The organism is Photobacterium frigidiphilum, assembly GCF_003025615.1.
GTDB classification, from domain to species: Bacteria; Pseudomonadota; Gammaproteobacteria; order Enterobacterales; family Vibrionaceae; genus Photobacterium; species Photobacterium frigidiphilum.
Genome location: NZ_PYMJ01000002.1, coordinates 1 through 230686 on the forward strand (window position 1 = coordinate 1; position 230686 = coordinate 230686).

Annotated in this window: 191 protein-coding genes, 11 tRNA genes, 5 pseudogenes and 1 riboswitch (1 of these 208 cut by a window edge); of the genes and pseudogenes, 133 read left to right on the forward strand and 74 right to left on the reverse strand. The window is 41.3% G+C overall.

Annotated elements, in window-relative coordinates; translation table 11 throughout:
• The first annotated feature begins 141 nt into the window (after window positions 1-141).
• From C9J12_RS02155 to C9J12_RS02165, 3 genes are all read left to right on the forward strand, one after another.
• Window positions 142-218 (forward strand) — tRNA-Pro (locus tag C9J12_RS02155).
• A 552-nt stretch (window positions 219-770) separates the two neighbouring features.
• Window positions 771-847: transfer RNA gene (locus tag C9J12_RS02160), tRNA-Pro, on the forward strand.
• Window positions 848-911: 64 nt separating this feature from the next.
• Window positions 912-988, forward strand: a tRNA-Pro gene (locus C9J12_RS02165).
• 86 nt (window positions 989-1074) lie between these two features.
• Here the strand turns inward: C9J12_RS02165 and C9J12_RS02170 are convergent.
• Both C9J12_RS02170 and C9J12_RS02175 read right to left on the reverse strand, forming a co-directional pair.
• Entirely contained in the window at window positions 1075-1935 is an 861-nt protein-coding gene (locus C9J12_RS02170) for a TraB/GumN family protein (protein WP_107241220.1), read from the reverse strand.
• Between the two features lie 239 nt (window positions 1936-2174).
• Window positions 2175-5072, reverse strand: coding sequence for a copper-translocating P-type ATPase (locus C9J12_RS02175; RefSeq protein WP_107241221.1), 2898 nt, complete (start codon window positions 5070-5072; stop codon window positions 2175-2177).
• Window positions 5073-5301: 229 nt separating this feature from the next.
• Between C9J12_RS02175 and cueR the strand changes: the two genes are divergently transcribed.
• Complete coding sequence (gene cueR, locus C9J12_RS02180) at window positions 5302-5691, forward strand: Cu(I)-responsive transcriptional regulator (RefSeq protein ID WP_107241222.1); 390 nt, start codon at window positions 5302-5304, stop codon at window positions 5689-5691.
• On the opposite strand, the gene C9J12_RS02185 is transcribed toward cueR, so the two are convergent.
• Together C9J12_RS02185 and C9J12_RS02190 are read right to left on the reverse strand one after the other, a co-directional pair.
• A complete protein-coding gene (locus C9J12_RS02185; RefSeq protein ID WP_107241223.1) occupies window positions 5688-6128 on the reverse strand; it encodes a hypothetical protein in 441 nt (146 codons plus the stop codon). The two genes, cueR and C9J12_RS02185, sit on opposite strands and share 4 nt — an antisense overlap.
• A complete protein-coding gene (locus C9J12_RS02190) occupies window positions 6115-6750 on the reverse strand; it encodes a winged helix-turn-helix domain-containing protein (RefSeq protein ID WP_107241224.1) in 636 nt (211 codons plus the stop codon). The genes C9J12_RS02185 and C9J12_RS02190 overlap by 14 nt, the downstream gene beginning before the upstream one ends.
• A 678-nt stretch (window positions 6751-7428) precedes the next feature.
• On the opposite strand from C9J12_RS02190, the gene C9J12_RS02195 reads away from it, so the two are divergent.
• Both C9J12_RS02195 and C9J12_RS02200 read left to right on the forward strand, forming a co-directional pair.
• Window positions 7429-8388 carry an OmpA family protein gene (locus tag C9J12_RS02195; RefSeq protein ID WP_107241225.1) on the forward strand — a complete coding sequence of 320 codons (960 nt, stop codon included), beginning with the start codon at window positions 7429-7431 and terminating at the stop codon, window positions 8386-8388.
• 174 nt (window positions 8389-8562) lie between these two features.
• Window positions 8563-8988: an META domain-containing protein gene (locus tag C9J12_RS02200; protein ID WP_227876253.1), complete on the forward strand. Its 426-nt coding sequence runs from the start codon at window positions 8563-8565 to the stop codon at window positions 8986-8988.
• A gap of 81 nt (window positions 8989-9069) precedes the next feature.
• Here the strand turns inward: C9J12_RS02200 and C9J12_RS02205 are convergent, their stop codons facing one another.
• The gene (locus C9J12_RS02205) at window positions 9070-9924 is read right to left on the reverse strand and encodes a thioredoxin family protein (RefSeq protein ID WP_107241226.1); all 855 of its coding nucleotides are present in this window, start codon (window positions 9922-9924) and stop codon (window positions 9070-9072) included.
• 715 nt (window positions 9925-10639) lie between these two features.
• On the opposite strand from C9J12_RS02205, the gene C9J12_RS02210 reads away from it, so the two are divergent.
• From C9J12_RS02210 to C9J12_RS02215, 3 genes are all read left to right on the forward strand, one after another.
• On the forward strand, window positions 10640-11467 hold the full coding sequence (locus C9J12_RS02210; RefSeq protein WP_107241227.1) for an SDR family oxidoreductase: 828 nt from the start codon (window positions 10640-10642) through the stop codon (window positions 11465-11467).
• 835 nt (window positions 11468-12302) lie between these two features.
• A complete protein-coding gene (locus C9J12_RS30590; protein ID WP_170107510.1) occupies window positions 12303-12449 on the forward strand; it encodes a hypothetical protein in 147 nt (48 codons plus the stop codon).
• Between the two features lie 24 nt (window positions 12450-12473).
• Entirely contained in the window at window positions 12474-14561 is a 2088-nt protein-coding gene (locus C9J12_RS02215; RefSeq protein WP_107241228.1) for a hypothetical protein, read from the forward strand.
• Between the two features lie 226 nt (window positions 14562-14787).
• On the opposite strand, the pseudogene C9J12_RS02220 reads toward C9J12_RS02215, so the two are convergent.
• Both C9J12_RS02220 and tesA read right to left on the reverse strand, forming a co-directional pair.
• A pseudogene (locus C9J12_RS02220) lies at window positions 14788-14918 on the reverse strand (SDR family NAD(P)-dependent oxidoreductase); the annotation flags it as partial.
• 36 nt (window positions 14919-14954) lie between these two features.
• Window positions 14955-15554 (reverse strand): multifunctional acyl-CoA thioesterase I/protease I/lysophospholipase L1, encoded by a 600-nt coding sequence (gene tesA, locus C9J12_RS02225; protein WP_006232788.1) that lies wholly within the window; start codon window positions 15552-15554, stop codon window positions 14955-14957.
• Here tesA and C9J12_RS02230 point away from each other — a divergent pair.
• Both C9J12_RS02230 and C9J12_RS02235 read left to right on the forward strand, forming a co-directional pair.
• A complete protein-coding gene (locus tag C9J12_RS02230; RefSeq protein ID WP_107241229.1) occupies window positions 15553-16227 on the forward strand; it encodes an ABC transporter ATP-binding protein in 675 nt (224 codons plus the stop codon). The two genes, tesA and C9J12_RS02230, sit on opposite strands and share 2 nt — an antisense overlap.
• Window positions 16224-18689 (forward strand): ABC transporter permease, encoded by a 2466-nt coding sequence (locus C9J12_RS02235; protein WP_107241230.1) that lies wholly within the window; start codon window positions 16224-16226, stop codon window positions 18687-18689. The genes C9J12_RS02230 and C9J12_RS02235 overlap by 4 nt, the downstream gene beginning before the upstream one ends.
• A 66-nt stretch (window positions 18690-18755) precedes the next feature.
• Here C9J12_RS02235 and C9J12_RS02240 read toward each other — a convergent pair whose 3' ends face one another.
• Entirely contained in the window at window positions 18756-19673 is a 918-nt protein-coding gene (locus tag C9J12_RS02240; protein WP_107241231.1) for a TIGR01777 family oxidoreductase, read from the reverse strand.
• 390 nt (window positions 19674-20063) lie between these two features.
• On the opposite strand from C9J12_RS02240, the gene C9J12_RS02245 reads away from it, so the two are divergent.
• From C9J12_RS02245 to focA (C9J12_RS02275), 6 genes are all read left to right on the forward strand, one after another.
• Complete coding sequence (locus tag C9J12_RS02245; RefSeq protein ID WP_107241232.1) at window positions 20064-20798, forward strand: DUF1538 domain-containing protein; 735 nt, start codon at window positions 20064-20066, stop codon at window positions 20796-20798.
• A gap of 18 nt (window positions 20799-20816) precedes the next feature.
• The gene (locus tag C9J12_RS02250; RefSeq protein ID WP_107241233.1) at window positions 20817-21599 is read left to right on the forward strand and encodes a DUF1538 domain-containing protein; all 783 of its coding nucleotides are present in this window, start codon (window positions 20817-20819) and stop codon (window positions 21597-21599) included.
• Window positions 21599-21949 (forward strand): P-II family nitrogen regulator, encoded by a 351-nt coding sequence (locus tag C9J12_RS02255; protein ID WP_107241234.1) that lies wholly within the window; start codon window positions 21599-21601, stop codon window positions 21947-21949. Before C9J12_RS02250 ends, C9J12_RS02255 begins: the two co-directional genes overlap by 1 nt.
• Window positions 21946-22377, forward strand: coding sequence for a CBS domain-containing protein (locus C9J12_RS02260; protein ID WP_107241235.1), 432 nt, complete (start codon window positions 21946-21948; stop codon window positions 22375-22377). Before C9J12_RS02255 ends, C9J12_RS02260 begins: the two co-directional genes overlap by 4 nt.
• Window positions 22378-22495: 118 nt before the next feature.
• Complete coding sequence (gene yfcE / locus C9J12_RS02265; protein ID WP_107241236.1) at window positions 22496-23044, forward strand: phosphodiesterase; 549 nt, start codon at window positions 22496-22498, stop codon at window positions 23042-23044.
• Window positions 23045-23591: 547 nt separating this feature from the next.
• Window positions 23592-24437 (forward strand): formate transporter FocA, encoded by an 846-nt coding sequence (focA, locus tag C9J12_RS02275; RefSeq protein ID WP_107241237.1) that lies wholly within the window; start codon window positions 23592-23594, stop codon window positions 24435-24437.
• A gap of 143 nt (window positions 24438-24580) precedes the next feature.
• Here the strand turns inward: focA (C9J12_RS02275) and C9J12_RS02280 are convergent, their stop codons facing one another.
• The 3 genes from C9J12_RS02280 to C9J12_RS02290 form a co-directional block, all read right to left on the reverse strand.
• Window positions 24581-24760: a hypothetical protein gene (locus tag C9J12_RS02280; RefSeq protein ID WP_193944635.1), complete on the reverse strand. Its 180-nt coding sequence runs from the start codon at window positions 24758-24760 to the stop codon at window positions 24581-24583.
• A 211-nt stretch (window positions 24761-24971) separates the two neighbouring features.
• Window positions 24972-27113, reverse strand: coding sequence for a phosphate acetyltransferase (gene pta / locus C9J12_RS02285; RefSeq protein WP_170111708.1), 2142 nt, complete (start codon window positions 27111-27113; stop codon window positions 24972-24974).
• Window positions 27114-27292: 179 nt separating this feature from the next.
• Window positions 27293-28489 carry an acetate kinase gene (locus C9J12_RS02290; RefSeq protein WP_107241239.1) on the reverse strand — a complete coding sequence of 399 codons (1197 nt, stop codon included), beginning with the start codon at window positions 28487-28489 and terminating at the stop codon, window positions 27293-27295.
• Window positions 28490-28826: 337 nt separating this feature from the next.
• Here C9J12_RS02290 and yfbV point away from each other — a divergent pair, with 337 nt between their 5' ends.
• On the forward strand, window positions 28827-29276 hold the full coding sequence (gene yfbV / locus C9J12_RS02295) for a terminus macrodomain insulation protein YfbV (protein ID WP_006232802.1): 450 nt from the start codon (window positions 28827-28829) through the stop codon (window positions 29274-29276).
• Between the two features lie 234 nt (window positions 29277-29510).
• Here the strand turns inward: yfbV and C9J12_RS02300 are convergent, their stop codons facing one another.
• The 6 genes from C9J12_RS02300 to rlmA form a co-directional block, all read right to left on the reverse strand.
• A complete protein-coding gene (locus C9J12_RS02300) occupies window positions 29511-29822 on the reverse strand; it encodes a DUF6172 family protein (RefSeq protein ID WP_011219442.1) in 312 nt (103 codons plus the stop codon).
• A 298-nt stretch (window positions 29823-30120) separates the two neighbouring features.
• Window positions 30121-30915, reverse strand: coding sequence for an ABC transporter ATP-binding protein (locus tag C9J12_RS02305; protein WP_107241240.1), 795 nt, complete (start codon window positions 30913-30915; stop codon window positions 30121-30123).
• 15 nt (window positions 30916-30930) lie between these two features.
• Window positions 30931-31857, reverse strand: coding sequence for an ABC transporter permease (locus C9J12_RS02310; RefSeq protein ID WP_107241241.1), 927 nt, complete (start codon window positions 31855-31857; stop codon window positions 30931-30933).
• A 67-nt stretch (window positions 31858-31924) separates the two neighbouring features.
• Window positions 31925-32893 carry an ABC transporter substrate-binding protein gene (locus tag C9J12_RS02315; protein WP_107241242.1) on the reverse strand — a complete coding sequence of 323 codons (969 nt, stop codon included), beginning with the start codon at window positions 32891-32893 and terminating at the stop codon, window positions 31925-31927.
• Window positions 32894-33326: 433 nt separating this feature from the next.
• Window positions 33327-34292, reverse strand: a complete 966-nt coding sequence (locus C9J12_RS02320; protein ID WP_107241243.1) for a ChaN family lipoprotein — start codon at window positions 34290-34292, stop codon at window positions 33327-33329.
• Between the two features lie 213 nt (window positions 34293-34505).
• Entirely contained in the window at window positions 34506-35321 is an 816-nt protein-coding gene (gene rlmA, locus C9J12_RS02325; protein WP_107241467.1) for a 23S rRNA (guanine(745)-N(1))-methyltransferase, read from the reverse strand.
• Window positions 35322-35786: 465 nt separating this feature from the next.
• Between rlmA and C9J12_RS02330 the strand changes: the two genes are divergently transcribed.
• The 10 genes from C9J12_RS02330 to C9J12_RS02375 all read left to right on the forward strand — a co-directional run bounded on the left by C9J12_RS02330 (window position 35787) and on the right by C9J12_RS02375 (window position 46529).
• Entirely contained in the window at window positions 35787-36815 is a 1029-nt protein-coding gene (locus C9J12_RS02330; protein WP_107241244.1) for a porin, read from the forward strand.
• An 83-nt stretch (window positions 36816-36898) separates the two neighbouring features.
• Entirely contained in the window at window positions 36899-37540 is a 642-nt protein-coding gene (locus C9J12_RS02335; protein ID WP_227876254.1) for a DUF2057 domain-containing protein, read from the forward strand.
• A gap of 294 nt (window positions 37541-37834) precedes the next feature.
• Window positions 37835-38731 (forward strand): GntR family transcriptional regulator YhfZ, encoded by an 897-nt coding sequence (gene yhfZ / locus C9J12_RS02340; RefSeq protein ID WP_107241245.1) that lies wholly within the window; start codon window positions 37835-37837, stop codon window positions 38729-38731.
• A gap of 19 nt (window positions 38732-38750) precedes the next feature.
• Window positions 38751-39107, forward strand: a complete 357-nt coding sequence (locus C9J12_RS02345; protein ID WP_049788947.1) for a hypothetical protein — start codon at window positions 38751-38753, stop codon at window positions 39105-39107.
• Between the two features lie 24 nt (window positions 39108-39131).
• Window positions 39132-40007, forward strand: coding sequence for a phosphotriesterase family protein (locus tag C9J12_RS02350; RefSeq protein ID WP_107241246.1), 876 nt, complete (start codon window positions 39132-39134; stop codon window positions 40005-40007).
• Between the two features lie 16 nt (window positions 40008-40023).
• The gene (locus C9J12_RS02355; RefSeq protein ID WP_011219431.1) at window positions 40024-40383 is read left to right on the forward strand and encodes a DUF2620 domain-containing protein; all 360 of its coding nucleotides are present in this window, start codon (window positions 40024-40026) and stop codon (window positions 40381-40383) included.
• A gap of 9 nt (window positions 40384-40392) precedes the next feature.
• Window positions 40393-41694: a YhfT family protein gene (locus C9J12_RS02360; protein ID WP_011219430.1), complete on the forward strand. Its 1302-nt coding sequence runs from the start codon at window positions 40393-40395 to the stop codon at window positions 41692-41694.
• A gap of 74 nt (window positions 41695-41768) precedes the next feature.
• Window positions 41769-42950, forward strand: coding sequence for a YhfX family PLP-dependent enzyme (locus C9J12_RS02365; protein WP_107241247.1), 1182 nt, complete (start codon window positions 41769-41771; stop codon window positions 42948-42950).
• Window positions 42943-44169, forward strand: a complete 1227-nt coding sequence (locus C9J12_RS02370) for a phosphopentomutase (RefSeq protein WP_107241248.1) — start codon at window positions 42943-42945, stop codon at window positions 44167-44169. Before C9J12_RS02365 ends, C9J12_RS02370 begins: the two co-directional genes overlap by 8 nt.
• Before the next feature lie 164 nt (window positions 44170-44333).
• Window positions 44334-46529 (forward strand): carbohydrate-binding protein, encoded by a 2196-nt coding sequence (locus C9J12_RS02375; RefSeq protein WP_107241249.1) that lies wholly within the window; start codon window positions 44334-44336, stop codon window positions 46527-46529.
• Between the two features lie 307 nt (window positions 46530-46836).
• On the opposite strand, the gene C9J12_RS02380 is transcribed toward C9J12_RS02375, so the two are convergent.
• From C9J12_RS02380 to C9J12_RS02400, 5 genes are all read right to left on the reverse strand, one after another.
• Window positions 46837-47397 carry a chloramphenicol phosphotransferase CPT family protein gene (locus C9J12_RS02380; RefSeq protein WP_170111702.1) on the reverse strand — a complete coding sequence of 187 codons (561 nt, stop codon included), beginning with the start codon at window positions 47395-47397 and terminating at the stop codon, window positions 46837-46839.
• Between the two features lie 205 nt (window positions 47398-47602).
• Complete coding sequence (locus tag C9J12_RS02385; protein ID WP_011219425.1) at window positions 47603-48493, reverse strand: DUF7916 family protein; 891 nt, start codon at window positions 48491-48493, stop codon at window positions 47603-47605.
• Window positions 48494-48503: 10 nt separating this feature from the next.
• On the reverse strand, window positions 48504-48842 hold the full coding sequence (locus C9J12_RS02390; protein ID WP_011219424.1) for a PTS lactose/cellobiose transporter subunit IIA: 339 nt from the start codon (window positions 48840-48842) through the stop codon (window positions 48504-48506).
• Between the two features lie 2 nt (window positions 48843-48844).
• Window positions 48845-50170, reverse strand: a complete 1326-nt coding sequence (locus tag C9J12_RS02395) for a PTS cellobiose transporter subunit IIC (RefSeq protein ID WP_011219423.1) — start codon at window positions 50168-50170, stop codon at window positions 48845-48847.
• Window positions 50171-50187: 17 nt separating this feature from the next.
• Window positions 50188-50505, reverse strand: a complete 318-nt coding sequence (locus tag C9J12_RS02400; RefSeq protein ID WP_011219422.1) for a PTS sugar transporter subunit IIB — start codon at window positions 50503-50505, stop codon at window positions 50188-50190.
• A 469-nt stretch (window positions 50506-50974) separates the two neighbouring features.
• Here C9J12_RS02400 and yhfZ (C9J12_RS02405) point away from each other — a divergent pair, with 469 nt between their 5' ends.
• The 4 genes from yhfZ (C9J12_RS02405) to C9J12_RS02420 all read left to right on the forward strand — a co-directional run bounded on the left by yhfZ (C9J12_RS02405) (window position 50975) and on the right by C9J12_RS02420 (window position 54573).
• The gene (gene yhfZ / locus C9J12_RS02405) at window positions 50975-51871 is read left to right on the forward strand and encodes a GntR family transcriptional regulator YhfZ (protein WP_107241251.1); all 897 of its coding nucleotides are present in this window, start codon (window positions 50975-50977) and stop codon (window positions 51869-51871) included.
• 139 nt (window positions 51872-52010) lie between these two features.
• A complete protein-coding gene (locus C9J12_RS02410; RefSeq protein WP_107241252.1) occupies window positions 52011-52886 on the forward strand; it encodes a phosphotriesterase family protein in 876 nt (291 codons plus the stop codon).
• A gap of 16 nt (window positions 52887-52902) precedes the next feature.
• Window positions 52903-53262, forward strand: coding sequence for a DUF2620 domain-containing protein (locus C9J12_RS02415; protein WP_011219419.1), 360 nt, complete (start codon window positions 52903-52905; stop codon window positions 53260-53262).
• Window positions 53263-53271: 9 nt separating this feature from the next.
• Window positions 53272-54573 (forward strand): YhfT family protein, encoded by a 1302-nt coding sequence (locus C9J12_RS02420; protein ID WP_107241253.1) that lies wholly within the window; start codon window positions 53272-53274, stop codon window positions 54571-54573.
• Window positions 54574-54969: 396 nt separating this feature from the next.
• On the opposite strand, the gene C9J12_RS02425 is transcribed toward C9J12_RS02420, so the two are convergent.
• The 5 genes from C9J12_RS02425 to focA (C9J12_RS02445) form a co-directional block, all read right to left on the reverse strand.
• The gene (locus tag C9J12_RS02425; RefSeq protein WP_107241254.1) at window positions 54970-56253 is read right to left on the reverse strand and encodes a sigma-54-dependent transcriptional regulator; all 1284 of its coding nucleotides are present in this window, start codon (window positions 56251-56253) and stop codon (window positions 54970-54972) included.
• Window positions 56240-58600 carry an ATP-binding protein gene (locus C9J12_RS02430; RefSeq protein ID WP_107241255.1) on the reverse strand — a complete coding sequence of 787 codons (2361 nt, stop codon included), beginning with the start codon at window positions 58598-58600 and terminating at the stop codon, window positions 56240-56242. The genes C9J12_RS02425 and C9J12_RS02430 overlap by 14 nt, the downstream gene beginning before the upstream one ends.
• A 2-nt stretch (window positions 58601-58602) precedes the next feature.
• Window positions 58603-59853: an ABC transporter substrate-binding protein gene (locus C9J12_RS02435; protein WP_107241256.1), complete on the reverse strand. Its 1251-nt coding sequence runs from the start codon at window positions 59851-59853 to the stop codon at window positions 58603-58605.
• 275 nt (window positions 59854-60128) lie between these two features.
• On the reverse strand, window positions 60129-60629 hold the full coding sequence (locus tag C9J12_RS02440; RefSeq protein ID WP_107241257.1) for a YfbU family protein: 501 nt from the start codon (window positions 60627-60629) through the stop codon (window positions 60129-60131).
• Window positions 60630-61030: 401 nt separating this feature from the next.
• Window positions 61031-62509, reverse strand: coding sequence for a formate transporter FocA (gene focA / locus C9J12_RS02445; RefSeq protein ID WP_107241258.1), 1479 nt, complete (start codon window positions 62507-62509; stop codon window positions 61031-61033).
• A 220-nt stretch (window positions 62510-62729) separates the two neighbouring features.
• Here focA (C9J12_RS02445) and C9J12_RS02450 point away from each other — a divergent pair, with 220 nt between their 5' ends.
• Window positions 62730-63635 carry a LysR substrate-binding domain-containing protein gene (locus C9J12_RS02450; RefSeq protein WP_107241259.1) on the forward strand — a complete coding sequence of 302 codons (906 nt, stop codon included), beginning with the start codon at window positions 62730-62732 and terminating at the stop codon, window positions 63633-63635.
• Between the two features lie 317 nt (window positions 63636-63952).
• On the opposite strand, the gene C9J12_RS02455 is transcribed toward C9J12_RS02450, so the two are convergent.
• Window positions 63953-65707 (reverse strand): formate--tetrahydrofolate ligase, encoded by a 1755-nt coding sequence (locus C9J12_RS02455; protein WP_107241260.1) that lies wholly within the window; start codon window positions 65705-65707, stop codon window positions 63953-63955.
• Between the two features lie 278 nt (window positions 65708-65985).
• Here C9J12_RS02455 and C9J12_RS02460 point away from each other — a divergent pair, with 278 nt between their 5' ends.
• Window positions 65986-67587 (forward strand): ATP-binding protein, encoded by a 1602-nt coding sequence (locus C9J12_RS02460; protein ID WP_170111709.1) that lies wholly within the window; start codon window positions 65986-65988, stop codon window positions 67585-67587.
• 36 nt (window positions 67588-67623) lie between these two features.
• Window positions 67624-68304 (forward strand): response regulator, encoded by a 681-nt coding sequence (locus C9J12_RS02465; protein ID WP_193944639.1) that lies wholly within the window; start codon window positions 67624-67626, stop codon window positions 68302-68304.
• Between the two features lie 54 nt (window positions 68305-68358).
• Here the strand turns inward: C9J12_RS02465 and C9J12_RS02470 are convergent, their stop codons facing one another.
• Complete coding sequence (locus C9J12_RS02470; RefSeq protein WP_107241263.1) at window positions 68359-69258, reverse strand: LysR family transcriptional regulator; 900 nt, start codon at window positions 69256-69258, stop codon at window positions 68359-68361.
• Between the two features lie 190 nt (window positions 69259-69448).
• Between C9J12_RS02470 and C9J12_RS02475 the strand changes: the two genes are divergently transcribed.
• Both C9J12_RS02475 and C9J12_RS02480 read left to right on the forward strand, forming a co-directional pair.
• Window positions 69449-70129, forward strand: coding sequence for a type 1 glutamine amidotransferase domain-containing protein (locus tag C9J12_RS02475; protein WP_107241264.1), 681 nt, complete (start codon window positions 69449-69451; stop codon window positions 70127-70129).
• Between the two features lie 137 nt (window positions 70130-70266).
• Window positions 70267-71418 (forward strand): iron-containing alcohol dehydrogenase, encoded by a 1152-nt coding sequence (locus C9J12_RS02480; protein WP_107241265.1) that lies wholly within the window; start codon window positions 70267-70269, stop codon window positions 71416-71418.
• A gap of 200 nt (window positions 71419-71618) precedes the next feature.
• On the opposite strand, the gene C9J12_RS02485 is transcribed toward C9J12_RS02480, so the two are convergent.
• From C9J12_RS02485 to C9J12_RS02495, 3 genes are all read right to left on the reverse strand, one after another.
• A complete protein-coding gene (locus C9J12_RS02485) occupies window positions 71619-73151 on the reverse strand; it encodes a tripartite tricarboxylate transporter permease (protein ID WP_107241266.1) in 1533 nt (510 codons plus the stop codon).
• 10 nt (window positions 73152-73161) lie between these two features.
• Window positions 73162-73671: a tripartite tricarboxylate transporter TctB family protein gene (locus C9J12_RS02490; RefSeq protein WP_107241267.1), complete on the reverse strand. Its 510-nt coding sequence runs from the start codon at window positions 73669-73671 to the stop codon at window positions 73162-73164.
• Window positions 73672-73802: 131 nt separating this feature from the next.
• Window positions 73803-74795 carry a tripartite tricarboxylate transporter substrate binding protein gene (locus C9J12_RS02495; RefSeq protein WP_107241268.1) on the reverse strand — a complete coding sequence of 331 codons (993 nt, stop codon included), beginning with the start codon at window positions 74793-74795 and terminating at the stop codon, window positions 73803-73805.
• A gap of 351 nt (window positions 74796-75146) precedes the next feature.
• Here C9J12_RS02495 and C9J12_RS02500 point away from each other — a divergent pair, with 351 nt between their 5' ends.
• The gene (locus tag C9J12_RS02500) at window positions 75147-76106 is read left to right on the forward strand and encodes a hypothetical protein (RefSeq protein ID WP_107241269.1); all 960 of its coding nucleotides are present in this window, start codon (window positions 75147-75149) and stop codon (window positions 76104-76106) included.
• A gap of 54 nt (window positions 76107-76160) precedes the next feature.
• Here the strand turns inward: C9J12_RS02500 and pflA are convergent, their stop codons facing one another.
• The 6 genes from pflA to C9J12_RS02530 all read right to left on the reverse strand — a co-directional run bounded on the left by pflA (window position 76161) and on the right by C9J12_RS02530 (window position 86735).
• Window positions 76161-76901, reverse strand: coding sequence for a pyruvate formate lyase 1-activating protein (gene pflA / locus C9J12_RS02505; protein WP_107241270.1), 741 nt, complete (start codon window positions 76899-76901; stop codon window positions 76161-76163).
• Between the two features lie 233 nt (window positions 76902-77134).
• Window positions 77135-77854: a hypothetical protein gene (locus C9J12_RS02510; RefSeq protein WP_107241271.1), complete on the reverse strand. Its 720-nt coding sequence runs from the start codon at window positions 77852-77854 to the stop codon at window positions 77135-77137.
• A gap of 197 nt (window positions 77855-78051) precedes the next feature.
• Window positions 78052-80328, reverse strand: a complete 2277-nt coding sequence (pflB, locus tag C9J12_RS02515) for a formate C-acetyltransferase (protein WP_107241272.1) — start codon at window positions 80326-80328, stop codon at window positions 78052-78054.
• A 213-nt stretch (window positions 80329-80541) separates the two neighbouring features.
• Window positions 80542-82056 carry a DUF3360 family protein gene (locus C9J12_RS02520; RefSeq protein WP_107241273.1) on the reverse strand — a complete coding sequence of 505 codons (1515 nt, stop codon included), beginning with the start codon at window positions 82054-82056 and terminating at the stop codon, window positions 80542-80544.
• 466 nt (window positions 82057-82522) lie between these two features.
• Window positions 82523-84259: a 30S ribosomal protein S12 methylthiotransferase accessory factor YcaO gene (ycaO, locus tag C9J12_RS02525; protein ID WP_107241274.1), complete on the reverse strand. Its 1737-nt coding sequence runs from the start codon at window positions 84257-84259 to the stop codon at window positions 82523-82525.
• 526 nt (window positions 84260-84785) lie between these two features.
• Window positions 84786-86735, reverse strand: a complete 1950-nt coding sequence (locus C9J12_RS02530; RefSeq protein WP_107241275.1) for a methyl-accepting chemotaxis protein — start codon at window positions 86733-86735, stop codon at window positions 84786-84788.
• 667 nt (window positions 86736-87402) lie between these two features.
• On the opposite strand from C9J12_RS02530, the gene C9J12_RS02535 reads away from it, so the two are divergent.
• The 3 genes from C9J12_RS02535 (at window position 87403) to C9J12_RS02545 (ending at window position 90750) form a co-directional block, all read left to right on the forward strand.
• Window positions 87403-88770, forward strand: a complete 1368-nt coding sequence (locus tag C9J12_RS02535) for a dipeptidase (RefSeq protein ID WP_107241276.1) — start codon at window positions 87403-87405, stop codon at window positions 88768-88770.
• Entirely contained in the window at window positions 88767-90248 is a 1482-nt protein-coding gene (locus C9J12_RS02540; protein ID WP_107241277.1) for a YfcC family protein, read from the forward strand. The genes C9J12_RS02535 and C9J12_RS02540 overlap by 4 nt, the downstream gene beginning before the upstream one ends.
• 208 nt (window positions 90249-90456) lie before the next feature.
• Window positions 90457-90750, forward strand: a complete 294-nt coding sequence (locus C9J12_RS02545; protein ID WP_006232839.1) for an ArsR/SmtB family transcription factor — start codon at window positions 90457-90459, stop codon at window positions 90748-90750.
• Between the two features lie 32 nt (window positions 90751-90782).
• On the opposite strand, the gene C9J12_RS02550 is transcribed toward C9J12_RS02545, so the two are convergent.
• The gene (locus tag C9J12_RS02550; protein ID WP_107241278.1) at window positions 90783-92510 is read right to left on the reverse strand and encodes an ABC transporter substrate-binding protein; all 1728 of its coding nucleotides are present in this window, start codon (window positions 92508-92510) and stop codon (window positions 90783-90785) included.
• Between the two features lie 898 nt (window positions 92511-93408).
• Between C9J12_RS02550 and C9J12_RS02560 the strand changes: the two genes are divergently transcribed.
• The 4 genes from C9J12_RS02560 (at window position 93409) to C9J12_RS02575 (ending at window position 96584) form a co-directional block, all read left to right on the forward strand.
• Complete coding sequence (locus C9J12_RS02560) at window positions 93409-94179, forward strand: ABC transporter ATP-binding protein (RefSeq protein ID WP_107241279.1); 771 nt, start codon at window positions 93409-93411, stop codon at window positions 94177-94179.
• 123 nt (window positions 94180-94302) lie between these two features.
• Complete coding sequence (locus C9J12_RS02565) at window positions 94303-95079, forward strand: ABC transporter substrate-binding protein (protein WP_107241280.1); 777 nt, start codon at window positions 94303-94305, stop codon at window positions 95077-95079.
• 83 nt (window positions 95080-95162) lie between these two features.
• Entirely contained in the window at window positions 95163-95903 is a 741-nt protein-coding gene (locus C9J12_RS02570; RefSeq protein ID WP_107241281.1) for an ABC transporter permease, read from the forward strand.
• A 3-nt stretch (window positions 95904-95906) separates the two neighbouring features.
• Window positions 95907-96584, forward strand: coding sequence for an ABC transporter permease (locus tag C9J12_RS02575; RefSeq protein ID WP_107241282.1), 678 nt, complete (start codon window positions 95907-95909; stop codon window positions 96582-96584).
• Between the two features lie 87 nt (window positions 96585-96671).
• Here C9J12_RS02575 and grxB read toward each other — a convergent pair whose 3' ends face one another.
• The 3 genes from grxB to C9J12_RS02590 form a co-directional block, all read right to left on the reverse strand.
• Window positions 96672-97322: a glutaredoxin 2 gene (gene grxB / locus C9J12_RS02580; protein WP_107241283.1), complete on the reverse strand. Its 651-nt coding sequence runs from the start codon at window positions 97320-97322 to the stop codon at window positions 96672-96674.
• Between the two features lie 75 nt (window positions 97323-97397).
• Window positions 97398-98204 carry an exodeoxyribonuclease III gene (gene xthA / locus C9J12_RS02585; RefSeq protein ID WP_107241284.1) on the reverse strand — a complete coding sequence of 269 codons (807 nt, stop codon included), beginning with the start codon at window positions 98202-98204 and terminating at the stop codon, window positions 97398-97400.
• A gap of 189 nt (window positions 98205-98393) precedes the next feature.
• A complete protein-coding gene (locus C9J12_RS02590) occupies window positions 98394-99977 on the reverse strand; it encodes a Na+/H+ antiporter NhaC family protein (RefSeq protein ID WP_107241285.1) in 1584 nt (527 codons plus the stop codon).
• Window positions 99978-100059: 82 nt separating this feature from the next.
• A riboswitch (Lysine riboswitch) is annotated at window positions 100060-100232 on the reverse strand.
• Between the two features lie 188 nt (window positions 100233-100420).
• Between C9J12_RS02590 and C9J12_RS02595 the strand changes: the two genes are divergently transcribed.
• Window positions 100421-102334, forward strand: a complete 1914-nt coding sequence (locus C9J12_RS02595) for a BCCT family transporter (RefSeq protein ID WP_107241286.1) — start codon at window positions 100421-100423, stop codon at window positions 102332-102334.
• A 202-nt stretch (window positions 102335-102536) separates the two neighbouring features.
• Here the strand turns inward: C9J12_RS02595 and C9J12_RS02600 are convergent, their stop codons facing one another.
• Entirely contained in the window at window positions 102537-103496 is a 960-nt protein-coding gene (locus C9J12_RS02600; RefSeq protein ID WP_107241287.1) for an endonuclease/exonuclease/phosphatase family protein, read from the reverse strand.
• Window positions 103497-103871: 375 nt separating this feature from the next.
• Here C9J12_RS02600 and C9J12_RS02605 point away from each other — a divergent pair, with 375 nt between their 5' ends.
• From C9J12_RS02605 to C9J12_RS02615, 3 genes are all read left to right on the forward strand, one after another.
• On the forward strand, window positions 103872-104789 hold the full coding sequence (locus C9J12_RS02605) for a LysR family transcriptional regulator (RefSeq protein WP_107241288.1): 918 nt from the start codon (window positions 103872-103874) through the stop codon (window positions 104787-104789).
• Between the two features lie 292 nt (window positions 104790-105081).
• Window positions 105082-106149, forward strand: coding sequence for an alanine/ornithine racemase family PLP-dependent enzyme (locus C9J12_RS02610; RefSeq protein WP_107241289.1), 1068 nt, complete (start codon window positions 105082-105084; stop codon window positions 106147-106149).
• Window positions 106150-106315: 166 nt separating this feature from the next.
• Window positions 106316-107278 carry a glutathione S-transferase family protein gene (locus C9J12_RS02615; RefSeq protein WP_107241290.1) on the forward strand — a complete coding sequence of 321 codons (963 nt, stop codon included), beginning with the start codon at window positions 106316-106318 and terminating at the stop codon, window positions 107276-107278.
• A gap of 47 nt (window positions 107279-107325) precedes the next feature.
• On the opposite strand, the gene C9J12_RS02620 is transcribed toward C9J12_RS02615, so the two are convergent.
• The 8 genes from C9J12_RS02620 to C9J12_RS02655 all read right to left on the reverse strand — a co-directional run bounded on the left by C9J12_RS02620 (window position 107326) and on the right by C9J12_RS02655 (window position 110366).
• Window positions 107326-109050 carry a response regulator gene (locus C9J12_RS02620; protein ID WP_107241291.1) on the reverse strand — a complete coding sequence of 575 codons (1725 nt, stop codon included), beginning with the start codon at window positions 109048-109050 and terminating at the stop codon, window positions 107326-107328.
• Window positions 109051-109190: 140 nt separating this feature from the next.
• Window positions 109191-109275, reverse strand: a tRNA-Tyr gene (locus tag C9J12_RS02625).
• 115 nt (window positions 109276-109390) lie between these two features.
• Window positions 109391-109475: transfer RNA gene (locus C9J12_RS02630), tRNA-Tyr, on the reverse strand.
• Window positions 109476-109576: 101 nt separating this feature from the next.
• A tRNA-Tyr gene (locus C9J12_RS02635) sits at window positions 109577-109661 on the reverse strand.
• 101 nt (window positions 109662-109762) lie between these two features.
• A tRNA-Tyr gene (locus C9J12_RS02640) sits at window positions 109763-109847 on the reverse strand.
• A gap of 100 nt (window positions 109848-109947) precedes the next feature.
• Window positions 109948-110032, reverse strand: a tRNA-Tyr gene (locus tag C9J12_RS02645).
• Between the two features lie 82 nt (window positions 110033-110114).
• Window positions 110115-110199 (reverse strand) — tRNA-Tyr (locus C9J12_RS02650).
• An 82-nt stretch (window positions 110200-110281) separates the two neighbouring features.
• A tRNA-Tyr gene (locus tag C9J12_RS02655) sits at window positions 110282-110366 on the reverse strand.
• Between the two features lie 191 nt (window positions 110367-110557).
• Between C9J12_RS02655 and C9J12_RS02660 the strand changes: the two genes are divergently transcribed.
• The 5 genes from C9J12_RS02660 to C9J12_RS02680 all read left to right on the forward strand — a co-directional run bounded on the left by C9J12_RS02660 (window position 110558) and on the right by C9J12_RS02680 (window position 117426).
• A complete protein-coding gene (locus C9J12_RS02660; RefSeq protein WP_107241292.1) occupies window positions 110558-111667 on the forward strand; it encodes an efflux RND transporter periplasmic adaptor subunit in 1110 nt (369 codons plus the stop codon).
• Window positions 111667-114798 (forward strand): multidrug efflux RND transporter permease subunit, encoded by a 3132-nt coding sequence (locus C9J12_RS02665; RefSeq protein WP_107241293.1) that lies wholly within the window; start codon window positions 111667-111669, stop codon window positions 114796-114798. Before C9J12_RS02660 ends, C9J12_RS02665 begins: the two co-directional genes overlap by 1 nt.
• A 289-nt stretch (window positions 114799-115087) precedes the next feature.
• Window positions 115088-116191, forward strand: coding sequence for a 23S rRNA pseudouridine(2604) synthase RluF (gene rluF / locus C9J12_RS02670; RefSeq protein WP_107241468.1), 1104 nt, complete (start codon window positions 115088-115090; stop codon window positions 116189-116191).
• Between the two features lie 124 nt (window positions 116192-116315).
• Window positions 116316-116618 (forward strand): PTS fructose transporter subunit IIB, encoded by a 303-nt coding sequence (locus tag C9J12_RS02675; protein WP_006232860.1) that lies wholly within the window; start codon window positions 116316-116318, stop codon window positions 116616-116618.
• Between the two features lies 1 nt (window position 116619).
• On the forward strand, window positions 116620-117426 hold the full coding sequence (locus tag C9J12_RS02680) for a PTS sugar transporter subunit IIA (protein ID WP_107241294.1): 807 nt from the start codon (window positions 116620-116622) through the stop codon (window positions 117424-117426).
• Between the two features lie 23 nt (window positions 117427-117449).
• Here C9J12_RS02680 and C9J12_RS02685 read toward each other — a convergent pair whose 3' ends face one another.
• Window positions 117450-118295, reverse strand: coding sequence for an AraC family transcriptional regulator (locus C9J12_RS02685; protein ID WP_107241295.1), 846 nt, complete (start codon window positions 118293-118295; stop codon window positions 117450-117452).
• 429 nt (window positions 118296-118724) lie between these two features.
• Between C9J12_RS02685 and manA the strand changes: the two genes are divergently transcribed.
• From manA to aroC, 3 genes are all read left to right on the forward strand, one after another.
• Window positions 118725-119930: a mannose-6-phosphate isomerase, class I gene (gene manA, locus C9J12_RS02690; protein ID WP_407675668.1), complete on the forward strand. Its 1206-nt coding sequence runs from the start codon at window positions 118725-118727 to the stop codon at window positions 119928-119930.
• Window positions 119931-120515: 585 nt separating this feature from the next.
• Window positions 120516-122411 carry a PTS fructose transporter subunit IIABC gene (locus tag C9J12_RS02695; protein ID WP_107241297.1) on the forward strand — a complete coding sequence of 632 codons (1896 nt, stop codon included), beginning with the start codon at window positions 120516-120518 and terminating at the stop codon, window positions 122409-122411.
• 239 nt (window positions 122412-122650) lie between these two features.
• Window positions 122651-123736, forward strand: coding sequence for a chorismate synthase (aroC, locus tag C9J12_RS02700; protein WP_107241298.1), 1086 nt, complete (start codon window positions 122651-122653; stop codon window positions 123734-123736).
• 96 nt (window positions 123737-123832) lie between these two features.
• Here the strand turns inward: aroC and C9J12_RS02705 are convergent, their stop codons facing one another.
• Complete coding sequence (locus C9J12_RS02705; RefSeq protein ID WP_107241299.1) at window positions 123833-124474, reverse strand: trimeric intracellular cation channel family protein; 642 nt, start codon at window positions 124472-124474, stop codon at window positions 123833-123835.
• A gap of 300 nt (window positions 124475-124774) precedes the next feature.
• On the opposite strand from C9J12_RS02705, the pseudogene C9J12_RS02710 reads away from it, so the two are divergent.
• From C9J12_RS02710 to C9J12_RS02720, 3 genes and pseudogenes are all read left to right on the forward strand, one after another.
• Window positions 124775-125322: pseudogene (locus C9J12_RS02710) on the forward strand (elongation factor P hydroxylase).
• 23 nt (window positions 125323-125345) lie between these two features.
• Window positions 125346-125612: a YfcL family protein gene (locus C9J12_RS02715; protein ID WP_107241300.1), complete on the forward strand. Its 267-nt coding sequence runs from the start codon at window positions 125346-125348 to the stop codon at window positions 125610-125612.
• Between the two features lie 168 nt (window positions 125613-125780).
• Window positions 125781-126908: an LPS O-antigen chain length determinant protein WzzB gene (locus C9J12_RS02720; protein WP_227876255.1), complete on the forward strand. Its 1128-nt coding sequence runs from the start codon at window positions 125781-125783 to the stop codon at window positions 126906-126908.
• A gap of 491 nt (window positions 126909-127399) precedes the next feature.
• On the opposite strand, the pseudogene C9J12_RS31015 reads toward C9J12_RS02720, so the two are convergent.
• The 5 genes and pseudogenes from C9J12_RS31015 to C9J12_RS31570 form a co-directional block, all read right to left on the reverse strand.
• Window positions 127400-127644, reverse strand: a pseudogene (locus tag C9J12_RS31015) (YjbF family lipoprotein).
• Window positions 127645-127807: 163 nt separating this feature from the next.
• A pseudogene (gene tnpC, locus C9J12_RS02730) lies at window positions 127808-129352 on the reverse strand (IS66 family transposase).
• Window positions 129353-129436: 84 nt separating this feature from the next.
• Window positions 129437-129586 carry a hypothetical protein gene (locus C9J12_RS02735; protein ID WP_107241302.1) on the reverse strand — a complete coding sequence of 50 codons (150 nt, stop codon included), beginning with the start codon at window positions 129584-129586 and terminating at the stop codon, window positions 129437-129439.
• 57 nt (window positions 129587-129643) lie between these two features.
• Window positions 129644-129949, reverse strand: coding sequence for a hypothetical protein (locus C9J12_RS31565; protein ID WP_407675669.1), 306 nt, complete (start codon window positions 129947-129949; stop codon window positions 129644-129646).
• Window positions 129940-130323 (reverse strand): trimeric intracellular cation channel family protein, encoded by a 384-nt coding sequence (locus tag C9J12_RS31570; RefSeq protein WP_407675670.1) that lies wholly within the window; start codon window positions 130321-130323, stop codon window positions 129940-129942. Before C9J12_RS31570 ends, C9J12_RS31565 begins: the two co-directional genes overlap by 10 nt.
• 337 nt (window positions 130324-130660) lie before the next feature.
• Here C9J12_RS31570 and rffG point away from each other — a divergent pair, with 337 nt between their 5' ends.
• From rffG to C9J12_RS02830, 18 genes are all read left to right on the forward strand, one after another.
• A complete protein-coding gene (gene rffG, locus C9J12_RS02745) occupies window positions 130661-131737 on the forward strand; it encodes a dTDP-glucose 4,6-dehydratase (protein WP_107241303.1) in 1077 nt (358 codons plus the stop codon).
• The gene (rfbA, locus tag C9J12_RS02750) at window positions 131737-132606 is read left to right on the forward strand and encodes a glucose-1-phosphate thymidylyltransferase RfbA (protein ID WP_107241304.1); all 870 of its coding nucleotides are present in this window, start codon (window positions 131737-131739) and stop codon (window positions 132604-132606) included. Before rffG ends, rfbA begins: the two co-directional genes overlap by 1 nt.
• A gap of 1 nt (window position 132607) precedes the next feature.
• Window positions 132608-133684 carry a DegT/DnrJ/EryC1/StrS family aminotransferase gene (locus C9J12_RS02755; RefSeq protein ID WP_107241305.1) on the forward strand — a complete coding sequence of 359 codons (1077 nt, stop codon included), beginning with the start codon at window positions 132608-132610 and terminating at the stop codon, window positions 133682-133684.
• A 10-nt stretch (window positions 133685-133694) separates the two neighbouring features.
• Window positions 133695-134327, forward strand: a complete 633-nt coding sequence (locus tag C9J12_RS02760) for an acetyltransferase (protein WP_107241306.1) — start codon at window positions 133695-133697, stop codon at window positions 134325-134327.
• Window positions 134328-134337: 10 nt separating this feature from the next.
• Window positions 134338-134556, forward strand: a complete 219-nt coding sequence (locus tag C9J12_RS02765; RefSeq protein WP_107241307.1) for an acyl carrier protein — start codon at window positions 134338-134340, stop codon at window positions 134554-134556.
• A 28-nt stretch (window positions 134557-134584) separates the two neighbouring features.
• Window positions 134585-135589: a ketoacyl-ACP synthase III gene (locus tag C9J12_RS02770; RefSeq protein ID WP_107241308.1), complete on the forward strand. Its 1005-nt coding sequence runs from the start codon at window positions 134585-134587 to the stop codon at window positions 135587-135589.
• Window positions 135582-136337: an SDR family NAD(P)-dependent oxidoreductase gene (locus tag C9J12_RS02775; RefSeq protein ID WP_107241309.1), complete on the forward strand. Its 756-nt coding sequence runs from the start codon at window positions 135582-135584 to the stop codon at window positions 136335-136337. Before C9J12_RS02770 ends, C9J12_RS02775 begins: the two co-directional genes overlap by 8 nt.
• Window positions 136327-137355: a ketoacyl-ACP synthase III gene (locus C9J12_RS02780; protein ID WP_227876256.1), complete on the forward strand. Its 1029-nt coding sequence runs from the start codon at window positions 136327-136329 to the stop codon at window positions 137353-137355. The genes C9J12_RS02775 and C9J12_RS02780 overlap by 11 nt, the downstream gene beginning before the upstream one ends.
• 17 nt (window positions 137356-137372) lie before the next feature.
• Entirely contained in the window at window positions 137373-138872 is a 1500-nt protein-coding gene (locus C9J12_RS02785) for an oligosaccharide flippase family protein (RefSeq protein WP_107241311.1), read from the forward strand.
• Between the two features lie 176 nt (window positions 138873-139048).
• Window positions 139049-139990 (forward strand): hypothetical protein, encoded by a 942-nt coding sequence (locus tag C9J12_RS02790; RefSeq protein WP_107241312.1) that lies wholly within the window; start codon window positions 139049-139051, stop codon window positions 139988-139990.
• Window positions 139971-141095, forward strand: a complete 1125-nt coding sequence (locus C9J12_RS02795) for an EpsG family protein (RefSeq protein ID WP_107241313.1) — start codon at window positions 139971-139973, stop codon at window positions 141093-141095. The genes C9J12_RS02790 and C9J12_RS02795 overlap by 20 nt, the downstream gene beginning before the upstream one ends.
• Before the next feature lie 12 nt (window positions 141096-141107).
• Window positions 141108-141845, forward strand: coding sequence for a glycosyltransferase (locus tag C9J12_RS02800; RefSeq protein WP_107241314.1), 738 nt, complete (start codon window positions 141108-141110; stop codon window positions 141843-141845).
• Window positions 141846-142052: 207 nt separating this feature from the next.
• Window positions 142053-143186, forward strand: a complete 1134-nt coding sequence (locus tag C9J12_RS02805) for a glycosyltransferase family 4 protein (RefSeq protein WP_107241315.1) — start codon at window positions 142053-142055, stop codon at window positions 143184-143186.
• Window positions 143179-144162 carry a UDP-glucose 4-epimerase family protein gene (locus tag C9J12_RS02810; RefSeq protein WP_107241469.1) on the forward strand — a complete coding sequence of 328 codons (984 nt, stop codon included), beginning with the start codon at window positions 143179-143181 and terminating at the stop codon, window positions 144160-144162. Before C9J12_RS02805 ends, C9J12_RS02810 begins: the two co-directional genes overlap by 8 nt.
• A complete protein-coding gene (locus tag C9J12_RS02815; protein ID WP_107241316.1) occupies window positions 144159-144716 on the forward strand; it encodes a sugar transferase in 558 nt (185 codons plus the stop codon). The genes C9J12_RS02810 and C9J12_RS02815 overlap by 4 nt, the downstream gene beginning before the upstream one ends.
• A 277-nt stretch (window positions 144717-144993) precedes the next feature.
• Window positions 144994-146934 (forward strand): polysaccharide biosynthesis protein, encoded by a 1941-nt coding sequence (locus C9J12_RS02820; protein ID WP_107241317.1) that lies wholly within the window; start codon window positions 144994-144996, stop codon window positions 146932-146934.
• A complete protein-coding gene (locus C9J12_RS02825) occupies window positions 146934-147467 on the forward strand; it encodes an elongation factor P hydroxylase (RefSeq protein WP_107241318.1) in 534 nt (177 codons plus the stop codon). The genes C9J12_RS02820 and C9J12_RS02825 overlap by 1 nt, the downstream gene beginning before the upstream one ends.
• A 73-nt stretch (window positions 147468-147540) precedes the next feature.
• Window positions 147541-147810 (forward strand): YfcL family protein, encoded by a 270-nt coding sequence (locus tag C9J12_RS02830; protein WP_107241470.1) that lies wholly within the window; start codon window positions 147541-147543, stop codon window positions 147808-147810.
• An 871-nt stretch (window positions 147811-148681) separates the two neighbouring features.
• Here the strand turns inward: C9J12_RS02830 and C9J12_RS02845 are convergent.
• The 4 genes from C9J12_RS02845 to C9J12_RS02860 form a co-directional block, all read right to left on the reverse strand.
• Window positions 148682-150862, reverse strand: a complete 2181-nt coding sequence (locus tag C9J12_RS02845) for a YjbH domain-containing protein (RefSeq protein ID WP_107241321.1) — start codon at window positions 150860-150862, stop codon at window positions 148682-148684.
• Window positions 150862-151725 (reverse strand): capsule biosynthesis GfcC family protein, encoded by an 864-nt coding sequence (locus tag C9J12_RS02850; RefSeq protein WP_107241322.1) that lies wholly within the window; start codon window positions 151723-151725, stop codon window positions 150862-150864. Before C9J12_RS02850 ends, C9J12_RS02845 begins: the two co-directional genes overlap by 1 nt.
• Before the next feature lie 12 nt (window positions 151726-151737).
• Complete coding sequence (locus tag C9J12_RS02855; protein ID WP_107241323.1) at window positions 151738-152433, reverse strand: YjbF family lipoprotein; 696 nt, start codon at window positions 152431-152433, stop codon at window positions 151738-151740.
• 162 nt (window positions 152434-152595) lie between these two features.
• Entirely contained in the window at window positions 152596-152871 is a 276-nt protein-coding gene (locus C9J12_RS02860) for a hypothetical protein (RefSeq protein ID WP_107241324.1), read from the reverse strand.
• Window positions 152872-153558: 687 nt separating this feature from the next.
• Here C9J12_RS02860 and C9J12_RS02865 point away from each other — a divergent pair.
• The 26 genes and pseudogenes from C9J12_RS02865 to wecA (C9J12_RS02990) all read left to right on the forward strand — a co-directional run bounded on the left by C9J12_RS02865 (window position 153559) and on the right by wecA (C9J12_RS02990) (window position 181377).
• Entirely contained in the window at window positions 153559-154695 is a 1137-nt protein-coding gene (locus C9J12_RS02865) for a polysaccharide export protein (protein WP_107241325.1), read from the forward strand.
• Window positions 154696-154779: 84 nt separating this feature from the next.
• Window positions 154780-155223, forward strand: a complete 444-nt coding sequence (locus C9J12_RS02870) for an arsenate reductase/protein-tyrosine-phosphatase family protein (RefSeq protein WP_107241326.1) — start codon at window positions 154780-154782, stop codon at window positions 155221-155223.
• Window positions 155224-155311: 88 nt separating this feature from the next.
• Complete coding sequence (locus C9J12_RS02875) at window positions 155312-157477, forward strand: polysaccharide biosynthesis tyrosine autokinase (protein WP_107241327.1); 2166 nt, start codon at window positions 155312-155314, stop codon at window positions 157475-157477.
• Window positions 157478-157602: 125 nt separating this feature from the next.
• A complete protein-coding gene (pseB, locus tag C9J12_RS02880; RefSeq protein ID WP_107241328.1) occupies window positions 157603-158616 on the forward strand; it encodes a UDP-N-acetylglucosamine 4,6-dehydratase (inverting) in 1014 nt (337 codons plus the stop codon).
• Between the two features lie 27 nt (window positions 158617-158643).
• Window positions 158644-159333, forward strand: coding sequence for a pseudaminic acid cytidylyltransferase (pseF, locus tag C9J12_RS02885; protein WP_107241329.1), 690 nt, complete (start codon window positions 158644-158646; stop codon window positions 159331-159333).
• A gap of 2 nt (window positions 159334-159335) precedes the next feature.
• The gene (locus C9J12_RS02890; protein WP_107241330.1) at window positions 159336-160190 is read left to right on the forward strand and encodes a dTDP-4-dehydrorhamnose reductase family protein; all 855 of its coding nucleotides are present in this window, start codon (window positions 159336-159338) and stop codon (window positions 160188-160190) included.
• Entirely contained in the window at window positions 160177-161265 is a 1089-nt protein-coding gene (locus C9J12_RS02895) for an N-acetylneuraminate synthase family protein (RefSeq protein WP_107241331.1), read from the forward strand. The genes C9J12_RS02890 and C9J12_RS02895 overlap by 14 nt, the downstream gene beginning before the upstream one ends.
• A complete protein-coding gene (locus tag C9J12_RS02900) occupies window positions 161247-161912 on the forward strand; it encodes a glycosyltransferase family 2 protein (RefSeq protein WP_107241332.1) in 666 nt (221 codons plus the stop codon). Before C9J12_RS02895 ends, C9J12_RS02900 begins: the two co-directional genes overlap by 19 nt.
• 176 nt (window positions 161913-162088) lie before the next feature.
• Window positions 162089-162580 (forward strand): acyltransferase, encoded by a 492-nt coding sequence (locus C9J12_RS02905; protein ID WP_107241333.1) that lies wholly within the window; start codon window positions 162089-162091, stop codon window positions 162578-162580.
• A gap of 1 nt (window position 162581) precedes the next feature.
• On the forward strand, window positions 162582-163868 hold the full coding sequence (locus tag C9J12_RS02910) for a lipopolysaccharide biosynthesis protein (RefSeq protein WP_107241334.1): 1287 nt from the start codon (window positions 162582-162584) through the stop codon (window positions 163866-163868).
• Window positions 163856-165058, forward strand: a complete 1203-nt coding sequence (locus tag C9J12_RS02915; protein ID WP_107241335.1) for a glycosyltransferase — start codon at window positions 163856-163858, stop codon at window positions 165056-165058. The genes C9J12_RS02910 and C9J12_RS02915 overlap by 13 nt, the downstream gene beginning before the upstream one ends.
• Window positions 165048-166367, forward strand: coding sequence for a hypothetical protein (locus tag C9J12_RS02920; RefSeq protein ID WP_107241336.1), 1320 nt, complete (start codon window positions 165048-165050; stop codon window positions 166365-166367). The genes C9J12_RS02915 and C9J12_RS02920 overlap by 11 nt, the downstream gene beginning before the upstream one ends.
• Complete coding sequence (locus C9J12_RS02925) at window positions 166364-167548, forward strand: hypothetical protein (protein ID WP_107241337.1); 1185 nt, start codon at window positions 166364-166366, stop codon at window positions 167546-167548. Before C9J12_RS02920 ends, C9J12_RS02925 begins: the two co-directional genes overlap by 4 nt.
• On the forward strand, window positions 167545-168627 hold the full coding sequence (locus C9J12_RS02930; RefSeq protein ID WP_107241338.1) for a glycosyltransferase: 1083 nt from the start codon (window positions 167545-167547) through the stop codon (window positions 168625-168627). Before C9J12_RS02925 ends, C9J12_RS02930 begins: the two co-directional genes overlap by 4 nt.
• Window positions 168628-168629: 2 nt before the next feature.
• Window positions 168630-169685, forward strand: coding sequence for a glycosyltransferase family 4 protein (locus C9J12_RS02935; RefSeq protein ID WP_107241339.1), 1056 nt, complete (start codon window positions 168630-168632; stop codon window positions 169683-169685).
• 20 nt (window positions 169686-169705) lie between these two features.
• Window positions 169706-170812 (forward strand): GDP-mannose 4,6-dehydratase, encoded by a 1107-nt coding sequence (gene gmd, locus C9J12_RS02940; RefSeq protein ID WP_107241340.1) that lies wholly within the window; start codon window positions 169706-169708, stop codon window positions 170810-170812.
• Window positions 170813-170817: 5 nt separating this feature from the next.
• The gene (gene fcl / locus C9J12_RS02945; protein WP_322348854.1) at window positions 170818-171789 is read left to right on the forward strand and encodes a GDP-L-fucose synthase; all 972 of its coding nucleotides are present in this window, start codon (window positions 170818-170820) and stop codon (window positions 171787-171789) included.
• Between the two features lie 31 nt (window positions 171790-171820).
• Window positions 171821-172288, forward strand: a complete 468-nt coding sequence (locus tag C9J12_RS02950) for a GDP-mannose mannosyl hydrolase (RefSeq protein ID WP_107241341.1) — start codon at window positions 171821-171823, stop codon at window positions 172286-172288.
• Window positions 172289-172291: 3 nt separating this feature from the next.
• Window positions 172292-173698 carry a mannose-1-phosphate guanylyltransferase/mannose-6-phosphate isomerase gene (locus C9J12_RS02955; RefSeq protein ID WP_107241342.1) on the forward strand — a complete coding sequence of 469 codons (1407 nt, stop codon included), beginning with the start codon at window positions 172292-172294 and terminating at the stop codon, window positions 173696-173698.
• Window positions 173698-174447, forward strand: coding sequence for a glycosyltransferase family 2 protein (locus tag C9J12_RS02960; RefSeq protein ID WP_107241343.1), 750 nt, complete (start codon window positions 173698-173700; stop codon window positions 174445-174447). The genes C9J12_RS02955 and C9J12_RS02960 overlap by 1 nt, the downstream gene beginning before the upstream one ends.
• Window positions 174448-174450: 3 nt before the next feature.
• Window positions 174451-175815: a phosphomannomutase CpsG gene (cpsG, locus tag C9J12_RS02965; protein ID WP_107241344.1), complete on the forward strand. Its 1365-nt coding sequence runs from the start codon at window positions 174451-174453 to the stop codon at window positions 175813-175815.
• 102 nt (window positions 175816-175917) lie between these two features.
• Window positions 175918-176055, forward strand: a pseudogene (locus C9J12_RS02970) (UDP-glucose 6-dehydrogenase); the annotation flags it as partial.
• Between the two features lie 272 nt (window positions 176056-176327).
• On the forward strand, window positions 176328-177248 hold the full coding sequence (gene galU / locus C9J12_RS02975; RefSeq protein WP_107241345.1) for a UTP--glucose-1-phosphate uridylyltransferase GalU: 921 nt from the start codon (window positions 176328-176330) through the stop codon (window positions 177246-177248).
• 107 nt (window positions 177249-177355) lie between these two features.
• Entirely contained in the window at window positions 177356-178456 is a 1101-nt protein-coding gene (gene wecA, locus C9J12_RS02980; protein WP_107241346.1) for a UDP-N-acetylglucosamine--undecaprenyl-phosphate N-acetylglucosaminephosphotransferase, read from the forward strand.
• 173 nt (window positions 178457-178629) lie between these two features.
• Window positions 178630-179970 (forward strand): phosphoglucosamine mutase, encoded by a 1341-nt coding sequence (glmM, locus tag C9J12_RS02985; RefSeq protein ID WP_107241347.1) that lies wholly within the window; start codon window positions 178630-178632, stop codon window positions 179968-179970.
• Between the two features lie 300 nt (window positions 179971-180270).
• Window positions 180271-181377 carry a UDP-N-acetylglucosamine--undecaprenyl-phosphate N-acetylglucosaminephosphotransferase gene (gene wecA, locus C9J12_RS02990; RefSeq protein ID WP_107241472.1) on the forward strand — a complete coding sequence of 369 codons (1107 nt, stop codon included), beginning with the start codon at window positions 180271-180273 and terminating at the stop codon, window positions 181375-181377.
• Window positions 181378-181492: 115 nt separating this feature from the next.
• Here wecA (C9J12_RS02990) and wecA (C9J12_RS02995) read toward each other — a convergent pair whose 3' ends face one another.
• Complete coding sequence (gene wecA, locus C9J12_RS02995) at window positions 181493-182560, reverse strand: UDP-N-acetylglucosamine--undecaprenyl-phosphate N-acetylglucosaminephosphotransferase (RefSeq protein ID WP_107241348.1); 1068 nt, start codon at window positions 182558-182560, stop codon at window positions 181493-181495.
• Window positions 182561-182912: 352 nt separating this feature from the next.
• Between wecA (C9J12_RS02995) and C9J12_RS03000 the strand changes: the two genes are divergently transcribed.
• Both C9J12_RS03000 and C9J12_RS03005 read left to right on the forward strand, forming a co-directional pair.
• Entirely contained in the window at window positions 182913-184274 is a 1362-nt protein-coding gene (locus tag C9J12_RS03000) for an MBL fold metallo-hydrolase RNA specificity domain-containing protein (RefSeq protein WP_193944636.1), read from the forward strand.
• A gap of 103 nt (window positions 184275-184377) precedes the next feature.
• Window positions 184378-184671, forward strand: a complete 294-nt coding sequence (locus C9J12_RS03005) for a hypothetical protein (RefSeq protein WP_322348855.1) — start codon at window positions 184378-184380, stop codon at window positions 184669-184671.
• Window positions 184672-184783: 112 nt separating this feature from the next.
• On the opposite strand, the gene mnmC is transcribed toward C9J12_RS03005, so the two are convergent.
• A complete protein-coding gene (mnmC, locus tag C9J12_RS03010; protein ID WP_107241351.1) occupies window positions 184784-186778 on the reverse strand; it encodes a bifunctional tRNA (5-methylaminomethyl-2-thiouridine)(34)-methyltransferase MnmD/FAD-dependent 5-carboxymethylaminomethyl-2-thiouridine(34) oxidoreductase MnmC in 1995 nt (664 codons plus the stop codon).
• Window positions 186779-187003: 225 nt separating this feature from the next.
• Between mnmC and fabB the strand changes: the two genes are divergently transcribed.
• From fabB to purF, 11 genes are all read left to right on the forward strand, one after another.
• Window positions 187004-188218, forward strand: coding sequence for a beta-ketoacyl-ACP synthase I (fabB, locus tag C9J12_RS03015; RefSeq protein ID WP_107241352.1), 1215 nt, complete (start codon window positions 187004-187006; stop codon window positions 188216-188218).
• A gap of 427 nt (window positions 188219-188645) precedes the next feature.
• Window positions 188646-189812 (forward strand): nucleotide sugar dehydrogenase, encoded by a 1167-nt coding sequence (locus C9J12_RS03020; RefSeq protein WP_107241353.1) that lies wholly within the window; start codon window positions 188646-188648, stop codon window positions 189810-189812.
• A 60-nt stretch (window positions 189813-189872) separates the two neighbouring features.
• The gene (locus tag C9J12_RS03025) at window positions 189873-191048 is read left to right on the forward strand and encodes a 4-phosphoerythronate dehydrogenase (RefSeq protein WP_107241354.1); all 1176 of its coding nucleotides are present in this window, start codon (window positions 189873-189875) and stop codon (window positions 191046-191048) included.
• Window positions 191045-192058: an aspartate-semialdehyde dehydrogenase gene (locus C9J12_RS03030; protein ID WP_107241355.1), complete on the forward strand. Its 1014-nt coding sequence runs from the start codon at window positions 191045-191047 to the stop codon at window positions 192056-192058. Before C9J12_RS03025 ends, C9J12_RS03030 begins: the two co-directional genes overlap by 4 nt.
• A gap of 234 nt (window positions 192059-192292) precedes the next feature.
• Window positions 192293-196492: a FimV/HubP family polar landmark protein gene (locus C9J12_RS03035; RefSeq protein ID WP_107241356.1), complete on the forward strand. Its 4200-nt coding sequence runs from the start codon at window positions 192293-192295 to the stop codon at window positions 196490-196492.
• Window positions 196493-196613: 121 nt separating this feature from the next.
• Complete coding sequence (gene truA, locus C9J12_RS03040; protein ID WP_011219310.1) at window positions 196614-197399, forward strand: tRNA pseudouridine(38-40) synthase TruA; 786 nt, start codon at window positions 196614-196616, stop codon at window positions 197397-197399.
• A 142-nt stretch (window positions 197400-197541) separates the two neighbouring features.
• On the forward strand, window positions 197542-198465 hold the full coding sequence (gene accD / locus C9J12_RS03045) for an acetyl-CoA carboxylase, carboxyltransferase subunit beta (protein ID WP_107241357.1): 924 nt from the start codon (window positions 197542-197544) through the stop codon (window positions 198463-198465).
• A gap of 221 nt (window positions 198466-198686) precedes the next feature.
• Window positions 198687-199952 carry a bifunctional tetrahydrofolate synthase/dihydrofolate synthase gene (gene folC / locus C9J12_RS03050; protein ID WP_107241358.1) on the forward strand — a complete coding sequence of 422 codons (1266 nt, stop codon included), beginning with the start codon at window positions 198687-198689 and terminating at the stop codon, window positions 199950-199952.
• 77 nt (window positions 199953-200029) lie between these two features.
• The gene (locus tag C9J12_RS03055; RefSeq protein WP_107241359.1) at window positions 200030-200617 is read left to right on the forward strand and encodes an SPOR domain-containing protein; all 588 of its coding nucleotides are present in this window, start codon (window positions 200030-200032) and stop codon (window positions 200615-200617) included.
• A 64-nt stretch (window positions 200618-200681) separates the two neighbouring features.
• Complete coding sequence (locus tag C9J12_RS03060; RefSeq protein WP_107241473.1) at window positions 200682-201173, forward strand: CvpA family protein; 492 nt, start codon at window positions 200682-200684, stop codon at window positions 201171-201173.
• A gap of 93 nt (window positions 201174-201266) precedes the next feature.
• Window positions 201267-202784, forward strand: coding sequence for an amidophosphoribosyltransferase (gene purF, locus C9J12_RS03065; protein WP_107241360.1), 1518 nt, complete (start codon window positions 201267-201269; stop codon window positions 202782-202784).
• 112 nt (window positions 202785-202896) lie between these two features.
• On the opposite strand, the gene C9J12_RS03070 is transcribed toward purF, so the two are convergent.
• Both C9J12_RS03070 and C9J12_RS03075 read right to left on the reverse strand, forming a co-directional pair.
• Window positions 202897-203496, reverse strand: a complete 600-nt coding sequence (locus C9J12_RS03070; protein WP_107241361.1) for a Yip1 family protein — start codon at window positions 203494-203496, stop codon at window positions 202897-202899.
• A gap of 245 nt (window positions 203497-203741) precedes the next feature.
• Window positions 203742-204620, reverse strand: coding sequence for a LysR family transcriptional regulator (locus C9J12_RS03075; RefSeq protein ID WP_107241362.1), 879 nt, complete (start codon window positions 204618-204620; stop codon window positions 203742-203744).
• A 375-nt stretch (window positions 204621-204995) separates the two neighbouring features.
• On the opposite strand from C9J12_RS03075, the gene C9J12_RS03080 reads away from it, so the two are divergent.
• Window positions 204996-206045, forward strand: a complete 1050-nt coding sequence (locus C9J12_RS03080; protein ID WP_107241363.1) for a response regulator — start codon at window positions 204996-204998, stop codon at window positions 206043-206045.
• A 119-nt stretch (window positions 206046-206164) separates the two neighbouring features.
• On the opposite strand, the gene C9J12_RS03085 is transcribed toward C9J12_RS03080, so the two are convergent.
• Window positions 206165-207550 carry a peptide MFS transporter gene (locus tag C9J12_RS03085; protein WP_107241364.1) on the reverse strand — a complete coding sequence of 462 codons (1386 nt, stop codon included), beginning with the start codon at window positions 207548-207550 and terminating at the stop codon, window positions 206165-206167.
• Window positions 207551-207956: 406 nt separating this feature from the next.
• Between C9J12_RS03085 and rfaH the strand changes: the two genes are divergently transcribed.
• Complete coding sequence (rfaH, locus tag C9J12_RS03090; protein WP_107241365.1) at window positions 207957-208454, forward strand: transcription/translation regulatory transformer protein RfaH; 498 nt, start codon at window positions 207957-207959, stop codon at window positions 208452-208454.
• Between the two features lie 238 nt (window positions 208455-208692).
• Complete coding sequence (galU, locus tag C9J12_RS03095; RefSeq protein ID WP_107241366.1) at window positions 208693-209601, forward strand: UTP--glucose-1-phosphate uridylyltransferase GalU; 909 nt, start codon at window positions 208693-208695, stop codon at window positions 209599-209601.
• 84 nt (window positions 209602-209685) lie between these two features.
• Here galU (C9J12_RS03095) and folD read toward each other — a convergent pair whose 3' ends face one another.
• Complete coding sequence (folD, locus tag C9J12_RS03100; RefSeq protein WP_107241367.1) at window positions 209686-210543, reverse strand: bifunctional methylenetetrahydrofolate dehydrogenase/methenyltetrahydrofolate cyclohydrolase FolD; 858 nt, start codon at window positions 210541-210543, stop codon at window positions 209686-209688.
• Between the two features lie 362 nt (window positions 210544-210905).
• Between folD and C9J12_RS03105 the strand changes: the two genes are divergently transcribed.
• The 8 genes from C9J12_RS03105 to C9J12_RS03145 all read left to right on the forward strand — a co-directional run bounded on the left by C9J12_RS03105 (window position 210906) and on the right by C9J12_RS03145 (window position 220643).
• Window positions 210906-210982 (forward strand) — tRNA-Arg (locus tag C9J12_RS03105).
• A gap of 593 nt (window positions 210983-211575) precedes the next feature.
• Window positions 211576-212877 (forward strand): trigger factor, encoded by a 1302-nt coding sequence (gene tig / locus C9J12_RS03115; protein WP_107241369.1) that lies wholly within the window; start codon window positions 211576-211578, stop codon window positions 212875-212877.
• Between the two features lie 105 nt (window positions 212878-212982).
• On the forward strand, window positions 212983-213606 hold the full coding sequence (gene clpP, locus C9J12_RS03120; protein WP_107241370.1) for an ATP-dependent Clp endopeptidase proteolytic subunit ClpP: 624 nt from the start codon (window positions 212983-212985) through the stop codon (window positions 213604-213606).
• 115 nt (window positions 213607-213721) lie between these two features.
• Complete coding sequence (clpX, locus tag C9J12_RS03125; RefSeq protein WP_107241371.1) at window positions 213722-215002, forward strand: ATP-dependent protease ATP-binding subunit ClpX; 1281 nt, start codon at window positions 213722-213724, stop codon at window positions 215000-215002.
• A 137-nt stretch (window positions 215003-215139) separates the two neighbouring features.
• Entirely contained in the window at window positions 215140-217512 is a 2373-nt protein-coding gene (gene lon / locus C9J12_RS03130) for an endopeptidase La (protein ID WP_107241372.1), read from the forward strand.
• A 237-nt stretch (window positions 217513-217749) separates the two neighbouring features.
• The gene (locus C9J12_RS03135) at window positions 217750-218025 is read left to right on the forward strand and encodes an HU family DNA-binding protein (protein ID WP_041394438.1); all 276 of its coding nucleotides are present in this window, start codon (window positions 217750-217752) and stop codon (window positions 218023-218025) included.
• Window positions 218026-218296: 271 nt separating this feature from the next.
• Window positions 218297-220168 carry a peptidylprolyl isomerase gene (ppiD, locus tag C9J12_RS03140; RefSeq protein WP_107241373.1) on the forward strand — a complete coding sequence of 624 codons (1872 nt, stop codon included), beginning with the start codon at window positions 218297-218299 and terminating at the stop codon, window positions 220166-220168.
• Window positions 220169-220376: 208 nt separating this feature from the next.
• A complete protein-coding gene (locus C9J12_RS03145) occupies window positions 220377-220643 on the forward strand; it encodes a ComEA family DNA-binding protein (RefSeq protein WP_227876258.1) in 267 nt (88 codons plus the stop codon).
• Window positions 220644-220706: 63 nt separating this feature from the next.
• On the opposite strand, the gene C9J12_RS03150 is transcribed toward C9J12_RS03145, so the two are convergent.
• The 3 genes from C9J12_RS03150 to rrtA form a co-directional block, all read right to left on the reverse strand.
• Window positions 220707-220886, reverse strand: coding sequence for a hypothetical protein (locus C9J12_RS03150; protein WP_107241375.1), 180 nt, complete (start codon window positions 220884-220886; stop codon window positions 220707-220709).
• A gap of 96 nt (window positions 220887-220982) precedes the next feature.
• Window positions 220983-221321 (reverse strand): DUF1971 domain-containing protein, encoded by a 339-nt coding sequence (locus C9J12_RS03155; protein WP_107241376.1) that lies wholly within the window; start codon window positions 221319-221321, stop codon window positions 220983-220985.
• A gap of 132 nt (window positions 221322-221453) precedes the next feature.
• Window positions 221454-222032, reverse strand: coding sequence for a rhombosortase (gene rrtA / locus C9J12_RS03160; RefSeq protein WP_193944637.1), 579 nt, complete (start codon window positions 222030-222032; stop codon window positions 221454-221456).
• A 9-nt stretch (window positions 222033-222041) separates the two neighbouring features.
• Between rrtA and C9J12_RS03165 the strand changes: the two genes are divergently transcribed.
• Window positions 222042-222695 (forward strand): tRNA-uridine aminocarboxypropyltransferase, encoded by a 654-nt coding sequence (locus C9J12_RS03165; RefSeq protein ID WP_107241377.1) that lies wholly within the window; start codon window positions 222042-222044, stop codon window positions 222693-222695.
• A gap of 88 nt (window positions 222696-222783) precedes the next feature.
• Here the strand turns inward: C9J12_RS03165 and C9J12_RS03170 are convergent, their stop codons facing one another.
• From C9J12_RS03170 to C9J12_RS03180, 3 genes are all read right to left on the reverse strand, one after another.
• A complete protein-coding gene (locus tag C9J12_RS03170) occupies window positions 222784-224151 on the reverse strand; it encodes an anti-phage deoxyguanosine triphosphatase (protein ID WP_107241378.1) in 1368 nt (455 codons plus the stop codon).
• Window positions 224151-224735 (reverse strand): 5'-deoxynucleotidase, encoded by a 585-nt coding sequence (gene yfbR / locus C9J12_RS03175; protein WP_011219285.1) that lies wholly within the window; start codon window positions 224733-224735, stop codon window positions 224151-224153. Before yfbR ends, C9J12_RS03170 begins: the two co-directional genes overlap by 1 nt.
• A gap of 225 nt (window positions 224736-224960) precedes the next feature.
• Window positions 224961-226175: a pyridoxal phosphate-dependent aminotransferase gene (locus C9J12_RS03180; protein ID WP_107241379.1), complete on the reverse strand. Its 1215-nt coding sequence runs from the start codon at window positions 226173-226175 to the stop codon at window positions 224961-224963.
• Between the two features lie 600 nt (window positions 226176-226775).
• Here C9J12_RS03180 and C9J12_RS03185 point away from each other — a divergent pair.
• The 4 genes in view from C9J12_RS03185 to menC are tightly spaced (at most 25 nt apart) and all read left to right on the forward strand, a layout consistent with a single transcriptional unit that may run on beyond the window.
• Window positions 226776-228113, forward strand: coding sequence for an isochorismate synthase (locus tag C9J12_RS03185; RefSeq protein WP_170111711.1), 1338 nt, complete (start codon window positions 226776-226778; stop codon window positions 228111-228113).
• Complete coding sequence (gene menD / locus C9J12_RS03190) at window positions 228110-229840, forward strand: 2-succinyl-5-enolpyruvyl-6-hydroxy-3-cyclohexene-1-carboxylic-acid synthase (RefSeq protein ID WP_107241381.1); 1731 nt, start codon at window positions 228110-228112, stop codon at window positions 229838-229840. The genes C9J12_RS03185 and menD overlap by 4 nt, the downstream gene beginning before the upstream one ends.
• Window positions 229824-230654 (forward strand): 2-succinyl-6-hydroxy-2,4-cyclohexadiene-1-carboxylate synthase, encoded by an 831-nt coding sequence (gene menH / locus C9J12_RS03195; RefSeq protein ID WP_107241382.1) that lies wholly within the window; start codon window positions 229824-229826, stop codon window positions 230652-230654. Before menD ends, menH begins: the two co-directional genes overlap by 17 nt.
• A gap of 25 nt (window positions 230655-230679) precedes the next feature.
• On the forward strand, window positions 230680-230686 hold the start of the coding sequence (gene menC / locus C9J12_RS03200; protein WP_107241475.1) for an o-succinylbenzoate synthase. It continues 968 nt past the right edge of the window; 7 of the gene's 975 nt are visible here — the first part of the coding sequence; it begins with the start codon at window positions 230680-230682; its stop codon lies beyond the right edge, outside the window.

Genomic DNA, 230686 nt, shown 5'->3' on the forward strand with positions numbered 1-230686 from the left:
AGCGCATCCTGATTTTAGGTATAGCGGACCAGAGGGTCGGGGGTAACCTTTACCTTGATTAGCCTCTTCACTGAGCAGTATTATTTCTATTGGATATAAGTCGGATAGAATGAATCTGGTAAGATTTTAAATATACAATGTCGGTGAATAGCGCAGCTTGGTAGCGCATCTGGTTTGGGACCAGAGGGTCGGGGGTTCGAATCCCTCTTCACCGACCACTATTATTTCTATTGGATGCAAGTCGGATAGAATCAATCTGGTAAGATTCAAAATATACGATGTCGGTGAATAGTAGAGCTTGGTAGCGCATCCTGATTTTAGGTATAGCGGACCAGAGGGTCGGGGGTAACCTTTACCTTGATTAGCCTCTTCACTGAGCAGTATTATTTCTATTGGATATAAGTCGGATAGAATGAATCTGGTAAGATTTAAAATATACAATGTCGGTGAATAGTAGAGCTTGGTAGCGCATCCTGATTTTAGGTATAGCGGACCAGAGGGTCGGGGGTAAACCTTTTCCTTGATTAGCCTCTTCACCGACCACTATTATTTCTATTGGATATAAGTCGGATAGAATCAATCTGGTAAGATTAAAAATATACAATGTCGGTGAATAGTAGAGCTTGGTAGCGCATCCTGATTTTAGGTATAGCGGACCAGAGGGTCGGGGGTAAACCTTAACCTTGTTTAGCCTCTTCACTGACCACTATTATTTCTATTGGATGTAAGTCGAATAGAATGAATCTGGTAAGATTTAAAATATACAATGTCGGTGAATAGCGCAGCTTGGTAGCGCATCTGGTTTGGGACCAGAGGGTCGGGGGTTCGAATCCCTCTTCACCGACCACTATTATTTCTATTGGATACAAGTCGAATAGAATCAATCTGGTAAGATTAAAAATATACAATGTCGGTGAATAGCGCAGCTTGGTAGCGCATCTGGTTTGGGACCAGAGGGTCGGGGGTTCGAATCCCTCTTCACCGACCACTTTTGAAAGCCTCGTCTTAGGACGAGGCTTTTTTCGTTTCTAGCATATGTTTTTCTCTATGCTTAGAGGTTTCATGCTCTTCAAATTAGCACTGAACCTTCTTGCTTTTTGTCAGCTGAGTAACCGTAAATCCATTCTGCTTTAATAAATTAGGCAACCCTTTATCACCAAATAAATGGAATGCGCCTACTACAATCATAAATTTACCTTGCTGGTAAGTTGAGCCATTGGTTAATTGCTCAGCCCAGTCTTCATTACGATCAAAAATAAGCACATTATCGATAGCTTCACTGTGTTGGCTTTCTTCAAATAGAGCAGTTAATTTTTGGCTGTCACCTGATTTCCAAGCATTAATCAGACATGTAAATTCGCTACTCATTTTCTCCCAGTCATCAATCGATGTTGTGAGCATTTCTTTGCCGTGATCGGGCATACTTTTTAGCATTGATAGTTGTTGTTCAACGCTTTCTAATTCAAGAATAGGCAGGTCTTCATTCATTGCTCTTCTTAGTAAAATAGTGTCAATACCTTGTTCTGCACTCAAGCCTAATTGAGTGGCAAGTGACATTTGAATACTGATCACTGTTAACCAAGGTGGATTTTTACTGAGAGATGAATAAGAAAGTTTTAAGTCACTGGCTATCGAAGAGAGCTTTTCAAGCTGTTGGTGATTAAGCATTGATGATGTTGTAGGGCCTGACATATCTAAAGGGGCCTGAGAGGGGCGTAGAATGTTGGCCTCAACAACGAGGCTATCTGCCGTTTTCCAGTGCTCTAAAAAGGCACTTGGCAGAGGGTACATATCACGAGTACCTGCATGTACAGAGCCTAAAATAATAAACTCGCGATTAGCGTCTTTTACTTGCCAAACAATAGGCTCGGCAAAAACGGATGTCGTGATAAATGGCAGCACCATAAGTACTTTTGAAAATAAAGTTTTGAACATGGTTGAACCAAAGTTGCTGCAAGAGAGTTTGTTATATCAATTATATAGATAATTTACCATTGTATGCGGGGTGGAATTGAGAGAAGGAAAACGACCGATGAGTCGGCCGTTTTGATTATCATTAAATCGCGTCATTCAATAGAGATGATTAACGGTATTATTCTGCTTTCGTCGTCGGGTATAACCAAAACCACCAGATGATAAAACCAATAGCGAACAATCCGATAAAACAGACCATGTTATTTCTCCTGCTGATTAGGTTTGAATAAACGTAAGCGGTTTGCATTGCTTACCACAGTGATAGACGATAGAGCCATGGCAGCACCAGCAATGACAGGGCTTAACAAGGTACCTGTTAATGGAAATAAAACGCCTGCTGCAATTGGAATTCCTAGTGAGTTATATATGAAAGCACCAAATAAATTTTGCTTCATATTTTTCAATGTTGCTTTTGAGAGTTGAATCGCATCAATAACACCGTGTAAAGAATGACGCATTAACGCAAATTGGGCACTTTCTATTGCAATATCACTACCGCTTCCCATTGCTATGCCGACCTCAGCCAGTGCGAGAGCTGGGGCATCGTTAATACCATCACCAACCATCGCTACTTTATGCCCTTGCTGTTGAAGTTCTGCTATTTTCGCCGCTTTACCGTCAGGTAATACGCCTGCAATGACGGTATCAATGCCTGCTTCATGGGCGATGGCATTAGCAGTAATCAGAGTGTCCCCCGTTAGCATCACCACATTAAGGTTCATTGCTTTCATACGTTTTACCGCTGAAATAGAATCTTGACGTAAGGGATCGCTCACCCCCAAAACACCTGCTAATTGGTTATCAATCGCCATGTAGATAGGGGTTGCACCTTTACTGGCAATATCATGAACATTTTCTTCAGCTGCTTGAATATCGACATGATGTTGTTGAAGCAAACGTGCATTGCCTAATAGAAGTTGGTGTTCACTTACTTTACCGATAACACCAAAACCAGGCTTGGCTTCGAATGATTGCTGTTTAAGTAGCACGAGTGCTTCAGTATTGGCTGCTGCAATAATTGCACGTGCCAAAGGATGTTCAGAGCCTTGTTCAAGGCTGGCTGCTAAATTGAGTAAGTGGTCACTTTGGACATTGTTGTAGGTATGAATATTAACGACTTGAGGTTTGCCTTCTGTCAGTGTTCCTGTTTTATCAAGCACAACGGTGTCTATATCAGCGGCAAGCTGCATCGCTTCTGCATCTCGAATCAAGATGCCATATTCTGCTGCCCGCCCCACGCCGACAGTTACCGACATAGGAGTAGCTAAACCAAGCGCACAAGGGCAAGCGATGATTAATATTGTCGTTGCTGTGATCAGCATATAGATTGACGATGGTTCTGGGCCAAAGTAGTACCATACCATCGCAGTTAGAATGGCAATAATCATGACGCTGGGCACGAAGATGGCTGAAATGGTATCTGCTAACCGTGCCAGTGCGGGTTTGCTGCTTTGGGCTTGGCGAACGAGTTGGATAATACGCGCCAACATTGTATTGCTACCAATCTGTTCTGCTTTAAAAATTAAGCTGCCATTTTGGTTCATTGTGCCAGCATGCAGTTTATCACCGACTTGTTTGTTGGCTGGAATGGGTTCACCAGTCAACATTGATTCATCAATATAGCTTTGGCCTTCTTCAACGACCCCATCAACCGGAATTTTTGACCCTGGGTGAAGGCGTATCAGCATGCCTGCTTGTACGTCGGCGAGCGGTACTTCTTGCTCGTTTCCGTTAATAATAACAATGGCTGTTTGAGGTTGTAGATCGATCAAGCGCTCTAACGCTTTTGATGTACGGCTACGGGCTTTCGCTTCAAGTGCATGCCCAACAGTAATTAGACCTAAAATCATTGCACTTGCTTCAAAGTACACATGACGAGCGGGCTCTGGGAAAATATCGGGTGCAATAACCACTAACATGGAAAATAGCCAAGCGGATCCTGTACCAAGGGCGACTAAGGTGTCCATGGTTGCACGGTGGTGCATGAATGCTTTCCAAGCATTAATATAGAAATGACGTCCAGCGGTGATTAATAAAATAAAAGTGATAATGCCTATTAGCCCCCAAGCTATTTGGCTACTAGGGGAATTAATCATCATATTCCCGCCCAATAATCCCCAGGCCATCATAGGTATACCTAAGCCGAGAGAAATAAAGGCATTACGCATATGAAGGCTATATGCTGTGTCATTTTGTTTTTGTTGGCGTGCACGGCGTGTTTGCTCATCGCCACTTAATTCAGCCCCGTAACCCGCATTAATAATGGCTGTAATAATATGTTGCTCAGAGGCTGTACCGGTAACTAATGCAGTACGTTCTGCTAAATTAATATTGGCTTGCTTGACGCCAGATACCGCTAAGATTGCTTTTTCAACGGAGGATACGCAACTTGCACATGTCATTCCTGAAAGCAGGAATTGCAACGTACTCGAAGAGGCATCTTCTTGTATCGGGGCGATATTTGGTGTGTCTTTTGTATGGCTTATTTCGATATTGTCGTGATTGACTACAGCCTCTGTACCGTCTACTTCTTTTGCCATGAATCCAAGTGATTCAATCAGAGAAATAAGCGTATCGGCTTCGGCTTGAGCCGTGATAGTTGCTTGCGTTTTACTTATAGTAAAATCGCTGATAGTGGATTTTTCTGCTAGTGCACTTTCGATTTTTTTGACGCACTTACCGCAATTTAACCCTGATAAAGCAAAATGAAAAGTGTGTTCGGTAGGCACTGAGTAACCTAACGTTTCAATCAAGGTGATTAAGTTTGTCTCTGTGATGGCCCCTGTTACTGACACTTCCGTTTTGGTAACCGAAAAATCAGTGATTTGGTCATTATCAGCCAGCGCTGCTTCTACTTTTGCCACACATTTACCACATGATAAACCCTGAAGTGGCAATACGTGCTGATAGCCCGCCTCGTAGCCCAGTGCTGTAATGGTTAACATGATAGGTGCTAGCTCAACGTTTCCTATAATGATGGCGCGTTGAGTATCTACCTCAACATGCTCGATATTCGGTAAGGTCGTTAGAGCGGTGTGGATTTTGTTCGCACAATTCATACAACGAACTTTTCCGAGAGGAAGGATAAATTCGGTCATGTTTGTCACCTTAGCTACGAGAAGCGATAAGTGGAAAAGTAAAGAATATTTTAATTTGATAGTAACAATAAACCTTCTAGTTGGTGTAAGGTCAAGCGAGTTATATAAATTAATTCGTGAAGGGGGCTAACTGGAAGATCGGATAAGAAAATACTTGTCAAAAAGGGAATCTTCACAGAATAATAGAGTCCAATAACCTTACATAAGCTGTAATGTTCAAGAGGCTGGTATGAATATTAGCAACGTCGCAACAAAAACAGGGTTAACCACCAAAACGATCCGATTCTATGAAGGGAAAGGGATTATTACGGTGCCAGAACGTAGCAGTAATGGTTACCGCCTATATGGTGAAAAGCATGTTGCAGAGTTAAATCTTATTCGTCGCTCACGTTTAGTTGGGTTTTCTTTAGAGGAGTGTGGTGAATTACTGGCATTATCGCGGGATCCAAGGCGTAAAAGTGCAGATGTAAAACTGAAAGCCCAGGAAAAGCTAATTGAAATTGATCATAAAATAGATGAATTACTGAAGATGAAAAAAACCCTGGAAACATTGACGAAACAATGCCCAGGGAATGAGGGGGCGGCATGCCCAATTATTGAGGGGTTAAGCCAAGATTAAGCGTCTTTATTTAACAAAGACAGCTTGCCCTTGTATTGAATAACCTTCATGGTATCTGATGGGGTATTGGTATAAACCGCCATATGGGCTGGAGATATTTGTTTCATGCTCATTTGATACCAAGAACGTTGATTTAATACATTGATAGCACTCATGACTTCTGGGGTCATTTTTTTAGTATGATCTTCGTGGCTGGTTACTACAATCACGGCATTATTAAAGATATTAAAATACCAACCGTTAAGTACGGTATAGCCGTTATCTTTATCTGGGTAGTCAATTAATGTGTACTGCCCAAGTTTACAGCTGCCAAACTCTTCACGATCACCAATCATGTATTTGAAACTAAAATCGCAGCCAAACCCGTTGATAATAGGAAATAGCAATAATCCTACAAAGGCAATAAACGCTATCAATATGAGTTTACTGTGCTTCATAAATGTTACCTTTAAAATCGATATAGAGAGAACGACTTGCTGTTTTTGGAAGATCTTCTAGATTGAGCAACTCAATATTTCCGCAAATTTCTTGTTCGTTAAAGCTGATGCAAGGCGGCGATTGCCAGCTACTCACCCATAACGTGACCCACGTAAATACCACCACAGCAGAAACACTAAAAGATACCGTTTGAAATAGTTGGCGTTTAGATTTGCTTATTGAATGACCATCGTTATGGCTGCTAATGCTTTTTTTCTCTGACTTTTCTGCATCCATTTCTTCATTAACCAGAGAGATTGGTTCTGGTTGTATTGTATGTTGAATAAAGGTATTTTTGGCAATCGTAAACCCCGCACCTTTAATTGTGATAATAATTTCGATCTTGGTTTTGAATGCTTTTCTTAAATTAGCAATGGCTACATTCAGTGAGTTAGGTACAACAACCTTGTTGGGCCATCCTATCTCTAGCAATTTTTCTCGTGTAATTATCTCGCCATTATTTTCAATCAAATACTGCAAAACTTTAGTTTCGCTCGCACTGAGTTTTGTCGTGCTTTCTGTGGTTCGAAAAGCACTTTTCTGAGGCTCAAAAATATCATTACCATGCTTATAGATGATCATGTGCTGTTACCTATTTATTGTATGCAACAAAACCAGAGGTTTGTCGCTTTCTTATTCTTAATGATGTTTATCAAGACGGCTAAATACACTGAGGGCAATGGTTTTTATATAACACCGTAATGAAACCATGTTCGACAAAGTGCAATATTGGGTATTCGTATGAATATACTCAATGGTATAAAAAGTCAGGCATATTGTTATTCACACATGTTTATTTTCGAAAGGGATGCTAACAAAATAAAGGATTTATGGAAGAGACGGCCATGAGCGTTAATTGGTTGAATCATTGTTTTAGCGTGTTTTTATTTTCATTTTATAGCTTTCAGAAGTGAGTGGTTTTATAAATGCACTTAACCTGAGTCTTTCTTAAGTTGCTGTTAATTATTGTTTTTTATGTTTTTATGTTTTTCTTGTGTTGGGTTTTATGTTTTTCAGAACTTGAATTGTGATCTTTATCACTCTTTGTTTTGGTTTTTTTCTGAAAATGTCATGTTTCAGAACTCGTACTGTTGATGGGAATGAATAAACCTAATTAATAATGAACAACATTTTTTATTATTTGTTCAGTAGGGAACTTAGTCGCAGTATGTATCTCGTTCCTGACATGCCCTCGGCAGTACAATAGAAAAAAATCAGTACGCATTAACGAGTGGCCAATTAGAAAATTCGGAGTTTATAATGAAATTGAAATCACTATCTTTATCAGTTCTTGCTGCACTTTCTTTAGGCGTAGCTACTCAAGCGATGGCTGACGATGCAGTTGCAAATGATGCGACTCAATCTGTAGATAAAGCTGGCTTTTGGATCGGTGCTGGTATGGGTATGGGTATCGTTGATAGCAATGACCTGTCTAACGTTGGCGGTACTGGTGAAGCATTTAGCTCTAAATTAGAAGCAGGTTACGACTTCAACAAAAATGTTGGTCTTTACACTAGCTACGATTACATGCATGACCTAGGTAATGCAGATCTACACCTTGGTACTCTTGGTGTTAAGGGTAACTACTACTTTACACAAGACTTATCTGTATTCGGTAAGTTGGGTGCAACTTACATCTTTGCTGAAGGTGAGATTGATGATAGCTTCACAGGTACTGCTGGTGTTGGTCTTGAGTACCAACTAACTAATGCTGTATCAACCAAGATTGGTTACGATTACTACCAGAATCTAGAATTGAACCAAGGTCAAGATACTGATCTACATCAGGTTTACTGGGGTATGACTTACAAGTTCGGTCAACCGGCAACACCAATGATCGTAACTCAAGACGTTGAAGTTGTTAAAGAAGTGCCTGTAGAAGTGACGACAATGACTCGTTCAAACTTCGTACTTCCTTACCAAACGGGTCAAGTTGATGTGAACGATTACGGTCGTTACAACTTGAACGAAGTTGCACAAACGCTGCAAGCGAACCCTGAACTAACAGCTGAAATTATTGGTCGTACTGATTCAACAGGTACTGCAGCAATCAACGCTAAAGTATCTGAAGCACGCGCAAACGCGGTATCTCAGTACCTAATTGACAACGGTGTTGATGCATCTCGTTTAACAGTAACATCAGTTGCTGATCAGAACCCACTTACAGACGACAACGGCAAGTCTCTAATCGAGCGCTCTGTTGAAGTTGTAATCAAGTAATTAGATGTTCAATACAGTAGCGTTAGGCGTTATTGCATTTTGACTATCTTGATTTCAGGTAACAATTGCGAATGCCGGTTTTACCGGCATTTTTTTATTCAAATTTTAATCACCTTAAATAATTGTGGGTATCCGTTACTTAAGGTGATTAGTATCTCGGAAAGTTACAATTACATGATGAAAAAAAATAAATTTTGCATTTTAGCCATGCTCGCTTTGCCTTTAACGGGGTGCTTTTCAAATCAACACTTATTAAGTGAATCTGATCAATATGTGGGTGAGTGGGTTCTTGAGGGTGGGATTAGTATTCCAGGTATTACTAAGCGCCAACCGGGTATGATCATTGAAGAGGATCTAGGCGTAGCAGGTTTTACTGGCTGTAACTTATTTAAAGGGAAAGTGAATCTAGATGATAGTGCAGTGAATTTCACACTACCTATTATGACGCATAAAATGTGCCTGCCTGAAATCGTTGAGCAAGAGCAAAATATTATGAATGTTTTACGTCATGCAACCAATATTGAAGTAGTGAATGAGACGTTAGTCGTGGATTCTGGTGATCGTTTTTTAATATTTGAAAAAGCCAATAAACATATTTAATTGATTGGTACAGATTTAAAATTAAAAAGGGCAGAGTAATGATGATTACTCTGCCCTTTTTTATATGTCGAAAATCTTTATTTAGTATAAAAGGGAGTATAGCTTGCGGCGATATTGACCTGCAATTGGATTACCTTGGCCTAATGCGGTAAGAATATCCATCATCGTTTTCTTCGCGCTACCATCTGCAAAGTTTAAGTCTTTCTGTAAAATCGTAATCAATAATTCTAATGCTTCTTCTGTACGATTTACTTGGTTGTACTGAATAGCCAGATCGAAAGAGATGGCTGAATCTGTTGGGGTCGCGGCAAGTTTCTCTTCTAATGAACGGATCTCTGGTGAATCGCTTGCTTGCTTGTGTAATTCAAGTTTCGCCATTAAGCCTTTGTATTTTGCATCTTGATCTTGCATTAGAACGGTTGCTAGTAACGTTTCAGCTTCATCAAATTGAGCGGTTTCCACTAAACATTCGGCGATGGCAAGAGTGATAATGCCTGCTTGGGGAAATGCAGTCGCGAGTTGGCGAAGTACAGGCAGGGCTTGAGCATATTCTTTATTATCGACTAGCGTTAACGCTGCCTTTAACTGTAATTCTTCTTGGCTTGGTAAGTGTTTATTTAACATTTCACGCAAGCTAGCTTCTGTTTGAGGACCAGAACTGCCATCAGCGGGTTGACCATTTTTAAACAATGCAACAGTGGGTAGACCTTGAACGCCAAACTGCGAGGCAACCATTTGTTGGGTTTCACAGTTAAGCGTTGCAAGAACAAGTTGCCCTTGATATTCACGAGTAATTTTCTCAAGTATTGCATTTACTTCAAGGGTCTCAGGCATTGATGGTGCCCAAAAGCTGATTGCAACAGGTGTTTGCATTGATTGCTCAATCACTTGTTGAAGATTCTGTTCTGTCAGTTCAATCGCTAATTGTTCGTACATGCTACTCATCCGTAAATGTTTAAATTTAAATTTGCCTAAATACCTTGCCAGAGTTAGCGCAAAAATGTGGGGCATTTAATTAAATAATATGGGGATTAATACATGTTTATCAAGAAAGAGAAGGGGGAATGTGAAGTAAAGACGAAAAAAAGGAGAGTCATCCTCTCCTTTTTAGCCTTGAAATGTTAACAGTAAAGCGAGTGTCACACAGACACAAAGCATATTTATTTGGCGTAATGTCATACCACACCCTCAGTGTTTTTAGTTATAAGTCGTAGGGAGGTGCCGAGAAATCAGATACAGGAGGTTTCTCTTCAATCTACGTAATTAAGATAACCTGAATGTGTGACAGTAATATTACGTTATTGTTTTTTTTGTCATTACTAACGCGATAATCGTGCTTAATGCTTATTTATGATGTTTACAATGCAAGGATTGAACTTTTATTACACAGATAAAGGTGTAATTTTAAGTGGAAATAGCAGTGATCACGAATAATTCAAGGCGCAGTGTATCGGTGTAGCCTTCTAGATCGAACGAAATTACAATGTTGATGCTTGTGGTCGTACTGTTCGTAAACTAAAAACCTCATGTTATGATGCTCGATCAAAAGGACTGATTGTTCAATACTTATTCACTAATAAAAGGCTGGCTATTTGCAGTTTAAGGTTGGCATAAAGGCAGTCTCAGTGAATGCAGTGGGAAGATAGAAAATATGAAAACGTCGATATTAATTACCGGGTGTAGCAGTGGTATTGGTCGTTACTGTGCAGAGCAACTACACGAAGCTGGCTATCAGGTTATTGCTAGCTGCCGAAAGCCCGAAGATGTGGCAGTGCTCAAAGCACAGGGGGTTTCCTGTGTTCAGCTTGATGTAACGGACTCAGCATCTATTCACTCTGCACTAAAAGAAACATTGCAGCTAACGGGCGGTAAGTTAGATGTGTTATTCAATAATGCTGGGTACGGTCAGGGCGGAGCAATCGAAGACCTACCGACAGAGGCGCTTCGAGCACAGTTTGAAACGAACTTCTTTGGCTTACATGACCTGACTAGGGCTGTGATTCCAGTTATGTTGAAGCAAGGGCATGGGAAAATAGTTCAAAATAGTTCTGTGTTGGGGCTGGTCGCAATGAAGTATCGCGGAGCATACTCGGCAACAAAATTCGCTTTAGAGGGCTATTCAGATACTCTTCGCTTGGAATTGATGGATACAAACATCTCTGTCAGTTTAATCGAGCCTGGGCCAATTGTGAGCAAGTTCAGAGAGAACTCTTTACGTGCAGTTAAAAGTGCAATAGATATAGATGGCTCCCGGCATAAAAATAATTATCAGAAAACGTTAGCAAGGCTGGGAAGTCAGGAGTCTTCAACCCCTTTTACACTTGGTCCGGAAGCGGTATTGAATCAGTTACAGAGAATCTTAGATAGCGTCAGCCCTAAGCCGCGTTACTATGTGACAAAATCAACCTATATATTTGGGTACCTTCGTCGCTTTTTATCATCAAGAATGCTTGATCGTATTTTAGTTAAAGGTAATTAATAGAGAGTCGTGTGTTAGTCCTACAGAATCGAGCATAGTCATGACTGTAGACAAATACAGGATTCATACCGCCTTTACCTATGAAATAAGGGCGCTCAAAAACATCCATCGAGTGAGTCGATATTAGAGGGAGCAAGAAAATCAGTATTGTTTAATAAGCCCATCATTTTCATAAACAAACATTAATGTAAAATATAAATGAGCATAGTGTTCAATAACATGATTGAGGTATTTAGATAATACAAATTCGTTTATTTTATTTAGAGCCATAACTCGACGAATCTTTAACCATCGCAATATAAAGATAGATCGTTAACTTTATTGTAAATTACGTAATCTCCCCCCCAGCAGGTAGACATGCCTAAGAATAAAACACATTGAATATAAGCGCATGATATAAAAGTAATTATTATTGGTAAAAATAATGCCACTGTTAAATCAATGACTTAAGAGCCTTGCTTTTATTGCGTATTACTTTTATCGAATTGAATCTTCCATTTATTTAGAGTTAAAAATCTATTTTACCAGTATTGATGACTATATCTTTACGTCAATTTAATGACATGCTTGGTTATTGTTTTGACGTTTAACTTAAAAGATATTTATATTTCATTGTTTGTGATTAAGCTTTAAAAATCCACTTAAAAATACCAAGATTTTATTTTATTGGCTGTCTATAATGCCGATAAGTTTTTTATGTTGTTCAAGGTTAATTTTATATGTATGCATATGAAGTTAATTGCCATCTAAAAACTCATAATTACTAATTAAGAAATATTGCGCTTAGTTATATACAACCAAGCGAACGTTTGACGTATTTTACAGAGGAAGTGTCATGAGATTAATAAAGCGCCTGTTATGTTTAGTCACTATTAGTTTTGTATTAACTGCCTGTAATAGTGGGGGAAGTTCGAATGCAGTTGAAGCATCGCAAGATGTGAGTGGAATTAGCACGCCTTCAACGGTTAGCGTCGTTAACTAAAACTAAATATAAAAAGGATTTGATATGAACAAGTTATCTTTATCGGCTGCAATTGCCAGTGCACTATTTTCTTTACCAAGTGCGGCAAATTTTAGCGATTCAGGCACTGATTACTCGAATACGATCACCGACAGTTATGTCGGTGAACAGGCAGCTGAGCCGCTGAATATGGCTAACATGCTGTTGTGTATTATGAAGGCGACCGGGGCTGAAAATTTTGCTAATTCTGATTACCGGGCATTGGTAGATTCAGCCCAATGCGAAGGTCGACAAGATAGTGACAGTTCGCAGGCCGCGGCAAATAAAATCTCATATTCTGAGGTGGTGGTTAGCTCGTCCCGCGCTAACAGTCAAAGCTCGCAAGACGTTACCGTCTGGTTCCAGGAAGCTGAAGAGCAGGATGGCCAGTATATTATTAACACCAGCGTATCTGCAGCCCCAAGCCCGACCAGTCCTTTCGGCGAACTGCAGTTTACTTTTAAACATGCCAGTGGCGGCGACAAGGGTGACCTGAATATATCCGTTCAGAATGGCCAGAATGTGATCAGCCTGATCAATACTTTCGAAGAGGGTGGAAACACTATAGAACAGGCTGCGATTGTGCAGATTGACGATGCTCAGGGCAACAGCGGCCGCGGTAAAACAAAAGGCCTAGACTGGAGCCAAAATCCTCCTGTGCCTATTGAGTACAAACTGGCCTACAATGAAGATTACTATTTCAAGCAAGTCGGCAGTGATCCGGAAGTTTGCTTAAGCCGCAATAACCCGCGCGAGAATGTCCACCGTTATTCTTTATTTAATGCCACGACTGGCGCTTTGCTGGACATTAAGGCTGGCTTTAACTTCGAATACATTTCATCGCTTAACGGCCAACCTCAATACGGATTTATCGGTGAGTGGGGTCTGTGGACAGAAGAGCAACAGCAACCAGATTATGTGCCCCCAACAACAATTACCGATGATGATGGTGTGAGCTACACTGTCATGACTGCACCAGGTAAGTTGGTACGCCAGACAAAAGGGCTGCGTCCCTTGCAAGATGGTGAATCTTTCGAATACTGGAACGGCAGCAGTTCAACGACGGTTTACTGGGTTGAAAGTGCAGGCCAGTTCCAGGCCGATAATGGCTCTGGTAACCCAGATGGTGTTGATACAGGCATAACACAAAATACTTACTTCTGGTCACCTTTGCTGCGTCAGAATGTCAATTACTTGGGCAATGGTAGCGGAGTTCATAAGGTGGCTTACACGACCAGCGAAACCGTCCGTGCCAATGATGCCATTTTCAACAGCGGGGCGATCGGCCTGACCTGTTACGGCGACTGCCCGCAAAGCAACATCAGCCTTAACGATGCGGTTAACTGGACCTTCACTCAGTCTTACGAAGATCCGTCTAGTACAGGTATCGCGTATAGCCTGGATCCGGCAGATATGACCCTGAAACTGTCAGGTCAGCCGGTTACACTTAACTTTACCCGTGATGATCTAAGTAATGGGCAGGAGTTTTGGGGAGCATCGAGCGGTGAATTTGTCCTGAGTTCTGATGCAGGCTCTGTCACTAGCTGGGATGATCTTAATGGTCAAAGCCTGGTCACCTATCGCTGGGAAATGGGGGTCGATATCTGGAGCCAGCTGACTATGCTGAAAAATCAGGCAGATCAGAGCTTCTATGAGTTCGACAAACCCGTCAACTTCATTTACACCCACCAGACAGCAAATGATAGAAACGGTGAATCCAACAGCGATGGTAAGCAGGTAATGCTGGAGTACCACGGACCGGGTAACATGCATGGTATCCCATGGGAACAGGCCGACGGCCAGTGGAATGCTCAGTTCAGCATTACAGACGGTACCGAAGTGCATACCGACAGTAACGGCAACCGTTATGTTGTGAAAGCCACCGGTATTGACAAACGCTTTGTACCTGCGGCTGGCGGCGCAAGTGATTGTACTAACTCAGGGTTGGATCTGAACGGCGCGGCTCTGCTGACATTACCAACAGCGGCGAATATTCCGACCATTAGCACAACCTGGGCAGACAAAGAGAGCTTAACTGTTGCTGATGAGCCTTGGGTTATTCATGGTGAAGTACAAGCTGCAGCCAACGAATAATTACGGTTTACCCTTAATATTTATGCCATAAACTAAACTACTTCAAGGTGCAAAATTCTCGCTGAAACGAGCATCTTGAGGTAACTTGATGTCTAGGAAATTGTTCACGTAACGCATGCGTGGGCAAATCTTCTAATGTCCCTCCGGTAATGTCTTACGTTTCTTTTAATCCCTGTTGAATTGGCTCGCGAGAGGTGAGATCAAGCTGTACACAATGTAGCCCTTACGCTTGTAAGGCGGCAGCATTTTTTGGGGGGCGACAGCTGGCAATAACTTGATAACCCGCTTGATGAAGTGCATTGCACAGTGGTAGCCAATGCCAGTGCTACAGCCTGTAATTAAAATGGCAGTGCTCATTGTTATCTATCTTAAAGATTTGCTGTCGCTGGGGAATTATAAATAAGGCGCGATATTCTCAGCCATATATTCGGCAATCCATGGCTGAGCATCAGGTTTAGGGTGCAAACCGTCATTCATCATCCATTCTTGTTTTAAAATGATCGGCTCTAAAAAGAAAGGTAACAGTGGTGTAGCTAACTCTTTACTGAGTTGAGGGTAAATAGAACTGAACATATCACTGTAGCGTTTGCCGTAATTGGGCGGCACTTTTATCTGCACGAGCATTGGCTTGGCATCAGCATTTTGAATTTCAGTGATCATTTGGCTGAGATTGTTACGTATAGTACCTTGAGGGAAACCACGTAAGCCATCATTCGCCCCGAGTTCAATTATGACGTAAGCTGGTTTATGTTGTTGTAATAATGTAGGCAATCGAGCCAAGCCGTTTCCTGTTGTATCGCCTGAAATACTGGCATTTACAACGGTGATTTCGTGACCTTGTTGCTTTAATGCGGGTTGCAGTAACACCGGCCAGCTTTGCTCTGCCCGCATTTGATAGCCCGCGCTCAAGCTATCACCGACAACCAGTAACGTGTTGCCCCACGCATTTAGCGAACATAAATAGATCAATAAAACTGAAAGGATTCGCATCATGTCAACATCCGTGATTAAGGCTGTATCTGTGTCTAAAAAAGTGACGACGGCATCGTCCTCACTCACCATCTTGCAGGATGTTTCCCTCGAGGTCGAGCAAGGAGAAACAATAGCACTTGTTGGCGTCTCTGGCGCAGGTAAGTCCACCTTAATGACATTGTTAGCAGGGTTGGATATTCCGAGTACGGGGGAAATTGAATTATTGGGGCAGTCTTTGTCGCAATTAGACGATGAAGCGCGTGCTGCTTTACGCAGTGAGGCTATAGGGTTTGTCTTTCAAAGTTTCTTATTAATTCCATCCTTAAATGCGGTTGAAAATGTCATGTTACCCGCCATTATTAAAGGCGATGTGGGTGATGAGGCTCGAGCATCAGACTTATTAAAATTGGTCGGTTTAGCGGGTAGAGAGATCCATTTACCTTCACAGCTGTCGGGTGGAGAGCAACAAAGGGTAGCACTTGCGCGTGCATTCATGACACGCCCTCAGGTGCTGTTTGCCGATGAACCAACCGGTAATCTTGATGAGCAGACAGCGGCGAATATCATTGATTTACTTTTTGCATTAAACCGAGATCACGGCACAACCTTGGTGTTAGTGACGCATGATTCTGTGCTTGCAGAGCGTTGTGATCGAACTTTACGAATTCAAGGTGGAAAGGTGGAGGCAGCATGACAGACATGACTGACTCACAAAAAGTACAAAAACGGCAGCAGCCCAAACTGTTGCTAAAATGGAGCTGGCGAGAGTTGTGGCAAGGTCAGCTTTGGCCTGTGGCTGTTGCGCTCACGTTGATTATTGCTTGTGTATTTGCATTAGCTGCATTAGTCAGCCGAGTTGAGAAGATCATGACAGATCAGGGGCGATCGGTGCTCGCAGCTGATTTAGTGCTGGTATCGAATAACCCGATTGAACCGTCATTACTAAGCAAAGCTGAAGCACTTGGTTTGACGTTTTCAGAGCAAACACGTTTTGGCACGATGGCATTTAGTGAACAGCAAATGCAGCTGATCAGCGTCAAAGCTGTAGAAAGTGATTTCCCATTACGTGGGCAATTGGCGTTACAAGATCGACTAAATGTACAAAGCAAAGTAAACCCAGGGGAGTTGTGGTTATCTGAACGTTTATTTTCTCTTTTAGATGTTAAAGAAGGGGATATTGTTGCGATTGGTGACGCCGAACTGAAGGTATCAGGAAAAATAGCACAAGAACCCGAGCTGTCGTTTAACCCTTTTAGTCAGATGCCTGCGGTGCTTATTCATGAGCATGATGTGGCGGCAACAGGGGCGGTGCAACCCGGAGGGCGTGTACAGTATCGCCTGTATTTTATGGGCAGTGACGATAAGCTTGCTGCTATCCAAAAATTTTCACCGTTAGAGCCTGGTCAACGCTGGTTGAGCGAAACCTCACAAGGTCGTACTGGTGAATTTATTGATCGTGCCAGACAATATTTATCTTTGACGTTAATTCTGGTCATTTTGATGGCGACAGCGACCTTGGTACTGACGTGCCAGCATTACACCTCAACCCGCGTAGAAACCGTTGCCATGATGAAAAGCTTGGGGGCGAGTAAGCGATGGTTATGGCGTTGGTTATCTGGTCAGTTAGCGATGTTATTTGGGCTTTCAGCCATTGCAGGGTTATCGATTGGCTGGGGGCTTGAAGTTTTACTGCGTTTACCCTTGGCGGATATTTTACCGGATCCATTGCCTGATATGGGAATGTCTCCGTGGTTAATCAGTATGTTCGTTGCGTTGCTGGTGGCGATCCCTGGGATTGGTATACCTTTAATTCGTTTGCTTGATGCGCCAGCTATTTCAGTGATTCAACAACAAGCAGATAGACCGAAGAATAATAAAGCCTACGCCTTATTGTTATTACCTGTTGCCGCTGCATTGATTTGGTTTGGCGATAATAAATTAATGTGGATGACCTTAGCGGGTATTGTGGTTGTATTGGTGTTACTCGCCTTCTTTGGCTTAGTAGTTTTATCACTATTACGTAAAAGGAAGTGGGGACCAGCAATGACGTTAGCGTTGAGCCGCATAAGTCGCAGCCCATTAACCACAGGGGCTCAATTAGCGGCACTCACAAGCTCATTAATGTTATTGGCCGTCATTTGGTTATTACGATCCGATTTATTAGCTGATTGGCAGCAAACATTGCCCATTGATGCACCTAACGTATTTGCGATTAACATCAGTGCTGAACAACAGCCAGACTATTTAGCGAAACTCGATCAAGAGAATATTCCTCATTCTGAAGCCTATCCTGTTATTCGTGGCCGAATAGTCGCGGTGAATGGGATCGATCTATTGACGCAGGTTGATGATCCCGAGCAGCGTGATGAAGCATTACGTCGTGAGTTAAATTTCACATGGCGTGAAACCTTGCCTATTCATAATGATGTGCTAGATGGTAATTGGCCAGAACCTGAATTAGCAATAAAAGGGGTGTCAGTTGAGTCTGGTATTGCTGAACGGTTAGGATTATCGGTAGGTGATGAACTGGGTTTTAATGTGAATAGTCAGCCATTTTCAGCCATGGTGAATAGTATTCGTCATGTTGAATGGCGAAACATGCGGCCTAATTTCTATTTTATTTTCACCCCAGATGTAATGGTTGATTTACCTGCGACATGGCTTGTAAGTTTTAGAATCGAGTCAAACCAAAATGATGTGGTAAACCAACTTGGGCGAGACTACCCAACCGTGAGTTTAATGGACTTACGCACCATGGCATCGCGTATTCAACTGATGCTCCAACAAGTGTCATTATCATTATCGGTGTTAGCGGCGTTGGGGGTACTCAGTGGACTATTACTGGTGATGACGCTGCTACGCCTGAGTATGGCTCAGCGCCAACAAGAAATTAAACTGTATCGAACATTAGGCGCGAGTAGAAAACGTATTTCAGCGACGGTATGGGGCGAGTATGGCTTGATGGCATTGATTGCTGGCTTAATGGCTGTTGTCGGTGCAGAAGCTATTGTTGCTGCGCTGGTAAAGTGGGGATTTGAAATGCCCCCACAATGGCACCCTATGTTATGGATAATGTTGCCTACCGCTGCGATTGGTTTGGTTCTGTTTATTATTAGCACCATGCTGAAGCAGTTATTACAGCCATTGAAGTCTTAATTAATCTCGATGAACATCCGTGAACATTAGCGTGTTCGCGGATGTGTATTGCTCATTTCTTTGTGACTAGGTCAGCGTATTTTTCAGGGCATGCTCTAGTTCGGGGTAACAAAAATGAAAGCCCTGTGATTCCAATTTTGCTGGTAAAGCACGTTGCCCATCGAGCAGCAATGAGGCTGATTCCCCTAATCCGATTTTAAGTAACCAAGCTGGTGTGCTTAAAATATGCGGGCGATGTAAAACCTTCGCCAAGGTTTGACTGAATTCTTTATTGGTAACGGGGTTTGGAGCGGTGAAGTTAAATGCACCTTGTGCTTGTGGAGTTTTAAGTAAAAATAAAATCCCTTTCACCATGTCCTGCAAATGAATCCAAGGGAAATATTGTTGTCCGTTTCCGAGTGGCCCACCAAGCCCTAATTGATAAGCGGGTAGCATTTTTGCTAGTGCTCCGCCATGTTTAGCGAGCACGATACCAGTACGTAATAAGCATACCCGCGTTTTATCTGATTGCGCCAGTAAGGCTGTATTTTCCCATTTTGTACAGACGGTTTGAGCGAAATCAAGGGGGGAGGAGCTTGCGTCATCCTCATTTTTTATTTGTAGGCTTTCATCAAATTGCTTAGATTTTTGATCGCCATAGATCCCCACCGCAGAACCACTGATAAATGTACGAGGAGGGTTACTGCTCGCATTCATTTTATCTACGATTGCATTCGTAATTGCCCAGCGGCTTTCACAAATAATCTGTTTTTGTTTGTCGCTCCAACGTTTATTAACAATGGGCTCACCCGCGAGATTAATGACCACATCAATATCATTGAAGTCACTGAGTTCTTCGAGAGATGAGATGACTTTGATGTGATGCCCTAATCGTTGATAGGCCATTGCTGGGTTACGACTGAGTACGATTATATGATCATGATTGAAATGTGGCAGCAGTGCTTTACCTATAAACCCGGTTCCACCTGTTACTAATATATTCATGTCAGTGCTTCTCCTTCTGCTACCTGTTCAGATAATACGCCTCTTTTAAACTATACGATCAAAGAATTATTGTTGAACATGGTGTGTAGACACAAGTATTTAGGTGTCAGTCGGTATAAGTATAACCAAGTGTGTGTGCTCAGGAATAAATATCCTTAAATTCCCTCAAGATGCTCGTTGAGATCGCTCTGAATTCTGCACCTTGAAGTGGTTTAGCTATACAGGCCTTAGAAATAGCAGAATGAGAAAAAACACTACTTTTACAAGGTCTTTTTATTATGAATATTTAATAGTGTGGTGGGCTTCTCGCCTCGTGCAATAAAAGTTGTGTCTAAATATTAATGAGCCATAAATAGAGTAGGACGCATTAATATCACAACAAGGAGATGCATGAAATCTATCATGGCTTTATTGAAAGCAATGCTCTCTAGTTTTCGTGATTTATTACCGATTATTTTTGTGATCAGTTTTTTTCAACTGGTGGTATTACAACAGCCGTTACCGCAATGGGGACCTATATTACTTGGGCTTATTTTTGTGGTGATGGGATTAACTTTTTTTATTTTTGGTTTAGAGATGGGATTGTTTCCCATTGGTGAATCAATGGCGCACGCTTTTGCGAAAAAAGGCAGCTTAGCTTGGTTATTAGTCTTCGCTTTTTGTTTAGGCTTTGGTACCACCATTGCTGAACCCGCATTAACTGCAGTCGCGACAGAGGCCGCAGAAGTAGCGGCTGAAGGAGGCATGATAGATAACAATCAAGAAGCGCAATTAGAGTATGCATCAGGCTTACGATTGACCGTCGCCTTTTCTGTTGGGCTAGCTATTATGTTAGGGGTTATTCGTATTCTAAAAGGCTGGCCAATTCAATGGATGATAGTCGGGGGCTATATACTGGTAATGGTCATGACATGGTTTGCTCCACCTAGCATTATCGGTATTGCTTATGATTCTGGGGGTGTAACGACATCGACCATTACTGTGCCTTTGGTAACCGCTTTAGGTGTGGGCTTAGCCTCGTCAATTAAGGGGCGAAATCCGATGATTGACGGCTTTGGTTTAATTGCGTTTGCCTCATTAACGCCGATGATTTTTGTCATGGGGTACGGCATGGTGTTGAGCTAATGAGGATGACCTAAAGAAATGAGTCAATTTGCTTCAACACTTGTACAATTTTCTGACACCTTAATGATGACGGTGCGCGATGTTGCACCCATAGTAGTGATTATCTTTGGGTTTCAGTTAGCTGTTTTACGTCGCCCCGTTGCTAATTGGCGCCGTGTTGTCTTGGGGTTTGTTTACGTTATTGTTGGTTTATCGTTGTTCTTAATGGGCTTAGAACTGGCGTTATTTCCGTTGGGCGAATCGATGGCCGAGCAACTGACTGCTCCTGAGTTTTTGTATGGTGAAGGCGCAGTCATTCCTTTGGTTATTGACTGGGTCGATTACTATTGGGTGTATATTTTTGCCGCCGCAATAGGGTTTAGTACCACAGTGGCAGAGCCATCCTTGATTGCGGTTGCCATTAAAGCGAGTCAGGTATCGGGCGGTACAATTCAAGTGAATGGGTTGCGTATTGCTGTTGCATTAGGTGTTGCCATGGGCATTGCTTTAGGCAGTTATCGTATTGTGGTGGGTGACCCTTTGCATTATTACATTATGGCGGGGTATATCATTGTGGTGGTACAGACTTACTTTGCACCTAAATCAATTGTGCCGTTAGCGTATGACTCTGGTGGTGTGACAACATCGACAGTAACAGTGCCCATAGTAACTGCATTAGGATTAGGGTTAGCCTCTACGGTTCCGGGGCGTAACCCGATGTTAGATGGTTTTGGTTTGATCGCGTTTGCCAGTTTATTTCCGATGATCACAGTGATGGGGTATGCCCAATTGTCGGTTTGGCTGGAAAGGAGAGCTGAATAATGCGTTTTAAATTGTTAATTGCTTTTGTTGAAGATTCAAAAACAGATTCTGTACTCGATGCAGCGCGTGATGCTGGGGCGACTGGCGCCACTGTTATTAATAATGCACGTGGAGAAGGGCTGAATAAAAAGAAAACGTTTTTCGGTCTTACTTTAGAGGTACAGCGTGATGTTATCTTATTTGTGGTTGAAGAGCATTTGGCACGCTCGATTTTAGAGACGATTGAAAAAGTCGGCGAATTTGATAGTGAGAAAGGGCAAGGTATTGCACTTCAGCTAAATATTGAAGATGTCGTCGGTGTTGCTCACCAAATTGAAGAGTTAACCAAGGTGGTTGGAGATAAGTTATGAATGAATATAATTTGAGTCATCGTGAGTTTGGCGATCAGCGTATTATTCGGGTCCGCGATGTAATGATGGATGCTTACGTGATGGTTGAAGGTGTCATGACGGTTGCTGATGCTATCGTTATTGCCAAGCAGCGTCAGGTAAAAGCGTTAATTGTTAATAAGCGCAATGCAGACGATGAATACGGTATTGTATTGATGAATGATATTGCCAAGCAAGTTTTAGCTCAAGATCGCTCGCCGAAGCGCACCAATATATATGAGATCATGACCAAGCCAGCATTATCAGTAAATGCCTCGATGGATGTTCGCTATTGTGCTCGCTTATTTGAACGCTTTGGGATCAGTCGTGCCCCCGTTATTGAAGATGGCAAGGTATTGGGCATGGTGAGTTATAACAATATTGTATTAAATGGCATGTTGCATGATTGAGCGTATTTAACGGCGTTTCAATCTTAGATTGAGTGTGTTTTGAAACGATGTTGAATAGAAAAAAAAACTGGATAAGCGTAATATGCTGTTCTTGTTTTACAACGTGTGATTTTGCTTTATGAAATTATTTTTTGCCTCCGATATACATGGCTGCTACGACAGCGCGAAAAAAGCGATTGCTGCATTTGAACAAAGCGGAGCTCTGCATTTAATCTTATTAGGCGATGTCTTGAATCCAGGTCCAAGAAATGCCGTTCCTGCGGGTTATGCACCGACTAAAGTCGCTGATTTATTGAACCAGTTTGGTGACTGTATTATTGCCGTGCGTGGTAACTGCGACAGTGACGTTGATCAGATGCTACTTGATTTCCCGATGTTAGCTGACTACAACTTAGTGCTTTTACCAAATGGTCGACGTTTATTTTTGACCCATGGGCACTTATATAATGCCGATAAGCACCCACGCTTAAAAGTGGGTGATGTGATTGTATCGGGTCATACCCACATCCCCGTAGCTGAACAAAAAGGGGATCTTGTATTGTTTAACCCCGGATCAGTCACCATGCCTCGTGGCGATCATCAGGCAAGCTTCGGTATGTTTGAAGATAACATGCTAAAAGTCATCACATTTGATGGTGATGTGCTTTGTTCTGTAGCACTGAACTAGATTTATACATAGAAATACAAGCGCATAAATACAGTCGTAAACACACGAGAAGCGTATTCACTTTCAAGGCTATTTGAATGAGTGGTGCGCTTTTTAGTTTGTATTCAATACCAGCAAGAGTGACCAAATATTTATGTAGGATGATATCAATCCCGTTCAGGATCTATCTCATCTCATACACGTTGTTTAAGTTGTTTGGTATCAGAACACCCACCATCCGCTTTTCGTTCCCAAATCAATCCAAAGATTAATGCTTCTAAGCTAGGTTTGATTAAGGTTGCTGTCTTTTTAATTGCCAGCAGCACTTCTTAATTATCCCACACGAAGTAATTACTTATAAAATGTAAACAATTTCTTTATTTACAAATGGATGTACATTATTAGTGGAAAGGAGTTAGTTTGAAGGCAATCATTCACCTCGGAATATGCGAACAAAGATTGCGTTTTTTTCGAGGTTTTATGGCTTTTAAGGCTTGAAATTAACCCTTGTTGGGTTCAGTATCCGCTGGCAAATTTTTGTATTTCAATATGTATCAGGTGAGTGTTTATGAATCAGGGGCAATTTGATTCCCTTTTACCGCCGCAGATGGCGGAAAAAGCTGCAGAAGTCGGAGTAGGTAAGGCAACTAAAGACCCAATGAAGTCTTTTCTGTTGGCTATTACTGCAGGGCTGCATATTGGGATTGCGTTTATTTTCTATACCACGGTGACGACGGGCTCTGGGGATATGGCATGGGGAATGAGCAAGTTTATCGGTGGGCTTGCATTTAGTCTCGGGCTTATTTTAGTTGTGATCACGGGTGGTGAACTTTTTACGAGCTCTGTCTTGACGTTAGTGGCTCGCGCGAGTGGCAAAATTAGCTGGAAAAGCTTATGTATGAACTGGGGTATTGTTTATCTCGGTAACTTGATCGGTGCATTGTTGCTGGTGGGTATCATGTTGGTGGCTAAGCAATATATGTCGGCTAATGGCGCAGTAGGTATTAATACCATGCAAATTGCTCAGCATAAATTGCACCATGGTTTCTTTCAAGCCGTTGCACTTGGCATTATGTGTAATGTATTAGTTTGTGCTGCCGTTTGGATGACCTTCAGTGGCCGCACACTAACAGATAAAATTTTGGTTATGATTTTACCTGTTGCGATGTTTGTATCTTCAGGTTTTGAACACTGTATTGCTAACATGTTCCAAGTGCCAATGGCGATTGGTATTAAGACATTGGCATCGCCTGAGTTTTGGCAACTGAGTGGTATGAATCCAGCTGATTTTGCTGATTTAACCATGAGTAATTTTATTATTAATAATCTTATTCCAGTGACTCTCGGTAACATTATCGGTGGTGGTGTGTTCGTCGGGATGGGTTACTGGCTTATTTATTTGCGCAGTGAGTAATATCAACCTAGGCAGGTTTTTGATCATCCTTGCTGGTTAGAATGGTTCATCCAGAATAATATCGTTGTTTACTGAGGGCGCTTAGAATAGAGCGAACTTAGCCATAAATAGCATTTAAAAAGGTCATAATGACGGTCATGTCATTATGGCCTTTTTGGGTATTTGAGTTGCCAAGGTAGAAGCAAAAAAGCGCCAAGATAATCAAGTAAAACTAATAAAATTCCAGATAGCCCTGTAATTGTTAATACCCAATAAAATACAAAGCCTAATACTTGATCAAATTTTGTTGTATTTTCAAATAAAACCGTTGCATTAGCATTCATAAATGACAGAGGGCTCTTTTCTAATACACGGCTCCATGATGGGAAGCTCGTACTAGGGAAAGCATGTTGCTCGATTGTATGAGCTGGAAAGGCTATTAATTTCGTATTTTGGCATGGCCCGTTTTTTCGGATGAACCAGTTTTTGAAGCAAAAAAAACGCCCCTACATTGCTGCAGGGGCGTTCGATATTGTTTGTTTAGCTAATCAGTAATTACTTCGCAGCATCTTCAGTTTGCTGAGCCTGAATCGCAGTTAGTGCTACTGTGTATACGATGTCGTCTACTAGTGCGCCACGAGAAAGGTCATTTACCGGCTTACGCATGCCCTGAAGCATAGGACCGATAGAAACTAGGTCAGCTGAACGCTGTACTGCTTTGTACGTCGTGTTACCAGTATTTAGGTCTGGGAATACGAATACTGTTGCTTTACCCGCTACAGGAGAATTAGGCGCTTTAGAAGCGGCTACATTTTCCATGATTGCAGCATCGTACTGTAGAGGACCATCGATGATTAGATCAGGACGTTTCTCTTGAGCAATGCGTGTCGCTTCACGTACTTTATCAACATCGGCACCCTTACCAGATGTACCAGTAGAGTATGAGATCATAGCAACGCGAGGTTCGATACCGAATGCTTTTGCAGAATCAGCAGATTGAATTGCGATTTCAGCAAGTTGTTCAGCATTTGGATCTGGGTTGATTGCACAGTCACCGTATACCAGTACTTGATCAGGCAGAAGCATGAAGAATACTGAAGATACGATAGATGCATCTGGTGCTGTTTTGATGATTTGGAACGGAGGAACGATAGTGTTAGCTGTCGTGTGTACCGCACCAGAAACAAGACCATCAACTTCATTGTTTTCTAGCATCATTGTGCCTAGGAAAACAGAATCTTGAAGTTTTTCACGTGCAACAACATCAGTCATGCCCTTCGCACCGCGAAGCTCAACAAGACGTTTAACGTAGTTTTCACGAACTGCTTCAGAGTCGATGATTGTAACGCCAGCACCTAGTGTAACGCCTTGCTGTTCAGCAACACGCTTGATTTCTTCTGGATTACCAAGAAGAACACACTCAGCAATACCGCGTTCAGCACAGATTGCTGCTGCTTTAACGGTACGAGGTTCGTCACCTTCAGGAAGAACAACACGCTTAGCGGCTTTACGCGCTAACTCTGTTAATTCATAACGGAATGCTGGTGGGCTTAAACGACGCTCTTTAGCAGAACCTTCAGTTAATGATTCAATCCACTGACCATCGATGTGGCTAGCCATGTATTCATTAACGAATTCTACACGCTCTTTATCGTCTGCTGGTACTTCAAGGCTGAAGCTCTGAAGATTCAGAGATGTCTGCCAAGTGTTACCCAGTGCAGTCATCACAGGTAAGCCTGTTGCGAATGCACGCTCACAAAGATCCATCACTGGCTTAGGTAGTTCATAGCCGCCAGTTAGAAGAAGTGCACCGATTTCAACGCCGTTCATTGCTGCAAGACATGCCGCAACGATAACGTCAGGACGGTCTGCAGAAGTCACTAGTAGTGAACCAGGACGGAAGTGCTCAACCATGTGCGGAATAGAACGTGCACAGAAAGTGATGCTCTTGATACGACGAGTTGCAATTTCACCTTCGTTGATGATTTCAGCGTTAAGGTGCGCTGCAATATCTGTCGAACGTGTTGCAATTAGCTCTGAGCTCCATGGCGCACAACCAAGTACACGAATAGGGCTAGAGTTGTATACTTGCATTACTTCAACGTTTAGCGGAATAGTTGTACCGTCTACATCGTCAAAGATTTCAGATAGATCAGGGCGAGTACGGCCTTCTGCATCTACAGGTGCGTTTAGTTTGTTAACAATAACGCCTGAGATTTGCTTGTTTTTAATGCCGCCGAAGTTAGAACATGCTACTTCGATACGCTCTTTTAGTTGTGCAGGGTTATCAGTACCGTGCGCAATAACGAATACGATTTCCGCACCCAGCGTTTTAGCAATTTCATAGTTAATCTGGTTCGCAAATGGGTGTTTGCGAGTAGGTACAAGACCTTCGATTAATGCTACTTCAGATTGAGCTGTTGACGCTTTAAAACGCGCTACGATGTCTTCTAGTAGTACATCACTTTGGTCGTTACGAAGAAGCTCTTCGGCACGTGCCATTGTAAATGGTTCTGCAATTTCCATATCGCTGTTAGCACGGATGATCGTTGTAGTCAGATCCGGCTGCTTACCACCATGACGAGGCTGTGCGATAGGCTTAAAGAAAGAAACACGAACGCCTTTGCGTTCCATTGCACGTAAAACACCAAGGCTTACGCTTGTTAGACCAACACCAGCGCCAACTGGGATGAGCATAATAGTACGGGACACTATGAATTCCTCAAACTATTGAATAATACAGCGCTGTTCGATAACGATTCTAAAGGCAGGTCGATCTGCAAATTAGAACAATTATGGAGCAACGCCACAACAAACAATTGTATTACACATGAAAAAACGGCCAGCCTAGGCCAGCCGTTATAATAATCGTTAGATTAGATAGCAGCTAGACGCGCTGTATCTTCTGCGATAACTAGTTCTTCGTTAGTAGAAACTACCATTGCAGGTACACGGCTGTTTGCAGTCGTGATAACACCTTCTTTACCGAAGCGTGCTTTAAGGTTTGCTTCAACGTCAACTTCAACACCTAGGATAGCAAGACGGTTAAGAACCATTTCGCGAATAGGAGCTGAGTTTTCACCGATGCCGCCAGTGAAAGTGATTGCGTCTAGACGACCTTCTAGTGTTGCAGTGTAACCAGCAACGTACTTAGCTAGACGGTGACAGAATACATCCATTGCACGTGTTGCTTCTTCTTTCTTGCCGTAGTTGTCTTCAACGAAACGACAGTCAGAAGTCACTTGAGTTAGACCTTGAAGGCCAGACTCTTTAGTTAGCATATTGTTGATTTTTTCAACAGAGTAACCAAGTGTGTCGTGTAGGTGGAAAATGATCGCAGGATCGATATCACCACAACGCGTACCCATTACTAGACCTTCAAGAGGAGTAAGACCCATAGATGTATCTACAGATTTACCGTTCTTGATTGCACAAACAGAAGCACCGTTACCTAGGTGACAGTTGATGATGTTTAGTTCATTTTCTGGCTTCTCTAGTAGCTCAGCTGTTACACGTGTGATAAACAGGTGAGAAGTACCGTGCATGCCGTAACGACGGATAGCGTGGTCTGTGTATAGGTTGTACGGAAGTGCGTATAGGTACGCTTCTTCAGGCATAGTCTGGTGGAAAGCAGTATCGAATACAGCAACGTTTTTAAGTGCTGGGAATGCTTTCTGTGCCGCTTTAATACCGATGATGTGAGCAGGGTTATGAAGAGGTGCTAGTGCAGAACAATCTTCGATACCCTTAACTACTGTTTCATCGATAAGAACAGATTTAGTGAATTTCTCACCACCGTGAACTACACGGTGACCGATAGCGGCTAGGTTAGCGGCAAGTTCTGGCTTAGAAGCAATGATGCTTTCTACCATAAATGCTAGTGCTTCTTCGTGAGCAGCACCATCGCCAAGTTGAGCTTCGTGCTTGCCATCAAGTTTCCACTTGATACGAGCTTCTGGAAGGTGCAGACATTCTGCAAGACCTGTTAGGTGTTCTTCACCTGAAACAGCGTCAACAATAGCGAATTTAAGAGATGAACTACCGCAGTTAAGAACTAGAACCAGCTTAGACATGAGAGTGACTACCTATAATCTGTCTGAAAGTTGATATTCGTGAGAATAAAAAAAGTACCCATAGCGTAGACGACTTTTGATACAGTCAGCCTAAATCGGGTTAAAATTGTGCACTATCCGTAGGGCTAGAATTGAGTAACCCGCAATCCTGGGTCATCCTTGATGGCTGCTTTAGGTTGCCTAAATGGTAATTACAGGCAACAATTAACTTAAAGCGTGCTTAGGATAGCCGATTGTTACCCAATATAACAAAAAGATTTTAGAAAAATTTAATTTGAATCAAGTTTGTTACTACTTTATTTTAATAATTATGGTTTTTTTTGATGGTTGGTGCTTTATGACTCAACGAACGGTTTGGCAACACTTCCAAAATGGTCAGCAGTACATGGCAACATGGCCTATGCGCAAAGAGCTAGCAGCCATATTCCCAGAACAGCGCTACATTAAAGCGACAAAATTCGCGACTCGTGTTATGCCAGCCGTTGCAGTGATGAGTGTCTTAAGCCAAATGGCATTCAATAACTATGGCGCGTTACCACAAGCAATGACGGTGGCACTATTTGCATTGACCATGCCCTTGCAAGGTTTGTGGTGGTTGGGTAAGCGCAGTCGAACGACGTTGCCACCTTCATTAGCCATTTGGTATCGTGAAATTTATGAAAAGATCACCAGTGAAGGGCACGCAATGCAGCCGTTGAAAAAACAGCCTCGATACCTTGAGTTGGCAGAAGTCTTGAATCGTGCATTTAAGCAACTGGATAAAACATCGTTAGAAAGGTGGTTTTAACGACAAATACGGTGTGATTCCGTGGACGTTGTGAAATTTTATCTACTATCTACTATCAGAAAGAAGAAAGAAGAAAGAAGAAAGTAAAAAAGCCCTGAGTAAGGGCTTTTTAGTTCAGGTCAGTCATATTCTGCGCCGCAAGACGATAGTGAATTGATCAAACTATCGTAAAGCCCTACCCAGTACTGCCTTCAATACTAATGTTAACAGTGAAACTATTAACAGCGAAAATGTTTATTCGTCTTCAAATAAGCCGTCTAGTGGCTTTTTAGTACGAATGCCATCTTTAACTAAAATCTCAAGATAGAATGAAGTCAGTTCTAATTTCTCTGCTTCATCGATGCACTTGTTGATTTCTTTAAGGTGGATTACTTTTGCTTCTTGTTCGGTGTGACCAAACTTACAATCAAAATCCCAAAAATCGACACCAGAAGGAAGCTGCTTATTGCGCTCTCTTTTGATGTACTTTTTCACTTCACTTTTAACTGATTCAACGATTCTTGGCACAGCTTTTTTTGGGTGAGTTAAAGCAAATGTTTTTTTCATTGTTTTCCTAAATCTAAATAAGGGCTCAGAAAAGATAGAGCGCTAGGCATATTTTACTTCAATTCTACAACAGTAGCGACGGTGAAGTGGTATTTCAATTGATTCTAGGCTTTTTATGCGAATAGCAATAACAGATAACTCTTTCATTTTTCATTGTTAATAAACATTTTTTGATTTTTTAGAATGCAGTAGAAGAGGGGAGTAATGAGTAATTTGAGCGAGGCATGATATCAAACGTGACAGTTTAAAGCGTTGAGATAACCCCGCCGCCACACAGGGTTATGTTCGTTGAATTTAATTAACTCAGTAAAAGGCTGTCATCTGCTAATTCTTCGCCCCGCACTTTGCTGAACATTTCAAGTAGCTGTTTCACGTCCATGCTTTCTCGTTCTTGACCTTTAACATCTAAAACGATTTTACCTTGGTGAAGCATGACTGTGCGATCACCGTGCGCGAGGGCATCTTTCATTGAGTGCGTTACCATCATTACGGTAAGATCGAACTCTTTCACCACTTTAGTTGTAAGGGCGAGGACAAAAGCGGCCATTCTTGGATCCAGAGCTGCAGTGTGTTCATCAAGTAATAACAGCTTACTGTCGGCCAATGTGGCCATAACTAAACTTACAGCTTGGCGCTGACCACCTGAAAGTAAGCCAATACTGTCACCTAAGCGATCTTCTAAACCTAAACCAAGAATACTGATACGTTCTTGAAATAGTTTACGGCGGTTTGCTGATAGCGCCATTTTCCAACTGCGTTGGCTGCCGCGTTTATAGGCTAATGCCATATTTTCTTCAATCGTTAAAGAAGCACAAGTGCCAGCTAAGGGATCTTGAAATACACGTGCGGCATATTGCGCACGTTGGTGTACAGACTTATCCGTCACATCAATATTATCAATTAATACCTGCCCATCGCTCATCGGGGTTTCACCACTGACTGCGCCCAGCAATGTCGATTTCCCTGCGCCATTTGAGCCAATCACAGTAACAAATTGCTTTTCAGGCACCACTAAATCAATGCCACGAAGTGCTTGGTTTTCTAAAATAGTCCCTTCGTTGAAGGTAACGCGAATATCATTTAATTCAATCATTTTTAGCTTTACCTCCTAGGCGAGTTTTTTAGTGGCTGTTACGCGTTTCTTTTTGCGATTAAAGCTGTTTTTCATTCGAGGTGCAATTAAGGCAACCGCAACAAGAACAGCGGTGATCAAATTAAGATCGGAAGCTTTAAGCCCAAACATACCTGAACTTAATGCAAAAGCGACTGCGAGACGGTATAGCACTGAGCCGACAATAACTGCGACGACGGCAACCCATATTTTTCTACCTGGGATAAGGGTTTGTCCCAAGATAACCGCAGCAAGGCCGACCACAATGGTACCAACCCCCGAGGTGACATCAGCAAAGCTGTTTGTTTGGGCGAAAAGAGCACCAGAAAAACCGACAAACCCATTTGAAAGCGCAAGGCCAAGGTAGGTATATAACGCAGTGTTGCCGCCTTGTGCACTTACCATGCGGCTATTCACGCCCGTTGCACGTAAACCCAAGCCAAAATCACTGGCTAACAAACGAATGATGAACCAAGCACTGAAGACCACAAGCAGAGCAACAACCAGTAAACGAATTAAATTAGAATCAAAACCGTAATCCATCGCAAAGTTTTCGAACGGGGTCAAAATAGTTTCTTCCCCTAAAAGAGCGAGATTAGGGCGGCCCATAATGCGGATATTGATAGAGAAAGCGGCAATCATGGTCAGAATACTGGCCAATAAATGCAAAATATTGCAGCGAATGGCTAAAAAACCAGTTACTAAACCACAAGCACCACCGGCAAAGATTGCCAGTAATGTGGCTATCCATGGGTTAATGCCAGCCACGATCGCGGTAGCAGCGACTGCAGCGCCCATTGGGAAACTGCCATCGACGGTTAAATCGGGAAAATCTAAAACGCGAAAAGTCAGGTAAACCCCAAGCGCAACCAATCCATACACTAATCCAATTTCTAGCGTACCGATGAAGGCAAAGAAAGACATCTATAACACTCCTTGTCTTATATGAAAGAGGCAAGAGTTATGGCTCTTGCCTCTTGCCATTTGAAACTTATTTTTCGATTGAGGTTGCGCGTGCTAATACTGCAGCAGGGAAAGTGATCCCTAATTTCTTGGCCGCTTTTTGGTTTAAGGCTAGATCTGACCCTTTAGCAACATGAACCGGTAAATCAGCGACTTTCGTGCCTTTAAGTAGCGCATCAACATAGTCTGCTGTTTGAATACCCACTTGGTAATAGTCAAAGCCTAATGCGGCCAGTGCGCCATTTTTAATGTAAGTAGTGGATGCGCCAATAATCGGTTTGTTGGCTTGGTTTGCTGCGTTTACTAGCCCATCAATCGCACTGGCAACTGTGTTATCTGTCGGGGCGTAAATAACATCCACTTTTGATGCGATGATTTGCGCTGCTGATTGAACATCAGCACTTTTAAGCGCTGTGCCTTCTACGACTTCAATACCTTTTGCTTTTGCGGCTTCATGTAGTAATTCAACTAACGCAACAGCATTGGATTCACCTGGGTTAAAGACCACCCCGATACTTTTCAGATTTGGAATGATTTCTTGCATTAGCTCAACATGCTGAGCCACGGGTGATAAGTCAGAAAGCCCTGTTACATTACCGTTGGGTTTTTCCATGTTTTTAACAAGTTTTGCGCCAACAGGATCAGTAACAGCAGTAAATACAACGGGAATAGAACGAGTAGAAGCGGCAAGGGCTTGTGCGGTAGGTGTTGCAATACCGACTAAGACATCTGGTTGTTCACCGACAAATTGTTTGGCTATTTGAACTGCAATGGCAGGATTACCCTGTGCTGTCTGATAAGTGAATTCAAGGTTTTCACCTTCGACGTATCCTTTTGCTTTTAAACCATCAAGTAAACCTTGGCGTGCAGCATCAAGAGCGGGGTGTTCAACGATTTGTGATACTGCGACTTTGGCAACTTCCGCGAAGACAGATGCGGATGATAGTGCGAATGATGCCGCTATACCGGCCGCGATAAGTAGTTTTTTACCCTTCATTGCAAGCTCCTTGCTTTATTATTTTATCCAGTTAGAGAACAGTCTGTAGTGGGAACTGTGATCTCATAGGATAATGTTTTAGCGCAAAGAGAAAAGAAAGAACATCTAATTTTTAACAAACTTGAAACATTATATCTATCTAATGTGTGGTTTATTTATGAAATGGTGGCGGATTGATTTGAATCTCTTGGGTTAGTAGTGTTTAAACGCTGTGTTTTGAGTATCAATCTGGTTGATTATTCTTAATTGGAATTATTGATAATATTGATCTTAACTGATTTATTTTTCACGTTGAAAAACTCAAAGCCTATTCAGCTTCAGGAAAGGTCGTTGCAGGATAATGAGCTAGTAAAAGGGATATATAGCTGTATCTCTCCTAAGTCCTCCACCAGCTGGCCGCCGATGGGGGACTACTCTTTTCTGGCTATTCGTTTTATTTGGTATAACACTTCAATTCTTTATTTCTGCCTGAAATACCTTTCATTGCAGCCATCATTTTATCTTTACTGACATAACCTTTGGGCAGTGGCATTACATTGACTCTATAATCAGGTGCATCCTCTGCGATATTCGATTGCTCAGTGACAGGGGTAACCATAACGACATTAAGTTCTGGGTTACGTGCCTTAATGCGTGATGCTGTACCTAGTCCTTCAGCAACATGGAAGCGGCCTGCAACATGGATAATTTGTTTGCCAGGATGCTTCGCTAAATAATTCACCATACTTTCTGCCATGGTGTCATCCCAAGCGGTTTGGGCGGCAAACTGGCGTTGCGTTTTTGCTTCATCACCATGGTGCATCGATGCTTTGAATTTCGCTTGGTAAGCATCGGTTGTTAGTGTTAAATCATCAGCTACCCACTTACGTTCGTTACTCGGCAGGCGATCAAGATAATCAGCGCCTTCTCGCCCAATACAGCGAACAATAGGCTTAGGCGCATTCGCGGCAATCACATCTAAACCATTTTGCTTTGCCAATTCCACTAAAGGGCGGTAGTCGCTGATGTAGTTAGGCCAAGCATTACCTTCTTTTATTAGCGTTTTTTCGCCAACTTCTCCCGCTAAATATTGATCAAGCAAAGGTTGCTTGTCGCGGGTAAATTGTTCCATCGATAAAGCCATATTGGGGTTTTGACGATAAAGCTCAGCAAACAGTTGGGCTTGCATTAAATGCGCCCCCGGATGCCCATGCCATTCACCTACCAGTACGATATCGGCATCGCTAATCGCGAGGGCAAGCTTTGATAGGCTGAGCGTAGTGCCTTGTGGGGAGGTAATTGTGTAATCATACATTGTGGGTGGTAAGGGTTGCGTAGCCGTTGTATTTACAGGTAATTCAGATTGTGTTGCACAGCCCATAAGCATGCCGGTTAGCCCAAGAGAGAACCACTTTTTCATTTAAATATCACACCTTAAAAAATAACGTACATGCGAAGATGTGCATGCCAAAGTCGAAATACACAGTATGAATACCTATTTTATTCATGATGGGATCAAACCTCATGCAATAGGTATAACTGTAGACGGTGTGTGATAGTAAAGGAGGTGAGATTGATTATCAAATGCAATTGATAATCAATACCCAGAGATTAAAGGAAAAGAAGAGAGTTGTTATTGGCGACGATAAACGCGGATTGAAAAGTCGGCTTCACAGAGTAAATCAACCGCCGTTTTTAGTTGTTCCCATACTGCATCTGATGTTTTCCATGCGAAAGGTGTCATTTGCATTAAGGCTGTTGCCTCTTCACCGTTCAGCGTCATGTCGTAATGTAATTGCTGATCAGTGACTAAATCGAAGCCTTCTATGACTTCTGGTTCCATATCGTGTAAATGTACACCGTTATAAATTAACTCTTTTAACTGGTATAGGTGACGCGCAGCAGGCGAAACAGTCACTAAAATACCGTCTTTTTTAACTGCACGTTGTAACTCTTCATCTTTACAAGGTGCGTAAATACGCACGATACCGTCAAGATATGCATCGGAGTAGGGTAAACGATGGCTCGACGCGACACAGAAGTGGCAGTTTTTGTAGCGTTTGGCTGCATAGCGAACAGCTACTTTAGATATGTCTAATCCATGTACGCTTAATTCAGGGTGCTTAGCCTGTAATTGGGCAAATTCGGATGTGTAATACCCCTCTCCACAACCAATATCTAATAATTGTTGCGCGTTCTCTGGCAAGTGCTCATCCAAATGCTTGATCACAGCCTCGCGCAATGGGTGGTAGTGGTTGGTATTTAAAAACAAACGTCGTGCTTGCATCATTTCTTGGTTATCACCAGGGTTCTTTGAACCTTTATGCTGAACGGGCATTAAATTCACATAGCCTTCTTTGGCTAGATCGAACTGATGATTATTCTCGCAGCGCCAGTATTGAGTATGGTTGACTAAAGCTGAGTGACACAAAGGGCATTGATAAGACATGATGAAAACCGCACGATTAAATTCAGTGCTCATTGTAATACCAAACTTCGAAAGTAACTACCCACTGAATATCTCCTTATTTGCCTTCTATACGCTCGTTACTCAATAGTTTAAAGGATATACATCACATAATTCGCGATGAAAAAATAGACTTAAATCACAGTTGAAAACTATTATTTCACAGCGCGAAATAACGATCGGCTTGTTCAGCTTTTATTCAGCATTTTCGGTTATCTTGCAGCTTAACTTGAACGGGGAATGTACATGAAGTCATTTTTTGCTCATGTTTTTTTCCATTAAACAATTTGTATTATCCTCTATGTAGTAGAAGGTATGTCGCTGTTGCTATTGAGTTTCAGTGATATTTCAAGGAAGAAAAGAGCTGCATGATTTTGTCAGTGTGACCGCCGAATCCACAGAATCAAAGTCAGGATGAAAAAAATAACAATATTAGGATTTAAAACAATGAAAAAAACAGTATTAGCAGCTCTTTTACCTGCTATGTTAGTGGCTGGCGCAGCACAAGCTGCATCCGTTTACCAAGGTGAAGACGGGTCAAATGTTGATGTTTACGGCCGTTTAGGTTTTAACATTTCAGATAAAGATTCAAAAGATACTCAAGGTAATTTTGATGGTCGTTTTGGTCTTGGTGGTTCTCAAACTGTTAACGATAAAGTATCAGTAATTGGTTGGGCTGAATACCAAGTAAATGCAGCTGAAGGTGCCAATGCTGGTAAAGGAAATGACAGCCTAACAGCACGTTACGTGTGGGCCGGTATTGATGCGTCTGAGTACGGTAAAATTACGGGTGGACGTGTGGCTTCTGGCCTGATCATGTTAACCGATATTGCCGATGTATTCGCTGCATCTGATGTGGCAATTGCTCGTCAAGTAGGGGATGTTGATTCAACGGCAACACAGGTATTCCGTCAAGATGGTACATTACAGTACCAAAACAGCTTTGATGCGCTTGATGTTTCTGTTGCTTATATCTTAGGCAATGGTTCTTCTGACCTAGATGCTGCTTATAACACAGCACTTCGTTATACGTTTGACCTAGGTAATGCGGGTAAGTTAGCACCTGTAGTTGCATACCAGTACAATAAAGGTAACGATGGCGATAAATACACGTTCTGGGGCGCAGGTACGCGTTATTACGTTGGCGATCTAATGTTAGGCGCAATGTACTCTGAAGATGAAGTTAAGCGTGATGGTTCATCGGCTAAAAGTACTGATGAAGTCTATGAGCTAACAGCCGTTTATGACTTAAATGCTGATTGGGTACTACGTGCTGGTTACCGCTCTCTTGATAACAAAGATGGCGACAACCTTGAGCTGAAAGATACAACGTTTGAAGCACAATACAAGCTAACAGATCGTTCTTCTATCTTCACGAGCTATGTATTCCGTGACGGTGACAACGGTCAATCACAAGGTTTTGCTGGTGATGCATCAGAAGACTTCTACCACTTAGGTCTACGTTACGAGTTCTAATTGAACCGTTAATGTGTGATACAAGGCCAGCGGTGATTCGCTGGCTTTATTGTTTATTGAATATCTATTTTCAGAGAGAAAGCATGATGAAAAAAATACTGTTAGCATTTACGTTGCCTTTGGTATTGGCATCACAAACTGCGATGGCAGATGTAACCTTGAAAGTGCCTGGCAATTTTGAAATTCTTGCGGCCCAGCATCTGGAAATCAAAAAAGCGACAAAAATAGTAGCACTACCAGAAGGTGATCAGCAGGTGTTGGTACGTTTTGATAGTCCTACTAATCCACATTCGACGGGGCAATCGATGGGGTATGTGTCATCGCAACCGATTTTAATTCGTTTTTCAGCGAATGATGGTGAGGTGGTTAAACTAGTTGCTCCTCGTGTTGATACCCAACAAGACGTAAAACGTTTTGCTAAGAACCCTAGTTTTGAATTAACAGATACAGCTGGCAAGTCTGTTAGTTTTGAGAGTGAAAAGTTGGTGGTATCAGGTTCTCCATTAATGGCTAACTATAATGATATTTTAGCGGTTCAAGTTGCGGCGAGTACAAAACAGACCTTGCCACAACCAGCTGTAATAACAGCCTCTTCTCAATCTGTCTCAACGGTTGATATTAACCAATTAACGCCAGCCCAAGCAGATCAATTGATGAAAGATTTATATCAAAATGCTGACAAAAAAAGCCGCAAAGAATTTATACGTTGGGCGCTAGGTTTATAAACTTAGAACGTTAAATTAGCGCATTTAAGCAAAGCTTTAATAATTACAAACAAAAAGCCCCACAAGGTTATATCTTGCGGGGCTTTTTTCGTGGTATCTGTAAGTAAGATGACACTTCATTGATGCGCCGAGTGAAAAAGGTATTACATATTAGAAAGCATTTTTACATGGAGTTTAATGTTTACAAACCTTATGACATTTCTATTGATCAACATCTCAATTACGATCAATATTGATTTACTTGGTTTGTCATAAGCGTATTATTTAAATATTCAAGAAAGTGAAGATTTAAATATGTCCAAGCAATACATAAAAAAAGAAGGTGCCGCAGTCATCAATATTGCTCGATATTTGATGTCACAAAAAGAAGGTGCCCGTTTACGTACCATTGATTCGCTGGCTGAAGAGTTCGAGCTGTCGGTTGGCTTAGTTCAGAAAGCCCTGAAAAAGATTGAAGCGGATGGGGTGATAGCCCTTTCACGGCAAGGCCGCAATGGCACTTATATTTCTCGCTTAGACAGTGAAAAAATTGTCCGTCTGGCGGGGCTAGGTCACGTCGTGTGTGCCATGCCGCTGCCTTACATCAAACATTCAGAAGGATTGGCTAGCGGATTAAAAGCCCAGATGAGCAGCTTACCGTTGTATTTTGCCCACATGCGAGGTGCCGGCGTTAGAGCTAAATTATTAAGCTCCGGTGTACATGATATTGCCATTATGTCAAAGCTTGCAGCACAGAGTTACAGCGACGGTTTGACGGTTGCTGTGAATTTGGGAAAGAACTCCTATTCGCACGATCACAGGGTGATTTACCGTAAGGGCGAATATGGTGGCATCCGCCGTGTTGGCGTCGACTCGGATTCTCCTGACCAGCAGATCCTGACCAAACAGGCTTTTCCGGATCAAGACATTGACATTGTCGAAATCAATTACGGTGATAGTTTGGTCCATTTGGCTAGCAGAAATATAGATGCAGTGATTTGGCTGACGGAAGCAATAGATATGGATAACGTCGGTCTGGCAGAAAAATCGCTTAATCATATTCCCCAGTGTGAAATGGCCTCTGAGGCAGTACTACTGGTTCGAAATGAAGCACCGCATATTAAGGCACTCTTGAGAAATTTAATCAACAAGGATGCCCTGAATTCTCATCAGAAAAAAGTCGTGACAGGCGAAATAACGCCGAGCTATTAGTAAAAAATCAGGAGGAATAATGCAGCAAAGGTTAGCCTTACTTAAGGATGCGGGGGTGATATCCCAAGTCGCTCATGACGGAACGGTAAAAGCCGTTGATCTGCTGGTATCCGAATGGCAGTTGGACACGTCAACAGAGCAATTACAGATGGCCATGACGCATCTTGCACGCGCAACGGATCGTATTCTTTCCGATCAACCTATCACGCAAGGTCTGGACGAAGATATTCTTGCTGAGATCATCAGCGACGATGACTTCCCAGTGATTCAGGCGACGAACAGGCAAATCCTCGGCGGCTTTGGTATCGAACAGGCTCCGGATGCGGAAAATACATTCTTTCTCAGTAACCTTTTCTCGCTTTATTGCGCGAAATAAATAGTGACGGGAAAATAGACCAATATGATTGACGATAGCGGTTACACCTATGTTCACGAACACCTGCATATTGATTTATCGCCACAAAAAGGCGATGTCGACTGCAGGCTGGATCAGTACGATCTGATCAAAGAAGAGCTGTTGCAACTCAAGTTACGCGGTGTATTCAACATCGTAGAAGTGACTAATCGTTTTATGGGGAGAAATCATCATTTTATTGAAGATTTAATGACTGATACCGGAATGAATATCTTGCTCTCTACGGGTTACTACATCGATGGTTTTTTTCCACCCGAGCTGCACGCTCTGTCGGCACAGGAGATCTGCCGCGAGATGGTGGGTGAAATCGAAAATGGCATTGACGGAAGTGATTTGAAAGCCAGCTTAATCGGTGAAATCGGCAGCAGTGAGAACACGTTTACCGACATAGAGAAAAAAGTATTTGAAGCTGCCGCTTATGCCCACCTAGAAACAGGCCGTCCAATCTCTACTCACCAGTCGATGAGCTCCATGGGCCGCCAGCAGGTAATGTGGCTGAAGCAGCATGGCGTCAACATGAATAATGTGACGATCGGCCACTGCGATCTGAAAGACAACGTAGATGACATTATCTGGCTTATTGATCAGGGCTGCTATGTGCAGTTCGACACGATCGGCAAAAACGGCTATTACCCAGATACCAAACGTGTAGACATGCTGGAAGTGCTATCTGAACGCGGTTATTTAGAGCGGGTCATGCTTTCCATGGACATCACTCGGCGGTCTCACCTGAAAGCAAATGGCGGTCTTGGTTTTTGCTACCTGATGGATGTATTCATCCCCATGCTACGAGAGCGTGGAATTAGCCAGCAAGAGATAGACACCATGCTAAAACACAATCCCAGCCAGCTATTTGGCTAAATAAAGAGGTTAGCGTATGAAACAAATTGGTATTGCAGGTTTGCAGCGTGAACAGATAAAAGAGCAAATTGACGCCACCGCGCCAGGTGCTTTTAACTGCCACATTCTGAACGACATGGAGGCGGCCATGCAAGTGAAATCCGGCCAGCTGGATTATTATATCGGTTGCTGTAATACGGGGGCAGGCGCGGCGTTATCCATGGCAATCGCGATCATTGGTTATCCGCAGAGCTGCACCATAGCCAAGCCATCTATTCAAGCGAAACCAGACGAAGTCGAGCGTTTTGTCGATGAGGGAAAGGTGGCTTTCGGACTTTCCATTGAACATGTTGAACACGCCATTCCCATGCTCATTTCTATCCTCTCTAAGAAGTAAGGACATAACATGGATGTTGTACATTTAGGGTTAGTTGCATCGCTCTGCGCCATGACGGCAATAGTTGCTAATATGAGCGCGGCAGTATTCCATGATGGTATCCGTCCCATCCTTCCTCAGCTCGTTGAAGGTAATATGACAAGGCGAGATGCGGGCTCTGTTGCATTTGGCTTATCTATCGGCTTCGTTGCCTCGGTAGGGATTTCATTTACCCTTTCAACGGGTTTGCTCAATCCTTGGCTACTCTTTTTACCCACAGATATTCTTGGCGTGATGATCGGCAGCCGCGTATTGGCCGGGCTGGCTGGTGGCTTGTGGGGGATATTGGTGGTCACATCACTTTCGGCAGTCAATACCGTATTAACCGGGTTGCCGATCGATGCTTTAGGTGCACTGGCCGAACTGGGTACCCCGGTAATGTCGGCATTCGCTTTGTTCCCGCTGCTTGCTATTTTCTATCAATTTGGTTGGCGATCTGGGGCTGTGGCAGCCATTGTTGTTATTATTTCCCGTCTGTTGGTCATGAAATACACTGCGATCTATCCTGAATCTATCCAGATCTTCATTGGTATGGTCATGTTAGTCGGTATCGCAATCCGAAAAGATCTGAATGACAGGAAAAACGGGATATCACCACCCGATATGTCAGGTATGCACAGCCTGTTTGACGAACGCACCAAGCGCATCGTCAAAAACCTGCCTTTCCTTGCAGTTACCGGTGCCCTGATTGCTGCAGTGACGAATGCCGGTATTTTTGCTGGCTCGGAAGTGTCCATCTACTCACTGGCCGAGGCATACAAACTGACCGATCCGGTTGCTCAAGATGCCGCGATGAAGCAGGTAGCATTGTCTGAGTTTATGCGCGGTCTTGGATTTATCCCGCTGATAGCGACCACGGCTCTCACGACTGGAGTTTACGGTGTCGTCGGTATGACCTTTGTGTTCGTTGCTGGCTACCTTGCTCCAAGTGTTCCCGTTGCAGCAGCATTGGGTGCTGTCATTATTTGTGCTGAAGTTTTCTTGCTACGGGGGATAGGTGGTTTCCTAGAGCAATTCCCCTCTATCCGTAATTCTTCAGATAACATTCGCAACTCAATGAATACTCTAATGGAATTTGCATTGTTGATTGGTGGTGTGCTGGCAGTGATGAAAATGGGTTCAACAACCGGGTTCACCATCTTCGCCATTCTCTACTACCTCAATGAAGTTATGGGTCGACCAATACTCAAAATAGCAGCGCCTGCTGTTGCAGCGATCTTGACTGGTTTTGTCCTTAATATGCTGTATTTAATGGGACTTTTCGCAATTTAACCTCAAATAAGAGTTCGCTCATCTCCCCCTAAGCAACAACGAGCGAACTCTTACCTCTTAAGAAGGTTTTCTTTATGTTTCTAACTGCCCTAAAAAAGCAGAACCCGGCACTTATAGATACTGCCGCCGATTACTTAAGGAAAGGCAGGTTATTACCTGATACCTATGTCATTGACGTTGATCAGTTCAAAGCCAATGCCAATCGCATCAAAGCCAAAGCGGATGAGCTGGGTATCAAGCTTTATGCCATGACCAAGCAGATCGGGCGCAATCCGGAACTTGCCCGGATATTGGTAGAGGAGTGTCAGTACCAAGGTATCGTCTGCGTCGACTTTAAGGAGGCTCGTCAACTAGCTGGAGCTGGAATAAAAATAGCCCATATCGGACATCTGGTTCAGCCGCCAAGCGGTATGGTTACTTCTATAGTCGAAAATATTCAACCTGAAGTGATCACCGTCTACTCGTTGGATAAGGCCCGGGAAATATCTGCTGCGGCAGTCAATGCGAACAGAACACAAGGGATTTTGCTTAAATTTTACCGAGTGGATGATCACATGTACGTGAATCAGGAATCAGGCTTCCCTTTCGAGCTATTGGAACAGGTTCTTGCAGCGATAACCGCCTTACCAAATATCAAGCTAGTGGGGTTAACGCATTTCCCTTGCTTTTTATACAACACTAAAACCAACATGACAGAGCCCACGGTGAATCTGATCACCTTGAGATTAGCCGCGGATAAGGCTAAATCGTTGGGATATGCCATTGAACAATTAAACGGCCCATCGTCGACAAGCTGTGAAACACTTCCTATGCTGGCGGAATACGGGGGCACGCACGGTGAACCCGGACATGCGCTGACAGGTACCACACCCGCGAATCAGGATGGCAGTCAGCCTGAAAAGATTGCGATGCTCTATCTTAGTGAGGTTTCACATCATTATGGAGAGCACAGTTACTGCTACGGTGGCGGCTATTACCGTAGGGGTAACCTTGTTTCGGCATTGGTTTGGCAAGACGAAAACGGCCAAGCGGAGCAGGAGATGATCGTTCCCGTTAGCAACGATGACGATTCAAATATTGATTATCACTTAAAACTTGAGGGGAACTTCGCTATTGGCTCGTCAGTGGTTATGGCATTCCGCACTCAAATATTCGTCACCCGTAGCGATGTTGCGCTTATTTCCGGTATTTCGCAGGGTGCTCCGCAGTTAGTGGGCGTTTATGACTCTTTAGGCAATGAGGTGTTTCATGGCTAGATTTATCGTGGTGGTATTAGATGGTTTCGGTGTCGGTGAAATGCCAGATGTACCAGTGGTGCGTCCTCAGGATACTGGTGCTAGTACCGCAGAAAAATTACTCAATCATTTCCCGCTAAAAGAGCTTCCAACGCTTGAAAAGCTTGGGCTAATTAATGTCGTGGGCGAAACCAAATCGGTAATGGAAGCAAATCCTGATGCGAACTGGGGCCAGGCATGGCTTGCACATGAAGGTGGAGACACTTTCATGGGCCACCAAGAGATCATGGGTACACTTCCCAAACCGCCAGTTGTCCTGCCATTTCAGCAGTCGATTGATGCCATAGAACAAGCATTACTGAAAAATAACTATCAGGTTAGTCGGTTGGGAAAACCCGGATTGCAAGTTCTTATCGTGAATGATTGCGTCGTGGTGGGTGACAATCTTGAAGCTGACTTGGGTCAGGTATACAACTTGACGGCAAATTTTTCTCAAATTAGTTTCGATCAAGTTAAGCAGATTGGCCAAGTGGTGCGCTCGGCCAATGGGGTCGGCCGCAATATCGCCTTCGGCGGTTTTGTCGACTCTATGCGGCAGATCCTTAATGCCATCGAAACCAAGGCTGATCTAAATGGCGAAGTTAAATACATAGGTGTCAACGCGCCAGATTCCGGTACTTATGACAACGGATTTCAGGTGGTTCATTTGGGCTATGGCGTAGATGCTGCCACACAGGTTCCGCAAAAACTGAACGAAGTGGGTATCCATACTTACCTGTACGGCAAAGTCGCCGATATTGTCCAGAATGAAACTGGCACCTCTTACCTTTCAGTCGTCGACACTGAGAGGGTATTTGAGCTAATGCATCAGGATTTGCAGCAGCAAACGACAGGCTTTTTCTGCGCCAATATTCAGGAAACTGATTTATCCGGACATCTACAGGATCCGCGTCAGTACTGGAAAATACTTGAGAAATCAGACAAGGGGTTAGAACAGGTTATCTCGCTGATGGAAAACGATGATGTGTTGGTGGTAATGGCTGATCACGGCAATGACCCATTCATCGGCCATACCCGGCACACACGGGAACAGGTGCCCTTGTTGGTGTATCACAAGCACACTCAGGGCGTTGAGGTGGGGACAAGAACCACACTTGCCGATGTGGGCGCCAGTGTCACGGCATTTTTTGGTGCGGGGTTGCCCGTAAGCGGAAGCTCGTTCCTTTCTCTTATTAAATAGAATTATGCAACAGCAAAAGGTCAGAGAACGTATATCAGCCTCAAATGTGCGACCGGCTGCAACGTCTTTGTAAAGATAAAACACCGTGCCCAATAATTGTTATTGGGGCTAAAACTTGGGCCTACGCCCTAATTAAGTGCAACAACAATGACAAGGATAGAACGTTGAAAACACATATTAAAGCAGTATCAGCAGCCGTTATTTTAGGATTGTCTTCACCCACGTTTGCCGCTGAAGGCGGGATGCAAGCTTTTCTTGATTCGCTACGCGATTTTGAATCAGGTATTAACCCTGCTAAGGCTGATGAGTACTTGGCGAATTTAGACAACCCAATCTACACCTACGCCAAAGTGACCAAGCCTGGCCGCCTAGTGCGAGATTGCGCTACCGGATCGATGATCTCAGAGCCAACAACCATCAACGGCTATTTCAAAAAGCTGGGCCTAGACACCATTTATAACCCAGCGACGCCCTACGACAGTGCCATGTTCCGTTCTATGCAATTTAGCTCAATGAACGCATGGGGGTTTGTCGGATATCAACTCGGTGAAGCGGTGCTGATCGATGCGGGTTACTATAGCCCGAAAGAAGTAACCATCGAAGGTAAAAACTATGACAGTTTCTACATGTTCGTTCCGGATTCCACCTGGATCGGCTGTAAAACTGAAGCCCTCGCTGAAATCGAAGGATCTGGCGGCAATCAAGTCTACGTCACGGATACAAACAAGTGGGAGGGAACCTTTGTCGGTAAAAATGGCGTGAACTCGTTTAATGACTTGCTCATACCGGAAAACCAAGAGCTGGTAATACGTGATGCGATGCACTTTAACTACAAAGTAATGACTAAGCTGCTAGCCGATGGCAACATGACATGGGAACAGGCGCTGGCAAAAAGCTGGCCAGGTAAAGACGAAAACGGCCAGCCAATCCAAATCCAATCGACAATCTCTGGGCTCATGGCTGCCGCTCACCTACGTGGAGCATGGGGAACTGCAGCGCTGCTACTTAAAGATACAATAACATGTGATGAAACAAACACTTGTATCACAAAGTACGTACACAAGTTCGGTGCTTACGACACCTTGTTCGATGTTCCAGGAAACAGCATAACGCACGGCTCTACTTATAACGAAGTAATGACCGCTGGATGGGGCAATGATACTGTGATCACTGGTGGCGGCAAAGACCAAATACTACTCAATGAAGAAAAAAGCTCTGTCACAACGGTTACTGACTTCACCGTAGGTGATGATCTGATTGTACTTCGAGGTTGGCAGACACCAGATCCGCTGGCATCACTGACAATTTCAGACATGGCCGGTGATACTGAGCTGCAATTTGCCGGACAGAGTGTTGTGCTGAAAGGCGTCTCTGCCGCTGCAGTTACTGCAAATCCAGCAGCCGTTATCGCCAAGTCTGATACCTATGTTCTTGCATGGAATACAGGTAAACAAGTAGTACAGGGCTTTGATCCGGCAGTTGACAAAATCGAAGGCAGTGCAGGTATTGGATTCAAACATCTCAAGGCCTACGAGACAGCAACATCTATCATCATTGGTCCACAAGCAGATGATGGCGGGATATATGCTTCTTACGAGTTAGTTGGCCTGACTCTTGCCGACATTAACGCTGAGATGTTTACTAACGTCACTGGTGGATACGATCGTCTTGGCTACATTGTTCCACTCAACCACATTAACTGGGGTTGGAACATGGAATTGGTAGTGAACACTTTTGACACTGCTAAGACAATCTTGACAGTACCAAGCAATCAACCAGTACCATTTTCTGCAGTCAAATTGACACAAGAAGGGGCAGACACGGTACTCACGTTGATCGAACCGTATGCAAAAGGCGACAAGAAAAGAATCGTACTGAAAAGTACTGATGTTAAAACCTTGAGTGCATCAAATTTCGCAGGATTTAGCGGCAACTTCTCTGAAGTTACCACTGATATTTCTGTGATGTTTGAAATCACTGCCACGGTCAATGGCGTTGGCGGTGTTATTTCCCCGACACCTGATGCGAATGGTCTGCTACAAGCTAAAGGCGGAACAGATTTTACCGTCAATTTCATTGCCGACAGTGGATTCAAAGTGAAATCTGTCGTGGTAGATGGTGTTACACAGCCTGTCGCTAACAGTTATACCTTTACGGCGGTCAGTGCTGCATCTGTACTGGTGGTCAGCTTTGAAGCTGGGGCATCGACTACATGTCCTGTACCATGGGAAGCTGGAGCGGTCTATACTGGTGGCGATCAAGTGACTTATCAGGGTAATGTTTATCAGGCTAAATGGTGGACGAGTGGTAACCTGCCTGATGCGGGTGGTCCATGGGCGCTTGTTAAGGCTTGCAGCTAAATAGATAATTAACAAAATGGCAGCTAATATGCCGCCACTTAGACACAAACCTCTGCTGAAAGGCAGAGGTTTTTTTTCACTAAAATACCTCTTATCCCACCGAGGAAAAATGCAGGATATTGGGAAGATGGTCATCCGAGAAACGATGCGGTATCAGCGTTGAAAACTAATAACCATTGCTCAATAGAAAGTCGACTATCTGAAAAGTCCACGAAGCGACCTGAATCTTACCAGAACATGCTGAGAAATATGATAAATAACGAAATGTCCGCATGTTTTTTAGTTCCACTAAAACGCCTTATTAGCCCTATTTTTCAAGAACACTGAAAAATGCACTTTGTCCCCTTTGCTCCCATGCAGATAAAACCATCTCAGCACTATGCTCTGTAGGTTGCGAGCTAGTATCAATCTCATAATCGTACGCTGAATAGGTATGAACATGTTTTAAGTGATACTCAGATTCACCTAAATATCGATTACCAATACTTCCATCTCCTCGATTAATTTCACGTTCTCGTAGTACCTCAATTGGACAATGAATACCAACAAAGAAAACATCGTGGTTTGAAAGTAGCTCTTGCAAGTAATGAAACCACTCTTTAGATTCGATAATATGATCGAGAATTATATTATTTCCTGCGTCTGCCACTGCCTTAATACACCCATGAAAAGCATCGAAGAAAAGTGGACGATTTTTACTCCAATCAAAGTCACCGCCATCATTTACTCTTTTGGGTAACATTCCCGCTTCAACAAACTGATCGGACGCAAAATGCCAAAAAGGTGTTTCCGATTGTTTTTGTATTACCTGTGATAGTGTTGATTTACCTGAACTCGTTGTTCCGTGTAGAAAAATAATATTTGCCATAGTCTTCCACTTATTGAAAAGATTCAGTTTCCCCATAAAGGGCTAATATTTACTTGATTACCCCTAACACTCAAATACGCTAACGGTTGCTCGGCAAGTCTTTAATCAAATAAAAAACACGCAAAAAAATAAGGAGGTCGGTTTAACCGACCTCCTTAATAGTTATAGTTATTTCTGATTACCAGTGATAGTTATTTACTTAGCGTTATCGACGGTTAGCCATGCGTTTAAATTGATGGCGACGACCGCGAATTGTCATGCCCATACGGATGATATTTTCTGGTGGTGCAATACCACCATATCCACCATCACCAATATGAACGATGTCAGCTCCCGCTCCTTTTGATGCCATCGCGACTTGCTCTATATAGCTCTCTGATGCACCTTCTTGAGATGTACCAATTGCTAATAGCCCAAGCATTCCGGCGTTGTGAACAGCATCCATCATCTGATGGGCTATATCGGGTGAAACACTAGGTGTTGTATAAGGGGCAGGGAACATCATGATGTCAGCACCAGCTTCTGCAAAATCGCTAACGATGTCTAAGTCATAGTCGTTACCAACGCCGCCACCGTGCATCTTGCCCGCGATGATAACGATGTTCTGCGATACTTCACGGCATAAGCGAATAGCATCAAGAATGGCTTCCTGTGATACATTCATTCCAGGGTTGCCCGTTAACATAATATAGTTCATGCCTAACTCAACAGCATGCGTTACAGTTTCACGAGTCACTGAACGACCGACCTCAATATCAGTAAACCCAGCTGGTACTGGCTCAAGGTTACATCCGATTAGGCGGCCTGTTAGATCGCGTAATTCTTCAATAGTGAAATGGTCCTTAACGCCATGGTTATCGGCTCCGGTCACTTCTGCACGAGGGTTAAAGATATCTAGACAGTTAAGGGTGATCATATCAGCACCGAATGCTGCTGCAATCTCAGCACCAGAGACGAGATCTAGTGGTGGTGCCATAGATACAACGTTCTCAACCATCATGGTGCGACCTTCAGATTGCTTGATACACTCAACAATCTCGGCACGTGTCATGTTATTAACATCATGACTCGTTAAATCAAAAATACGCTTCTTCATTTCAGTTGTCCTATGCGTTGTTTAGCTGACGGTGAATAGCAATGATCTCATTTGCCATATCGCGGCATAACATAGCTGTCATAATGTGATCCTGAATGTGAGTAAGAATAAGAGTCATTGTGACCTTACCTTCACCTTCATCGAAACCAATTAAGCCTGTTTGCGTTTTGTGTACTTCGGTAAGTGCTTCTTCGGCAGCGACTAACATTGCTTCAGAACGCTCAAACTCACCATTACGAGCCTCACTCATCGCTTGCATAACAGCTGAACGTGCTTCACCTGCTTTGCAAAGTAGTGTCATTAAAAATTCTTCAGTAATATCTTCTTGAGTATTAATTTCGAAAGTCATGATTAAGCCTTTACTGGTTCAGAGTTCGGTGCATCTTCAATATTTGCTTGCTCTTCGATAAGTAATTGCTTTTCATGTACCTTGAAGAACGGATAGAAAACAACCATGCTCACAAGTACGCAGACTCCAACCAAAATGGCCGCTGTACCTGAATTTGTCGCGATAACCGCACCGATAGGCGCAGGCATAGTCCATGGTGGAAGTGCAATAATTTTAGATACAAACTCTGTCTTAAAGGCCACCCACACAATACATGTGTTAATCATTGGTGAAAGCATCCAAGGGATGAAGTAGTTTGGGTTCATTACGATAGGTGTACCAAAAATAACTGGCTCGTTGATATTGAAGCTGCCAGGAATGATAGACATTTTTCCTATTACATTCAGGTGGGTAGCCTTCGAGCGCATCATCAGAACAACGAGGCCCCAAGTACCACCGGCACCACCAACAAAGACAAAGAAGTCAAGAAGCGGGTTAACGAAAATCTTCGGTATCTCAAGACCAGCGGCGAGTGCGTCTTGGTTCATACCAAGATTGACCAGTAGGATTGGACCTAAGATACCAGTAACAACAACGGCTGAACCGTGAATACCAGCGAACCAAAGTAGCTGAATCATAACAACGGCAAGTAGACATGCCAAGAACGAGTCTGATGCCGATACTAATGGCATGAATAATTCCATAACAGCAGATGGAATCGTTAGATCGCTGCCAGCAAGAATAGCATTAAGACCCGGAACCAATACTGCGAGAATAGCGATTGGAATTAGCAGGTCAAATGATGCTGCGATTTTCTCAGGCACAGCTTCAGGGAGTTTTAGGCTGATATTTTTATCACGTAAGAAACGCTGTAGTTCCGGAACAAACAAACCAGCCATGATTGCGGTAAATGCACCTGTACCACCTAGATAAGCTGCTGGTATCATACCACCAATACCTTCAACGGATTGAATAGGAGCTGCTGCTAAAAGGAAGGTGAATAATGATAGTAAGCCAGTGTTTACTGGACGTAGCTTATATGCTTCAGCCAAACTAAAACCAATACCAAATGCAGCATAAACAGAAAAAATACCCATACTGATCTGGAACGGTGTAAGTATATTATCTCGACCAATCATCTCCACAAGGGAATGCCAGCCATTAAGGAAAAAGTTATCTCCCGGTGGTGGAAAAGCTAATACCAAAAGTAAAGAACCCACAATCAAAAACGGCATTGTTGCCACGAAACCATCTTTTATTGCATTGATATGACGCTGAGTTGAAACTTTCGCGGCAACAGGAGCCACGACTTTTTCAACGAAGGTCATAATTCCATTAAGAACAGACATGAATTAACTCCATTTAATTACTTGTTATTTATCGATTGATAAAGATTAATTGCTTGATCAAGAACTACGTCACCTTTCATCATGCCGTAGGTCATCATGTCGATAAGGCCACAAGCTTTACCGCTATCTTCAGCACGTTTCTTGAAATCTTCAAATTGGAACTTAACTTGAGGTGCTACCAGACAAACATCATTATCAGCAAGTGATGTTTCAAATTCAGAAACTGAATAAGCATTAATTGAGCAATCAATATTTTGCTTATCAGCAGCTTCACGCATTTTTTTTACAAGCATGCTGGTTGACATCCCAGCTGCACAGCATAGAAAAATTTTCATACTATCTTCCCTTAAACTTATTTCACTCTAAAAATTTATGGTTCGATAATAATCGCCCCTTAAATAAAAATAATGGTTCAAACTCACATCTTTTAAATATTCATTTTTTTGATGATAAAAGAAACACTAATTTGCGACGCAATTAGAACTATCAATGTTTCTGTTGCAAACTGAGATGGAAAATTATGAACTCAGTAACCGCGAAGTGAAGGAGATATTTTCAGAATACGGTGGCCTTGAATTGGTGGAGGTATTAATTTCTATTCTTAATTTGAATATCGGTCTCATAAAATGAAAAAGCCGTCACTTCTTCATAGAAAATTGATAAATAAGGTGATATCACTGCTTTTTATCCACCGACATTATAATGTCAATCTTATTGATAGGCGTCTCATTTGTGTTTGGCGCTAATTTACTTAACCATAGATAGGCGTACTATTGGAACTTTCATAAAACTGAAGGTTTGGCTATGCCAACAAAATATATAAAAAAAGAAGGTGCCGCTGTCATTAATATTGCCCGATATTTAATGTCACAAAAAGAAGGTGCCCGTTTACGTACCATTGATTCGTTGGCTGAAGAGTTCGAGCTGTCGGTTGGCTTAGTTCAGAAAGCCCTGAAAAAGATTGAAGCAGATGGCGTGATTGCCCTTTCACGGCAAGGCCGCAATGGCACTTATATTTCTCGCTTAGACAGCGAAGAAATTGTCCGTCTGGCGGGGCTAGGTCACGTCGTGTGTGCCATGCCGCTGCCTTACACCAAACATTACGAAGGATTGGCTAGCGGATTAAAAGCCCAGATGAGCAGCTTACCGTTGTATTTTGCCCACATGCGAGGTGCCAGCGTTAGAGCTAAATTATTAAGCTCCGGTGTGCATGATATTGCTATTATGTCAAAGCTTGCAGCACAGAGTTACAGCGATGGTTTGACGGTTGCCGTGAATCTGGGAAAGAACTCCTATTCGAACGATCACAGGGTAATTTACCGTAAGGGCGAATATAGTGCCATCCGTCGTGTTGGCGTCGACTCGGATTCTCCTGACCAGCAGATCCTGACTAAGCAGGCTTTTCCGGATCAAGACATTGACATTGTCGAAATCAATTACGGTGACAGTTTGGTCCATTTGGCTAGCAGAAATATAGATGCGGTGATTTGGCTGACGGAAGCGATAGATATGGGTAATGTCGGTCTGGCAGAAAAATCGCTTAACCATATTCCCCAGTGTGAAATGGCCTCTGAGGCAGTATTACTGGTTCGAAATGAAGCACCGCATATTAAGGTACTCTTGAGAAATTTAATCAACAAGGACGCCTTGATCTCTCATCAGAAAAAAGTAGTGACAGGCGAAATAACGCCGAGCTATTAATAGAGAATTCGAAGGAGCAATTCAACAAAGAAAGGTTAGCCTTACTTAAGGATGCGGGGGTGATATCCCAGATCGCTTTCTCAGTAACCTTTTCTCGCTTTATTGCGCGAAATAAATAGTGACGAGAGAATAGACCAATATGATTGACGATAGCGGTTACACCTATGTTCACGAACACCTGCATATTGATTTATCGCCACAAAAAGGCGATGTCGACTGCAGGCTGGATCAGTACAATCTGATCAAAGAAGAGCTGTTGCAACTTAAGTTACGCGGTGTATTCAACATCGTAGAAGTGACTAATTGCTTTATGGGGAGAAATCATCATTTTATTGAGGATTTAATGAGCGATACCGGAATGAATGTCTTGCTCTCTACGGGTTACTACATCGATGGTTTTTTCCCACCCGAGCTGCACGCTCTGTCGGCACAGGAGATCAGTCGCGAGATGGTGAGTGAAATCGAAAATGGCATTGACGGAAGTGATTTGAAAGCCAGCTTAATCGGTGAAATTGGCAGCAGTGAGAACACGTTTACCGACATAGAGAAAAAAGTATTTGAAGCTGCCGCTTATGCCCACCTAGAAACAGGCCGTCCAATCTCTACTCACCAGTCGATGAGCTCCATGGGCCGCCAGCAGGTAATGTGGCTGAAGCAGTATGGCGTCAACATGAATAATGTGACGATCGGCCACTGCGATCTGAAAGACAACCTAGATGACATTATCTGGCTTATTGATCAGGGCTGTTATGTGCAGTTCGACACGATCGGCAAAAATGGCTATTACCCCGATACCAAACGTGTAGACATGTTGGAAGTGCTATCTGAACGCGGTTATTTAGAGCGGGTCATGCTTTCCATGGACATCACTCGACGGTCTCACCTGAAAGCAAATGGCGGTCTTGGTTTTTGCTACCTGATGGATGTCTTCATCCCCATGTTACGAGAGCGTGGAATTAGCCAGCAAGAGATAGACACCATGCTAAAACACAATCCCAGCCAGCTATTTGGCTAAATAAAGAGGTTAGCGTATGAAACAAATTGGTATTGCAGGTTTGCAGCGTGAACAGATAAAAGAGCAAATTGACGCCACTGCGCCAGGTGCTTTTAACTGCCACATTCTGAACGACATGGAGGCGGCCATGCAAGTGAAATCCGGCCAGCTGGATTATTATATCGGTTGCTGTAATACGGGGGCTGGCGCGGCGCTATCCATGGCAATCGCGATCATTGGTTATCCGCAGAGCTGCACCATCGCCAAGCCATCTATTCAAGCGAAACCAGACGAAGTCGAGCGTTTTGTCGATGAGGGAAAGGTGGCTTTCGGACTTTCCATTGAACATGTTGAACATGCCATTCCCATGCTCATTTCTATTCTATCTAAGAGGTAAGGACATAACATGGATGTTATGCACATAGGTTTAGTCGCACTGCTCTGCGCCATGACCGCAGTTATCGCCAACATGAGCGCCGCAGTATTTCACGATGGGATCCGCCCCATGCTTCCTCAGGTTGTGGAAGGTAACATGACAAGGCGAGATGCGGGCTCTACCGCATTTGGCCTGTCTATTGGTTTTGTTGTCTCTGTGGGGGTTTCATTTACCCTTTCAACGGGTTTGCTCAATCCTTGGCTGCTGTTTTTACCCACAGATGTTCTGGGCGTGATGATCGGTAGCCGCGTATTAGCTGGGCTGGCTGGTGGCTTGTGGGGAATATTGGTGCTCACATCACTTTCGGCCGTCAATACCCTATCTACCGGATTGCCGATTGATGCTTTAGGAGCACTGGCCGAACTGGGTACCCCGGTGATGTCGGCATTCGCTTTGTTCCCGCTGCTTGCTATTTTCTATCAATTTGGTTGGCGAGCTGGGGCTGTAGCTGCCATTGTTGTTATTATTTTCCGTCTATTAGTCATCAAATACATTGCGATCTATCCTGAACCCATCCAGATTTTGATTGGTATGGTTATGTTAATCGGAGCCGCAATCCGCAAAGATCTGATTGACAGGAAAAACGGGATATCACCACCCGATATGTCAGGTATGTACAGCCTGTTTGACGAACGCACCAAGCGCATCGTCAAAAATCTGCCTTTCCTTGCAATTACTGGTGCCCTGATTGCCGCGGTGACGAATGCAGGTATTCTTGCTGGCTCGGAAGTGTCCATCTACACACTGGGCGAAGTGTACAAGCAGATCGATCCGGTTGCTCAAGATGCCGCGATGAATCGGGTGGCATTGTCTGAGTTTATGCGCGGTCTCGCATTTCTCCCGCTTATAGCGACCACGGCTCTTACGACAGGGATTTACGGCGTCGTCGGAATGTCCTTTGTATTCGTTGCTGGCTACCTTGCTCCAAGCATTCCCGTCGCAGCAATATTGGGTGCAATTATTATCTGTGCTGAAGTCTTCCTGTTACGGAGAATCAGTGGCTTCCTAGAGCAATTCCCCTCTATCCGTAATTCTTCAGATAATATTCGCAACTCAATGAATACTCTAATGGAATTTGCATTGTTGATTGGTGGTGTGCTGGCAGTGATGGAAATGGGTTCAACAACCGGATTCACTATCTTCGCCATTCTCTACTACCTCAATGAAGTTATGGGTCGACCAATACTCAAAATAGCAGCGCCTGTTGTTGCAGCTATATTGACCGGTGTCATCCTGAACGTACTGTATGTACTGGGACTTTTCGTAATTTAACCTCAAATAAGAGTTCGCTCATCTCCCCCCTAAACAACAACGGGCGAACTCTTACCTGATACCGATGTTATTGACGTTGTTACTTTTCTTACTGACAACCTCTCAATGAGAGGTTGGGCATACAGGGGTAACTTATCACGCCAGACGTAGTCTGGCGTGAGGTGATTTCATTGGTGGGAGGTTTCACGATTGTTAAGGGAATGATGCAGTCGTTGGCTAGGCGATAACAAATTAAGTTATTTGCAATAATAGAATAAATTTTTGTTCATTCATGAGAGTAAACCATTGCAGTTCTTCACACTTAAATTAAGTATGATCGTTCTACAACAGTTTGCTCAGTCATGGCCTTTTTTAATGTTGTTCTGTGCTTTGAACACGTATTTATCTTTCGAGGCACTAAAATTCGGTGGTGGGTCTCACCTTGAATTCCGCTTTATCTAAACCGTGTTTTTTCATTCTTAAATACAGTTTTTTTCGTGGTATCTGTAAGTAAGATGACACTTCATTGATACGGCCAGTGAAAAGGTATAGCGCATCTTCAATGACTTGTTTTTCATAGCTATCAACTAATTCATCAAGTGGGCTACTCATTTGCTCTAGCGGCTTAGAACGCTCTTGCCCTGTCAATTTTACTATCCCAATAGCGTATAGCTCTGCAACACTTTTTAGTTCATGTATGTTGCCTGACCATTGGTGTCGATTGAGTGTATTGATGTACGCTTTATCGACAGCGGGCACAGCTTTGTTTAATTTCTTACAGCTACACCTCAGGTAATGTTTAAAAATCGGGGTGATATCGCTGGTGCGTTGTCGAAGTGTGGGTACTGCAAAGCGTATTTGGCTTAAAAAGTAAAAAAGTTCGGGTAACATTTCTTCACTTTCAACGATTTTTTCAGCATCGCCATCAATGATCGCTAACACTCGTACTTCTTTTTTGCCTTGCCGATCTTGCTCAAGTAAAAAGCGGCATAGCCATTGCTGCACTTCCATGGGCATTTTATGTGGATTGGTTAAACATAAGCTGCCACTTCGTACTGAAATCATCGTGCGCTGAAGATCGGGTGTACACGTAATTTCGTTACCATCAATTTCAACGTAAGGACCGACGCTTAGCTGGCAACTGTGATGCAGAAGTTTTGATACGGTACGTCGACCTGTGCCGCTTTCACCATCAATTAATACATCCTTGTTCGTCAAGGCAATGTTTGCGATTTGCTCTCGCAGTTTTACGGTCAGTGGACTATCACCGATTAAGACTTCAGACACGGTGTTATTCAAGCTTTGGCGCTGATCGATCACTTGCTTGCGTTTAGGCAGCAGTACTTCAAGCAATGTTAGTAACTCAGTCGGTTGCAATGGCTTTTGGAGAAAATCGACTGCGCCTTTCTTTACTGCATCAACAGCCATGGGAATGTCACCATGACCCGTAATAAGTATGACTGGCAACTCATTATCAAAGTCTTTAATTTTAGCCAGTAATTCCATACCATCTAAACCTGGCATGTACATGTCAGATACAATCACCCCTGACCAATTTTTAGTGATCATAGCTAATACTTGAGTCGGATCTGTGGTTGCTTGTGCTTTGTAACCAGAGATTTCAAGTAAATCTTGATACGCTTCTACAACATCTTTGTCATCGTCAACGATGAGTACTTGTACATCATTATTTATGATCATGATTATTTAACTCCAATACGACCATAGCCCCTCCTTCAATAGTTGAAGCTAGGAAAATATCCCCTCCTAAACGGTTCATAATTGAACGGCAGATACTCAGGCCTAGGCCAAGCCCAACATCCTTTGTTGTTGTGAAGGGAATAAATAGTTTTTTTATAATTTCAGCGTCAAAACCATTACCCGTATCACTGACTGCAATACGTAATAATTGATTGTTATTTAATAAGCTAAATACAGAAATTTCGCGCTGTTCTTGCCCTGCGACCGCATCACAACTATTAACCAATAAATTGACGAGTACTTGCTCAAATTGCACTTGATCAGCATTCGCGAATAGATCCTGATTAATGGTATTGGTGATGATGGTTTTTTGTGTTTTCGCCCGACTTTCAACAATTAACATTGCTTGGTTAATTGATTCTCGAATATTGACTGATACCAAAGGATTATTCGCAGATTGCTTACGCGAGAAACTGCGTAGACTCGCAATAATACGTCCCATTCGAGCGGTTAGGTTGTCTATTTTATTTAAACTGGCGGGCAATCGGGCATAATTTTCTTTTTCGACGGCCATTTTTGCGGTGAAGACATATGTTGAAATCGCGGATAATGGTTGATTTAATTCATGCGCAAGTGATGTCATTGTTTGCCCGACAACGGCCATTTTTGTTGCTTGAATAAGATCATCTTGAGCGGAAAGTAAATCATTTTCAACCCGCTTCCTATCTTCAACTTCCAGCTTTAATTGGTGGTTACGATTGGTCAATGATAGCGTTTTCTCACGAACCATATTCTCTAACCAACGAGCAGCATTTTCTTGCTCTGTAATATCCGTCATAGTGATAATAACTTTATCACTATTACCTTGGGTAAATAGACGGAAATCGAGCCGTAAATATACACAGTCATCTTTGGTGTTGTGTTTGAGAGTAAGGTTACACGCCCCTTTGACCAAAAGCGGGCTACTATCGACAAATAAAGATTTTAAGCGTTGTTGCATATTTTTATCAAACAAATTCCAGATTGTATTTGTCTTAGAAGATGTATCGTAATTAAATAGTTTCAATGCACTGGTATTGACCGATTCGACTACACCATTTAAATCACAGGTGATGATACTCGCCTGAGTATTGTTAATCAGATTCAAGGCGTTACTTTGCTGCATCTCTTGCATTTGCTGACAGAAATACTGCAAATTATTACCCAACATTCCAATTTCGTCATTTCCTGTCACGTTAATTTCAGTATTAAGATTACCATTGGCCACGTCGTAAAGTGCTTTGCTGAGAAGGTTAAGGCGTTTAACAATACCGCGATTCACTAAGTAGATTGAGATCACGATAGATAAGAAGATAGCTAAGGAGACGACCCCAAAGAGTATAAAATTACTGACAGTAATGGAGTGGCGAGTTTCATCATTGAGTTGTTTCAATGAGGTTGTTGCTTGTTCTGCCATTGTTTGAATTAATTCTTCTTGATCACGTAACCGATTCTGAATACGTTCAGCATATTCATTGATGGTATTGAAGAGCAATACATCTTCTCGTAATTGTTTTTCCAGTACGCCCATAGGTTGGACTAAAACAATTAATTCGTTGAGTAGTTGTCGGTAAGACACCGTCGAAGGGTAATGGCTGAGTGTTTGACTCATATTACTGACTTCTTTGATTTTATAACCAATAAAGTAGAAGGCATTACTAATGTCGCGTTCATGTCGCTGCAATAAAATTTCTTGTACTAATTGGTCCAGCTCATTTTCTTTAACGGTGATTGATTGAATTAATGAAAATTCGGTCATGATTTCAGTGATCGAATGAGTATTGATCACATTTGGCAATAGGCGTGTTAGTTGCCACTCGACCTCTTGACGGAGTGGGGTAAGCTCATCTATCAAGTCTTGGTGTAGCCATTTAATGCTATTCACCGTGGTCGTTAACGACAGTAAATGTTTATTGCGTTGATCTAATAGGACAGTATAAGCCGTAATATCGTTGGCTAAAATGGCATGTTCTGCCTTTATTGCAGGGTAGTCACCTAAGCTGGTGGTTTCGGTTATTGCGGCAGTGATTAATTCCAGTTTAATGAAAATGTTTTGCTTAAGGTTACGATGCAAAATGGGATCGGTATTATGACTTATTAAGTTGAGGGCTGCCTGCAAACTCGCGGTATTGCGTTCAAGTTGGTAACTCGCACGTAATGTCGGCATGTTTCTATTCACGATAGTTTCAATTTTATCGTCTAATGTTTCCCAATTAATAACGGCAATGAGCCCCACACTAATGGTAAGAAACCCCATAAAGGCAATAGCGGATGTGAGCCGGTAGCCAATCGTTTTCTTGCTAAACACAATTAATGACCTTCGTGTTCAAGAATGATTTTTTGCGAGATTGCAATTGATCGCTCAAGCTGACTACACATAGTTCGTCGCCAAGCATCAAGTTGTCTTGTGGTGACTATATCATTTCGAGATAGTGATAAGTGCTTATATACATCGCTGTTTGATTGTGCCTCTGTCACTGGTGGTGTAGAGGCTAAGCTTATCGCAAGGTTATATTGATGCTGTTGTTTATCGGTAAAATGAGATGAGCATTTATTAGCTTCATTAATTAGCTGCCATGCTTGATTGAGTAAAATCAGTTGATGGGCAATAGCTTGTTCAAATAAGTGTTTAATCACGACATCGCGATGCTGCATTAATTTGAAATCGAATGATTGTGATATAAAAGTCTGCGTGATTTCACTGTTAAGAGGGTATTTATACAATGAACTTTCAGGCAAGTTTTTTTGCATGTCGTCTGATAATAAAAAATCAATAAAATGGCTCGTATGGTTCGCTTGATGTTGATTTTTTACTGCCGCAATGTAGCTGGGCATGAGAGGGCTATTGATTTGATAAGTAAAACCAATAAATGGAAAACGCTGTTTATTTTCAAAAGCAAAGCTATCTATAACGGGGCCAATACCGACTAAACCTCGTGAAATAGCATCACTAACGCCAAAACTGCGTGCTGAAATAGAGGCCAGATTCCCCCCCATTTGCAGTAGCATTTTCCAGCCATCTTTCCACCCGTATTGTTGCAGTACATTTTCAACCATGAGGTGCGTAGTACTTGAACGGGCTGGGCTACTCATTATTAAATGACGGAAATATTGTGGCTCGATTAGGCTCTTAAAGTCTTTCGGTTGATCGAGATTATGTTTAGTTAAGTAATCGTTATTCCACATTAGACCGTAGGCTGAGTAGCCAAAAATCGCGATATCATCAGAGTGTTTTTTTAAATAGGTTGGTTGTAACAGGGCTTGATTTATTGCCGTTGGTAACGGTTTTAATGTGCCTTTTTTGATCAGCGGAAGAAAAAGAGCAGGCGACGATGAAATAACAAGATCAATGTCATGATCATCTTTGCTTAGTAGTCGTACCCCTGAATCAGCTCGACGGTGCAATACTTTGATTGTCGAATCAGGATACAGTTGTTGGAATTTATTCGTAATAGGGGTTATTGATGCTTCAGTAAAGGTGGTTAATATAATTAAATGATTCGTCGTTGTGGCAAAACAAGTTGGCGACAGAATAAGCAGTAGTAATAGCAATCGAATCATAAGTTTAATAATAATTTCTTTTATTTATGTTCTTATATACAGGGTTATTTATTGTGATTATAGCCAAATAGTGGCTGTGTTCATTAATGTTTTAAGTCACTAGCGCTTTTAAATTTTCATATTTCACATGCGTGTCAAAAGTAACTCATCTTGCGTTTGCTGATGCGTATTATCACAAAAAACATTCACTACACAGAAATGACAAAACCGGAGGGAGTCCTCCGGTTTTAAATGTAAGTTACTACAAGTAAATCAATTGATTATAACGACATCAATTATGCACTTAAAATTTGTGTAATTTCACTGCTTGATAAGTGATATTGACGTGGACAGTTACGCCATGTTTGTAGCATACGTTGATACTTATCTTGCATCGGCACTTGGCTGTTGAACTGATGTTCAGACTTATCAAACTGAGGGTATAAGCCTTCTTCTTCTGTTAAGAAACGCACGTAGTGCACTTGTTGTGATTCTGTTGCTGCATCAAATCCAAGGAATTGAAGGCGACGAGGTTCTACTTGTGATTGACTCGCATCATCTAACATTTTGTACGACTCTTGTAATGCGTGGTGCATTTCCATGTAATCGATAATGTTACGACATGCTTCTTCAGGAAGGCAGCCAAAATCTTTATCTAACTCACGCATCTGTAAGCCGTATCCGCGCTCTACAATAGTTTGTAAACGACGATATTTAGCTTCATTTTCAGGCGTTAGCTGAGACATTAGGTAATACTGGTTTGAAAGAATTAAACGTTGAGCGTTTGTCATATCCATGGAGGTCGGCCTTAAAAATTCTCTTATAATCTGGCAATGAGATTAGCAGGTTATGTTTAAAAAAACTTGATCTGATGACAAGTTGCAGTCGTTTTTTTGTTAATAATAATTACCTGATGAAAGCTTATACAGTAGGGATGTGACGCTTATAAGCCTGAATGTTTAGACTTATTAAAAGTGTGGGTATAACTACTTTATTAGTGATTAAACTTAAGCGGCTATATTGTTGACAGTGATCATATTCTGATGCAATTTATGTACTGCCAAAAGCAGTATCAATTTTACTTATACATCCCCAAGTTACCTCAAGATGCTTTCTGAGAACACTCTGAATCCTGCATTTTGAGGTTGCTTGGGTATAAAATGTTACCTACCAGCAGAGCTAGCAGGTAACTGAGATATTATGCGATATCAGAAACTGCTTTAGGCTGTGTATTGGCTACGTCAGTAACCGATACAATGTTGCCGTATACAGGGCGAAGTGCGCTGACAATCTCTTTACGAGTAATAATACCAACCAGTTGCTCGTCTTTTACGACAGGGAAGCAGTGAGGGCGGTTAATAACCATTGCACGTGCTCGCTCATTTAAAGAAAGCGATGTAAAGCGTGTTGCGATACCGCCATCAGATACTGGGTAAAGAATGTTTTTATCAATGCTCATGTATTCTGCAATTTCAAGAATTGAATTATCTGGGCTTACCGTTTGAATTTCATGTTTCATCAGGTCTTGAACTTTAGATTCAGCATCTGGCATGTAGTCGTTACACCACAGATCAACAAGCGCATCATGGATTGAGAAGAAACCAACTAATCGTTGGTCTGTTGTCAGTACAGGTGCACCCGTTAGGTCTTCATTCATTAGAATATCAAGAGCTTGTGCAACAGGCATACCAGGTAAAAGAGTGATTGTTGCTGGGCGCATGTGGTCGTTAACAAATTGTTTTTCGTTTAACATAGTATGTTCCATATTCAGAGTGTGAGTGTTTGAGAAGTCTGGTGTGATAATTGTTGCTGATGCGTGATGTTCTTTTGGTGAACTAAATATTGCCCAATAGCTCAGCCCAACAAGAACGCCACCGCCGACAATGTTGCCCAACGTCACAGGGATTAAATTGGCAAAGATAAAGTTCTGGATGGTTAGGTCGTTATATTGTTCAGGTAGTACACCGAGGTTTAGCCAGAATGATTCAGGTGCAAAATTCTGGATAGTGATACCAAGTGGCACCATAAACATGTTAGCAACGCTGTGCTCAAAGCCTGTGCTGACAAACATGGCGACCGGCAATATCATAATCACCATTTTTGTCATCATGTTTTCAGTACAAAATGTCATCCAAATAGCAAGACAAACCAATAGGTTACAAAGAACACCTAATGAGAAAGCTTCAAGCGGTTGGTGGTGCAGTTTATGCTGAGCAATATTAAGTGCGTTTAATCCCCATTGCCCACCATCGAGTTGGTAAAGACTCGCCATTGAAACCAATAACAACAGCAGCATGGCACCGAGGAAGTTACCAAAATACACTTTTGCCCAAGTGCCCAGCATACGGCCGGATGAGATATGGTTATTTGCACGAGCAATGGAAGACAGTACCGTACTGGTAAATAACTCACCGCCGCAGATAACAACAAGAATAAGCCCGAGACTAAAAGCTAGACCGCCATAGAAACGGTTGAGCCCCCAGCTTACGCCGCCATTGCCTGTGGTGACGGTAATATAAAAAACAAAAGCAAGTCCGATGAAAACCCCTGCTGTAATTGCAAGGGCAATGGTTGTACGTGTTGGTTTAGACGCTTTACCAACGGCGTACTTTTCAGCCTGCTTCATCATTTCTTTTGGTGTGAAGTTATTATTCGTCGATGCTGTTGCTGAACTCATCTTAATAACCTCTTATCGATAGACCGACGTTTAGGTCGAATCTGGTAAGTACATAGTGTTGCATCATTTTCTCCTCTCCTTGATTGTGGTAACTGGTAATCAGAATAAGGTGAGAAGGAGTGCCAAGTAAAATTGATAGTTTTCTTAACCCTCATCATAAAAATTGATATTGTAAGGTGGCAAAATGTCATCGACGTTTGATAGTAGGAGTTTTAATTAAGTGCGGTATTCACTCAAACAACTGGCTGTATTTGAAGAGGTTGCGAGCTCTCGTAGTGTGAGTAAGGCGGCAGACAATCTAGCATTAACCCAGTCAGCAACTAGCATGGCGTTATTACAGCTAGAAAAGATGTTAGGACGACCTTTGTTTGAGCGGCAGGGCAAACAAATGACATTAACGTACTGGGGATCGTGGTTAAGACCAAGGGCAAAACAGCTCTTATTTGATGCCCAGCAGATTGAACAAGGCTTTTACGATCAGCATATTGTGAGTGGTGAAATCAGTATTTCAGCCAGTCAAACTGCCGCAGAACACTTGCTACCAGAGCTTATCAGTATTATTGATAAGGATTTCCCCGAGCTACGTATCAAGCTTAGAGTGAAAAATGCCCAGAAAGTGGTTGATCACGTAAGAGATTTTGAATGTGAGTTGGGTATTATTGAAGGCCGTTGTGATGATAGCCGTATTGATCAAGAAGTATGGTGTCACGACCATCTTGTGATTATTGCTTCTAAATATCACCCTTATGCCAAGCTAGATAAAGTCAGCTTTGCACAGTTAGAGCAGGCACAATGGGTACTTCGAGAGCAAGGTGCAGGTACAAGGCAGAGTTTTGAAAGCGCATTACACGGTGTGATTGAAGATTTGAATGTTTGGCGGGAATATGAACAGATTTCAGTACTAAGAACATTAGTGACTAATGGCCCTTATTTAAGTTGTTTACCTTTTCTTGATGTTGTTAAGCATATAGAACGTGGCGAGTTGGTGGCACTGAATGTTCCAGAGTTGAATATGAAGCGAACGTTATCTTTTATTTGGCGTGCAGACTCGATTGAAAATCCGCTACGTGATTGCATTCGTCGTGAAGCGATCCGTATGATTAAAGATAGAAAATTGGAAATGTAAATATCACCTCTATTAATGATTTTTTATCTTGTTGTTTATAAAGCTTTTTATTTGAAATGAGAATGTTGTAGCTAATTGTTTGCCATGTATTAAAAGTACTTATCAATTTTTATGATGTTCATATACAACATCCTTGATAAGAGCCTTGTTGCGCACTTTGTCATTTACCCTGTGATACTTATTGTGCGTATAACGACAGTTAGTATTCAGTAAGGTAAAAAAAATCTCGTGTCTGGTTAGTGAAGACTAACACTCAAGGCACGAGATCTTAACGAATAACGTTATGGGTTTACGTGAATGCAATCCACTTAACCTTCTTAACTTAAACCAACAATATTACCGTCAGCGTCGATATCAAGATTCATATAAGCCGGTTTTTCAGGTAAGCCGGGCATTGTCATTACATTACCGCACAGTGCGTACACAAATCCTGCACCCGCACATAATTTTAACTCTCGTACAGGCACCACAAAATCAGAGGGGGCGCCTTTAATGCTTGGATCAGTAGTGATTGAAAGTGGTGTTTTAGCAAGGCAAACCGCTAAGTTATCATGGCCGTGTTTTTTCAGTGTCGCGAGCTGTTCTTTCGCACAATCAGAGAGTTCGATACTACGTGCGCCATAACCGACTTCAGCAACTGCCATTAGCTTTTCTTCAAGAGACTGCGACAAGCTATATAATGGCTTAAAGTTGGCTGGTGTTTCACACGCTTTAACAACCGCTTGTGCTAATTCTGTTGCACCTTCACCGCCTTTACCAAAGGCTTCGCTAATAGCGACATCCACGTAGGTACTGAAATCTGTATCTGCAACCATGTTTTTTAGCAGCTCAAGCTCTACATCGGTATCTTGTGGGAAGCGGTTTATTGCCACCACAACCGGTAAGCCATATTGAGCAGCATTGCGGATATGCCATTTTAAGTTATCAAAACCTGCGATTAAGGCTTTTTCATCCAGTGAAAAAATTGCATCGGGTAGTGCTTGCCCTGGGCGCAAATCATATAAACCAGAATTGGCTTTTAAGCCGCGTAATGTAGCGACGACCACGGCGCAATCTGGGCCACGATCGGCTTGCTGAGCTTTAATATTACAGGCTTTCTCAAAGCCCATATCAGAACCAAAACCACCCTCTGTAACCGTAAATTCACTCAGCTTTAAGGCGATACGATCGGCAATAATAGAGGAGTTACCATGGGCGATATTGGCAAAAGGTCCCGCATGAATAAGTGTTGGTACACCTTCCAGCGTTTGCATGAGTGTCGGTTCAATCGCTTCACACATGGTGACGGTCATCGCGCCTGCGACTTGTAAATCTTCAGCAGTGATTGGATTACCGTCGATGTTGTAAGCTAAAACAACACGACCAATACGTTGGCGCATGTCAGCGAGATTTTTTGAAAGGGCAAGAATTGCCATAATCTCAGAAGCGGCAGAAATCTCGAAACCATCGTCACGTTCAAGACCGTTAATGGTTTTGCCTGCTTCATTTTTACCGACAGTGATCATGCGTAATGCACGATCATTGTGGTCCATCACACGCTTCCACACGATATTTTTTATATCGATACGTAACGCAGGTAAGCCTGTCTTATCGCTAAATGCTTCGTAGCCATGGCGCTCTTCATGATACAAGCGGGCATCAATAGCGGCAGCAGCAAGGTTATGGGCAGCGGTAACCGCATGAATATCACCCGTTAGGTGCAAATTCAACTTTTCCATTGGTGCGACTTGGCTATAACCACCGCCTGCTGCACCGCCTTTTACGCCAAATACTGGCCCCATTGATGGCTGGCGAATACAGGCGATAACACGTTTATTAATCTTTGCTAAACCTTGTGCAAGGCCGATCGTAGTAACGGTTTTTCCTTCACCGAGTGGTGTGGGTGTAATCGCTGTCACTAATACCAATTTACCTTCAGGTTTATCCGCTAAGCGCTTGAGGATAGACGGCTTTACTTTCGCTTTTAACGTACCTTGCGGGGTTAAATCTTGAGGTTCAATACCCGCCATTAGGGCAATTTGGTCAATAGGAGTGAGTGCGGTGTCGCGGCAAATTTGAATGTCGCTTTTCATAAGGGCGCATTTCCTTCTAGTGGTGACAGCAGGGAAGATGTTGATGTGTCAATATTCTGCATTCAATTGACTTTACAGTTCACGCAATCGATTGCGCTGTGTTTATACCATAATTTTATCACGGATAAACGAAATTATTCCGTGATAAATGTTGTTAATTTGTTGGCGCTGATAACATTGTTAAAAGGCTGAATACGGGAGCTTGCTAAAAGTCTTTGAAATGAATAACGAGTACTATGTTTCAATATTGTTACGTTCGTTATAAAAGGTGAAAGATGATTCAATGGCAGAAGCTGAATTTTCGGCGAAGATTGCTGATTATTATGACAATGTCGGGCTTACTTGAATTACTGATTCTTTCGGCTTTAGGGTTTAGCTACATTAAAAAATGGGAATCACAAGATTTAGGTGAAAAAGCCATTGGTGTGGCGGAATACATAGCCAAAACACCATCAATTATTACCGCGGTAGAGCAAAAAAATCCGCAGCTACTCACCGAGGGTACTGAACGATTCCGGCAAGCCATTGGTGCTGCCTTTATTGTGATTGGTGATAATAATGGTGTCCGACTTGCGCACCCGATAGCAGAGCGTGTGGGGCTGCCAATGCGTGGGGGCGATAATATTCGTGCCCTAACAGAAGGGAAGTCTTATATTTCTTATGCCAAAGGCTCGATGGGTCACTCTGTTCGAGGTAAAACGGCAGTATTCGACAGTCGTGGTGAGATCATTGGGGTCGTATCTGTTGGGTATTTACTGACTGGCATTCACGATAAATTATTACCATTTTTAACCTTTTTATTGGCGATGGCCATTGTGGTTGTTGGCGCTAATGGTTTATTGGCGAACTTATTGGCAAAGCGCTTTCAGCGCACGTTACTGGGTTTTGAGCCTGAAGAAATCGGGCGATTATATGCCGAGAAAGATGCCACTATGAGTACCTTGCGCGAAGGCGTATTAAGTATTGATAATCAAGGTATTCTACGGTCGATCAATCGCAGTGCGTGCGGCATGTTAGGTGTTGATGCGGCTCGTGCCTTGAATCGTCCATTAAGTGAAAGTTTGCCAGAAAGCAGCCTTGAACGATTGCTGTTAACTCGCCAATCTGAGCATGATATTGAACTGTACTTTAACAGCCGGGTGGTGATTGCTAACCGTGAGCCACTATTTCAAAATGGTGTACTCATTGGGGCGGTATCGAGTTTTCGATTAAAAGATGAAATAACCGAATTAAATCGTCAATTGTCGCAAGTGACACAATATGCCGAGTTATTACGAGCACAAACCCATGAGCACCGAAATAAGCTGAATACAATAGCGGGCTTGGTTCAGCTTGGGGCATATAACGATGTATTTAAATTAATCGGACAAGAAAATCAACATTATGAAGCGTTGATCAAGTTTTTGCGTGGTGCGATTGAAGAGCCATTAATTGCAGGTTTGTTATTGGGAAAAAGTGAACGCGCTCGTGAGCTTGGGTTACAGTTAGTGATTGATACAGAAAGTTGCTTATCTGCCTTACCTGAACACATCGTGCCTGAAGATGTGGTGACGATTTTAGGTAATTTGATCGATAATGCGTTCGATGCCACCTTAGCTTCCCATTCTACAGATACGTTTATTCACTTGCATCTAAGTGATTATGGAAATGATCTGATTCTTGAAGTGGAAGACTCAGGAATAGGGTTACCTGAAGGTATCAGCCAGCATGATCTATTACAGCGTGGAGTCTCGACCAAAGCAGGCGATAATCACGGTGTCGGTTTATATTTGATCAACCAAATTGTGTCACGTTATAACGGGCAATATACGATGGAAGACAGGGAATCGGTAGGAACCAGAATGACGGTTTATTTACCGAAAACAGCGTCAATACGTTAAAGGAATGCATCATCAAAATACAGACAGGGAGTGTGAATAGTGTCATTGATTCGTGTTGTGATTGTTGAAGATAATGCCGGAATAGCAGAGCTGCATCGCCGTTGCTTAAGCCAGATTGCTGGCATAGAAATAGAGGCGATGGCACACAGCTATCAAGAAGCCATTACGTTATTTGAAGTCCTAAATCCTGATCTTGTCTTATTGGATGTACAGCTTCCTGATGGAAGTGGGCTAGATTTATTGCGTATGCTGCGCGCTGAAAAACAAGAAACCGATGTGTTATTGATTACCGCCGCAAGAGATGTCGATACCCTGCAAGAAGCAATGCGAGGTGGGGTGGTTGACTACATATTAAAGCCTGTGGTTTTTTCGCGTTTAAAAGAGTCTATTCATAAGTATTTGGATTCAAGAGTGACTATGGCAGGGTTGGGTGCTATCGAACAAAGTGATGTCGATGCCATGTTGATGCGCCCCAAAGAGCATAAGTCGACGGCCCAATTACCGAAAGGTATTGATAATGTCACGCTTGATAAAGTGCGAGAGTTATTTAAATCCCATACTCAATTAACGGCGGAACAATCTGGGCAGTTAATCGGTGCCAGCCGAACTACCGCCAGGCGCTACCTTGAATACTTGATCAGTAGCGGTGAGTTGGAAGCAGATCTGAGCTACGGCACAGTGGGCCGCCCAGAGCGGGCGTATGTTAAGCGCACATAAAGGCTGCTATTTAGTGATGAGCCAAATACAGACATAGCTGATATCGCCGTGCTATCACAATACATATTGAGCGAAGTGTTCTTGTAAGTAATCGAGTAGTAGGCGCATTTTTTTTGAATCTGCAGCCCGAGGCGGATAGACACCATAAATCGTAATGTCGCTTAATGCGTAATCTTCTAAAATTGGGGTGAGTTGCCCGGCTTTAATTAACGGTAATGCGTCGTAGATAGGTAAACGTCCGACGCCATGCCCGCCAACCACAAACGCAGTTCTTGCCGATGCGCTATTGGTGGTAATGCTGCCCTGCATTTTCACATTGTATGATCGTGTGCCTTTTGTCAGAGTTTGGATTTTTGATGTCTTCTTATAAACCACCCATTCATGATTGGCTAATTCTGCAGGGGTGCGAGGTATACCGTGTTGGTTAAAATAGCTGGGTGATCCGCACAATATATTCTTCATCGTCATCAGCTTTTTGGCGTACAAACCAGAGTCAGCAAGTGGCGCACCTCGAATGGCTAAATCGACCCCTTCTTGAATAATATTAACGATATCGTCGGTCAGGTTCAGATCTATTTCTATTTTGGGGTATAAGGTCTTGAACGTATTTAGCGCAGGCACAATGGTATGCATGCTGATATTCACCGGGGCGCTAATTGTAAGCTTACCTTCGGGCTCTTCACGTAGGTTTTCAATCTGTAGGTTGGCGGCAGCAGCTTCTTCACTGATACGTTTACACCGCTGAAAGTAACGTTGACCAGCATCGGTTAGGCTAATGCTACGCGTGGTACGGTTCAATAAAGGCATGCCGATATGATCTTCAAGCTTTTTCAGGTGATAGCTTACGACCCCACGCGATAAGCCCAGCTGCCGTGCAGCGGCTGAAAAGCTCCCTTGTTCGACTATTTGGGCAAAAACTACCATGCTTTTCAGTTGCTCAAAAGATACATCCATTCTTTTACTCTATATCGTTAACGCACCATTTAAGGGGCAAAATGGTCAGGGAATAGTGCTCTAGTATGCCTAAAGAGTATCTATTGTTCTAATTGTTCGAACAATGATTCCTAATTTATCTCCATTGTCGAATTTAATGAACAGGCATACACTCTCATCACGCTTTAAATAGGACATAACGAGGTTGATGATGAAAATTTTAATGGTGTTAACATCTCACGATAAGCTAGGCGATACGGATCATAAGACCGGCTTTTGGATTGAAGAGTTTGCAGCACCGTATTACCGCTTCTTAGATGAAAACGCGGATATCACATTAGCATCGCCTGCGGGTGGTCAACCTCCTATCGATCCTAATAGTGAGCTTGAGCAATCACAAACAGAAGCGACGGTACGTTTTAATCGCGATGAGCAAGCGCAAGCCGTGTTAGCCAATACTCGTAAGCTTAGCGATGTGAATGAGCAAGACTACGACGCAATTTTTTACCCTGGCGGTCACGGACCATTATGGGATCTGGTGAGCGACAGTGATTCTATTTCGCTAATCGAAGCATTCTGGCAAGCAGGCAAGCCTGTTTCTGCTGTGTGCCATGCACCAGCAGTGTTATTAAATGCTAAAACAGCCGATGGGGAATATATTATTTCTGGTAAAGCGGTGACAGGCTTTACAAACTCAGAAGAAACGGCTGTTGGTTTGGCTGAAGTAGTGCCATTCTTGCTGGAAGATGCACTAAAATCCCGTGGCGGGCAGTTTGAATCGGCACAAGATTGGAATTCATTAGCAATTCAAGATGGCATGCTAATTACTGGACAAAATCCAGCGTCATCTGAAGCGGTTGCAGAAGCTCTGCTCAGCTTATTAGCTAAATAAATAGTTAATCAAAATCCATTAAAGTGGCGTGTTGCACTTAGTGTAGAAACCTAAGGTCGTAATACGTCACGTGTAATGTACACCGAATATAAAAACACTCTTGAATACTGTATTCATGACTAATAAAGGAATGAGCAATGCTTAATTTCACGTTTCATAACCCTACTCAAATTTTCTTTGGTGAAGATCAAATTGCAGCGATTGCAAAACAAATCCCTGCTGATGCAAAAATCCTCGTGACTTACGGTGGCGGTTCGATCAAATCAAATGGTGTTTACGAGCAAGTGAGCACAGCATTAAAAGATCATAACTGGATTGAATTTTCAGGCATCGAGCCAAATCCACAGTTTGATACGTTAATGAAGGCTGTAGATATCGTTAAAGCTGAAGGCATTACTTACCTTCTTGCTGTTGGTGGTGGGTCTGTTGTTGATGGCACCAAGTTCATTGCAGCAGCTGCACGTTTCGAAGGTGATGAACCTTGGGATATCTTAGCAAAGCAAGCACAAGTTAAAGATGCTGTGCCACTATCATGTGTATTAACCCTGCCAGCAACGGGCTCTGAAAGTAACATTGGTGCGGTTGTAACTCGTGATACAACGAAGCTGGCATTTATGTCACCGTTTGTTCGTCCTGTTTTTGCTGTACTGGATCCAAAAGTAACATTAAGCCTTTCTGAGCGTCAGATTGCTAACGGTGTAGTTGATGCGTTTGTTCACACTATGGAGCAGTACTTAACGTTCCCTGTGAATGCAAAAGTACAAGATCGCTTCTCTGAAGGTTTATTGATGAACCTGATTGAAGAAGGTCCGAAAGTACTGGCAAACCCTGATGATTTGGAGGTGCGTTCAAACATCATGTGGTCGGCAACAATGGCACTGAATGGTTTGATTGGTTCTGGTGTACCTCAAGATTGGAGTACTCATATGATCGGTCATGAATTGACGGGTCAGTACGGTATTGATCATGCACGTACTCTAGCAATTATTCTGCCTGCTGTTATGAAAGTACAGCGTGAGCAAAAACGCGGTAAATTAGTGCAATACGCACAACGTGTTTGGAACATTGTTGATGGTACTGAAGATGAAGTAATTGATCAGGCTATCGAAAAGACGGAAGCATTCTTTAAAGCAATGGGTATGCCAGTGCGCTTGACTGATGCTGACCTAGATGCTGAAAGTATCGATAATATTTTGGCACAACTTGAACTGCACGGTATGACATCACTGGGCGAGCATGGCGACATGACACCAGAAGTGAACCGTAAAGTATTAGAAGCTGCTTTATAGAAGACCTTGTTTTCGAATATTGCTCTGGAATACTGTTTTTGAAAATTGTTTTTCGAACATTAAATGAGTGCCTCTAAGGCTCATTTAATCTAATGATAAAACAGGTGAAAGCCCTGCCAGTGTATTGCTAGCAGGGCTTTTTTTACGTGGTTCTATTTGATGATTAGGCAACATATTGAATTATATAGCGCGCCTTTCTCTTATTCCACATTGAGTTTCGCGCCACTCGCTTTTTTCTTATACTGCAACGCCGTTCGAATAATCGGTGTGATTAACACTAATGCGGCAATAACCGTGAACGCGAGTGTAATAGGGCGTTCCCATAAGAAGCTAATTTCCCCATCACTGATCATCAAGGCTCTACGCAAGTTTTCTTCCATTAATCCACCCAGAATAAAGCCGAGTAGTAACGGTGCAAGAGGGAAGTTTGCAAGCCTTAGTGCAATCGCAGCCATAGCGACTAATAGCATGATAAAGACATCGACCGTGTTAAAGGAAACCAGATATACCCCAGTGATAGAAAAGAACAAAATCATCGGCAGTAATACTGTTCTTGGCACCATCAATAGCTTTGAGATGTAGGGGATTAACGGCAGATTTAGAATCACCAGTACAATATTGCCAAAGTACATTGAGATAATCACTGACCAGAAAATATCGGGGTGATCGACAAACAAACGAGGACCCGGTTGAATACCATAAGCAATCAACGCGCCCAGCATGATAGCGGTTGTACCTGAACCTGGAATGCCCAAGGTTAATAGCGGTACAAACGATCCACTAGAGGCGGCATTGTTAGCCGATTCTGGTGCGACTAACCCACGAAGGCTGCCTTTACCAAATTCAGCTTGCTTGTCTTTTGGTGCAATACTACGTTCAAAACCATAACTTAAGAATGCTGCAATCGTCGCACCTGCACCAGGTAGTACGCCCACAAAGAAGCCTAAAATTGATGAACGGATAGAAACGGGTGCTAGTTCTTTAAACTCTTCTTTGGTCACTTTCATACTGCCAATCTGGCTGATTTTTGCTTGCTCTTCTTGGCTAGTATCGTCTTGAGGTTTTAATATCCCCATGAGCGTTTCACCTAAAGCAAAGGTCGCCATTGCCAATAATAGGAAGCTGAAACCATCCATCAGATCAGTTAAACCAAAGGTAAAGCGTTCAACACCGACACCTTTATCGATACCCACTGTTGCTAACATTAAGCCAAGAACGGTCATCATCCATGCTTTTACCACTTGGTTTTTACCGGAAAAGGCAGCAACGGCTGATAAACCTACGAGCATCAGGGCAAAGTAATCTGAAGACTGAAAACTCAGAGAGACATTGGCAAGTACTGGCGCGGCAATTAACAACATAATAGCAGAAAGCGTACCACCAACGAATGACGAGTAAGCCGCCAATGCGAGGGCTTTACCTGCTTGGCCTTTCTGTGCCATTGGGTAGCCATCAAATGTGGTTACTACGGTGGACGAACAGCCAGGGGCATTAATCAAAATAGATGAGGTCGACCCACCAAATACAGCACCGTAATACACGCCAGCCATTAAGATCAGGCCCGATGCAGGGTCTAACCCATAACTGATTGGGATCATCAGCGCGATGGCTGAAATAGGGCCAAGGCCGGGTAACATGCCGATAAACGTACCAACAAAACAGCCCACCATAACCATCATTAGGTTGGTTGGCATAATGGCCGTGGATAGACCTGAAAGGATTCCATCTAACATCCGTGTTCTCCTACCAAGCTGAGAATATGTAGCCTGACTCAAGGTAAATATCTAACCCTTGAGTAAGCAATAACCAAAAAGCCGTCACAAAAGGAAATGACGCACCAAAGAGAATAGATTTACGACGCTCACCCAGCAGTAAAAAACCACCCAGTAAGAATAAGCTGGTGGAAAGCACAAAGCCTAGCCACGTTAACCCCACACCATAAGCCGCCATTAAGACTAAAAAGCTAATCAGTAGTTTCCAGTTAAAATCAACCGTTGCACCACTTTGTTCATCATTTTTACCAGTAATTAGTAGTAACAATGACAATACAATACCTGCAGTCGTCAGTAGGTATGGCAATGTACGGGCGGTAAAGGGTTCAAATTCATCACCAGGAAACAGGGCGATATTTGCGATTTGATAACCATAAATAAGGCTAACAACAAGAAAAATTAACGCCCCAATACGGTCACGACTGAGTAATTGTACCGATGATGTCGGTGCTGAATTAGGCTTCGAAGTAGAGGAATTCATTACGCTCTCCCGAATTAAAAGAACCGCACCTAAAGTGATAGCTATAACTGTTATGTGCGGTATAGATTTCATATAAGGGCTGCTATACAGCCCTTATTGCAGTGTGTTGCGTGAGGGTTGCTCTCAGAACCTTATTCTAAGAATCCGAGTTCACGCATTAGCCCACCCATCTGCTTCTCTTGTTGTTCAAGGAAGCTGTAGAAATCTTTGTCATTTTTGTAGGTATCGATCCAGCCGTTACGATCTCTAACCACAGCCCACTCAGTGGTTTTGTACATACCAGACAGCGCTTTATTCCATGCATCAATTTTTGCTTGGCTTGCACCGGGTGCGGCAAAGAAACCACGCCAGTTTGCAAAAACAGTATCGTTGCCTTGCTCGACTAAGGTTGGAATTTCAGGGGCGGCTGCTAGGCGTTCTGGTGCCGTAATTGCCAGTACACGTACTTGACCTGATTTGCTCATTTCCAGTACTTCACCAAGACCTGTCGATAGCAATTCAGTTTCGCCAGACAGTAGGGCGGCCATGGCTTTACCGCCGGCATCGTAGGCAATGTAGCGTACTTTGCGTGGGTCAAAACCTTCGCCTTTAAAGGCTGCAGCGACGATCAGGTGATCCATCGAACCACGTGCTGAACCGCCCGCAATTTTCACACTACGAGGATCTTTGGTGTACTGTGCGACTACTTGTTTCCAATCGGTAAAAGGGGAGTCAGCCGATACCACAATAGCGCCATAATCTGCGATAGTGGCCGCAACAGGGGTTAGATCTCGAAAAGATTGCGGGAAAATACCACTCAGTGAGCGAACAACAATAGGGGTGGAATTCACCATCAAGGTATCAGGTTGGCGCTTCGCGGTTTCGATCAAATGTGCAATGGCTTTGCCACCGCCACCGCCAGATAGGTTTTGGTAAGATACTTTTTCGACAAGACCTGATTTTGCCAGTACTTCACCCGTACCACGGGCTGTCATGTCCCAACCACCACCTGCACCACCCGGTACTAGGAAGTGAATTTTTTCTAGTGACTCAGCCATCGCAGAGCCTGATATTGCCGCCATGCTTGATGTTAATAGGGTGACCGCAACACGCGTCGTAAACTGTTTTTTTAAGGTGTTCAACATGATTAAGCTTCCTTTTTTATCACTGCTGAGATGCCTACTGGGCTAGCAGGGTTAATGGAAGGTTAAAGTAGTGTTGCGTGGTGGGATATAAAGCGTAAAAAAAGAGATTAAAGAACCTTCTAAACGTTTTGTTCATAAAGTTCACAGAAGAGAAAGTTGTTTTTTACCGTAAGGAGCTTGGACTATCAAGAAAAAAGAGGTTGCTCACAAAGACTGAAAAAAATGGAAATACATCTATTTGATTTCATTTACCACATCAATAGTTGCTCAAAAAGTGGGCGGTTGATCTATGGACAAGGGCACAATTATCTATAGAATCCGGCCGTAGTTGATACTGCTAGGGAATATAAAATGATCATCAAAGGAAAGCCGGTGAGGGACTTATCCTTCAAACTTAATACTCTGTTTCGAGGGGTCGGCTGCCTGCTGCTACTGCTGCTGTTGATGAACTTGCATACGGTTACAGACAATTTGTCTAATTCAGCTTTTGCGCTTCAGCAGCTGACTTTGCCGGCGAGCGCTGGCGAAAAGCCATCATCACTACCGGAAGAGCCTTTAGCGGCTTCTTCCGAAGAGAATACTCCGTCTAGTGAGGCGATCACCGCCGTTGAAGATGAGATTTTCGAACTCAGGCAAGCGGCGTTAGTGCGGTTTGCCAATAAGTTTAATTTTCCTGATTCGGTTGAGTTCTATAGCCTGGCCAGCAGTGAGAACTGGATGTTTAGCCCGGCAACGGTGATGGAAAAAGACAATGTGCTTAATCTCACGACCTGCGGTTATTATGCTGCGAAAAATGCAATGGGGCTTTCCCGTGAAAGGGTGCCATTTATTGTTGATCTGGTTTATGATTTTTTAAATAAAAAATACAGTGTTTATGGTTATTTTAAAGATGATCGAGCGCGTTATTATCAATTTGACGGAAGTAAAAAACCGGTTGAGTTAAACCGTAACCGTTTCAGAAATAAGTGGGATGTTGCCTGTAAGCCGCTGAACGTTGATAAATATGACGATATTCTTTCGCTTGCCACAGCCGGACGCTTTGATCCCAAAGAGGATATTACCTTCAAGCGACAGCTTAATGCATTTGATGACAAGGTCCAGGCAGAAATTGCAAGCTGCGTCGAAGGCGAGGCACTTACCGCATCAGTGTCAGGTCTGTCTGCTCGCAAAAATCTTTGTCTGATCAATGCCCAGTGCAGCATTCTGGAAGGGGTGGCCAAGAGTAAGTGTGACTTGGTTAATCAGACCTGCTCTGGTGATGACAAGTCGCTGCTTTGCAAAACAACGACTAAGACTCAGGTAGCCAGTTAGCCTTTATATAAGTGCAGAAGTTGAGGGGCGATGAACGTCGTCCCCTCGATTTTTTTAGTAAATCACTTTATGACCATAGCTCGAAATGATTTCTTTCATCTTTTCCATCGTTTCTTTTGATGGTGGTTGAACACCTGATAGCGGGTAGTCGTAACCCATTGCATCCCATTTATGTTCACCTAGCTGGTGGTAGGGTAGCAGTTCAATTTTTTCGATGTTATCCATGTCTTTAATGAACGCACCTAAATTGTGGGCAGACTGTTCATCATCGGTATAACCCGGAACGATAACATAGCGAATCCATGTTTTTTGACCGCGCTTGTGAAGGTAACGAGCAAAGTCCAGTACACGCTTATTAGGTACACCGACCAATTCTTGGTGAATCGTGTCATCCATTTGCTTAAGGTCAAGCATAACAAGATCGGTTGCATCTAATACTTCATCAACCACATCGGTATGCTTACGGATGTAGCCATTGGTATCAAGGCAAGTATGAATATTTTCAGCTTGTGCAGCGCGGAAAAAATCGCGAATAAATTCAGGTTGAAGCATAGCTTCGCCACCTGAGGCGGTCACGCCACCACCAGATGCTTTCATGAAATGACGGTAAGACACCGCTTCTTTCATGATTTCTTCAACCGAAATTTCACGACCGCCATGAAGATCCCAAGTATCACGGTTGTGACAGTACTGGCAGCGCATTAAGCAGCCTTGCATGAAGATAATAAAACGGATGCCGGGTCCGTCGACGGTTCCGCAAGATTCGAAAGAGTGAATACGACCTTTTACTGACATTACTATCTCCGCATGTATATTGTGCGTGTTATTTACCTATTATTTTATTACAAAATGACAGGGTAAAGTAGCCCTATATACGTTTAAAGTGTAAGGGTAATTGCAGTGCTTTGTCTGCGTATTATGCGCTCTTCTCTTTATCACGTAATGAAGCAACACTTATTGTTGCTTGGTATATCTATTGGGGGCTAAAACAAAAAACGGAACAAAGTCCGTTTTAGTGGTCATTATTATCAGAGGCTTTGCAGCTTAGCTTTTCTTTGGCACATGGCTTCACATAGTTTGACGTATGAAGCATATAAGTCTTTATCAATAATATAGTTTTTATAAATTAGTAAAAGCAGAGCTACAGCGGTAATACTGATTCTATCTCCTGCTTTTAGCCAAGGTATTGCTTCTTCATATCGGCCGTTATCGAAATGATAAGTGCCAATCTTGACGCTACACTCAATAGCAAAAATACCGTTGTATGTAGAGCCTTCTTTCCATAACTCCATCATTTGATCCCAAGGGATATCGTTAAGGTTTGTCAGTCGCAAGCAAGTGGCTTTTCGCATTAATAGTAATGCTCTATCCTCTTCTTTTAGTTCTGCATCGTGAGTAAGCCATAGGTCGTAGAACTCTAAAGCAACTTTATAGTTTACAGGGCAAAATACTTTGCTGAAAGCGCCTCTTCGACCTAGGAAAGCAGCATCCTGACCTTCTGTGATTGCTGGGAGGTATCCACGTTTCCCAGCGTTCAGCAGTTGATTTAAGGCGTCTGAACGTACAGCTTTACTTGCGGCTTTTGCGTCTTCCTTTGATAATGTTTTATCGACTACCCCTTTGAATTTGTCATCAAAGACTAGCTTTGCAAACGCGACACATGCCTTATCGTCTTCGGCTTTTGCAAGTTCATGCATCGGAGCGCCTCTCTCCTTGATAGGGAGTTTCATTACTTCTTCGAAAGTCATATTAAGTCTTCATATTTGTTAATGTTTGCATTCGATCAATCGTACAAGTCGACTTCTTTTTCATTTTTATATAGAGCAGGGCTTTAATAAGAAGATGCGACTATGTGGCAGATAACAAAAAACCGACTATAAAGTCGGTTTTTTATTAGGACAGCGAGAGAAGACTAATGACTAGTTTCTCGTTACTCAGCTCTAAATTATAGAGATGCAGTGAAAGTACGTGCGATTACGTCTTTCTGCTGTTCAGTTGTTAGAGAGTTAAAACGCACTGCGTAACCTGATACACGGATAGTTAGCTGTGGGTAGTTCTCTGGGTGCTCAACGGCATCAAGAAGCGTTTCACGGTTTAATACGTTAACGTTCAAGTGCTGACCGCCTTCGATGCCAGCTTCATGGTGGAAGTAACCATCCATAAGACCTGCAAGGTTAGCTTTTTGAGTATCTGCTTCTTTACCTAGTGCGTTTGGCACGATAGAGAATGTGTAAGAGATACCATCTTTTGCGTCAGCAAACGGTAGTTTACCTACAGATGTTAGAGATGCTACAGCACCTTTCTCATCACGACCGTGCATTGGGTTTGCACCTGGTGCGAAAGGAGCGCCAGCACGACGACCATCTGGAGTGTTACCCGTCTTCTTACCGTATACAACGTTAGATGTAATAGTAAGGATTGACTGAGTAGGGATAGCATCACGGTACATTTTCAACTTACGGATTTTGCCCATAAATGTTGAAACTAGTTCACAAGCGATGTCATCTACACGTGAATCGTTGTTACCGAATTTAGGGTAATCACCTTCGATTTCGAAGTCGATAGAAATACCGTCTTCGTCACGGATAGGCTTAACTGTTGCGTACTTGATAGCAGACAATGAGTCAGCTGCAACAGAAAGGCCAGCAATACCACAAGCCATTGTACGACGAACGTCACGGTCGTGAAGCGCCATTAGTGATGCTTCGTAGCTGTACTTGTCGTGGCTGTAGTGAATGCTGTTTAGCGCAGTCACGTATTGTGTTGCTAACCAATCCATGAAGTGATCTAGACGATCCATCACATCAGCGTAGTCTAGAACTTCGTCAGTTACTGGCGCAGTCTTAGGACCGATTTGGATTTTAAGCTTCTCATCAACGCCGCCGTTGATAGAGTAAAGCATTGTTTTAGCAAGGTTAGCACGTGCACCGAAGAACTGCATTTGCTTACCAACAATCATTGGAGATACACAACAAGCGATTGCGTAGTCATCTGAGTCCATGTCTGGACGCATTAGATCATCGTTTTCGTACTGGATAGAAGAAGTATCGATAGATACTTTTGCACAGAAACGCTTGAAACCATCAGGTAGCTGCTCAGACCAAAGAACAGTGATGTTCGGCTCTGGAGAAGGACCCATAGTGTATAGGCTGTTTAGGAAACGGAAGTTTGAACGCGTAACTAATGTACGACCATCAAGACCCATACCACCCATTGATTCTGTTGCCCAGATTGGGTCACCAGAGAACAACTCATCGTATTCAGGCGTACGTAGGAAACGAACCATACGTAGCTTCATTACGAAGTGGTCAATCATTTCTTGTGCTTGAACTTCTGTGATTACGCCAGCTGCGATATCACGCTCAATGTACACATCTAGGAACGTAGAAGTACGACCTAGAGACATTGCAGCACCGTTCTGTGATTTAACCGCAGCTAGGTAGCCGAAGTAAGTCCACTGAATTGCTTCTTGTGCACTTGTAGCAGGGCCAGAAATATCGTAGCCGTATTTAGCTGCCATAGTTTTGATCTGACCTAGAGCACGGTGTTGCTCTGCAATTTCTTCACGAAGTTGCATTGTCATTTGAAGATCTTCGCCTAACTCGAAACGCTCTTGTAGAGACGTAAATTGAGCGAACTTGTCTTTCATTAGACGATCGATACCGTATAGTGCTACGCGACGGTAATCACCAATGATACGACCACGGCCGTATGCATCTGGAAGACCAGTCAGTACACCAGACTTACGACATTTCATGATGTCAGGCGTGTAAACATCGAATACACACTGGTTGTGTGTTTTACGGTATTCAGTAAAGATTTTAGAAACTTCAGGATCTAGTTCGCGATCGTACGCTTTACAAGAACCTTCAACCATACGGATACCACCGTTAGGGATGATAGCGCGCTTAAGTGGAGCTTCAGTTTGAAGACCAACAATCGTTTCAAGATCTTTGTTGATGTAACCTGCATCGTGTGCAGTGATAGTAGAAATAACTGAAGTATCGAAATCAACAGGAGCGTGAGTGCTGTTTTCCTGCTTGATACCTACCATTACTTGTTCCCAAAGCTTTGCCGTTGCTGGCGTTGCTTCAGATTCTAGGAAAGACTCGTCACCGACATACGGTGTGTAGTTCTTTTGGATGAAATCACGAACGTTTACATCGTTCTGCCATTCGCCTGCAGCGAAACCTTCCCAAGCTTTAGCAAATTGCTCTGCCATGTTATACCTACCTGTTTCTATTCAGTAGAAAAAATACGCACTGATTACGATGCAATTACGCAATCAATCATCATAAATGATGAACAGTACACTTTTATTAACAATAATACGGATAATGAAAAATTACAGCTTAACAACATTGAGATTTCATTATTCGTATTCGTGCTTATTTTCGAGTAAAGCAGGGCAGTGCAAACGCACTGCCCACAAGTCTTATAGTAGTGATTGAATGCCGTATTGGCCTTCTAGCATACCGACAGAAAGCATCGCAACTAGACAGATAATCAATACTGATGCTGGGATGATAATACGGTCGAAGATAGACAGTGTTTTAGCACGCTCTTTATCACCGATTAGGCCGTTGTTATCAAGTAGCATTGTGAGTGCCCAAGCCAATACAGGGTTAGTCACTGCTGCTGCAAAGATACAAATACCAGCAGACTGAGAGTCTTTAGTATCACGAACCATTTGCATACCTGCTTCTAGAAGAGGAAGAAATACACCCACAAGCAGCGCAATACGCATTACTGGTGGCCATACCGCAACATCCATTGGGAAACCAAGAATTGCAACAATAATACACAAACTACCCAGTAAGATGCCGCCCGCTGGAATTGGACGCTTAGCAATCGCCGCTGGGATCATGTATGTACCCCAAGATGATGTAATGTTACCACCACCAACCGCTGTACCTACAATTTGGCGTAGTGAACACGTTGTCATTGTATCATCAACGTCCATCAATACATTCTTTGCGCCACGTGGGTAGTTTAGTTCTTGGAAAATACGGTGACCAAGGAAATCTGGTGACCACATTGCTACTGCTAGAATAGCGAACGGTAATGATGCAAGGAAGTGCTGAAAGTTTGGTAAACCAAGCATCCAACCTTGATCTGTGCTGCCCCACCAGTATACAGGGTTTAGATTTGGTAGACCCATTTCAGTTTCAAATGTTAGGTCAAAACCTGCCCCCAGCGCTAGCGCAATGGCTAGACCTGCTGCTGCACAAGCTGGAATCGCAAGCCAGCGCTTACCGATACGAGCAAGGAAAGCATAAAGTACGATATTAACAGCAAGTACCACTAAACCAATATACCCCATGCTACCTTTCGCGGCATCGGCAGTTTCAAGGCTTGTTGCCCAAGATTGGATATCACCAATTTGGCTCATTGCTCCCGTAAAACCGAGAAAAACGAGTAAGCCCCCTGCAACCCCTTCACCGGTTAAATTCACCAGTTTAGAGCCACCTTTAAAGTAACTTAATAATAGACCGAATACACCTAAAAGAATTGCAAGAGCAAGAGGGTGTGCACCGGCTAGGGCAATCGTACCAATTAATGGAATCATTGGTCCGTGGTTACCTGCTAAGTTAGCCCTTGGGTTAAAGAAACCGGAGGCTAAAATACAGAAGAGTAATGCTGGGATAAGCATTTCGACACGAGCTACTTCAATGGCAAATTCTTTACCAAGCTCAACATGGTCCCAAGCTTGTGTTAGGCCATCAGCCCAAGACATCATTACCGCAGAATACATTGCGATGATGCCGATAGTACCTGCAAGCGCGGGAACTAAATCTTCCCATTCAAAGCGGAAATCACGACCAGGAAGGTTTAGCTTCCAGCGGCGTGGTTTCATTATTTTCAATTCGTTATCTAGATATTCAGATCGGCTAGAGAAGTCAGATGCAGGGCGGTGTTGCTCCTGGTAACTTCTTTCTTCTGATGACATATTTGCCTCGTTTCTACGTTAAATAATAATTTTTTTATGGTGACCTGTTTGCCGTTCTCTACTAATAACTCACCCTCAAGTAGGAACTGCTATATCAGTGTAATTATATTTCACCAAATTTTAGCAAAGTATACGGGTTGAAGTGGAAGATGGAATTGATCTTGATCACTACCCCTCAAAAAATGTAGTAAAATAACTAAAAAAAATTGAACGAAAAAATAATTTGTTAAAAAATATTGTAATAAGTGAGTAGGTTATGTGAGTTTGTAATAACCAAAAAATGAAAGAAAACTTGTTAACTAACTATTTTAAAACGAATATAGCTTTGTAGTGTGGGTTTTACGGTCTACAGGGAGTCTACACCAAAAGAGGCAGCCTGGAAGCTGTTAATTACTCGTAATGTGAAGGAATATGAAAGATAAAGCCAGCAACAAAGCTGGCTTTAGATGGAGATATATATCGGTCTCTATTGACCAATATGCAGTTTTTGGTATGACTCTAATAATTGTTGATGCGCAGGGTACTGGCGCATGGTGAGGTCGCCACCAGTGACACCATAGAAGCGAACCGTTCCTTCTATGGATCCCCATGCTGCGGCAACGGTTTCTATGCCATATTGCTGTTCGAAATCAGCTTTAGCCTGAGCTGGGTCGCGTTCATCATCAAGTGCAAGATTAAGGCTAGCCACTAGGCAATGGAAGAATTGGATACGTTCAGGGCCGTAAGTGGTTGCATTAACCTCAATACACCAAGTCGCCAGTTCGAGGGCTAACTCGAGGTCGCCACCTGCGAGTGCGAGTAGACATTTTACTTCACCAATGCGCAATGTTTGCCATGCATCGCCGGTTTGTGGGACTAGGCCGATAATTTCAGCAAGCAGTACAGAGTCATCGTACCCTTCTTCTTCTAAAATACCGTACATTTCTGCGTACTGTTCACCTTCCCATTCTACGTTTGGTAGGGCAAGGAATGTCTCACGCAGCTCCAACGCAACGTTATTGTTACTTTCTATGAGTGTTTCAATTGGGTAAATTTCAGACCAGCTTGGCACTATAATACGACAACAATTCACACCAAGATGAGAGTAATCGGCAATGTAAACGTCAGCTCTTGCTTTGGTCATAATTGCCATTAGGTGGCTGAATGACTCTTCAGAACTGCCTGTGAAATTCCAATCAACAAAATCATAACTTGCATCTGCTTTAAACAACTCTCCCGAAACCATCACACATGAGAAATTAGGCGTATGTGCCGCTTGTTCATTTTGCTGACTGTTATCATTGACTGTTGGCTGTGGGTAAATGCCTAACTCGATCAGTGTATCGTTCTGCAGTAACTCAGTTACCGCTCGCTCAAGTGCCATATCAAAGCGTGGATGTGCCTCAAATGCTGCTAAGCACACATCATTTCCCGGAATCGGTAACATCGCACAAAGCACTGGGAATTCACCGCCCAGTGATGCGTCGTAACACGTTACGGTTAATCCTTTTTCGGCTAACGCTGCAATAGACTCTGTGATTGCTGGGTAGCGTGCTATTACCTCAGCTGGAATTACCGGTAAGCTGATGTCTTTGAGAATAATGCGGTTTTTAATTGCACGAGCAATCACTTCAGATAAACACTGGGTGCGTGCCTCTGCTTGCGTATTACCTGCTGCAATACCATTCGACAAATAAAGGTTACTGATGATGTTAGCTGGAATATAGACGGTTTCATTGTCAAATTGACGTTCAAACGGTAAACAACATACGCCACGATCCATATTGCTCGATTGCAGATCAACTAAATCGGTACCCAGTAACTCAAGAGTCGGATCGTAATATTGTGTTAAACGTTCATCTAACATGCCTTCTGGCGGCAAGTTATCTTCACCAATATCAAACCACTTTTCGTTGTTGTAGTGAACAACATCGCTATTAGCCAGTGCTTGACCCAAGTAATAGTCATTATAAAAAGCATGGGTTGATAGGCATTCAAAGAATTTACCTAATGCAGACGCAAGGGCTGCTTGCTGTGTAGTCCCTTTTCCTTGAGTGGCATTCATCGGTGCATCGATATCACGAACTTGTACTGACCAGACATTCGGCACAGGATTAAACGAAGCAACCTCTTCTATATTAAAACCCAATTTTTTTAATTGAGTTTGGAAATGTTCGATAGATTGTTCAAGTGTGGCATCTTTACCTGTAACAGATGTTTTCATTATATGTCTCTTCAGTAAAAGCTATCGTCAGTATTGATAGGCGCGGAGTATATACCCAAACCACTTGGATGTCAGAAACCGAGGGCATAGATTCCATGCATTCGACTGACATCGAACAGGTTTTGATATTGGTTGATTTAACTGTTGAATAAAATGAAGTCATTTATGTTATTGCTGTTATTTTCTACCTTACTAGCCTGTTCTGGCTAATAAGGTTCGTGATGATAAAGCATATTAGGGCTAATGCGGAATATAACGAAAGAAGAATTCGTAATTGGATGTTTTAATAGAATTTAACATGAATATTGCAATGCTTATTGTTTTATATTGTAATAATTTTTTGTCAGTCTATATGTCATATATATGCATTGTAAACCGTTGCATTTGAATTTAATGAGGAAATTATTGGCGAGTGCTGGTTGATTGTTAAGATTAATGATTGCGGTGTGGTTTTTTATTTGGAAGCTTGGGTGGGAAAGGTTAGAAAATAAAAGGAAGTGGCATTACAGCCACTTCCAGCTGAATATTATTGCGCGACCTGGAATTCACCCAGACGGCTTCTCTGATCTTCTGCCAGTTGTGATAAGTGGCTGCTGGCTTCCGCTGTCTGGCTGATACCGGCCACATTCTGGCTGATGATGTCATTAATAGTATTTATGTTCAGTGTAATATCACCAATGGCTCGGCTTTGCTCGTCAACTGAGGTGGTGACATCGGCGTTGACCTGGCTGATATGATCCAGCGCTCGGGTGATAGAGTCAATCTGGCTACTTGTCTGTTCAGCGATTTCGTTAGTGCTTTTCACTTTGTCTAGGCTGTCATTCACCGCGGTAACGACGGCTGACGATTTGTGTTGCAGCTGCTCGATAATGGTCTGAATTTGTTGAGTTGAATCCTGCGTTTTGGCCGCCAGCACCCTGACTTCATCGGCAACCACGGCAAATCCGCGGCCGCTTTCGCCTGCTCGTGCCGCTTCAATCGCCGCGTTGAGTGCGAGCAGGTTGGTTTGCTCTGAAATACTGTCAATCACAGTGATCACTTCACTGATTTTGACGCTTTGCTCGTTAAGGTCGACAACCTGACTTGATGTCTCTTCAAGTTGCACTGTGAGCTCTTGTGACAATTGACGGGAATGCTGGGCGATAGCAGTACCTTCAGCGCCCAGCGCGAGTGCTTGTTGGGCACTCTCATCAGCTGTTTTGGCATAGCCGTCAACCAGTTCGGCGGCTGCAGATAGTTCTGTTACTGCGGTAGTAATTTGTTCTACTTGCTGTTGTTGCTCTCGGCCGTTGACTTCACTTTGGGTCATCACTGCGGCAAGTTCAGTTGAAGAGGTAGCGACTTCATCACCAACGCCACGCAGTGCGCGGATAGTGTGGCTAAGCTGAGAAATAGCATCATCAAGGCTGGAACCCAGCATACCGATTTCATTTTTACCGCTGATGTTTGTGCGGGTATGCAATTTACCGTCGGCTAAATCTTTCACTGTTAAATAAAGCGTGTTCATTACACCACTAATGGCATTTGATAGTAACATGCTGATTGACAACGCTAATAGAGTTGCAATCGCGGTCGCTGTTAACTGACTTGTAGTGACCGACTCTAATAACTCTGATGTTCTGTCAGAAAGCTGTTCAGTTTTATTAATCGATTCTTTTGCCAGAGTGGTAATTAACTGGGTGTTTTCATTACCAAGCCTGATCATCTGCGCAACATTATCTCTTTTCTCATTTTGTAGCTGAAGAATATCTTGAAGCTGTTTTTCCCAAAGACGGGCATTATTTACCAGCTCTTTGTTTTCAGGCCAGTTTTCAAAAGGCTGAAGCAGGGTGATGAGCGACTGGGTTTGATCTAATGTTTTTTTCGTTGCAGTGCGGCTCTTGCCTTTAACGCCTTCAGCGATATTAAACAGCATCAGCCCTGCGGTATCTGCCATTTGTGATATATCTTGATTCCATTGCTTCAGATCATCTGCGCTTCTGTTTTGGGTTATCTGAAAGTCAGCTTCACTGAGATCGGTGGTGATCCAGCTGGTTGCATCGTATATCTCTTTGATTTTACGACGCTGTTCTCTTAGCAGCTCCGAACTCTGTGTATATTGCTGGTAATTACGGATGAATGTTTCCAGTGTTTGTCTGACTTTTGGAGTCACGGCGCTGTTATCTGTCTGTATTATGCGATTATAGCTTTTCTGAACTTGCGCATAATTTTCGTTATTGACACGCACCATTTCGTCTAGGCGCTCATAAAATCCCAGCGCATAAATAGAACTCATTCGGCTTACGTCCTGTAGGTCCTGAAATTCTTTCAATGTGTTGTTAAGTGCGATGAAGTCATCGACATTGTCAGTGTTTGTTTCAACTTCTGATAACAGGCTCTGGCTGATTATGATGGTAATGATGAAACATAACACAGCAAAGGCTGAAGATAGCGAAAGCAATATTCGCAATGGTATATTTTTAATTGAATTTAGCATGAGGTATCAACGTCGTAATGTTTTTTAATAAATAGAGGAATAATACTTATTGAGTAAAATTATTAATCAATATGCAATAGCGCTGTATTAACTGATAGCAATAGCGTCAGTTATTATAATTTTGCTGAATATTATATAGGCAATGGTTGTACTTTAGTAGATGTATTAAATTTATATTTGCATATGGGATATTATAACGGGTGCATTATTTTTCATTATATTTGGTATTTGGTAATAATTGATCGCAATTTATAATAATGGGTAATGTTGACGAGTTATATATATATATTGTTTTTCTGTGCGACTTTGCCATTTTGTAATTTAGTAAAAGTGGGAAGTCGTCTTACTATCGTTTTGAACCCTGCCATGGTCTCCAGCTCAGAACTCTTTTCTCGTCAGAAATCTTAATGCGATGGATTTATCTTGTGTGTAGAACTGCTATGCATTGTTATAAGGATAGGATAATGCTGGCTTTATGATCGCTATCCCATTTAGATCCTTAATCAAGTGAAATTTGTCACAGATTGTTACTGTTCGTTGTAGCAGAATCATCCGGTATAAGGAAATCTCGTTGAATATTTATACCAATAATTAAATATCCTTCATTATTTTAGTCTGATTTTCTATTTTTATGACGACTAAAATGTAAGGGGAGCAGAGGGATACGATGAAAGCGAAAATAGCGTTAAATATAGATGGTATGCGCGATGATTATATCGAAGCAGTTAAGCGGCTAGTTACCATTCCGAGTGTTTATGATGAGGCAACATCATCTGAACAAGATCGAGTACCGTTTGGTCAACCTATTGATGATTGTCTAACGCAAACATTGGCACTATGCCAAGAGATGGGTTTCTCGGTGTATAAAGATCCCGATGGTTATTACGGGTATGCCGATATTGGGCAAGGCGAACAAATGATTGGCGTGTTGGGTCATCTTGATGTTGTACCCGTTGGTGATTTATCTACATGGGATTCACTGCCTTTTGAGCCTGAAATTCGAGACGGACGTTTATACGGTCGTGGCACGCAGGACGATAAAGGACCGACGTTAGCGGCTTTATTTGCTGTTAAAGCCTTATTGCAAAGTGGTGTGGTGTTAACCAAGCGAATTCGCTTTATTTTCGGCACCGATGAAGAAACATTGTGGCGTTGTATTGAACGCTACCTAGAAAAAGAAGAAATCCCCCAGTGTGGCTTCACACCTGATGCCAGTTTCCCTTTGATCCATGCTGAAAAAATGCTGATTCAATCGTGGTTGCACGGTGATGGTGACTCGTCGCTATTTCTTGAGTGTGGTGGCGCATTGAATGCCGTTCCTGAATTAGCACGATACCAAGGCCCATTAGGCGATAGCCTAGTGAGTGCACTTGATGAACTTGGGTTTGATTTTAGCTGTGAAGACGATGAAGTTACCGTATTTGGTAAAGCAGCGCATTCAGCCTCTGCCGATACCAAAGGCGTTAATGCTATCGCTCGCTTATGTATCGCATTGAAGAAGATTGGTGTGACTCATCCTCTTGTGGTCTTTATTGCTGATCAAATTGGTCAAGATGCGAATGCTACAAACATCTTTGGGGATATCGAAGATGTGAGTGGTCGTCTAACGTTCAATGTTGCGCAGTTAGATATATCGAAAGAGCACAGTAAATCGGGGATTGATATTCGGGTTCCCGTTACCTTTAGTAAAGAAGATTTTGATAACGATATTTTGGCTGTGGTTGAGCAGTATGGCTTACATTATGAAGAGTTTGACGTATTGCCTTCTTTATATATGCCAAAAGATAGTCCGATCATTCAGACATTGATGCGCGCTTATCAAGAAATAAGTGGCGATGTTGACAGTGAGCCGATGACGTCGGGTGGGGCAACGTATGCTCGAGCCATGCCTAATTGTGTGGCGTTTGGCGCTATTTTTCCAGGGCGCGATAAAGTTGAACATATGCCAAATGAATACTTAATCATTGATGACATGCTCAAGGCGATGAATGTCTACGCCAATGCAATTCATCAGCTGCAAGGAGTGGAGTTATGACAGCGGCAACAGAAACAAACAAGGTGAAAAAGTCTTTTAAGATGCCTACGGTGTACACCATCTTATTCATTATAATCGGCTTGGTTGCGTTACTGACATGGATAATGCCAGCGGGTAAATACGATTATATGGTGAACGGGACTGATCAGATCATTCCTGCTGCCGAAGTGCTGGACTATAGTGGAGGTGAGCGTTTATTACCGATCCCTGGTACGTATAATGAAATTGAGTCTACACCGCAGGGTTTCATTGATGTATTGATGGCCCCAATCAAAGGCTTCCATAAAGCCGTTGATGTTGCGTTATTTGTATTGGTGATTGGTGGCTTCTTAGCTGTGACCATGCGAACGGGTGCGATGGATTCAGGTGTTGCCGCTATTGTTCGTCGGTTTAAAGGCCGAGAGCAAATGATGATCCCAGTGTTAATCACGCTTTTTGCTGTTGGTGGTTCGACTTACGGCATGGCGGAAGAAACCGTCGCCTTTTGGGCGGTAATATTGCCCGTTATGGCGGTAGCGGGTTATGACCGTATGGTCGCTGCCGGTATTATTTTGCTCGGCTCTGGTGTAGGGGTGTTGTCATCTACTGTCAACCCATTTGCGACAGGTATTGCCTCGGGCTTTGCTGGTTTGCCCATTGGCGATGGTATTGGTTTGCGCTTGGTGCAGCTTGTCATTTTGATTGCACTGGCTTCATGGTATGTCATGCGTTATGCAGCCAAAGTCAAAGCAGATAAATCTGCCTCTGTATTGGCTGATATCGAATTTGACGATGAATTTTCGAAGATTAAAGAGGATTTGGGCGAGTTCACCACCAAACAAAAACTCACCATGAGCGTATTCTTTGGTGCGTTCATGGTTATGATTTACGGGGTTATTCCTTGGGAAGACATGGGTATCACGGTTATCCCAACCTTGTGGTGGTGGTTTGATGAGCTTTCTACACTATTTTTAGCATCTGCAATTTTGATTGCGGTTATTAACCGTATGTCAGAAGGTGATTTCATTAAAACCTTCTTAGAAGGTGCAAAAGATTTGATCGGCGTTGCGCTGGTGGTTGCTGTTGCGCGTGGTATTTACGTTGTGATGGATAATGGTGCCATTATTGATACCATTTTGAACTGGGCTGAAGGCGCGGTTACTGGTCTATCATCTGGTGTGTTTGTTGTGGTGACGTACTTGGTACATATTGTATTAAGCTTCTTCATTCCATCAACCTCTGGGCTGGCAACTGTTTCAATGCCATTAATGGCACCTTTAGCTGACTTCTCGGGTATTGGGCGTGATTTGATCATTACGGCTTATCAATCAGCGAGTGGTTGGATCAATATGTTTGCACCGACTGCGGGGCACTTGGTGGCTGGTCTGGCGTTAGCTAAAATACCTTATGAACGTTTCTTAAAGTGGGTAATGCCGTTTGTTGTCATGGTATTTGTCGTGACTATCGTGATCCTATTTGCAGGGGCTGCGTTGTCATAATCAATCGGTAAGCGTTGTTTATAAGTGCAGTTCGTAACTGTTGTTCATAAACATTGTTTGCTGGATTTTTTGTACAATAATTGTGAGAGGTGAATTTCGGAGGGCTAATCTTCGGTATTCACCTCTTTTCTATTATAATGATCGAATCAAAACGCGTTAGAACTCAGATCTAGCGATAAAGAAAGCAGAGTAGCTAACAGGATCGATAATGGAATTAGAGTTTGTCGCGAAAGCACTAAAAGAGTTAGGCCATCCTACACGGCTGTTTATTTTTAAACATCTGGTTAAATCGGGTCATGACGGGTTACCTGTTGGGCGATTACAGGAAGAGTTATCTATTCCTGGGTCAACTTTATCGCACCACATCTCCAGTTTAATGTCTGCAGGTTTAGTAAAACAACACCGAGACGGACGTACATTATACTGTCTTCCACAATATGATGTTTTAGAGGGCGTAATCGGTTTTCTACAAGATGAATGTTGCAGTACGCCCACAGAATAAAATATTTGCCCGATTGTTACGGTCGTCGATAATTAAGGTGCAGCTTTGATATCAACCGATTCCATCGCGACTGGTTTTAGCGCCAATACATGTAATAAACGTTCTGGTGCTTGCGGCCATACAAGTGGGCTTGCTTTGGGGTTTTCTTCATTAAACCACCCTGTAAATCGTTGCGTGTTGTACTGGAAAAACTGCACCGTGTTATACAGAGGTACTGTGATTTGTTTACTGGCAACGATATTATTGAGATCGTAAATAATAGCCTGACGTTTCTCTGGCGTTGAAGCTATCGGGAATTGTGCCAGCAACTCATCTATTTTTGTGTTTTTGTAGAAATGTTTGGCATAGCGAGGGTATTGCGGTGCTTGATAAACACTATTAAATGCCGAGTCAAAATACTTATAGGGTGTAGGGCCTTGTGGGTAATTCGTTAAAGCCGCCGTATAATCACCCGCACTTAGCCTTTCATTAAATTCTCTAAAATCTACCTGTAGTGTGCTAACTTTAATGCCTACTTCTTGCAGCATGTCAGCAAGGAGTAAAGCGGTGGTATCAAAATCAGACCACCCATTCGGTGTCAAGATTGTTAATTCGAGTGCTTTGCCCGACGGTAAATCTCGCCAGCCATCATTATTACCGTCTCTAACATGCAGTTCATCTAATAACTTTTTGGCCAGCAAAGGGGTATAGCGCATGTATTGTTGATACTTTTCATTGCTCAATGGATCTTCCCATTGCTCAAAATCTTGGCTCATGCCTGATGCTAAGTGTGACACTTCCCCCTGACCGAATGCCGCTATATCAATCAAAAATTGACGACGAATGCTCATCGAAATCGCACGACGAAATTCGACGTGGCTGATTAATGCCTGTAATTCCGGATCGGCTGCTTTGAAATTGAAAAATAAACTGATGGTGCTCGCAGGGGGCAACCAATATTTAAAATGGGGCGAAAAAGAGGCGTAGTTGCGTTCTATATCAGGAATGAACGACCCAGTCCAGTCAAACTCTCCGGTCATGATTCGAGATATGAAATCGTCATTATTGATGACTTTAGGGTAGCGAAGGCAATCAATGTGCCTTTGTTCTGCTTGCCAGTAAAAGCGGTTTTTACACTGCAAATAGCCACTTTGGTTTAAGGATTCAATCGATGTAAACGGACCCGTTCCAATTGGGGTTGGGTTTGCGTATCGAAGTGGATCAGCAATGAGTTCCCATTGGTGTTGAGGAACAATAGGGAGTAATACTAATGTAAACGCGATTAGGGCATTGGGTTTGTTTAGTTTGATGTAGATTTCATTAGCACTTTTTTTATTTACCGACTTTATCCATTTGTTTATGCCGTGTGAATCAAGTGCTGGAAATTTTTGGACTAGTGAAAATGAAAATAGAACGTCATCGACGGTAAAGGGGTGCCCATCAGACCACTGAACGCCTTCACGCAGGGTAAAACTAATGCCACTAAGGTCATTATCAAGCTTGTAGTTTGTTGCGAGTCGGTATTCTGGTTGGTTATTCTGTCGGGTATTAAAAATAATCATAGGTTCAAAAATGAACTCATGTGTCGTTGGCATACTAGACGTTGAATAAGGGTTAAAATTTGCAACTATCTGATCTTTATACTCAGGAACAAGGGTAAGAATAGTGTTCTTTTTAACGCCATCTTCTTGCGCTAGAACAATATTGGAAAAGATAGATAAAAGAAGGGATAACAGCGAGAAAATAACGCGAACGTTCAGTTGAAATGATAATTGAAACATATACTAACCTAATACAGCTAACAACAAGACAAAAACATGCCGTATCATTAATTTACAGTATGCACAAAGTGTTGGCAAATAGTGCTACGTGAGTATTGTGGTGCCACAGGAAGTAACACAAGTGTAAACAAAGCTGGGGTATAGGGCTTATTTAGTTTGATGTAGATCCCGTTTGAACCCTGTTTTTTTACTGACTTTACCCATTGGTTTATGCCATGTGAATCAAGTGCTGGATATTTTTGACCTGTGGAAATGAAAACAAAATATCATCAACAGTAAAGGGTTTTCCTTCGCCCCATTGAACACCCTCTAGTAGGGTAAAAAGTACGCCGCTTAACTCATCATCAAGCTTGTAGCCTATAACGAGCCGATATTCTGGTTGATTGTTCTGTTGGATATTAAAAATAAGTTGTGGTTAAAACGTGAACTCACACGTCATTGACATGCTAGGCATTGAGTAAGGGGTGAAATTTGCAATTATCTGAACTTTATACTGAGAAATAAGGGTAAGAACAGTGCTCTTTCTACCACCTTCTTCTTGTGCCAGAACAATATTGGAAAGCTAGATAAGAGAAGGAGTAACAGCGAGGAAACAACACGAAAGTTCAGTTGGAATGATAATTGAAACATATACCAACCTAATACCGCCAACAACAAGACAAAAACATGTCATTTCAATATTCTAATTTACAGCCTGCTCAATACCTTGAGAAATAACACCAGATACGTATTTGCGGGTAAATATTCGCTTTGACTGAATATTCATACCAAACCCATAAAGTTAACAAAATGTTGCCTATTGTGTTTTGTGGTGATACCTTCGTGAATGTGCTTGTAAAACCGACAAACATTTTGCGAGCAATTTCTCGATTTTATGGAGCTACAGGAGTTAGCGCACATGACAGATGTAGTGGCGCTTGAAGTAAAGGACTTACATAAATCTTTTGGTCAGAATGAAGTCTTAAAAGGGATTTCGTTGACGGCTCACCGAGGTGATGTGATCTCTATTATTGGATCGTCAGGCTCTGGTAAAAGTACCTTTCTTCGATGTGTCAATTTGTTAGAAATTCCGACTCAGGGTGAAATTTGGGTTAATGGCGAACTCATTCAAATGAAGAATAATCGTCGTGGTGAATTTCTACCGGTTGATGAAAAGCAAGTTCAACGTATTCGTTCCCGTTTAGCAATGGTTTTTCAAGGGTTCAATTTATGGTCGCACATGACAGTGCTGGGTAATGTCATTGAAGCTCCTATTCATGTTTTGGGCGTGCCTAAAGCAGAAGCCATTGAAAAGGCAGAAGCACTTTTAAAGAAAGTGGGTCTTTATGAACGACGTCATTATTATCCTGGCCATTTATCGGGTGGACAGCAACAACGTGCAGCGATAGCTCGCGCATTGGCGGTAGACCCTGAAGTGATGCTTTTTGATGAACCCACCTCTGCGCTTGATCCTGAATTAGTCGGGGAAGTATTAGGGGTAATGCAAGATTTGGCGCAAGAAGGCCGTACAATGTTAGTGGTTACCCACGAAATGGCGTTTGCCCGTGATGTATCAAATCAAGTGATGTTTTTACATCAAGGTATTGTTGAAGAACAAGGTCATCCTGAAAAGTTATTCACAAATCCAGAATCAGAACGATTAAAAAAGTTTATCTCTTCAATTTATTAGAGGTGAATGTTTGTACATGAATATTAGATAGCTAATTGAATACATTTGTAAAATAAATAACAAGATGGCTGCTGAACGATGTTGGGGCATGCAGCAGACAGTAAATATCATAGGAGAAGTAAGATGAAAAAATGGATTTTAGCAGCAGCAATGGTTTCGGCACTGGGTGCAACATCTTTACAAGCTAAAGAGTATAAAGAAGTACGTTTTGGTATTGAAGGTGCTTACCCTCCATTTAGCTGGACCGAGCCAAGCGGCGAGCTGAAAGGCTTTGATGTTGATATGGCTAATGCACTTTGTAAAGAACTTCAAACGAAGTGTAAGATCGTTGCTCAAGACTGGGACGGCATTATTCCTTCTCTACTTGCACGTAAATATGATGCAATTATTGCTGCAATGTCGATCACTGAAGAACGTAAGAAAAAAATTGATTTTACCGGTAAATACGCACTTATCCCGAACAAGTATGTTGCTAAAAAAGGCACTGAAATCGACTTCACGAAAGAGGGCTTAAAAGGTGTGAAAATTGGTGTTCAGCGTGCGACAACACACGATAAATACCTGACCGATAACTTTGGTGATTCTGTCACTATTGTTCGTTACGGTTCTTTTGATGATGCTTATCTTGATCTTAAAGCGGGTCGTATTGCCACCGTATTAGGTGATGCTTCTGCACTAGAAGAAGGTTTGATTAATAAAGAAGGTGGTGAAGGGTATGAGTTTATTGGCCCTTCGCTAACCGATCCTAAATGGTTTGGTGAAGGCTTTGGTATTGCATTACGCAAGCAAGACAAAGAGCTAACCAAGAAGCTAGATGCAGCAATTATCTCACTACGTGAAAAAGGTATTTACCAAGAAATTGCGGCTAAGTACTTTGCTTATGATGTTTACGGGCAGTAAAGCGTCAAAGGGACGAGTTTCGAGAGGCGAGTAAAAGTTACTTATTACTCGCCCCTAGTTTCTCTCTATAAAGGAGCAACCTTTTGTTAGATTTAAAAGGATATGAATGGGCATTGGCAGAAGGTGCTTGGGTAACAGTCCAGGTTGCGTTGTTGTCACTCTTATTCGCAGTCATCTTAGGTATGCTTGGTGCGTTGGCAAAACTATCTCCATACCGTTGGGCAAGAGCCATTGCCACCATCTATACCACAGTCATCCGTGGTATTCCTGATCTAGTATTGATGATGCTGATTTTTTTCGGTGGGCAAATGCTGCTCAACAATAGTTTGTATAGTATCAATGAATGGTTTAATGAATATTTTACATCCAGCGATCCAACCCATGAGTGGACGGCCTACTTACCTGACTATATTGAGATAAGCCCTTTTATCGCAGGTGTAGTAACCATAGGTTTTATTTTTGGTGCTTATATGGCAGAAACGTTCCGTGGTGCAATATTGGCTGTCGATAAAGGGGAGCTTGAAGCTGGCAAAGCGTATGGCATGAGCAGTTTTAAGTCGTTCCATCGAATTCTATTACCGCAAATGATCCGTCATGCGTTACCGGGTTTTGGTAATAACTGGTTAGTACTACTCAAAACAACGGCACTGGTATCGATTATTGGTTTAGACGACATGGTACGTAAAGGGTCGTTGGCAGCTGGCGCAACGCAAATGCCATTTACCTTTTATATGACCATCGCGGTTGTTTTCTTATTGTTCACTACATTGTCTACATCAGCACTTAAGTGGGTTGAGCGTCGATTTAGCATTCATACGAGGTAAGATATGGACTTTAGTATTCTTTTAGAAAGCTGGGATCTTTACCTTGATGGGTTTATCACCACGGTGTGGATGGTCGCGGTTGCACTGGTTGTGGGATTAATCATTGCCATACCTGTCGGCATTGCACGCAACAGTAAAAATCCGATGATTTATTTTCCTGCTTGGGCTTATATTTATTTCTTCCGCGGTACGCCTTTATTAATCCAGCTGTATCTTGTGTATTACGGATTAAGTCAGCTTATTGAGGTGCAAGGTACAGTGTGGCAAGAAGCATGGTTTTGTGCGCTTTTTGTCTTTATTTTAAATACAGCCGCTTATACTTCAGAGATTATCCGAGGGGCAATTAATAGCTTACCTAAAGGTGAAATTGAAGCTGCAAAAGCGTATGGAATGAGTACACCACTAGCATTCCGCCGTATTATTTTACCCAGTGCGATGCGCCGAGCATTACCAGCATACAGTAACGAAGTGATTTTCATGGTTCATGGTTCTGCAGTGGCAGGTATCGTAACCATTGTTGATTTAACGGGTGCGGCTCGTATCGTTAACTCGCGTTATTATGCGCCATTTGAATCTTACCTTTTTGCAGGTATGTGCTACATGGTACTTACATTTACTATTATCTGGGGCTTTAAAAAGTTAGAGCAACATTGGCTACAACACTTAAGACCGATTGTGTAAACACGCTGTCTTATTAGATTAATACAGATTATTAGATGAGCCCAGATGTTCCCGTTACTAACGGACACGTCTGGGCTTTTTTGTTAACTACAGCGCGACGTTATCGTATAAATTGATGTTTGTTAATACCGCCACTTCATCAATGTATTGGCGTACTTGTGTTGGGAATACAAGCCCTTTAACGACGGTTAAGTTGCGTAAAGAAGGGAACAGATTCACATCGTCATACGTTAGATTGTTATCACGTTCAGATGGCAAAATTAACCAATCGAGTTCCGTTAATACTGCATTCAATGCTGTGATATATTGTGCGGAATGTGAAAAAGCATCATCAAATGATTCATCAATTGTTGCTGACTTTTTCTTGTGGAACCACTCTTTAGCTTCTTGGCACTGAAATTCAGGTAAATCAATTTTTAGCCAACGAGGGTAAAGCAATAAGCTACTGTATGGGCGGGTTTTCTTTGACCATTGTGCGATCTTATTTGCATCCACGCTTTGCCCTAAAGCAGGTTTGCCATCGATCTGATCGATGTAAGCTGCAATATCAAGGCTCTCTGCCATGTAACTGCCATCAGGCTTTTGTAAAATAGGGACTAAGTTAGCACCGACTTTCTCAATACGCGCTTCAATATCGTGATTTTGTAAGGCAACGAATTCAATGCTAGCTTTTTTATAACCGGCAACCATCATCGCTTTTATACAAAACGGACAATGATCAAAAATAAATAATTTCATGGGCTTTCCTACGAGTGCTGAAGAGAAAAGGTGCAAGCTTGTTTTCACGAGCTTGCACTGAAGATCGAAGATGATTTATTTAAATGTTGACCATATAGGCGCGTGATCAGATGGCTTCTCAATACCACGTAATTCGTAGTCAATGCCAGCATCGATACAACGCGCAGCAAGCGATGGTGTAGCAAGTACAACATCAATACGTAAACCACGGTTATCGACAAAACCTTTTGAGCGATAGTCGAACCACGAGAATTGGTCATCTACGTCGGGGTGTAACTGACGGAACGTATCGGTGAATCCCCAGTCCATTAAGGTTTTTAGCCATTCACGTTCAATCAGCTGAAATGAACATTTTCCGGTTTTTAACCAGCGCTTGGCATTGGCAGGGCCGATACCGATATCTAAGTCAATCGGACTAATATTAATGTCACCCATCACAATCACTTCTTCTTCGTTAGTATGGTGAGTGTTTAAGTAATTCATTAAATCAGCATAAAACTTTTCTTTCGCTGGGAATTTTGTTTCGTGGCTCAGGTTTTCACCTTGTGGGAAATAGCCATTTAACACCGTCACTTTCTTGCCATCTTCTTGTTCAAAGGTCGCCATGATCATGCGACGTTGCGCATCTTCATCATCAGTTGGAAATCCCTTTTGAACGTTAATTGGCTCTTGTTTACACAACATAGCCACACCGTAATGGGCTTTTTGACCATGGTGATAAACTTTGTAGCCCATGGCTTCAACATCAGCTAATGGAAAGGCTTCATCATGTACTTTGATTTCTTGTAGACCAATTACATCGGGTTGGTGCTTTTCAATCAAAGCTTGAAGTTGGTGAAGACGAGCGCGAAGACCATTAATATTAAATGAGATGACTTTCATGTTCTAAATTCCAATTATTATGAGCTTGTTAACTGGTGATTCTCGATATTAGCATACCCCCTTGAAGTACTGTTATACCTAAGCTACTTCAAGATGGCTTACTGAACGTCAAGCTCTCTACTTTCACATCAAGTGCCCAGAGGACGTTTGATGTGAAAGGGAATAAGGTAATTGGAGGGCGAGTGTCTACTATCGGGCTTCGGCCATACTCATAACGGGTTGGTTTTTACGTAAGGCAAATAAGCAAAACACCACAAACCACAGACCGCTGACAATAAGTCCAGCCCATGTTGAGTGGGTATAACCGATCGCTATGTAGCCAAGCAGGGCGCCAAAGGCAACAGAAACCGCATAAGGAAGTTGGGTGAGCACGTGATCCATATGATGGCAACCTGCACCGGTAGCAGACAGAATACTGGTACTGGAAATCGGTGAACTGTGGTCACCAAAAACAGCACCGGCCAGAACAGCAGACAGCATTGGCAGTAACATGCTGATATCGCTTGCGGCGGCAATATCGCCTGCTAGCGGTAACATAATTCCGAAAGTGCCCCAGCTAGTGCCCGTTGCAAATGCCATCGCACAAGACAGTACGAAGACCACTGCTGGCAACATTTCAATCGGGATATTGCCACTGGCCATAGACGCAAGGTACATGCCTGTTTCCATGTCGCGTACAACAGAACCGATTGTCCAAGCAAAGAACAGAATAACGATCGCGGGTAGCATCGCGCTAATACCTTGCGGCGCTGCTTCTAGCCATATTTTCGCACTTAACTTCAAGCGAAGTGCCAATACCACAGAGACCACCAGACTACAGATCGCCCCGTATACCAGTGAAGAACCGACATTGGTGTGTTCGAAAGCACCGATCACGCTAAAATCGAGACCTTTCGCCGTTAGCACTGTCGCACCTGATTGGATCATGAAGTAGACCGCCGCCGCAGTCAGCGTCAGGATAGGAAGCACCATGTCAATCATGCCGCCATTGCTGCCTTCAGGCGTTTCAATATCAAGACCGGGTGGGCGACCGCGAGATTCATCCCATAATTGTCCTTCCAGTGCCCGTTCTTCATGTTTACGCATTGGACCGATATCAAGCTGAAAAGCAATAACACAGAGCACCATGACAAGGGTAAATACTGCGTACAAGTTCATCGGGATCATCTCGACAAAAGCTGCAATAGGGCTTTGGTCTGTGACGTTATGCGCGACCATAATGCCGCCAATTAGCGCGATGATATAAGCCCCCCAAGACGAGATAGGCATTATCACACAAACGGGTGCAGCGGTTGAATCGAGCAAATAAGCCAGCTTGGCACGCGAAATTTGGAAGCGATCGGTGACAGGGCGACAGATGGCACCTACAGACAGGCTATGGAAGAAGTCATCAATAAAAAAGATAAATACCATGAGACCTGTTAACGATTTTGCACTGCGGCGATCTTTACAACGGACTGCAGCCCAATCGGCAAAGGCTTGAGTCGCACCAGAGACGCTCATCAGGCTGATCAATGCACCAAGCAATAACATGAAGATGATCATATTGGCGTTATCGCTGTTTAGGCTGCCATTAATCCACACAATGCTAAGTACTTTATCAAATAGGTAGTTTAGCGCAGCAGTGGGTGAAAAATGCGTCAGCATAAGGGCGCCGGAAACAATGCCTGTTCCGAGTGATAACAGTACTCGTCGAGTAGTCACAGCTAGAATGACCGCCAACAATGGGGGAAGAACCGACCAAGCGGAATCTGAATAATGGATAAGGTTCATGATCTCTTTACACCTATAAAAAAAGGTGGAGATCTACCAAAAAGAGGTGTAACGAAGACGTCTGAAAAAGTGACTTGTTACCCCTTCAGGTAGCGCTCCATAGGAAAAAAACTATGGCAGTCCTGCGCCTATTTGACGCAGACCCAGCAACTGAGTGTGATAACAACAGTTACTTCGGCACTGACTCCTTTCTCCGGCATCGTCGGTATCATCCTCCGCACGGTTACTTATAGGCAGCGCACCTCTACTGATTAAGGGTTTGCGCTGTCTATACTATCAATAAGCCATCACAGAGCAAGTGTTAAATAGTGGTATTTATTGATATTGCACAACAATCTACTGCTTTCATCGTAACGATGAAAAGATGGATTTGATGACAACCCTATTTATACGTGACTATCAGCCAGTTTATGCATGGAATTTTTCATGATTAAGGAGTAAGCATGATAGATAAAAAACACTTTGAATTGATTGATAAGCCCACCTTTTTTGGTGCGCTGGGGCTATTGATCTCGGTTGTAGTGCCACTGTTACTGTTTCCAGTGCAAGGAGCTGAATGGCTTGCGATTGCTAAAACGTTTATGACCGATAAACTCGGTTTTCTTTATCTTGCATTAGGCATAGCAGCTTTCTTTTTCATGATATATATCGTGTTCAGTGATATCGGCCAAATTAAATTGGGTGATGCTGACGAAAAGCCTGAATTTGCTACTGCATCTTGGGCTGCAATGCTGTTCTGTGGGGGGATCGGTGCCAGTATTTTGTATTGGGGAACCATTGAGTGGGCTTATTACTATCAGAGCCCGCCATTTCAGTTAGAATCTGGCAGTGAAGAAGCCGTTCGATGGGCTGCCACTTATGGTCTTTTCCACTGGGGGCCAATCGCGTGGTCAATTTATATGATCCCTGCGATCCCCATCGCATACTTTTTCTACGTAAGAAAGCAGCCTGTATTGAAAGTATCGGCGGCGCTAATGCCAATTATCGGTGAATCGCGTAGTCACGGTAAACTTGGCAAGTTCATTGATATACTTTTCATTTTCGGCCTGCTTGGCGGAGCCGCGACAACACTTGGTCTTGCTGCACCTTTGATTAACGAAGGAATAAGCTACCTCTTTGGTATTCCATCAACTACGACCACACAGATTGGTGTGTTGCTGCTTTGTACGGCACTGTTTGCTTACTCTTCTTACAAGGGGATGGATGAAGGCATCAAGGTTCTCAGTAACATTAACTTCTGGGGTGCACTTGGGTTGCTGGCTTTCGTCTTGTGTGCGGGTCCAACGCTCTTTATGTTAGAAACGGGCTTAGATTCTATCGGACGCATGCTGTCTAATTTCTTCGTAATGGCAACATGGGCAGAACCGTTTGGTGGCTACGGCACGTTTGAAGATACGCACTTCCCACAAGATTGGACCATTTTCTACTGGGCGTGGTGGTTGGTATTTGCACCAAGTATGGGTTTGTTCGTTGCACGTATTTCTCGCGGTCGTACGATCAAGCAAATGGTGTCTGGCGCGATTTTCTTTGGTTCATCGGGTTGTGCGCTCTACTTCATGATTCTGGGCAACTATGGTTTGTCTCTGCAACTTTCGGGTCAGCTGGACGTTGTTAGTATCCTGAACGATGATGGCCCAACCCGCGCCATTTTCTCGATTCTTGAGCAGTTGCCGATGAGCACCATGGTCATCGCTGTGTTCACTCTCTTGTGTATTATCTTTACGGCGACAACATTTGATTCTATCTCATTTATTTTGGCTTCTGTTGTACAAAATAACGTGACTGAAGATCCGATGCGTTGGAACCGTTTGTTCTGGGCATTCACACTGTCATTCATGCCTTCAGTACTGATGTTTATGGGCGATCTGGCAACGTTACAAACCGCTGCGATTGTTGGTGGTCTGCCACTCCTAATTATTGCTGTTATGTTGATGATTTCTGGTGTGAAAGCCGCAACACTCGATTTGGCTCATCAGGAAGGGTATAGCGATCCAGTGATCAACATTGAAGAGCTTCCGGATGTTGATCCATGGTCAAAAGAAGGCATGGCGATGGCGAAATTTGAACGCTTGAAAGACGAAGCTATTGCGGCTGCGGAAGAAGAGCGCGAAAAACTCAATGCTATCTGGGTGCTGAAGAAAGAAATCCGTGCCACAGCCCTGTCAAAAGGCGAATCAGGCATGGAATTGGGTGATGCACCTCAAGAACAACTGGATGAAATCAAGCGTCTTACCGATGAAGCGATGGCAGCTAAAGAACATAAATTACAAGCTTCTGAGCAAGCGCAAGAAGCACGTAAAGTGTTTGATGATCTAATGCGCGATCGTCAAGAAATGGAAGTGGAAGCGCAGGCGTGATCTGGCAACCTTATTGAATAATTGTCAGCCGTCCGTCATGGGCGGCTTTTTTGTACGTACTCACTGATACAAAGGGAACACCACTGGAAGCCAACTTCTGTGTCTAGCGATTTCAAAAGAGAACCACTCTTCTATCAAACACTATCCTTGAACTCGACTCCCAGTGGTATTCTGAATGGTCAGATAATTAATGGAATTGGTATTATAGGTTCAATGATAGAGCTATCGGGCAATGATCACTTAGGTTGAATGCTTTGACCACCTCTACGTCAGAGGTGAGTTCGCGAAAGCTGTTGTTGACCATTTTCAGTTTGGCTCGTCCATCAAGCACAATGTGATCAATGAAATTGGGATAGTGACGGATTTGCCCGTGTTTTTTTCGTTTGCTATGAATTTTTATACGACATTGACTCTTTTGACCTTCGGTTGCGGCATAGAGTGATAATCCGGTAGGGCGTCCGTCATCCAGTTGTTGCCAAATTTTGCCATTGTGCAATGTGAGCCGTCGATTGAAATCCCCCAATATCATAAAAGGTAGAGGCTCAGCCGCTCGGTGGTCTACCCATTGCTCCAGTATTTCAAATTGTCGGTTGAGCTGACGACAGGCCCGTTTTTTGGTGCTTGGCTGTTGGCTATAGCAACCACTTTTCAAATGAACAGTCAGCAACCTCAGAGCCGGTTTCCCGTCGTTCAGTAGCGTAATATCAACCCCATAGCGCAAGCTCTTATTTCCCCTCAGATCCAACTGATGTAAATCTGCATTACGCACGTATGAGATTCCATCTCGAATGGCAAAACCGACAAACTGAGGCCAGGGTTGTGCGTAGCGTTTGTCATTGTGTTGGCTCTCTAGTCGTCGACGGGAGAACTCAAAGATATATTCGTCATTTGTTAATACTTTTGAGATAGCTTGACGATCCGCGACTTCTTGGAAGGCCAAGATATCAGCATCTAACTGGGTCGCTATATTGGCCAGTTGCTGATAATCAACATGGGTGCGATGGGGCGGAGGGTTTTTGATAACAATAGGATCAGATGAGAGCCATTGCAGATTCCAGCTGGCAATGGTCAGTGTGTTTACAGTATGTATGTTCGGTTTGGAAAAGCTACCGTTTACAAGCGTTAAGGCACTGATTAAAAAGAGTGGAAATAGCCATTGCATACAGTCTGTCCGAATGAAATGCCTAATGTGGCTACTTTTTGAATGGATGGGATCAACGATCTATACATGTTGCGAGTCGGCGAACGTTTTGCTGAAAGAAGGCTGGTGCGTTGGGTTATGATTGCGGTCCACTTCTACATTACTCGGCAGTTGCTGGATTTTAGAATACAGCAGCTAAAGCGGTGAAAGAATTGTGCTTGGCGATTGAATTGTAAAGGAGGATTCGGAGCCAAAACCGTCGCGTACGAATATTTTTTCAGGTTAGCCTATGATCGAGAGTGAAGTTTGATGTTTATTTTGGAAGCATTATCATGCTTTTATTGTATTTGTATGTATGGTAAGTTTGACAAATTCTCATTCAAGATGCCTAACTAAATGAAACCAATAGATAATCTTGATATTCGCCTATTAAAGCTCTTTCTTATTATTGCTGATAGCGGCGGATTTTCTGTAGCCCAATATCAATTAAATATGCATCAATCGAGTATAAGTAAAAAAATGGGTGATTTGGAAACTCGCTTGGGCATGACATTATGCCAACGAGGAAGAAGTGGGTTTAAATTAACCAGTGATGGGTTGAAGGTCTATGAGGCAAGCAAACAGTTATTTGATTGCATCGATGATTTTCAAGTGAAAATCGACGAAATTCGTAATGTATCGAGCGGCAGTATTAATATTGCTTTTACGGATAACTTAGCAACCAATAAAAATTGTCGGATCCAAACTGCGATCAATACCTTTTGTAATACGCATTCAAAGGTCAATATTAACACCCAGATCTATGATTCATCTTTGATTGAAAAAAGTATATTGGAGAATAAACTAGACGTTGGTATAACCTCTCCAGAAGTGCTTAAAAGCGGTCTTAAATATATTTATATTTTTAATGAAAAACAGCAATTATATTGTTCACCATCACATCTAATATTAGCTTTAAATCGCGAAGTCACAGTAGAAGATATTCTGGTACACCCTGTTGTTGATCGTGGGCTGACCCATCATGTGACTCCTCTCAGTTATGCCAGTGAGCATCTGTATAAGTCTACGACGACCAATATGGAGGCGACAGCTCATATGATTCTCTCAGGTCACTTTATTGGCTATCTTCCAGATCACTATGCACAGATATGGATTGAGCGTGATGAGATGGTGAGAATTTCTGCTATTCATGGGTTGGAATATACCCCTAGCTTTTATCTGACGATTAATGAGAAAAATGACTTATCGTATGCGACAAAAGCACTAGTCACAGCAATATTAGATGCGCATGATGTTAATACTAATTTCGAGTGAGAGTGTTTATTAAGAAGAAAGAACTGATTATTTTGTTCTTCTTAGTAATATATTGATGATCAACCAGCTGCATAGTGTGTTAGTCTTGTTTCATATACACCCTGTGTAATTATTAAGCGAATAATACGTCTTGCATGCATTAGCTGCTCACTCTACTGGTTTATTTATAAAACTCTGTTTGATTACATTATTAAATGGCTAAGTAAACATCATAAAATTACTATTTAATAGCTCGAATAAATCTATATAACTGCCGTTTCTTTTGATTTTGGTTATTTATAGGTTAGCCCATATGCAATATCCCTCTTTATCGATCAACCTTCGAATAATCGAAAATAATACTCGTGAGCTGGTTCAGCTTTGTTGCAATAAAGGGATTATTCCAGTGGGTATAACCAAGCTGGTGGAAGGTTCGGAGCCGATTGTTCGTGCGATGATATTTGGCGGGATCCAAACCATCGGGGATACGCAAATTCAAAACCTGATGAAGTTAAAAGATCTTCCGATCCGAAAAATGTTGCTCCGACGGCCGTTACTCTCGGAAGTAGAGGGGGTGGTATACCATGCTGATATTTCACTGCACTCTGAGCGATCGGTATTAGAGGCATTATCTCAAGCAGCAGTAAAGGCGAATAAGCGTCATGAAGTTATTATTATGCATGATTTGGGCGAGCTGCATGAAAAGACTTTCGATGACTCTAAAACTGAAGAACTGGCGGAGTTAGTGCTGATGCTTCCAGGGCTCACATTTGTTGGTATTGGCAGTCATTTGAAGTGTTATCATGAGGTTGAATCTACGACCGACAGTGACACTCTGCCCGTTCATCAGGAAGAGCATACTGAATGGGGGAGTTACTGCGATTTAGATGCTATTTCGGGCGCAGGCGTAACTGGTATTGTGTTGATGATGCCAAGAGAAGGAACAGCACGGTTCAATCAACTACGTCTAGGGGCGTCGTTGATCATGGGAGAGGGATTAAATAATGAGTCCATCATCGATATATCGCAAGTACCAATGTACTTACAAGCTGAAGTGATTGAAATTAAAAAAAAGTCTTCAATTCAGCTTCATTCTATTGAGTTAGATACTTTAGACAATGAATTCTATTTCACTGATCGTGGTGCCAGATTAAGAGCTCTATGTGCGATAGGTAAACAAGATGTCGATATTAGCCAGTTAACGCCAGTTGATGATGGGGTCACCATTGTCGGTAGTAGTCATAATTGCCTAATACTCGACATTACTGATGCGACTTCTTGTTATCAAGTTGGAGATGCGCTTAGTTTCTACCTTACATATAATGGTGCATTACAATGTATTACGTCAGAGTATGTACATAAACGCTACAGTTTTGCATAACGACCATATTGCTTCTAACTATTGATGGCCTTAACGCACAGCGGCAGCGAGTCTGCCGTCAGCTTATTCAAAAATTTCAACCATCACCATCAATTCATCACTGCCGATCTTGTTGATAAACCCACATATACTCTAATTGAACGTTTTTTGATTTAAGGGTGGGGTTATGGGCAAATTAGTTAAAGGTGTATGGCACGATGTGTGGTACGACACAGATACAAGCGATGGCAAATTTGTTCGTGAAGATGCAGGTTTTCGTCACTGGTTAACGCCAAATGGTGAGAATGGCCCTGATGGTCAACAAGGCTTTAAAGCTGAATCTGGACGCTATCATTTGTATGTCTCTTTGGCTTGCCCTTGGGCTCATCGCACACTTATCTTCCGTCAGTTAAAAGGATTAACCCCTCATATTGATGTGACGGTTGTCAGCGCAGACATGTTAGAAAAAGGTTGGGTATTTGATGAACCTGAGCCCCTTTACGGTTTTAATTTTATGCATCAAGTATATACCCTAGCAAAACCGGATTATTCGGGGCGTGTGACTGTGCCAGTATTATGGGATAAGCAGACACAAACAATTGTGAGCAATGAATCGTCAGAAATTATTCGTATGCTTAATACTGCGTTTAATGATTTAACGGGTAATCATGATGATTATTACCCGCAAGCACTCCATCCTGTTATCGAACAATGGAATGATTATATTTACCCTGCCATTAATAATGGTGTATACCGCTGCGGGTTTGCGACCACGCAAGAAGCGTATGAAGATGCTTTTTCTGAGCTGTTTTCAGCCCTTGATACCGTAGATGCACATTTAGCGACAAATCGTTATTTAGCCGGAGATCAATTAACTGAAGCTGATTGGCGTTTATTTACGACCTTAATCCGTTTTGATGCTGTTTATGTTGGGCATTTTAAATGTAACTTAAAACGTATTGCGGATTACCCTCATATTCAAGGTTATATGAAGGAGTTATACCAATTTACAGGTATTGCTGAAACCGTCGATTTTTATCATATTAAACGTCATTATTATTTTAGTCATACCATGATTAACCCAACGGGTATTGTCCCTATGGGACCAGCACTCGATCTTATTACGCTTCATTGTCGGGATACTATTTAATATCAATGTTGTGAGCTTGTTCTTTGTAATAAGTGCAAGCTTGCAGATCAAGAGATAAAAGTGGTGACGGTATTTTTACTGTGGTAACGACGCAGGTAAGGATCAATGGTGATGTTATGTTGCGTTTTTGTCATTTTTATCAATAAGCATTGAAATATATTGTTTCGCCATTCTGCAAGTGCACTAGGCAGTGGCATCATATTAATCGCTTTTATACTTTCTTTGATCTTGTCTTGATCATAAAGGTTTAATTGATAAAGGCTTTGTAGGCGCCCAAGGTGAGCTTCGCTACAGAGTGGGTAGCGGCTGATGATGTCATTGTAATGCTGCAAAGTCACAAGATCTGCAATGTGCTCTTGTTCTAATAGTATTTTTGCTTCTTTCAAGTCAATCATCAAAGCGCGGATACTATTAATCGACGTGGTATTTTTCTTGAGTTCTGTAAGTCGGTTTTGGCTATGCCCATCAATACGGTCACGTTGTTTAAATACTTGGTAAATATCAAAAATTAGCTGTGCCTCACCAAGGTGGAACAATACTGGCAATATTTCGATTAATATAACAGAAGGCAGTTTTGCGATGGCGTCAAAATGTGCTGATAAGCTAACCATCAGTCGGCGCTTAGCTTTTAAAGGTTGATCGTTAGCTAACGAAAAGCGTGCCAGTGTTATCTGACCATAGAGCGTTAAGAAGGGTTGTTGTATGGGTAATAATCGGTTGATAGCCAGCTGATGAATACCTTTGAGTTGTTGAATGAGCTGTCGTTGTAGACGGTGCGAGGTTTGAGCAAAGTACAGTTGCTCAAAAATGGCGGTAAATTCAGCAAAACGGGTTACCCAAGAAACATCAATAATGGGCAGATGAGATGCCAGTACTTTCCCGGCTTTTATCAAACTCTCAGAGTCATTTAGGTTGGCTGCGAGTTGAGCAACTTGCAAGACGCGATGAGTCACACTGGGTGTATAGTTTAAGGCCTGTTTAGCACTGTTAAGTGCATCGTGATATTGCTTATTTTCTTCCTGATATAGTGAAAGAAAGTCATAGGCATCGACATAGAGTGGAGAGCGTGCGACTAGCTGTTGTAGCTTGTTGATTGCAGTATTGATATCTCCTTCATGGTGACTAATACGTGCATCAACGAGACTAATTTTATGGGTTGGATTTTGTGTTATCAGCAATGTTGTCAGTCGTTTAACTTGCTCCCAATCCTTTTGTTCGATTAGCAGATCGAGTAATAATCCTTCAATTTTATGATGATGACCATACTCACTCAGTTGTTGCTTGGCAAAACGAATGGCGAGTGGAATATCATTATTTTCAAGTGCAGCGTAAATGGGTTTACGTTGGGCACAATCATTACAGATTTCTTCCAGTTTTTGCTTTAGACCAGCTATCGTAATGGGTTTAGAGAGAAAGCTATCTGGTTCAATACTGAGTGTGGTTAAAATGACTTCCCTAGAATGATCACCAGAGAGAACGAGAATACCACAGTCGGAAGATAAGAGTTTCTTTTGGCGTAGTAACGTCGTGAGTTCGTTACCATTGAGGGCTTTGTTTAAGTGATAATCTGTTAGTAGAAGCTGGTAGTGATTATTTTGACAGTAACGAATGGCTTCTTCATAACTGAACGCCATATCGATATTGGTGGTATGTATCCCAATGTTTTTCAGCAAGCTTTTTAATAAAACCGCAGCAGTACGCTGATCGTCAACAACCAGTATTTTTAGTTTTGACCAATCAATCGTTGGTAAGCGCTTCATTTGTTCGGGCATACACGTCCTTTGTGGAATATGCACTTAAGTGTATTTATGTATCTTAGCTGGTTTTTGGGCAAGCATATCTAAAAAAAAGGCGAAAAGAGTGATAAATTTGCACAAAAAAAGCCAGCTGCTTGCGCAACTGGCTTGAATGATGGTGGAGGGAGAAGGATTCGAACCTTCGAAGGCAGAGCCGTCAGATTTACAATCTGATCCCTTTGGCCACTCGGGAATCCCTCCACGGGATTTGTCTGCTTGTTTTTTTACAAGCGGTCTTTTAATAAGCAATTTGCAATGAAAATTGTTTCGTTGTTCAACCTCGTGACATAAGGTTGCAAAACCATTTTCAAAATGATGGTGGAGGGAGAAGGATTCGAACCTTCGAAGGCGGAGCCGTCAGATTTACAATCTGATCCCTTTGGCCACTCGGGAATCCCTCCACGGGATTTTGCTTATTGTTTATCAACAAGCGGTCTTGCGATGAAAACCGTTTCGTTGTTCAACCTTGTGACAAAGATTGCGATAACCATTTTCAAAATGATGGTGGAGGGAGAAGGATTCGAACCTTCGAAGGCGGAGCCGTCAGATTTACAATCTGATCCCTTTGGCCACTCGGGAATCCCTCCACGGGATTTTTCTGCTTGTTTTTTTACAAGCGGTCTTGCGATGAAAACCGTTTCGTTGTTCAACCTCGTGACAGAAGGTTGCGAAACCATTTTCAAAATGATGGTGGAGGGAGAAGGATTCGAACCTTCGAAGGCGGAGCCGTCAGATTTACAATCTGATCCCTTTGGCCACTCGGGAATCCCTCCACGGGATTTGCTTATTGTTAGTCAATAAGCGGTCTTGCGATGAAAACCGTTTCGTTGTTCAACCTTGTGACAAAGGCTGCGATAACCATTTTCAAAATGATGGTGGAGGGAGAAGGATTCGAACCTTCGAAGGCAGAGCCGTCAGATTTACAATCTGATCCCTTTGGCCACTCGGGAATCCCTCCACGGGATTGTGCGGTGTTGCTATGAAAAACGTTTCGTTGTTCAACCTCGTGACATAAGGTTGCGAAACCATTTTCAAAATGATGGTGGAGGGAGAAGGATTCGAACCTTCGAAGGCGGAGCCGTCAGATTTACAATCTGATCCCTTTGGCCACTCGGGAATCCCTCCACGGGATTGTTTTGTCTTGCGATGAAAACCGTTATCGTTATCAACCTTGTGACTAAGATTGTAATAACCATTTTCTAAATAATGGTGGAGGGGGAAGGATTCGAACCTTCGAAGGCAGAGCCGTCAGATTTACAATCTGATCCCTTTGGCCACTCGGGAACCCCTCCACAAGTGCGGAGCGGATAATAACAAACATTTAGACCCTGTAAACCTTTTTCCTTATAAATTTTGTGCGCTTGCTGAATTTTTCATCATATAGGCGGAGATGTACTGTTTATTGCTTAACTTTACACTTCTTTACCCTCTTTCAGCATCGGTTCAGATATCATTTAGTCAGTCCTTTATTAGTGGTTTTAGCATGAAAAAAATAGTTGTTGCTGTTCTAGTTACTGCAGCGTTGACTGGCAGTGGGATTTTCTCTATTCAAAATGGTGTCTTTTCTCAAGGCACTGCTCACGCTGCAGAACAAAAAGCTGGGTCAGCACGCGTTATTGCGGTGACAACCGGTGAGGTCTCTTCTCATCCTATCGCTCAATCGCTTTCTTTAATTGGAAAGTTAGAGGCTGAGCGCTCTGTTTATATTGCGACAGAAGTTGCGGCTAAAATCGATGACATTCCAGTGCGAGTGAACAGTAAAGTTGAAAAAGGTGATTTGCTGGTTCAACTTGATGATGCCAAAGCAGAGGCAGCATTGGATGAAGCACAAGCTTATCTCAATGATGAAAGACGCAAATATAAAGAATTCGAACGTTTGGTAAATCGCGGTGCAATTACCCAAACTGAACTAGATGCGATGCAGGCCAGCGTGAATATTGCAGAAGCCCGATTAAAAGCGGCGCAAGCGGCATTGAGTGATTATGCCATTCGTGCCCCGTTTGATGGCACGGTTGGTTTAATTGATTACAGTGTGGGCCATATGGTGACTATGGGTGGTGAGCTTTTCACGCTTGATGACTTAACAGGTATGCGCCTTGATATTCAGGTTCCTGAGCAGTACCTATCATTTTTGTCGGTCGGCATGAAAGTGAGTGCGACCAACCAAGCATGGTCAGAAAAAATGTTTAATGGTGAAATTCAAGCCATTGATTCTCGAGTACAAACGGATTCACTTAACATTAAAGTACGCGTGTTATTTGATAACCAAGCCGGATTCTTAAAACCGGGCATGTTAATGGCAGCAACGCTTGGGTTTGTGCCACAAGAAGCGGCGATTATTCCGGTACAAGCATTGGAATATTCAGGCACTAAACGTTTTGTCTATTTAGTGAACGATGAAAGCATCGCGACACGTACCGAGGTCATATTGGGTGCACGTATCGATAATGAAGTGGTGATTGAATCGGGTATCGAGGTTGGTGACCGTATCGTAGTGCAAGGCTTAGTGAATATGCGTGATGGTTTGAAAGTGGATGACCTAACCGCAAAAAAGCCCCAAAGCTTGCCCCTAACAGCGGAGACTGATGTCTAATGTGGTTATCTGATGTCTCTGTTAAACGCCCTGTGGTCGCAATAGTACTGAGCTTACTGTTATGTGTTTTTGGTATGGTCTCTTTTTCTAAGCTGGCTGTGCGTGAAATGCCCGATGTAGAAAATCCTGTCGTTACGGTAATGACTAACTACAGTGGGGCATCGGCAACGGTCATGGAAAGCCAGGTGACCAGCCCAATTGAAGATGAACTGTCTGGTATTAGTGGTATTGATAATATTACGTCGGTGACCCGAAATGGTATGTCCCGTATTACTGTTGAGTTTTCAATGGACTGGGATTTAACCGAAGGGGTGAGTGATATTCGTGATGCGGTAGCACGTGCAAATCGTCGTCTACCGGATGAAGCTGATGATCCTGTTGTGTCAAAAGATAATGGCTCAGGTGAGCCCGCGATCTATATCAACCTGACATCTTCAGAGATGGATCGTACTCAACTAACTGATTACGCCCAACGGGTATTGGAAGATCGCTTTAGCTTAATCAATGGCGTGAGTTCGGTAAGCTTATCGGGGGCTTTATATAAAGTCATGTACGTTAAGTTAAAACCAGCATTAATGGCGGGGCGTGGGGTAACGACTAAAGACATTGTCGATACACTTCAAGATGAAAATGTTGAACTGCCAGGTGGTGAGGTCCGTAACGATGCGACAGTCATGTCGGTTAGAACTGCACGCTTGTACCTTACACCTGAAGATTTTGATTACTTGGTGGTACGAACGGCTGCTGATGGCACCCCTGTTTATTTGAAAGATGTTGCCGATATTGATGTTGGCGCTGAGAATGAAAATTCCACGTTTAAAAGTAACGGTGTTGCGAACTTAAGTTTAGGTATCGTGACCATGTCTGATGCAAACCCTTTGAATGTTGCGAAAGATGTGCACGCTGAAGTAGACAGGATGCAGCAATTCATTCCTGCTGGTACGACATTAGCTGTCGATTATGATGCAACAGTCTTTATCGATCGCTCTATTTCAGAAGTCTATAGCACTCTATTGATCACTGGCGCATTGGTGATCTTGGTACTGTACATTTTTATAGGTCAAGCAAGAGCGACCTTGATCCCTGCGGTAACCGTACCTGTCTCTTTAATTTCAGCTTTTATTTCAGCGTACTTTCTGGGTTTTTCGATCAATCTATTAACCTTGATGGCATTGATTCTATCGATTGGTTTGGTGGTCGATGATGCCATTGTGGTGGTTGAAAATATGTTTCACCACCTAGAAAAAGGGGAATCACCATTACTTGCGGCTTATAAAGGGACACGTGAAGTTGGTTTTGCTGTTGTCGCGACCACTGCGGTATTGGTGATGGTTTTCTTACCAATTTCCTTTATGGAAGGCATGGTTGGGCGTCTGTTTACTGAGTTCTCTGTGTTGCTGGCGATGTCAGTCATTTTCTCATCCATTATCGCGTTAACACTGACCCCGGTATTGGGCAGTAAAATGCTAAAAGCCAATGTGAAACCCGGCAAATTTAATCTATGGATTGATAGCCAGTTTAGCAAACTTGAAAATGGTTACCGTAACGTGGTGGCTATGGCCGTAAAACGCCGTTACTTTGCCCCGTTTATTGTTGCTGGGTGTATAGCGGCGAGCTATGGCTTGATGCAAATTATACCCGCGCAATTAGCACCCCAGGAAGATCGCGGTGTGCTGTTTGCCTTCGTTAAAGGGGCGGAAGGCACCAGTTATAACCGTATGATTGGTAATATGGACGAAGTTGAACAACGCTTATTGCCCATGTTAGGTAAAGGCATGCTGAAATCGGTGAGTATTCAAACACCAGCTTTTGGTGGTCGAGCGGGCGATCAGACAGGCTTTGTTATCATGCAGCTTGAAGATTGGGCTGATCGTGATGTAACGGCTCAACAAGCGCTGGGTCAAATCAGCAAAGCGTTACAAGGTATTCCCGATGTTTGGGTACGCCCTATGATGCCAGGTTTCCGTGGTGGTTCTTCAGAGCCGATCCAATTTGTATTGGGTGGATCTGATTACGAAGAACTTTTCCAATGGGCGACAAAACTGCAAGCCATTGCCGAAGATAGCCCAATAATGAATGGTATCGACCTTGATTACGCAGAAACCACGCCAGAATTGGTGGTGACTGTAAACCGCCAACGAGCTGCTGAATTGGGTATTCCGGCGGCAGATATTGCAGAGACCTTAGAAATCATGCTGGGTGGACGCAGTGAAACCACCTACGTTGATCGTGGTGAGGAATATGATGTTTACCTTCGTGGTGATGAAAACAGCTTCAATAGCTCAGCCGATCTCAGCCAAATTTATCTGCGTTCAAAGACGGGTCAGTTAGTTACACTCGATACAGTGACTAAAATTGAGGAAATAGCATCACCGCAACGCCTCAGTCACACCGATAAGCAAAAGTCGATCACATTGAAAGGTAACCTGAATGATGGTTATACCTTAGGAAATGCTCTCGATTTTCTTGATCAGCAAGCGATTGATATTTTACCGAGTGATATCACGATTAACTATTCAGGTGAATCGAAAGATTTCCGTGAAAACCAAAGTGATATCTTTATGGTCTTTGGTTTGGCATTGCTGATTGCGTATTTGGTATTGGCTGCCCAGTTTGAAAGCTTTATTAATCCCCTTGTTGTGATGTTAACGGTGCCTATGGGGATCTTTGGCGGCATGGCAGGGTTATGGATAATGGGGCAAGGGCTCAATATTTATAGCCAGATAGGCATGATCATGCTGATTGGCATGGTAACTAAAAACGGTATTTTGATTGTCGAATTTGCTAACCAGCTACGTGATAAAGGTATTGAGTTTGAGCAAGCGATTGTGGATGCATCAGTACGACGTTTACGTCCTATTTTGATGACAGCATTCACGACGTTGTTTGGTGCTATTCCACTTATCATGTCGACAGGTGCGGGTTCTGAAAGCCGTATGGCTGTAGGTACTGTGGTGTTCTTTGGTATGGCATTTGCCACACTGGTAACGCTATTGGTTATCCCTGCGATGTACCGTTTGTTATGTGCTAAAACAACCTCACCAGGTCATGTTGCCGCTCAGTTGGAAAAAGCAATGCAGCAAGATTATGTCGGTCGAAGTACACATGGTGAATTACCGCCTAGCTCATAGGTAATAACTTGTTATAGATAATTAATTTGAGTGTGAGAAATCATTAAATAAGAAACCGTCAATACGCTCTAGTATTGGCGGTTTTTTCTTGGGTGAGGTGCTGATAATAGTTGCTTTGTTGTATTGGCTTTTTTGCAGTCGAATTGTATTCGTACGTGATTTTTCATTCATAGGTATAATTAGAGTGTTCTGTTTTGTTGAGATTCAGGTAAAATCACGCCTGTATATAATCGATACAGAAAACATCACCCTTGATCGCGTTGCGAAACGCTTACGAAAGAAGAATCCCATGCCACAAAATCAGTCTGACAATAAAGACCAGCTTGATACACAAAACAAGCCAGTTCGATTAAATAAATTCATCAGTGATACAGGCTATTGCTCACGCCGTGAGGCGGACAAGCTAATTGATCAGGGAAGAGTAACCATTAATGGTACACAGCCAGAGATGGGCACTAAAGTGATGCCAGATGACGAAGTACTCGTTGATGATAAACCGTTACGTGCGAAAGAGCGCCCTATCTATATTGCGCTGAATAAGCCTACAGGGGTAACGTGTACAACAGAGCGTCATGTTAAAGATAACATTGTGGACTTTATTGGCCACCGCAAACGTATTTTCCCGATTGGTCGTTTAGATAAGCCTTCTGATGGTTTGATCTTTTTGACCAACGATGGCGATATCGTAAATAAAATTCTGCGTGCAGGTAACTCACATGAAAAAGAATACGTAGTACGTGTCGATCATCAGATCACCCCTGAATTCTTAGAAAAAATGGCATCAGGTGTTGAAATCCTTGATACGGTAACCTTACCTTGTACGGTTAAGAAAGAAACGGACTATTCATTCCGTATCACGCTGACGCAAGGCTTAAACCGTCAGATCCGTCGTATGTGTGAAGCACTTGGTTACGATGTATATAAATTGCGTCGTGTACGTATTATGAACATCACCATCGATGGCTTACCAAACGGTAAATGGCGTTACCTAACCGATGCTGAAATTGCTGAAATTAACACCCTAATTTCACAGTCGAGCGGCACTGAAGAAGCATCTAAAGTCGATGCCGAAGGGCAAGCGATTGCGAAAGCCACAGATGCCAAGTTGTTTGATAGCCGTCAACAAGCAGCAGAAGAGCGCCAACGTGAGCGTGAACGTGGTATGCGTGATGCAACGTATAAAACGTTTAAAGCCAAAGGCGAATTCACCCGTACACGTCGTAATACTGAACGTGATGATCAAACGGGCAGTGCACGCAATGGTGATAATCGCCCAAGTCAGAACCGTGATCGTCAAAGCTCTCGTGATCAAAATACGCGTGATAGCCAAGCACCACATGGCAACAAGCCAAGCAGCGGCATCAAGAAGTGGAAATCAAAAAGAGAGTCATAATTAGCAATACGCTAAATAGCCGATAAAGAGTAAAATGCGAGCTTCGAGTAACGATTTACTTGCTGCTCGCTTTTTTATATTTCTGACGTTGTATTTATATTTTTGATGTTATAGAGGAAGATACATGAAAATCGTTGCTGTCACTGCATGTCCGACGGGTATTGCGCATACTTATATGGCTGCCGATGTACTCACTAAAACTGCTCACCAATTAGGGATTCAAATTCAAGTTGAAACTCAAGGGGCAATGGGCATTGAAAACCTATTAACACCACAAGATATTGCCCGAGCAGATATCGTATTAATTGCGTCTGATATCGAAGTAGAACAGCGTGGTCGCTTTACGGGCAGTAAAATCCACTGTGTGACCATTGAAGAAGTATTAATCAACCCGACTGCTGTTATTCAACGTTGCCAGGAATTGTAAGATGATCCAACGGCGTATAACCTTTTATTGTTGTTCGAAAGGCTTACCGTCTTATCAGCTTCATCAGCTAAAACGTTTGGCTGATTATTTCCGCTCATCAGTCACGTTGTTAAATCTTCGTCAGTTACGTAAAGCAGATATTCGCCAACCTCTTCGTATGCTCAGTCTCGCGAGCAAACCGGGTGAACTTTGCCAGTTGGTGATTCAAGGGAATGATGCTGAATTAGCTCATATGGTGTTAACAGAATTCATTGCCGAATTTGCTAAACCTGTTATTCAACGTCGTATGAAAAATGCATCGTCTTCAGGGTTACTAGCTAATATTCAGTCACCGTTACCCTTTGATTTTTCGTTTTCAGTCCACTCTATTTCAACTGTTGATGCTGCAACACCGAAACCCAAAGTGATTGCATCGCTGGTGGATCGGTTGAATCAGCAAAAAGTCAGTACTGGCACTAAAAAACAGTTAGTCGAATGTTTTATGGCTAGGGAAAAAGTCTCTGCGACAGTGATGGGGCAACAGATCGCTTTGCCTCATATCATGCATGAATCGATTACATTACCGGGTATGGCAGTATTAAGCAGTAATGCGGGTATTGAGTGGGGTTCAAACCGAGGACCTGTAACACAAATGATTGCAATGGTACTGCCCAAGCCACCACAACGCCCAGTGGTGATGGCTTTTGCCCATTTCTCGCAGTGCTTACTCAACGATGATTTTTGTGAAGCGCTGACGACAGCTAAAACACCTGCTGTGATTCATGCGATTATCTTGAATGCGCTTAGCTCTGTCGAATCGTTGAGATAAACGGCTTGTTATACCATCACTCGCTATGTTATCTCCCGGTATTCTGTTGGCGTTCTGCCGGTTTTGTTTTTAAATACCCGACAAAAATAATTCACATCTTGGAAACCGCAGCGAGTCGCGACTTCATGCAAGCGGAAAGGGTACTTTTTTAACATGAACTTTGCCCGCTCTAGCCTTACCCAGCAGATATAATCGGCGAGCCGCATGTGCCCTTGCTGGCGAAATAAGCGTGAAAGGTGATTGGGTGAGACGTTAAAGCGGTGTGCAATGGTTTCACGGGTGACTGCTCGGTGAAAATTCTCTTGTATATAGATACAAATCCCCTGATAAAGATCCTCACTGCGTGTTTTTGCAGATTGCGTGGGGGAGTGAATCATCGTGCGGCAATAGCTTAATAATGCCATTAACAAATGCTCATCCATCGGGCTGTGATTTGGCTCTTTGGCTAAGGTATTCAGGGCACTCAAAATGTGGTCGATAGCATGCCCAGTCCAAGCCTGAATACTGTGCTTCTGTACGTCATAAAACCCAACGCTTTCTTTGCCTTTACTGACTAAGCTGAACCCCAATTGACGTTTGCCAAACAGTAAGCTCAATACCGAACATTCATTTTCCCAATTCGGTTTATTCCAAGTATTAGGGGGGATGTAAATAGCATCACCCGCCATTAGGCTAACTTCGCTAATTCCCATCACGGGATCTTCGAGTTGATTAACATATTCTCCACTTAATACTAGCTCCAGCCGTGGAAAATTGACTTGATAGCTAAAGGCGGGAGGCGCATGTTGATCACCTGCAAACCAAATACGGTTAAAATTCTCCCGTTCAGATAAAACAGTATCAATGATATCGAGAAATACAGTACTCATAGATGCTCATGGTTAAAGTGTGTAAAAGCGCTTAAATAGATGCTAAATGCCACGATAAGTTAGTAAAGTGTGGTAATTAAGCGACAGTATCCTACTGGTTATCTGAAGGGTGATTCATGATCTTAAACAAGATAGCCAATAGTTTATGATGAATGCATATCGCAATCGGGTAAACGATTTTGCTATAGTCTTGCGGCGTTGATCGGCGTTGATCGGCATTGTGTTGGTTGGAGAACTAACAATACTCGCGGTAAATATCGATAACGAAACGACTTCCATCAGTTTGCGGCTTCCATAGTTTACGAATAGCTATTTTGTAAATAACCATGCTTCTAATAACTATGGTTGATAACTGGCTGATTGATGAAAGTCGTTTTAACGCATTTGATTTTAATATTCGATCTTGATGATCATATTTAACAAGGATTTATGGTAATGACTGATTCAATCCGTCCTGTATTTTTCAAAATGGATAATGTAATTCAAAATTACCCATGGGGCAGTGTTACTTCTGTGCAGCAGTTGTTTGGTACAGAAAATCCAGATGCCCAGCCGCAAGCTGAAATTTGGATGGGGGCCCACCCAAATGGCTGTTCGACAATCGAGATGTCTGGCAAGCCAGTATTATTGTCTGATTTCATTGCAACCGATCCTGATGCGATTTTAGGGGCGAACACTCAGGCAACGTTTGGTGAATTGCCGTATTTATTCAAAGTGTTAGCGGCTGAAAAAGCACTGTCAATTCAAGTGCACCCAAGTAAAGCGCAAGCCGAAGTAGGTTTTGCGAAAGAAGACGCTGAAGGCATTCCTCGTAATGCGGGTAACCGTAATTATAAAGATCCAAACCATAAGCCTGAATTAGTGTTTGCGTTAACGCCTTATCAAGCAATGAATGGTTTCCGTGAAATTGCCGATATCGTGGCGCAATTTGAAATACTCAATATTCCAGTATTGTCTGACCTAGTTGCAGCATTTTCTACCGAACAGAATGAAGCGGGTCTACAAGCTTTTTTCCAAGCGATGTTATCTCTTGAGGGGGAAGTAAAAGAAACGGCGGTGAACGCATTATTAGCTTATGCGAACAGCCATAAAGAAGATGCATTATTTGGTTTACTGATTGAATTAGCTGAACAATATCCTGGTGATATCGGCCTGTTCGCACCATTAATGTTGAATGTATTAACCCTTCAACCGGGTGAAGCCATGTTCCTTGACGCCTGCACACCGCATGCTTATATCAAAGGGACGGGCTTAGAGATCATGGCGAATTCAGATAATGTATTACGTGCCGGGCTAACCCCGAAATACATGGATGTGCCAGAATTGGTGGCGAGTACTTTGTTTGTGACTAAACCTGCAGACAGTTTGTTATTAGCCCCTGAACAGGGTGAAGGTAGCCAGCATTATCCGATTCCGGTGCCTGATTTTAAGTTTAGTGTGTATCAGCAAGTCAGCAACACAGTGATAGATCATCACAGTGCAGAGATCTTATTTGCAGTCGATGCCCCAGTCACTGTGACGCACCAAAATGGTGAAACAATCACAATTGAAAAAGGGGAGTCGGTATTCATTCCTGCTTATGCATTGAGTTATGCTGCTAGCTGTAATGGTTGTTTTGCGAGAGCTTACAACTAAGTATTAATACCAATAAGATAAGTATCTGACCATTTACTTGTCCAGAATGGTATAAGATTTGGGTTTAGGCTTCTTGCTTAAACCCAAAGTCAAAAATATATCAGCCGTAAAGCGCCGACCCCTCAGCCTCATATTGCTATCAACTGCTCTAGTCTGCACTTCAAATGACTAAATACTTCACGTTTAACCCGCTCTAGCTCTACTAATCTGATTTATCTTGTGATCTTCATCACTTAAATTACTCATATCGAACCGCTTCTAGTGTTACTTTATTGCAGTTTTACGTTTTTTGTTGATTATTTCCTCTATGTCGATATATGTCATCAATAGTTGCTTTTTTATTTAACTGTATGTTTTTATGGTTTTTTTCGTTTGTTTTATTACATGCGTGCATATGGTTGAGTATGTGAGACGCCGATCACATTGAAAGATGTATGGTACAAATATCCAGTAAAAGCCTTTTTTATGCTCTACCGAAATGGCTTGCCAACGACCACAATAGTTATAGAAATGAGCGCACCATCGGTGGATGAATACATCTTAGGTGTAGAGCGACACAGAAGAGAATAAATCGGGGAAAGAACGATGATCACAACACTCATCAACGAAAAACTAATCTGTCTGAATTTACAGGCGACGACTAAAGACGCAGTGTTTTCTGAAATGGCAGAGATGCTCGCTCAACAAGGCAAGGTGGGTGATAAAACTCAATTCCTTGCAGATATCCAAGCACGTGAAGAGCTGGGAAATACGGGTTTTGAAGACGGCGTAGCATTACCACACGCAAAAAGTGCTGCGGTTGTATCACCAGCTGTTGCCATTGGTGTAAGTCGCCAAGGCATTGAATACGGCGCTGAAGACGGCTTACCTTCCAAACTCTTTTTCATGATTGCATCGCCAGATGGCGGCGCCAACCACCATATTGAAGTGTTAGCTGAATTATCCTCGAAGTTGATTGAAGACGGTTTTATTGAGGCGTTCTTAGCGGCTAAAACTCCGGCAGATGCCTTAGCGTTATTGCTAGAGAAAAAAGCGGCCGCGCCAAGTGTCGCAAAAGATCAAGGTTTTCTGATTGGTGTGACTGGTTGTCCTGCTGGTGTTGCACATACTTACTTAGCAGCCGAGGCATTGGAAAAAGCAGCAGCTGCGATGGGGTATGAAATTAAGGTCGAAACCAACGGCTCGATTGGGGTAAAAAACACACCAACAGCCGAAGAGATTGCCCGTGCCGATGCCATTATCGTGAGTTGTGATAAGCAAGTTGATATGGCGCGTTTTGCGGGTAAAAAATTAATTAAGACGGGCGTAAAAGCACCGATCAAAGACGGTAAAGGCGTGATTGAGCAAGCATTAGCGGCAGTGCCGTTTGATGCCTCAAATGAAAAGCCTAGCTCGACAGAGAGTAAAGTGTCAGAGGCACGTTCAAACCTATACCGTTATTTAATGAACGGTGTATCACACATGATCCCGTTTGTGGTTACTGGTGGTTTGTTGATTGCGTTAGCGTTAGCAATTGGCGGTCAACCGACAGATGCTGGTATGGCCATTCCTGAAGGGAGTTTGTGGCAGTCTGTATTAGATGTCGGTGTAATTGCATTTACATTAATGATTCCAGTACTGGCGGGTTACATTGCATTTGCGATTGCTGATCGCCCGGGTTTAGTCCCAGGTTTCATTGGTGGTTGGATAGCGAATAACGGTTCTTTCTACGGTGCTGAAGCAGGAACAGGTTTCATTGGTGCGATTGTCGCTGGTCTACTGGTTGGTTATTTCGTGCGGTTTATCGCGACGCGTAACTACCATAAAATGATTCAGCCTTTAGTGCCAATCATGATTGCGCCTATTACAGGTACCTTGTTTATTGCTGGTGCGTTTATCTTTGTAATTGGAGCTCCGATTGCAGGTTTGATGGAAAGCTTAAATGCTCTTCTAACCAATATGAGCACGGGTAACGTTGTTTTACTGGGTATTGTATTAGGTGGTATGGCAGGCTTTGATATGGGCGGTCCTTTTAATAAGGTGGCGTTCCTATTCTCTGTCGGCATGATTGCTAACGGCCAAACTCAATTCATGGGTGCAATGGCCTGTGCGATTCCTGTTGCACCATTAGGTATGGGCTTAGCAACAGTGATTGGTCGTAAATTGAATATCTTCGAAGAGAGTGAAATTGAAGCTGGTAAAGCAGCAGGTGCAATGGGCTTGGTTGGTATTTCTGAAGGCGCGATTCCTTTCGCTGCACAAGACCCGATATCTGTAATTCCTGCCAACGTACTGGGTAGCATGGTTGCTGCAGTAATGGCGTTCTCATTTGGTATTACTAACAGCGTGGCACACGGTGGCCCGGTGGTTGCATTACTAGGTGCGATGAACAAGCCGCTACTTGCGCTGCTATGTATGGCGACGGGTATGGTAGTCACTGCACTTGTGGCGATATCACTGAAGAAAATGCGCATGGCGAAAGTTCAAACGGCAACAGCATAACGATATTGATGTAACTGTATCGGTTATATAAAAGCCGATATACAAGCATTTGATAGATAGGCACCTAATTACAAGACATCAAATATTACGGTATATGATGTCCTGTTTATTAGGTGCTTTGTTGTTTTTTATCTTTGCTTAATTCCCTCTTGCAATCCATGTCACAACTTTGCACTATGTAGTCATTAACGAAAACGTTACCTAACGTGATCAAGTAGCGGATAAAGACAGAGGAAGTAATGGCAGGCAACACGATTGGACAACTATTTCGCGTCACCACATTCGGTGAAAGTCATGGTATAGCATTAGGCTGTATCATTGATGGCTGCCCTCCTGGTCTTTCGCTGACAGAAAAAGACATGCAACACGACCTTGACCGTCGTCGTCCTGGTACATCTAAATACACCACACAACGTCGCGAAGCAGATGAAGTGAAAATCCTTTCAGGTGTATTTGAAGGGCAAACAACCGGTACATCAATTGGTTTGTTGATTGAAAATACCGATCAGCGTTCTAAAGATTATTCTAATATCCAAGACTTATTCCGCCCTGGTCACGCTGATTACACTTACCACCAGAAATATGGGGTACGTGATTACCGTGGTGGTGGCCGCTCTTCAGCCCGCGAAACGGCAATGCGAGTCGCTGCGGGTGCAGTGGCGAAGAAGTACCTGAAGCAGGTTCATGGTATTGAAGTGCGTGCGTACTTATCACAAATGGGTGATGTGAAGATCGATAAAGTCGATTGGGATCAAATTGAACAGAATGCTTTTTTCTGCCCAGATGCCGATAAAGTTGATGCCTTTGACGAACTTATTCGTAAGCTGAAAAAAGAAGGCGATTCCATTGGTGCCAAACTAACGGTTGTCGCCAGTAATGTACCTGTCGGTTTAGGCGAACCTGTTTTTGACCGTTTAGATGCCGATGTTGCACACTCACTGATGAGTATCAATGCGGTTAAAGGTGTTGAAATTGGTGATGGCTTTGAGGTGATTGAACAACGTGGTAGTGAGCACCGTGATGAAATGACACTTGATGGTTTTAAAACCAACCATGCTGGTGGCATTTTAGGGGGCATTTCTTCTGGGCAAGATATTGTTGCTCACATTGCATTAAAGCCGACTTCAAGTATTACAGTTCCGGGTGAGACGATTACCAGTAAAGGTGAATCTGCAGAAGTGATCACCAAAGGTCGTCATGATCCATGCGTGGGTATTCGTGCTGTGCCAATTGCAGAAGCGATGCTAGCAATTACATTGATGGATCACTTGTTACGTAATCGTGGTCAAAATGCAGATGTCGTGACTACCACACCAAAGATTTAAGTTTCAACTTATCTCTGAACGGGACAATCAAAAAAGCGGAGAAGCTTAATGGCTTCTCCGCTTTTTCTTTTATCGTCAGCGCAAAATTTCTAGTTTCTAGTTTCTAGTTTCTAGTAACTTATCTTCTTTTGGCTCTTCGAGTACAAACACAGGCAAACGCCAGCGTAATTGCACCGCAGCCATACGCGCTGTGAATCCTACCACTAATGTTGCAACAGTCGTGATCAGTTCAGGTACAGCAAAATACATCATGCCGTAATACATCACGCCTGCCAGTAGTGCAACCGAGGCATACAATTCTTTGTGTAATACCATAGGTTGACGACGAGTAATCAAATCTCGTAACAAACCACCAAACACCCCCGTAACAACTGCCGAGACAATACAGATAATTGCAGGTAATCCCATATCCATCGCCACACGACAACCGATAATACTGAATACAATTAAGCCAATTGCATCCAACATGATGAAAGCTTTATGAAAGCGGATCACCCATTTAGCGATTACTGTTGTTAATAAACCCGCCAGACAAGTGATAACTAAGTATTGCGGGTTTGCCACCCAGCCAAGAGGGTAGTGACCCAACAGCACATCACGCACCGTACCGCCACCAATAGCCGTCGCACTTGCCACCAACATAACACCAAACCAATCCATGTGACGCTTGCCTGCAGCCAAAGCACCAGTCATGGCTTCAGCAGTAATACCAATAATATAGAGAGTTGTTAAAAGCATGAGAAAAATCTACGTAAGAAGATGAAAAACAAGATGTACAGATTATATTTGAGATTTTAGTCATGTAAAAATGAAAGAAAAAACTTCATACATGAATTCAATTAATACCAATTTAATTTTTGGCCGAATGCATATCATTGCTTATTGCTGCATTGTTTTTTGAAAAAGAAAATAAATGATAAAAATTTCGTGATTAATGGGGTGTTTCTATTATATCAATAGATGAACTGTCGCGTGGTGATAGTAAAATCATTATAATATCCAACATTTCGTAATATTGAGATAGATAGCACATAATCTATGCAGCATGATTACAATGATCTCATTAGAATATTCAATGAAACATTTATTGAAAAGTTAAATACTGAGTTGAAGCTTGGTGGTGATGAACCCGTTTACTTACCTGCATCTGACGAGTATCCCATCATCGGATCATCTTTGCACGAGGCTATTTTGCATCAGCAATGCATGAACTGGCACATTGGTGTATCGCAGGTTCTGAACGACGTTTGCGTGAAGATTATGGCTATTGGTACGAACCCGATGGTCGCACGGAACAAGTGCAAGCAAAGTTTGAGGCTGTTGAAGTAAAACCACAAGCCATTGAGTGGATTCTATCGGCAAGTTGTGGCTTTAAATTTCAAGTAAACTGTGACAACTTGAGTAGTGATTGCGAGCCGAATAGGCTAGGCTGCACATAGCAAGTAAAAGATCAAGTGCGACTGTATTTGGAGTCGGGTATACCAAGGCGGGCTCAGATTTTATCTGATTTGTTTTGTGAATACTATCAGATTGAACCGTTAGCAATAAACCAATTTTCAGCGTTTGATGTAATTCATACGTATTAATTATCGATTGAAGAGTTATTAACATGATCCAGCAATATGAAGAAAAGTTATCCACCTTGATAGACTTAATGGTAGAAACAGCCTCCGATGATGAATTATTTGCTGGTGGTTATTTACGTGGGCATATTTCACTGTCTGCAGCAGATTGCGAACTTAACGGCATTACATCGGTCGAAGCGATGAAAGAGGCAGTAGATACGAGCTTGACACGAGCACAATCAGAACTTACCCCTGTCGATCAGCTGATTGTAAAAACGATGTGGCAACAACTTCAACAAAGTGCGATATAATATTCACTTTATCATTAGTTAGAATTTGCTACGTATTATGTTTGAGAATAGATCTTAATACGATTTAGTGGCAAATTATTATTTTTTCATAAATCAATACTCAAGCATGGTCCCTGCGTTATATCGTATAAGTGCGCTGAATATCGATTGAATCAAGTGAGACAAACAGTGAAAGTACCATTAAACCAGCCATCTATTCCTGCCTATTATGCTCCGCCTAAAAATAATGAAATTTATTTACGAGAGCGATTTAAGGTTTTATGGCAAGGTAAAGTATGGATCATTGCACTGACAATGCTTTGTTCTATTATTGCTGTTATATACGCATTAACAGCACAAGAGTGGTGGTCATCCAAAGCAAGAATAATGGAACCCCAAATACAAGATTATTCTTCTTATCAACAACAAGTAAAGCAGTTTCAGCCTATTTTTGATATTTATCAAGAGGATGGCACCGTGCTTGTGAGTGAGAGCTTGGAAGCATTGGTTAATCCTAAAACATTATTTCAGCGATTTATTGATGCCTATAATTCCCCTGCCAATAAGAAGAAATTTTTAGATAGTAGCCTTGAATTTAAAAAAATCAAGACGCAGCTGGATACAAATACAGATGAAGCGCTACACCGTCTTTATAGTGAATGGTTAACTAAAATTACCATAACCCCTGTTGATAAAAATAAAAATCATGACTATGACGTTAGTTTGCAAGCAACAACAAAGGAAAGTAGTGTCCGTTTATTAAATGAATATATTGATACTGTAAAACGCAAGGTATTTAATGATGCATTAAACAACTTACAAACAATTGTTAACGTTAAAAAAAATGAGCTTAAACAGCAAAAAATAATATTAGAAATAGAGACTAAAAATCGTTTAGCTATGGAAGTAGAGCGTTCACAATATGCACTTGCTATTGCACAAGCTGCTGGGGTGAGTAAACCAGTTCAGGGTTTGGGGGATGAAGAGTTATTTGCCATCAACCTAGGTTCAGATGCTTTAATCGCTAAAGTAAAAGCCTTAAAAGCCATTAAAAATTTAGATGTGATAGAGCCTAGGTTAAATGGAATTAATGCTAAAATTGAAATGTTAAATAGCTTAACAATAGATAGAAGTATCCAATTTCAAACATTTAAAACTTTAGAAAATGTACAAGCACCCATTGCTAGAGATAAGCCTAAGCGGGCTTTAATTGTGATTTTAGGAGCATTGCTTGGCGGAATGCTAGGTGTTGCGGTTGTACTGATTCGGCATACATCTAGACAGTATGAAAAATTGAATGATGTCAATAGTATTTGATGATTAGACGATTCATATAAATTAAAAACGCTGTAATGACCCTCATCATGACAGCGTTTTTGAATTTTAATTTATGCACGGAAGGATGACTTATGGAAAACTGAATATAAGCCCTAAACGTACAACAACTTCTTCGGTGCTGAATTGTTATCAACCTTACTATGTAATCTGTCAATAATATCGTAATCTAGACATATAATAAGCTTTATCGCTTTCATTTTTAAATGAATATCTATTTACTCCCTTTGTTTTATTATGGATATGAATGGGAGGATACTTGGCGTCGTTCAGACATAGCATAAAAATACGCTCATCCCGTTATCATATGTTCGATTTGTTGGCTCAAATTAAGTGCAGCTTGTTTTTGTTGTTTTTGCCAATGTGTTGCTAATTGGTTGACTTTTAAGTGCTTTGCCTATTACCCCATTGATCCAGAATTGATTTTGGTAACTGGTGTTCAGTGTTTCACTGGTGACAGATTCAATAAAGTGCTACGTTTCAACAGGACGTTCATTGATCATAATGACGGTATTGTCTTGGCGTACAAACTTTGAGATTAACTGGTAACCAAAATGGTAGCCAGGTTGCCAATCAATGGTACGTTGCCAGTGCATGAGGTATTTGCACGTTGTAAGCCAAGTGTTAGTGGATCAAGTTGAGAGCTATAAGTCTCAATCAAATTGCCTTGAGGTAAATTTAGGCTGTTCACTAATCGACCGCCTTCCGTGACCAACATCCCTTTATCGGATGATACCTACTTGAGCTGTGTACGAGTATTTGGTGTTAATGATGTATTAGCTAATGACAAAGCCGGTTCAGCTAAGGCCAATACCATAAAAGCTTGTGGACTGTTATCGACTTGCCCATAGAGGCTAGCATAGTAAGCGCTCAATTAAGCCTCACTCCGCTTCACTGCTCTTCATGTTCCACGGCATTAGATCCGTTAGATTATCGGACGATTGGCATTTTGGTAGCTCTGTAAATAAGTGCTGGAAATAATAGTATGGATTGATGCCATTGGCTCGGCAGGTCATAACCAAACTGTATAAGTTAGCGCTGGCTTTAGCTCTATCGACAGACGTTGAGAACATCCAGTTCTTCCGCCCCGCTGTAAACGGGCGGATATCACGTTCAGTGACGTTATTATCGATACTAATCTCACCATTTTCCAAATACGTCAGTAGCTTAGGCCACTGATTTAAGCTGTAGTTGATGGCTTTACCTAGCGCACTTTTGGGTAGGGCTGTACTTTTAGCTTTAATCAGCCATTGATGAAAATCATCAAGGATCGGTTTGGAGTTTTCTAATCTCAGCCTTTGTCTTTCTAAGCTGCTTAGTGGTTTGGTTTCTTTTTCTATCTGATAAAGCTTACCAATGTAGTTTAATGCTTTTTCAATTTTGCCCGCTTTTTTACTTGGTCGTGCTTTTTGTGCATCGGTGAATATTCTACGCACATGAGCAAGGCAAGCCGCTTGGGTCACATGCTCTAAACAATCGTAAACTGCATAGCCATCACTAAGTAGGTAGCCGCCATAATGGCCAAGAAATCCCTTTGCACAAGCTGACGATCGGCTAGGTTGATAATCGTATATCACAATTGGATTGGCAGTGAATTCACCGCTGCGATAAACCCACATATAAGATTTCGATTGTGCTGCGCGGTCTTTTTCTCTCAATACCTGAACCGTGGTTTCATCGGCGCAAATTAACGTTTCTTTAAGTAGTGACTCTTTCATTGCGTCTATGATCACTTGGTTTTTACTACCCAATAGCACACACCAGTTGGCTAATGTGCTGTGACTAATATCAATGCCAGAACGATTTAAGATATTAACTTGGCGATAAAGCGGTAGTGCATCAACATATTTGGCAGTGACGACGGCAGCAAAAGCATCGGCACTACCGATACTTTTAGGGATCATACTTGCAGGTTTTCGGGCCGTAATGATTTTACTGGAAGTTTGTGTTTTTTCACATTGTCGACATGCGTATTTCGTACGTTCATGGCGGATCACGCTAACTTTTTGCGGGATAATTTTCAGCTCTTCTGACGCTTCCTTACCACATTGATGCAAGGGTGCATCGCAGCATTCACAATAAGGTGCATTTAACTCATGCTGGATAACGTCACGTTCTAATTTTTTTGGAAGCGGTTTACGGCCTTTCTTATGGTGCTTCGGTTCTAGTTTTGGAAGGCTATTTTGTTGCTCAGCTTCATTGAGCATTCCTTTGACGACTTTTTCGCTTTGAGAGGAAAAGTGTTTAGATTTATTAAGCTGCTCGATGAGCAGTTGTACTTTATTCGCCAGCTCAATTTTTTCCTCTGTAACTGATTATTTTATCTTATCTTTGGCCTGCAGTTGTTCGCTCTTGACCTGATTATCTTCCTGAAGCTTTATCAACATAGCTTTCAGTTGTTCAATATCATCGGGAAGTTCAGTCATATCAAGGCTCATGTAATTTTAATGAGCCAAGTTTGACAGTAAAAAAGGATCGTTCAACCCCAGTATTAAGATCAGTATCAGCGGTCACACTTCTAAGTAATAAAGAGGCCTGTGTGCTCTAGGATTATCAAGAGATAATCCAGATAATAACCAATTCAACTGCTGTTTAGCGATATGGATAGCATTGTCTTTTTGAGGTTTAGGCCACTTAAGGCGTTTTTCTGTTTGATTCATAATACCTCTGTTGAAAAGATATTATGTCAAAGCTTAGATGTTATGAGTATGTGCGGTTTACCGAGCGCTTACAAATAAAAAAGCGGAGAAGCTTAATGGCTTCTCCGCTTTTTTTGCTTTATTTTCTAGTAACTTGTCTTCTTTTGGCTCTTCGAGTACAAACACCGGCAAACGCCAGCGTAGTTGCACAGTCGCCATACGAGCAGTAAATCCAACGACTAACGTAGCGATTGTGGTGATCAGTTCAGGGACTGTAAAGTACATCATGCCGAAATACATCACACCTGCCAGTAGTGCAATTGAGGCATACAACTCTTTGTGTAATACCATCGGTTGGCTGCGAGTAATCAAATCTAGTAACAAACCACCAAACACGCCCGTAACAACTGCCGAGACAATACAGATAATTCCATGTCCATCGCGACACGACAACCGATAATACTGAACACAATTAAGCCAATCGCATCCAAAATAATGAAAATCTTATGAAACCGAATAACCCATTTAGCAATTACTGTTGTTAATAGACCTGCAAGACAAGTGATCACTAAGTACTGCGGATTTGCCACCCAACCAAGAGGGTAGTGACCCAACAGCACATCACGCACCGCCCCCAATAGCTGTCGCACTTGCCCCAACATAACACCAAACCAATCCATGTGACGCTTGCCCGCAGCCAAAGCACCAGTCATCGCTTCAGCAGTAATACCAATAATATAGATAGTTGTTAAAAGCATGAGAAAAATCTACGTAAAAAGGTGAAAAACAAGATGTACAGATTATATTTGAGATTTTAGGCATGTAAAAATGAAAGAAAAAACTCTATGTATGAATTCAAATCATTAATGAGAGGTAAATATGATTTAGAGAGAAGTATTTAGTGGTTGAATAATATTTCAGTGAAGATTGCGTCTGATTGATTAGTTTAATAATCGAAATTTTGTTAGAATGCGCTATTTTGAGTTGTTGGTGAAAGGAACATTCACCAACAACTCAAAATGACATTTATGGCTAGGTAAACGTGTTGGGGATACGAATAACCTCAGGGCGGTAGCATGGAAAAATAGGGTTAATATGAAAATACTGGTCACAGGTGGTGCAGGTTTTATTGGTTCTGCGGTTGTTCGCCACATCATTGAGAATACTTCTGATGCCGTTATTAATCTCGATAAATTGACTTATGCAGGGAACCTAGAATCTCTTTCCGATGTTGATTCACATGAGCGTTATTTTTTTGAACAGGTTGATATTTGTGATCGAGTTGAGTTAGACCGCGTGTTTGCTGAGCATAAACCCGATGCCGTCATGCATTTAGCGGCAGAATCGCACGTTGACCGCTCTATTGATGGTCCGGCAGCGTTCATCGAAACGAACATTGTTGGTACGTATACTTTGCTTGAAGCGACTCGTGCTTATTGGAATACGTTATCGGATGATAAAAAACAGGACTTCCGTTTCCACCATATTTCAACCGATGAGGTGTATGGTGATTTAGAAGGGACTGATGATTTATTTACTGAAACAACGTCATACGAACCATCGAGCCCATATTCAGCGTCAAAAGCCTCTTCTGATCATTTAGTGCGTGCTTGGTTACGTACTTATGGATTGCCAACAGTTGTGACTAATTGCTCAAACAATTATGGGCCTCATCATTTCCCTGAAAAACTAATCCCATTGATGATTTTAAATGCCTTAGATGGCAAGCCGTTACCAGTTTATGGCAATGGTATGCAGATTCGTGACTGGTTGTTTGTTGAAGACCACGCCCGTGCTTTATATAAAGTGGTTACTGAAGGTGAAGTAGGCGAAACTTACAACATTGGTGGCCATAATGAGAAAGCGAATATTGATGTGGTCAAAACCATCTGTTCATTGCTTGATGAGTTAGTGCCAAATAAACCTGCAGGTGTTGCACATTACGAAGAGTTAATTGCGTATGTAACTGACCGCCCTGGTCACGATGTTCGTTACGCGATTGATGCGTCAAAAATTGAGCGTGAATTGGGTTGGAAACCAGAAGAAACATTTGAGTCTGGTATTCGTAAGACCGTTGAATGGTATTTAAATAATCAACCATGGTGGTCACGCGTATTAGATGGTTCTTATGCGGGTGAGCGTTTGGGTGTATCTTCTGAGGAGAGCAAGTAATGAAAGGAATTATTTTAGCGGGAGGATCTGGTACTCGTCTTTATCCGATTACGATGGGGGTATCTAAACAATTACTGCCTGTCTATGACAAACCGATGATTTACTATCCATTATCCGTATTAATGCTTGCTGGTATTCGTGAAGTCTTAATAATTACAACACCAGAAGATAATGAAAGCTTTAAACGCTTGCTAGGCGACGGTAGTCAGTTTGGTATCGAAATTGACTATGCAATACAAGAAAGCCCTGATGGTTTAGCGCAAGCATTTATTATCGGAGAAGAATTTATTGGCTCAGATTCTGTTTGTCTGGTTTTAGGCGATAATATTTTTTACGGTCAAGGCTTCTCTCCAATGCTACTCGCTGCGACCAAAAAAACAACTGGTGCAACAGTGTTTGGTTATAAAGTTAAAGATCCCGAGCGCTTTGGTGTAGTAGAATTTGATGCAGATTTTAATGCGCTTTCAATTGAAGAAAAGCCATTACATCCAAAATCTAATTATGCAGTCACCGGGTTATATTTTTATGATAACCAAGTGGTTGATATTGCTAAAACGATCAAACCATCAGAGCGTGGTGAATTAGAAATAACCAGTATTAACCAAGCTTATTTAGAGAAGCAGCAATTAAAGGTTGAATTGTTAGGCCGTGGCTTTGCGTGGCTAGATACCGGTACGTATGAAAGCTTACAAGATGCGGGGCAGTTTGTATCAACTATAGAGCATCGCCAAGGCTATAAAGTTGCTTGTTTAGAAGAAATCGCATTTAATCAAGGCTGGTTATCAGCTTCGCAACTTGAATTATTAGCAGAGCCTTTGAAAAAAAACACATATGGGCAATATTTGTTAAGTCTAGTTGGGAAATATTAAGATGATACCTGTCACTAAGCCATATTTACCGAATAAAGAAAAATACAAAGCCTATATAGACCAAATATATGACTCTGAACACCTTACAAATAATGGCCCCCTATTACAAAGCCTCGAAAAACGATTAGCAGAACATTTAGGTGTAAAGCATGTAATTTGCGTCGCGAATGGTTCTCTTGCATTACAAGTGGCTTATAAAGCGTTAGATTTAAAAGGGGAGGTAATTACGACTCCTTTTACTTTTGCAGCAACAGCTAGCACTTTAGTATGGGAAGGACTAACACCTGTTTACAGTGATATTGATGGCGACTCTTGGAATTTGGCTCCAAGTTTGATTGAAGAAAAAATCACAAAAAAAACATCGGCTATTTTACCTGTACATGTATTTGGCAATCCCTGTGAAGTAGACGAAATTCAAAAAATTGCAGATAAGCACAACTTAAAAATAATTTATGATGCCGCTCATGCATTTGGTACTCTGTATGAAGGTCAGAGTGTATTAAAGCATGGTGATATCAGTACGTTGAGTTTTCATGCGACTAAGTTATTCCATACCATTGAAGGTGGTGCTGTGATTACTGAGTCTGACGAAATAGCAGATAAAGTGAGACAATTGATTAATTTTGGTATTACCGGACCGGATAAAATTGAAGGTATTGGAACAAATGCTAAAATGAATGAATTTGAAGCTGCGATGGGATTATGCATTTTAGATGATATTCATCAGGTAATTAGAGCTAGAAAAAAAATAATAGATCTATATCAGCATAATTTGGTGAATAAATTCACTTTCCAGCAATGGCTTAAACCTTTGGAAAACAATGGCGCATATATGCCGATTGTATGTGAAAACGAGCAGGAATTACTTATAAAAAAAGGCGCTCTTGAAAAAGAAGGGATCATTGCTCGTCGGTATTTCTATCCTAGTTTAGATGATGTTAATGCTTTAAATCCTTTAGAATGTACTTGTGAGGTTAGCCGTAAGTTAAGTAAAAAAGTAATGTGCTTACCACTATTCCCAAGCTTAAATGAAGATATCGTATTTAATGTTTTGGCTGTATTAAATTCAAACAAATAAGGTATTAAAATTGAATAAATTGTATTTTTTAGGGGCTGGAGGGTTTGCTAGAGAATTGTATTCTTATATTAAAGAATATGATTTTGAATATAGAAACTATCAATTTGCCGGTTTTTTATCTGATTATTCAGATGACCTAGATGACTTTGATATGATTCATGGGGTTGTTGATAATATTCGTTCTGACAAAGTACTTGAAGGGGATGCTATATTAATAGCGGTTGCCAATTGTAAATTGAAAGACGAATTATACCATTACTACAAAAATAAAAACTGTGAGATCCTTTCCTTTATTCACCCGATGGCATATGTCGGTAATAATGTCACAATTGGTGATGGATCCGTGATATGCCCATATGCAACCCTAACAGCTGATATTGAAGTAGGTAAGGGCGTTCTGATTAATGCACATTCTTCTATCGGGCATGATGCAGTAATTGGTAATTTTTCTACTTTGAGTGGCCATTGTGACATCACTGGCGGAGTCAGTGTTGGTGAGCGTGTTATGTTTGGTTCACATGCTTTGGTGATCCCAAATAAAGTTGTAGAATCAGATTCTATTGTCGGTGCTGGTTCGGTTGTAGTTAAAAAAGTTAAATCAGGGACTACCGTTTTTGGTAATCCAGCTAAGAAAATAAAGTAGGAAGTTAAAAATGAGTAAAAATAATCAAATTTTAGAAATTGTAGCTGAAATTTTAGAAGTAGAAGTAAATGAGGTAACTCTAACTACTGAGTTAGACGAAGATAATTGGGATTCTTTAGCAGTAGTTACTTTCATTTCTGAAATTGACTCTACGTTTGATCAGATTATTTCACCTTCAGCTGTAAATAAAGTTGAAACTGTTGCTGATTTAATTGCATTAGTTAAATAGTTAATATCAAAATAAATAGGCAGATGTGATGCTCACTATAAAAGATGTCGCTATAAAAGGGATTTCAACAACCGTACCAGAGAAGAAAATCAACAATGTTGAACTTTCTGAAATTTATGGTGAGAAAGAAATAAAAAAATTAATCGCTAGTATCGGTGTTAATAGTAGAAGAGTTGTAGACGAAAATACTACAAGCTCCGATTTATGTTTAGATGCTGCTTCGAGGCTTTTAACTTCATTATCTTGGAACCCTGAAGATATTGGCGCTCTAATTTTTGTGTCGCAAACATCTGACTATCAATTACCTGCAACCGCTTGTATTTTACAAAATGCTTTGGGCTTACCTAATAATTCGATGGCATTTGATATTAATCTCGGTTGTTCTGGCTACGTGTATGGCATACAGGTAGCCTCCAGTTTGATCAATGCAGGTATCAATAAAGTGTTGTTACTTGTTGGGGATACGATTAGTCAAATCGTTAAACCAGGTGATCGCAGTACTGAGTTATTATTTGGTGATGCAGGTACTGCAACTGCTTTACAACGAGAGGAAGGGCAGGTTTTACACATTGAGCTTGGTTCAGATGGTTCAGGGGCTGAGCATATTATTGCGAAAGAGCGCATGGTAACAAGTCGTGTTAGAGGTAATTCATCATCTTACTTAGCAATGAATGGTGGTGAAGTATTTACTTTTACTTTAAAAACAGTACCTAAGTTAATAAATAACTTCTTAAGTTCACTTAATATGAATGCTGAAGATGTTGACCTGTGTGTTTATCATCAAGCGAATCACTTTATGTTGAAACATCTCTCGAAAAAATCAAAATTTGAAAGTGATCAAGTGGCTATTAGTATTGATGAATATGGGAATACGAGTTGTGCATCGATCCCTCTTACTTTATGTGCTCGTCCGCAAGCTTCGTACGAAAAATCACTATTAGTAGGATTTGGTGTTGGATTATCTTGGGGGGCTATTATGTGTGATTTAAGTAAAACGCTGCTATTGCCTGTTAAGGAGCTAAGTCATGATTAATATGCTAGATGGAAAGACGATACTTGTAACTGGCGCGTCATCTGGAATAGGACGTGCTGTCGCTAAATTTTTTAGTATACAAGGCTGCTGTGTGGTTATAGCTGGTCAATCGGAAAGTCGATTGAATGAAACGTTATCCTTATTGAGTGGCAATGGTCACTTTTCCGTAACTGGAGATTTAAGTGATGTTGAGCAGTTAAAAGCTATGATGGACAGTGTATTCAACAAAGTCGGTGCTCTTGATGGTATTATCCATTGTGCTGGGATTCAAAAAACATTACCACTTCAGGCTTTAAAAGAGTCTGATTTTGATGATATTTTTTCGGTGAACGTTAAATCTGCACAGTTTCTCGCTAAAAACTTTAGAAGGAAAGGCCGATATAATAAAGATGGTGCTTCTTTAGTCTTTATTAGTTCTGTTGCTGCGACTTGTGGTGAGCCTGCAATTTCTACTTATTCTGCTTCTAAGGCTGCTTTAATTGGATTGACTAAATCGTTAGCGTCAGAGTTATCTCGTAATAAAATTAGAGTTAATTGTATTGCACCTGGCCATGTGGAAACTGAAATGGCTATTGAGTTTTCTAAGCAGTTAACTAATGAACAGTTAGCGTATATTAAAGCTAAACATCCACTAGGGTTAGGTAAACCCGAGGATGTCGCACATGCTGCTGCCTTTTTAGCAAGTGACCTGTCTCGCTGGGTCACCGGAACAACGTTATGTGTAGATGGTGGTTATAGTGCCCAATAAAAGTATAAAAGCGACAATTTCTGCTGTTGCCTCATATTTGCCTTCTAAAGTTTTAGATAACGCTCAATTAGTGGAAGATTTTCCTGATTGGAGTGTTGATAAAATATTTGATAAAACAGGTATCCATAGTCGACATATTGCTTCTGATGATGAAACCTGCTCTGTTATGGCCGTAAAGGCGGCTAAAGCATTGTTGAGTGATAATAATATTGAACCAGAGAGTATAGATTTTATTTTATTGTGTACTCAAAGTTCTGATTATGTCTTACCAACTACGGCATGTATCGTTCAACATGAATTAGGTATTCCTACAAGCTGTGGTGCATTGGATTTTAACTTAGGTTGTTCTGGTTATGTTTATGGCTTAAGCCTTGCTAAGGGGCTTATTGAAAGCCTTCAAAGCAGAAGAATATTACTAATCACTTCTGAATTATATTCTCAATATATAAATAAAAAAGATAAAAGTGTTAGAACATTATTCGGTGATGCAGCGACAGCAACTTTAATCGAAGGTGTAGAATCTGAATTCGATAGAATAGGCTCATTTGTATTTGGAACGGATGGTGGCGGTGCTGATAACCTAATTGTCCCTCATGGCGGTTCAAAAAATCCAATATCAGCAGAGTCTGTAATTGAAAAAGAAGATGCTAGTGGTAATGTTAGAGCTCCAAATAACTTGTTTATGAATGGTGCGGAAATATTAACTTTTACGTTAAAGACAGTGCCTAAAAGTATTAAAGCAATTTTATCTAAGGCTGACTTAACAGAAGAGCAGATTGATAAAGTGATATTTCATCAGGCAAATAAATTTATGCTTGAGAAACTAAGAAAAAAAACAGGTTTTACTAACGAGCAGTTTTTAACTTCATATGAAAGTTATGGTAACACGGTTTCGTCAACTATCCCTCTTGGTATTGAAAAAGCACTAAATTCTAGCCAATTAGGAAAAGGTGATAAGCTATTAATTTGTGGGTTTGGGGTTGGTTATTCGTGGGCAGGAGCAGTAATTACCTTTTAGGTTGTATGTGAAAATTTATGCTTAAGAAGAATATCATCGCAAATTATGCGAGCCAAATATATGTAACACTAATTGGTATTTTATTACTGCCTTTATACATTAAATATATGGGCAGTGAAGCTTATGGGTTAGTGGGATTTTTTGCCATGTTACAAGCATGGTTTGGAGTGCTTGATTTAGGACTCACTCCGACTATCGGACGTGAAACTGCACGTTATCAAGGTGGAGTGTTATCTGCACTGGATTTTAGACGATTGTTCCGTGCATTGATGATCATATTTGTTGTTGTTGCCTTGATCGGTGGAGGTGGGCTGTTTGTTTTATCCGAAGTAATAGCAACGAAATGGCTTAAATTGGAAAATCTTCCTCAAGATCAAGTTATTTTCGCACTGCAAATTATGGCTATAAGTGTCGCTTTACGCTGGCTGACAGGGTTATATCGTGGTGTGGTTACTGGGTCAGAAAAGCTAGTATGGTTGAGTGGGTTTAATGCGATTATTGCAACGTTACGGTTTGGCGGTGTATTTGCCAGTATGTGGTTTTTCGGTTTTACTCCTGTGGTGTTTTTTACTCATCAACTTCTTGTAGCATTGATAGAAAACTGTGGTTTAGCGATAAAAACGCACTATTTATTACCAAAGAAAAAAAGTTTAAGTGACATTATTGGTTGGTCATTTGAACCCGTGAAACCTGTCTTGAAATTTTCATTAACGATCGCTTTTACTGCCTCTGTTTGGGTTTTTGTCACACAAACGGATAAATTGGTATTATCTGGAATACTCTCGTTAGAAGATTATGGTCACTTCACCTTGGCTGTGTTAGTGGCAAATGGCATTATGGTTATTGGAGGGCCTATTAGCATTGCTGTTATGCCTAGAATGGCAAGATTACACGCAGAAAATAAGCATGATGAAATGATCGCTGTGTATCGTAAAGCGACACAATTAGTGGCTATTATTGGTGGTTCTGCTGCAATAACCTTAGTTGTGACCGCTAAGCCATTACTGATTGCCTGGACTGGAGATATACAGTTAACGGAACAGGCGGCACCAATCCTACAATTATATGCACTCGGCAACTTGTTTTTATCTATTTCAGCCTTTGCTTATTATTTACAATATGCGCTTGGCAATCTTCGCTACCATCTTATTGGTAATGCCGGTTTAGTTGTTATATTAATTCCGAGTGTTATTTTTTCCGCAACTCATTTTGGTGGTATGGGCGCAGGTTATGTTTGGCTAATCATGAATGCTCTATTTCTATTTATATGGGTCGCTTATGTACACTATAAGCTGGAACCAAATTTGCATTTTAAATGGTTATTTAATGATGCGATAAAAATAATCATTCCCGCTTTTTCTATTGCTAGTTTGGTTTTCCTTATTGATTTTAATTGGATAGGAAACAATAGAGTTTTAAATATATTATTAGTAATGGGAGTCGGTCTGATTACTATCTTGGTTAGCTTTATTTTTTCTGATCAGGGAAGGGGACTATTAAAAAGGCATAGAACTTAAGTTTAAACAGATTATGGGTATATATTTCATTTTTACTTGATTGTTTTGGTTTTGTATGCTCATAGCGAGCTCGCCTTACATATTAACATCAGATTGAATATACCTATTTATACTCAACTTGTGGCTTGGTGAGTGTAAGTACCCTAATAACGTAAATAGAATTAAATGTGAGTGGAATGATTGATAATAAAATTATAATTGTTACGGGTTGTTATGATGAAAATATTGGCGGCTCTATTGTGCCCCATCAACTGTGTAAGTACGTAAATAAATATACAGATTATGATTGTTATATGTACCGAGCATATATTTATCCTTCTTTTAGAGATGGTAGTATAACGAAGTCTTTATGGGTCCTTTTTAGTACGTTAGCTAAACGTTTTTTACTGAAAATAAAATCTATTCCTGATAACAGTAAGTATCTTTTATACCGAAAACCTCGTAATTTGGATGATTATGTTGTCGTTTATTTAGATGGTATGGCAGACAATCCTTTGAATGCAAAAAATGTAGTTCGACTTTTATTACACAACCCAGGATATTTTAGTAAGGAAGTTCACTATAATTGTGGCGAGCTTTATTTTTTGTATGGACCACATTTTAATTCTGTTAATATTTTGGATAGTGAGACATCGAAAAACTTTGTGGATATAAAATTCTTCAATACTGAGCTTTATAATAGCAAATCGCTTATTGAGAACAGAGACGGAGTATGTCACCTCGTTAGAAAAGGAAAGGTTAGGGATATTGATTTTGACCTTTCTAGTTCGGTACTCATTGATGGTAAATCCCATAAAGAAATTGCAGCAATCTTCAAACGCTCTAAATATTATATCTCATTCGATACAGAGTCGGCATACTCTATTTTAGCCGCATTGTGTGGTTGTATTTCTATTGTCGTCCCTATTCAAGGTGTTAATAAGATAACTTGGCAACCTGATGAAAAATTTAGATATGGTGTCGCCTATGGTTTTTCGAAGGAGGAGATTGATTGGGCTATTAGTTCTCAAGGATTACTAAATCAACATATAATTGATATCGAAGAACATAATAAAAAGGTAGCAATGACATTTACGAAAGATTTGAAGGCTTTCTTTAATGGCGACGTTGATGCTTAGTACATTGATAGATTATATATTGATCTCGTTGTGTTTCTTTAATCTTTGTATCTTTGCATCTTATATAGATAAATATCGAAGTGATCAACACGTATTCGTACTTAAGTTTATATTCTGGGTGCTGATTTTTTTTGTTTCTTACTTAGTGATTGTTAGGGGCGATTACCCTGATGTCGAGAACTATAAGTTTTACTTTTATAATGCACCTGTTGATTTGAATTTTTCTAGTATTGAAAATAGAGATATTGAAATTGGATATTATTATTTCTCCTCGTTTAGTAAAATTGTAGGGTTTAATTTTGATTTTTCCTCATTTTTAATGACCCTCTTGTCTATATTCTTTGTTTATTTTGGTTTTAGACTTTATCCGGATGTAACCTATAGTGCCACCGCATTATTAGTAACGTTTAGCTATGCTATTTCGTTTATGATTCAAGTCAGACAAGGTGTAGCTGTATCTTTTTCTGTCTGTACCGTGATATATTTTTTAAATAAACGATATCTTAGTTCATTTTTATTTTATGTAATTGCTTGTCTTTTTCATATTAGTGCAATTTTAGTTTTTCCCATAATTGTATTTAGTGTCTTTTTTCGTAATTTCATATATCGTAATAGATTCACCGTTATTTATTTTTCGGTATTACTTGTATTTTTATTCCATTATTTTGATTTCATTTCAATTGTTGCTCCAATAATTCTTTCCTTATTGGATGAAAGGTTGGTATCTAAGTTTTATCTTTATACAGAAAATATTAACAGTTCTGTTCGCTTGTTATCAGCTACGAATGTTTTAATGCTTTTGATTATGTTTTTATCAGCAGGTTTCTTTAACATTAGGCGTTATAAATTTGATCGTGAACTTTTCGCACTATTGATTGCATGTTTTCTTATGTATAACTTGTTATCTTTTTCATCAGATGTAGCATCAAGGTTTTATAAAATTCTGAGTGTGGCTATACCTATTCAGTTATCATTTATGGTTCAAGTTTTTAACAATCGGGCTGGTACTATAGGTTGGGGTATATGGTTAGTTATCGTATTTGTTCTTTGCGCTTTCTATCAGTTAAATTTCTTAATGTATGATTTGCCAATTTTTAATTTTTAGGAAGAATTTATTATGATATTTAGTGTGATCTTGTGTGTTAATGAAGATAATCCATTCCTTGATAAAGCTATAAATAGTATTTTGGTGCAAGACTATGATGAATTTGAGTTTATAATAGTCGCAAATAATTGTACGGATGAACTTTATGAAAAATTAAAATTATCTACAAAGGATAAAAGAATAAGATTATTTAGAACAATAATTGGTCAGCTTAGCTTTAATCTTAATTTTGCGATTAATTTGTCAAAAGGAGATTACATCATACGAATGGATTCCGATGATGTTTCTCTACCGAATAGACTAAGTAAGTGTAATGATTTAGTTATACATAAGTATGACATAGTCGGTTTCTCTGTCGATTTGATAAATGAGAAAGACGAGATTATTGGAGAGCAATGCTTGTCTGGTAATAAATTGTCTAATATTATGTATAAAAATCCATTTGTACATCCTGCTACAATGATAAAACGAAGTTTTCTTGTTTCTTGTAAAGGCTATCTTGGTGGTTTTCAGTCAGAAGACTATGACTTATGGATAAGAGCTTATCGAAAAGGGGGGGTTAGAACTCATTTTTCAGAAGAAAAAGTGCTTAATTACAGAATTAGAGACGGACAAAGTAGAGGTAATCTATTACCTTATTGTGAAGTAGCCAGTTACTTTTATAGAGAGTTATTACTTCACCCAAATCTTAATAATTTAGCTTCTTTTATTGTAGCAACTGGAAAGCGTTTATTTTACAAGTTTAAATGATTTAGTTTGATTGATATATTATTTTTGTCAAAAAAGATGAAGGCAGTATAAATCTAGCAAAAATAAAACCACTAATGAATACAGCGAAATCTGTTATTTGATTAAAACGTTTATGTATTTTCTCTGGTCTACCGTGAGCCTTAAATTCTGGATCGCTCAAACGGTTATTGCATATTTTCAATTCGTGTAAAGGAATAAATTTGAGTTATGAAAGTAATGTATTTAGTGAATTGTTCTTATTTTTTTAATTCTCATTTTTTAAAGTTAGCTGAAGCAAGTCTTGCGAAAGGTCACTCTGTATATATTGTTTCTGGAAATGATGTAAAGAAAGATGAATTTGAAAAGAAAGGATTTACATATATAAGCATACCTCTTTCGCGAGGTGGTACTAATATAATCAATGAATTCAAAACAATATTTGAAATATACAAAGCGATTAAATTAATTAAACCCAATCTTTTACATATGTTAACGGTAAAGCCAATTATTTATGGCGGGCTTGTTAATAAATTATTTAAATCCATCCGAACCGAAAAGACAGTAGCTTCAATTACTGGGTTAGGCTCTGCATCCCTTTCTGATTCTATTAAAGGAAAACTATTGTGGAAATGTATAGTTTCAGTATATAAGTTTGTTTTATCTTTATATTCAACAAGTGTAATCTTTGAGAATGAAGATGATAGGAATTTATTTTTGAATAATGATATTATCCCTTCAAATCGTTCTTTTTTAGTTAATGGCGCAGGCGTTGATGTTCTTGAGTTTTCGCCTAAAAATACGAATAATAAACCATTGATTGTTGTTCTTGTAGCTCGTTTGTTGAAAGATAAAGGTGTACAGGAATATATAGAAGCCGGAAAGAAATTAAAAGAAAGCAAATGTAATGTTAAATTGCAATTGGTTGGTTCTATAGATGAGTTTAATATATCATCTATGAAACAAGGTGATATAGAGCATGCAAATAATTGTGGTTATATAGAATATCTTGGTCAACGTTCTGATGTCGCTGAAATATATAAGAACTCTGACGTTGCTTGTTTGCCTTCTTATAGAGAGGGCCTATCTAAGTCATTAATAGAAGCATCTTCTTGTGGCTTGGCTATTATTACTACTGATGTTCCTGGATGTCGGCAAATAGTATCGAATAATAATGGTATTTTAGTGCCAGCAAGAAACGTAAAATCTTTAGTTAGTGCAATTCAATATATGGTAGATAACCCAGAAGAGATGTCAGTAATGGGAAAAAGAAGTCGAGAGATGGCAGTTAATAAATTTGGCTATGAAGTGATCATTAATTCTTTTTTTGATATTTATAATCTACCGAGATGTTATGATGAATAAGCGTATTCTTGTTACTGGAGTTAACGGCTTTGTTGGGTCTTTTTTAAAACAACGATTGGGATATAAAGCAATCGATACGACATATCTCACCAGAAATAAGGAAATTTCAGAAAATGTTTTTCAAGGTGAAGACTATATCGTTAAGAGTATAGACTCTCAAACTAAATGGATGGATAGTTTAGAACCATTTTCTTGTATTATTCATTGTGCAGCCCGAGTTCATTTAATGAATGATGTTTCTCTCAACCCAATTGATGAGTATCGTGAAATTAACACTGCGGGTACATTAAATTTAGCTCGACAAGCGGCTAAATCTGGTGTGAAACGGTTTATTTTTATTAGTAGCATTAAAGTAAATGGCGAAGCAACTGAGCTAGGTCATCCATTTAAAGCTATAGATAGAAGAGCTCCAGAGGACTTTTATGGTCAATCTAAATCAGAAGCTGAGGAGCAACTGTTAGAGCTTGCTGAGGAAACTGGTTTAGAAGTTGTTATTATTCGTCCAACATTAGTTTATGGACCTGGTGTTAAAGCAAATTTTGCGTCTTTATTAAACTTAGTATCTAAAGGTTTACCATTACCCTTTGGCTGTATTACGAATAATAAACGTAGTTTAGTTTCGGTTAACAATTTAGTTGATTTGATCATGACTTGCATTGATCACCCTAAAGCAGTGAATCAAGTTTTTTTAGTCTCTGATGACAATGATTTATCGACAGCGTCAATGGTTGAACAAATGTCTAAGGCATTGGGGAAACCTAATCGACTAATACCAATCCCTTTGTGGTGTTATTATTTAGCGGGTAAACTATTTGGTAAACAAGATGTAGTGAATCGCCTGCTTGGTTCGTTGCAAGTTGATATTTCCCATACGAAAGAGGTTCTTGGATGGACTCCGCCTCAATCGGTTGAAGATGGATTCCAAGAAACAGTAGATGCTTTGTTGGTATCGAAAAAAGAGAGTAATTATAAATGATCCGAATTATCGATTTTCTTGCTGCATTTTTAGGTTTGCTATTCTTATGGCCTATATTATTAATTGTTGTTGTTATTGGATTTTTTGATACTGGTTCTCCTGTTTTCATCCAAACGCGTGTGGGTAAGAATAAAAAGCCATTTAATCTGATCAAGTTTAGAACAATGAGTGTTGATACCAAATCAGTCGCTAGTCATTTAGCAAATGAAGCATCAATTACTAAATTAGGAGTATTTCTAAGAAAAACAAAAATTGATGAACTGCCTCAGCTAATAAATGTTCTTAAAGGTGAAATGAGTCTTGTTGGTCCAAGACCTAACTTATTTAACCAAGAAGAATTAATCCGAGAAAGAGATAAACTGGGTGTATATGATGTGTTACCGGGTGTAACAGGATTAGCCCAAGTGCAAAATATTGATATGTCGACCCCTGAGCTATTGGCAAATACAGATAAGAAAATGATAGATACACTGACAGTTCAGGATTATTTCAAATATATTATTATGACAGTAACGGGTAGCGGTACTGGCGATGCTGTTAAACCAAGAAAGTAAAACGATTACTTTTTGATATAATCGTATGTGAAAGCGACTGTTGGTCGCTTTTTCGTTTGTAATGAAGGTTTCTTGAAGAATGAGCCTTACTTATTTGTTCCGTTAGAGTGTACGATAGAGCTGATAGCGATTAAAAATAAAAATGTTTATTGGTCATAATGCAATAATGTACAAGTAGCTCACTCCTAATAAGGCTCATAACGTTTTTGTGATTGAGTTGTTGTATAATCTGTCTCTCATGCTTGCAGTCGTGAAAATGTTAATTTTTTGAGGTGGTATGTCAATTTTAGATACATTCTTTTCAATACCACGTGCTTATAAGAGAATTATAAGTGTTTGTATTGACTTGATATTCATTCAAGTTGCGTTCTGGGGGGCTTTTTGGACTCGTTTAGGTGAATTTGATGAGTTCTTTAAGTCTGAGTATTGGCTTTTTGTTGCATTTCTTTCGGTTATTACGATTGTTTTTTTTGTTAGAATTGGTTTCTATCGAGCAATTCTAAGATATTTAAGTGTTCATGCGATTTTTACGCTTGGATTGGGCGCTATTTTTTCCACTGTCGCATTCATAATAACGACCTATTTTTATAATATCTGGGTGCCTAGAAGTGTTTCTGTTATCTATTTGTGTTACTTATTTATCCTGACAGGTGGTGCTAGGCTATCTATCCGGTTATTGTTTTCGCAACGTTCAATTAGACGTAAACCGAATGTCATCATTTACGGTTCAGGCGTTGCGGGTCGACAATTGGTAAATTTACTGCGTCAAGGTGATGAATTAAATCCGGTAGCTTATGTAGATGATAATCGTAAGCTTCATAAACATGTACTCCAAGGGTTGACGGTTTATAATCCGAATAAATTACCAAAGCTTGTCAAAAAATGTGAAATAAAGAAAGTATTATTGGCTATCCCTAGTGCGAGCCGTTCTCAGCGTCGTTCGATTGTTGAATCCTTGGTGGATTTGCCTGTTGAAGTACTTTCAATTCCTAATCTCGATGACATTGTGAATGATAATGTCTCAGTTGCTCAACTTCGTGATGTGCCTATTGAAGATTTATTAGGACGAGAGCCTGTTAAGCCGGACAATAATTTGATGGCATCGAATATTACAGATAAAGTTGTGATGGTTACAGGTGCTGGCGGATCAATTGGTTCAGAACTTTGTCGCCAAATTATTAAGCTGCAACCTAAAACATTGTTACTTTTTGAGCTTTCAGAGTTTGGTCTGTACAGTATAGATAAAGAGCTAACAGAGTATGCTGCACACAGAGACTTAGATATTAAAATAATACCTCTGCTTGGCTCTGTCCAACGTATTAACCGTTTATCGATTATCATGAAGACATTCAGCGTCGATACTGTTTACCATGCAGCAGCGTACAAACATGTTCCAATGGTTGAATACAATGTTGTTGAGGGAGTCCGTAATAACGTTTTCGGTACTTATTATACAGCTTGTGCAGCTATTGAAGCTAATGTTTCATCATTCGTATTGATTTCAACAGATAAAGCCGTGCGTCCAACAAACGTAATGGGTACGACGAAACGAATGGCGGAGTTAGGATTACAGGCATTAGCGGAAAGTGAAGCAAAGAAAGAATCTGGCACTCGGTTCTGCATGGTCCGATTTGGTAATGTTTTAGGATCTTCTGGTTCTGTTATTCCATTATTTAAACGCCAAATTAAAGAAGGTGGTCCAATAACGATCACCCATCCAGAAATTATTCGTTATTTCATGACTATACCAGAAGCAGCGCAACTTGTGATTCAGGCTGGTGCTATGGGGAAGGGGGGGGATGTTTTCGTTTTGGATATGGGGCAACCTGTTAAAATTGTCGATCTCGCTCGAAACCTAGTTAAACTTTCAGGATTAGACATAAAGTCTGAGGCTAATCAGTATGGTGATATTGAATTTAAGTTTACGGGGTTAAGACCTGGCGAAAAATTGTTTGAAGAATTATTGATTGGCGACAGTGTTGGAAAAACAACTCATCCACGTATCATGACAGCGAATGAACAATTTCTTTCTCTCGAAGATTACGAACAATTAATTCAATCTCTAGATAGTGCTTGTCATGACTTCAATCATGAAGATATTCGTCAAATTTTACTCGATGCACCTACAGGGTTTAACCCGACAGATGGTATTGGGGATGTTGTTTGGCTAAAAAAGCATAATTTAGAATGTAGTGTAGTAGAAAATAGAGTTGTTTGATGCCTCATAACTACAATGATCTTATAAACATTTTTAACGATATCTTTTTAGAAAGCTTTAACACTGAGCTAGTATTAGGCGGTGATGAACCTCTCTATTTACCTGCAGATGTTGATAACGCTCATCACCGTATAATTTTTGCTCGCGGCTTTTTTGCCTCTGCCATGCATGAAGTTGCGCATTGGTGTATTGCGGGTCTGCAACGTCGCTTGTTAGAAGATTACGGCTACTGGTATGAACCCGATGGTCGAACCGATGCGGTGCAAGCGGAGTTTGAGAAAGTAGAAATTAAACCACAAGCTGTTGAGTGGATCTTGTCTGCAAGTTGTGGTTTTCGATTCCACGTAAGCTGTGATAACTTGAATGGAGACAGAGAGCCAGATAGGGTAGGCTTCACATTGAAAGTGAGAGAGCAGGTATTACGCTATTTAGTGCAGGGTATACCAGAGCGAACTCAGATTTTATCTGATCGTTTGCGTGCGTATTATCAAATAGACCCTCTAGCGGCAGTGCATTTTCCGGTGCCAGCTTAGCGGCCAAACCCTACTTAGATCCTAAAGTCCGAGAGCATTCACGCTTACTAATAATTGATTGAGAGTAATGAACATGATCCAGCAATATGAAGAAAAGTTATCCTGCTTGATAGACCAAATGGTAGAAACAGCTTCTGATGATGAGCTCTTTGCTGGCGGTTACTTACGGGGTCATATTTCATTATCGGCAGCAGAGTGTGAGCTTAACGGTATAGCATCGATTGATGTAATGAAAGAAGCGGTTGATACCAGCATAGCGCAAGCACAATCTGAACTAACGCCAGCCGATCAACTTATTGTCAAAGAGATGTGGCAGCAGCTTCAGGCACGTACTTCTGTGTAAATGGCAACTAACTAATTGATACAAAAACGCTGTAATGACCCTCATCATTACAGCGTTTCTTTTTATTTGCAGGCAAAACTTATTTCAGAGCTTAACCTAATTTTGCGCACTCAAATATTTCTGTTTGTAATCCGATGCTTTTGCAAAAACAAGCATGGGAAATGCAACTAATACAAAACCGAGAGAGAAAATAATCGACTCATTTGCTAATAATTCATAGCTGCTCACCACAAAAATGCTGAGTACTGCGAGTAAATTGAATTTATGAACAAATGGGTGATTTACGGAAAAGTGAGCATAAGCCCTAAACATACAACAACCTCTTCTATGTTGAATTGTTATCAACTTAATTATGTCATCAGTCAATAGTATCTCAATTTAGACGTTAACAGGCTTATTTTCTCTAGATTTGTGACTAATCTCTGTTGCTCCTTCATTTTTTATTGTTGATATGATAGGTGATATGTGATTGTCATTATATTGACTTCAACGGGAGGCGTGAGAGATAAGCCTGCCAGGTTTTTGACATATTAACGCTGTTTATTGCTGGTACTTATGGTACGGCTACGTATACGCATTAGTGGGCACAGCGCTAATGTCACTGTCATCAATGTCTCAATTTTTGGGTGTGCCTGTCATTATTGTCCACGAAAATAGAGTCCTCTTTAACTCTTTTATTTTCATCGTGTTTTTGCTCTGTTGTTGAGGCCATTAATAGCATCAGCTATTTGCACCACTTTATTTAATGTGTCATTAATAAGCGTGTTTTTATCCTGCGTGACTGATTCTGCAATTGCATAAAAAACGGCTCGACGATTATATTCATCGTCGAGCCGTTTTGCGTTTAAGCGCTCAGGCACAGCGAATACACTTAGTTCATCGCCTTACGTTCATACCAAGGACTGCGGGCATCCGTCACACCATAAAGGCTGTACTTACGGTTCAGCATCTGACCTCCATCACGGCTCAACGGTAGCCACGAAATCGTTGCACGGTTGGTGCTCGGTTTCACGGTCATCACATCAAACGGGATCGAGATGTAGAAGCCTTTGTTGTAGCTGCCTTCGCCGTATTCTTCTGCGGTTAAATCGGTCAGTGCGACAAACGCACCGGCAATCACGCCACTGTCAAACTGCTTCGAGAAATCAATGGTAACCCCTCTATCTTCCGTCAGGTACTGACCCGCACTGACTTTGAATAAAGTATTTGGCAACCATTCCCACTGCGGCTGGTAGTATGCAGTTAAATGACCTGTCATCGCACCAGTCTGCACGCGGTAGTCTCGACCTGTCAGCGGATCAAATTGCACTTCTTCGGTGAAGAAACCAAATTGTGAATCAGGGTCGCGTTGAATCACGTAGTTCGCATCTAAGCCGATGGCCCAGTTGCTGCCTTGCGGACGGTACAGTACTTCACTACCCACACCACCAAACATCATTTCTAGGTAGCCACCGTAGGCTTGACCGTACCAGTTGTCACCCATGCGATCCATCCACGTCAGTTGGAGGTTATCCATTCGCACTGGGTTATCGTTGATGTACTGGCGGACCAAGGTACGAACACGTTTCAGGTCAGTACCATCGGGCGGCACTTCGTACAAGAACTTGTCATAGTTATCATACAGGTTAAAGTACAGCGACCCTCCCACTTCAACATGATCGCCGAACCAATAATTGGCGCCCGCATTGATACCAATGTTGAACATGTAGAAGTTCTCAGAGCCACCAATCGATTGTTGCAAGGTCGGTGAAAGACTGAAATCCCAGTTTTTATCTGATTTAGCAACCAACGTGCCCTGTGGCGGTTCAGGAATATCAACGGTAGCGCTGTCTTCCACCTTGGCACCAAAGTACTCGTATTGCGCCACTTTGGCGTATTGCTCGCTATCGATACGGGTTTCAGTGATCGCCTGATGGTTGGACGTTTCAATCAAGCGGTATTCTTTGGCCTCGGGTGCTTGGTTGGCAATCACTGTAGCGGCACGCTCATGCGCTTCATTACGGTCGCGGTACTTAGTCTGCGGTGCAACGACAGTCACCGTATCGTCCGTGGTGTAAATTGTTGGATCTTCATAGCCGGCAATTTGGTGTAAATCTTGGGCAAGCTGCTGCCAATCGGCGTTACTAAGATTCTCATCGCTCATGTCACGATGTAAATAAGCCGGTAACGGTTCATCCTGCCAGATCGCTTTCAGATCGTTGAAGTTGGTGTTGAGTGTAAAGCCCAAGGTCCAAGTATTGCCCCGCTCATAACTTAAACGTGCATCACCCCAGTTACCGAAACGGTACAGCACACCATAGTTGAATTTGCTGTCTTGGGTCATATCAACCCCACCGCGAGTCACCGGGAAGTCGCTGACATAATCATTGCCGTCATACTCCGCTTTTAAGCGAAGGGGCGCCCAAGGGCTTTGGTATTCCACTCCACCGAATACGGCGCTACAGCCTGTGAACCAGCGTTCAAATTCAACACTACCGCCTTTGCCTTTAAAACTGGTATCCCTTCCACAGTCAATGCTATTGGCTTTATCACCAGACAGATTACCGCTATTACCTATATAGCCCCAGCCCACACCGACGGTGAAATCAAATGGACCGGCATGTTTACTGGCAGCAATAAACTCGCCATCAAACAACCCAGTACCGCCAAAATCACGCACGCCAATAGCGGTCTCGGGTAGCCAGTAACTTTCTTCTAACAGGCGAACTTTAAAGTCGATGCCTTTGTCGGTGTATTTGGTATCGCCACTGAAACTGGGATCATCACTGTAAAAAAGATCTTGTACCAAGGTGTAGCGAATGGTGGATTCAAGCCACGGCAATAATTGGAGTGAAACATTATAATGAAGGTATTCATCATTGTACGTGGCGCCAAAACTGAATTCGCCTTCTGGTGCTGAACGCCCTGTAGGCATTTGGATCAAGCCCACGCCGCCAAAATCTGACTGTGAAGGGGTTAATACGGGGTAACTGTAGTCGTCGGCTTGCACATGCAGTACCGGCAGCATGGCCAATGTAATGGCAGAGAGAGAGGTTTTTAAGACAGTATGCATTACAGTGCCCGATTCCTTAGCAGATTAATAATATCCTCGTTCAGCGTTTCAAAGCCCTTGGGCAGTGAAGAGAAGCTTAAATACACAATGGCACCGGGGGCAATATCATGATGATCGCGATTCCAATACGCAATCGGGTGTTGTTCTACAGTGCCATCCGGCTGGATCACCCACGCATCACTGTTATTGGCATTGCTGAGCGGTTTGCCTTGCTTAAGATAATCCTCGGCGTCAAATCGAGTTTGCCATTTTGCCCATACAGATTTTTCAAGGGCACCCAGTACTAAAATACGCTCTGGGCGTGGTGGCAGAATGAGCGTGAGATCATGAGTAATTAAGGTATTAGCCTGTTTATTCAATCGAACATTGTCATAATCCAATGACGTAAAAATACGCTCACCCGTTGTGAGTTGTTCGATTTGCTGGCTTAGCTTAAGTACCGCTTGTTGTCGTTCATCGTGCCAATATGTTGCTAATTGGTTGATTTGGTCGACAACAGTTTGTTGTTGTGGATGAGGAAAGGCTTGAAAGAGTGCTGCCCCCGTCCAATAAATACGTGGGTCTTGCTTGACATCATTGCCTAAGAACGTCGGTAAATGGGTCAAACTGTCTGATAAGACTTGTTTTATGCGCACTGGCGCTGAATAACTCAGCTGTAGCTGACGCTCATGTTCTGACGATGTGGTGACATTGATGGCGAAGGGCTTAGCGTCTGTCGATGTAAGCGTCGCTGTACCCGAAATAATCGACGTATCAGCTGCCAGCGCATAGGTCACAGAGCAAAAAGTAATAAGCGCGAGTGGCAGTAGACGCCGTAATTGGGATCGCAATGAACAGCGAGATAATGATAAAAGCAAGGTCATGATCGTCCGTGTTTATGAATAAGGCTTTAATAAAGTCATGTCAATGACAGGTAAGCCGGGTGCCAATGTTTGCTGGCTTTTAAGGACTTTTCCTGTTTTCCCATCGATCCAAAATTGATTTTGGTAACGGGTATCGAGTGCATCAATGGTGACGGATTCAATAAAATGCCACGTTGTAATAGGGTGCTCATTGATCATAATGACGGCATTATCTTGACGTGAAAACCTCGAGGTTAATTGATAACTGAAATGGTAGCCGGGTTGCCAATCAATGGTACGCTGCCAATGCATAGGCGTGCTTGCACGCTGCAAGCCCAAAATCAGCGGATCAGGTTGATTACTGTATGTCTCAATCAAATTACCTTGAGGTAAATTCAGACTTTTAACTAATCGACCGCCTTCAGTGACCAGCATCCCTTTATCGGATGACACCCATTTGAGTTGTGTGCGGGTGTTTGGCGTTAATGACAGCGCAGGTTCGGCTAAGGCCAATACCATAAAAGCTTGTGGACCGTCATCAACTTGCGCATAGAGGCTAGCGTAGGGCAAGCGTTGTACGTCATCGCTGGCGAGTTCGGTATCGTTATCACCAAAAAGTGCGAGTGATAAGGTATCGTTAACATCATTGAACTTTTGGCTGCAGCCGGTTATACCAGCAGACAGTAGAATTGTCAGTGTTAAAAGGGTAAAGCATTGAAATATCCGCATCCGAGCTGCTTATGTCCACATTGGGAAAGTAAAAGGTACTGAAAGGGTGGTTGAACATGCTGTGAGCTAATCATTAGAGTAAAATAACAACCGCACTTAAAAGTGCGATCATTAAATAACACAGCTGTTTTTATTATTTTGTATTACATCGCAGACGATGTATTAGCCTTGAGCGGCTGAAACAGAGGTTGTTGTGTTGTTGCTGTCACCTGAATCAGCTACAGCTACGGCAGCTACTGCTACTGCAACACCAGCTGCTACTGCTGTTGCCGTAATACCGCCAGCTGCAGCTGCTGTTGCGCCAGCTGTGCCAGCTGCAGCACCAGTAGATGCAGTTGTTGTACCTGCTGTTGCTGCAGTGCTGCCTGTTTCAACAGCAGCAAATGCAGAGCTAGCCATTGACATTGCTGCCAGTAAAGCAATCGTTGTCTTCTTCATCCTATTCCCTTATTTGTATAAAAAGTTATAAAAAGATCAAAGGTAATCTTCCTATTAATGATATGGGGATATTCAGGCAATGGCAATGGATCCTTAAAGTTGTCATAAAATTATTTTAAAGTAAATGGGAACAGCGTCTCATTGTTTATGTTGGAATTGTGTTGATACTACTGTTAGTTAGAAGGTTTTATATTTATTTAAGGTTTGGAACGATAGTAAAAGAGGTATGAAGTAGATGTATATTAATGACGGTACGAAATATCAATGGTTTGTTGTTTATGATAAGAGAGTTTGATCGCAACGCGTACTTGAAAGGCATAAATTGATTTCTATTTCCCTATGTTGAGTGTAAAATGCAGCTCGATTTCATATAAAAGTCGATTTTATTTATCCATTTTTATATAGCGCTGACTGTACTATACGGTCAATAAGTAACGTTTAATCACGTTATCTTCGCTATCAACGCCAGTACCAAAGACAGACGCGAACAGCTTTGTCTCTGCATCATATCAGCATGTTGGGAGCTGCAACCTAAGGGCGGTAGCATGGAAAAACACCTTAATTATGCGCTTTATACATTCTAATATTACCAAGAATAGACTAATTTTCAGAAACGGGATCTTTGTGTCGTTTCATCTTTTGCTGCATCTGCAGTCCATCCATTTTTTAAGATTGAATTTATAGCATATGGATTTCACTAAGAAGCTGCTCATTACCGTTATGGCCTCGACCATGCTGGTTGGTTGTACCGTGCCGGGTTCTCACTTAACAGTTGATGATAAAAATATTGTTACCTCTGGTCAGTCACAAGATAGCGATGTTAGCGATCAGGTTAATGTTTACCCTTTAACTGCAAATACCGTTAATCAATTTAAAGCGCCAGCGATTTTTTCGAAAACCAACCCAAGTTTAGAAGCCGAAATAGTACGTTATCAATACCGTATTGGACCGGGTGATATTTTGAATATTACCATTTGGGACCATCCAGAATTGACTATTCCGGCAGGCTCGTACCGAAGCTCTGAAGAGTCTGGTAATTGGGTACACGCCGACGGCACCATTTTTTATCCGTATATCGGTTTGGTAAAAGTGGAAGGTAAAACAGTCACTGAAATTCGCATCGAAATGGCCAAGCGTTTAGCAGAATTCATTGAAAGCCCACAAGTCGATGTCAATGTAGCTTCTTTCCGCTCACAAAAATCGTATGTGACAGGTGAAGTAAATACCCCAGGTCAACAACCTATTACCAATGTGCCGTTAACACTGCTTGATGCAATTAATCGCGCAGGCGGCTTAGCCGAAGATGCCGATTGGCGCAACATTACCTTGACGCGCAATGGTGCAGAAGAAAATTTGTCACTTTATGCGTTAATGCAACGTGGCGATCTAACCCAAAATAGATTGTTGCGAGCTGGCGATATTGTGCATGTGCCACGTAATGATGCGCAGAAAGTGTTTGTAATGGGTGAAGTGAACGATCCCAAATTGCTTAAAATTGATCGTGCTGGTATGAGCTTAACTGAAGCATTAAGTAATGTCGGCGGTATTAATCAACTATCAGCTGATGCGACAGGTGTTTTTGTAATTCGGAGTAATAAGCAAACGACAGAGAACGATCCTGTTATTGCTGATATTTACCAGTTGAATATTCAAGAAGCGTCTGCTTTGATTATCGGTACTGAGTTTGCGTTAGAACCGTATGACATTGTATATGTAACAGCTGCGCCATTAACCCGTTGGAATCGTGTGATTACACAGCTTATCCCAACCATCAGTGGATTTAATGAGTTGACAGAAGGCGCACTACGAGTAAGAAATTGGTAATGCGGCTGATGTTGTAATTTAATAACGATGATAAAAGTGTTTGTGATAAGCACTTTTATTTCATCCATTTCAAGTGGCATTATTATGTTCAATAAAATTCTTGTCGTCTGTGTTGGTAATATTTGCCGCTCGCCTTCAGGCGAATATTTATTAAAACAACAGCTACCAGATAGAATAATTAACTCGGCAGGCATTGCGACAGCCAAAAGTGGTCTTAGTGGTAAACCTGCCGACAAGATGGCAAATACTGTCGCGCAAGAGCACGGCTACTCGCTTGATGCCCATCAAGCACAACAATTAACCCCCGAGTTGTGTCGTGAGCATGATTTAATTTTAGTCATGGAGAAAGGGCATATTGACGCAGTAACGCATATTGCACCAGAAGCTCGTGGTAAAATAATGCTCTTTGGGCAATGGATTGGGCTGCAAGACATTCCCGATCCGTACCGCCAAAGCAGAGAAGCCTTTGATCATGCTTATATGTTAATTGAACAAGCCGCTAATGCATGGGTGGCAAAACTGAAATAAGTGTAGGAATAAGTCATTGCTTTTGCAATAACTCACCCCTAGCAAAACTTTGGCCTTTGGCCCCCATACGACTGAGCAATATATAATCATGAGTGTTACGCAAGATTTACCCCAAAAAAAAATATCTTCATCTGATGAAATCGATTTAGGCAAATTGTTTGGCATTTTGATCGATAATCGTTGGTACATCATCCTTATAGTTTTTATGTTTACTGTCGTTGGTGTGGCATATGCGTTATTAGCAACACCTATATATAAAGCTGATGCATTGATTCAGGTAGAACAAAAAAGCAGCGGTATGCCAGCCATAGGTGATATGGGCGAGTTATTCAGCAGTGAATCTTCTGCCTCCACTGAAATTGAGATCATCAAATCACGAATGATCATTGGTAAAACTGTAGATAAATTAAATCTTACCACGGTAACTATACCGCAATATTTACCAGTTATCGGTAAAGGTTTAGCACGGCTACAAGGTACTTCTATTGAACTTGACGTCAGTCGTTTTGAAATTCCTGAGCATGTGCAAGTACCGATTTACACCATAACAGTATCTGATATAGAAAGTGGTCAATATGTATTAACCGATTCAAATGAACGTCAAGTATTAACTGGTACTGTGGGTCAGTTGGTAAGTAAAGGTGATTACCGTTTATTTGTTACTTCAATCAATGCAGATACAGGTTCGACCTTTACACTATTTAAACGTTCGCGCTTAGATGTTATACAGAATTTACAGCATAACCTTACTGTCAACGAGCGAGGCAAACAAACGGGTATTTTACAGCTGTCCCTGATGGGTGAAGATCGCACTGATATTGAACAAATTTTAAATGATATTAGTCAAAACTATTTTTTGCAAAATGTTGCTCGTAACTCTGCGGAAGCTGAAAATAGTTTGGAGTTCTTACGCTCGCACCTACCGGATATAAAAGCTGAACTGACAATCGCTGAAGATAAGCTTAATCGTTATCGTCAAGATAACGATTCGATTGATTTAGGTCTTGAAGCGCAATCAACGTTAAATGTCATGGTGACGTTAGAGGCTCAGCTAAATGAATTAACATTTAAAGAAAGCGATGTTTCACAACGCTTCACTAAAGAACACCCTGCCTACCTCTCGTTGTTGGATAAACGGAAAACTTTATTAGGTGAGCGTGAACGGTTAAACCGCCAAATTCAAAAGCTGCCAAAAACTCAACGTGAAGTATTACGTATGACACGTGATGTGGAAGTGAATCAGCAGATTTACATACAACTACTTAATAAAGTACAAGAGCTGAATATTGTAAAAGCCAGTACTGTGGGTAATGTGCGAATTCTTGATGCCGCTCTGTCGTATACGAATGCTGTTAAGCCGAAGAAGTCGTTGATTGTGGTATTAGCTACCTTACTAGGTGGAGTGCTGGCAATTGCAATTGCATTAATACGTGCCGCGTTCCATCGTGGCGTTGAAAACCCAGATGATATTGAAGCGATTGGCTTACCTGTTTATGCTTGTATTCCAATGTCTGATTGGCAGGTTGAGTTAGATAAAAAGATAAAAACCAAGAAAGTCAAAATAATTCAAGAAACTTTGTTGACGGTTTCAAATCCTGCAGATTTGTCTGTTGAGGCACTGCGTAGTTTAAGAACCAGTTTGCATTTCGCGATGATGGAAGCGAAAAATAATATATTGATGATCTCGGGCCCTAGTCCGAGCATTGGTAAATCGTTTGTATCTGCCAATATGGCGGCGGTTGTTGCTAAAGCAGGACAACGTGTGTTAGTGATTGATGCCGATATGCGTAAAGGACGTATGGAGCGTCAAATGGCAACATCGCATAAATTAGGATTGTCTGATTACCTTTCAGGGCAAACGAGTATTGAAAAGATCATCAAAGAGCCGGGTGTGGAAAATTTCCATTACATCAGCCGTGGTGACGTGCCACCGAACCCGTCTGAATTGCTGTTACATCCTCGTTTTCAAGGTTTAATGGAATGGGCATCTTCTAATTACGACATGGTAATTATCGATACTCCACCTATTTTAGCTGTGACAGATGCTGCGATTGTTGGTACACATGCTGGTACAACATTCATGGTTGGGCGCTTTGGTCAGAATGCAGTTAAAGAGATAGAAGTAGCAAAGCAACGTTTTGAGAAAAATGGCATTGAAGTGAAAGGCTTTATATTAAATGCAGTCGTTCGCAAAGCAAGCAGTTACTACGGTGGTAATTACGGTTACTATAACTATAGTTATGAATCAAAATAATTATAATTAATTTATTCTTTTTTGACGCAATATAAGGCGCATGACATATGTGCTTTTATTATTTTTATAAGTATAGAAAGTAATAAAAACTTTTTATTACAAACTACAATATATTGGAATGAAAAATGTTAAATAATAAGACAGTCTTAATTACAGGTGGTACGGGATCTTTTGGTAAGAAATTTATTGAAACTATCCTTGACAGGTACCCAGAAGTTAAAAAAATCATCATTTACTCTCGTGATGAATTGAAGCAGTCTGTTATTAAGCAAAAGTATCCACCGTATGATTTTCCACAACTCCGATTTTTTATAGGAGATGTACGTGACCGCGAGCGTATGGTTCAGGCTTGTGAAGGGGTTGATGTTATAATTCATGCTGCTGCGATAAAGCAAGTTGATACTGCTGAGTATAATCCAACAGAGTGTATTCGAACAAATATTGATGGAGCTGAAAATGTTATTCATGCAGCTTTAACTTGTGGTATAAAAAATGTTGTTGCTCTTTCAACGGATAAAGCTTGTGCTCCAATCAATCTTTACGGAGCAACAAAATTAGCATCTGATAAATTATTTGCTGCAGCAAATAATATCAGGGGTTCTAAAGATATACGATTTAGTGTTGTGCGTTATGGTAATGTTATGGGATCTCGAGGTTCTGTTATTCCTTTCTTTTTAAATAAAAGTAAGGAAGGTGTGTTACCGATTACTCATAAAGATATGACTCGTTTTAATATTTCACTACAAGATGGTGTGAATCTTGTAATGTTTGCTTTAGGACATCATTTAGGAGGTGAAATTTTCATTCCGAAAATACCATCATACAAAATTACAGATGTTGCAGAAGCTGTAGCTCCTGAGTGCCAAATTCGTATTGTTGGCATTCGTCCAGGTGAAAAGCTTCATGAGGAAATGATTACTGATACTGACTCACTTAATACAATTGATCTTGGACCTTATTACGCTATTCTTCCTTCAGTATCTTTCACTTGTACAGAAGAAGATTATATTAAGCACCATAGTGCTAAAAAAGTTCCATTTGGCTTTAAGTATAATTCAGGTACAAATACTGAATGGGAATCTGTTGAAAATTTACGTGATTTAATACGAACTCATGTTGATCCAAATTTTAATGTATAATTAGTTTTAAACCGTTAGGAAGTTGATATGACCAAAATTTTGGCGATTATTCCAGCTCGAGGTGGTAGTAAAAGAATACCACAAAAGAATATAAAATATTTTTTAGGTCAGCCAATAATATCTTATCCAATTAATGCATTATTAAGCTCAACTCGAATAGATACTCTCTTCGTATCAACTGATTGTAAAAATATAAGATCTGTCGCTGAAAAATTTGGGGCTACAGTTCCATTTATGCGGAGTGATAAAAACTCTGATGATTTTGCGACTACATATGAAGTTATAGAAGAGGTACTTACTCGGTGTGATGAGGAGTATGATTTTGTATGTTGCGTCTATCCAACCTCAGCTTTTGTTACCACAGAAATGATAGATTGTGCAGTAGATATATTGAAGTCTGATGATACCGCTACCAGTATTGCAGGGGTACTTGAATATTCTCATCCAATCCAACGAGCGTTGCGTGTAGAAGGTAAATACGTAGTATCAACACAACCTGATTGTTATAACATGAGAAGTCAGGATTTGGAGAAGATATATCATGATGCTGGACAGTTTTATATTTTTTCTCCCAAAGCGGTTAGGCAGGAAAAAAAGCTAATAACAAAAGATTGCATTCCTTTTATTATTAACCCTAATTTAGCTCATGATATTGACACTCAAGAGGATTGGGATTTAGCAGAGTTAAAGTATCAATTCATGTCATTAAAGGTTTAAATATGAAAAAAGTAGTGATTGTTGGTTCAAATGGATTACTTGGAAGTTCTTTATTAAAAGTGTTAGCTGATAAATATGAAGTGACCACTATTACAAGAAAATCAGAACATAGTGACTACCAAGTTGATATGACATCACTTAATTTAAGTCAATCAGTACTAAGTGATATAAGTCCTGATTTTATCATCAACCTTGCAGCGTTAACAAATGTTGATACCTGTGAATGTGATATTAATCTTGCTTATTTAGTGAATACCAAAATTGCAGAAAATATTGCATGTTTTTCAAAAAAACATAATACATTTATTATTCATATTTCAACAGATCACCTTTATAATCAAAATAATGCGACTGAGCAAGATGTTGAAATATGCAATAGTTATGCAATGACAAAGTACTGTGCCGAAAGAAGTTATAATCCTAATAATAGTATTGTTCTCAGAACAAATTTTTTTGGAAAAAGTCACAGTGAAAGTTCACTAGGGTTATGTAATACAATATACAAGCAAGCTCAAGAAGGCATTGAATTGAAATTATTCAATGATGTTTATTTTTCTCCATTATCTATAATTACACTTTGTGATGTTATTAATGTTTGTTTGAGAGAAAGAATCCCCGGAGTTTTTAATGTTGGCTCAAAAAATGGGATGAGTAAAGAACAATTCCTACGTTATTTTTTGATAAAAGCTGGTGTTGAAAACTTAAAATATAAGTCGATTTCTGTTGATGATGTTTGTTTAAAAACACCTAGACCAAAAGATATGAGAATGAATGTAAGTTTATTTGAGCGCACTTATAAATATAATCTTCCAAAATTAATGATTGAAATTGAGAATGTAGCAAATGAATTTAAGTGAGAAGTTTTCTAGCAAATTTAAAATTGGTAACACTCAAATAGAAGCTAATGGCAAACCATATTTTATAGCTGATATTGGTGCTAATCATAATGGTGACTTAGAAAAAGCAAAAGATTTGATTTACTTAGCTGCGGAGTCAGGTGCTCATGCTGCAAAATTTCAACATTTTAAGGCAGAAACTATTGTAAGTAAAGATGGTTTCAAGCAATTAGGTAATAAACAGTCACATCAATCGAAATGGAAAAAATCAGTATTCGAAGTATATCAAGGGGCATCAATATCTCTTGATTGGACACAAACATTAGTTGATACATGTAAGGACGCTGGTGTTGAGTTTTTTACAAGTCCATATTCTTTAGACTTAGTTGATTATGTAGATCCATATGTACCAGCCTATAAAATAGGTTCTGGTGACATAACATGGCCTGAAATTATTGGTAAGATGAGTTCTAAAGGTAAACCAATGCTTTTAGCTTGTGGTGCGTCAACTTTAGATGAAATAGAAAAAGCTATTGAGACAGTAACATCTTATACAAATGAAATTGTGATTATGCAATGTAATACTAATTACACAGCATCCTTGGAAAATTTTAAATATATTAATTTGAATGTAATCAAGACATTAAGATCTATGTATCCAAATGCAATATTAGGTTTAAGTGATCATACACCTGGTCATTCGACAACTCTTGGTGCTATTGCATTAGGAGCTAATATTATTGAAAAACATTTCACAGATAATAATAAAAATGAAGGTCCGGATCACAAATTTGCAATGAATCCGGAATCATGGAAAGAAATGGTAGAGCGTTCTAATGAATTATCTCTAGCGTTGGGTGGTGGTGTGAAAAAAGTTGAGGATAATGAAAAAGAAACTGTTGTTGTTCAACGACGTTCAATTCGAGTTAAAAATAATCTAAACATTGGTGATCTTATTGTAAAAGATGATCTAGAATGTTTACGTCCATGCCCAGTCGATGCTATTGAACCATATAATATTGAAAAGGTAATTGGAAAAACCGTTTGTGAATCCATTCCATCTGGTGAGTATATTAAATGGCATCAACTAAAATAGTTATCATTATACCAGCATATAACGAAGAAAATACTATTGGTAATGTCATTAATGAATTACATAATATAGTTGGAAGTTCAATTGATATAGTTATTGTGAATGACTGTTCAAAAGATAATACATCTATAATTGCTAAAGAATCTGGTGTTCATGTGATTGATTTAAATGTTAATCATGGGTATTCTAAGGCAATTAATAAAGGATTCGAATATGCTACATTTGAATTAGATGCTGATTATCTATTAACTATGGACGCTGACGGTCAACACGATCCACATTCAGTCAATAAACTTTTATCTCAGCTTTCTGATAATGATGTTGTTGTTGGGCGACGTCCAGAGTTTGCTCGTTTATCCGAGTGGATTTTTGGACGTTTTTTCTTATACAGATTCGGTATTTCTGATCCACTTTGTGGATTGAAAATATATAAATCTTCAATATTTAAAGATTATGGAAAATTTGAAACCTTTGAATCTATTGGTACTGAATTATTAACATGGGCATTATTAAATAGATTAAAAGTCAATGAAGTAGAAATTGAAATAAGAGATAGAGAAGATGAACCAAGATTTGGCTCTCTTATAAAAGCAAATTTAAAGATTTTAACTGGGCTTTTAAATACAATTAGGTTTATTAATAAAACTTGATATTTTCTGTTGATTTTAATCTTGATGAGATCAAACTTTATGGTTTCATCAAGAATTTACTAATAACGGATTGTTGATTTTAATCAGAGCTGATGATGATTTTCTGTTTATAGTTATAGTACATATTGATTACATAATTTAGTTGACAATGGTGTAGTTTCAATATTGAGGTCGGTATGATGTTTAATGTTATAATACGGAAGTCTGTAAATTTAATAAAGAATATACACCAAAAATCGACATATAAATTACTTTATACTAAATATGGTATAGGGAATGAAAATTTTTTACAAGGTAAGGGCTGTGAAATATATGGAGATGGTTGTTTTTATGTTGGAGAATATTCTTATTGCGGAAATCTTGGAGGGTTTCAAGTTGTAAAAGGACATAAGATAACGATTGGTTCCAATGTTGCAATTAGCCATAATGTCAGAATTTATACGTCAAATCGTAATGCTGAATATTTTTTAACAGGTAATGGTGAGAAAATATCATCAGGGAATGTTACAATCGGTAATAATGTTTGGATTGGAGCAAATGTATTTATAACTGAAGGCGTTACAATTGATGACAATGTAGTAATAGGAGCCAATTCAGTTATAACAAATGATATTTCTAGTGGCTGTGTTGTTGGTGGTGTGCCTGGTAAAGTAATTAAGAAATATTAAAATGAAAATAGCAAAAGATATAATTCTCTACTTGTCAGTAGAGGTAGTTAGTAAATCGATTCCATTTGCAATGTTACCGTTTCTGACTAGAGCTTTAACGCCTGACGAATATGCAAAAATAACTAGTTTTACTGCCATTGCTGCATTGCTTAGTATATTAGTTGGACTTAATTGTCAAAATGCAATTTCTGCTCTTTTTTATAAAGATAAAAAAAACATAAGAGTATATTTAAATTCTAGCTTTAAATTTTGGCTAATAAGTGTATGCATTATTGTTTTTTGTATGTTTATTACTTATTTAACAGGCTGTGATTCGTTATTAATGTTACTAATGTGTTCTGTGTTTGCTTTTTTTTGGTTTCCTCAATCTTTATTTACCACTTTAATGCGTCTCGAAGGAAATACAGGTACATATGCAAAGTTCACTATTAGTGAAGTGATTTTGAATGTATCTTTAACAGCATTACTCGTTAGTACATATAAAGCAGAAGGTCGAATTATAGCAATAGTTGTATCCATTATTATTTTTGGAATTATTGCTTTTTTGTTGTTGCAGCATCGATATCCAAGTAACGGTAGTCAAATACTCAGGTCTAGTAATTCTTTAGTAAAAAGTCCTATTTACAAACTATCTTCTAATGATACAAGATTGTTAAAGATATGCCTGCCAGTTTTACCACATTTGGTTTCAGGATGGGTAAGATCTGGTTTAGATCGGTACATAGTCGGAGCTTTTTTTGGCATGTCACTTCTTGGCGTATATGGTGTCGCAGGGCAATTAGCTATGGTCATGGGAGTTATATCTAATTCTGTTACATTAGCAATTGGACCTTATGTTCAAAGAAGGATATCAGAAAACTATTCTAAGCATAAACTTGTCATTACAACATACATGATTTCTTTTGGTTTAATCATTATTGGTATAGTGTATGTTATATTTTGTGATTTCTTCGCTATTTATTTATTAGGTGATAAATTTGAATCAGCTTTAGATATAGTCCCATACTTTGTTGCAGCCTTCTGTTTTCAGGGGATTAGTAATTTATTCATTGTATATGTTTATTACTCAGAAAAAACAACGCTGCTATTTAAGTTTGCATTTCCTGTTGGTATTGTTTTTATATTAATGCAATATTTTACGGCGTCATTTATGAGTTTTGAATATTTTAAATTACTTATTGTAATACAGTCACTTATTTATTTGTTCTTAATTGTATTTATAAGTAGAGTTAGTTTTAAAATGCCATGGTTTGATTTTAAAGGACTTGTATTAGCATGGAAAAAATAAAAATATTATTTTGTACGCCTTATGCATTAGATGATGAAAATGCAAATGGAATAAATAAAATAAATATGAACATAATACCTCGGTTATATAATGATTGTGAATTGACGATATTGCAACCAGATGGGGTGACTGATTCTACTATAGAAAGTAAATGTCAGGTAATAAAGGTTAAGGCCAAAGTTAAAAAAAATGATTTTATAGATAAGGTGGTTTCTACATTCTCGATTTTATCACGAGACGAATATATATTTAAATCGATTTGTTATGAAATGGCTTGTAGGATAAACAAAAGCTATGAAAATTATGATATTATCCATCTATCTTCATTTCAGTTATCGGCAGTGCTCTCTTTTTTAAATAAAAATGCATTAAAAAAAGTAGTTTTTTTTGCTATTGATTCAAAAGTGTTACATGAAGAGAGTCGAGTTAAAGTTACGAATGGTTACAAGCATATTTATAGATCGTTACTTTTATATAAAGCAAAGCTATGCTTTAATATGATTTATGATAAGGTCGACAATATTTGTTTTGTAGGACAATCAGATGCAGAGTCTTTATTATCTGTTTTACCTAATAAAAATGTAAATGTGATTCCAAATGGAGTGTTTATCGAACATAACAGTATCTATAACGAATGTTTGGATACTGATGAGATTACACTTTGTTTCCATGGTGATATGTATTATCCACCAAACAAAAGAGCATTATCGAAGTTACTATCATACTTTCCTATTATTCAATCTTCATTTTCAAAACCTATAACTTTGAAAATTATAGGTAAAGGAAGTGAAATCTATAATTCGCCTAGTTTAGGGGTTTTGGGGATGGGTTTTGTCGATGATATTTATAAAGAATTATCAAATTCTACTATTTATGTTTCATTGGTTGATACTGGTGCTGGAATAAAAAATAAATTACTCGATGCGATGTCTGTTGGATTACCAATTTTAGCTTCTCAAAATAGCATGGAAGGTATAGCTTATTCTAGGGTAAATACGGAGTATTTAGAAATAGAACCAAATGACGTTCAAAGTATTATTAATAAGCTTAATATTATATTGAACGATAGTGATTTGCGTAATGATATGAAAATATCTGGTTTGACGTGTGTCCGAGAATATTATTCTTGGAATAAGGTAGCTTTAGATTATATAGCATATTATGAAAAGGTGATTTCAAGTGGGCAGTGAAGGAAATATTTTAAATTTAAAGACGAAAGTACCACCGCTTCTCTTTGAATTAATTGTTAGTGAAATATCTTCAACTCATGTTAATTTTGCGAAAGATTGTTTTTTTAATAAAAAAAATCCATATGAATGCATTTTGTTTTTTTTTAAAAATTTATTTTTTTGTTTGGCCTTTCTAAGGAAAATTAGTTTTAAGAATGTTACCGATAATGAGTTTTCTTCAAATATAGTTTATTATGGAAATGAAAAAACTAAGACAGAAAAGATTTTTTTATCTGACTATTTTAACATTATAGATAAAAAAGTTGTGTCCATATCCAATGATGAAAGTGTTGATATGAAAAGCCTAAATCAGATGTCATTTACTTATAAATACTTGCCAGATTATATTAAGGATGTATCTAAAATCTTAGTTACTATCTTTTATGTTGGGATAACTCGGAAGGTCAAGTTAAACGAGTTTTTTGTTTTAAGTCTGGCTCTTAAAAATATTGGAGTTCATTACAAATGGAAATCTATTATAGATATTTATGAACCTGATTTTATCGTCAATTTTTTTTCAGCAACAACTGAAGGCCATGCACTGAATTTTCAGGCTCAATCATTAAATAAAAAAGTTTTCACTTATAGCTGGGGGAGTAATATAAAAGCAATTGAGCAAAAGTTTACGGTGCAGGATTATGTTTTATTGAAGAGTCAAGATGAAATAGGTAAATACAGATATGGAGAAGAGGTAGTTATAGGTGACCTAGGCTTAAGAAGAATTGAGCGTAATCTAGAACAAGTTAATTATATTTGCTTAATTGATACTTGTTATAATGATAAGTTTAGGTTGTTCGAAAAATCTGAGATGTATCGGAAAATATTTAAATGGCTTGATACTATTAATGTGAAAAAAGTACATGTTGTTTTTCATCCAGGTTCTGTCGATACTGATACTGTGATGGATTTAGCAAAAGATTTTACTTTTACCTTCTCGATGTCCATAGGAGATTTGGATTTTGTGTTGTCCAAATCTAAATTGGCCATTAATATAGTTTCAACTGAGTTGAAAACTGTTATTTATTCTGGAATTCCAGTTGTTAACTTTGCGCCTTTATATTTTGATATGTATCTACCAAACTCTAAATGTGAAGGTTTTCTGAATCGTTCTTCAGGTGTTGATATACATTTTTGGTCTCAACTGGATGAATATTATAACCTTTCTGATGTGATTAATAGTGGCTTTAATGAAGAGGAATACTCTACTTTTGTTTCTGACTATGTTTGTGATGAATATAAGTTAAATAAATTCGGAAGGCTTTTATTGTGATTAAATTTAAATTAAATAAATTTGATTTTTCAGAAGTGATTCTTCTTATATTGGTCACATCAACGATATTTCGTTTTGATGCATTTTTCGCTGGTGCGAATAGATATATTCCTTATCGCATAACAATAATTTGTTTGTTTCTTTTCATTGTACGTCGGTTTTTTTTTACAGAAGATAGATTTAAAGCTAGTTTAACCAGCCTCAAAGCTTTAACTTTTTTAGCGGTGGCTGTCGCTGTATTTAATTTATTATGGTTTTTCAGGTTTGATACTTTAACATCTTTTTTTAATAGTGTTTTATCTTTTTTATATATTATTGGTGGTGTTGCACTTCTTTCAGCATTGTTGAAAGAAGTTAGTTTTTCTTTTGTTTTAAAAGTAAGATTAATTTTTTTGTTTTTATCTTGTATAATATTTTCCATTGAAACTTATATTCGTTTTATACACCCTGAATTAGGTTTGAATGAAAATATGGATTCGAATGTCGTTATTGATCGAATGTCAGCTGGTGTGCAAGCAGATACTTTCTTTTATTTTAAATATGGAAGTATTATGTTTTTTGACTCTAATTATGTCGGTCTAAATATCCTTCCTATCGTTATACTTGCATTGTCGAATGACAAATACAGGAAGTTATATATTATATGGTTGTCAATTTTGGTTGCTTTTTCTTTAAGTCGTTCGGCTTGTCTTGGGCTTTTGATGATTTATACGTTGTATTTTATTAAATGGCAACGAAAGTACACGCCATTTGTTTTTATTATCATTGCTTTATTATTGCCCTTTGCTGGGTATGAAGTTTATGACTTTTTTAAAAATGACTCAAGTTTTTTGACTAAAATTGCAATATTTCAATCTTTAGATCTTATAACTCAAGTTTCAATTTTTGACTTCTTATTTGGCTTTGGCTTAGAAAAAGGACCTTTTATTTATTCGCCGAATGATGCTGCTTATGCCCATGCTCTAATACCATTACTTTTAGGGCAGATCGGGCTTGTTGGTTTATTGATCTATTTTCTATCTTGGGTTGGGATGATATTATATTTCGGCTTTCCTATGTTAGTGGCTTTTATTACTTTAAATTTCTGTGGTATTTCTCTTGCAGATCCATGGGAGGTTATTTATTTTTTTATTCCTCTTTTTTCTTCATTTATATATAAAAATACGGTTGAGTTGAGATGAATGTTTTTATTATAATACCTACTCTTAGGGCTGGAGGGGCTGAGAGTGTTGTCGTTTCACTTGCAAATAGTATTTCCTCTAGTGAAAGCGATATTAATTGTACTGTAGTAACTATTTTTGACGATGTCGGAACTGATTATTTCGCAGGTTCTTTATCTAAAGATGTTAATGTTATTCAATTAGGCTTGAGCCTTAAGTCAAAATTTAAGGCTGTTTATTCTTTATATAAGGTTATTAAACAGCTTAAGCCAGATGTTATACATACACACTTAACAGGTATTTTTTATTCTTCACTTTCATCCTGGTTTCTTGATATAAGGTTGATCCATACTGTTCATACGCAACCTTCAATTGAATTTTCTGGTTTGAAAAAATCGTTATTTAAGCTTGTTAATACGCTAATACAGCCATGTATTGTTAGTTTAAATGAAAAATCTGAGAATGAGATGAAAAATAATTTTTCATGTTTTTCAACTATTATACCTAATGGTTCTAGAAACTTAGGCTCTGTTGATAGGGTAGCTAATCGTAATTTTGTTATTGTTGCGAGATTTGATCCTGTTAAACGACATGAGGTTTTAATTAAATCTTTTATTGATGCGTCGAGAAATACGGACTCTAATTTGTATATTGTTGGTGTTTGCGTTTCAGGACATGAGAAATATTATCAAGACTTGAAAAATAAAATTGACTTGTCTGAACGGATACATTTATTTGAAAATGTTAGTAGTAATAACGAGCTTTCTCAGTTATTTTCTAAATCTCAATTTGTTGTCCTCTCTTCACTATATGAAGGTTTGCCTGTCTCATTACTTGAGGGTATGTCTACAGGTTTAATTCCTGTCGGATTGCCTACACCGGGTTTATTAGATTTTTTTCAAATTAATGGTTTGACTCGAATGTCAAGAGGTGATGATGTCTGTCTTTTTTCAAATAACCTTAAAGACTGTATTTTTTTATCCCAAAGTGATGTAGATACGGAATCAGATTTATCAAAGAAAATATTTGATTCTACGTACTCGTCTTCGATTATGGCGTCTCGATACTCTTACTTATACAATGAAATTACTAAGGTTTAATAATGGCTAAGATTTTGTGCGTAGGCCCGAAGAGCAAGCCTTTGACAGGTCAATCATATGCTTTTAATGCTTATGTTAATAATTCATCTCAAGATATTGATGTTTTATATAATAGTGGGGGCAACAAGTATTTAAGTCCATTTATTTTCATGTGTTCATTACTTTATAAGTTTGTTTTTTTTCGTTACGATGTTGTTTATTTTACATCATCTAGAACAAAAGTAGGATTTATTCGTGATTTTATATTGATTATTTTATTTAGTAGGAAATGCAAAGTCATTAATCATTTGCATGGTGCTGACTTTATTGATTTTCGTGAAAGCTGCTGTGAGCGCTATCAAAAAATCATTGATTTTACGTATGGAAAGGTTTCATCAAGTATCGTTTTAACTAAAGGGATGATGGAACAGTATTCGAAGTATCCACAAATGAAGATCTACACCGTTCCTAATTTTTACGAAAAGGAAAGCGTTGGTGTAGAGAGTAATCGTTTAGAAAACCTAAGAAATAAATCTTTTAAAGTTATTTTTCTTTCAAACCTTATTCCAGAAAAAGGCTTGGTTGAACTAATTGAAGCTATTGTTTTACTAAGAACAGAAAAAAATCATGACGTTTCTTTATCAATAGTTGGAGCCGATCTAGGTTATAACGAGTTATCTAGTTACGTTAGGGGCTCCTGTAATAAATATGATTACATTTCATACGAAGGAACTCTTTTTAGGGAAGAAAAAGCAATGGTGCTTAGTTGTAGTCATTTTTTTGTATTACCTACTTATTATCCAACAGAGGCACAGCCAATATCTATAATTGAAGGGATGGCTAATGGGTGTGTTATTATTACAACAGAGCATAACTATCTTCCAGAATTGATAAGTAAGAAGAATGGCTCTTTAATAAAAAAGAAAGATATTCAAGCACTATCAGTATCTTTAGAGGGGTATTTTAACGATGTTAATAAAATATTGAATGTTTCAAGTTACAATAGAGAATATGCAAGTATTGAGTTTTCTATTGATGCTTATATTAACTCCTTAGATGTGATTTTATCTTCTACATAACATTTTATTCGGTTTATTATATGAAAACTGCGCTAATTACAGGTATTACTGGTCAAGATGGTTCCTACTTGGCTGAATTATTATTAGAAAAAGGTTATGAGGTTCATGGTTTGATCCGTAGAGCATCTTCGTTTAACACTCAACGTGTTGATGAAATTTGTAATAATGATAAGAATATCCACCTCCACTACGGTGATTTAACTGATTCATCTAACCTGATTCGTTTAGTTAAGCAAATTGAACCTGATGAAGTTTATAATTTAGGGGCTATGTCGCATGTTGCTGTGTCATTTGAGTCCCCTGAATATGCTGCTGATGTTGATGCGATGGGAACCATTCGTTTATTGGAAGCGATTCGTATTAATGGTTTAGAGAAAAAGACCCGTTTTTATCAAGCCTCTACATCAGAGTTATACGGTGAAGTGCAAGAAACGCCTCAGCGTGAAACCACGCCTTTCTACCCGCGTTCACCGTATGCTGTTGCGAAAATGTATGCGTATTGGATCACAGTTAACTACCGTGAGTCGTACGGCATGTACGCGTGTAATGGTATTTTGTTTAACCACGAATCCCCACGCCGTGGCGAAACCTTCGTGACCCGTAAAATCACCCGCACTCTTGCGAATATCTCTCTGGGCTTAGAGTCGTGCTTAGAGCTGGGTAACATGGATGCGTTGCGTGATTGGGGCCATGCGAAAGATTACGTGCGTATGCAATGGATGATGTTGCAACAAGACGTGGCGGATGATTTCGTTATTGCCACCGGTAAGCAAATCTCAGTGCGTGAATTTGTTCGTATGTCAGCCAAAGAGGCGGGTATCGAGCTAGCGTTTACTGGCGAAGGTGTTGATGAAATCGCGACAGTAATAGGGATTGATTGCGAGAAGGTCTCAGACGTGGCTATCGGTGATGTGATTGTCCGTGTTAATCCTAAGTTCTTCCGTCCTGCAGAAGTTGAAACGCTATTGGGTGACCCAAGTAAAGCCAAAGCAAAACTTGGTTGGGTACCTGAAATTACCGTTGAAGAAATGTGCGTTGAAATGGTGCAGTCGGATGTCGCGAAATCAAAGCAACACGCGTTATTGAAAGCCCACGGTTTTGATGTGTCTATCTCTTTGGAAAACTAAACACTATGTCAGTGAATAAAAAACGTGTTTTTGTGGCGGGACATCGAGGAATGGTGGGCTCCGCCATTGTGCGTCAGTTATCTGCCCGTGATGACATTGAACTTGTTACGCGTAATCGCGCAGAATTAGACTTGACCAGCCAACAGGCGGTGAGTGAGTTTTTTGCGACTGAACGTATCGATGAAGTGTATTTGGCGGCGGCGAAAGTGGGGGGTATTCATGCTAACAACACTTATCCTGCTGAGTTCATTTTCGACAACCTGATGATGGAATGCAACATTGTGCAAGCTGCGCATCAGAATAATGTGCAAAATCTGCTCTTTTTAGGCTCTTCGTGCATTTACCCGAAATTGGCTGAGCAGCCAATGACTGAAACGGCATTGTTGACAGGCATGTTGGAAGCGACCAACGAGCCGTACGCGATTGCCAAGATTGCGGGTATCAAGCTGTGTGAATCGTACAACCGTCAATACGGTCGTAATTACCGCAGTGTGATGCCGACTAACTTATATGGCATGAACGATAATTTCCACCCGGACAATTCTCACGTTATCCCTGCATTGATGCGTCGCTTCCACGAAGCGAAGCTGAATAACGATAAAGAAGTGGTGGTATGGGGGACCGGTACCCCGATGCGCGAGTTCTTGTATGTGGATGATATGGCAGCCGCCTCTATCCATGTGATGGAGCTAGACGCACAGACCTACCAGGACAATACTCAGCCGATGCTGTCTCACATCAATGTGGGCACGGGTGTGGATTGTACGATTCGCGAAATGGCTGAAACCATGGCGAAAGTGGTGGGTTTCACTGGGGATGTTGTGTTTGATAGCACGAAGCCGGATGGTGCACCCCGCAAGCTGATGAACGTGAGCCGCTTGGCGGATTTAGGCTGGCGCTACCAGATTGAACTTGAGCAAGGTTTAGCCACAACCTATCAATGGTTCTTGGCCAATCAGGCGAACTTTCGCGCATAAACGTAAACGCTAACTAAGGATAGGATGCAGTATGACACAGCGTTTAGAGCTGGCGTTATTTAAAACGGTCGTTGCTAACACACCGTTGATATCCATTGATTTAGTTGTTTGCAATACGCAAGGTCAGGTGCTGCTCGGTCAGCGCCTCAACCGTCCTGCCAAAGGGGACTGGTTTGTCCCCGGTGGGCGTATTTGCAAAGATGAATCGATGGCTATGGCTTTTTCTCGGTTAGTCTCAGAGGAGCTGGGGCTTGCGCGGACGATTCAAGACGCCCAGTTTATCGGGCCGTTTGAACACTTTTATTCAGATAACTTTTCCGGTGTCGACTTTTCTACCCATTATGTTGTGTTGGGCTATCGCCTGCAGGTCGATATTGACCTTGATAGCTTGCCCCAAGAGCAACATCATCACTACCGTTGGTTTGAGGTGTCAGAGTTATTGGCATCCGATGAGGTGCACGTGCACACCAAGTGGTACTTTATGAACGGAAATCAGTAAATTATGTTATTACCTGTCATTATGGCTGGCGGCTCAGGGAGTCGTTTATGGCCGTTATCGCGTACGTTATACCCCAAGCAGTTTCTCTCTCTGACGAACAATACCACGATGCTGCAAGAAACAGTGGCACGCTTGGAGGGGCTCTCTCATCAGGCGCCTTTCTTCATCTGTAATGAAGAGCACCGCTTCATTGTGGCTGAGCAGCTACGCCAGCGGCAATTATCACACAGTGGCATCGTGTTAGAGCCGGTCGGGCGTAATACTGCCCCAGCGATAGCCTTGGCTGCCTTGCATGCTACGGCGAATGATGATGACCCCTTGTTATTGGTACTGGCAGCAGACCATGTTATTTTAAATCAAACGGCGTTTGTCGATGCGGTGAATTCAGCGGTTCCGCAAGCTGAGGCTGGCAAGCTAGTCACCTTTGGTATTGTGCCTCATGCGCCTGAAACCGGGTACGGGTATATCCGACAAGGACAGGCGGTTTCTGGTGTGGCGTACACCGTGGATGCGTTTGTTGAAAAACCAGATACAGAGACAGCCCAGCAGTACTTAGACAGTGGCGAGTATTATTGGAACAGTGGAATGTTTTTATTCAAAGCATCCCGTTACCTGCAAGAGCTTGAAGCCTATCGTCCCGATATCTTGACCGCGTGTCAACAAGCGATGATGGGTGCCCGTGGTGATTTGGACTTCATCCGTTTAGATGAAGCGGCCTTTTCCGCTTGCCCGGATGACTCGGTGGACTATGCAGTCATGGAAAAAACCCAGGATGCGGTGGTTGTGCCGATGGACGTGAACTGGAGTGATGTGGGCTCTTGGTCTGCGCTGTGGGAAGTGAATGCAAAAGATACTCAGGGCAATGCGACCCAGGGTGATGTCTTAATGGAGAATACCACCAACAGCTATATTTATTCGCAGAGCAAATTGGTGGCCACCGTTGGGGTGGACAACTTGGTGGTAGTGGAAACCAAAGATGCAGTCTTGATTGCGCATAAAGACAAAGTGCAGGATGTGAAAGGGATAGTCAATCAGCTTAAAAAAGCTGACCGTCCGGAATACCTGCAGCACCGTGAGGTTTACCGCCCTTGGGGCTCGCATGATGCCATCGCCGATGGTGAGCGTTTTCATGTAAAACGTTTGACGGTGAAGCCGGGTGAGAAAACGGCGACCCAAATGCATTATCACCGCGCCGAGCATTGGGTGGTGGTATCTGGAACGGCGAAAGTACGTAATGGGGATAAGACCTTTTTGGTGGGTGAAAATGAATCCACCTATATCCCGATTGGTGTCGCACATTCGATTGAAAATCCAGGGAAAGTACCGCTAGAGTTAATCGAGGTCCGTTCAGGCTCTTACCTAGAAGAAGATGACGTTGTTCGCGTTGAAGACTATGGGGTTGGGTATTAATGAAAGTCAGTATTATTACGGCTACTTATAATAGTGCTAAAACTATTAGAGATACTTTACTATCTTTAGAATCTCAATCTTATAGCGATATTGAATATATTATTATTGATGGGGCTTCGAAAGATAATACATTAAAAGTGATTAATAATATATCTTCTCGTGTAACTACAATTATTAGCGAGTCTGATAAAGGTATTTATGACGCCTTAAATAAAGGTATCGCAACTGCTACTGGTGATGTGGTTGGGTTTTTGCATTCTGACGATTTGTTTGCATACCCTGATGCGATTAAAGATATTGTTGCTCAATTTGATACTGATAAATGCCAAGCTGTTTATGGCGATCTTGAGTATGTGGCTCAGGATGACACTAACAAAGTTATACGGTTATGGAAAAGTGGTCAATATACTCGTTCTAAATTAAAAAATGGTTGGATGCCCCCTCATCCGACATTTTATATGAAGAGGGAGTTATATGAAAATTTTGGCAGCTTTGATCTTAGTTTTAAAATTGCAGCTGATTATGATTCTTTATTACGGTATTTATGGGCAAATAATGTTTCGATGTCGTATGTGCCAAAAGTAGTCATGAAAATGAGAGTTGGTGGTGCAAGTAATCGAGACTTGAGAAATATAATAATTAAAACAAAAGAAGATATTAAGGCGCTTAAAAATAATCAATTATTCTGGCCTCAAGCTATCTTGATTAAAAACTTATCTAAAATACCTCAATTTATTATTAAGTCATAAAATATGAATAATTTAACTTGTTTCAAAGCCTATGATATTCGTGGGCAGTTAGGCCATGAATTAAATGAAGACATTGCTTATCGAATCGGTCGTGCGTTTGGTGAGCATTCGACCCCTAAGACCGTTGTGGTGGGGGGGGATGTCCGTCTCACCTCTGAAGCCCTGAAGACAGCCTTGTCTGAGGGTTTGCTCGATGCTGGGGTGGATGTTATCGACATCGGCATGACAGGAACGGAAGAAATCTATTTCGCCACCAAATACCTGGGTGTTGATGGCGGTGTTGAAGTCACAGCCAGTCATAATCCGATGGATTATAACGGCATGAAATTAGTACGTGAAGATGCCAAGCCTATCAGTGGCGACACTGGGTTACGTGGTATTCAGCGATTAGCAGAAGCGAATGACTTTAACCCTGTCACTCTACGGGGTTCGTTAACCCAACAATCGAATCTCATGCCTTATGTCGATCATTTGATGACCTATATTACCCCTTCGAATATCAAGCCGATGAAACTGGTGGTGAATTCGGGTAACGGGGCGGCGGGTCATGTGATTGATGAGCTAGAGCGCCGTTTTAAGACATTAGATATTTCAGTGGAATTTATCAAGGTGCATCATCAGGCTGACGGCAACTTTCCGAACGGTATTCCCAATCCATTACTGCCTGATTGCCGTGCTGATACCGCGAATGCAGTGATTGAACACCAGGCCGACATGGGTATTGCTTGGGATGGTGATTTTGACCGCTGTTTCTTATTTGATGAAAACGGACAGTTCATCGAAGGGTATTATATCGTGGGCTTATTAGCAGAAGCCTTTTTGCAAAAAAATTCTGGCGCTAAAATTATTCATGATCCGCGTTTGAGTTGGAATACCATTGATGTTGTCACTGCTGCAGGTGGTGAGCCTATCATGTCTAAAACGGGTCACGCTTTTATTAAAGAGCGGATGCGTAAAGAAGATGCGGTGTACGGCGGTGAAATGAGTGCTCACCATTACTTTCGCGATTTTGCATATTGTGACAGTGGTATGATCCCCTGGTTATTGGTGGCAGAGCTACTGTGTGTTAAAAACATGAAGTTATCGGATACGGTGAAAGCGCGTATAGAAGCCTATCCATCATCAGGCGAAATCAATTCTAAATTAACAGATCCTCTAGCTGCGATTAGTCGTGTTCGTTTTGCTTATGAATCTGATGCACTAAGCGTTGATGAGACTGATGGCGTGAGTTTAGAGTTTGCAGATTGGCGTTTTAATTTACGTTCATCGAATACTGAGCCAGTAGTTCGCTTAAATGTTGAATCACGCAAAAATATTCCTTTGATGAAAGAAAAGACAGAAGAAATTCTTATATTACTTCGTCAGTAATGAAAATTGCACTTGCTGATACAGGGTAAACGAGTCTGTAGAGCTCTATACTGTTAGCGTACATACTGAAGTCGTGATTTTTGTAGTACGAAAATAAACAGATTTTTTTATTTATTAGTGTTAACCGATTTAGAGCAGTTTAAATCATCGTGTGATGTGATTGTCTCAAACCGCATGGCTGAAGAGTTGGCGGATGTGGTAGACAAAGTGTACACCCGTGATTTATTTGGTAATGACTAAGTCATTGAGTGTTAGTACCAATAGTTGAACCTATTGGCGACGATATTGATGAGTGGGTAACCCCTTGTTATCCTGCTCTTTCGCTACAAGACGTTTTTCTCCTGAGCCACCTCTGAGACAGTTTGATTGTCTTAACAATGACAACACTCAATATTATACACTACCGATAAGTGGCCGCTTACCGGCAGTGGTCACCGCTATTAAAACAGCATGCTGATATGCCTCTAACTGATAGAGAGCGACAGGGTTGTTATTTTTCTTAAGGATTTTTAATGAACAAAATTACCAAAGCCGTGATCCCTGTGGCAGGACTTGGCACGCGTATGCTACCCGCAACCAAAGCCATTCCAAAAGAAATGCTGCCCATCGTTGATAAACCGCTGATCCAATACATTGTCAATGAATGTGTGGCGGCGGGGATCAAAGAGATCGTATTAGTCACACACTCATCGAAAAATGCGATCGAGAACCACTTTGATACCTCGTATGAATTGGAAGCCACCCTGGAAAAACGCGTGAAGCGCCAATTGCTTGATGCGGTGCAATCAATTTGCCCGAAAGATGTGACCATCATGCATGTACGCCAAGGCCATGCGAAAGGGCTAGGGCATGCGGTATTGTGTGCGAAGCCCTTAATTGGTGATGCGCCGTTCGTGGTGGTATTACCGGATGTGATCTTGGATGAATATACCGCGGATCAATCACGTGAAAACTTGGCGGCGATGTTAGCACGCTATGAAAGCACCCAAGCCAGCCAAATTATGGTGGAGCCGGTACCGATGCACGATGTGTCAAAGTACGGTGTGGTCGATTGTAACGGTGCCGCTCTAAAAGGTGGTGAGTCTCACCCAATGACGGCGATGGTTGAAAAGCCGGCGATGGAAGATGCCCCGTCGAATTTGGCGGTGGTAGGGCGTTATGTCTTATCTGTCAATATTTGGGATAAGCTTGCGATGACCCCCCCAGGTGCGGGTGATGAAATTCAGCTGACTGACGCGATTGATATGCTAATGGCCGATGAAACCGTGGAAGCGTTTCACATGACGGGTACATCGCACGATTGTGGTGATAAGCTCGGTTACCTGAAAGCCTTCGTAGAATACGGTATGCGTCATGAGTCATTAGGTGATGACTTTAAACAGTACCTACAAACATTAATGAAAGAAGATGACATCTTAAAACTGGTCAGCTAAATACCATTGTTCAATCAATAATGCGTTTCTAGTTTCTAGTTTCTAGTTTCTAGTTTCTAGTTATAGCAACCTTTCTACCCATTTCCCTTTTTAGTAAGTTCAGTATTATGATTAATGCATTTATCTTTGTTTTTATAACATCGTTTTGCAGCTTGTTTGCATTTCGAAAAGTCGCCAAGGGCGTAGGGTTAGTGGATAAACCCAATGCCCGTAAGCATCACCAAGGGGTGGTGCCGTTAGTGGGCGGGGTCTCTATCTTCTTTACGCTCGCCCTGACCTTTTTGGCCTTTACCGAATTAAGTCCAGCTCTCGTGTTGTTTTTAGTCTGTGCCACGATTTTAGTGGTAGTGGGTGTGATTGACGACCGTTATGACATCAGCTTTAAAGTCCGTCTGGTGATCCAGGCGGGGGTCTCGCTCGCCATGATACTCATTGGTGACAAGAGCTTGCACAGCTTGGGTTACTTCATGGGCAGTGAGGCGATTGAGTTGTCACCCATTGCCAGTGCCATGATCACTATTTTTGCTGTCATTGGAGCCATCAATGCGTTCAACATGGTGGATGGTATCGATGGCCTACTGGGTGGTTTAGCCTCGGTCACCTTTGGTGCGTTAGGCTATTTATTCCTTATCGACGGTAATACCGAATTGGCGATGGTCTGCGGATTACTGGTGACCGCCATGATCCCGTATATTTTATTGAACCTCGGTTTTCCATTGGGTCGCCGCTTTAAAGTCTTCATGGGCGATGCGGGTAGTATCTTTATTGGCTTTACCGTTATTTGGTTGTTGATTGAAGCCACCCAAGGGGTGAATTCGACGCCGATCCGTCCTGTGACGGCATTGTGGGTCATCGCTTTACCGTTAATGGACATGGCCACTATTATGGTACGTCGTATCCGTAAAGGGCAATCGCCGTTTAAACCGGATCGCGAGCACCTGCACCATATTTGTCAGCGTATTGGTCTGTCATCCCACATGTCATTGTTTGTAATTTGCCTTTGTGCATCGATAATGGCCGGCATTGGTATTTGGTCTGATATGAGTCAAATTAATGAAACCGTGATGTTTGGTAGTTTCTTGGCAGTATTTGCAGTGTATTTTTGGGTGATTAGCCACATCTGGAAAGTCACCACTTGGGTACACAAACTGTTTGGCAAAACAGGCCCTATCCAGCTTAACCTTGATGAGAGTGAAGCGGGTAAATAATCACAGAGTGTGAAATGGGTGATGAAAGAGCGATGAACCGCATAGGGTTATCGCTCTTTTTGTTTCTAGTGATCACCCGTATTCCTGCTCGAACGATTCAACATTGGCAAAGACCAATTAAGAAATAACGTCAGACGGCAATTAACATTCCACATGAAGAATAGATAATAATTATGACTAGAAAATATTTTGGCACAGATGGTGTTCGCGGCAAAGTGGGTGATTACCCAATCACACCTGATTTTGCACTAAAGCTTGGCTGGGCTGCAGGGCGTGTTTTATCACGTTTAGGTACAAAGAAAGTCATCATAGGTAAAGATACCCGTATTTCAGGTTACATGTTGGAATCTGCATTAGAAGCTGGTCTATCAGCGGCAGGGATTAATGCGGTGTTAACTGGGCCATTACCCACGCCAGCAGTGGCGTATTTAACCAAAACATTCCGTGCAGAAGCGGGCATTGTGATCAGTGCATCGCATAATCCGTATTATGATAATGGCATTAAGTTTTTTTCTGCTTCGGGCGAAAAGTTACCGGATGAGATTGAGTTAGCGATTGAAGCAGAACTTGATAAGCCGATGACGTGTGTGAGCTCTGATCTATTAGGTAAAGCCATGCGCATGGATGATGCCGCAGGTCGCTACATTGAATTTTGTAAAGGGACATTCCCATCAGAGCTTTCGTTAGCAGGGTTAAAACTGGTTGTCGATTGTGCGCATGGCGCGGCATACCACATTGCGCCAGCTGTCTTTAGTGAACTAGGTGCTGATATTCACGTGATTGGTAATCAGCCGAACGGCCTGAACATCAATGATAACTGTGGTGCGACATCGTTGGGTTTATTACAGTCGAGGGTCGTTGAAAAAGGCGCAGACTTAGGCATCGCCCTTGATGGTGATAGCGATCGCATTATGATGGTGGATAGCCAAGGTAATGTAATTGATGGCGATCAGCTATTGTTTGTACTGGCTAAACAAGCCTTGATCAAAGGTGAACTTAAAGGCGGCGTGGTGGGCACCTTGATGTCGAACATGGGCCTAGAAGTGGCACTATCGAAACTGGGTATTCCTTTTGTACGCGCGAATGTCGGCGATCGTTATGTCATGGAACAACTGCTGGAAAGACAGTGGTGGTTTGGTGGTGAGAATTCCGGTCATGTTATTTGCCGTCAGCAAGTGACTACTGGTGATGCCATTGTTGCGGCACTACAAGTGCTCGCAGTGATCATGAGCAGTGGTAAAACGTTGGATACCTTGGTGGCTGAGATGCCAATGATGCCGCAGGTATTGGTGAATGTTCGATTCAGTGGTGACACCGATCCATTAAGCTCTGAAGCGGTGCAAGCAGCATTACGTGAAGCAGAAACGGCGTTAGAAGTGGGTACAGAGACACCAACAGGTCGTATTTTATTACGTAAATCGGGGACCGAACCGTTAATACGTGTGATGGTTGAAGCGGAATCCGATGCTCAAAAGTGGGCACAACATATTGCTGATCAAGTAAAGGCAGCTTAACGAGCAATGAATCATTGAAAAGCGGTGTCTTCGAGAGAAGGCGCCGCTTTTTTCGTTTAAGGGGAAGCGTCTGATATTGCTCTTTTTTGTACTGCCTATTTATTGTGTCATGTTTTTGTAATACAGTGTAGCTAGATTATACTTATGTGTGTTTTGTTGCATATTTTTTTGTGTGGTGAGTAAATAACATTATTCTTGGTTAGCCTCTCTGGGGCTGGTTAAGAGTAATGCTATTTGCTTTCTATATGCCAAAGCGTTTGGATGCGTTTGGGCAAATTTAAAATTTATAAGGTCATTGTGATGACATCCGCATTTTTCTTTGTTTTTATAACATCGTTTTGCATGCTTTTTATCTGTCGAAAATTAGCCAAAGCGGTTGGATTGGTCGATAAGCCAAACGCCCGAAAACATCACCAAGGTGTCATTCCTTTGGTTGGTGGCGTTTCAATATTCCTGACATTGATCGTGACATCTTTTCTGTTCCCTCAACTTAAGGTTGTGTCACCACTCTTTATAAGTTGTGCCACAATTTTGGTGGTAACGGGGGTGATCGATGATCGTTATGACATCAGCTTTAAAGCTAGGTTAATTATTCAAACAATTATATCGCTAGTTATGATTGGTGTTGGTAATAAAAGCCTTCATAGCCTTGGGTACTTGATGGGAAGTGATGTCATTGAATTATCGGTAGCATCGAGTGTTGTTATTACTGTTTTAGGGATTATTGGTGCAATCAATGCGTTTAATATGGTTGATGGTATTGATGGGTTACTCGGTGGATTAGCATCGGTTACCTTTGGCGCTTTAGGCTTCGTATTTTTAATTAACGGTAATACTGATTTAGCGATTTTTTGTGGTTTAATAGTGACCGCAATGATGCCCTATATTTTACTTAATATGGGGTTTCCTTTAGGACGCCGCTTTAAAGTTTTTATGGGGGATGCTGGCAGCATATTCATTGGCTTTACGGTAATTTGGTTACTGATAGAAGCGACTCAGGGGCCTAATGTTACACCTATCCGACCTGTTACTGCATTGTGGATGATCGCGATTCCCTTAATGGATATGGCAACCATTATGGTACGTCGTATTCGAAAAGGGCACTCACCGTTCAAGCCTGACAGAGAGCACCTACACCATATATGCCAGCGTTTAGGCATGTCGAATCATATGGCATTATTTATTATTTGTTTAATGGCTTCTATTATGGCCGGTGTGGGTATCTGGGCTGATATGACACTAGTGTCGGAGTCGATTATGTTCATTAGCTTTCTCTGCATTTTTGCTGTGTACTTTTTTGTGATTAGTCATATATGGCGTATTACGACACTGGTACACCGTATTTTTAAAGGTAGAGAGCCAACGAGATCTGAACCGTCTAGCAGTGATGGTGTAACGAATCTATAACGCATTAAGTTAATGACTCGATAGCTAGAAATAGACCACAACCTACAGAAAGTCGAAAAAGTGCCTTTATTGGGCACTTTTTGCATCTTGAGGTGACTTGGGTATACTGAATTATTCATTTTGTAGGCGATGTGCTGAATGAATGTAGATGAGCAAAAAATACCGAAAGATGCGACACTAAAATAAAATACACCACAAACAAGCTTGAAAAACTAAACAACATTACTACTTCAGTGATATCATTGATTTCACTCCAAATACCAATGTATGCAAAAATTGCAGAAAAACCACATAGAATGAATAATATGAGTCGATTAGGTACCCCTAATACCTGAAGTTTATGATGAAGATGTTGTTTATCTGGTTGAAAGGGTGATCTACCATTTTGTATACGGTTTACTATAATCGTTGCCATATCCATTAATGGGAATGCGATTAACCATAAAGCCGTTACAGGTTTAAATGATGGAGAACTATTGAGTTGAGTGCCATTTAATAGCAGCCAAACAACGGTAAAGCCAATAAAAAGGCTGCCAGCATCCCCCATAAAAACCTTTAAATTCTTACCAAAAATGAATTCAAGATTTAAGATAAGGTAAGGTATTACGGCAATAATCACAATGGAACAAAAATAATAGAGTTCAACGTTATTGTTAAGCCAGAATAAATAGCCTAAAGCCGAAAATATAACAATGGTCACCCCGCCAAGTAGTCCATCGATACCGTCAATCATATTAAATGCATTCATTGCTCCTACTATTGCCAATATAGTGACTATATTGCTTAGTAGTGGTGCTAGCGTTAATTCTTTTGGGCTAAATATAGCACCTAAGTTATGTATGCTTATATTTCCAAATTGTATTGCTACTATTGATACTAGTATTTGAATAGCTAAGCGTATGTTTACCTGTACATTATTTTTATCATCAATAATGCCAGTTAAAACTAATGTTGATGAGCAGAATAAAAATACATTATATTTTATGATGAGTGCTGGATGCAAAAATAAAACCATTGATAGGGTTAGGAAAATAGAAATACCACCCACCAGAGGGATGAATCCACTGTGTGATTTTCTTAATGATGGTTTATCAACTAGGCCAACATTTTTAGCAATACGCCTTAGCGTGAAAATCAAAATAAACGATAATAAGAAAATAATAATCAACTCAATAAATATCATGAATCAAGACCTTATTAATCATGTTATCAGTCGGTATATTGACTAATGCTTTAATATCAGCTAGTTATATGTGTTCTGATACGTTTGTTTTAATTTTATTTTATCAGTATTTACTGACCAATCATTATATTGAGCTTAGTGTCAGTATTACAGGTATGTCAAAGTAAAGAGCAAAATATTCATATATTCCTATAATTATTTTATGGTGTATTAGGGGCGATTTTGTGTTTAATATTGATTAACACTTTATTTTTAAAGTTATTTTCGTGATGTGACTCGAGCAATTTTTCTTCTATTTACTTTCCACGTATCAGCTTTGGCATCATCCAGAACTTCTCAAGTTCATTAGGGGATGGCAGTGGAGATTTTACATCACGGTGCTAAGGTGGGTGTTACTGGCTCATGTCATGAAATTAAACTGGGACAGCATGGGTTACTCATCGATTGCGGTATGTTTCAAGGTGATGAATCTAAAGATGCGTTAGATATCGATTTTCCTATCGAACATATTCACGCATTGCTTTTAACCCATAGCCACATTGATCATGTTGGGCGTATTCCTTGGTTATTAGCGGCTGGATTTAAAGGGCAAATTTATGCGTCTGAGGCAACAGCAGCTTTATTACCATTAATGCTTGCTGATGGGCTGAAAATTCAACTGGGATTTAATCAGCAGCAATGCGATCAATTTACGCTATTAGTAAAATCACGTTTAAAAGCGATTCCTTATGATTGTTGGGCTCAAATTATTTTACCATCTGGCGAATTGGTTAAAATTCGATTTCGACCTGCAGGTCATATTCTAGGTTCAGCGTATATTGAAATAATGCTTTCAACTGGCGAAATAGTGGTATTTTCAGGAGATCTCGGGCCGTGTAATACACCACTCTTAGTGGATCCTATTTCGCCTCAAACCGTTGATACATTAATCATTGAAAGTACTTATGGTGACAAGACTCATCATGGTATTGAAAGGCGAGAAGCGCAGCTTAAGGAAATTATCGAGCGTTCGTTAATCGATGGTGGGGTAATACTGATACCTGCTTTTAGTGTTGGTCGTACACAAGAGCTATTGTTTGATATTGAAAATATTATTGCGGCGTCTAACGTCAAAAATGAGGCTGTGAATTGGCAAGAAATTCCGGTCATACTCGATTCGCCTTTAGCCGGGGAAATTACAGCGCAATACCGAAATTTTAAAATGCTATGGACAAAAGAAGCGAAAGAACGAAAACAACAAGGGCGTCACCCGTTGTCTTTTTCTCAATGTATTACGATTGAGCTGCATAGTGATCATCAGGCGTTAGTAAACAGGCTTAAAATTTCGGGTGAAGCTGCGATAGTAGTGGCAGCCAGTGGTATGTGTTCTGGTGGGCGGATTGTTAATTATCTTGAAGCGTTACTGCCAGATAAAAGAACCGATGTCATTATGATCGGTTATCAAGCAAAGGGCACGTTAGGGCGTGATCTCTATAGTGGCAAGCGTGTGATTACAATTAATAATACGGTTATAAACGTGAAAGCCCAAATACATACGATGTCTGGTTACTCTGCTCATGCTGATCAGGCTGACTTATTAAAATTTGTGGGGGGGATTAAACAAGGGCCCCAAAAAATTCATGTTGTGCATGGTGATAAACAGGCTCAGTTAGCCTTCGCAGAATTACTTCAACAAATAAAACCACAAGCTAAAATAGTGACTGGATTTTCTTAAAAATGATAAAAAAGTGCAATTAAAAACCAGTTTATTTTATCTCATCTATAATTATATCAGTAATTAATTTCGAACTATGTTCGTCGTTACTGATAGGGATTTAATGATGAAAGCGTGTTCAATAATTCTTTTGTTAAGCTGTATATTCACTTTTTCTGTGAATGCCGCCGATGAAGTGGTGACAAAGTCTACTGCGAATGCCGCGAATACAACAACCGAAGCCGCAGCTTCTAAAGGTACAGCCGCTGGTATTGATACAGCATTTGCTGCATCTGCGGGTGGTATAACGGCAACCGTGGTGGCTGTCGGGGTGGCGGCTATTGTTATTGGTGTTGCAGTCTCTGATTCTGGCGGTGGAGATGATCCGGCACCACCAGTAACCGCGGCTGTAAATTAAGGTGTTATAGTATTCGACGCAATGTGCTTTTTATATACGCTAGTTGCTTTTATATGCCAACTGCCTCATATGCCAGTTGCTTTATATATATTGGAGGCTAACGGCTAACCCTCTAGCTTTTACTGCCTAGTTGTTTTCCTCGTACTAATCGACGTACCCACATCCGCCCTGGGTGTAGGGCATTGAGCACGGTATGAGGCAGTGGTAATGGATCGCCACAAATTTGTGATGCCAGTAGCTCGCCCAGTAGAGGGGCTGAGCTTAACCCACGAGAGCCTAATCCTACGATGGAATACAAATTCGCATAGATAGGCACTGTTTCGGCAGTCGCTTGGTTATCTCTTAGATCTTTATACTGCTCAATTAACGCTTCATATCGACAAATATTCCCGACAAAAGGTAAGTGGTCACGACTGGCACAGCGCACACCTGCACGAGACTGATTGGCAGAGATATCAACGTTTTTAGGCCATTCAACATCTGGGATACAATGCACTAAACGTTGCTTATTGTCTTGGTGTTCTGTTTCACAAAAGGCTAAGTCAGCGCTGTTACGACGGTAACTCGCACCAATACAATGTGTTTTTGTGGTTATATTTTGCGGTGTTAAATACCCGTCATAACACAGTACTGTTTTTAACGTTGATAATGTATCGTCAGTGGGGATGTGGCTGACTTGCCCGCGCACAGAGTAAGCGGGGATCTGTTTAGCTTGTTCAAACTCAGAAAAGCGATGACCATTCGCAATAATTACTGTGTTATGAGTAAATTGATTACCCGTTGAATCGGTTAATTGCCATTGTTCATTAGTCGATTCCAAACCACAAATATCTACATCTGATTTTAACGTAAGCCGCCCTGTGTCTTGAGCTTGTTTTATTAAGGCTCGGGTCAGTTCTTGCGGGCATAACCAGCCACCGAATGGGTAGTAAACACTCGAAAAATTCGATGTTATTGCCGTTTTCTGTTTTGTTTGTTCTATATCTAATGCGTGCACCAGCTCTTGAGGGAAGTTACCTGACAGCATTTTATTAATTTTGCTGGTTGATTTTTCATCCCATGCCAGCTGTGTAACGCCGCACCAATCGTGTGAAAAGGTGCTATTCATTGCGGCTTGTTCAACAAATTGACGGGCATAGAAAAATGCAGGACCAAAGAATCGGGTTAAGCAATCATTCGATCCATTGAGCAGTGGGTAAACAGCGCCTTGTCGGTTCCCAGATGCACCTTCAGCAGGTAAAGAATCGGCACAATACAGTGTGACATTCACCCCCCGTCGAATTAATGCGAGTGCTGTTGTCGCAGAAGCAACACCGCCCCCTATAATTGCCACGTCGTTTGCATTAGTCGCAGAGGTACGTGTAAACCATGGCTTTGAGTTAGCTTGGTATTGACGTGTTTTCACGCTGCCTACAAGTAAACGGTGTGTAGGGCTAATGCTATTGCGATGATTATGGCTTTCTGCCATCTCAAAACCTGCTTCAGTCAGGTTTTGTTTAAGTACGTCTTGCTGGTTGCCCTGATGAGACGTTATGGTATGAATCGTACTGTTTTTTCGAGCTAATATTGCAATGCTCTCAGCGACTTGATGCATATCTGCTGCTTCTATTTGACTGAAGTCAGTAAACCAAGCATCTACAATACCGTCATCATTAGTCCATACTTGAGGCATAGAATCCGTTATATCACCAAACCATAAATCGAGGGTAATTAAACCATCATCAAGCACAATGCGATGGCAATCTGAAATATCTGGTGGATAATGAGCCTGAAGCTGTTGGGAAAAATGGGCGAATTCAGGCTTGGCTTCAGTGGCTTTAATAAGCTCACTTTTCGTAAGAGGGTGTTGCTCAAAGCTGATGAAGTGCAGCTCTTTCACTGTCGCGGTAGGGTTTGCTTGACGAAATTGCGTAAATTGTTGGCAAGCAGAAAGAAAGCTAAGGCTGGTACCAAAGCCTGTTTCAGCAATCACGAAGCGACGGCGCGTAAAGGCTTTCCAACGTTCTTGTAATCCATTTTGTGGTAGAAATATATCGCACAGATGGGATGGTGATATACGATTATCATTAGAATTAAGAACAGTTTGTTCAATGTGCTTGTCAGACAAGGGGAAAGCCTCGGTTACTTATTTATTTACGATATGTTTCTGAGTTTCATCTAAATTTTCATCTGTTAGTTGATAATTAGTGAAAAATCAGAGAGGGTATACCGTTAAAAATGAACGTTAATAACGAAATTATCGGCGATTGTACCCGATTGAGGGGAAAGCTGACCACTTTCTGTGAATAAACCCGTTATTATCGTCAACGTTAAATGACAGTAGGAATTCATCATGAAACGAGCCGTAATTACAGGCATGGGTATTGTATCCAGCATTGGTAACGACGTAAAAGAGGTGTTGGCATCTCTTAAAAGTGGTAAGTCAGGAATTAACTTCTCTGAGCAATTCGCAGAAAATAAACTGCGTAGTAATGTTTGGGGCGATTTGAAAATGAATCCGGCTGAACACATCGATCGTAAAAAAATGCGTTTCATGGGCGATGCAGCAGCATTTGCGTATTTGTCGATGGAACAAGCAATTGAAGATTCAGGTTTATCTGACGATCAAGTTTCTAATGACCGAACTGGCCTTGTAGCGGGTTCTGGTGGTGCGTCATCTTATAATCAGGTGGCAGCAGTAGATATTATTCGTAACAAAGGTGTGAAGCGTGTTGGCCCTTACATGGTACCTCGTACTATGTCTTCAACTGTTTCAGCTTGCTTAGCGACACCGTTTAAAATCCGTGGCGTGAACTACACAATGAGTTCTGCATGTGCAACATCTGCACACTGTATTGGTCACGCGGTAGAGCTTATTCAACTGGGTAAGCAAGATGTTGTTTTTGCTGGTGGTGGTGAAGAGCTTGATTGGTCGTTAACCATGATGTTTGACGCAATGGGCGCTTTATCAACCAAATACAACGATGACCCTTCAAAAGCGTCTCGTACCTATGATGCAGACCGTGACGGTTTTGTTATCTCAGGCGGCGGCGGCATGGTTGTGATTGAAGAGTTAGAGCATGCACTTGCTCGCGGTGCGAAAATCTACGGTGAAGTGGTAGGTTATGGCGCAACGTCTGATGGCTACGATATGGTAGCGCCATCGGGTGAAGGTGCCGTTCGCTGTATGACGATGGCAATGAAAGATCTTGATGCGCCTATTGATTACATCAACACTCACGGTACATCAACGCCGGTTGGTGACGTGAAAGAGTTGGGTGCAATTCAAGAGTTGTTCGGTAAAAATAGCCCTGCAATTTCGGCAACCAAAGCGATGACAGGTCACGCGTTGGGTGCTGCTGGTGTTCACGAAGCAATTTATTCGACGCTAATGCTGAATAATAACTTCGTTGCGCCAAGCATTAACATCGATAATCTAGACCCTGCAGCTGAAGGTTTGGATATTGTAACAGAAACCCGCGAAACTGAACTAACGACAGTAATGTCAAATAGCTTCGGTTTTGGTGGCACTAACGCGACGTTAGTGATCAAAAAATACGAAGGTTAATCATGTGATTTTGGAAGTAAGGGGGCTATACGTAATGTTATAGGCTCTTATTTCTGAAGGCAGTTTTCCGGGGTAGACACTGGCTAACCGTTTCTATTTTTACAGTAGAAACGGAACCATTCAAAGAGACGGCTTTTAGCGGAGACATCTTTCGAGTGGCTACATAGCCAGTGCCTTAAATAAACAGACGCAACATTAGCTAGCACGAATGATATTTTCTTTTTAAGGAAGTGTCTATCTCTGGCTGCTAATGCTTTTACCTGGATTTTTTCAACCCGGCTATATGCCGGGTTTTTTTATGTGTTTTTTATACTAATTAATCTATTTTTGTTTGTGTTGAAATGTGTTCACCGACTGAGTGGCTACTTTTGGCTTGTCTGTTGATGTAATATAGCACCCGGAAAATATTCTATTTTGAGGTTTAGTAATGAAGATTACTGTTGTTGGTACTGGCTATGTTGGTTTATCAAATGCAGTGCTGTTATCTCAGCATAATGATGTAACAGCATTAGATATTGTTAAAGATAAAATTGAGTTAATCAACAAAAGACAGTCTCCGATTGTTGACAAAGAAATTGAAGAATATCTAGCAGACAAAAATCTGAACCTTATTGCGACCACAGATAAAGCACAGGCCTATGCTGATGCTGAGTTTGTCATTATTGCTACGCCAACAGATTATGATCCGATTAATAATTACTTTGATACCTCATCGGTTGAAGCGGTTATTAAAGATGTAATTGCATTCAACCCTAATGCCGTCATGGTGATTAAATCAACCGTGCCTGTGGGTTATACCCAACGAATTAAAGAAGAATTAGGATGTGAGAATATTTTATTTTCACCAGAATTTCTTCGTGAAGGTCGAGCGTTATACGATAACCTTTACCCTTCACGCATCATTGTTGGTGAACGCTCTGAGCGAGCAGAAAGATTTGCTAACTTATTGGCTAATGGCGCTATTAAAGAAGATATTGAAATTCTTTTTACTGACTCAACAGAAGCAGAAGCCGTTAAGTTATTTTCGAATACTTATTTAGCATTGCGTGTGGCATATTTCAATGAACTAGATACTTATGCCGCGACGCATGGTTTAGATGCTCGCCAGATTATCGAAGGTGTGGGGCTTGACCCTCGTATCGGTTCTCACTATAACAATCCATCGTTTGGCTATGGTGGTTACTGCCTACCTAAAGATACCAAGCAATTGTTGGCGAATTATCAAGAAGTACCGAACAATATTATTGGTGCCATTGTTGATGCAAACTCGACACGTAAAGACTTTATTGCCAATTCGATTATTCAAAAAAATCCCACTGTTGTTGGTGTGTATCGCTTAGTAATGAAAGCGGGGTCTGACAACTTCCGTGCATCTTCGATTCAAGGGATTATGAAGCGTATTAAAGCGAAGGGCATTAAAGTTGTCGTGTATGAGCCGGTATTGAGTGAAAAAGAATTCTATCGCTCTGAAGTGATTAAAAATCTTGAGCAGTTTAAGCAAATGTCTGATGTTATTGTTTCAAACCGCATGGACGACGAGCTTAGCGATGTTGCTGATAAAGTATATACCCGCGATTTGTTTGGTTCAGACTAAATGTTGGCGATAAACTAGCGCTTTTCCGACATCAATCTCATTTCTTTTTCCGGAGATATAATGAAAATCCTTATCGATGAAAACATGCCTTATGCGGCAGAACTGTTTGGTCAGCTTGGTGAAGTGATAACTAAGCCCGGGCGGACGTTGTCAGCCGATGATCTCATTGATATCGACGCATTAATGATTCGCTCTGTTACCAAGGTAAACCATAACCTCATTAGCAAGGCCAATAAACTTCAGTTTGTAGGTACTGCAACAGCAGGTCAGGATCACGTCGATCAGGCATTACTCGCTGAACGAGGCATTACATTTACCTCTGCACCTGGTTGTAACAAGGTCGGTGTTGCAGAGTACGTACTGAGTGCGCTTATGGTTATCGGTCAGCAGCAAGGATTTTCAATTTTTGATAAAACCATTGGTATTATTGGTGCAGGCAACGTGGGCAGTTATTTGGCGCAATGTCTTGATGCGCTTGGCATTCGTTATTTACTGAATGACCCAATAAAAGAGCAAGAAGGGGATACACGACAATTCCATTCATTAGAGGCAATTAAAGCCCAGTGTGATGTAATAACAGTGCACACTCCGATCACTAAAGATGGTGAATACCCAACCCACCACCTGATTAATGAGGCTTTTCTTGATGCTTTGCAGCCAGATGCGATTTTGATCAATGCGGCACGTGGCCCCGTTACCGATAATCAAGCCCTAAAGAAAGCGCTTCAATTATCACAATCTGGTTTGGGTAAAAAATTAACGGCGGTGTTAGATGTTTTTGAGTTTGAACCACACGTCGATTTAGAATTATTACCTTTGTTAGCATTTGCAACGCCACACATAGCGGGCTACGGTTTAGAAGGTAAAGCACGTGGGACTACCATGGTGTTTAATCGCTATTGTGCTTTTCTAAACATTGACCAGGCGGTGGAAGCGTCTAGCTTATTACCGATAGCCCCCGTTCCCAGTGTATCGTTAAGCCGGAAGTGGGATGATGCGACGTTATTTAGCTTAATCCAATTGATTTACGATATTCGAAAAGATGATGCCTTATTTAGACGAAATATGCTGGAGACAAAAGGCAATGAAGCGCAAATGGCGACTGCATTTGATCAGATGCGTAAAAATTATTGGGATCGACGTGAATATAGTGCGATTACAGTAGCAGGAAAGGTCGATTTTGGGGTAGAGTCGCTGGCTAAATTAGGTTTTACAGTCGTAGAGGACATTCAATGAGTCAGGAATTTGATATAGCAGTACTTGGCGCAACAGACGCTGTTGGTGAAGCTATCGTTCAGGTGTTAGAAGATCGCAATTTCCCTATTCGTAATCTCTACCTACTAGCAGATGAAAATGGCGCAGGTGGTGCGTTACGTTTTAATGGTAAATCAAAGTTAGTAAAGAATGTAGATAATTTTGATTGGAGCCAAGTGCAGATTGCATTTTTCTCTGCGGGTGAAGAAGCGTCTGAACATTGGGCGCCAATTGCGACTGACCATGGCGTTATCGTAATTGATAACACCTCACTTTTCCGTTACGACCATGATGTACCGCTTGTGATCCCAGAGGTTAACCCTCATGCGATTGCTGACTACCGTAACCGTAATATCATCGCGACCCCGAGCAGTACGACGATTCAAATGCTGGTGGCGCTTCAACCTATTCATGAAGCTTACGGTCTCGAGCGTATTAACGTTGCGACTTATCAATCAGTATCTGGTTCAGGTAAAAAAGGCATTGATGAGCTAGCAGGCCAAACGGCAAAATTGTTGAACGGCCTTGCAGCAGAAACGAAAGTATACGATAAGCAAATCGCATTTAACTGTTTGCCACATATCGATGAATTTATGGACAACGGCTACACCAAAGAAGAAATGAAAATGGTGTCGGAAACACAGAAAATTTTGGGCGACGGCAATATCCGTGTTAACCCTACCTGTGTACGTGTACCGGTTTTCTATGGCTATGCTGAAGCGCTGCATGTTGAAACAAGCCAACCTGTAAACGTCGAAGAAGCAACCCGTTTATTAGACGATGCAGAAGGCATTGAAGTGTTCCATAATAACGAGTACCCGACGCAGGTGAGTGATGCGACGGGTAAAGATCACGTGATGGTGTCGCGTATTCGTGAAGATATCAGTCACCCGTGTGGTCTAAACATGTGGGTTGTTGCTGATAACGTCCGTAAAGGGGCTGCGACCAACAGCGTTCAAATCGCTGAACTACTGATTCGCGATTACATGTAAATAGAAATAGATGTGGGCAGCACGTGATGTGCTGCTCATGGCTAGAGTTCATTTTCATGATCCTTTAGGTAAAAGCGCTTTGACAGTCTTGACTTTCGTTGCGTACAAGCAACAATCATTAAAATCGACTTCAGTTATTTTTTGAAATGCCGATAGAAATTTGGATGGAAGTTTTTGCTTTAATTATTAGAACTAGCTTTCAATTTCATACCCTGCCAGAGAGGATAGCGGGCAGTGCCTAACCTACCTAAATTCGTAACACGCTTCATTTTACCGGTTGCCTTCGTAACAACAGTTTTTCACTTACCGGTGCAAGCGAATACCGTACGTATCATTGGCCCATCTGATGATGATCAGCCGTTTACTGTTTCCGATCGTTATCGTGATACTGGGGGGGCAAATAGCTATTCCTTGAATCAATCAGCGTCAGCGAATAACCTTTATGGCCCTACGACTGCCAATGAGACATTATGGGGTATAGCCTCTCGTTATCGTCCGAATAATTCAGTTTCTATTTACCAAGTAATTGGCGCTATTCATCGTGCAAACCCGCAATCTTTTGAAAATAACAATATCCATGGGTTAGAACCTGGTAGCCAGTTACGCATGCCTACAATGGCGCAAATTCAACGTGAAGACGTTGCAGGTGTTAAGCGTCGTTTAGAGGCAGATCAACGCCGCCAAACACGATCAGCTTCGACGACATCTAGAACCTCTAGAGCGGTAAAGCCGTCGACGCAATCAACCGCTCAGGTTGTCGCTACACCAATAGCAAAACCTGAAAAAGCAATAGTGGAATCGGTTACGCCACCGAAAGCCCGTTCTACATCGAAAGCCAGTACATCGCAAAAAAGCACATCAGCGCGGGCAGTTATACCGGCGAAACCTGAACCGACAGAGTTACAGGAACAGCTTGATGCCTCTGATGAACAGATGACTAAGCTGTTAGAAAGTAACCATTTGCTTCGTGTACGTTTATCTGAAATGCAATATGAAGTCTCGGCACTAAAAGATCAAATCACCGACGATGAAGCATTACGTGGTGAGATTATAGGCTTCCTTGAGCAGCAAAAAGAACAGGCTCAAGTACAAACAACAGACACGGAACCATCATGGTTTGATCAATTTATTTCTAATCCTTGGCTGTTGGCTGCGGCAGGGTTGATTCCTGGAGGTTTGATTGCGGGCGCGATAGCATTCTTCATGTTACGTCGTCGTAAGGATGACGATGATTCAGATATTAAATCATTAGAAAATCAGGAAGGCAAAGAGTTACCGATTGCACCCGCGCCATTAATGGCAGATACCACAGATAATGAATCTGATTTAATGTTAAGTGAAGATCAGGATATTGATGATCTATTTGCTTCCGATGATTCTCTGTTTGGTAACCCTGAAGAAAGTTTGTTTGATAATGATACGAATCCTGCATCCAGTGAAATGCTAGATGATACGACAAGTTTAGATTTATCTTCTGATCTGGATGATGAGTTTGGTTTAGATCTTGATAGCAATAGTGGGCTTTCATCGCGCAGTATTTCAGTTAAAGGCGATGATCAGGCGATTGGTCTTGAAGATATGGAGCGTGCTCTTGATCAAATGGAGCCATCTTCAGAGTTGAGTTCAGATGAAGCACTTGCCGCAATGTGGGAGAAATCACTGCAAGAGCAAGCGGATGATGAGCCAGACTTTGATTTATCTGATGATGCAGATAGTGAGTTTGATTCTGATTTGATGAGCAGTAATAGTATTGAGGATGGTCTGTTAGATCAGTCTATTCTTGATGATCTATTAGCGGAAGTTGAAGCAGAAAATGAAAACGAAGATACAAAGAATAATACGACTGCGTTTACTGAAACGCTAGAAGCGAATATAGAAGAAAGTGCAACATCCAATGCTGAAGAAGTGGGTGATCAAAGTGAATTGGATGCATTATTCGATTCGTTTGATAGTTCAGGTAGTGATTTATCATCAGAAAATGGTAACAGTGATGAGGCTGAACAAGCCGCGGTTGATCAAGCGCTTGCAGATGCTGAAGCAATGTTTAATCCGGCGGTGGTTACTGAAAGTGACTATTTTTCAGCACAACAAAGTGATGTGGCAGAAGAAAGTACAGCTCAACAGACTGATTTTGATTTGAACTCTGAAGATGATGTCAGTGATGAGCTGATATTTGAAGAAGGAAGTACTGCATTACTCGATGATATTGTTGAAGATGATGAATTTAGCAGCGATATCGAAATTGAAGAAAATAGTACGGAATTACTCGATGAGCTGTTATCAGACGGCAGTACTGATGACGAAGAATTAACGTCAACAATTGAAATTGATGAAAATAGTACCGCCTTACTTGATGAGTTAATTGGTGATGCAGATGATGATACGGATATTGACGCCAGTTCTTTTTATGAAGAAGAATTAGAAGATAATACTGAACTTGACCAGCTGATCATCGATGAAAATAGCATAGAGCTACTTGATGAAATTCTTGAGCATAATAATGTATTAGATGCTGACGATAAGGTTGCCGCTGGTCACCTTACTGAGCCGAACTTGTCCGATGATAATATTCAGGATGAATTCAGTGATCCTGAGTTTGAAAGTGCATTATCAGCACCTTTGCAAGAGCAACAAGGTTTAGCCAAAGAAGAAGTGACCAATAAGCCTGATGCTGATTTTCCAGAATCAGAAGCAGCTGCATTTGACGCTATTTTGAATGAAGCCTTACAGTCTGATGATGATAATGAAAAGTCAGTCGATGATATTGATACCTTGATTGCCGATGTTGACAGTGAAATCAATGAAATAGATAAAGGCGAATCTGAAGGTAATGATGTTGAAACCATTGAGCGCAGTGTTACAGATTTACTTGAAGAGCTAGATGCAGCAGAAGCTCTTGTTGCTGAAAATGAAAATCAAAGCGAAGAACATCCGGTTGTCGATTTAGATGACTTTCCTATTTTTGATGAAGAAGCTGCATTATCTGAATTAGACGAAAAATCACCCGTTAATAGCTCAAACCCTATTGGTTCTCAGGTAGGGGAATCACTCTCTGTTGAGGAGTTACCTGAGTTTGATGAAGATACCGCCTTCAATGATCCTGAAGCTGATGCATTAGAAGATGATCTTTCATTATTATCAGAAGATGATGAACGCATTGCGCTCGATAAAGTTGTTAAAAATTTGCAACAAGCGGTAGAAGCCTCTGAATCTTACAGTAATAACGTTGCTCAACCGCCACGAACTGAAACATCCTTTGAGCATGAGCATGAGCATGAGCATGAGCATGAGCATGAGCATGAGCATGAGCATGAGTCTGCATTTGAAGCGATTGATCCAACTACACTGCCTGAATTCAGTGAAGATGATGCATTGCAAGCATCGCTTGAAGAACAGAATGAGCTTGAACAGTACGAATTAGAACAAGGCCTTAAGGTTAAGTCTCCTGTTGCACAAACAGCTTCACAGAACGCGACTGACTCCCAAGTGAAATCGCGCTTTCAAGAATCAGCCGCTGATATGTTCGATGAAGATCTTGTCGATTCAGCAGGATTAGACATGGAAGCGTTGCTGACTGAACCCGCAGCTATGTCTACAGAAGCTATGTCTACAGAAGCAATGTTTACAGAAACGGAGGGTGAACAAGCAATAGAAACACAAGCGATGGATGAACAAGTAATCGCTGAACAGCAAACTGAAGATAGGGAACAGAGCCCACAAAAATCCAACGTTGAACTTGATGATCCGATAGTGCCAGAGCATACCAAAGAGGATGCAAAGGTAAGCGTTAATCAAGAAATTGAAGCAGCAGAACGTGATGGATTGTTATTTGATGAGCCGTTAGGTAACACTGAGCAAGATCTAGATTTTAATAGTCATGATTTCATGAACAGCGACATTATTGAAGATGACGCGATTGATTTATCTGTACCAGAAGAAGACGCTGCTGTTTGGGCTGGCTCAACACCTGAACCTGAATTGGAAAGTGAAGATTGGTCTATTCAGCCCGAGATGCAAGTTGAAGATGTCACATCGGTTGATCCTGAATCATTAATTGAAGAAAGCGAAGAGCCTGCTTTAACGTTTGCAGAGCCAGCTAGTGTTTTACTGGATGAGGAAGAACCGCTCGCTTCTCCTTACATCAGCATTGATGAGCTAATGAAAGAAGAAGAACTCACTAACCCTGTTGATTTAGATGCAGAGCCGCTAAACCTTGAGGTGGGATTGGATGAGTTCCCTGATGTACTTGCTGGCATAGAATCTTACGATGTTGATAGTCATGGTGAATATTCAAGTAAATTGGATCTCGCAAAAGCCTATTTAGAAATGAATGATGCAGAAGGCGCAATAGGCTTACTTGAAGAAGTTGCCCAAAAAGGTGACTCAGTAAGTCAGCGTGAAGCAACGAATTTATTAGCACAATACAAGCGTTAAGTATTTATTATCCCCTTAGGCGAGCTATCAAGCGTCTAAGGGGCTTCTTTTCCTACACTCTATTCCTTATAATCCCTTCCTTTGAAATTGGCCATGCGCCGCTCTGAGAACGAATTTAATTATGCGAATAGCTTTAGGTATTGAGTATGACGGTGCAAAGTACTGTGGTTGGCAACGTCAAGTCGATGTAGATAGCGTACAAGAACGCTTAGAAAAGGCGCTATCGCATATCGCCAATAAACCGATTGCCGTATTTTGTGCAGGGCGAACTGATACAGGTGTTCACGGCACGGGGCAAGTTGTTCATTTCGATGTTGATGTTGACCGTCAAATGGTTGCATGGACGATTGGGGTTAATGCGCATTTACCTCGTGATATTTCCGTTCGCTGGGCAACACAAGTGAGTGATGATTTTCATGCTCGTTTTAGTGCAACAGCACGTCGCTATCGTTATATCATCTATAATAGTGCATTACGCCCTGCTATTTTTGGTGTTGGTGTTAGCCATTACCACGGGCATTTAGATGAAAAGAAAATGCACGAAGCTGCACAGTACTTAGTTGGTGAGCATGATTTTACGTCAGTACGTGCAAGCCAGTGCCAATCTCGTAGCCCATGGCGCGCGATGAAGCATGTAAATGTGAGCCGTCAAGGTGATTTCGTTATCATTGATATCAAAGCGAATGCTTTTGTCCATCATATGGTACGTAATATTGCAGGTAGTTTAATTCGCGTTGGTCGTGGTCAAGAAACACCCGAATGGATGAAGTGGGTACTGGAACAAAAAGATCGTCGTGTTGCGGGTGAAACGGCAAAAGCCGCGGGATTATATTTGGTTGCCGTTGATTACCCTGAAGAATTTGGTTTGCCCAGTTCGCCGTTAGGGCCTATTTTTCTTCCGGATTAATCATTTTTTTGGGACCTCGCATAAGGTACAACCAGTTTTTTATCTACAGACTGGCAACTTTGTGCTTTAATTCCCCTCTTATAATTATTGAATTTGTATCCTCGGCGTAAAATAAGCGGGGGAATTAAATTAAAGGTCATTCATGAGCTGGCTTGAAAAGATTCTAACTAAAAGTAATATTGTCTCTTCTCGTAAAGTCTCAATCCCTGAAGGGGTTTGGACTAAATGTACTTCGTGCGAGCAAGTGCTTTATCACGCCGATCTGGAACGTAACCTAGAAGTTTGTCCAAAGTGCGATCATCACATGCGAATGAAAGCTCGTCGTCGTCTTGAAACGTTTCTTGATACGGAGAGTCAAGTGGAGTTGGCTGCAGATCTAGAGCCAAAAGACATATTAAAATTCCGTGATTCTAAGAAATATAAAGATCGTATTTCTGCTGCTCAAAAATCAAGTGGTGAAAAAGACGCACTTATCGTTATGAAAGGTACATTGCTAGAGCAACCGATTGTTGCTTGTGCATTTGAGTTCTCTTTCATGGGCGGCTCTATGGGCTCGGTTGTGGGTGCTAAGTTTGTTCGTGCTGTTAATGAAGCCATGGAAAGTAATTGTGCATTAGTGTGCTTTTCTGCCAGTGGCGGTGCACGCATGCAAGAAGCATTGACGTCACTGATGCAAATGGCGAAAACGAGTGCTGCATTAGAGCGCTTATCTGCAAAAGGTTTGCCGTTTATTTCCGTATTGACTGACCCAACAATGGGCGGCGTATCTGCTAGTCTTGCAATGTTAGGTGATATCAATATCGGCGAGCCAAAAGCATTGATTGGTTTTGCTGGTCAACGTGTTATTGAGCAAACAGTACGTGAAAAACTTCCTGAAGGTTTCCAGCGTAGTGAATTCCTGCTTGAGCATGGTGCAATTGATATGATTGTTAACCGTCGTGAAATGCGCCAACGTATTGGTGGTCTTGTTGCTAAAATGACCAACCATTCTTCACCTTTAGTTGTGCCTATTGAACAACCTAAACTTGAAGAAAGTGCACCAGAGCAAACACAAGAACAAGAATAAGCCATTCGTTTATTATTATTGTCGTTCGAAAATTGTTTAGAAAGCGCCTGTTGAATGTATTCAACAGGCGCTTTTTTATATCAATAGTTTGAGGGTTTTTAACAAGAAAATGTTTCAAAATGCTAGCAGTAACAATTTATTAGTTTGTTTGGATTAATTTAACGACAGTTCAGTGTTAGATTAGACGTTCCAATGGGTATCAATAAGTGAATATATCACCAATGTCTGGATTGACTGCACCACATGCCACAGCCTCTTTGCCTTCATGGCTGACCTATTTAGAAAAACTTCATACAAGCGCGATTGATCTTGGTTTAGATCGTGCGTTTGCTGTCGCTCAAAAAGAGCAATTGATCAAACCAGCAGAGCGGGTTATTACCGTTGCGGGAACTAACGGAAAAGGGTCTACCTGCGCCATTCTTGAAGCGATATTGATTGATGCGGGCTACAAGGTAGGGGTTTACAGTTCACCTCACCTTATTCGTTACAACGAACGTGTTCGTATTAATGGACAAGAACTTGATGACAGTTATCACAGTGCTGCTTTTGCTCATATCGAACAAGCCCGTGGTGACATCAGTTTAAGTTTATTTGAATTTGGAACATTAGCCGCACTGCATTTATTTAAGCAGCAGCGTGTTGATGTAGTGATTCTAGAAGTTGGCTTAGGTGGACGACTAGATGCAACCAATATTGTCGATCACGATGTTTCTGTTATTACCAGCCTAGCTGTTGATCATGTTGATTGGCTTGGTGATGATATTGAAGTTATTGGTTTTGAAAAGGCGGGGATCTTCCGTTCTGAAAAGCCGGCGATTTGTGGGCAACCTAACCCTCCTGCAAGCGTACCAGCTCACGCGGATGATATTGGGGCTGAGCTTTATCAGGTTGGTTACCAGTTCAGCTATGAGCAGCAAGGGGGTACTTGGAGTTGGAATTGTGGGGCTTTTGATTTAACAGATTTACCTATTCCCGCATTACCACTTCCCAACGCCGCGACAGCACTAATGGCGCTGGGTACTGCAGATCTTGAGATTAGCGATAAGAATATAGCAACAGGCTTGGCTAAAGTATCGTTGCCGGGTCGTATGGAGCGGGTGAGTGAGTCACCACTAGTGTTGATGGATGTGGCACATAATCCTCACGCTGCTGAGTACCTTTCATCACAATTAACGCAGTTGAAAGTACGCGAAAACAAAACGCGTATTCATGCGGTTGTGGCGATGCTGCACGATAAAGATATTGCTGCAACAATAGATGAGATAAAAGGCATTGTTGATATGTGGTATCCCGCATCTTTGGAAGGTCCGCGTGCAGCGAAAGCCGATGAGATTATCAGCCACTTATCAATTGATGTAACAGGCTTTGCCTCTCCAGAGTTGGCATTTGACGCAGCCTTAACACAAGCAGCACCAGACGATGTGGTAATCGTCTTTGGCTCGTTTTACACTGTCGGTCAAGTATCTAGTTATCTCTCTCATCGTTAGTCTCTTTGTGATTAATGAACAGAGACATTTTCGCAGAAAATTTTTTGCGATTAGTCCCAGAATAAACAGGAGTATATGTGGCGAGTAAATTTCAAAATCGTCTGATTGGTACCATTGTTTTAGTTGCGATTGGTGTGATTTTTTTACCCGATTTATTTGATGGAAAAAAAGAGCATTACCAAGAGCAATTTGCCAGTATTCCTTTACAGCCTGAAATTGCTGATCAGGAGGAATACGCTGTTATTCCTGAACCTGAATTTGAAGACGTTGTACTGCCACAAGAACCGGTATCTGCCGTTATCGGTGATGAAGGATTTAAACTTACATCTGATTCAAAAATGGCTGCTGTGGTAAAAAGTGCTGAACCTTTAGCGGTGAAACCGCAGCCCGTTGAGCTACCAAAGACAAACAATATAAACAGCGGTTGGGTTGTACAGCTTGGCGTTTTCCGTAATTTTGAGAACGCGCATAGGCTGGTGGCTGATTTACGCAAAGCGGGATTTCAAGCGCATGTATTTCCTAAACAACCAAAAACGGGTGACTTGGCAAGAGTGGTTGTTGGTCCAGATGTCTCGAAAGATAAACTTTCTGACCAAGCTGTTCAATTGGAAAAATTAACCGGATTAAAAGGCCAATTGGTCAGATTTAACCCACTAAATCCTTAGGTAAACGTTTGCGTTCTCATTTTTTCTGTTAGAATACGCATCAACAAGACGATATATATAAATGATGATCTGGATAGATTACGTAATTTTAGGCGTGATTGGCTTCTCTGCACTGGTCAGTTTGATCCGTGGATTTGTTAAAGAAGCTTTATCGTTAGTTATTTGGTTTGCTGCCTTTTTCATTGCAAGCAACTTCTATAATCAGTTGGCAGCTTACTTTACCAATATTCAGGACGACACACTGCGAAATGGTAGTGCGATTGCTGTCCTGTTCATTTCAACGCTGGTTGTTGGCGCGGTAGTGAACTACGTTATTGGGCAACTCGTACAGAAAACAGGTTTGTCAGGTACAGACCGTGTACTCGGCGTTGTATTTGGTGGTGTGAGAGGGGTACTCATTGTATCTGCCATACTATTTTTCATTGATACCTTTACTGGATTTTCAAGTGCTGATTGGTGGAAAGCGTCAGAACTGATTCCTCAGTTTGGTATGGTGATTGAATGGTTCTTTTCATATATCAAAGATACATCAAGTTTTTTACCCGGCGCACTGTAGCGTCGGCTTCTTATCAATTGTATGTGGCAACAGTGTTACCTATGCTATTGCTGCGCACAATCTGATATTTAATGCGTGACGAGGATTTAGGACATGTGTGGTATTGTCGGAATCGTGGGGTCTACCCCAGTAAACCAGTCTATCTATGATGCACTGACCGTGTTGCAACACCGTGGTCAAGATGCTGCCGGTATTGTTACTCTGGAAAGCAATCGTTTCCGTCTGCGTAAAGCGAATGGACTTGTTCGTGATGTGTTTGAAGCTAGACACATGCAGCGTCTTCAAGGGAATGTGGGTATTGGTCATGTACGTTACCCAACAGCAGGAAGTTCTAGTGCTTCAGAAGCTCAACCATTTTATGTGAATTCACCTTACGGTATTTCTTTGGCACATAATGGTAATTTAACAAATGCTGCTGAAGTTAAAGAATCTTTATTTACCCATGCTCGTCGTCATGTTAATACAACATCAGATTCTGAAATTCTGTTAAATGTATTGGCAAATCAACTAGAACTGTCTAACTCTTACCCTTTGAAACCTGAAGATGTTTTCACTGCAGTACGTGAAGTTCATCGCAATGTAAAAGGTGCATATGCCGTTGTTGCTATGGTGATTAGCCATGGTTTAATCGCATTTCGCGACCCACATGGTATTCGCCCGTTATGTATTGGTAAGCGTGAAATTGACGGTTCAACGGAATATATGGTTGCTTCTGAATCTGTTGCACTTGATGCGGTAGGTTTTGATTTCATGCGTGATGTTGCGCCTGGCGAAGCCATATATGTTACTTTTGATGGCCAATTATATACTGAACAATGTGCTGATAACCCTGTATTGAATCCGTGTATTTTTGAATTCGTCTATTTCGCTCGCCCAGATTCATTCATGGATAAAGTGTCAGTTTACAGTGCACGTGTGTGCATGGGGCAGAAATTGGGTGAGAAAATCAAACGCGAGTGGGATGACCTAGATATTGATGTTGTTATTCCTATTCCAGAAACATCATGCGACAGTGCATTAGAAATCGCACGTACAATCGACAAACCTTATCGTCAGGGTTTTGTGAAGAACCGTTATGTTGGTCGTACATTTATCATGCCTGGTCAGCAAATGCGCCGTAAATCAGTACGTCGTAAACTAAATGCGATCCGCTCTGAATTTAAAGGTAAGAATGTACTGCTAGTCGATGACTCTATTGTTCGTGGTACAACATCTGAACAGATCATTCAAATGGCACGAGATGCAGGTGCTAACAAAGTGTACTTAGCATCAGCTGCACCAGAAGTTCGTTTCCCTAACGTTTATGGTATTGATATGCCATCGGCAAATGAGCTAATCGCTCATGGTCGCGAAGTTGACGAAATCAGTAAGATGATTGGTGCGGACGGTCTTATTTTCCAAGATTTGGAAGATTTAGTGGCAGCGGTAGCTGAAGGTAACCCTGATATTAAACTATTTGAAACCTCAGTATTTAATGGCAATTATGTAACGGGTGATATAGATCAACTGTACCTTGATTTTTTAGATTCGTTACGTAGCGAAGACTCTAAAACTCAACGTGAAATTCAGCAAGATCTTGCTAATTTAGAGCTTCATAACGAAGGCGTTTAATCAGCGCTGAGTGCTAAAGCTTAATATATAAAAAAGCGTGCAATAAAAAAGCGAAGCCAAGTGCTTCGCTTTTTTGTATGTGGAATTTAGCTCGCTGTTTGAACTGATGCGTTTAATGGCTAAATTGTGGGCCTAAACCGTATTCCCATAGGATCACAGAGCCCGCTAAAATTGATACCAATAAAACCAAGCCACAGGTCACAATTGAACTGGAATAAATGAAACCACGTTCTTCTGGTATGTGCATCAGAATTGGTACACCGGTATATAAAAGGTACACCGAGTAAGCAATACCCAGTAAACCAGCAATCATTAGAAACCAGATATGCGGATATAAGGCAGCGATACTAATCATAAACAGTGGTGTGGCAGTATAGGCTGCAAGCTCAAGTGCTTGTGTATAGCTTGGTGTAGAACCAAAGGTATGGCTCATCCAATACGATAAATAGGCGAGTGCAAACACCCCCACAACTAATGCGAAATACATAGCAATCGACATGCTAAGTGCACTTGCTTGGGTTAAGTAGATAGGTTGACCAACACCTATTTTCCAACCAATAAACACACTAGAAATAAACGCAAATAGAGGCGGTAAAGTGGCAATAATAAGAATGTGACTGAGACTTTTTGTAACTCCCTCATGTTCCTTGTCAATTGTGCGCCACTCTTGTTTAGGGTGGGCGTAAATTCCAAATAAATGTCCCAAAATCATAACGTTTCCTCGTTAAAAAGTGCCAGCCGAGCACATAACTATCGTTAGATATTCGATGTTGAAAGGCAAAGTAGCGCATTTCACTACTATTAACATTTAGTCGGAGATTGGAAAGTTAGCAAGGAATGGCGTTATTCAAGGAATAAAAAAGCCAATTGGCAATACCAACTGGCTTCATAAAAGCGTCAACCTATTTTAGGACTAGATAGCATTAAGCTTTTTTAGAATTAAACTAAGAATTATAGTTAGCTTAATGCATAAAAGTCGCTTGCAAATTCAATGAATAGACGAAGCTTTTCTGGTTGGTAATCTCGATGGTTGTAAAGAAGATAAACTTCACGAGGGTTCGCTGACCAGTTATTCAGAATGCGTACAAGCTCGCCAGATTCAATGTATTGCTCTAGCATTACATCTGGCATGAGTGTAATACCTAAACCTGCGCAGCATGCCTTACGAACGACATCAAGCTGATTAGCTTCAAAGAGACCACGTTCATTGATAGCAACGGTATCACCATTATGATCTGAGATACGCCAACGAAGCAGTGGATTACCTTTTAGCAAGGTATGATCATGAAGGTCTTGAGCATGTTTAGGCTCTGGATTGTTTTTGAGATAGATAGGGCTCGCAACCAGTATATCTTTTACTGCGCTAATACGGCGGGCGATAAGCGTAGAATCACGCTGTGGGCCAACTCTAAACATAATATCCCAATCAGTTGGATCTAACTGTTCGGGCTCACTACTCATATGTAATTCAATGCTGATAGCTGGGTGCTTTAGCATAAATGCATTCAACATTGGCTGTAGCAGCACTTTCGTTAAATTAGACGGTGCAGCTATTTTTAACTTACCAGCAGCGCCTTTACATTCTTCACTAATGTGCTCCGTCGTATCAACAAGCTGTTGAAGTAAGGGGGCACAATCATCATAAAATTTTTGTCCAGCTTCTGTTAATGACAGTTTACGAGCGTGACGGTTGAGTAATCGAAGATTCAAACATTCTTCTAGAGCTTGAATACGACGGGTCAGAGTTGCTACCGGCACTTGTGTTTTACGAGAGGCACCTGTGTAGCTGCCATTTTCGACTACCATGCGGAATAAATTCAAATCATCAAGTTTCATATGGGATCATTTTTGAAAACTCATTACAAGGAATTGTATAACAAAATGTTTCTAAATATGTCGCTTATCTTAAAGTTTTTAATTTAAATTGCAGGTAAGCGTTTTTATGCTCTTAAATTGATGATTAATTTTTTATAAAAATGTCTGTTTTTTTGATATGGTCTGCAGAAATGAGTACTTTTTACTGTTCTTTATCTTCCCTTCCTGACGAATGGGTATTTTCATCCTATGCTTCTGATAGGAAGATTAATAACCTTACCACCCTAATGTACTTTATTATTGATATAGGCATTTGATTAAGCTGCAGTTAATCTAAACTCATTGAGTTGATTGAATTTCATGCTACTTGATGCTGTTCTGTGGAGGATACTCTCATTGCTTGAGGGGAAAGATGTACTCGTTGTTGAGGATGACCCTGTTTTTCGGCACATGATCTGTGGCTTTCTAAAGAGCCAAGGATGCATGGTGCGTGAAGCAGAGGATGGATTAAAAGGGCTTCAAGCATTACGTGAAGTGATTCCTGATATATTGTTATGCGATCTTGCGATGCCTATTTTATCAGGCATGGAATTTGTCGAAGAAATATCGATGCAGTATCCGATGGTGCCAGTCATTGTTATCTCTGGTACGGGTGATATGGCAGATGTTGCGACGGCATTACGGCATGGTGTCAAAGATTTTTTGATAAAGCCACTCGATAATATCATGGTATTAAAGGCGTCTCTTTTATCTGTGCTTAAGGCGCAAGACTCTTCTGAAGAAGGCAGAGATTTTACGAACCAATGGTTCGGTGCTGGAGAAGATAAAAGCGTTATTGATGAAGAGCTTGAATGGCATATTCAAGAATTGCAAGACAACCCAACTATTGCCAGAGAGTTATTAGTTGGATTGATGCCCGAAACTGAATCAAAATTTGGTGATTGGCAGATTAATTATTGCGTACTTCAATCTATAGACGTGCAACCTGTTTTGCTCGATTACACGTGGTTAATGGATGGACGGTTAGCGTTTTACTTAGTGGATTCGGCATCTGATAGTGAGCAAGGTACAGCAACCACATTACTTATACGTGCGCTGTTTAATGACTATATTCGTACTCGAATGGCAGATGAAAATAATTTAAATCACCTCATTCAGCTAATTGAAAAGGGGATGAAGCATTCTGACTATTCTTCGCCGATTAAAGGTTTATTCGGAATATTTAGTGCTTGTGATCGTAGCTTGAATGTTATTTCTGCAGGCTTAGGCGCAGTATTACAAACCAGTGAAGAAACAACATCTATCATGGCACAACCATGGCTTGGTCAAGGCGCCATAAATAATGACACTATTCATTTATCATTATCAGACTTTGGTGGCAGATTATCTTTAAGTGAAATAGGTTCGGCAAGTTTCAGTGTCACACTAAAGCGATTGGAAAGGTGATAAGTGATACAAAGAAAGGGGTAGAGAAAGCGTCTATCGACATTATACGAAATGAAGTAGGGCGAGTAGTAAGAATCGGGATTCTAACACTCGCCCTAGTTTAAGCTAAAAACTATGAATTATGCTTCTACAGCTTTACCATTCACATCTTCAACTGCTTTTCCTTCTGCACCATGCATCCAACGAACAAGTTGGTTTGAGCAAAGAAGTAGTAATACGCCTGCAACTACTGCAGCAATTGCGATACCACTGAATATAGCCATTGGACCTGATTCACCCATTAAAGAACCAATAATACCAGCGACATAGTTAGCAACCGCATTGAAGCCAAACCATGCACCCATCATTAATGATGCTAAACGTAGTGGTGCAAGTTTAGTGACCATGGATAGACCAATAGGTGATAGGCATAGCTCTCCAAGTGTATGGAAGAAATATGCACCCACTAACCACAGCATTGACGTTTTCACTGTGATATCGCCACCTTGCTGCATTACTGCACCCATCATGAATACGAAGCCGATTGCAAGGAAGAATAAACCCATTGCGAATTTGACTGGAGAATTCGGCTCTTTAGGACCCATCTTCACCCAAAGTGCGGCAATGATCGGCGCTAATGTGATAACGAAGAATGGGTTCAATGATTGGAACCAAGCTGCTGGCACTTCAAAACTACCAATCATGCGATCAGTATATTGTTGTGAGAAGATGTTCATCAAACCGCCAGCCTGCTCAAAGCCAGCCCAGAAGATAACAACAAACAAGCCCATAATCATGATGACTTTTAGTCGGTCACGTTCTTGTGTGGTTAATGGCTCTTTTTTACCTGATTTATTCATTTCTGCAGCGCGTTTAGCGGCGGGTACTTTACCAATGTTACCAAGAATCCGTTCAGCAAAAATAAGTTGAGTGACTAAGCTGATAACCATACCAATACCAGCGGTAAGGAACCCGGCTTTCCAGCCATAATTCATTGATGCAGTACCAGCAATAATACCTGCTAATAAAGAACCAAGGTTGATACCCATGTAGAAAATAGTGAATGCACCGTCACGACGATGATCGCCATCTTGGTAAAGATCGCCAACCATTGTTGAAATATTTGGCTTGAAAAGACCATTACCTACAATTAATAGCGCAAGGCCTAAATAGAATGCCGTTACTGCATTAGGGTCAATCATGCTGTGCGGTAATGCCAGTGTAAATTGACCTAAGGCCATTAATACACCACCAATAATAATTGAACGTCGTTGACCTAAGAAGTTATCAGCAATCCATCCACCAATTAAAGGGGTGATGTAAACAAGGCCGGTGTAGATGCCATATAGGTTAAGCGCGTCTTGTGTCGACCATCCTAGGCCGCCGTTAATGGTTTTATCTGTAAGGTATAGAACTAAAATTGCGCGCATGGCGTAATATGAAAAACGTTCCCATAATTCGGTACCAAACAGAAGAAACAAACCTTTTGGATGACCTAATAAGTCACCGCTACTACGATTGTTCATAATTATTCTCTATGTTTTATTATTTATGTGTTTGCTAATGCTGCTAGTTTTATAAAGCACAAATTTTTACTCTGCAAGTTTTCACAATCACGAAATATAATGCCAACATTTTAACCTGTTGTTTTTTAAGGTTATGCGTGTAATTTGCACAAAACTGGAAACTAAGTTCTCTCTAAGTTAAATGAAATATAATCCTTGTTAGTGATAATCCTATAGATTATTTATCTTAGTTTTTGCTTTTGTGTGGTGTTATATATTAATATTTTTAATAATTCATGATTGTTACATTTGTAACATCTTAAGAGAGATGAAATCAAAAGTATCAAAATGGATACATATTTTGAGTTGTTCTTTATAGGAGAGTTATTATAATTTGATGCAGCGTATGTAGATTGCAGAGATTGTTATGAAAGATTGGTTCCTTCTTTACTGTAAGCGAAGTGAGCAAGAGCGTGCAGTAATAAATTTAGACAGGCAAGGTGTCGAATGTTATTACCCTCAGGTTAATGTAAATAAAATTATACGTGGTAAACGAGTTGAAACCAGTGAGCCCCTCTTTCCTAGCTATATCTTTGTGTATTTTGACCCTGAACATTTAAGCTACACAACAGTACGTTCTACGCGTGGTGTTGCAGATTTCATCCGACAAGGTGCTAGACCGCAAATGGTTCAGCAAGAGTTGGTGTATGGTTTGATGATGAATGAAAACTGTGAAGATCACCAAGCTAAGCTCTCTAGTTTACCTATTCCTGGTGAGTGCCTACAGCTAAAGCAAGGGCAATTTAAGGGGATAGAAGCGATCTACCAAGAAGCTGATGGTGAAAAACGATCATTTATGTTGATTAATCTATTGGGTAAACCTGTAAAAGTCAGTGTTGAAAATGAAGATATCGTAAAAGATTAATCCTTAATTATTGAGAGGCCCGTAAGTTTCAGATGAAATTTACGGGCTTTTTATATATACCCAAGCATCTTGAGATGCTTGGGTATATTAAGAAAGACAAAAAAGAGCAAGGCTTGTATAGTTGGGAAATGTATAAAACAGTGACACATATTTAATTTCCACTTATAAAAATCAGCATGATGGCATTGGTGCTGATTTGAGTGTCACCAATATCTTTTGAAAATTAATGGAATTTATAATGACGAAGACTTCCCCTGTTCGTAAAGCCGTTATCCCTGTTGCGGGCCTTGGTACGCGTATGTTGCCAGCAACAAAGGCTATCCCGAAAGAGATGTTGCCTATTGTTGACCGTCCTTTGATCCAATATGTGGTAAACGAGTGTGTTGCAGCGGGTATTAAAGAAATCATCTTGGTTACTCACTCCTCAAAAAATTCGATTGAAAACCATTTTGATACCTCTTTTGAATTGGAAGCGACGTTAGAGAAACGTGTTAAACGTCAATTACTTGAAGAAGTACAAAGTATTTGTCCAAAAGGTGTAACGATCATGCACGTACGTCAAGGCCAAGCAAAAGGTTTAGGCCATGCGGTGCTAAGTGCGCGCCCGTTAGTGGGAGATGAACCTTTTGCTGTTGTGTTACCTGATGTTGTTCTTGATGATGCAGCCAGTGATTTACGCACTGAAAATATGGCAGCAATGATTGCAGCGTTCAATGAAACAAAAATAAGCCAAGTAATGGTAGAGCCCGTTCCAATGGCTGATGTATCGAGTTACGGTGTTGCTGATGTCAGCGGCGTTGACTTAAAGCCGGGTGAAACTGCAGCAATGACTAAAGTGGTAGAGAAACCCGCGCTTGAAGATGCACCCTCAAACCTTGCGATTGTGGGGCGTTACGTGCTTCCTGCTGAAATTTGGGGAATGCTAGAACGTACCCCTGTGGGCGCCGGTGATGAAATTCAGTTAACAGATGCTATTGATATGCTGATGGAGTCTCAGCAAGTTAATGCTTTCCATATGTCAGGAAAGAGCCACGATTGTGGTACTAAGCTTGGTTACATGCAGGCTTTTGTTGAATATGGTATTCGTCATAATAGCCTTGGTGATGATTTCAAAGCCTATTTAAAAGACATGGTTAAAACACTTTAAATGGGAAGTGGCGAGAGGCTCCAAGGCCACTCGCTTTTTTCTTTCCTACGCTTTTATCTAGGCTCTCGCGTCTTGCCTTTGCGCTTAGTCCGAATGATACTGCTCACAAGCTAATAATGTATTCTCGATTAACGTGGCGACTGTCATTGGACCCACACCGCCAGGTACGGGGGTAATGTATTTTGCTTTCTCACGGGCAACATCATATTCCACATCACCCGCTAGTTTACCGCTATCTAAACGATTGATACCCACATCTATAATTGTAGCCCCTTCTTTAATCCAATCTCCTGGAATAAAGTGAGGCTTGCCCACAGCAACAACCAAAATATCAGCTTGTCTTATATGGTGTTCAAGATCTTGAGTGAAGCGGTGACACGTTGTGGTTGTTGCTCCGGCGAGTAGCATCTCTAACGTCATTGGTCGACCGACAATGTTGGATGCGCCAACAATAACAGCATGTTTACCACGTACGGGGATATTGTAACGCTCTAGCAGAGTGATAATGCCTTTTGGCGTACATGAACGGAGTTTAGGAATGCGCTGGCTTAAACGACCCACATTATATGGGTGGAAACCATCGACATCTTTTTCCGGGTCGATATGCTCCAGTATATTAGTGGTATCAATGCCTGCAGGTAGTGGTAGCTGTACTAAAATACCATCAATTTCTTTATTGGTATTGAGTTCGTTAATTAACGCTAAAAGTTCTATTTCTTTTGTGTTTGCAGGCAGATCGAATGATTGAGATATGAACCCAACTTCTTCACAAGCTTTACGTTTGCTACTAACATAAATTTGAGAGGCTGGATCTTGCCCTACAAGTACCACGGCTAAACCAGGTGCCCGTAACCCAGCTTCAACGCGTGCTTTAACGCGCGCGGCTACTTCTTGTCGAACAGTTTGGGCTATTAATTTGCCATCAATAATTTGAGCTGCCATGTTTTTCCTTTTGGGGTAGGGCTAAGAATAAGCAACGCAATTGTCTCAGATAATGTGATTCAGATCCACCGCGCAAACGTTTGCCTTTTGTTTGTTCGAGCGCATGCCTTTCATTAATAGCTAAATGATAAGTACGCCATTGGCTTAAATTACTTCGGAGGAAAAAAATAGGGGAGGTATTTCAGAGTTGAATTAAATCATGTTGCTGGAACTTTGACCGCTTAACGCTTAAAGTGGCGAAAATCAGGGAAAAGCATTGACCTTGTATCGTAGCGACGTATAATTCTGCCTCGTAACGCAATGTTACGTCAGTGATTTCGTTTTTAGTTATCACCGAACTTAGTTATTAAAAATAGTACAGAGCGCCCTTAGCTCAGCTGGATAGAGCACGTCCCTTCTAAGGATGTGGTCGCAGGTTCGAATCCTGCAGGGCGCACCACTTCTTTCTTGTTCATCTCATTTTTTATCATCTCTTTCTGACCATCGCATGATTGAAATATAATTATTATCATCTGATTTTGTCTTTTCAATACATTATGATTAAGCCGCGTTACACAATCTACGTTGTTTCGCTATAAAACTATTGATAAGTTCGTTTTTTGAACGATAAATTTGATCCGATAAAATTGAATGTTTTGACTAATCTTTATACTTATCTTGTTTCCCGTTCGGTTATTTTTGCGTCTTTTACGTTGAAAAAGCATGCTTAAAGCAGATTTTTTACTTTTCACCCTTGAAAATCGATTTTTTGCCCCTATCTTGTCCTGAAGTTGCATTTGATTGCGGTTTGACATTATCAGCCTCGACGGCAAGTGCTCATATCGTTATAATAGCGCGTTAAATTTCTAGTCCTGTGGCTTTTTGCCCTTTTGAAGATGCTTCATCTTTGGAATTGTTAAGTCAGAAGTACTAGAAATTAGCAGAATTAGAGGTGCTATGGTTTTAGCCGTAGCACGAAAGGATGCCACCGTCTTAAAAGACTGTTCGGCGACATCACTCAGGAAAACTGAGTAAGATTTGAGGTTTAATAAAATGCAAGTTACCGTTGAAACTACTGAAGGCCTAGAACGCCATCTAACTATTACAGTTCCTGCTGCTAACATTGAAAACGCAGTAACTGCAGAGCTGAAAAAAATTGCTAAAAATCGTCGTTTCGATGGTTTCCGTCCTGGTAAAGCACCGATGAAAATGGTTGCTCGTATGTTTGGCGGCTCTGTTCGTCAAGATATCCTAGGCGAAGTAATGCAGCGTCACTTTATCGAAGCTATCGTTAAAGAAAAAATCAATCCAGCTGGCGCACCTACTTTTACTCCAGTAGACATCGCTGAAGGTAAAGATCTTGTATTTAAAGCTTCTTTCGAAGTATTCCCTGAGATTGCTTTAGCGGGTCTAGATAAAATTGCTGTAGAAAAGCCAGCAGTTGAAGTAAAAGACGAAGACGTGACTAACATGCTTGATACGCTACGTAAGCAGCAAGCAACTTGGTCTGACGTTGATGCAGCAGCAGAAGCTGATAGCCGCGTAACGATTGATTTCATCGGTTCTATCGACGGTGAAGAATTCGAAGGCGGTAAAGCAGAAGGTTTCGCTCTAGCAATGGGTCAAAACCGTATGATTCCTGGCTTTGAAGACGGCATCGTTGGTAAAAAAGCAGGCGAAGAATTTACTCTAGAAGTAACTTTCCCTGAAGAATACCATGCTGAAAACCTAAAAGGTAAAGCAGCATCTTTCGCAATCACTCTGCATAAAGTTGAAGCACAGGAATTACCTGAGCTGACTGAAGAATTTATTGCTAAGTTTGGTGTTCTAGACGGTTCTATTGAAGGTCTGAAAACTGAAGTTCGCAAGAACATGGAACGTGAGCTTAAGCAAGCTGTTAAAGGCCGCATTAAAGAGCAGGTTCTTGACGGTCTTGTTGAGCAGAACGACATCAATGTTCCTGCTGCTCTTATCGACCAAGAAATCAATGTTCTACGTCAACAAGCTGCACAGCGTTTTGGTGGCGATGCTAAGAACACGCCTGAACTACCACGTGAGCTTTTCGAAGAACAAGCTAAGCGTCGTGTAGTTGTTGGTCTTCTAATCGGTGAAGTAATCAAAACTGAAGAGCTAAAAGCAGACGAAGATCGCGTTAAAGCAATCATCACTGAAATGGCTTCTGCATACGAAGATCCAACAGAAGTTGTTTCTTACTACGAGCAGAACGAAAAGATGATGAGCAACATGCGTAATGTTGCACTAGAAGAGCAAGCTATTGATGCGCTTCTTGCTAAAGCTCAGGTTACAGAAAAAGAAGTTGGTTTTAACGATTTAATGAACCAACCAGCAGCTTAATTTGCTGAAATTACTGTAGAGATTTGACTTTGTTTCGAATCATCTGCTAACAATGGTCCGTGTGAGTCATTTCATTCGGGCCATTTATTTTAGGGAAATAACGTTATGAGCTACCAAGAAAGAAACGCAATGTCTCCAATTACGGATGCGCTGGTTCCAATGGTGGTCGAGCAGACTTCTCGTGGTGAGCGTTCTTACGACATCTATTCCCGATTACTAAAAGAGCGTGTGATTTTCTTGACCGGTCAGGTTGAAGATCATATGGCTAATTTAGTAGTTGCACAGCTATTGTTTCTTGAATCTGAAAATCCAGATAAAGACATCTTCCTTTACATCAACTCTCCAGGTGGTTCTGTTACTGCTGGCATGTCAATTTATGACACTATGCAGTTTATTAAACCAAATGTGAGCACTGTATGTATGGGGCAAGCATGTTCTATGGGTGCATTCCTGCTAGCTGGTGGCGCAAAAGGTAAGCGTTACTGCCTACCTAACTCTCGCGTTATGATTCACCAGCCGTTAGGTGGCTTCCAAGGACAAGCATCGGATATTCAAATCCATGCAAAAGAAATTCTAACTATCAAACAACGTTTGAATAACCTACTTGCTGAACATACAGGTCAACCTTTAGAAGTTGTTGAAGGTGATACAGACCGTGATAACTTTATGTCAGCAGATCAGGCGGTTGAATACGGTTTGGTTGATTCTGTTTTGACGCAGCGTGACTAATTCTTTTTGATGGCTTTGTTGTGCAGCTTTACTGCGTAACGGAGCAAAATCGTAAGAATTGTTATACACTCAAAACAAAGCAATGATGGGTGAAAACCCAAAATGAGGTTAGCGAATGACAGATAAGCGAAAAGAGACGGGTAGTGGAAAACTGCTGTATTGCTCTTTCTGTGGAAAAAGTCAACACGAAGTTCGTAAGCTAATCGCTGGACCTTCTGTGTATATTTGCGATGAGTGTGTCGATCTTTGTAACGACATCATTCGCGAAGAAATCAAAGAAGTGATGCCTAAGCGTGATGGCAATGAACTTCCGACTCCGCAAGAAATTCGTACAAACCTGGATGATTATGTTATTGGTCAAAACCATGCGAAAAAGGTTTTGGCTGTAGCGGTATACAACCACTACAAACGTCTTCGTAATGGCGACACTACAAGTGATGGTGTTGAGCTAGGTAAAAGTAATATTCTACTTATCGGTCCTACTGGTAGTGGTAAAACGCTTCTAGCTGAAACGTTAGCACGTATGCTAGACGTTCCATTTACAATGGCTGACGCAACGACGCTGACTGAAGCGGGTTATGTTGGTGAAGATGTTGAAAACATCATTCAGAAGCTGCTACAGAAATGTGATTATGATGTAGCTAAAGCTGAGCGCGGTATTGTTTATATCGATGAGATCGATAAGATTTCTCGTAAGTCTGATAACCCATCAATTACGCGTGACGTATCTGGTGAAGGTGTTCAGCAGGCGCTATTGAAATTGATTGAAGGTACAGTGGCTTCTGTTCCACCACAAGGTGGTCGTAAGCATCCTCAACAAGAATTCTTACAAGTTGATACTTCTAAGATTCTATTTATCTGTGGCGGCGCATTTGCTGGCCTAGATAAAGTGGTTGAGCAACGTGTCGCAACGGGTACGGGTATTGGCTTTAGTGCTGATGTTCGTTCAAAGAGCGAAGAGCGTACAATCAGTGACTTGTTTAAGAAAGTAGAACCAGAAGATTTGGTTAAGTACGGTCTTATTCCTGAGTTTATTGGTCGTCTGCCTGTAACTGCCACGTTGACTGAACTTGATCAAGATGCATTGGTTCAAATTCTTCGCGAGCCGAAGAATGCATTAACTAAGCAGTATGCGGCGTTACTTGAGCTTGAAAATGTTGAGCTTGAGTTCCGTGACGATGCATTAGTTGCTATTGCACGTAAAGCAATGGATCGTAAAACTGGCGCACGTGGTTTACGTTCAATTGTTGAGGCTGTTTTACTTGATACAATGTATGAACTGCCATCGTCTGTTGGTGTAAGTAAAGTTGTTATTGATGAGTCTGTTATCAACGGCGAGTCAGAACCACTTATGATTTACGAAAACACCGAAAATCAGGCAGCTGGTGCTGAATAAGTGTCTAATAACTGCACATAATGAATAAAAAAAGGAGGCTTTGGCCTCCTTTTTTGTTTTCTGTTACTTCTCCCGTTGAATAATAGTGGGTTACCCCCATATACTCATTAAAGAGACTAAAAGGAAGAGAGAAGCATATGAACCTGGAGCGTTCCGAGCGCCTTGATATTCCGGTTCTGCCACTGCGTGATGTGGTGGTATACCCTCACATGGTGATTCCATTGTTTGTGGGACGGGAAAAATCAATTCGTTGCCTTGAATCAGCAATGGATAACAATAAACAAATTCTACTGGTAGCTCAGAAAGAAGCTGCCACTGATGAACCTGCAATTACAGATTTGTACGATGTAGGTACAGTTGCCACTATTCTGCAGTTATTGAAATTGCCAGACGGTACTGTGAAGGTTTTGGTGGAAGGTCAGCAGCGTGCTGCGGTTGAAAATCTTGTCGACAATGAATTTTTCAGCGCACAAGCCGAGTTTTTGGTTACACCAGAAATGGATGAAAGAGAGCAGGAAGTACTGGTACGTACTGCGATCAACCAATTCGAAGGCTTTATTAAGCTGAATAAAAAGATCCCACCAGAAGTGCTAACGTCTTTAAATGGTATTGATGAAGCGGCTCGCCTTGCTGATACCATTGCTGCGCACATGCCTTTGAAGTTGGCAGATAAACAGAAAGTACTCGAAATTATCGATATCACAGAGCGTTTAGAGTTCTTGATGGCGATGATGGAATCTGAAATCGATTTGCTTCAAGTTGAAAAACGCATCCGTGGACGCGTTAAGAAGCAAATGGAAAAGAGCCAACGTGAGTATTATTTAAACGAACAAATGAAAGCCATCCAAAAAGAATTGGGTGAGCTTGATGATGCACCAGATGAATTTGAATCTTTAAAAATAAAGATTGAAGCCTCTAAGATGCCAGCAGAAGCGAAAGAGAAGACAGAACAAGAGCTTCAAAAGCTTAAAATGATGTCTCCTATGTCTGCGGAAGCGACTGTCGTGCGTGGTTACATCGACTGGATGCTGAGTGTGCCTTGGCACAAGCGTTCTAAAGTGAAGCGCAACTTAGCGAAAGCTGAAGAAGTACTGAATGCCGATCACTACGGCTTAGAGCGCGTTAAAGAACGTATTCTTGAGTATTTAGCCGTTCAAAGCCGTATCAATAAACTGAAAGGTCCAATTCTTTGTCTTGTTGGTCCTCCTGGTGTGGGTAAAACGTCACTAGGCCAGTCTATTGCCGCCGCAACAGGGCGTAAGTACGTACGAATGGCGCTAGGCGGTGTTCGTGACGAAGCTGAAATCCGTGGTCACCGTAGAACGTACATTGGTTCTATGCCGGGCAAGATAATTCAAAAAATGGCAAAAGTCGAAGTGAAAAATCCGCTGTTTTTATTAGATGAAATCGACAAAATGTCATCTGATATGCGTGGTGACCCAGCTTCTGCTTTGCTTGAAGTACTAGATCCTGAGCAAAATAATGCCTTTAACGATCATTACTTGGAAGTTGATTACGATCTTTCTGACGTAATGTTTGTCGCAACGTCTAACTCTATGAATATTCCTGGTCCATTACTTGACCGTATGGAAGTGATTCGTCTGTCGGGTTATACCGAAGATGAGAAGTTAAATATTGCGAAAAATCACCTACTCGATAAGCAGATTCAACGTAATGGCTTAAAAGTGGGCGAGGTTGAAATTGATGACTCAGCGTTAATCGGCATTATTCGCTACTACACACGTGAAGCGGGTGTACGTAGTCTTGAGCGAGAAATTTCAAAACTTTGTCGTAAAGCAGTAAAAGAAATTTTATTGAATAAAGACGTGACGAAAGTCACGATTAATCAAGCTAACCTAAAAGACTACCTTGGTGTTCAGCGCTGTGATTACGGTAAAGCTGATGAAAGCAATCGTATTGGTCAAGTGACTGGTTTAGCATGGACTGAAGTTGGTGGTGATTTATTAACCATCGAAACGGAGTCAATGCTAGGCAAAGGTAAGTTGACCTACACTGGCTCACTCGGTGATGTGATGCAAGAGTCGATTCAAGCAGCGATGACGGTTGTAAGAGCACGTGCAGAGCGTCTAGGTATTGCTACCGACTTTTACGAGAAGCGTGATATTCACGTTCACGTACCAGAAGGTGCAACACCAAAAGATGGCCCTAGTGCTGGTGTCGCAATGTGTACGGCACTTGTTTCAAGCTTAACCGGTAACCCTGTTCGTGCTGATGTTGCAATGACGGGTGAAATTACCCTACGTGGTGAAGTACTGCCAATCGGTGGCTTGAAAGAGAAACTGTTAGCAGCCCACCGTGGTGGTATTAAAACTGTCATCATTCCTAAAGAGAATGAACGTGACTTGGAAGAGATTCCAGCTAACGTAATTGCTGATTTGCTCGTACGCCCAGTACGTTGGATTGATGAAGTGCTAACGATAGCATTGCAGAATAATCCAACAGGCATTGAACTGGTAAATGCCCCAAATAGTGACGTGCAGCAAAGTTAAGTAAAGAAAAGACGCTTTCAAGTGCGAAAAGCCTTGTCAGCGTTTTTTTGTCTGGCTATAAGTTAGGTCTAATTCGTTGTTTGCTCAATAATATCAATGCATGCACTTAATCTTGGGTTGTTGTATTGGCATAATAAAGCTTGATAAATATTTTGGTTGTCCGCTGTGAAAGCTCAAATAAAAAGGGTTTTTGCAAAAAGGTTGCTTACGGACAATGTTCATAGAGGGGATGAAATCGTGAACAAAACTCAGTTAGTTGATAAAATCGCAGAAAGTGCAGATATCTCAAAAGCGTCTGCTGGTCGTGCTCTAGATGCATTCATTGATGCTGTATCTGGTACATTGAAAGATGGTGATCAGGTTGCTCTAGTCGGTTTTGGTACCTTCTCAGTACGTGATCGTGCAGCACGTACAGGTCGCAACCCTCAAACGGGTGAAGAAATCCAAATTGCAGCAGCGAAAGTACCGGGCTTCAAGCCAGGTAAAGCACTTAAAGATTCTGTAAATTTATAAGCGTCTGCAATATTAGCTCTTGTAATAGAGCTGGGCAATTAGCCTTGTGTTTACGTTGTGTGAAATTACAGCACAAAGATTATTGTCGGTTGTTTCTACAATTAGACAAATCTGATGAGGCGCATCGTGTAGATGCGCTTTTTTTACTTTATACTGGTGTAATTTATATCAGATGATATTGCGGTAGACAATTAGCGAGATTAGTTGATTGTTAGCGCAGGCATTACTCACAGTACCATATCAGCTAGACATGTAGGAGATACGGCAGATTATGATGGAACGATTGCGCGAAGGCGTTAACAGTATTTGGGTTAAGGTTATTCTTGGCTTAATTATTTTTTCTTTTGTTTTTGCCGGGGTCGGTAGTTATCTAGCCGGTGGTAGCCAACCAGCTGCAGCAAAAATTAATGGCACTGAAATTAGCCAAAACGAATTTGAACAGGCTTACCAAAATGAGCGCAACCGAATGCAGTCGCAGCTTGGTGACTACTTCTCGACGCTATTAGGTGATCCTGAGTATGTTAAACAGTTCCGTCAAAGCGTTCTTGATCGCATGATCAATGACGTATTGATTGAGCAACGTGCTACAGAGCTTGGTCTTCGCATTAGTGATGAGCATATCCGTAAAACGATTACCTCAATGCCTGAATTCCAGCGTGATGGTCAGTTTGATAATGACTCGTACACCATGTTACTGCGCCGTTCAGGTTTCACACCTGATCAGTTTGCCGAATACATGCGTACAGATATGTTGCGTACGCAATTCTTAACCGCAATTCAGGGTAGTGACTTTGCTCTAGATAGTGAATTAACAGCACTTCGCAAGTTAGAAGCTCAGCAACGTGTGGTTCGTAGCCTTACATTAGACCTTGCTGATTTTACTAAAAATGCAACGGTGACTGATGAAGAAGCTAAAGTATTTTATGAGCAAAACCCTCAAATGTTCACTCGTCCTGACCAAGTGAAAGTTGCGTATATCGAGCTTTCTGGCGAAGGTTTAAAAGATACGCTGGATGTGTCTGATGAAGATGTAAAAGCGTATTACGAAGAACATAAAGATAAGTACAGTTCTATTGAGCAACGCCAAGTTAGCCACATTCTAGTACAGGGTGACAATGCTGATGCGAAAGCAAAAGCTGAAGCGCTTAAAGCCGAACTAGATGCTGGTGCTGATTTTGCTGAGCTAGCGTTATCATCATCTGATGACACATACAGTGGCAAAGATGGCGGTAAGCTAGATTGGTTTGAACGTGGCGTGATGGATCCTGCATTTGAAGATGCAGCATTCGGTCTTGCTAATAACGGTGATATTTCTGGTGTTGTTAAATCGTCTTTCGGTTACCACATCATTAAATTAGACGCAGTTAAAGCAAGCCAAGTTAAACCATTTTCAGATGTTAGCGCAGAAATCATTGTAGAGCTTCGTGAACAGCAAGCTGCTGAACACTTCTACGATATGCAGACAAAGTTAGCGGAAACAGCATTCGAGATGCCTGACTCGCTAGACGACGCTGCTGCTGCCGTGAATGCAACGGTTCATACAACAGATTTCATCTCACAAATGGATGCACAAGGTGTATTGGCTAACCCTGCGGTTATGCAAGCATTGTTCAGTGCTGAAGTACGTGAAGATGGTTTAAACTCAGATGTTATTGAGATTGCACCAGAGCACGTGGTGGTTGTACGTGTTGATGATTCTCGTGATGAAATGGTATTACCATTTGATGAAGTTTCTGCAAAAGTGAAAGCACAACTTGCAAGCCAGAAAGGCGAGCAAAATGCACAAGCTAAAGCTGATGACCTTATTGCAGGACTTCGTGCAGGAAATACAGATGCGCTTGAAGCTGAAGGTTTAAGCTTCGGTGAAGAGCAAACTATCAGCCGTTCAGGTCCTGATCGTATGGTTTCTCAAGTGGCGTTTAGTTTAACTAAACCTGTTGGTGATAAATCGATATATGGTATGACGCGTGATGCTACTGGCAACGTTCAAATTATCGCCCTTGATAAGGTGATTGATGTTGATGTTGCGAAAGAGGCAATCAGTGGTGATTTTGCTAAACAAGTTGAGCAAATGAATGCGCAGCAAGATGTTGCCGCAACACTTCAATCGCTTCGCGATACTGCAGAAGTAAGTTATCCATAATTGGATATATCTGCAAATTAACTGAAATTGATATTTCTATTAACGGGTCGCCATTGTGCGACCCGTCGTTTTTATACTGTAAAAACGTTTTTAAACCTTTTCCTTCGTTTCTGACCCGCTATTCTACATCTCAGTTATAACCACTGTGGTTTATCACTAAGTACTTAATTGAATATTCAAAGGAATAGAAATGAAGACAATGATTAAAATGGCATTATTCTCAATGTTTTTACTCTTAGCGCCGTTAAGTCAGGCTGCTAATGAATACGAAGGAATTGAAATAAAAATTAACATTAATAATGCAAACGCAGAAGAATTAGATAAGTTGTTGATTGGTATTGGTCCAGAGAAAGCCGAAAGTATCATTATCTATCGTAAAGAAAACGGAAATTTTCAGACCGCTGATGATTTGACTAATGTGAAAGGTATTGGTCTTGCGACTGTTGATAAAAACAGAGAAAGAATAGAATTATAAATAGCTTGTAGATAACACCGAGAAGGAGAGAGGCGTAGTACTCCTTCATGAGTGTCTGTTCTTCTATGTATTCTGATACGTAAATGCAGCACGAGCGGTAGATAAAAACATGTCATAGCCATAGCACTGGTATTCACTCATTAGTGTCTGTGCATTTTCTAATGAAAATTTATATTTTCCTCGCTTACCCACTCGAACAATCCCCTCCGGTAGTTTTATATTTACACGATATAGAGCTGTCATTTAGGTTACCTTTTTGACTTTAGATAAAGCACAGATAAGCCTTCCTTGGCGACATGTGTTCTAGACACAATACTTACTTATTCTTTTTAGAAGTCACTACTTCTTTGCATTAAATAACACTTGATCGGTTTTGTCTTTGTCTGACCAAAAATTAATGTTGAATTGGGCATCCTCAGATAATTCGACACGATGCCAGTATTCAGGAGGGCTGGTCGCAAACTGCCCAGCGCGAATAACAACGATGGCTTCTGGCTCTGTCGCATTCTCATCCGCAAAACCATAATATGTGACAGTGCCTTCCATTACGCAAAGCTGACCGAAAACACCTTCAGCTGTATTGTGATGAGAGAGCAAAGCGGCTGGTACATTATCTTTGGTAAAGAAAGGAGTTGAACGTTGTATTTTCCAATTGTTAGGAATTCGTAAGTGGATCATGTTTAACCTCTCTGATAACAAATGTTATTGATCATAGAAAGTGATTTGTTGACCAATAAAGATGCATTTATAATACACCTACCTAGTCATTATTCAATAATAATTCTCATTTGCATTGGGTTTGAAGTAGCGTTAATTAGGGTAATTATGTTTTTTATCAGTATCTTGTTGAGAAGAAAAAAAGTAGATAAAGCCTGACAATGCACCTATTAACGCACCAATTAAGTGTGCTTCGGTTGCCACGCGAGCGCCAATTAGAGCTTCTGAGCTGGCTGAACCGCCGTAGATTTGCTCCCAGATGATTTTGACGATTAACCCAACAAATAACAGCCAACCACCTTTGGTTTTTGTGCGTATATCATTAATGGCTCCCCAGGCGAATATGCCATGCAGCACCCCTGATAATCCGGCATACCATTGCATGTTAGTGGCGAATATTCCGCCGCCTATTCCGATAGAAAGCACGATGATTAAAGCGGTGTAACGCTTGGCATTAAAGTGGGCACGAAAAATAAAACTAATAACCAGGAGTGCTAATGCATTCATTAACAAATGTGCCCAATTGGTATGCGTTAGATTTCCTGTTAATATCCGCCATATTTCACCTTGAAGAATCGCATTACGATCCCAAGCAAGCCAAGGCTGAAGCGTAGGTATTTGCGCAACAAGGCAGATAGTGATGATGAGAAATAAATACGTACGAATAGACAAGGCAACCTCATGAGTCGATATTGTGGACAGTGTAAAAAGGCTAAAAAAGCCTGTATTTGTCACTGGGTTCAGGTCATTGATGCTAAAACTGAATTATGGATATTACAACATCCATCTGAGATTAATCGAGCGATTGGCACTGCGCGAATACTTACTTTGTCATTGCCGAACGCACATCTATGGGTGGGTGAAGATTTTTCTGAACACGATGAAATAAATGCCTTACTCAGTGATAAAAATAGAGAAGTGTGGATAGTCTATCCTGAGGATGGCTCAATCCCTATTTCTCAGCTCGTTACGTCTTCGTTACCCATGCACTCTGATACAGTGAAAGAGGGTTCGTCGAATAAGATCCGAACATTAATCTTATTAGATGGGACGTGGAAAAAAGCGTTTAAGATGTGGCAGCTATCAAGTAATTTACAGCAATTGCCAACCGTTAATCTTGATAATGCCGACAATGGTAATTATCGCATCCGTAAATCACCTAAAGATCAGGGGGTTTCAACGGTAGAAGCGGGTTATTTAGCGTTAACTGCACTTGAAGAACACCCTGAAAAGTTTCAACCATTATTAGATACCTTCAATAAGATGATTGATTTTCAGATTCAGCAGATGCCTGAAGGGGTTTATCAGAAAAATTATGGCGGTTCTAGCAACTAGCGCTCTGTATTCCTTGGTTATATATACCCATGTTACCTCAAGGTGCTGAAATAAACATCTTGAGATAACGACACCTACCGTTTAGCGTCTATAAACCATGCCCTTCATTGCCAATCGCGATTGCAGCTGTTGGTTGGAAAAGGGTGCTATACAATCGTTGAGCAAATCCATCGGTCATTCCTGAAATGTAGTCAGCAATTATACGGTGTGAATTTTCATTTTGCTCAACGGCGTGTAACCAACGATCTCGGGTGTTTTCTGGCAGTAAGCGTTCTGGATCTGATGCAAAGGCATCGAACAATTCCATCACTAACTGCTGGCCTTTGTATTCAGATAATTGAATTTCAGGTTTTTGCACCACATAAACGCTGACGAATTGTTTTAATACATCGAGTGCGCGTTCCATTGGTTCGGTTAAAAAAGCGTTCCATTTCAGTAATGGTTCTTCAAAACAATGAATGCCATCTTGAATCGTTGGACCAATGTGAATGGATGTAAGCAGAGCATTAACCATTGCGCCAATTGCATCTTTGCGCTGGTAATGTGTGCCGAACAAATTTTCACTCAATTGCGTGATGCGTTCTTCTAACCAAGTGTCACCGCATTCAGCCAGTTTACTCGCAACAGCATTTTGCCATTGTTCACGGTTTACAATCCCCATCACAATGGCATCTTCTAAATCATGTACACCATAAGCGATATCGTCTGCCAGCTCCATAATAGAGCAATCAAGCGACTTGAAGAGGGTTTTCTGGTGTTCTAGTGGTGATGATCGTTCACCGCGCATCTGTTTAAACAATGCTTTGTCGTGATCAGACAAGGCTTCAAGCACCCATTGGAATGCCTTATTATCATCACTGTAAATCCCTTTAGCTGGGTGCCAGTCTTTGGCTTTAAGGTGACGAAAATTACTGACATCGTTAGGGCGTTCTGTGGCTTGAGTCTCTTGAATATAAGCCGGATATTTAAGTAAACCCAGTAGGCTGCGTCTGGCGAGATTCATCCCGTGGTGTTCGGTGTAGGGTTCTAGCAAGGTAACAATACGAAATGTTTGAGCATTACCTTCAAAGCCGCCGTGATCGCGCATCATATAATTTAAAGCGACCTCACCACCATGGCCAAAGGGAGGATGACCAATGTCATGAGCAAGGCAGATACTTTCCATTAAGCTATTTGAAGGCAATAAATCACGAAAGTCTGGTTGTTTGATTTTTAATTGAGCAACAATGCCGGTGCCGATCTGCGAGGCTTCTAAAGAATGCGTGAGTCGGGTGCGATAGAAATCATGATTACCCGCACCGTGTACTTGTGTTTTTGCTTGTAGCCGTCGAAAAGCAGCTGAATGTAGAATACGGGCGCGATCTCGTTGATACACAGAGCGATGATCGTTACGGCGCATTTTTTGTTCGTTACTCTTTCGTTGTTCCCAATCGGGTGATAGAACAAAAGTAGTCATTAACTGATTTCATCCAGTGTTAAATTAAAACTCTCTACAAAAGTGTTAAGGAAGTATTCCATTTCAGGTGTAGAACGTGTTTGTAAGGTTTTTTCTAAGCGTTTTTTTGCTTGAGCAAATTCGTGATTGCCTGCATTGAGTTCTTCAAGGCATTTCAGGTAAGCGCATAATGAATCTGCTTGTTTCACGATCACATAGTCATCTTTATTGATGCAATGGCTATCAAGCAGTGGTGCGTAATCTTCCTGAAATTCTTCTGGTAACATCGACAACAATTTCTGTTCTGCTGCTAACTCAATTTTTTTGTATTCCTCTGCAATAGCAGGGTTGTAATACTTGATCGGGGTTGGCATATCACCAGTCAATACCTCGCTGGTATCGTGAAACATACCTAATAGTGCAATGCGCTCTGGATTGGTATTGCCATCAAATTTTTTATTTTTTATCAGGGCGAGAGCGTGAGCAACAAAAGCAACTTGAAGGCTATGTTCTGAAATGTTTTCAGTCGACACACTGCGCATTAGTGGCCAACGCTGAATTAGGTTCATGCGTGCTAGGTGTGCGAAGAAATGACTTTTTTCCATATCGGATGCTCCTATTTCAAAAAAGAAAGGCCGATGACATTAAATGCGTATTTATTAAAGGTAACAGAAAATAGCTAAAAGCAGGTAAACAAAAGCCCCAGTAATAACTGAGGCTTATCTTGGTATTAATGTTGATATCGGCGATGTTAAACGACTGGGTCGATATTAACGGTCAACTCTTTGGCGATATCTGCCACTGACGATACCTGTTATTGACGGTAGCTATTATTGACGATAATTGTGCAAGAAGCGCTCTAGTCGACCAATTGCCATTTCTAAATCATCGATACGCGGTAAGGTTACGATACGGAAATGGTCCGGTTTTACCCAATTAAAGCCTGTTCCATGCACGATAAGCACTTTTTCTTGTTGTAAGAAATCCAGTGCCATGCGTTGATCATCAACGATGTTGAATTTTTTCTGATCTAACTTAGGAAATAGATACAGCGCCCCTTTGGGCTTCACACAAGAAACGCCAGGAATTTGAGTGATCAAGTCGTAGGCTTTGTCACGCTGCTCTAATAAACGCCCACCCGGTAAGATAAGCTCATTAATACTCTGATACCCACCAAGCGCCGTTTGAATAGCATGCTGCATGGGTACGTTGGCACATAGACGCATAGACGACAGCATCTCTAACCCTTCGATATACCCCTTAGCTTCATGCTGAGGACCAGATAGCACCATCCAACCTGCGCGGAAACCACACACGCGGTATGACTTAGAAAGGCCATTGAACGTGATACAGAAAACGTCTGGTGCAAGTGGTGCGATAGAGGTGTGTTGAGCACCTTCATATAAAATCTTGTCATAGATTTCATCTGCAAAAATGATCAGCTTATGCTTACGTGCAATCTCAACGACTTCGAGTAAGAAATCACGGCTATAAACAGCACCCGTTGGGTTATTCGGGTTGATTATTACGATGCCGCGAGTATTGGGAGTAATTTTCTTTTTAATATCATCAAGATCTGGATACCAATCTGACTCTTCATCACAAATATAATGTACTGGGTTACCGCCAGACAAAGAAACCGCCGCGGTCCATAATGGATAGTCAGGAGAGGGAACTAAGATTTCATCATTGTTGTCTAGTAAAGCTTGCATCGCCATGACGATCAATTCAGATACACCATTACCGATATAAACATCTTCAACATCAAGATCGAGTAAACCGCGTTTTTGGTAATGCTGAACAATGGCTTTACGTGCAGGATAAATGCCTTTTGAATCACAATACCCTTGAGATGTCGGTAAGTTACGGATCACATCAACCAGAATCTCGTCTGGGGCATCGAAACCAAATGGGGCGGGATTACCAATATTAAGCTTTAAAATTTTATGACCTTCTTCTTCCATGCGCTTGGCATGCTTCAGAACGGGACCACGTATGTCATAGCAGACATTATTAAGCTTGGAGGACATCCCGATGTTATGCATTATTGTTTTCCTGCGAATTATTTTTTTATAGTGCCAAATTACACTATAAAACAGTATAAAAGGAATACCCGACAGGTAAAAATCAGGTTAAACAATATTTTGTACAATATAATTTTGTTTATAGGGGGATGATCAACTGCTTAATGCTTTGTCGTTTAGATAGAAACACCGTTTAAAGCAATAAAGTAAAAACTCCAACCTGTGTGTTTTGATGATTTACCATATTATTTGCTGAAAAATCATCATTTTCGGTCAATATACTGTTGGAATTATCAATTACTGCAGAGCTTAATTCCCTTCGCCTTATCAAATAGCGGTTGCTCTCTATGTTTTTATTCTATTTAAGCAAAATATGACTGCAAAAAAGGCTGTCTGAGAAGGTATACATTTTGTAAGGAGATAACGCCTAATAAGCGTTCGATATTTATATTGAGTGGTTACATCAATAGTCAGCGCGTGATTAGTGGGGTAGAATACCCGTTCATTATGAGGTTATATATTTAACTATCATAAGGGTAGGATTGTGTGCTCAATGATAGGCACATTTTACAATCAGCCAGGGATGACCGTTATGGTGCAATAGAGCTGAGTGAGGTTACCTTGACCGCATTACAAACTGCAGTTGATCTTTTAATTCAGAAAATTCAACAATCTTCAGATACAACCCAACGATTAATGGTATCGCTGGATTTACCAGCCAATACTGATCTAATTGATTGGATGGACTCCCAACCTCTATTTCCCAAATTTTATTGGCAATCTCGAGATTGCCGTGAAGAGGTTGTAGCATTAGGACAAGTCAAAACATTCACCGACCCGATGGTGGCTGAGAAAGTACTTGCTGATGATCAACGTATTTGGGGAGGGCGTTCATTCGATGGACGTACTAACCGCAACCGTCGTTGTCTTTCTTCTTTTTTCTTTTTACCTCAACTTGAAGTTATCCGTATGGATGGTAATTGGCAGCTTGCTGTTAATCTGTCTACTGATAAAGACAAGATGGTAGAAACGTTAAATAAAATTTCATCAACGGCAACCGAAGTAGCCGAGATCGATAGTCATATTATTGGTCGTACACATTCCCCAGATTATTCGGGCTGGTCATCAATGATCGCTCAGGCATTAGAGTCTATTTCGAATAAAGTGTTTGAGAAAGTAGTACTCGCACGTCGTACAACACTGACTTTAGATACACCTGTTGCCCCCGCGCAATTATTAAAGGCGAGCCGTAAAAGTAATAACAATAGTTTTCACTTTATGATGGCGCTTGATGCTAAGCATTGCTTTGTCGGTTCAACGCCCGAGCGATTATTTCATCGCCATGATCGTGACTTAAAAACGGAAGCCTTGGCGGGAACCATTGGACGAGGTTTCGATGCCTCAGAAGATCACCGTTTAGCAAATTGGCTAATGGCTGATAATAAAAATGGCTACGAAAACCGTTTAGTGGTTGATGATATTGTGAATCGCTTAACGCCTTGTTGTGAGTCAATGAACGTGGCGCAAACCCCAGAATTGATTCGTTTACGTAAAGTGCAACATTTAAAGCGTGGCATTGATGCTCAGCTTCATGAGCAAGTCTACAGCGCTGATTTACTTGATAACCTTCAACCTACTGCTGCTATTGCAGGTTTACCACGAGATAAAGCATTAGCATTTATCAGTGAGCATGAACCGTTTGCGCGTGGCTGGTATAGCGGTGCTGTTGGTTTCTTAAGTCGTCAGCGCAGTGAGTTTTGTGTGGCAATTCGCAGTGCGTTAATGATGGGTGATGAAGTTCATTTGTTTGCAGGGGCTGGCATTGTTCCTGGTTCGACAGCAGACAGCGAGTGGAAAGAACTGGATCGTAAAACAGCAACGTTATGCAGTTTATTAGAATCAGATAAGCCTGATAAAAGGTCTAGTGATAGGCCTGAGCTAGAGCGAAAAATAGCATGACGATAGGATCTATGACCTCTCAGGTTAATTATCGTGCAGCATTAAATACGCTTTGGGCGAGTTTAATGTTGGAGGAATTAGTTCGTTTAGGTGTGAAACATATTTGTATAGCCCCTGGTTCTCGTTCAACACCACTAACGTTAGCGGCTGTCGCGAATAATAAGCTTACTATTCATACGCATTTTGATGAACGTGGTTTAGGTTTTCTAGCACTCGGTATTGCGAAAGCTTCACAAGAGCCTGTTGCTGTTGTCGTAACATCAGGTACGGCGGTTGCCAATTTATTGCCAGCAGTGGCAGAAGCCGGCCTTACTGGCGAAAAGTTGGTATTGTTAACGTCAGATAGACCTGTTGATTTGATTCAATGTGGTGCTAATCAGGCTATTGTTCAGCATGGGATTTTTTCACAGCATGTGACTGCTTTTCATGATATTCCTTCACCGACGTTAGATATTTCTCCTGCTTGGTTATTGTCGACCATTGATGAAGCCATGCAACTGCAACAGCGACAAGGTCGCGGGGTGCATTTCAATTGTCATTATCCTGAACCACTGTATGGGGATGATGTTGATTTTTCAGATTATCTTGCCCCAGTTTCTGAGTGGCAATATGATGAATTACCCTATGTATCACACCAGCAAGCTTTAACTCCTCAAATCGTAATAGATAAACAGCAGTGGCAATCATTAACCCATCGTAAAGGGATTGTGATTGTGGGGCGTATTGCGCCAGAAGAGCTGGAGAAAGTCGCCTTACTAGCTGAAAAGCTGGGGTGGCCATTATTGGTCGATCCACAAGCTGGTGGCACTAGTGAGTGGGCTGGCTTTGATGTTTGGCTGCAAAATGCCGATTGTCAGTCATTTCTTCAGCAAGCTGATACGGTTATTCAATTTGGTGCGCGTATTGTTTCTAAGCGTTTATTACAGTTTCTTGCGACGAGTCCTATCGATAATTATTGGTTGATTGATCCCCGTGCGGGCCGTTTAGATTCAACACATCGTCGTAGTTTGCGTATTCAAGCCCATATTAATGAGTGGGCTACATGCGCGTTGTCCCTTACCGAAAACAGTGAGCACGCTGGTTGGGCTATGCCTTTACAAGTCGCCTCTGAGCGGTATTTCGAGATGCTGGGCGAGTATTCAGAACAACTGACCGAGCTATCTTTAGCGGCACATCTAGGTTCATGGTTACCTGATAAAACAGAATTATTTTTGGGTAATAGCTTAATTATTCGTTTATTGGATATGGTGGGTAAATTACCTTCAACGGCGACATTTGCTAATCGTGGTGCATCAGGCATTGATGGTTTGATAGCGACCATTGCTGGCGTTAATAAAGCCAGACAAGCGCCAATGGTAGGATTGTTGGGTGATACATCACTGTTATATGATCTTAATTCATTAGCGTTACTGCGTGATGTATCTCAACCCGTAGTGATCATTGTAACGAATAATGATGGTGGTGGTATTTTCGATTTATTGCCGGTACCAGAGCTTCAACGCGATGAGCTCTATCGCATGCCGCATGGGCTTGAATTTAGCCACGCAGCGGCAATGTTTGGTTTAGCTTACCACTGCCCAGAATCATTGCCTCAAGTCGAAGAACAATGTCTGTACGCACTAACCCAGCCAAAAGCCACAATCATTGAAATTAAAACCCCAGCAGGTGAGGCGGGTGAAATGATCAAAGCATTATTTGGGAAGGTAAAAAATGCGGCTTTACTCTGAAAGTTTTGGTGTATTGAGCAATGGCGTACAACCCACGTTAGTGTTTCTTCATGGTTTACTCGGGTCGGGTCAAGATTGGCGTCATGTGGTGAATACATTATCGTCAGGGCACCTTTGTATTACGATCGACTTACCTGGGCACGGTAAAAGCCAGATGGTGCAAGCCATCGACTTTGCTCACGTTAATCAGCTTATTCTTCAAACCTTGTTACATCGTAATATTGAACAGTACGTGTTGATTGGCTACTCAATGGGTGCACGATTAGCGATGTACCATGCGGCATCCACACATTCTACCGTCTTCCCGCATTCAGGCGAAAAGCCAGCGTGCAAAAAAACACCACAATTAGAGGGTGTTGTTATAGAAGGTGGGCATTTCGGACTGCCACAAATAGAATGTGCGACAAGGTTTTTAAATGATCAAAAGTGGGCGCAGCGTTTTACAGATGAGCCACTTAGCCTCGTTTTACCAGACTGGTATCAACAAGCAGTATTTTCGTCACTGAATCATGACCAAAGACAAAGCTTAGTACTGAAACGCAGTGGTAATCTTGGTTCTGGTGTTGCACGTATGCTGCTGGCTACATCATTAGCGAAGCAACCACAATTACTACAAATAATGGAAGCATTAGTTTTGCCGACCATTTATGTGTGTGGCGAGCGAGATAAAAAATTTAAACGTCTGGTCGAAGACACCCAGTTACAGTATCAGGTGATCGCATCGGCGGGGCATAATGTGCATGTTGAGCAACCTTATGCATTCAGCATGGCAATCAATAATTTTGTAAAACAGATTGGAATTAATCATGGCTAAAACTGTAGTTCTGACAGAAGAATATATTCGTA

What these genes read in the sequence shown, in the direction of transcription:
- C9J12_RS02170 (WP_107241220.1), bottom strand. Translation starts at nt 1,935, where the DNA reads ATGTTCAAAACTTTATTTTCAAAAGTACTTATGGTGCTGCCATTTATC.
- C9J12_RS02175 (WP_107241221.1), bottom strand. Translation starts at nt 5,072, where the DNA reads ATGACCGAATTTATCCTTCCTCTCGGAAAAGTTCGTTGTATGAATTGT.
- cueR (WP_107241222.1), top strand. Translation starts at nt 5,302, where the DNA reads ATGAATATTAGCAACGTCGCAACAAAAACAGGGTTAACCACCAAAACG.
- C9J12_RS02185 (WP_107241223.1), bottom strand. Translation starts at nt 6,128, where the DNA reads ATGAAGCACAGTAAACTCATATTGATAGCGTTTATTGCCTTTGTAGGA.
- C9J12_RS02190 (WP_107241224.1), bottom strand. Translation starts at nt 6,750, where the DNA reads ATGATCATCTATAAGCATGGTAATGATATTTTTGAGCCTCAGAAAAGT.
- C9J12_RS02195 (WP_107241225.1), top strand. Translation starts at nt 7,429, where the DNA reads ATGAAATTGAAATCACTATCTTTATCAGTTCTTGCTGCACTTTCTTTA.
- C9J12_RS02200 (WP_227876253.1), top strand. Translation starts at nt 8,563, where the DNA reads ATGATGAAAAAAAATAAATTTTGCATTTTAGCCATGCTCGCTTTGCCT.
- C9J12_RS02205 (WP_107241226.1), bottom strand. Translation starts at nt 9,924, where the DNA reads ATGTACGAACAATTAGCGATTGAACTGACAGAACAGAATCTTCAACAA.
- C9J12_RS02210 (WP_107241227.1), top strand. Translation starts at nt 10,640, where the DNA reads ATGAAAACGTCGATATTAATTACCGGGTGTAGCAGTGGTATTGGTCGT.
- C9J12_RS30590 (WP_170107510.1), top strand. Translation starts at nt 12,303, where the DNA reads ATGAGATTAATAAAGCGCCTGTTATGTTTAGTCACTATTAGTTTTGTA.
- C9J12_RS02215 (WP_107241228.1), top strand. Translation starts at nt 12,474, where the DNA reads ATGAACAAGTTATCTTTATCGGCTGCAATTGCCAGTGCACTATTTTCT.
- C9J12_RS02230 (WP_107241229.1), top strand. Translation starts at nt 15,553, where the DNA reads ATGTCAACATCCGTGATTAAGGCTGTATCTGTGTCTAAAAAAGTGACG.
- tesA (WP_006232788.1), bottom strand. Translation starts at nt 15,554, where the DNA reads ATGATGCGAATCCTTTCAGTTTTATTGATCTATTTATGTTCGCTAAAT.
- C9J12_RS02235 (WP_107241230.1), top strand. Translation starts at nt 16,224, where the DNA reads ATGACAGACATGACTGACTCACAAAAAGTACAAAAACGGCAGCAGCCC.
- C9J12_RS02240 (WP_107241231.1), bottom strand. Translation starts at nt 19,673, where the DNA reads ATGAATATATTAGTAACAGGTGGAACCGGGTTTATAGGTAAAGCACTG.
- C9J12_RS02245 (WP_107241232.1), top strand. Translation starts at nt 20,064, where the DNA reads ATGAAATCTATCATGGCTTTATTGAAAGCAATGCTCTCTAGTTTTCGT.
- C9J12_RS02250 (WP_107241233.1), top strand. Translation starts at nt 20,817, where the DNA reads ATGAGTCAATTTGCTTCAACACTTGTACAATTTTCTGACACCTTAATG.
- C9J12_RS02255 (WP_107241234.1), top strand. Translation starts at nt 21,599, where the DNA reads ATGCGTTTTAAATTGTTAATTGCTTTTGTTGAAGATTCAAAAACAGAT.
- C9J12_RS02260 (WP_107241235.1), top strand. Translation starts at nt 21,946, where the DNA reads ATGAATGAATATAATTTGAGTCATCGTGAGTTTGGCGATCAGCGTATT.
- yfcE (WP_107241236.1), top strand. Translation starts at nt 22,496, where the DNA reads ATGAAATTATTTTTTGCCTCCGATATACATGGCTGCTACGACAGCGCG.
- focA (WP_107241237.1), top strand. Translation starts at nt 23,592, where the DNA reads ATGAATCAGGGGCAATTTGATTCCCTTTTACCGCCGCAGATGGCGGAA.
- C9J12_RS02280 (WP_193944635.1), bottom strand. Translation starts at nt 24,760, where the DNA reads ATGAATGCTAATGCAACGGTTTTATTTGAAAATACAACAAAATTTGAT.
- pta (WP_170111708.1), bottom strand. Translation starts at nt 27,113, where the DNA reads ATGCTCATCCCAGTTGGCGCTGGTGTTGGTCTAACAAGCGTAAGCCTT.
- C9J12_RS02290 (WP_107241239.1), bottom strand. Translation starts at nt 28,489, where the DNA reads ATGTCTAAGCTGGTTCTAGTTCTTAACTGCGGTAGTTCATCTCTTAAA.
- yfbV (WP_006232802.1), top strand. Translation starts at nt 28,827, where the DNA reads ATGACTCAACGAACGGTTTGGCAACACTTCCAAAATGGTCAGCAGTAC.
- C9J12_RS02300 (WP_011219442.1), bottom strand. Translation starts at nt 29,822, where the DNA reads ATGAAAAAAACATTTGCTTTAACTCACCCAAAAAAAGCTGTGCCAAGA.
- C9J12_RS02305 (WP_107241240.1), bottom strand. Translation starts at nt 30,915, where the DNA reads ATGATTGAATTAAATGATATTCGCGTTACCTTCAACGAAGGGACTATT.
- C9J12_RS02310 (WP_107241241.1), bottom strand. Translation starts at nt 31,857, where the DNA reads ATGTCTTTCTTTGCCTTCATCGGTACGCTAGAAATTGGATTAGTGTAT.
- C9J12_RS02315 (WP_107241242.1), bottom strand. Translation starts at nt 32,893, where the DNA reads ATGAAGGGTAAAAAACTACTTATCGCGGCCGGTATAGCGGCATCATTC.
- C9J12_RS02320 (WP_107241243.1), bottom strand. Translation starts at nt 34,292, where the DNA reads ATGAAAAAGTGGTTCTCTCTTGGGCTAACCGGCATGCTTATGGGCTGT.
- rlmA (WP_107241467.1), bottom strand. Translation starts at nt 35,321, where the DNA reads ATGTCTTATCAATGCCCTTTGTGTCACTCAGCTTTAGTCAACCATACT.
- C9J12_RS02330 (WP_107241244.1), top strand. Translation starts at nt 35,787, where the DNA reads ATGAAAAAAACAGTATTAGCAGCTCTTTTACCTGCTATGTTAGTGGCT.
- C9J12_RS02335 (WP_227876254.1), top strand. Translation starts at nt 36,899, where the DNA reads ATGATGAAAAAAATACTGTTAGCATTTACGTTGCCTTTGGTATTGGCA.
- yhfZ (WP_107241245.1), top strand. Translation starts at nt 37,835, where the DNA reads ATGTCCAAGCAATACATAAAAAAAGAAGGTGCCGCAGTCATCAATATT.
- C9J12_RS02345 (WP_049788947.1), top strand. Translation starts at nt 38,751, where the DNA reads ATGCAGCAAAGGTTAGCCTTACTTAAGGATGCGGGGGTGATATCCCAA.
- C9J12_RS02350 (WP_107241246.1), top strand. Translation starts at nt 39,132, where the DNA reads ATGATTGACGATAGCGGTTACACCTATGTTCACGAACACCTGCATATT.
- C9J12_RS02355 (WP_011219431.1), top strand. Translation starts at nt 40,024, where the DNA reads ATGAAACAAATTGGTATTGCAGGTTTGCAGCGTGAACAGATAAAAGAG.
- C9J12_RS02360 (WP_011219430.1), top strand. Translation starts at nt 40,393, where the DNA reads ATGGATGTTGTACATTTAGGGTTAGTTGCATCGCTCTGCGCCATGACG.
- C9J12_RS02365 (WP_107241247.1), top strand. Translation starts at nt 41,769, where the DNA reads ATGTTTCTAACTGCCCTAAAAAAGCAGAACCCGGCACTTATAGATACT.
- C9J12_RS02370 (WP_107241248.1), top strand. Translation starts at nt 42,943, where the DNA reads ATGGCTAGATTTATCGTGGTGGTATTAGATGGTTTCGGTGTCGGTGAA.
- C9J12_RS02380 (WP_170111702.1), bottom strand. Translation starts at nt 47,397, where the DNA reads ATGGCAAATATTATTTTTCTACACGGAACAACGAGTTCAGGTAAATCA.
- C9J12_RS02385 (WP_011219425.1), bottom strand. Translation starts at nt 48,493, where the DNA reads ATGAAGAAGCGTATTTTTGATTTAACGAGTCATGATGTTAATAACATG.
- C9J12_RS02390 (WP_011219424.1), bottom strand. Translation starts at nt 48,842, where the DNA reads ATGACTTTCGAAATTAATACTCAAGAAGATATTACTGAAGAATTTTTA.
- C9J12_RS02395 (WP_011219423.1), bottom strand. Translation starts at nt 50,170, where the DNA reads ATGTCTGTTCTTAATGGAATTATGACCTTCGTTGAAAAAGTCGTGGCT.
- C9J12_RS02400 (WP_011219422.1), bottom strand. Translation starts at nt 50,505, where the DNA reads ATGAAAATTTTTCTATGCTGTGCAGCTGGGATGTCAACCAGCATGCTT.
- yhfZ (WP_107241251.1), top strand. Translation starts at nt 50,975, where the DNA reads ATGCCAACAAAATATATAAAAAAAGAAGGTGCCGCTGTCATTAATATT.
- C9J12_RS02410 (WP_107241252.1), top strand. Translation starts at nt 52,011, where the DNA reads ATGATTGACGATAGCGGTTACACCTATGTTCACGAACACCTGCATATT.
- C9J12_RS02415 (WP_011219419.1), top strand. Translation starts at nt 52,903, where the DNA reads ATGAAACAAATTGGTATTGCAGGTTTGCAGCGTGAACAGATAAAAGAG.
- C9J12_RS02420 (WP_107241253.1), top strand. Translation starts at nt 53,272, where the DNA reads ATGGATGTTATGCACATAGGTTTAGTCGCACTGCTCTGCGCCATGACC.
- C9J12_RS02425 (WP_107241254.1), bottom strand. Translation starts at nt 56,253, where the DNA reads ATGATCATAAATAATGATGTACAAGTACTCATCGTTGACGATGACAAA.
- C9J12_RS02435 (WP_107241256.1), bottom strand. Translation starts at nt 59,853, where the DNA reads ATGATTCGATTGCTATTACTACTGCTTATTCTGTCGCCAACTTGTTTT.
- C9J12_RS02440 (WP_107241257.1), bottom strand. Translation starts at nt 60,629, where the DNA reads ATGGATATGACAAACGCTCAACGTTTAATTCTTTCAAACCAGTATTAC.
- focA (WP_107241258.1), bottom strand. Translation starts at nt 62,509, where the DNA reads ATGAGTTCAGCAACAGCATCGACGAATAATAACTTCACACCAAAAGAA.
- C9J12_RS02455 (WP_107241260.1), bottom strand. Translation starts at nt 65,707, where the DNA reads ATGAAAAGCGACATTCAAATTTGCCGCGACACCGCACTCACTCCTATT.
- C9J12_RS02470 (WP_107241263.1), bottom strand. Translation starts at nt 69,258, where the DNA reads ATGGATGTATCTTTTGAGCAACTGAAAAGCATGGTAGTTTTTGCCCAA.
- C9J12_RS02475 (WP_107241264.1), top strand. Translation starts at nt 69,449, where the DNA reads ATGAAAATTTTAATGGTGTTAACATCTCACGATAAGCTAGGCGATACG.
- C9J12_RS02480 (WP_107241265.1), top strand. Translation starts at nt 70,267, where the DNA reads ATGCTTAATTTCACGTTTCATAACCCTACTCAAATTTTCTTTGGTGAA.
- C9J12_RS02485 (WP_107241266.1), bottom strand. Translation starts at nt 73,151, where the DNA reads ATGTTAGATGGAATCCTTTCAGGTCTATCCACGGCCATTATGCCAACC.
- C9J12_RS02490 (WP_107241267.1), bottom strand. Translation starts at nt 73,671, where the DNA reads ATGAATTCCTCTACTTCGAAGCCTAATTCAGCACCGACATCATCGGTA.
- C9J12_RS02495 (WP_107241268.1), bottom strand. Translation starts at nt 74,795, where the DNA reads ATGTTGAACACCTTAAAAAAACAGTTTACGACGCGTGTTGCGGTCACC.
- C9J12_RS02500 (WP_107241269.1), top strand. Translation starts at nt 75,147, where the DNA reads ATGATCATCAAAGGAAAGCCGGTGAGGGACTTATCCTTCAAACTTAAT.
- pflA (WP_107241270.1), bottom strand. Translation starts at nt 76,901, where the DNA reads ATGTCAGTAAAAGGTCGTATTCACTCTTTCGAATCTTGCGGAACCGTC.
- C9J12_RS02510 (WP_107241271.1), bottom strand. Translation starts at nt 77,854, where the DNA reads ATGACTTTCGAAGAAGTAATGAAACTCCCTATCAAGGAGAGAGGCGCT.
- pflB (WP_107241272.1), bottom strand. Translation starts at nt 80,328, where the DNA reads ATGGCAGAGCAATTTGCTAAAGCTTGGGAAGGTTTCGCTGCAGGCGAA.
- C9J12_RS02520 (WP_107241273.1), bottom strand. Translation starts at nt 82,056, where the DNA reads ATGTCATCAGAAGAAAGAAGTTACCAGGAGCAACACCGCCCTGCATCT.
- ycaO (WP_107241274.1), bottom strand. Translation starts at nt 84,259, where the DNA reads ATGAAAACATCTGTTACAGGTAAAGATGCCACACTTGAACAATCTATC.
- C9J12_RS02530 (WP_107241275.1), bottom strand. Translation starts at nt 86,735, where the DNA reads ATGCTAAATTCAATTAAAAATATACCATTGCGAATATTGCTTTCGCTA.
- C9J12_RS02535 (WP_107241276.1), top strand. Translation starts at nt 87,403, where the DNA reads ATGAAAGCGAAAATAGCGTTAAATATAGATGGTATGCGCGATGATTAT.
- C9J12_RS02540 (WP_107241277.1), top strand. Translation starts at nt 88,767, where the DNA reads ATGACAGCGGCAACAGAAACAAACAAGGTGAAAAAGTCTTTTAAGATG.
- C9J12_RS02545 (WP_006232839.1), top strand. Translation starts at nt 90,457, where the DNA reads ATGGAATTAGAGTTTGTCGCGAAAGCACTAAAAGAGTTAGGCCATCCT.
- C9J12_RS02550 (WP_107241278.1), bottom strand. Translation starts at nt 92,510, where the DNA reads ATGTTTCAATTATCATTTCAACTGAACGTTCGCGTTATTTTCTCGCTG.
- C9J12_RS02560 (WP_107241279.1), top strand. Translation starts at nt 93,409, where the DNA reads ATGACAGATGTAGTGGCGCTTGAAGTAAAGGACTTACATAAATCTTTT.
- C9J12_RS02565 (WP_107241280.1), top strand. Translation starts at nt 94,303, where the DNA reads ATGAAAAAATGGATTTTAGCAGCAGCAATGGTTTCGGCACTGGGTGCA.
- C9J12_RS02575 (WP_107241282.1), top strand. Translation starts at nt 95,907, where the DNA reads ATGGACTTTAGTATTCTTTTAGAAAGCTGGGATCTTTACCTTGATGGG.
- grxB (WP_107241283.1), bottom strand. Translation starts at nt 97,322, where the DNA reads ATGAAATTATTTATTTTTGATCATTGTCCGTTTTGTATAAAAGCGATG.
- xthA (WP_107241284.1), bottom strand. Translation starts at nt 98,204, where the DNA reads ATGAAAGTCATCTCATTTAATATTAATGGTCTTCGCGCTCGTCTTCAC.
- C9J12_RS02590 (WP_107241285.1), bottom strand. Translation starts at nt 99,977, where the DNA reads ATGAACCTTATCCATTATTCAGATTCCGCTTGGTCGGTTCTTCCCCCA.
- C9J12_RS02595 (WP_107241286.1), top strand. Translation starts at nt 100,421, where the DNA reads ATGATAGATAAAAAACACTTTGAATTGATTGATAAGCCCACCTTTTTT.
- C9J12_RS02600 (WP_107241287.1), bottom strand. Translation starts at nt 103,496, where the DNA reads ATGCAATGGCTATTTCCACTCTTTTTAATCAGTGCCTTAACGCTTGTA.
- C9J12_RS02605 (WP_107241288.1), top strand. Translation starts at nt 103,872, where the DNA reads ATGAAACCAATAGATAATCTTGATATTCGCCTATTAAAGCTCTTTCTT.
- C9J12_RS02610 (WP_107241289.1), top strand. Translation starts at nt 105,082, where the DNA reads ATGCAATATCCCTCTTTATCGATCAACCTTCGAATAATCGAAAATAAT.
- C9J12_RS02615 (WP_107241290.1), top strand. Translation starts at nt 106,316, where the DNA reads ATGGGCAAATTAGTTAAAGGTGTATGGCACGATGTGTGGTACGACACA.
- C9J12_RS02620 (WP_107241291.1), bottom strand. Translation starts at nt 109,050, where the DNA reads ATGCCCGAACAAATGAAGCGCTTACCAACGATTGATTGGTCAAAACTA.
- C9J12_RS02660 (WP_107241292.1), top strand. Translation starts at nt 110,558, where the DNA reads ATGAAAAAAATAGTTGTTGCTGTTCTAGTTACTGCAGCGTTGACTGGC.
- C9J12_RS02665 (WP_107241293.1), top strand. Translation starts at nt 111,667, where the DNA reads ATGTGGTTATCTGATGTCTCTGTTAAACGCCCTGTGGTCGCAATAGTA.
- rluF (WP_107241468.1), top strand. Translation starts at nt 115,088, where the DNA reads ATGCCACAAAATCAGTCTGACAATAAAGACCAGCTTGATACACAAAAC.
- C9J12_RS02675 (WP_006232860.1), top strand. Translation starts at nt 116,316, where the DNA reads ATGAAAATCGTTGCTGTCACTGCATGTCCGACGGGTATTGCGCATACT.
- C9J12_RS02680 (WP_107241294.1), top strand. Translation starts at nt 116,620, where the DNA reads ATGATCCAACGGCGTATAACCTTTTATTGTTGTTCGAAAGGCTTACCG.
- C9J12_RS02685 (WP_107241295.1), bottom strand. Translation starts at nt 118,295, where the DNA reads ATGAGTACTGTATTTCTCGATATCATTGATACTGTTTTATCTGAACGG.
- manA (WP_407675668.1), top strand. Translation starts at nt 118,725, where the DNA reads ATGGTAATGACTGATTCAATCCGTCCTGTATTTTTCAAAATGGATAAT.
- C9J12_RS02695 (WP_107241297.1), top strand. Translation starts at nt 120,516, where the DNA reads ATGATCACAACACTCATCAACGAAAAACTAATCTGTCTGAATTTACAG.
- aroC (WP_107241298.1), top strand. Translation starts at nt 122,651, where the DNA reads ATGGCAGGCAACACGATTGGACAACTATTTCGCGTCACCACATTCGGT.
- C9J12_RS02705 (WP_107241299.1), bottom strand. Translation starts at nt 124,474, where the DNA reads ATGCTTTTAACAACTCTCTATATTATTGGTATTACTGCTGAAGCCATG.
- C9J12_RS02715 (WP_107241300.1), top strand. Translation starts at nt 125,346, where the DNA reads ATGATCCAGCAATATGAAGAAAAGTTATCCACCTTGATAGACTTAATG.
- C9J12_RS02735 (WP_107241302.1), bottom strand. Translation starts at nt 129,586, where the DNA reads ATGAATCAAACAGAAAAACGCCTTAAGTGGCCTAAACCTCAAAAAGAC.
- C9J12_RS31570 (WP_407675670.1), bottom strand. Translation starts at nt 130,323, where the DNA reads ATGCTTTTAACAACTATCTATATTATTGGTATTACTGCTGAAGCGATG.
- rffG (WP_107241303.1), top strand. Translation starts at nt 130,661, where the DNA reads ATGAAAATACTGGTCACAGGTGGTGCAGGTTTTATTGGTTCTGCGGTT.
- rfbA (WP_107241304.1), top strand. Translation starts at nt 131,737, where the DNA reads ATGAAAGGAATTATTTTAGCGGGAGGATCTGGTACTCGTCTTTATCCG.
- C9J12_RS02755 (WP_107241305.1), top strand. Translation starts at nt 132,608, where the DNA reads ATGATACCTGTCACTAAGCCATATTTACCGAATAAAGAAAAATACAAA.
- C9J12_RS02765 (WP_107241307.1), top strand. Translation starts at nt 134,338, where the DNA reads ATGAGTAAAAATAATCAAATTTTAGAAATTGTAGCTGAAATTTTAGAA.
- C9J12_RS02770 (WP_107241308.1), top strand. Translation starts at nt 134,585, where the DNA reads ATGCTCACTATAAAAGATGTCGCTATAAAAGGGATTTCAACAACCGTA.
- C9J12_RS02775 (WP_107241309.1), top strand. Translation starts at nt 135,582, where the DNA reads ATGATTAATATGCTAGATGGAAAGACGATACTTGTAACTGGCGCGTCA.
- C9J12_RS02785 (WP_107241311.1), top strand. Translation starts at nt 137,373, where the DNA reads ATGCTTAAGAAGAATATCATCGCAAATTATGCGAGCCAAATATATGTA.
- C9J12_RS02790 (WP_107241312.1), top strand. Translation starts at nt 139,049, where the DNA reads ATGATTGATAATAAAATTATAATTGTTACGGGTTGTTATGATGAAAAT.
- C9J12_RS02795 (WP_107241313.1), top strand. Translation starts at nt 139,971, where the DNA reads ATGGCGACGTTGATGCTTAGTACATTGATAGATTATATATTGATCTCG.
- C9J12_RS02800 (WP_107241314.1), top strand. Translation starts at nt 141,108, where the DNA reads ATGATATTTAGTGTGATCTTGTGTGTTAATGAAGATAATCCATTCCTT.
- C9J12_RS02805 (WP_107241315.1), top strand. Translation starts at nt 142,053, where the DNA reads ATGAAAGTAATGTATTTAGTGAATTGTTCTTATTTTTTTAATTCTCAT.
- C9J12_RS02810 (WP_107241469.1), top strand. Translation starts at nt 143,179, where the DNA reads ATGAATAAGCGTATTCTTGTTACTGGAGTTAACGGCTTTGTTGGGTCT.
- C9J12_RS02815 (WP_107241316.1), top strand. Translation starts at nt 144,159, where the DNA reads ATGATCCGAATTATCGATTTTCTTGCTGCATTTTTAGGTTTGCTATTC.
- C9J12_RS02820 (WP_107241317.1), top strand. Translation starts at nt 144,994, where the DNA reads ATGTCAATTTTAGATACATTCTTTTCAATACCACGTGCTTATAAGAGA.
- C9J12_RS02825 (WP_107241318.1), top strand. Translation starts at nt 146,934, where the DNA reads ATGCCTCATAACTACAATGATCTTATAAACATTTTTAACGATATCTTT.
- C9J12_RS02830 (WP_107241470.1), top strand. Translation starts at nt 147,541, where the DNA reads ATGATCCAGCAATATGAAGAAAAGTTATCCTGCTTGATAGACCAAATG.
- C9J12_RS02845 (WP_107241321.1), bottom strand. Translation starts at nt 150,862, where the DNA reads ATGCATACTGTCTTAAAAACCTCTCTCTCTGCCATTACATTGGCCATG.
- C9J12_RS02850 (WP_107241322.1), bottom strand. Translation starts at nt 151,725, where the DNA reads ATGACCTTGCTTTTATCATTATCTCGCTGTTCATTGCGATCCCAATTA.
- C9J12_RS02855 (WP_107241323.1), bottom strand. Translation starts at nt 152,433, where the DNA reads ATGCGGATATTTCAATGCTTTACCCTTTTAACACTGACAATTCTACTG.
- C9J12_RS02860 (WP_107241324.1), bottom strand. Translation starts at nt 152,871, where the DNA reads ATGAAGAAGACAACGATTGCTTTACTGGCAGCAATGTCAATGGCTAGC.
- C9J12_RS02865 (WP_107241325.1), top strand. Translation starts at nt 153,559, where the DNA reads ATGGATTTCACTAAGAAGCTGCTCATTACCGTTATGGCCTCGACCATG.
- C9J12_RS02870 (WP_107241326.1), top strand. Translation starts at nt 154,780, where the DNA reads ATGTTCAATAAAATTCTTGTCGTCTGTGTTGGTAATATTTGCCGCTCG.
- C9J12_RS02875 (WP_107241327.1), top strand. Translation starts at nt 155,312, where the DNA reads ATGAGTGTTACGCAAGATTTACCCCAAAAAAAAATATCTTCATCTGAT.
- pseB (WP_107241328.1), top strand. Translation starts at nt 157,603, where the DNA reads ATGTTAAATAATAAGACAGTCTTAATTACAGGTGGTACGGGATCTTTT.
- pseF (WP_107241329.1), top strand. Translation starts at nt 158,644, where the DNA reads ATGACCAAAATTTTGGCGATTATTCCAGCTCGAGGTGGTAGTAAAAGA.
- C9J12_RS02890 (WP_107241330.1), top strand. Translation starts at nt 159,336, where the DNA reads ATGAAAAAAGTAGTGATTGTTGGTTCAAATGGATTACTTGGAAGTTCT.
- C9J12_RS02895 (WP_107241331.1), top strand. Translation starts at nt 160,177, where the DNA reads ATGAATTTAAGTGAGAAGTTTTCTAGCAAATTTAAAATTGGTAACACT.
- C9J12_RS02900 (WP_107241332.1), top strand. Translation starts at nt 161,247, where the DNA reads ATGGCATCAACTAAAATAGTTATCATTATACCAGCATATAACGAAGAA.
- C9J12_RS02905 (WP_107241333.1), top strand. Translation starts at nt 162,089, where the DNA reads ATGATGTTTAATGTTATAATACGGAAGTCTGTAAATTTAATAAAGAAT.
- C9J12_RS02910 (WP_107241334.1), top strand. Translation starts at nt 162,582, where the DNA reads ATGAAAATAGCAAAAGATATAATTCTCTACTTGTCAGTAGAGGTAGTT.
- C9J12_RS02915 (WP_107241335.1), top strand. Translation starts at nt 163,856, where the DNA reads ATGGAAAAAATAAAAATATTATTTTGTACGCCTTATGCATTAGATGAT.
- C9J12_RS02930 (WP_107241338.1), top strand. Translation starts at nt 167,545, where the DNA reads ATGAATGTTTTTATTATAATACCTACTCTTAGGGCTGGAGGGGCTGAG.
- C9J12_RS02935 (WP_107241339.1), top strand. Translation starts at nt 168,630, where the DNA reads ATGGCTAAGATTTTGTGCGTAGGCCCGAAGAGCAAGCCTTTGACAGGT.
- gmd (WP_107241340.1), top strand. Translation starts at nt 169,706, where the DNA reads ATGAAAACTGCGCTAATTACAGGTATTACTGGTCAAGATGGTTCCTAC.
- fcl (WP_322348854.1), top strand. Translation starts at nt 170,818, where the DNA reads ATGTCAGTGAATAAAAAACGTGTTTTTGTGGCGGGACATCGAGGAATG.
- C9J12_RS02950 (WP_107241341.1), top strand. Translation starts at nt 171,821, where the DNA reads ATGACACAGCGTTTAGAGCTGGCGTTATTTAAAACGGTCGTTGCTAAC.
- C9J12_RS02955 (WP_107241342.1), top strand. Translation starts at nt 172,292, where the DNA reads ATGTTATTACCTGTCATTATGGCTGGCGGCTCAGGGAGTCGTTTATGG.
- C9J12_RS02960 (WP_107241343.1), top strand. Translation starts at nt 173,698, where the DNA reads ATGAAAGTCAGTATTATTACGGCTACTTATAATAGTGCTAAAACTATT.
- cpsG (WP_107241344.1), top strand. Translation starts at nt 174,451, where the DNA reads ATGAATAATTTAACTTGTTTCAAAGCCTATGATATTCGTGGGCAGTTA.
- galU (WP_107241345.1), top strand. Translation starts at nt 176,328, where the DNA reads ATGAACAAAATTACCAAAGCCGTGATCCCTGTGGCAGGACTTGGCACG.
- wecA (WP_107241346.1), top strand. Translation starts at nt 177,356, where the DNA reads ATGATTAATGCATTTATCTTTGTTTTTATAACATCGTTTTGCAGCTTG.
- glmM (WP_107241347.1), top strand. Translation starts at nt 178,630, where the DNA reads ATGACTAGAAAATATTTTGGCACAGATGGTGTTCGCGGCAAAGTGGGT.
- wecA (WP_107241472.1), top strand. Translation starts at nt 180,271, where the DNA reads ATGACATCCGCATTTTTCTTTGTTTTTATAACATCGTTTTGCATGCTT.
- wecA (WP_107241348.1), bottom strand. Translation starts at nt 182,560, where the DNA reads ATGATATTTATTGAGTTGATTATTATTTTCTTATTATCGTTTATTTTG.
- C9J12_RS03000 (WP_193944636.1), top strand. Translation starts at nt 182,913, where the DNA reads ATGGCAGTGGAGATTTTACATCACGGTGCTAAGGTGGGTGTTACTGGC.
- C9J12_RS03005 (WP_322348855.1), top strand. Translation starts at nt 184,378, where the DNA reads ATGATGAAAGCGTGTTCAATAATTCTTTTGTTAAGCTGTATATTCACT.
- fabB (WP_107241352.1), top strand. Translation starts at nt 187,004, where the DNA reads ATGAAACGAGCCGTAATTACAGGCATGGGTATTGTATCCAGCATTGGT.
- C9J12_RS03020 (WP_107241353.1), top strand. Translation starts at nt 188,646, where the DNA reads ATGAAGATTACTGTTGTTGGTACTGGCTATGTTGGTTTATCAAATGCA.
- C9J12_RS03025 (WP_107241354.1), top strand. Translation starts at nt 189,873, where the DNA reads ATGAAAATCCTTATCGATGAAAACATGCCTTATGCGGCAGAACTGTTT.
- C9J12_RS03030 (WP_107241355.1), top strand. Translation starts at nt 191,045, where the DNA reads ATGAGTCAGGAATTTGATATAGCAGTACTTGGCGCAACAGACGCTGTT.
- truA (WP_011219310.1), top strand. Translation starts at nt 196,614, where the DNA reads ATGCGAATAGCTTTAGGTATTGAGTATGACGGTGCAAAGTACTGTGGT.
- accD (WP_107241357.1), top strand. Translation starts at nt 197,542, where the DNA reads ATGAGCTGGCTTGAAAAGATTCTAACTAAAAGTAATATTGTCTCTTCT.
- folC (WP_107241358.1), top strand. Translation starts at nt 198,687, where the DNA reads ATGTCTGGATTGACTGCACCACATGCCACAGCCTCTTTGCCTTCATGG.
- C9J12_RS03060 (WP_107241473.1), top strand. Translation starts at nt 200,682, where the DNA reads ATGATCTGGATAGATTACGTAATTTTAGGCGTGATTGGCTTCTCTGCA.
- purF (WP_107241360.1), top strand. Translation starts at nt 201,267, where the DNA reads ATGTGTGGTATTGTCGGAATCGTGGGGTCTACCCCAGTAAACCAGTCT.
- C9J12_RS03070 (WP_107241361.1), bottom strand. Translation starts at nt 203,496, where the DNA reads ATGATTTTGGGACATTTATTTGGAATTTACGCCCACCCTAAACAAGAG.
- C9J12_RS03075 (WP_107241362.1), bottom strand. Translation starts at nt 204,620, where the DNA reads ATGAAACTTGATGATTTGAATTTATTCCGCATGGTAGTCGAAAATGGC.
- C9J12_RS03085 (WP_107241364.1), bottom strand. Translation starts at nt 207,550, where the DNA reads ATGAACAATCGTAGTAGCGGTGACTTATTAGGTCATCCAAAAGGTTTG.
- rfaH (WP_107241365.1), top strand. Translation starts at nt 207,957, where the DNA reads ATGAAAGATTGGTTCCTTCTTTACTGTAAGCGAAGTGAGCAAGAGCGT.
- galU (WP_107241366.1), top strand. Translation starts at nt 208,693, where the DNA reads ATGACGAAGACTTCCCCTGTTCGTAAAGCCGTTATCCCTGTTGCGGGC.
- folD (WP_107241367.1), bottom strand. Translation starts at nt 210,543, where the DNA reads ATGGCAGCTCAAATTATTGATGGCAAATTAATAGCCCAAACTGTTCGA.
- tig (WP_107241369.1), top strand. Translation starts at nt 211,576, where the DNA reads ATGCAAGTTACCGTTGAAACTACTGAAGGCCTAGAACGCCATCTAACT.
- clpP (WP_107241370.1), top strand. Translation starts at nt 212,983, where the DNA reads ATGAGCTACCAAGAAAGAAACGCAATGTCTCCAATTACGGATGCGCTG.
- clpX (WP_107241371.1), top strand. Translation starts at nt 213,722, where the DNA reads ATGACAGATAAGCGAAAAGAGACGGGTAGTGGAAAACTGCTGTATTGC.
- lon (WP_107241372.1), top strand. Translation starts at nt 215,140, where the DNA reads ATGAACCTGGAGCGTTCCGAGCGCCTTGATATTCCGGTTCTGCCACTG.
- ppiD (WP_107241373.1), top strand. Translation starts at nt 218,297, where the DNA reads ATGATGGAACGATTGCGCGAAGGCGTTAACAGTATTTGGGTTAAGGTT.
- C9J12_RS03145 (WP_227876258.1), top strand. Translation starts at nt 220,377, where the DNA reads ATGGCATTATTCTCAATGTTTTTACTCTTAGCGCCGTTAAGTCAGGCT.
- C9J12_RS03150 (WP_107241375.1), bottom strand. Translation starts at nt 220,886, where the DNA reads ATGACAGCTCTATATCGTGTAAATATAAAACTACCGGAGGGGATTGTT.
- C9J12_RS03155 (WP_107241376.1), bottom strand. Translation starts at nt 221,321, where the DNA reads ATGATCCACTTACGAATTCCTAACAATTGGAAAATACAACGTTCAACT.
- C9J12_RS03165 (WP_107241377.1), top strand. Translation starts at nt 222,042, where the DNA reads ATGAGTCGATATTGTGGACAGTGTAAAAAGGCTAAAAAAGCCTGTATT.
- C9J12_RS03170 (WP_107241378.1), bottom strand. Translation starts at nt 224,151, where the DNA reads ATGACTACTTTTGTTCTATCACCCGATTGGGAACAACGAAAGAGTAAC.
- yfbR (WP_011219285.1), bottom strand. Translation starts at nt 224,735, where the DNA reads ATGGAAAAAAGTCATTTCTTCGCACACCTAGCACGCATGAACCTAATT.
- C9J12_RS03180 (WP_107241379.1), bottom strand. Translation starts at nt 226,175, where the DNA reads ATGCATAACATCGGGATGTCCTCCAAGCTTAATAATGTCTGCTATGAC.
- menD (WP_107241381.1), top strand. Translation starts at nt 228,110, where the DNA reads ATGACGATAGGATCTATGACCTCTCAGGTTAATTATCGTGCAGCATTA.
- menH (WP_107241382.1), top strand. Translation starts at nt 229,824, where the DNA reads ATGCGGCTTTACTCTGAAAGTTTTGGTGTATTGAGCAATGGCGTACAA.